Below are 230,686 nucleotides of genomic sequence, written 5' to 3' on the forward strand. Positions count from 1 at the left end.
CTTTCAAAGCAGAACTTTCAAAGCAGAACTTTCAAAGCAGAACTTTCAAGCAGAACTTTCAAGCAGAACTTTCAAGCAGAACTTTCAAGCAGAACTTTCAAAGCAGAACTTTCAAAACAGAACTTTCAAAGCAGAACTTTCAAAGCAGAACTTTCAAAGCAGAACTTTCAAAGCAGAACTTTCAAAACAGAACTTTCAAAAGACAACGATAAATCTATACGTTCCACGTGAAACATTCCCATTCACTTCCACAATAAATCCTCAATTCAGAACTCTCAATTCAGAACTCTCAATTCAGAACTCTCAATTCAGAACTCTCAATTCAGAACTCTCAACACATAACATTTAAATCTAAACATTCCACGTGAAACACTTCTCTATAATTTCGTAGTAAAAATTTAATCTAAATCTTTAAATTCTAAACTCTTTAAACTATATGTTTCACGTGAAACATCTTTAATTCGTCTACGTAAAACTTTATAATTCCATGACGTACGTTCCACGTGAAACACATTATCATACCATACTCTTTTAAATAAACTAACCGTTCCACGTGGAACGGTTTATAACAACAAGTATGTTTCACGTGGAACAAATATTAACTAAAAGTAATTTAACTACTGTTCCACGTGAAACATCTTCATCTTTTCTTCTTCTTTCGATCTCATTATTTGAGCCTCAGAATCTGTCTTATCTTTATATCCGCAGTAATGAAGTATACCGTGAGAAAGAACTCTTTTAAGTTCTTCTGTAAACGAAACATTAAAGTCTTTTGCATTATCAGCAACACGTTCTACTGATATGAAAATATCTCCATTTAGTTCGTTACCAACAGTATAATCAAAACTAATGATATCTGTAAGTGTATCATGATCTAAATATTCTACATTGATTTTATGCAGGTATTCATCATCACAAAATATGTAATTGATTTCTCCTTCGTTTTTATTTTCAGAAACTATAACAGCACTAAGCCAGTCAGTAAAAGCCTGCTCGTCTCCTAAAGTAAAATCTGTTTCGTAATTAAAGTTTATCATTTTGTATTAAAGTATTCTTGAACTTTTTGATTAAAATTCGAGCGCAAAGGTAGTGATTGTCTGTTTAATATTTCTACACTGTTTAGATATTCCAAAAGTGAACTTGGTAAAGCATTAGAACGATTCGTAAAATCTGCCTTATTAGATTCAGATTGTCTTTGTGTATCCTGTCCTTGCTGTTGAATTGCATTATTTAATTTCCATAACTCTTGTTGGATATTTAATATACGCTGTAAGTTTTCGTTCTTAAAACCTTTATTTAAAATCTGCTTTTCAGATTGTTTCATTTGATCGATAACCGATCTTCCCTGAGCATCTAAACCTTTTTTAGCAAGTTCTTTTTGAAGAGCTTCACGAAGTTTGACCTGCTCTTTGTATATCTCCATAATGGCTTCTGCATCTCCCTCACCATCTTCACCGTCTTTTCCGTTCTGTTCTCCTTTACCATTTTTTCCGTCTTTACCAGAAGAACCTTTATCACCTCCTTTACCTTGTCCTTCTTTACCCTGACCACCTTGTGCCTGACCTGGTTTTCCATCTTTACCTTCTCCAGGTTTATTTCCCGGTTTCTGACCAGACTGCATTCCGTCTTTCATCTTATCAGCAAGGCCTTTTTGTTTCTGTATAATATCTGGTAACTGCATCCCTTGGCCATCTCCTGGTTTTGGTTTACCCGCACCTGGTTTAGACATTGACATCTGCATATTGTTTAATAAGTCACTTAAGAAATCTGCTAATTTATTGGCTGATGAAACCGCATATTGCTGGTGTGAAACTCCTCTTGGAATTTGAACATCGGTCAGCGTTTCAATTGCTTTATCCATATTGTATTGAACGTTTCCAATTTCTTTAGTAACATCTTCTGCTACCTTAGGATTACGAAGTGAAAGTGCAAACAAACTGTCGTCAACATGTCTGAACTGCTGCTTTAAATTCTGTTGAATTTTAATATTTTTTGTGAATGTAGAAGAACCCAATTTCATTGCTTTAAACTGTTTCATCACATCTTCCTGTGATAAAGAATATGCTAAAAGGTTATCTAAAATTTGACGAAGCATAGCAACGTCTTCTTCCATTTGTTCCTGCTCGCCACCTTCCATTTCGCTCTGCATACCTTGAGCCATATCTTTCATTTTCTTGGCCGCACTTTTCTGTTTTGGCTTAGCTGAAGAAGTATTCTTTTTACCTAATTCTTCTGAAGCTTTTTGAAGATCATTATCTACATCTTTCTCTTTTGAAGCATCAGATGGAATATCCAAAGGTTTCTTTAAAGTCTTATTTTCTTCTTTAAGATCTTTTAAATCTTCCTGAATTTTATCAAAAGACTTATTGATTTCATCTTGCTTTTCTTTAGTATTTTCTTTCTCTTTATTAGAAAGCTGTTCTTGCTGGTCTGCCAATTTATTTAGTTTCTCTGCGACTTGTTCTGCTTTCTTAGAAACATAAAAACGTTTGGTTAACTCTACCAATTGTTCTAAATTACGAGATTGGTTTTTACTAATTTGTTTGAACTTTTCCATCTTATCAAACAGTTCTTCGCTGTTTAATTTATCGTTTAAGTTCTTCAATTCGTCTAATAATTTTTGATTCTTTTCTAAATCTTTCTCAGCATTATCCAAACGCTTTTGGAGATCTTCGGCTGTTTTATCTTTTTTGTCTTCTTTGAATTTATCCAAATTCTTGTTCATCTTCTCAGAAAATTGTTTCATCATTTCATCTTGTTGTTTCTGACGTTTGATAAAATCATTGATCTTCTGTTGATCTTTAAACTCTAAATTATCTTTTTCTTTTCCGGTATTTTGAAGTTTATCCATTTCAGAAATCTGCTTGGTTTGATTCTTCAAAGACTTAGATAAACTATTGATATTACTATTCTGCTGTTGTAATTCTTGGTCTTGAATTTCATCTACTGTTGCTACTCTATCTGAAAACGTTGAAGACTTTGTACTCTTAAATCCGTGTGGTGCATCATTATCAAAAACTTCAAAATAGTATTCATAAGATACTCCTTCTTCTACAGGAAGGTTACTTGGAAAATTAAAAACAAACTGATCAAATACTCCAGACTTTACCGGAATGTTTCCACGTTTTGCAGACTGCGGTTTATTGCGTTCGTAGTACACAATTTGCAATCTTGAAAGTCCATAATCATCTCCCAATCTACCTAAAATATAATTCTTATCCAGCTTCAAACTGTCTGGCGCAGGACCCACATTAATGGTTGGAAACTGATCTTTAATGACAGAAAGCTGATAATCGAGCTTTTCGTAGTTTTTAACCTTATTATTTGATGTAAGTATTTGATATTCGGTATTTTGACTTATATTTTTAGCTAATTTGAACTCGTTTTCAAGTTTATTGAACTTGATCAATTCTTGATCTCTTTTCCATACAATTTCTTGTGTAGATTTGGTGTTCATTTTCCAGGTAACAGTCGTTCCCTCAGGTACAATTGCATTTCCAGTTCCTTGAATAGTCTCTGATTTTTTCTTTAGATAAGAAGGAAAATTTAAAACCATTTCGAAGTTTGCAATCGACGGAACTGTGATCACTTTCAATTCAAATTCTTCTGAAACTACATTATTTCCTTCAAAAGAAAATTGAATATTATCCATTGGTTTCTCTACTTTGAATTCGAATTTTCCTGTTTGTGAAGATTCCATAAAATAGCTTTCATCACCAATATGAATCATCACATTTTCTGGAACAACGTTTCCAACAGATTCCATTTTGATCACAAAATCTTTGTTTTGCTCTGCTTGAAGATTCGAATTTAAAACCACAAATTTAAATGGAGCTGGTGGTAAAAATGCCGAATTAAAATGCACTACTCTATTCAAACTCTGCGAAATGACACTGCTATTTCCAGAAATGTAAAACACCGCAAAAAGCAAAATCGGAACTAAAGCTAACGGTAAATATTTTTTATTTGCTTTAAAATTAATTGCATTTCCAAATGGAATTGGCTGAAGCGAATTGGCTTTTTGCTCGATGGAAGCCATCACTAATTCTGAACTTTCATTAGAATTTTCAGCAGAAGATAATTGTAAAAAATTGGTAAGCTTATCACTTACTTCTGTAAAATGATTACCAATAATTTTAGAAGCTTCTGTATAATCTATTCCCTTTTGAAGTTTGAATAACTTGAATAATGGAAAAACAATTAACCGAACCAAAAGAAAAATTTCTACTGCGATAAACAGCCAGAATAAAAACGTTCTCCCTAATGGTTTTAACCAAAGAAAGTATTCTATAAAAAGCGTAAACAAGAAATATAAAAGTCCGAATCCTGTAAAAAGAAGTATCCCTTTTATCAATTCGTTAGTATAATATTTTTTAATGAACGCTTCTAGCTTTTGATATATCGCAGATGTTGTTTTCAAAATAAATCTCTTTTAATTATAACCTATAAAAGTAGTAATTATAATAATATCTTTTTAAGATTCTAAGTTACTAAGACGCTAAGGTTGTAAGCTTAGAAAATCTAAAATCAACATTCTGAAATCTAAAATCATAAAACGTATCTTTGCAACAAAATTTATACAAAATGTCAAAGCAAGTTCGTGTGCGTTTTGCACCAAGTCCAACAGGGGCCTTACACATTGGTGGTGTTCGTACTGCCCTATTCAATTATTTGTTTGCCAAAAAACACAATGGCGTTTTTTATCTGAGAATTGAAGATACAGATCAGACGCGTTTTGTTCCTGGAGCCGAAGCTTATATTATGGAAGCATTGGAATGGTTAGGAATTTCTCCTGAAGAAACAGTTGGAAAAAATGAAAAATTTGGTCCGTACAGACAAAGCGAACGAAAAGAATTATATAAAAATTATGCTGCTCAATTGATTAATTCGGGATGGGCATATTATGCTTTTGATACTCCGGAAGCACTTGATGCTCTAAGAAAAGAGTGTGAAGCAGAAAAGAAAACCTTTATTTACAATCATACGAATCGTGAAAAATTAGATACTTCTTTAGTTATTTCTGCTGACGAAGTTTCTAAGAGAATTGCAAATGGCGAACATTACGTGATCCGTTTTAAAACTCCGGTTAACGAAACTTTGCATCTAAAAGATATCATTCGCGGGGATGTTAATTTCGAAACTAATTTATTAGATGATAAAGTTTTGTTTAAAAGTGACGGAATGCCCACTTACCATTTGGCGAATATCGTTGATGATCATTTGATGGAAACTTCTCATGTAATTCGTGGTGAAGAATGGTTGCCGTCTATGCCTCTTCATGTTTTATTGTACAGAGCTTTTGGTTGGGACGCTCCAGAATTTGCACATTTACCTTTGATTTTAAAACCAAGCGGAAAAGGAAAATTATCAAAACGTGATGGAGAAGTCGGCGGATTTCCTGTTTTTCCTTTAGACTGGAAAGGCTTGAAAGGATTTAAAGGGGAAGGATATTTACCAGAAGCATTAGTAAATTTTCTATCTATGATTGGTTGGAACGATGGAACTGAAAAAGAATATTTTACTTTAGAAGAATTATGCCAATCATTTGATTTAAACAGAGTTCATAAAGCAGGCGCAAGATTTGATATTGACAAAGCAAAATCTGTTAATCATCATTACTTATCAAACAAAAGTGATTCATTTTTAGCGGAGGCTTTTCAACCAGTTTTAGAAGAAAAGCAAATTAAAGTTTCTAATGATGTCATCGAAAAAATAATGTCACTGATAAAAGATCGTCTGGTTTTAACAAATGATATTTGGGATCTAACTGATTTCTTTTTTCAGGCTCCAACATCTTATGATGAAAAAGCAAGCAAAAACTGGAAAGAAGAAACACCGGCATTAATGCAGGAATTGATTTCTACTCTTGAATATATCGAAGGTTTTGACTCAGCAAATATTGAAGCAATTGTAAAAGATTGGTTAACCAAAAACGAAATCGGAATGGGTAAAGTTATGCAGCCTTTCCGTTTAAGTTTAGTTGGAGCTTTAAAAGGTCCTCACCTATTTGATATTGTTGAGATCATTGGAAAAGAAGAAACTATTTCAAGAATTCAGAAAGCAATTGCAACTTTATAAAAAATTTACCATTAAGATATTAAGTTGATTAAGCCTTACTTAAAGTAAAAAAACTTAAATATTTTAAAGATTCAAAAAAACGCTGGGAACATTTACAAAATGTTTCCAGCGTTTTTTTAATGTCTAAAAATTTTATTTTAGGAGAATTTTCGTAATTTACCAAAATCATAAACATAAATTAAATTAACCATGGGTACAGCATTTATTATCTTATTAGTATTCGCATTCTTCATTTTGATGTCTTCCTTTTTCACTGTCAAACAACAATCTTCTGTTGTAATAGAAAGGTTTGGAAAATTTCTGAGTGTTAGAAATTCAGGATTACAATTAAAAATTCCGATTGTAGATCGAATTGCAGGACGTGTAAATCTTAAAATTCAACAGCTTGATGTTATCATCGAAACCAAAACCAAAGACAACGTTTTTATCAAAATGAAAGTTTCAGTTCAGTTCAAAGTGATACAGGAAAAAGTATACGAAGCATTTTATAAACTAGAATATCCACACGATCAGATTACATCTTATGTATTTGATGTCGTTCGTGCAGAAGTTCCGAAACTAAAATTGGATGACGTTTTTGAAAGAAAAGATGATATTGCAGTTGCAGTAAAACGTGAATTAAACGAAGCAATGTCTACTTATGGATACGATATCATCAATACTTTGGTTACTGATATTGACCCGGACATTCAGGTAAAAAATGCGATGAACAGAATCAACGCTGCCGATAGAGAAAAAACAGCTGCAGAATTTGAAGCAGAAAGTTCAAGAATTAGAATTGTTGCCAAAGCAAAAGCTGAAGCAGAAAGTAAACGTTTACAAGGTCAAGGTATTGCAGATCAGCGTCGCGAAATTGCAAGAGGTCTTGTAGAAAGTGTTGAAGTTTTGAACAATGTCGGCATTAATTCTCAAGAAGCTTCTGCCCTAATTGTAGTAACACAACATTACGATACTTTACAATCTATCGGATCAGATTCTAATTCAAACTTAATTCTTCTTCCAAATTCGCCGCAAGCCGGAAGTGATATGCTGAATAATATGGTAGCTTCATTCTCTGCATCGAACCAAGTGGGTGAAATGATGAAAAAGAACAATACTAAAAAAGTAGAAAAACCAAACAGACCAGCTCCACCTCAATCTGGTTACGAAGATGATACAGTTCCAGAAAATTAAATAAATATCAAAAATGAAAAAGAGGCTTAACTGCCTCTTTTTTTATTGATAAACCAACCAAATATATACGGAAGAATTGATTGCAGAATGCTTACATAAGAATTTGTAAAGTAATCTTTATACGAAGATAAAAATCCGTTTACGATATATTGAGGTGTAATGCTTTCTTTGGTTTTCTGAAAACTCAAAACCAATTTATGATAATTGATCTCTTTTTCTAATTTTAAAATTTCGAGATCTTTTTCGATTGCGGCATACGAAGAGTATTTTTTTCTTTCCATAAATTAATCATTAAAAAAGATTTCTGAAAATTTTTCTAGAATTGGTCCTTCGACAATCTTATCTTTTACAAAGAAAAGTAAAACAGTAACAAAAAGATAGATCCCTCCTACTGCCAAAAATCCGAGTGCATTACTTTTAAATAAATCACCAAAAGCATACGCTGCTGCAAAAGATCCAAAAATTAGAACCATACTAAAACAAAGCAAAATCAATGTAAACTTTAAAATTAAAGTAGTTGATTTCATTGCTACTTTAAAACCCCAAAGTTTATAATACGCAAGCTGGCTGTCTAAATATGCTTTAGCCTGATCTTGAATATTATCGGTGTTTTCTTTTAAATCTTCAAAAGCCATAATTATTATAATTGAAAAAGCACAAAACTAACTTATAGAATAAGTCAGCTCTGTGCCTTTATAAAACATTTTTTTATTTTTGAAATTTTGCGTTTTGAGCTTTTAAGTCAGCAAGTTTCGTTTCTAAGAAAGTAATTACCTCCTCTGTTTTATGACTTACATTTGAAAGTAAATCATTTAAAGTTCCGTCAAGATTCTGAGTTGCACTTGTGAATTTTTCACGAAGAACTTCAGAACCAGCTCCAATAGAATCTTTCAAATTATTAGTAGTATCATCAATACCTTCTTTTAATTTTGCTCTTGTTTTAGATCCTTTATCTGGAGCAAATAAGATTCCGATTGCTGCTCCTGCAGCTGCAGCTGCTAAAATTGCTGCTGCTGTATTTAAGTTTTTAGACATGATAATTACAATTTAAATTTAGTAATAAAGATAACCTTTTTTAAATGTATAAAATTCTCAATAATTGTAATTTACAAAAAATTAACAATCTATTTAATACACATAGGTTACAGCTTCATATTTTCCATCTTTTTCTACAAAGCTTACAAACGGAGAACCATTGGTAGCGGACTTAGTTTTGATTCTCATAGCAGTTTGTTTCTGGTTAGCAATAGGCGGTTCCCCTTTTGTCCTAGTCGAAACTCCTGTAAAAGTACCCGTCTGTTTCAGTCCTATAGTCTTTTCTTGAGGCAGAACAGTTACCATTTTGTAATCGTCTTTTGAATCTACTATTACTTTATCAGAAATTTTCTGAGTTTGTTTTGATTGTTTGTTTGTAATAGATGAAACGGCATGTTTACTAATTTTAATTTCTTCAGAGCTTCCAACTGTTGAATAGTAAATTAAACCATTTTCATTTTTAATGAAATTAACATCTAGAGTTTCACCATTGTGTTTTGTGATTTGGTGTGTTTGAGAAATTGCAATATTTGCAAATAATAACGATAGCGTAAAATATAAAATTTTCATGATAATTAAGATTTAAATTAAAAAATGGCCAGACTCGAAATTTAAAACTAAACTTTACACCAATTCAACATTATGGAATTTTGTACATTATGATACAATTTGAAAAATACCTTTTACGCGAAATATTATCAAAATTATATCATAATAAAAATGAGAACATAAAATTGTCTTTTCAAGAAATCAATTTTGAAATTATATTGAAATAAAAATTATCAGTTTTTAATTTCAGTACAAATTCGGTTTAGATTCTTTAACGGTAAATTTTAATTTTATAAAAATCATCACTGACTTTTTGGTATGGAGTTAAAAATAGCATCTTTATAAACAATTGTGTGTTAACAACCCGTTAAACTGATAAAAATAACAACTAAAACTAAAATAAAGAGCTTATTTAAACAATAATTCAAAAAACGAGTTATGAGTCATTATCTTTAAAAATCACTCTTAAAATCCATCTATTTAAGTCATTTTTAATAAATAATATTTATATAAAATAATATTTAAATATAAATTCTAAATAATAGATAGAATTTTATAAATCTAATTTTAAAATAACTTTTATCAATATTAAAAAATTTCCTTTTTGATCCCAAAAATTGAAAATGAAATGAAAAAGAAAAATTTAATCACTCAAAATTTTAAAAAAGGAGCTAAAATCGGCAAAAATCAAAATAAAGCTTTTTAATAAATGATTTTTAAAATTATGAAAAGGAAGTCGGAAGAATTTTAAACTGGCTGCAAAATCAATCTATGTTAATCGTTTTTAATTTAAAAAATTTATAAAAATTAGTATTTCAATCAATAAAATAAATAATTAATAAAATATATAAAATTTAAAAATTAATAAATTTAAACTATAAAATAATTTTTTTCTATGATGATTGACTAAAAATCAAAAAATATCAATTATTCCCTCAAAAATTATTTTAAAAACAACAAAACCTCAAATAAAGCTTTCTATTGAATTATTTTTTAAATTACGAAATGGAAGCAGGAAGATTTAAAAAAATAGCTTAAAATTAATTTATGAAAGCTAATTTTAATTTATAAAAATTATTAAATTTACTTTTTCAATAGTTATTTTATATAATAAAAAAAAGCGCTTATAAAAGCGCTTTTAATAAATTTAGTTGATATTACTTCTTTACCATTTCAGAAAGAATTTCAATTTCTCTTTCTGAAGCATTTTTTGGCGGATTAGAAAATAATATTAAAATTTGATCCGAAAATTGGTTTCTCAGATTTTCGTTTTCAATATCTCTCAAATTCAAAAGTGCTTTTGATCTCACATAAGTAGATTCACTTTTTAAAGACATTCCGTATAGTTTAAGAATATCTTCTTCTTCAACATCAGCCGATTTCAATCTTGAATATTTCAAAATAAACTGAGCAAAAAGCAATGAACTCTTATTATTGTTGATATTTTTCTTTAAAGAATTCTGTAACAAAGAGAAACTAGAAACATTTTTGATGCTCTCCCCTATTGCACTTTCAATTGCAATACGTTCTGGCTTAGTCTCAACTTTAAAATATTTATTGATATCTTTTAAAGAATTATTAATACTGTTTTCTTCTTTTTTTCCTTTTTCTTCCCAAGCATCTTTTAGTCCAACAGTTTTGTTAAATACTAATTTTGAAGTAGTTGAGTCTTTATCAACAGTAAAATAACCTAAACGTTGAAACTGAAATTTATCTTCATTTTGAGCTGTTGCTAAACTTGGTTCAACATATCCAGTAACGATTTCTAACGAATTTGGATTAACAAAATCTAAGAAATTTTTGTCTTTATAACTGTCCGGTGCTTCATCTGTAAACAAACGATCGTATAAACGAACTTCTGCTTCTAATGCATGCTGAATTGAAACCCAATGCAACGTTCCAGATACTTTTCTCTGACTAGCTTCTGTCCCGCTTCCGCTTAAAGAATCGGTATCATAAGTTACATGAATTTCTGTAATATTTCCTTCGGCATCTTTTACAACAGATTCACCTTTAATGATATACGCATTTTTAAGACGTACCTCTTTTCCTAAAGTTAAACGGAAAAATTTAGCAGGAGCTTCTTCTAAAAAGTCTTCTCTCTCAATGTACAATTCACGAGAAAAAGGTACTTTTCTAAAACCAGCATTTTCATCTTCTTGGTTATTTTCAGCTTCCAGCCACTCCTCTTTTCCTTCTGGATAATTGGTAATTACCAGTTTTACAGGATCTAAAACAGCCATTACACGTGGTGCAATTTTGTTCAAATCTTCACGAATACAGAATTCTAAAACCGATACATTGATCAAATTATCACGTTTTGCAATACCAATTGTATTGGCAAAATTACGTAAAGAAGCTGCAGTATAACCACGTCTTCTTAACCCAGAAATTGTTGACATTCTTGGATCATCCCAACCGTTAACATGCTTTTCTTTAACTAGTTGCTGTAATTTTCTTTTACTAACAACCGTATGCGATAAGTTACGTCTTGCAAATTCTCTCTGCTTTGGACGCAGTTTATTTTCGTCTAAAATCTGATCTAAAAACCAATCGTATAATTCACGGTGAGGCAAGAATTCAAGTGTACAAAATGAATGTGAAATGGCTTCTAAATAATCACTTTGTCCGTGTGCCCAGTCGTACATTGGATAGATTTTCCAACTGTCACCCGTTCTATGGTGATGCTTGTGTAAAATCCTGTACATGATAGGATCACGCATCAACATATTGGTTGATTTCATGTCTATTTTTGCACGAAGAATATGTGTACCAGCCTCAAATTCACCGTTTTTCATTCTCTCGAACAAATCTAAATTTTCTTCAACAGAACGATTTCTGTACGGACTATCAGTTCCTACAGTCGATGGCGTTCCTTTTTGAATTGCCATATCTTCAGAAGATTGGCTGTCAACATAAGCTTTATCTTTTTTAATTAATAAAACTGCCCAATCGTACAATTGCTGAAAATAATCTGATGCATAACGCTCTTCTGCCCAGGTATAACCCAGCCATTCAACGTCTTTTTTAATGGCGTCAACAAATTCCTGTTCTTCTTTCTCTGGATTTGTATCGTCAAAACGTAAATTCACAGGAGATTGATAATCAATTCCTAAACCAAAATTTAAAGCAATAGAACTAGCGTGTCCAATGTGTAAATAACCGTTTGGTTCTGGTGGAAAACGAAAATGAAGTTTAGTTTGTGAAAGACCTGATTTTAAATCTTCCTCTATGATTTGTTCAATAAAATTGAGTGATTTCTCTTCTGATGCCATTATTTTATAGTAATTTTAGCAAAGATAAAAAAAAGGTTTCAGGTTTCAGGTTTAAAGTTACTTAACTGGAGTTAAACCTGAAACTTTAAACTTGAAACTAAATTTATTGGTATTTTTGTATAAATATTGAAGTTATGAGACAATTAACCGTTACAATTCCAGACGATTTTTACGAAACTTTTATTAGTTTTTTTAAGCATATGCCTGATGTTTCTATAAATGAAACTCAAGAGAATGAAATTCCGCTTTGGCAGCAAGAAATGGTTTTAGATCGTATTAAAAATGCTAAGCCAGAAGATTATATAAGCTGGGAAGAATCAAAAAAAAGACTCAACGCTAAATGGAATAAATAAAAAATAATGTTTGAAATAATTATTCTATTACGCGCTGATTTAGAAGTAGATGAAATTGCCGAATAATATGAATCTCTATCAGATGGTTTAGGAACAAAATTCTTTAATGAGTATCAGAAATATGTAGATACTTTAAATACATTTCCATTTTTTGAGGAAAAATATAATATTGTCCGCACATTACCACTAAAGAAATTCCCTTACACTATTCATTTTACAGTTGATGAAATTAACAAAATAGTTGCTATTCATGCTGTAACTTCTAATTACCAAGATCCAAACACTACAAGAATAAAATTATAAAAATGGGAATCATTAAACTTAAAAATATCCGTACTTTTTCTTACCATGGATGTTTAATTGAAGAAGGAAAAATAGGATCTGATTACACTGTAGATCTAAAAATAAAAACCAATTTACAGAAATCTGCTCAAACAGATCATCTTTTGGATACTGTTGATTACGTTCATTTGAACAAAATTGTGACCGAAGAAATGGCAATTCGTTCGCATTTATTAGAACATGTGGCTAAAAGAATCAATATTCGTGTATTGGCAGAGATAGAAACTGTAGAAAAAACAACAGTTTGGGTTTCTAAAATAAATCCTCCTATTGGTGGTGATGTTGAGTCAGTTACTATAAAAATGACAGAAATTAGAAAGTAATTATTTTATTTAAAATCGTATTTTTTCAAAATAGTTCATTCGAAACTTTTGAAATTTAAAGATTTTAGTTACTTTTGCCATCCGTTCAAGTAATGGCGTCGTGGCCGAGCGGCTAGGCTGGGCTCTGCAAAAGCTCCTACTCCGGTTCGAATCCGGACGATGCCTCTAAAACCTTCAAGGAAACTTGGAGGTTTTTTTTATGATTAATTTTTAGAAAAAATTAGATAAAGATTTACGTTCGAATCCGGACGATGCCTCAAGAAGATATACAGAAATGTGTCTCTTTTTTTTATGCCTAATTTTTCCGCAGTCTTGTCATTTCGACGAAGGAGAAATCCTCGCAAGAAGCTCCACAAAGATTGAATATTCATTTAGGAGTTACTCGTGGAGGATACAGAAATGTGTCTCTTTTTTATACCTAATTTTTCCGCAATCTTGTCATTTCGATGTAAGGAGAAATCTTTGCAAGAAGCTCCACAAAGATTGAATATTCACTTCGGAGTTACTCGTGGAGGATACAGAAATGTGTCTCTTTTTTTTATGCCTAATTTTTCCGCAATCTTGTCATTTCGACGTAAGGAGAAATCTTAACAAGAAGCTCCACAAAGATTAAATATTCATTTCGGAGTTACTCATGGAGGATACAGAAATGTGTCTCTTTTTTTATGCCTAATTTTTCCGCAATCTTGTCATTTCGACGAAGGAGAAATCTTCGCAAGAGGCTCCACAAAGATTGAATATTCATTTAGGAGTTACTCGTGGAGGATACAGAAATGTGTCTCTTTTTTTATACCTAATTTTTCCGCAATCTTGTCATTTCGACAAAGGAGAAATCTTCGCAAGAAGCTCCACAAAGATTGAATATTTATTTCGGAGTTATTCGTGGAGATTTCTCCTTCTTCTGAATAACAAACCAGACTAAAATAACAATCAACTTTGTTAAATTTTAAAAACCTTGACAAAGGTCTAATAAACAATAATAAACACAAAAAAACCTCTGAAATTCAGAGGTTTTATTTTATAATTTTGAGTTATTAACAACTATTTCTTTTCAATTCTTTCAAAAGCATTTTTTACCATTTCTTTCTCTTTTGGGAACCATCCCTGAGTGATTAAAGCCACTCCAAAAACCATCAAAACAATACTAATTATTTTCTTTATTTTTAGAATATTGTTTGGTGTCATTTTAGACTTTAACTGTTTAGCTAATAGAATTTTAAAACAATCAACTAATAAATAAGTAATAATAACTGATGCAAAAAAGGTAATCATTCTTGAATTCTGCATTTCTAATTTTGGCCCTACAGAAATAATTACTGCCAGCCAAAAACCAAGAACACCAATGTTAATAACGTTAAGTAAAAAACCTTTTATGAATAAACTTCCGTAGTTTCTCTTGATGATATCACGATCAATTTCTTCATCATCCATCTTTTCGTTATTTTTTAATCTAACAAAAGAAATTATACCGTAGGCCAGCATTATAATTCCGCCAAAAATAAAAAGAGCTGGTTTATCTTTTAAGCTCGAAATCAATCTATAACTTCCTAAATAGGCAATTGCTATAAAAAAAATATCACCTAAGACTACACCAAAATCAAAAACAATTGCCGCTCTAAATCCCTTTGTAATACTGGTTTCTAATAGTATAAAAAATACTGGTCCGACCATAAAGCTTAAAAAAAGTCCCCACGGAAGACCAGACACAATATCATTTATCATTCAAAAAAAATTAGTTTATTTTACCTGTTCTATTTTACCTCCAAAAACTTTTTTCTCATTAATTTGTTTTGGATTTCCATAAATGTAAATAGAGCCTCCTGCGTTAACTTTTGCGTCCACAAGGGTCGAAGCATTCACATCTGCTTTTCCGCCCGCAGAAACGCTTACTTTCGTCTGAGAGGTTGCTAATTTACTTGCCAGAAGATATCCTCCCGCTCCTAAACCAGCATCTAGATTATCTGCTTTACCGGTTAAAGTGATTTCACCTCCAGAAACAGAACTCACATTCAGCTTATCAACGTTCAAATCTACATTAATTTTTCCGCCTTCCTGTGCACTAACTTTAAAAGAAGTTGCTTTAATTGTTTCCTTGCCTATAACTTCGGCACCTTCGTTAACATCAATCAATTCTATGTGTTTGTAATACACGGTAATATCTAAATCGTTACCAGATAAAAGTTTTGGAAAAGGCATTCTTAATTTTAATAAGCCTTTCTTGTTAACAACTTCTACTTCTGATTCTCTAGCGCCTTTTATTACAATCTTATTTTCTGAAGACTGTACTAATTTTACACTCAGTTTATCGAAAACCTTAACTGAATCAAAATCTCCTAACTCCTTTGTTACTTGTCCAAAAGACAGTTGCGCAACTAATATTGCGGCTCCTATAATTAACTTTCTCATCTTTAAATTTTTAAATTATTAAATCAACTTTATTCTGCTCTTCGTAAAAAATGAAAATCAAGTTGTTTTTTAACTAAATCGGCATTTTTTACTTTAACGTAAATTTCATCTCCCAATTGTAAAATACTGTTTGAAGTCGCACCAACCAAGGCATACTGTTTTTCATCAAAAGTATAATAGTCGTCTTTTATCTCACGGATTCTAACCATTCCTTCGCATTTGTTAGAAACAATTTCAACATAAATTCCCCATTCGGTAACACCAGAAATAACACCAAGGAATTCTTCATCCTGATGATCCTGCATGTATTTGACCTGCATGTATTTAATACTGTCACGCTCAGCATTTGTAGCCAGACTTTCCATATTAGAACAATGCAGTGATTTTGTTTCATACGTTTCTTCGTCTACAGAGGCACCTCCATCCAGATAATACTGCAATAAACGATGTACCATAACGTCTGGATAACGACGAATAGGCGAAGTAAAATGGCTGTAATAATCAAAGGCTAAACCATAATGGCCAATATTATCTGTAGAATATTTGGCTTTACTCATACTTCTAATAGCAAGAGTATCAATAAGGTTTTGTTCTTTTTTACCATTTACTTCTTCCATCAAAGCATTCAATGATTTTGAAATATCTCCTTTGTTTCTGAAGTCAATTTTATAACCAAACTTTGCAATTACTTGCTGCATGGCAATCAATTTATCTTCATTTGGTTCATCGTGGATACGATATACAAAGGTTTTCTTTTGTTTTCCGATATATTCGGCAACCTTTCTATTGGCTAAAAGCATGAATTCTTCAATAAGATGATTGGCATCTTTAGAAACTTTAAAATAAACGCCTTCTGGTTCTCCTTCTGCATCCAGATTAAATTTTACTTCTACTTTATCAAAAGAAATAGCACCATTCTGCATTCTTTTCTTTCTTAAAATCTTCGCTAATTCATCCAGTTTCAAAGTTGCTTCTACAATTTCATCAGCAACCACATACGATTCTCCAGTGATAGAAATATCTACAGGAATTGTATTGTCTTTTGTTTCAATAATATACTGAGCCTCTTCATAAGCAAAACGCTGATCAGAATAAATGACCGTTCTGCCAAACCATTGGTTAATAACTTGCGCAGTTGGAGAAACTTCAAAAACGGCAGAGAACGTATATTTCTCTTCATGCGGACGAAGCGAACAAGCAAAATTGGATAAAACTTCTGGAAGCATTGGTACTACCCTATCTACCAGATAAACTGAAGTTGCACGCTGATAGGCTTCATCATCTAGAATAGTTCCCTCTTCCAAATAATAAGAAACATCGGCAATATGAATTCCGATTTCAAAGTTTCCATTCTCTAACTTTTTGAAAGACAATGCATCATCAAAATCTTTAGCATCTTTTGGATCTATCGTATACGTCAATGTATCTCGCATATCACGACGTTTGGCAATCTCAGATTCCTGAATTGAAGTATCCAGCTTTTGTGCAAAAACCTCTACTTCTACCGGAAAATCTGACGGCAGACCGTATTCTGCTAAAATAGCATGAATTTCGGTGTTGTGTTCTCCAGGTTTTCCCAGTACACGAATTACAGATCCAAACGGACTATCGGCTCTTTTTGGCCAGTCTTCTATTTTAACCAATACAACATCACCATTTTCTGCCTCTCCAATTTTGTCTTTTGGAATAAAAATATCCGTGTACATTTTCGGGTTTGCAGTAGAAACAAAAGCAAAATTGGCTTGGATGTCAATAACTCCAACAAATTCTGTTTTGTCTCTTTCTATAACTTCAATTACTTCACCTTCAGGTCTTTTTCCTTTTCTTCTGTTGTAAACATAAACTTTAACCTTGTCTTTGTCTAAAGCACGGTTTAAGTTATTTGTCGGAATAAAAACATCTTCGGTAAAATCAGGACAAATAAAATATGCCGTTTTTCTGCTCGTCATATCTATCGTTCCTTCATAATAATCCTGGCTAACTGCTTTTACTAAATATTTACCAGGTTCAGATTCTACTATTTTGTTAGACGAAGCCAGAATTTTTAAATCTTTTATAATCTGGTTTCTGCTTTTTGTATCGTCAAGTTCAAGTTTTGCTGCTATCTGTTTGTAATTAAATCCTTTATTAGGACTTTGCGATAAAATCTTCAGTATTTTTCCTGAGAAATCCTTGTCATTTTTTATCGGCTTTCTAATTTTCTTACTCATATATCTTTTCTTATAAAGTTTAAAATTACAAATAAGATATCAGATTACAGATTTTAACAAATAGAATTATTAAAATTATAACTTTCAGATACTGATTTTCATCATTTTAAACAATCAAATTGATTCACTTATTTTAGTTATTGCTTTTTCAACTTAAATGCTACTCATTTCGTATCTTTATAAAAATCCCTTTTATGGAAAGCTTTAAAACGATCGCCATATTCAATTACGACCACGAAACAGTTATTCTCAAACACTTATTAGAGCAGGAAGAGATTCCGTATTTTTTTGAAAACGAAATCACTTTATCGGTCGTTCCAATGTATTCTGCGGCCTTGGGCGGGATCAAACTCAAAGTTCACCCCAGCGATTTCGAACAAGTCCAGGAAATTCTCGACAATCTTAACAATCCGCTTAAAATCGTTTGACACAATTCTAAAAAATTCAAATCAGACTAAAATTCAATTCAAAAAATAAAATTTTTCATTTTCAACTTTTTTAGTTTTCAACATATATTAAATACAACAAAAAAGATTTTTAAAAATTTAAAAAAATTTGTTGGTTATTATAGTGTGTTAATATGTCGAATAAATTTATTTTTAAAAGTATTGAAATGAAGTTTCTCTTAGTTATCTTGAGTTATCAACATAGTTATTTTGAGTTAAAAGTTTAATTTTGAAGCCTTTTTCAATTTTAATTAACAACGGTTGACAACCAAAAATAGATTCATTTTGTAAATAAGTTGATAGGTTGATTTGTGTTGAAAATAGCATTTTTGATATTGATAACTTTTCCAAAAATTCCTGAAACTTTTCTTGCATTTTAAGTTTACGTTTTGGATTAAGCATTTTTATGAAATAACCAAAAAATAGTTCTAATTTTCTTTTCGAACTTATTAACATTTTCTGTTAATTTAAAGTTAACTGAATATCAACGAATTACGAACTCCTATTAACACCTCAAAATTTTAACAAATAATCTGATTATTATTAATTGAATATCAGACTATTATGTAGTTATCAAAATTGTTAATAACTGATAAGGGTTTGAAATAAAGACAGTTGTATTTTGTACCAATTGATGAATGCAGAACTCATAATTACTATTGATTTAAAAGAATGTTTAAAACCTTAGATTAAAAAAGAAATTAGTGAAAATTAGTGTAATTCGTGGCAGTCATTTATAATTTAAGTAAATTTGCAAGACACAACTAAATAGTATTTAAAATGAAAATTTCGATAGGAAACGATCACGCTGGACCAGAATATAAAAAAGCAATCGTTGCAATGCTTGAAGCTAAAGGATATGAAGTAACCAATTACGGAACAGATTCTGTAGATTCTGTAGATTATCCAGATTTTGGCCACCCAGTTGCTAATGATGTTTCTGAAGGAAAAGCAGATTTTGGTATCGTAATCTGTGGCAGCGGCAACGGAATTGCCATGACTGTTAATAAACACCCCAAAGTAAGAGCTGGTCTTTGCTGGACCAAAGAAATCGCGTATTTAACACGTTTACATAACGATGCAAATATTGTGAGTATTCCGGCGAGATTCACATCGATTCCACAAGCGGTAGAAATTGTTGAAACTTTCTTAGAAACTGCATTTGAAGGAGGAAGACACCAAAATAGAGTGAATAAAATCGCCTGTTCGTAAAAAGTCAAAAAAAAAATCGGTGCTTCGCACCATATAAATAATAATAAACCGGGCGGATTTTTGAAATCTTTCCGGTTTTTATTTTTTAATATGTTAAAAATCAATTAATTGTATAGATATTTCATAGTTATTAACAATGTTGATATCTATATTTTATTATTTATTTTAAAATAAATAATGACAATCTGAATCAAAATAATTCCAGTAAATTTTACAATAAAAGAAGTTTTAGCCGTTTTATGTCTAAAGAATAACATTGCCAATAATAATCCAATCGTTCCGCCAATGAATGCGAGGAAAAACAGCGTGTTTTCTGGGATCCTGCGTTTTTGTTTACGAGCTAAAAATTTGTCGTAACCCGCAATTATAAATTCAAGAACATTTATAATTAAAAAATAGAGTAATAAAACTTTCATGTGTTGTTGATTAAAAGCAAAGATATTCTTTAGTTTTTTGAAATGAAAAAGTGATCTACAAGCTTGAATGATAGTAAAATTTTGGATTCAGTCTTATAAATAAATTTATTATTGATTGTTTTGGCTAAAAGTATATTTTTGTTCGAAATTAACACGTCTATTATTATAGAATAAGATTTGCATGAAGAAAATTTTTTATATTACATTTTTGTCATTTCATTTTTTAACCGCTCAAGAAAAATCCAAAATTCTATATAGAAATGAGGTAGTTTCTATTACCAGCAAAACAAAATTAGAAATAGAGTCTTTTATTGAAGAGCGAAGGGAAATTGCAAAAAGTAAAAATGTAGATGAATATTCTATTAATATTCCCTACGACAATTTTAGCGAAATTTCTAATATAAAAGGAATGGCTATTAATCCTGTTACCAACAAAAAGACTAAAATTTATCAATACGATATTAGTACAAACGAACTAAAACGCAGGGATATTTTTTACAGTGATAATAAATACAAACATTTTGATTTTAACTCCGTAGTTGATAAATCAAAAGTGGAGTATTCTTATAAAGTAAAACAAAATGAACCACGATTACTTTCTTATTTTACTTTTCAGCACGAACTTCAAACCGTTTCTTCAAAATTCGAAATAAAAGCCGATCCGTCTATAGAAATTGGTTATAAACTCTTTGGAGACCATCAGGATAAAATCATTTTTTCTAAAACTAAAGAAGGAGCTCTAGATGTTTACAGCTGGACTGTAAGCGATATGCCCGCGTACGAAGAAGAAAATAGATCTCCAAATTTTACTTATTTTCTGCCACATGTGGTCTATTACATTAAAAGCTACACTAAAGAGAATCAGAAAGAAAATCTATTTCCCGATGTAAAGCATCTTTATAAATGGTATTATTCTTTGGTGAAAGATGTAAACAAATTAGATCAATCAGCTTTAAAAGAAAAAACAGAAGAGCTTATAAAGAACAAAAAAACAAATAAAGAAAAAGCAAAAGAAGTATATAACTGGGTACAGCAAAATATACGTTATGTAGCTTTTGAATACGAAATGGGAGGGTTCATTCCACGAGATGCAGTTTCTGTTTTTGATAAAAAATATGGCGATTGTAAAGATGTTTCAAACCTTTTGAACGAAATGTTTAAATATGCAGGTTTAGAATCTAATTTAGTTTGGATAGGAACCAGAGATAAACCCTATAGTTTTGAAGATGTACCAACTCCATTGGTAAGTAATCACATGATAACGGCATTAAAAATAGACAATCAAAGATATTTTATAGATGGTACAGATCCTTTCTGCGAATTTGGTTTTCCTTCAGCAATGACCCAAGGGAAACAAGCTTTGATAGGATTATCCGAAGAGGAATTTGTTATTGAAAAAGTCCCTGTTCAAGATATAAAGGATAATAAAATTAAAATGGAGCTGGCACTTAAGATCACTGAGCATGGTGTTTCGGGAACTTCAAAAATGTTCTTATCAGGATATCAGAAAAGTGATTTTTTAAATATTTTATCCGGAAATAAACAAAAAGAAGAAGAGATATTAAAAAGTGGTTTAACGAGATACAATGATAAAATAGAAATTCAAAACGTAGAGGTAAATAAAAACGAATATGAAAATAAGGATGCTGTGTTTTCTTATAATTTCAAACTCGACGGATGGATTAAAAAAATAGGAGAGAAGATGGTTGTAAAACCTATTTTAATGGCTCCTTTTAAAGAATATATAATTGATTTGAAAGAAAGAAAATTTTCAATCGAGAATGATTCAAAATTTACAGACGAATTTACATATGTGTACGAAATACCAGAAAATTATCAGTTAGAATTTATTCCAGAAAACAGCAAAAAAGAGAATGAAGCATTAAGTTTTGAAATAGAATATAAAAAAGGAAAGCAGAATTTAATCGTATCACAAAAAATAGCTTTAAAAAAATTATTAATAACAGTCAAAGATTTTGAAAGCTGGAATAACGTAGTAAGCGAATTGACCCAACAATACAACCAATCTATAATCTTAACCAAAAAATAAATGAAAAAAATAATACTAATTTTTCTACTTTCTTTTTTAGTAAAAATACAGGCACAAGAAATAAAAAGTTATACTTGGGATGCCGTTCCTAATTTTGAAAAAATTCCAGAAGAATACAAAAAACTACCAGCAGTTATCTTGTTTGATAAAAGATGGGTTCATACCAGAATTAATACAAATATGTATGGTTTTGCAAAATTTAAAATGGAACATTTTGCTGTTAAAATAAACGAAGCATCAGAAATTACTAAGTATAACAAAGTTACTGCAGACGACAATAATACGATTCGCGACACTAAAGATTTTCATGCCAGAGTTATTAAACCTAATGGAGATGTAAAAGTTTTGGCAGAAAGCCAGATTGTTAACTCGGATATAAAAAATGTCAAATCAATAGCTTTTGAAGGTGTTGAAAAAGGAGATATTTTAGAATATTATTTTATTGTAAAAGAAAATCCAACCTCTAACGGAATGGAAATTTATCAGAAAGACGCACCAGTCCTTCATGCTGAATTTACACTGACAGATTCAGGATCTGCAGCTTCAAAAGTTTTTGCTTCAGACAATTTTAAAGATAACCATATTAAAAACAAAAATTTTTTTACAGCTGATAATATTACGCCATTAGTAAACGAAAAAAACTCAAAGAAATTCAAAAATTTGGTTAAAGTTCTTTATTTAATAACAGGTACTCCACAAGCAATGGTTACCAAACAATGGAGTTCATTTTTTAAAGATTATATTAAATTTAAGCCTTATGCTTTTAACAACAACGAGGTAAAAAAACTTATTTCAAATCTGGATTTAAAAGATAAATCTACGGACGAAAAAATAACTATTCTGGATGAGTATATAAAGTCGCATTTTGATACGTATTCTAAAGGCGAATCGCTTCAGCCTGATGTAAAAATTTTAGACGGAAAAGGAAAATTAAGGTACCAGGATTATATGTATTTGTATAAATATGCTTTAGAAACACTTAAAATTCCTCATGAAATTATTGCAAACGAAGATCGTTTTATCGGAGAATTAGACGATGAAATGATGACATTTTATGAGTTTATAGATTTTAATTATTATATTAGAGAAACAAATAAATATATTTTTCCAGGGAAACCCTACAGTCCATACGGAAATCCAGCTTACGAATTTCAAGATACCAAATCAAAAGGTTATAATTCAGCGAAGAAAGAGAATACCACTATTTTTGTTCCGATAATTTCATCAGATTTTACAAAAAATGATACAGAATCTATTGTAACTTTGGCTGATGATTTATCAAAAGCAACAATCGAGAAAAAGATATCTAATACAGGTTATACAGGACAGTTATTGAGATATACTTATAATGATCTAGCAAATAATGAAGAGAAAAAAGAGTTGACAGATATGGTTAAAAGTCTATCGATGGATGATATTGATGTTAAACTTTTAGATCATACAGTTGAAAATTTAGAATTTAAGAATAATTACACCAATGTACCGTTTGTAATTAATTCTAAAGTAGAAACCGTACAATCATTTACTGAAAAAGCAGGTAATTTGTTAATGGTTAATCTTGGAAAAGTAATTGGTAATCAAAGTAATCTATATCAAGAAAATACTAGAAAAACAGATATCGATTTAAAATATGCTAGAGAATTTCATAGTAAAATCGTCTTTAATATACCAAAAGGATATCAAGTAGATCATTACGAAGATTTGGTTATTGATAAAGTAATGAAATATGATGAAAATAAAAATTGTGAATTTAAATCGACAGTACAAATTATTGATAATCAAGTAATCATTACTATTGATGAAAAATACAAAGCGATAAATTATCCAAAAGAGGTTTATCAAGAATATAGAAAAGTTTTTAATGCATCTGCAGATTTTAGCAAAGCAAGTATTGTATTAAAACCAAAAAATAAAAAATAAAAATGACTAATATTCAATTCATTGCCAAGTCAGTCCAGGCGCCGGCGGTTAGTATTCAAAACACAGTTAAATTATTAGAAGAAGATTGTACGATTCCGTTTATTTCACGTTATCGAAAAGACGCGACCGGAAATCTTGATGAAGTTGTAATCGAGCAGATTGCAAAATTTCAGAAAGAATATGATACACTTATAAAACGTAAAGATGCCATTCTAAAGTCTATTGAAGAGCAAAAAGCGCTTACGCCGGAATTGAAGAAAAAGATTGAAGATAGTTTTGATTTACAGGAAATAGAAGATTTCTATCTTCCATACAAAAAGAAGAAAAAAACAAAAGCCGATGTGGCCCGCGAATTTGGGTTAGAACCTTTGGCTAAATTGATATTGTCTGAAAGTGATGTTGATTTTGATTTCATTTCGACTCAGTATCTGAACGAAAATGTAATTAATGAAGAAGCTGCAATTCAAGGTGCAAGAGATATCGTTGCGGAATGGATTAACGAAAATATCTACGTGCGTAAACAACTTAGAAGATTGTATCAGCGAAAAGCAACGATCGGTACAAAAGTGGTTAAAAAGAAAGCCGAAGAAGAAGGAGCACAGAAATTTAGCCAATATTTTGATTGGGAAGAACCTTTGACAAAAACACCTTCACATCGATTATTAGCAATGCTTCGCGCAGAAAATGAAGGTTTTGTGAAGATGAAAATTGATGTTGATATCGATGATGCTTACGATGTTATTGATGAAATCATCATTAAAAAACAAAACAATTCAACAGCGCATTTACAATTAGCCATCGAAGACAGTTTTAAACGTTTATTGAATCCAGCGATTGGAAATGAGACTTTGCAGGAAGCTAAAGCCAAAGCCGATGCCAATTCTATTCAGGTTTTTGCTAACAATTTAGGGCAGCTTTTATTAGCGCCGCCTTTAGGAGAAAAACGCATTCTGGCAATCGATCCGGGATTTAGAAGCGGCTGTAAAGTAGTTTGTCTGGACGAAAAAGGCGATTTATTGTACAATGAGACTATTTATCCGCATGCACCTCAAAATGAGGAAACAATGGCAATTAAGAAAATCCGTTCTATGGTAAATGCGTATCAAATTGATGCCATTTCTATCGGAAACGGAACGGCTTCGCGTGAGACCGAATTTTTCATCAAAAAAATAGCGTTCGATAAGCCGGTGCAGGTTTTTATTGTTTCTGAAGCAGGAGCGTCGGTATATTCGGCGTCAAAAATTGCGAGAGAAGAATTTCCAAATTATGATGTAACGGTTCGTGGTTCGGTTTCTATCGGAAGACGACTTTCAGATCCGTTAGCCGAATTGGTAAAAATTGATCCAAAAGCAATTGGAGTAGGACAGTATCAGCATGATGTGGACCAAACGAAATTAAAAGAAGAATTAGATAATACGGTTATTCGCTGCGTAAACTCGGTTGGAATTAATATTAATACAGCGAGTAAGCATTTATTAAGTTATGTGAGCGGCATCGGGGAGAAGCTGGCTGAAAATATCGTTCAGTATCGTTCTGAAAATGGTCCGTTTGAAGATAGAAAACAGCTGAAAAAAGTGCCTCGTTTAGGCGATAAAGCGTATCAGCAGGGAGCCGCGTTTATTAGAATTACCAATGCTAAAAATCCGTTGGATAATTCGGCAGTGCATCCCGAGGCTTATCCAGTTGTTGAGAAAATGGCAAAAGATTTGAAATTATCTGTAAACGACTTAATTGCAAACAAAGAGAAAACAGCGCTTATTAAGGCCGAAAACTATATTACTCCTGAAATAGGTTTGCTTACGCTAAAAGACATTATAAAAGAGCTTGAAAAGCCTGGATTAGACCCGAGGAAATCAGCTAAAGTTTTTGAATTTGATGCCAACGTAAAATCAATTAAAGATTTGAAAACCGGAATGATTTTACCGGGAATTGTGAATAACATTACCAACTTTGGCTGTTTTGTTGACATCGGAATCAAAGAAAGCGGATTGGTTCACATTTCGCAGCTAAAAGCCGGATTTGTAAGCGACGTAAACGAAGTAGTGAAATTACACCAGCATGTTGATGTAAAAGTTACTGAGGTTGATGAGGATAGAAAAAGAATTCAGCTGACGATGGTACTGTAAAATTCCAAATTTATCAAAATCCAAGAAATGGAATTAATAGATAAAAAAACTCCCAAATTACGATCGTAGTTTGGGAGTTTCTATTTTTAGATTATTTCAAAATCACTTTTTTGGTAACACTTTTAAATTCGTCGTTAGAAATCTTTACAAGATAAATACCGCTGGAATTGTTGGCCAGATTGATTTCGGTGCTTTCAGAAGTTGTTTTTTGCTGATGAACAATACTTCCAGAAGGAGAAATTATCGAAATAGTTGATTGCTGAGGTGCGTTAACTGTGATTCGATCTGCGCTCGGATTTGGAAAAAGCGTAACAGTAGATTTTTCAATATCAAAAGTATCATTGGATAAAGTGGCATTTAGCGGCAAATAAAAATTACCTGTTAACAAAAAGGAGTATAAAGTTTTTAATGTTTGATGAAAGTAGTTGTTAGGATCGTTAAGGCTCTTAAGATCATTGTACGAATCATCTAAATGCTTTTGGTTTTCACCAGCCATCGCTGCGCAGGCAAAAGAACCAACAAATGTAGCATTGTGCCATTGCCCGCTTTGACTTAGTGTTCCGTTTTGATTATAACCATCTTTGATATTTGTTGTGCCGCCCAGAGTAACTCGGACAAAATCAGAAGATTTTTTAGAATATGTTTTAGCATCAGTAGTTCCATACCAAACATAATCTACAGCAATTCTCCAAGGTGTTCGGGCAGCATCGTAACCATAGTTTCTTCCTCCTGCAATATAATATCCAGCTTGAGGGTCAGTTGAATAAGCACCAGAAGCTGCACACCAGTCAGAAACCAAACCTCCTGCTGCATTATTTACAGTAAGATTGTTGTTGATAACTGTATAAGCTTTTGCAGCAACCTGATTCCAAAAAGCAGCATCATTTGTAAATGCTCCAAAAGCTCTGTAATAAGCAGGAGAAAAATAAGAAGGATTAGTAAGCTGGCTGCCGCCAAACTGGTCTCCAGGTTTCAAAACATAGGTATTCGCTTCAATTTCGTGGCTTTTAATTGCAGCAATCAATGCTTTAGCATCATTTTTATAATTGATATTTCCAGCGCTTGGCCATTGATAATCGGCAACAATAAGTGCCATTGCAGCATCAAGTTCTGCATCAGTTGCTCCGTTGAAACCGTTGGTTCCTGAGCAGCCATTTATCTTCCAATTCATAACGCCGTTGGCGTTTACATTGTCTTTGTAATACAGCCAAAGTCCGTCAAAAAGGGTTTTGTCTCCTCTGTAAGCCGAGAGCAGCATTCCGTAGGCAATTCCTTCAGAAACGGTTTGACTGCGATCATCAAATTTCACGCGGTATCTGTCATTAGAACAGGCTTCTACAAAATTGGTTTTCCAAGTTTCATAATTTGTTAAGGCATCCTGACTGTTTTTGGTCGCTGCCATCAGTCCATTTCCGTGCACTTTATTGGCGGGAAAGGGCAGTGTCTGCGATTGACCTTCTGCGGCAAACAGAAAAGCCATCACGAAAAGTAGGTTTTTCATAATTTCATAATTTAGGGTGCCTAAAAGTAAGATTTTTTGTGTAAATAAAAAACCCCGAAATACATTTGTATTTCGGGGTTCAGTAATAAGTAATAAAAACTTATTTTGTCTCTTCTTCTTTTTTAGGAGCAGCAGGTTGATCGTCTTTAGCAGCGTTTTTAAATTCTTTAATACCGCTTCCTAAACCTTTCATTAATTCTGGAATTTTTTTACCTCCAAAAAGTAAAATCACAATAGCTACTATAACAAGTATTTCTGTAAGACCTAATCTTCCCATGATTGTATATTTAATGCCGAAGCAAATTGTTTTTCTTAATTATTCCGCAAAGGTATATAGAAATATACGAACTAAAAGCGTTTTTGGATTAAAATGTTTATTTTAAGCTGCGTTAAATATTTTATAAAATTAAAAAATTAGTAAATTCATAAATTGTCCGCCCGCCGTTACAATACTATTAATTATTATATTTGCTTGAATAAAGAAGTTATGGCAAGAAAAAAAATAGGTTTTAGAAAAAAATTATTCACCAAAAACCGACTCGTAATTCTGAATGAAGATACTTTTGAAGAACTGTTTTCTTTTAAACTTAATTTAATGAATGTCTTTGTTACGTTTACGCTGGGAGGCATTTTCTTAATTCTAATTACCACCTTTATTATTGCTTTTACACCACTACGCGAATTTATTCCAGGTTATTCTTCGACTGAGTTAAAAAGAAATGCAACCAGACTGGCTATAAAATCCGATTCTCTTGAAAAGGCTTTACGACAGAATGAAGCTTATATAAAAGGAGTGCAGAAAGTTTTGAAAGGCGAACTCGATTACGCAAAATTCAACAAAGATTCTATTTTATCTGAAAGCAGCAACGAGAAACCAGATGCAAACATGAAAACTACGGAAGCTGAAATTAAACTAAGAGAAGAAGTTTCTGAAACCGAAAAAGAAATCAAGGAAAAATCACTGAAGAAAAAGAAAAGTGACAAAAAATAATACCATACAAAATGTCAATTAAAGCGGTAGCGGCAAAAATATTTGCAAAAAATATATATCATAAAACACAAAAGTGGGCTCAAAAACCGGTAGAAACGCAGCAAAATGTTTTTACAAGTTTAATCAAAAATGCAAAGAATACCCATTTTGGAAAAGACCATGATTTTACCAAAATAAAGTCATTTGAAGATTTTCAAAAACATGTTCCTGTTAGAGATTACGAAGATTTAAAACCTTATATAGAAAGAGTTGTAAAAGGCGAAGAAGATATTCTTTGGAAAGGAAAACCGCTTTATTTTGCTAAAACTTCTGGAACAACTTCTGGCGCAAAATTTATTCCGCTTACCAAAGAATCCATGCCATTTCATATCGAAGCAGCGCGTAATGCCATTCTGCATTACATTCACGAAAGTGGAAAAGCAGATTTTGTTGACGGAAAAATGATTTTTTTGCAGGGAAGTCCGATCTTGACTGAAAAATACGGGATTAAATTTGGACGACTTTCTGGAATTGTAGCGCACTTTGTTCCGAAATACCTGCAGCGAAACCGAATGCCGTCTTGGGAAACCAATTGTATTGAAGACTGGGAAACCAAAGTAGATGCGATTGTTGATGAAACGATAAAAGAAGATATGTCTATAATTTCGGGAATTCCGTCTTGGGTTCAGATGTATTTTGAGCGTTTACAGCAAAAAAGCAACGGACAGAAAATAGGCGATATTTTTAAGAATTTCAATCTCTTTATTTACGGCGGCGTAAATTATGAGCCCTATAGAGCAAAATTCGAAAATATGATCGGCAGAAAAGTAGACAGTATCGAATTGTTTCCAGCTTCTGAAGGTTTTTTTGCCTATCAGGATTCGCAAAAAGAAAAGGGAATGCTCTTATTATTGAATTCGGGTATTTTCTATGAATTTATAAAAGCAGAGGAATTTTTTACCGAAAACTCAAAAGTATACACCATTGGCGAAGTAGAAATAGGTGTTAATTATGTTTTGATTATTTCTACAAATGCAGGACTTTGGCGTTATAATATTGGAGATACGGTTCAGTTTACCTCGTTAAAACCGTATCGTGTTATAGTTTCTGGACGTATCAAACATTATATTTCGGCTTTTGGTGAACACGTTATTGCCAACGAAGTCGAAAACGCGATGAAAGAAGCAGTTGCTGAAACGAATATTGTAATTAACGAGTTTACTGTTGCGCCACAGATTAATCCTTCAAGCGGATTACCTTATCACGAATGGCTGATCGAATTTGAAAAGGAACCAGAAAATATGCAGGCTTTCGCCGAAGTCATAGACGATTCGATGCGAAAGCAAAACATTTATTACGATGATTTAATTACCGGAAACGTTTTAAGAAAAGTAGTGATTACAAAAGTCTCCAAGAACGGTTTTCAGGAATACATGAAATCGCAAGGAAAACTAGGCGGACAAAATAAAATTCCGAGATTATCTAATGATAGAAAGATTGCGGATAATTTGATAAAAATCGGATAATATTTAAAAACATTAAAAGATTATACAAATAGGGTATAGAGGTCATTTAAATTAATGAGTCAAGGAAAGTTTCAAAATAAATATCGTATTTCTTCAATAAGAGCGCAATGGTGGGATTATGGTTGGAACGGGGCTTATTTTGTAACTATTTGTACACAAGACAGAGAACATTATTTTGGAGAAATTCAAAATGATAAAATGGTTTTATCGGAGGTTGGTATTATTGCCGATTTATTATGGTACCAAATTCCCATACATCATAAAAACGTTGAATTGGGTGATTTTGTCGTCATGCCCAATCATATTCATGGAATTTTGATTATTAATAAACCATTGAATGATATTGATAACGTGAAAAATGTCGTCGTAGAGGCAGGGCATGCCCTGCCTCTGCCACCGCAATCGTCATCATCCACATCGACCGCCGAATTTAAAAAACCAGGTTCGCAGCGTTTTCAAAACATCGGAAAAAATACCATCTCGTCTATTATTGGATCTTATAAATCTGCAGTAACAAAACACGCCAATAGATTAGGATATCCACATCAATGGCAAAAATTATTTTATGATAATATCATTAGAGACAATAATCAGTATCAAAGAATTTCTGATTATATTGTTTCAAATCCAGAGAATTGGGTAAAAGACAAATTTAAAACAGAAGATAAAACAAAATAAAAATGATGTTGTATTTACAAGGTATGCCCTGTATTTGCTTACATTTGAGTTATAAATAAAATAGAATGAAAGAAACCAAACATATATCAAGATCAAGAGCGCAGGAATCTTCTGCTGCTATAGAAAAAATGTACATTACAATGCGCCATTTATTCAACCGTGGTTTTTACAAACCAATGGGGGTTTCGGGTGATAGTTTAAGAGAATCATTATTGGCACTGCGTCCAGAAATTTACGGAAATATAGCCGAAGAAAAAGTAGAGCTTAACGGACTTTTGTACGTTATAGAACGTCTTCCAATCGGAATTGAACAATGCCGTTTTATCAATTTAACTTCAGATGAAGGGTATTCTAAATCGCATTTTCAGCCGATTGTTCCTCCAAAAAGAAGAAGAAACTGCTACAGAATCGACGAAGAGCAAATGAATGTGGAAATCACCCGCGGACGTTCGGATATTTATGATATCCTGACGCATTTGACTTTTATTTTCATTGAATCACACAAGATCAAAAATAGAATTTTAATTGATGATGCTGGAGAAGTGTCCCGCGATTGGCAGAAATTGGAACAAGCCATTATGCAGACCAAAAAATTGTCGCAGATTGAGAAAGAAAAAGCTATTTCGCACGTAGCCAATATCCTTGCGAGAACATTTGAAGAGGTTTTGGATATCTACGATGCTTTTGGATCTGAAACAGCTCCAGATCGTTTCTTACACGTTATTTATTGGTTAGGAAAATTAGCTATTGAAGAAATTGTAGACAATAATAAACGTACCATCACTTTCAGTCCTGTTTTACGCGAACGTTTGGGACACCATATTCACGGTGAAATCTGGGCAACAAATATTAAAGAAGTTTTAAAAGCGAATAAATTACTGCAAAGACCTATTCACATCATTAGTGCCAATATGCATAGTGTTATGAACTCGATTTTTGCAACACCTTTATTAACATCAAAATACAAAGGTAAAAGCGATTTCTTTATTTATGAAGAATTAAGCAGTTCTGGATCAAAAGAAATCAGATCTCAGGTAGAGGAACTGGCAATTAAAAACGGAATGATTTCGCTTCCAGATTGCTCAGGAACCAACATTGACGTGCAGATTTTTGATACAGCCAAAATTGACTGGTCAAAAACCGCTTTTTCGTATGCCAATATAGACGAAGAAAAACCAGTAATAATTGTGATGGATTATGCCTTTGGAGAACAGGCTTACGAAACCATTGACGAGCTTTTGAAACCTTACAAAAAAGAAACGCTGCTTAACGTAAAATCGGTTTCGATTATGGGAAAAGCCGGAATTCTAGAAGGAGGAAAGGGCGACATCATGATTCCGTCGGCACATATCAATGAGGGAACGGCTGATAATTATTTCTTCGAAAATGAATTAACAGGCGCCATGTTCGAAGGAAATGATATTGCTATTTACGAAGGTGCAATGGTAACTGTTTTGGGTACATCATTGCAAAACAGAGATTTATTGAAATTTTTTCACGAATCTACTTGGGGTGTAATTGGTTTGGAGATGGAAGGATCGTATTATCAAAAGGCGATTCAGTCGGCATCAAAAATCAGAAAAAGCGTGCCGCAGGACATTAAAGTTCGTTATGCGTACTACGCTTCAGATAATCCATTAGAAACGGGAAGTACCCTTGCTTCTGGCGGATTGGGAACGACAGGTGTAAAACCAACTTATTTAATTACAATTAAGATTTTAGAGCAGATTTTCAACATAAAAGAAGCAGTATAAATGAGCACAAAAATACCCCAGACCGAAGATCATCAAGAGATTGATATTTTTCAGCTTTCAAAAAGTATTAACAGTTTTTTTGATAGACTGGCAACAGGTATTTTCAGGATAATTCAGTTTTTTGTAAAAAGCTGGATTATCGTGTTGGTTTTGGTAATTCTTGGTTTTGGTTTGGGATGGTATTTGGATTCGAACAAGAAAACGTACGATAACAAGATCATTGTAACTCCAAATTTTGGAAGCGTAGATTATCTTTATTCTAAAATCGATTTGATACAATCTAAAATTGTTTCGGGAGATACAGCTTTTTTGAAAAACGAGGTAGGAATTTCTAATCCAAAGTCAATTAAGCGAATCGAAATAAAACCTATTGCTGATGTTTATAAATTTATCGAAGACAAAGAACAAAATTTTGAACTGATTAAATTAATGGCTGAGGTTGGTGAAGTCAAAAAGGTGCTGGAAGATAATGTAACAAGTAAAAATTATACTTTTCATTCGATTTCTTTCGTATCAAACAGAATTACAGCAGATAAAGATATTGTAATCCCCCTATTAAAATATTTAAACGGCTCGGAATATTTTAATGAGCTTCAAAAAATTGGATATAAAAACTTAGAACAGCAGATTATTCAAAACGATACCATCATTGCACAAATCAATAATGTTCTGAATAATTTTTCGAGTACAGCAAAAAACGGATCTAGAAACGATAAACTGGTCTATTATAACGAAAATACCCAGCTCAACGACATCATAAAAACAAAACAATACTTGATCACAGATCAAGGTAAAAACAGATTAAGACTAGTTAATTATGATAAAGCTATAAAGGAAATCAATTCTGTTCTGAACATCAATAATACAAAAATAACCAGCGGTAATTTTAAATTCTTACTTCCAGTATTTTTGATTTTGGTTTTTGTTTTTGTTTCTTTATTCCAGAAGTTTTATCGCAGAGAGCTTTTAAAAGCTGAGATTAAATAATAAGCGGTTGAAAACAAATAAAATTTTTGAAAGAGTTTCCAAAAATCCATTCTTAAAGCAAAGTCTAAGTACTTTATTTTTAAGAATTACTGGGGTCTTTCTGTTATTTGGTTTCACCGTGTTTTTAACCAAAACCTATAGTCCGAAATTAGTAGGGCAGTACGATTTTGTTCGGTCTTTTCTTTTAGCTGTTGGGAGTGTCTGCCTTTTGGGTTTTGATCAGTCTATTCTATATTTTAGGGGACGATTAGCCAGCCAGAATGCACTTGAACAACTAAAAAAAGTGTACCTCAAAATGATTGCAATGCTGTTTGTAACTTCGGTTTTGGTATTGCTTATTGTACTGCTTTTGAACGAGCAGTTTGTAAATAATTATTTTTCGGATAACGAGGTTTATTCCATGCTGTTAAAAGGAGCAGCGGTTTTGTTTTTTCATGGTCTGTCTCTTTTAAATGTTGAGGTTTTAAGAGCTCAAGATAAGTTGTATGTCGCCGAATTATTTCGAAACATTATCAAATATATTCCCTTAATAGTTGGCGCCGTTGTTTTATTTTATTGGCATAAAGAAAACTATTTGGTGGATGTTTTTGTAATTGGATTTGTTTTTTTGTCGATGTTTTCTTCAGTTTTTGTTTTCTATTATTTTAATAAAATAGTTCCAATAGCATCAAAAGAGATTGTTACAAAAAAAGAAGTTTTTACAAAATCATATCCAATTGCGATCAGCGGTATGGCGATGTTTTTATTAATGTCTTTTGATATTATGTTCCTTAAAAAATATTGGAACGACGAAACCGTAGCTTTTTATTCTGTGGGCGTCAAAATAATGACAATTGTTTCGGTTATAATTTTGACGATAAATATTACCGTTTCGGCAAAAATCGCAGAGTATTTTTCAAGCCATAAAATGGAAGAATTGACTAAAACAGTTCGAAATAGTTCCCGTATGATTTTTGCGATTACCTTTCCCGTAATTGGGATAATTAGTATTTTTTCTCAGCATGTATTATCCTTTTTTGGGCATCAATATATTGTGGGACAGCAAGCTTTTTTGATTTTAATTATCGGTCAAGGAATCTGTTCGGCATTTGGTTCTGCACCAGTTTATTTAAATATGACGGGCAGACAGCATATTTTTAAGATTATTTTGATTTTGGCTGTTGTTATAAATTTTACTTTAAATCGATTTTTGATTCCGATTTACGGAATGACAGGCGCCGCAATTGCATACGCCGTAAGTTCTGTTTTTTGGAATTTTATTTCGGCAGTTGTAATTTATAAGAAAGATAAAATCAAGATTTTTATAAACTAGAAGACAGTAAAATGAAAAAAACAATTCAAAAAAAGACTGCAGCATTTTTGCTAATTGCATTGGCAAATCTGGTTGTTGCATTTTTGTCTTTTTTTGTACTTCCTCCTAAATTTTTCTACGATGCTGCCATCATCGCTTACGACAAAGGAAATGAAATAGGTTATTTTGGCAGTTATCCGTTGACTATTTTATTGTACAAAATTTCAGGATTTCGTTATCTTCCTTTCCCAGTTATTGCTCTTATTCAGTTTCCGATCTTAATTTATATTCTATACAAAATTGGTGTTCCAGATCATTTTGAAAAAGTAAATGTGAAGAATGTTCTCGTGTATTTAGCAATATTCATGATGGCGATTTTTATGTCAATGCCATCAAAAGAGTTTATTACTTTTTTGTATGTTTCGCCGATTGTTTTTATGTGTCTTAACAATCAGATTTCGTTAAAAAGAACTGTATTTTTTACTGTTTTGCTGCTTGTAATTTTCGGAGCCTTTTACCGTCCATATTATGCATTGATTCCGATAATTGGCGTCGGAATGTATGTCGTTAGTAGAATTACGTTTAAAAATAAAACCATAACGGCTGTTTTTTACGGATTACTGATTGCTGTTTTTCTGTCATTCAGTCATGGAATAATAAAAGGAAAATACCTTTCAGAAATCAGTCGTGAAGTGGTAAACAGTGACCGTGTTGGCTCTGCAGACGCCAATTCGATTATCATTTCTCCTGTCAAAACAGATACTTGGTACGGAGAAACGATTGGAATTTTTTATGGATTCTTCACTGTAAATGTACCGATAAATGGACTTAAACATATATTTTCACCACAGATAATCGTTTTTATTGTCTGGCAGCTTTTATTATTTTATATTCTGCTCGTTCGGTTTTCGAAATGTTTAAAAGATCGGAAAAACTATCCCAAGGAACTTTTGGTTTTACTGATTATTTTTTCTTTTTTTATTGTACAAGGCGTTTTTGAACCCGATTTAGGGACTGCAGTACGTCATAAAATTGGTATTTTTCCTTTAATCTATTTTGCGTTGTATTATGAAAATTTCCGAAAAAAACTTCAGTAGAATATTTCATGTTTTTTTATGCGCGATTGCGGTATCGATTATTTTCAGGAAACCCTGCTCTATTTTGATTATTATCTTTGGTGTTTTTAATTTACTTTTTGCCAAAAGACTAAAATTCAATCAGAAAGCATTGATTTTAGTATTTTGTATTGCTTCACCAATTTTATTGGAAGTTATAATGTTTTGGAATAACGATTCGTTTTCAAAAGGGCTTAAAGCTTTAGAAAAAAGTATTTCACTGGTTTTGTTTCCTATTTTTATAATTGGAAATTATGAGCGAATTCAATTTTTAAAACTCGTCAAAATTTACAGCACGATAATAACCATTTTAATGCTGTTTTTTTTCATCCGATTTAATATTGTCTATCCTGAATTGTTAATTAAATATCTTAATGGTATTGATCTTTGGGAAATGGGATATCAGTTTTCAAATAGTATCGGGATTCACGCACCAGCGCTTAATATGCATCTGGCCTTTGTTTCTATTTGCAGTCTTTATTTTGTTTTTTCGAGTTTTAAGAATCATGAAAAGGCAGTAATTAAGGCAATTCAGATTTTACTTTTTTTAATGTCTTTTTTCTTTGTATTGTTTGTGAATACCAGAATGGCTTTGTTTAATGTATTGGCAGGTTTTATAATTGTTTTCTTTTTTGAAATCAATTCGAATTTTAATATCAAAAAAATCATAATTGCGGGAATTACAACAGCAGTAATGCTTTCGGGAATTTTGTATTTATTCGTTCAAAAAAATCCTTATATGAAAGAAAAATATTCTTCAATAACTTTTGCGTATATGGATAAGGTTGGAAAATTGGATGAAATAGATCATCCTGAAATTAAGGTTTTTAATTCGTTTGTTACACGGCTTTCGATTTGGAAATCGGCTTGGGAATTGTCTGTGAAAAATCTGCCTTTTGGAGTTGGAGCTTCCGACGGAAAACCAGAACTATTTAAGTATTATAAAGAAACCAATCAGCAGTTTTTAGCAAAATATGAATTTCCGACGCACAATCAGTTTTTAGATTTTTTACTAAAATTTGGATTTCTAGGGCCTTTAGTAGTTATACTTTATATTGGTACGATCGGCTACCTAGGTTTCGATTTAAAAAATGCCATTATCGTTTCGTTTTTCTTCTTGTTTTTTACTTCAAATTTAACCGATGATTTTCTGCTTCGCTTTGATGGAATTGTTTTTAGTGGCTTTTGGACCTCTGTTTTTGCTGGTTTTTGGCTCCAGCAAAATGCTATTCGTAATAAAGATCCAGAAGTTGCTTAAAATTTTTATTTGTATCGAAAAATTTTAGAGTTCTTTCAAATCCATTTTTACCGAGTTCTATCCTTTTTTGTTCGTCTTTTAAGATTTCAAAATAAGAATCGAGTTCTTCAATAGCATCAAACAAAAATCCTGTTTTATGAGAAACTACGGCATCTTTATTGCCAATTATATTGGTTGCAATTACAGGTTTTTCAAGTGTCATTGCTTCTAAAACAGCAATAGGTAAACCCTCCCAAAGAGAAGTCTGCAGATAAACATCAATAGAATTTAAAGCTGAAAAAACGTTTTGTTTATCAAGAATCCAACCCGTGATCTTAATATTTGGAGCAGTTAAAAAATGAGCTTTTTCACCGCCTCCAATCCATATAAATTGAAAGTCAGGAAAACGAAGTGCAATTTTGTTAAACAATTCTGGGTTTCTGGCAGCAGTTACTCTTCCTAAAATTCCTATCGTTAGTTTTGTATTTTGATGAGGTAGAAAATATTGGCGGATATTGGGAATGTCTACACCATTTCGAATCAGTTTTACTGGACCAATTTTTTTAGCAATCTCAAATTCAGTATCGCCACAGGCAACTATGGTACCGCCAAAGATATGTTGAAAGCTTTTCTCAATTAGGGTATATATTTTTTGAGAGCGGTGTGAGATATCTGTTCGTAAAAAAGCATAACCATGGGGGCTGTAAAAAAGCTTCTTTTTCCTGAATAATAAAAAACAAGAAATTCGGCCCAAAACACCCGCTTTTGAAGAGTGAAGATGAATTATATCAGGATTTATTTTACGAAGTGCCTGTGTTAATTTGAATATGGATTTTAAGTCGTGAAATGGAGCAATTTCTCTAACCATACCTATATGAATCAGATTTACTGAGGATGAAAATTCTGCATTCACCTTCATTTGGTCAACACCATTTCTATGACCGCTGTAAATAATAGTTGTTTCTGTTTTTTGTCTTATCTCTTCGTTTCCAAAAAAATCAGACAAATCTTTAAAATAACTATAAACACCTCCCTCTAATGCTTCAACAATGTGTACAACTTTCAAAACAGATAAAATTAGTTTTCGTAAAAGTAAAATAAACCAATTAATTAAAGAGTTAAAAAAACATTCTCTCTTGAGCTAATATTTTAGTAAATTTAAAAGGGGAAATATTTTATTAAATTTGTGCATATTTGCAGAGATTATCAAAAAACGAATATCACAAAGTCATTATGAAAAGAATACTTATTACCGGAGCAGCTGGTTTTTTAGGATCGCACTTATGTGATCGATTTATTAAAGAAGGATATTTTGTGATCGGAATGGATAATCTTATTACAGGAGATCTTAAAAACATTGAACACTTGTTCAAGTTAGAAAACTTCGAATTTTACCATCATGATATCACCAAATTCGTTCACGTTCCGGGCGAATTAGATTATATACTGCATTTTGCTTCACCGGCAAGTCCGATTGATTATTTAAAAATTCCGATTCAGACACTTAAAGTAGGATCTTTAGGAACACATAATTTATTAGGTTTAGCTCGCGTCAAAAAAGCCAGAATCTTAATTGCTTCGACTTCCGAGGTGTACGGAGATCCGCTGGTACATCCGCAGACAGAAGAGTATTACGGAAACGTAAATACAATTGGACCGCGCGGGGTGTATGACGAAGCCAAACGTTTTCAGGAATCCATTACAATGGCATATCATACTTTTCATGGTGTAGAAACCAGAATTGTTCGTATTTTTAATACGTACGGTCCAAGAATGCGATTAAACGACGGCCGTGTAATTCCGGCTTTTATCGGACAAGCATTACGAGGAGAAGATTTGACCATTTTTGGAGACGGTATGCAGACACGTTCTTTCTGCTATGTAGACGATCAGGTAGAAGGTATTTTTAGATTATTGCATTCAGATTATGTGTATCCTGTAAATATTGGAAATCCAGACGAAATTACGATTAAGGATTTTGCAGAAGAAATTATAAAACTTACTGCAACAAACCAGAAAGTGGTTTATCATCCGCTGCCGATAAACGATCCTTTACAGCGTCAGCCAGATACCACAAAGGCCAAAGAAATCTTAGGATGGGAAGCAAAAGTGAATCGTGCAGAAGGAATGAAAATTACCTATGATTATTTTAGATCGCTTTCTAAAGAAGAACTTTCTAAAGAAGAACACAAAGACTTTTCAAGCTATATAAAATAAAAAATGCTATTTAAAATTTAATAGTCTGCAACGCAATTATGACCGTGTTTCATACAGGAAGATACTCAAAGTTTATCAGGCCAATTAGTATCTTAATTGACTTGACGGCTATTTTATTTTCAAGCATTTTTTTGTTTAAAGACTTGGTTTCTAATATGCCTATTTTAATCTTTTACCAATTTATAAGCTGGGGGTTAATTGCATATACGATAAAGTTTTATGACGTATACCGATTTACGGCGCCAATTGAAATTGCTTCAAAAGTTATAAAACAAGGAGTATTATTTCTTCTTATTACAATTGCTTTTTTTCCATTTTCTAAAGAAGCTGTTTTTAGCGAAAAATCAATTTTAATTTTTACAGCTCTTACCATGATCTTGGTAATGATATTCAAATTTTCGTTGTTTTTTTATTTGAAAGAATACCGAATCATTACCGGAAGCAATTATAGAACGGCCGTAATTATTGGTTTTACTCCAGAAGCAATTCGATTGAAAAATCTCTTTGAAACCAGAAAAGATTACGGATACCGTTTTTTTGGTTTTTTTTCGGACAAAAAATCAAACCAGAACATTACAGGAAAACTCACGGATTTAAAGCCTTTTATTATTGAAAATAAAATAGACGAGATTTATTGTTCGTTGAATGAAGTTTCTAATAATTATCTAAAAGATCTGATCGATTTTGCGGACGAAAACAATAAAACGATAAAATTTATTCCTGATACAAAAGAAATTTTTTCGAAGAATTTGAAGATAGATTATTACGATTTTTTTCCGGTACTTTCGTTAAAGCAAACGATGCTGAACGAGCCTGAAGTCAAATCTTTTAAAAGGTTTTTTGATATTGTTTTTGCTTTTTCTATTCTTATTTTTGTCTTATCATGGATTACGCCCTTGTTGGCCATTTTGATTAAATTAGAATCAAAAGGACCAGTTTTTTTTAGACAAGGAAGACCAGGAATTGATGAGAACGAATTTATATGCTACAAATTCCGTTCTATGCGAATGAATAAAACCACAGAAAAGGAAGCTTCAAAAGACGATCCGCGGGTAACAGCAATAGGCAGATTTATGCGAAAAACGAGTATTGACGAACTGCCTCAGTTTGTTAACGTTCTGCTGGGAGACATGTCTGTCGTGGGGCCAAGACCGCATCTTTGGTCTCAAAATAAAGAATACGGAAATAAAGTTAAAAAATACATGATCCGTCATTGTGTCAAACCAGGAATTACTGGTTTAGCGCAAATCAGCGGTTCAAGAGGTGAAATTACCAGCGACAGAGACATGATCAACAGAATCAGATTTGATGTTTTTTATATCGAAAACTGGTCGTTGTTTTTAGACCTAAAAATAATTCTTCAAACCATTATTAATATCTTTAAAGGAGATAAAAAAGCATATTGATGAGCGATTTAGTATCTATTTTGACCCCAACTTACAATGCTGAAAAGTTCATTCGCGCAACCATAGCTTCTGTTCAAAATCAGACGTATCAAAACTGGGAAATGATTTTGGTTGACGATGGTTCTACAGATCAGACAGTTTCTATCATCGAAGAATTTGCTCAAAAAGACGACAGATTAAAACTGCATCAATTAGAAAAAAATTCTGGAAATGGTTTTGCTAGAAATACAGCCTTAGGAAAAGCCAGAGGCAGATATATTGCCTATCTTGACGCAGATGATTTGTGGTTTCCAGAAAAATTAGACAAACAAATTGATTTTTTAGAATCTACTAAAACCTATTTTACATTCAGTTTTTATGATTGTATAGATGAAGAAGGGAACGATTTAAAAAGAAGAGTCGAAGCACCAGTGCCGTTAACCTACAAACAATTGTTTTTTTGCAATTATGTGGGCAATTTAACTGCTGTTTATGATGCAGATTATTTTGGAAAAATCTCTTTGCCAGCGTCTCAAAAAAGGCAGGACTGGCGTTTGTGGCTTACTATTTTGAAACAGCTAAAAACCGTCGATGCGGTTCCAGAAGCCTTAGCTTTTTACAGAATAAGAAAAGATTCTATTTCGGCATCAAAATTCAAATTGATCAAACACAATTTTGGAGTTTACAGAGAATTTCATGGCTATAATTTAGTGTTTGCCGTTTTATTAATGATACGTTTTTTGTTTACACAATTGATTATTAAACGTCGATATATAAAATCAAAGTAATAGATTCTTCAAGGCCGCAATTTGCGGCCTTGAAGAATAATATTCATTTTCAGTGAGTTGGAACATAAAATCGGATGGAAATCTTGATAAGTTCCTTTTAACTTGCTCATTTAATCTTTTGGTTTCTACGTCATAAAGTGAAGCTAAATCACGATCTAACATGACCTTTTGACCGCGAATAAAATATATTTTATATAAATGATTTAAATTGTTTTAGTTTTCCTCGATTAGTTCTTTCTAAAACCGCTTTTCTTGTAAAAGTGAAATTCAAATTGGGTTCTAAATACAACGCAATAGCTGCTTCAATTTTTTCAATTTGACTATTATCTAGTTCTTTTTCAGAAACATATTCAATCTCAAAACAATCTATTTTAGTTTGTTTGATAATAAACTCTTTGACATTTCCATCGTCTTCAATAATACTTTTGGTAACATAATAAAACGTCAAACCTGGAGATTTTTTACCGCTTGGCAAGACGGCAACATCGTTTGTTCTTCCAACAAGTTTTTTAAGAATCGGTTTTTGAGGCGTGCTTTTTTCGTCCAAGATCCCGATGTCACCGATTTCATATCTGATAAACGGATTTGCTTTATTAAATAACGACGTAATCACAATTTTGCCTTCAGTTCCGTTTGGGACAGGATTATTATTTTCGTCTAAAATCTCCACAAAAAGCGTTTCAGCATTTACCTGCCATTCTCCTTTTGGGTTTTCAAAAGCAATCAAATCCAATTCAGAAGCCCCGTATTCATTAATAATCGGAATTCCGAATTGTTTTTCTAAGAGTTTTTTATCCGATTCAAAAAGCATTTCTGAAGTAACAAAACAGGCTTTTAAAGTTGGGCATACTTCTTTGAGGATGATGTTTTTTTGCTCCAAATACTTAGCCAACAAAACAATAGAACTTGTATAACCGTTGAGGTAATCAAATTTTTTGGTTTTGAATTTCTGCAGGAATTTATCCAGAACATCATTCGATAAATCAAACACTGGGAATCGAAAACGGCTGCTCAAAAAATCCTTCAAACGTTCTTTTCGATAGCCCATAAAATCCATCGGAATTCCGTAAAAACGCGCCTGATACGATTTATTAAAATCGATGCCGAACCAGCCAAAACGCATAATATTGGATGCCCAGGTTAAGGCATGAGCATATTTATCTTTAGCAAAGACAAACGGAGTACCGCTTGATCCAGAGGTTTTGTTGAGGTAAACGTTTTTAATAGAATAGCCTGTTGAAAGCCTTTCTGAAAGTGGTTTTTGTAGATTTTGTTTGTTTAGAATCGGAAGATCTTCCCATTTTTCAACAATTTTACCGTTGATCAATTCGCTGTAAAAAGCATTATTTTTGAGATGAAAATCGACAATTTCATTCTTTTTATTTTCAAGAAAAACAGCATATTCTTCTTCAGATAAATTTATGATTTCAGTCAATTCAGCTTTTGCTTTGTTGATCGGGAAACCATTTAAACGGAGTGTAATATCAAAGAGAGAAATCATCTGAGGCTAAATTTTAGTCAAAAATAATATTATCCCGTTACTAACGAAGAAGAATGCATAACTTTTTAAGATTAAATTATTTTTTACGTTCAAAAGCAATTATTTTTGCACCACAACTAAATACAACAACACCATGACAATTTTATTATTGGGTTCGGGCGGTAGAGAGCATGCATTTGCATGGAAAATGACTCAGAGTCCGCTTTGCGAAAAACTTTTTGTAGTACCTGGAAATGCAGGAACTGCTGCAATCGCTGAAAACGTTGCCATTTCTGCTACTGATTTTGAAGCAGTAAAATCATTAGTACTTAAAGAAAACATAAGTTTAGTAGTCGTAGGGCCTGAAGATCCATTAGTTAAAGGTATTTATGATTATTTTAAAAATGACGAAAGTTTAAAAAATATTCCAGTAATTGGACCATCAAAATTAGGAGCACAATTAGAAGGAAGTAAAGAATTTGCCAAAGAATTCTTGATGAAACATAATATTCCGACTGCAGCTTATGATAGTTTTACTGCCGAGACGGTAGAAAAAGGATGCGAGTTTTTAGAAACTTTACAACCTCCTTACGTTTTAAAAGCAGACGGATTAGCAGCAGGAAAAGGAGTTTTGATTATTCAGGATCTTGAAGAAGCAAAAACAGAATTACGCAACATGCTGGTTCATGCAAAATTTGGTACAGCAAGTTCAAAAGTGGTAATTGAAGAATTTTTGGACGGAATCGAATTAAGCTGTTTTGTTCTTACTGATGGGAAAAACTACAAAATTCTTCCAACGGCAAAAGATTACAAACGAATTGGAGAAGGAGATACAGGATTAAACACAGGCGGAATGGGAGCGGTTTCTCCAGTTCCTTATGTTGATGCTGTTTTGATGGAAAAAATTGAAACGCGTATTGTTAAGCCAACAATAGAAGGTTTTCAAAAAGACGGAATCGAATACAAAGGTTTTGTATTCATCGGTTTAATCAATGTTAAAAATGAACCAATCGTTATTGAGTACAACGTAAGAATGGGAGATCCAGAAACGGAAGTTGTGGTTCCGAGATTAAAATCTGATTTGGTTGAATTATTTTTGTCTGTTGCAGACCAAAAATTAGGAGACTTTAATTTAGAAGTCGATCCAAGAAGTGCTACAACGGTAATGGTAGTCTCTGGGGGCTATCCTGAAGATTTTGAAAAAGGAAAAGTGATTTCTGGTTTAGAAAATGTTACAGATTCAATAGTTTTTCATGCAGGAACAAAATTAGATAACGAAAATGTCGTTACTAATGGAGGACGTGTAATTGCAGTAACTTCGTATGGAGATAATTTCCAAGAGGCCATAAAAAAATCTTATCAAAACATAGATAAACTAAGCTTTGATAAGATGTATTTTAGAAAAGATATTGGTTTCGATCTAATTTAAAAATAAAAAGACCAGCCCTTTATTAAGGGTTTGGTTTTTATTTTAAAAATGAATGAGCCGTTGTATCTTGGTTTTCTGTTCCAGCATCATCAAAAATGCGTAATTGCTTAATCCAATAAACGATCGCGCATGAGCAGATGATCATAAAAATCCAGTTAATCGTGTTCGCACCAAACCAGCTAACTAGTTCAAAACGACGTAAAAGGTCAAGCGGCGCGAATAAAATGTTAACAAATAAGTATTGTATTCCTTCAAAAAAAGCTGTCATAATTTTAAAAATTATATGTTATTTATTGTTGTGTAACGCATTGAAGACAAATTCAAATTAAGAATCTTTTTTCAACTTGTTGGGTTTTTCCTTTTAAACAAGTATTATATTTACAATCACAAAAGTATAAAATATCCTTATGATAACAAGTGTTTTTAAAAAATCTACGCCATTAAATTATTCTTTGGTTGTAATTTTAATACTGGTTTTCTTTTTTATGTTCCAAATTAAAGACCCGGTTTGGGCAACTTCTTATTTTTTGGCTTTCCAAAAAGTGAGTCTGCTGTGCTTTATTTTGGCGTCTTTTTTTATGATCAATTTTATAGTAAAAAAGAACGGACTTAGTAAAGACAATGGTTACGCGATATTTTTTTACCTTTTGTTTCTTTTATTTTTCCCCACGATTTTTAATAACGCGAATGTTATTTATGCCAACTTTTTTATTTTATTAGCGCTTAGAAGATTGCTCTCGCTGCAATCCTTAAAAGCATCTAAGGAAAAAATATTCGATGCCTCATTTTGGATTTTTGTAGCTTCTTTATTTCAATTTTGGTGCATTCTTTTTTTAATATTGGTTTTTATCTCTATTATTTTTCATGTTTCGAGAGATTATAGAAACTGGGTTTTGCCTTTTGTAGCGCTTTTGGCAGTAGCGATAATTTTTTATATGATTTCGTTAATGTTTCATATCGATTTTATAGCCTTTTTTCAAGAAAGAGCTTTAATCGATTTTAACATTGATTATTTTAAGAATAATTACGAAAACGGAGCACTTTCTATATATACCGCAGTGGCCTTATTTTTTGTGACTTCTATGTTAATGACATTATCAAACAGACCGCAGATTGTGCATACATCGTACAAAAAAATGGTTGCCTGTTTTTTTATAGCGGCTTTTGTTTATATTATTTCACCAAATAAAAGTAACGACTTATTATTGTTTAGTATTGCACCTTTGACTATTATGGCCACAAGCCACGTAGAATATATGCAGCAAAAATTAAATAACGAAATTGTATTCTATATCCTGATTGCCTGCAGTTTATTTACTTTTTTCTCTCAATTATAATTTATTGCCGTAAGCAAGATCGCCGGCGTCGCCAAGTCCTGGAACAATATAATTTTTCTCATTTAGTTTTTCGTCTAAAGAAGCTACCCATAAATGACAGTTTTCGGGAAGATTTTTTTCTAGATGAGCAATTCCTTCAGGAGCAGCTATAACAACAACAATATGAAATTCTGACGGAGCTGCATTTTCAAGCAGTTTTTTATGTACAGCAACGATCGACTGGCCAGTTGCCAGCATCGGGTCAAGGAGCAAAACAGTTTTGTGGTTTAAGTCCGAAATCGCTTGATACTCAACTAAAATCTCAAATTCGTCATCGTTATTAGGATGGTGTCTGCATGCAGAAACAAAACTGTTTTCGGCATGATCAAAATAATTTAAAAAACCATTATGCAGCGGCAGTCCGGCTCTTAAAATTGGGCATAAAACCAGATTTGTTTCAATTTCTGTTGTTTTTTTGATTCCAAGCGGTGTCTGAATTTCTACGTCTTTATAAGGCAGTGTTTTGCTCAATTCGTAAGCCATAATTTCTCCAATACGCTCGATATTTCTTCTAAAACGCATACTATCGTTTTGTACGTTTACGTTTCGAAGCTGTCCCAAAAAATGATTTAATACACTGTTATTCTCAGAGATATAATGAATTTTCATAAAATTTATTTAGAAGATCAATTCTTTTTTATGAAGAATTGAAAAATTACTGTTTTTTTTGAAACTATAAAAGTATAAAAAGTATCTTTGTTTAGTAAAAAAAATAAAAACATGTTTTCAAAATTAGCATATTCAGTTTTTGAGCAAAGTATCAAAGATTATCATCAATTTGATAATGTTGATCAGCCAATAAATAATCCTTATCCAAAAGATCAATTTGAGCATTTGTTATATCTAAAAAATTGGATTGACACTGTACAATGGCATTTTGAAGATATTATTCGTGATCCGCAGATTGATCCCGTTGCAGCATTGACTTTAAAAAGAAGAATCGACGCTTCAAATCAGGAACGTACAGATATGGTAGAGTATATTGACAGCTACTTTTTACAAAAATACAGCGATGTAAAAGTAAAAGACGGCGCAAAAATCAACTCAGAAAGTCCAGCTTGGGCATTTGACAGATTGTCTATTCTGGCATTAAAAATTTATCACATGAACGAAGAAGCAACTCGTGCAGAAGCTTCTCAAGAACATAGAGATAAATGTCAGGAGAAATTAAACATTCTTTTAGAGCAAAGAACAGATTTGTCTACAGCAATCGAAGAATTATTGACGGATATCGAAAATGGGGATAAATTCATGAAAGTGTACAAACAAATGAAAATGTACAACGATGACGAATTGAATCCAGTTCTATATCAAAACAAAAAATAAATTTGGCAGACTTGTCGAACAAAATTAAGCATATAGCCGTCATGAGACTATCCGCAATGGGAGATGTCGCCATGACGGTTCCTGTTTTACGCGCTTTTGTAAAACAATATCCTGAGGTAAAATTGACGGTTATTTCCCGTCCTTTTTTTAAACCTTTTTTTGAAGGAATTCCGAATCTTGAATTTTTTGCTTTTGATGAAAAAGAAAAACACAAAGGATTTTTGGGGCTTTTAAAGCTGTATTCGGATGTAAAAAAACTAAAGATCGATGCTTTTGCAGATCTTCATAATGTATTGAGATCTAAAGTAGTGAGTTTACTTTTCGCTTTAAGCGGCAAAAAAAGAGCTACTGTTGACAAAGGCAGAGAAGGCAAAAAAGAATTAACTCGTGCTGAAAACAAAATTTTTAAGCAATTGCCAACCATGTTTGAGAGACACGCAAAAGTGTTTGAAGAACTTGGTTTTCCTTTAGATTTATCCAATCCAGCTTTTCCTGAAAAAGCGCCTTTAAGCGGCGAAATTTTAGAAATTATCGGACATCAAAACCAAAAACTAATCGGAATTGCACCTTTTGCACAATACGATTCTAAGGTTTATCCTTTAGATTTAATAAAAGAAGTTGTAGCAAAATTGGCTGAAAATCCAATGTATAAAATAGTACTTTTTGGCGGCGGGAAAAAAGAAATTGAAATTTTACAGTCAATTTCAACTCCATTTGAAAATGTGATTAATATGGCTGGAAAAATTAAATTGCAGCAGGAATTACAACTCATAAGCAATCTTGACGTAATGCTTTCTATGGATTCTGGAAATGCACATATTGCGGCAATGTTTGGCGTAAAAGTAGTTACACTTTGGGGCGCAACGCATCCGTACGCTGGATTTTTACCATTCAATCAAAGTCCGGAAAACGCATTGACATCAGACCGAAATCAATATCCAAAACTGCCGACTTCGGTTTATGGCAATAAAATTGTGGAAGGTTATGAAGAGGCTATGAGGAGTATTTCTCCAGATGAAGTTGTGAAAAAAATTCAGGGATTAGTTTAAAAAATCCCAATATAAAAAATTCCAAATCCCAGTTGAAAGTTTGGAATTTGGAATTTTTTATATTGGAATTTAGATATTAAACGTCGTCATAATCTACATAAATAGTATCAGATGTTGGATGCGCCTGACAAGTTAAAATTAAACCTTCGGCAATTTCTCCGTCTGTTAAAATAGAGTTTTTGGTCATTTCTGCAGATCCAGAAGTTACGCGTCCTAAGCAGCTGCTGCAAATACCGCCTTGACAAGAGTAAGGAGCGTCAACACCTTGTTTTAGAGCAGCATCAAGAATAGTCTGCTTTTTAGACATTTCAAAAGTAGTTTCTTCATCATCTACTAAAATCGTAATTTTGGTATGTCCCTCCTGAGAACCCTGAATTACATTTTCTTCAGACGAAGAGGTAAAAAGTTCAAACTTAATCGCAGACTCTTTTACATTTTTCTCTTTCAAAACATCAGAAACCGTATTGATCATTTCTTCTGGTCCGCAAAGGAAAAACTTGTCAAACTCTAATTCTTTGTGTTTGTTATTCAACACAAAATTTACTGCCGATTTTTCGATTCTGCCAAATAGAGCATTTTCTGCTTTTGCCTGACTAAATACATAATGCACAAAAAATCTGCCTACATATTGTAGTTGTAAATCGTGTAATTCTTGATGAAAGATAGTATTTTCTGGAGTCTTGTTTCCGTAAACCAATACAAATGAACTTTTTGGCTCATTTTTTAGAACTGATTTTATAATAGAAAGCACTGGAGTAATACCGCTTCCAGCAACAAATGCCGCATAATTTTTTTGTCTTTCAGCATCTGGTTCAAAAGTAAATTTACCTTCTGGCTGACCAACCTCCAGCACATCTCCGGCTTTTAATTTAGTATTTGCAAATTGAGAAAAAAGACCATTTTTTACAGCTTTTACGGCAATTCTCAATTCGCCGCTGTCTGGAGCTGAACATATAGAATAAGCTCTTCTAATTTCTTGATTGTCAAGAGTTAGTTTTAGATTAATATATTGACCTGCTATAAATTTATAGTCTGGTTTTAGTTCTTCAGGAACATTAAAAAGTACCGAAACAGCATCAGAAGTTTCGCGTTTAACCTCTTTAATTATAAGTTTTAAAAATGAAGGCATGATAGAATTTTTATGCAAAAGTAGCAAACCACTATTAAATGTTTAGTACTAAATTATTTTTTTTAACTTTTTTTGTAACGTTTTCCTACATTTGATCTCTTACTACTAAAAGTAAAACCAAAATAACCATGATTAGAAAGTTTATTTATCTCGAATGGAAATCGTTTTTGCGGTCGGCATCGTTTGGAACCAATCTGGCAATGAAGATCTTAATCGGTTTTTTAATGATTTATTTTTCCTTGATTTTTATCGGAATGGGAGTTGGCGCATTTTATGTGCTTAAAAAAATGAATTTAGAGCCTTTAGTAACAATTAATAAATTTTTGATTTATTATTTTTCTTTTGATTTGATTGTTAGGTTGTTAGTTCAGAAAATCCCAGTTTTAAACATCAAGCCCCTATTAGTTCTTCCTTTTAAGAAACCGACTATTGTACATTTCTCTTTAGGAAAAACAGCGCTTTCATTCTTCAATTGGGTTCATGCACTTTTCTTTGTTCCCTTTTCAGTGGTTTTATTTTTAAAGGGTTACGATACTGTTGGAATTCTTCTTTGGTTAATAGCAGCTTTTTGTTTTGTGTATATCAACAATTTTCTGAATATAATTTTAAGTAATATCGACAAATTATTTGTGGTTTTTCTTGGAATTACAGCGCTTCTCGGAGTCGCTCAATATTACGATTTATTCAACATTACGATTTATACAACGCCTGTTTTTCAAGGTTTTTATGAAAGCAGATGGATGGCACTAATTCCGGTTTTAGGACTCATCGGATTGTATATTTTTACTTTCAAGTACTTTAAAAATAATCTTTATCTGGATGCCGGGCTTTCTAAAAAAGAAGATGTTGCCACTACCGAAAACCTTTCTTGGCTGAATAAATTTGGTACTCTTGGAACCTTTCTTAAAAATGATATTAAATTGATTAAGAGAAACAAAAGATCTAAAACTACCATTTTTATGAGTGTTATCTTTTTGTTCTACGGGCTGCTTTTTTTCTCCGGAGGTATAGAAACTTATGATAAACCGGTGATGCACATTTTTGCAGGGATATTTGTTTCGGGCGGATTTCTATTTGTTTTTGGTCAATTTGTACCAAGCTGGGACAGTTCGTATTATCAATTAATGATGACGCAAAATATTCCGTATCGTGGTTACATTACCTCAAAATGGTGGCTTATTGTTATTGCAACTTTCGTTTCAACTATTCTGGCGTCTTTTTATCTCTTTTTTGGATGGGAAGTTTATTTAACGATTGTGGTCGGCGCGGTTTATAATATTGGTGTCAATTCGCATTTGGTTCTTTTGGGCGGTGCTTTTACCAAAACTCCGATCGACTTAAGTTCGGCAGGCGGTGCATTTGGAGACAAAAAAGCTTTTAATCTGAATGCCATGCTTCTAAGTCTTCCAAAAATTTTACTGCCAATGGGACTTTACGCTTTAGGATTTTATTATGGAAATAAAATGATCGGTTTAGCACTGGTTGCCGGTGCTGGTGTTTTAGGATTTGTGTTTAAAGAAAAAGTATTTTCATTAATTGAAAAAAGATACAAAATAGAAAAATACAATACTATAAGTGCGTATAAGCAAAAGAGTTAATTAGAGAATTAGAAAAGGAGTCAATTAGAGAATTAATCTAAAATCAACAATCTAAAATTATCATGATACAAGTAAATCAGCTTTCAAAAAATTATAACGGGACTACAGTTTTAAATATAGAAAATCTTGAAATCCCAAAAGGACAAAGTTTTGGACTCGTTGGGAATAACGGAGCAGGAAAAACAACTTTTTTCAGTCTGCTTTTAGATTTGATCCAGCCGTCAACAGGAAGTATTAAGTCTAATGATGTTCAGGTCAATACAAGCGAAAATTGGAAATCTTTTACAGGATCTTTTTTAGATGAGAGTTTCTTAATAGGATATTTAACCCCAGAAGAATATTTTTATTTTATCGGAGATCTGCGTAATCAGAACAAAGCTGATATTGATGCATTGTTAGCGCAGCACGAAGAGTTTTTTAATGGAGAAATTTTAAACAACAAAAAATACCTTAGAGATTTGTCTAAGGGAAACCAGAAAAAAGTTGGGATAATTGGAACATTAATTGGAAATCCAGAAGTTGTTATTTTAGACGAACCTTTTGCCAATTTAGACCCCACTACAGTAAGCCGATTAAAAAAAATAATTAAAGATCTTGCCGATAACCCAAATGTAACTGTTTTAGTTTCAAGCCATGACTTACAGCATACAGTAGAGGTCTGCGATCGAATTGTAGCGTTGAATAAAGGCGAAATCGTAAAAGATATTCAAACCTCAAAAGAAACCTTACAAGAACTAGAATCGTTTTTTGCAGTTTAAGTATTTTATATTAAAAAAAGAAGCGTATTTTTACAAGTCATTATACTAAAATTGCTTTTTAGAAGTTATCTGTTTTAAAATCGTTTCTATTGAAAAAGAATACTCTTAAATATAGTTTTACTTTCCTTTTTTTATTCTTTTTGATAGCCTGTTCTACCAAAAAAAATACTTTTTTGTCTAGAAATTCTCATGCACTGAGTACAAAATATAATATTTTATATAATGGAGGCATAGGTTTAGACAAAGGAATGACTGCTATTCAGGCAAATAATCAAGATAATTTCTGGAAATTACTGCCAATAGAAAAAATGCAGTTTGAGGAAAATTTTTCTGAAGAAGAAAAGGCTAAAAACCCTGATTTTGAAAAAGCAGAAACAAAAGCTACAAAAGCCATTCAGAAACACTCCATGAATATTGGAGGAAGAGAACGAAATTATCAAATAGACGAAGCTTACTTAATGCTTGGAAAAGCGCGCTATTATGATCAGCGTTTTATTCCAGCATTAGAAGCATTTAACTACATTTTATACAAATATCCTAACAGCGACAACATCAATATTGCAAAAATCTGGCGCGAAAAAACCAATATGCGTTTAGGAAATGATGCAATTGTTCTTAAAAATATTAAGTTGTTACTTAAAAAGACAGATTTAGACAAGCAGACCTATGCAGATGCGCACGCGCTTTTGGCAGAGGCTTTTTTGAATTTGGAAGAAAAAGACAGTGCGGTTGCTAAGCTTAGAGTTGCCGAAGAATTTACCAGAAAAAATGAAGAAAGAGCAAGATACCGTTTTATTCTGGGCCAAATGTATCAGGCAGAAGACAAAAAGGATAGTGCTGTTTATTTTTACGATCAAGTAATTGACTTAAACCGAAAAGCAGATCGAAAATACATGATGCAGGCTTATGCCAAAAAAGCACAGATGTATGATTATGAAAATGGGAATGATACCCTCTTTTTAAAAATCTATAACAAATTGGTTGCCGATAGAGAAAACAGACCTTACTATGATGTTTTCTTTTATGAAATGGGAAATTTTTATGATACAAGAAAAGATAAAGAAAATGCTTTAAAATTTTACAATAAGTCTCTGGCCAGAAAATCAAAAGATTCTTATTTGATGGCTTCAGCATACCGAAACATTGGTAATATGTATTTCAAAAATACCGATTATACAATGGCGGCTAAATATTATGACAGTACTTTGGTAAAATTGGATCCTAAAACCAGAGAGTATGCTTTTATAGAAAAAAACAGAAAAAATCTTGATAATGTTATTAAATACGAAGCAATTGCAAAACGTAATGACAGTATTATTAAGGTGTATAACCTGCCGGCTGCAGAGAGAAAGATTTATTTTGAAGACTATATTGCGCAGTTAAAAAAGAAAGACGAAACCAAACGTATTCTGGAAGAAAAAGAAAAAGAGAGATTAACAAATATTGACAGAAATTCTCAAGCACAAATGCCTGGCAATGGAGCTGTAAATCCTCAGGACTTAGGCAAACCAACAGCACCAGTAGAAAACGCTATAATGCCTCCAACCAGTAATGACGCTGTTAGTACTTTTTATTTTTATAACCCGACAACAGTTGCTTACGGAAAACTGCAGTTTAAAAAAATGTGGGGCAATAGAACAATTGGCGGTAACTGGAGACTTTCTTCTATAAAATCGGCAAATAATGCCGCAATGAATGATACCATTGCAGATCAAAATACAGCCAATGCCTTAAAAGACACAGTAGTTGTAGAAAAATATACCGTTGCTTATTATGTAAAACAGATACCTACTTCGGAGCCAGTAATGGACAGTATTGGTAAAGAGCGAAATTTTGCCTATTATCAATTAGGTCTTATATATAAGGAGAAGTTTAAAGAATATAAACTGGCTAGTGATAAATTAGAGCAGCTGCTTAAAAATAATCCAGAAGATAAATTAGTCCTTCCGGCGATGTACAATTTGTATAAAATTTATCAAATCACAAATCCAGAAAAAGCCATCGCTATAAAATCTGAAATCACAACAAAATACCCATCTTCTAGGTATGCACAAATATTAAATAATACCAATCCAGATACCGTTTCGAGTCCAGACAAAGAATACCAAAAATGGTATAAACTTTTTGAAGAAGAAAAATTTGACGAAGTATTGGCCAATATCGATAATTTAATCAATCAATATTCTGGCGAAGATATTGTTTCCAAATATGAATTGTTAAAAGCCAATACCTTAGGGAAAGTTGACGGTTTAGCAGCTTATAAAAAAGGTTTAGAAAACGTAGCGGATAATTATCCGAACAGTGAAGAAGGTAAAAATGCCCGCGAAATTCTAGAAAAACAAATCCCAAGTTTAGAAAAACTTGATTTTACAGCTGTCGATGGTAAAAGCTGGAAAATCGTGTATGCGATTCCTAAAAACGATACCAAAACAGTTAAACAAATTGAAGAAGCCATCAGAGTATTTTTGTTAGTCGAAAATTTTGAAAGATTAACAACCTCTTTTGACAGATACAATAGAACAGAAAATTTTGTCGTTATACATGGTTTAAAGTCCGAAGCATACGCAAGAGACGTTGCAGGAGTTTTTAAAGACGACAAAAAATATAAAATTGCACATCCTGCTATTATCATTTCTAGTGATAATTATACGATAGTTCAGATGAAGAAAAACTTAGATATATATTTGACGCCCAAAACCCCATAACCGCCATGTTTGACAAAGTAAAAAAAAACGGAACAGAACAATTAGGAAAAACAAATCGAATTGTTGAAGGAACATCAATTGTTGGAGATATTGTCTCCAAAGCCGATTTCAGGCTTGATGGTGAATTAATCGGAAATTTTACTTCCCAAGGTAAACTTGTGATAGGTGCAATGGGAGTTGTCAAAGGCGAAATTATCTGCAACAATGCAGATATTGAGGGAGAATTTCACGGTAAAATAAAAGTCTTAGAAATCTTAAATATCAAATCTACCGCAAAAATACACGGTGAGGTTTTGGTCGGAAAACTTTCGATCGAACCAGGCGCAGATTTTACAGCAACATGTACTATGCTGGCACATTCTAATCAGGTAATAATGTTAGAAGATGGAAAAACAGCCGAATAAGAATCAGAGAAATAAATGGATAGCACTCATTAATATTCCGATACAAATGGGTGTTATTATTTTTCTATTTGCTTATTTAGGAAGCTGGCTCGATGAAAACCATCCGAGCGAAAAAGTATACTATAATAAGATATTAGTTATGGTTGGTGTTGCGATTGCTTTGTACAACGTAATCCGACAGGTAAACGAAATCAATAAAATAAAGTAATTTAAGTTTCCAAAAACACTAAAATAAATACCGCATCTTTGCAGAAAAAAATAGTTAAGATGTTTTTAAAAAATTACAAACTCCTGCTTCATCTCTATATTCTTGCTGCAGCTGCCTTTGTTATACATAAAGGAGTTTTTTTACTTTTAAAGGTAAACGATGAAAATTTTCATTACAGTTTAGAATTATTGTATGTGATCTTCTTGATTTTTTCTACCTTAATATTAGCAGTTATATTAAAATTTAGAAAAGACAAATTCGACAGTATTGGAATGATTTTTATGGCAGGAACTTTTTTGAAAATATTTATGCTCTATGCATTTCTAAAGCCGATTTTATCAGATAAGATTTATAACGTGTCTATTGAAAAAAACAATTTTTTTATAACATTTATTTTGTTTTTGTTATTTGAGACGGTTTTAACTGCCCGATTACTAAATGAAAAGCGTTAAAATTGCGATATTGTAAAACAACGTTCAAAAATAATTTTTCATATCCTTTTGAATATTAATAAAAAATGTACCTTTGCACCAAATTTTAGAAACGTAAAAAATAAGATTTTCCACGATATGGTGATTTCAAACAAACCACTCAGATTTATTCTTGCAGCTTTAGTAGCTTGTCTTCCACTAATGAGTTTTTCTAATACAGAAAAAGACTCAGCGCATGTTCAAACTGAAACAGCTCATGAAGTTGCTGCAGAAGGTCATCATGCAGAACCGACAGATGTTAAATCTAAGATCAAAGCATTTATTGGTCACCACGTTTTAGATTCTCATGATTTTACTTTATTTCAAGATGATGAAACAGGTAAACATTATGGTTTTCCATTACCAGTAATTATTTGGGATAATGGTCTTCATGTTTTTTCTTCTTCAAAATTTCACCACGGTCATGAAGCGGCAGAATCAAATGGGAACTATTATGCGATCAGTCATCATGATGGTAAAATTTACAGAACAGACGCTTCTGGAAAAATTGATGAAGATGAAGCTACAGGTCACCCTTCAAATGTTCGTCCTTTAGACTTTTCAATTACAAAAACAGTAGTTTCTATTTTTGCAGCAGCCTTATTAATGTTCTGGTTGTTTTCAAGCTTAGCAAAATCATACGCTAAAAATGGAGGAATTGCTTCTGGAGTTGGAAGAATCTTCGAGCCATTAGTAGTTTACATTCGTGATGAAGTTGCTATTCCTAATATTGGAGAGAAACACTATAAAAAATACATGAGCTACTTATTGACAATATTTTTCTTTGTATTGTTTTTAAATATTTTCGGATTAACACCGCTAGGGATAAATGCCACAGGTAACTTAACAATTACTTTTTCATTGGCAATTATTACCTTCTTAATTACAAACTTATCAGCAAACAAAAATTACTGGGGTCACATTTTCTGGATGCCGGGAGTTCCAAAACCAATGAGAATTATTTTGGCGCCGATTGAGTTGTTAGGAGTTTTTATTAAACCATTCTCATTAATGATTCGTTTGTACGCAAATATTTTTGCAGGTCACATCGTATTAATGAGTATCATTGGATTGATGTTTATTTTTAAAAGCTGGATTGGAAGTACATTATCTTTCGGATTATCATTTGTACTTTCTATACTAGAAATTTTAGTTGCCTTTTTACAAGCCTATATTTTTACAATGCTGTCTGCACTTTATTTTGGTTCAGCAGTAGAAGAGCACCACCACGAAGAGGACGCTCACCATTAAAATCTAGATTTCAGAATGTAGATTTTAAATTGTTTTCAATCTAAAATCTAAGATCTCAAATCTAAAATCAAATTTGAATGTTTAATTTTTAATATATTTTATTATGGTAATTCCAAATATCGTTGGAGCAGGATTAATTGTAATCGGAGCAGCATTAGGAATTGGTAGAATTGGTGGTTCAGCAATGGACGCTATCGCTCGCCAACCAGAAGCTTCTGGAAAAATCCAAACAGCTATGCTTATTGCAGCTGCACTTATTGAAGGTATTGGTTTCGCTGCGTTATTCGCTGCTTAATTAAAACACAAAAACAATAGTTGCAACGGTTGGTTGTAACTATTGTTTTAAAATTAAAACATTACAAATTGCATTTGAAAAGCAATTTAAAAAAGACATACATTAAAATTTATAATCATATATAATGGATAAGTTAATATATCAGTTTGAGTTCGGTTTGTTCTTTTGGCAAGTATTAATATTTGTTGGATTGATCCTTTTGTTGAAAAAATTTGCTTGGAAACCTATTCTTGACGCAGTAAATACTAGAGAACAAGGTATTAAAGATGCATTACTTTCTGCTGAAAACGCAAGAAAAGAAATGGAAAATCTTCAGGCAGATAATCAAAGAATTTTAAACGAAGCTCGCGCAGAACGTGATGCTATGTTGAAAGAAGCTCGCGAAATGAGAGAGAAAATGATTACTGATTCTAAAAACGAAGCTCAAGAAGCTGGTCAAAAAATGATCGAGCAGGCTAAAGCAGCTATTGAAAGTGAAAAAAATGCAGCTATGGCTGAATTGAAATCTCAGGTTTCAAATTTATCTTTAAGCATCGCTGAAAAAATATTAAAAGAAGAACTATCTAACAAAGAATCTCAAACTAAATTAGTTGAGAAAATGTTGGGTGACGTAAAGTTAAACTAAGACTATGGCAAGTACAAGAGCAGCAATTCGTTATGCAAAAGCAATTTTGGACTTAGCAAACTCTAAAGGTGTTGCCGAAGCTGTAAATAACGATATGAAATCAATTGCTTCTGCAATTGAAACCAATGAAGAATTGAGTACATTTATCGAAAACCCAACAACAACGGTTGAAGTTAAACAAAGTGCTCTTTTAGAAGTTTTCGCAGATGCAAATGGAGTAACTAAAGGATTATTTCGTTTATTATTTGAAAATAAAAGATTTGAAATTTTAGCAGCAATTGCATCAGAGTATACTAAAGTATATGATGAAAGTAATGGAGTTGAAACAGCAAAAGTTACAACAGCTATTCCAATGGATGCAGCTTTAGAAGCTAAGGTTTTGGCTAAAGTTGCGACCTTATCGGATAAAAAAATTACGATTGAAAATGTAGTAGATCCTTCAATTATTGGCGGATTTATTTTAAGAATAGGTGACAAGCAGTACAATGCTTCTGTTGCAAACAGATTACAAGTATTAAAAAGAGAGTTAAGTAATTAGTTTTTATAACACAAAAAGTGTCTAAATTATAAATTAAGATGGCGGAAATCAAACCTGCTGAAATTTCAGCAATATTAAGAAAGCAAGTAGAAGGTTTTGAATCTGGTGCTACGCTAGAGGAAGTAGGAACAGTACTTCAAGTTGGAGACGGTATTGCTCGTGTTTACGGGCTGTCTAATGTACAATATGGTGAGTTAGTAGAATTTGATAACGGTATGGAAGGTATCGTATTGAATCTTGAAGAAGATAATGTTGGGGTTGTACTTTTAGGACCATCAACAGGACTTAAAGAAGGATCTACTGCAAAAAGAACTCAGCGTATTGCTTCTCTTAAAGTAGGTGAACAAATGGTAGGACGTGTTGTTAACACTCTTGGTTTTCCAATTGATGGAAAAGGACCAATCGGTGGAGACTTATACGAAATGCCGTTAGAAAGAAAAGCTCCTGGAGTTATCTTCCGTCAGCCGGTTACTGAGCCATTACAAACTGGAGTAAAAGCAGTTGATGCGATGATCCCGGTTGGACGTGGACAGCGTGAGCTTGTAATTGGTGACCGTCAAACAGGTAAATCAACTGTTTGTATCGATACTATCTTAAATCAAAAAGAATTTTACGATGCAGGAAAACCTGTATTCTGTATATATGTTGCAATTGGGCAAAAAGCTTCAACTGTAGCAGGAATCGCTAAAATGTTAGAAGAAAAAGGCGCTATGGCTTATACAGTTATTGTTGCTGCAAATGCTTCTGATCCAGCTCCAATGCAAGTTTATGCTCCATTCGCTGGTGCTGCAATTGGAGAGTACTTTAGAGATTCTGGTCGTCCAGCTCTTATCGTTTATGATGATTTATCTAAACAAGCTGTTGCTTACCGTGAGGTTTCTCTTTTGTTAAGAAGACCACCGGGACGTGAGGCTTACCCTGGAGACGTTTTCTACTTACACTCTCGTTTATTAGAGCGTGCTTGTAAAGTAATCGCTGATGATGGTATCGCTAAAAACATGAACGATTTGCCAGATTCTATTAAATCTATCGTAAAAGGTGGTGGTTCATTAACTGCTTTACCAATTATCGAAACTCAAGCTGGTGACGTTTCTGCATATATCCCAACAAACGTAATCTCTATTACAGATGGTCAGATTTTCCTTGATGGAGATTTGTTCAACTCTGGGGTTCGTCCTGCAATCAACGTAGGTATCTCTGTATCTCGTGTTGGAGGTAATGCTCAAATTAAATCTATGAAAAAAGTTTCTGGAACTTTAAAATTAGACCAAGCTCAATTCCGTGAATTAGAAGCTTTCGCTAAATTTGGTTCTGATCTTGATTCTGTTACTTTAAACGTAATTGAAAAAGGAAAAAGAAACGTTGAGATCTTGAAACAAGGTTTAAATGATCCTTATACAGTAGAAAATCAAGTAGCTATTATCTACGCTGGTTCTAAAAACTTATTAAGAAACGTACCAGTAGAAAAAGTAAAAGAATTTGAAGCAGATTTCTTAGCTTACTTAAACAGTAAACATAAAGATACGCTTAACGCGTTGAAAGCTGGTAAATTGGATGACGCTATTACAGATGTTATCGAAAAAGCAGCAAAAGAAATTTCAGCAAAATATAACTAATTAGATAATTGGTAAATTAGATAATTAGAAAATGGTTTTACATTATTCTAATTATCTAATTTTCAAATTGTCACATTTTCTAATTAATAGATGGCAAATTTAAAAGAAATCCGTAATAGAATTACTTCCGTTTCATCGACGATGCAGATTACATCGGCTATGAAAATGGTTTCTGCTGCAAAGCTTAAGAAAGCACAAGATGCAATCACTGCAATGCGCCCTTATGCCGAAAAATTAACAGAATTATTGCAAAATCTTTCTGCATCACTAGAAGGTGAAGTAGGAGGAGATTATACAACACAACGCGAAGTAAAAAAAGTTTTGCTTGTAGCAATTACTTCTAACAGAGGTTTGTGTGGTGCTTTTAATTCTAACGTGATTAAAGAAATTAAGAACCGTACAGCATTTTATGCAGGAAAGCAGGTTGATGTTTTTGCTATTGGTAAAAAAGGAAACGATGCTTTAAGCAAAACGCATAAAGTACACGGACATCATAATGCAATTTTTGATCATTTAACTTTCGAAAATGTTGCTGGAATTGCGGATAACTTAACTGAGAAATTCTTATCTGGAGAATACGACAGAATCGAATTGATTTACAATCAGTTTAAAAATGCTGCAACTCAAATCGTTCAAACAGAACAATTTTTACCTTTAGCTCCAATTAAATCTAATGAAACAGCAGCGTCTGGAGATTATATTTATGAGCCTTCAAAAGAAGAAATTGTGTTGACATTGATTCCTAAATCTTTAAAAACGCAATTGTACAAAGGTATTCGTGATTCTTTTGCTTCTGAGCATGGAGCGCGTATGACAGCAATGCACAAAGCAACTGATAATGCTACAGAATTAAGAAACCAATTAAAATTAACTTATAATAAAGCGCGTCAAGCTGCCATTACAAGTGAGATTTTAGAAATTGTTGGTGGAGCAGAAGCTTTAAATGGATAGACAAATTCCAAAATAATATAAAAAGAGAAAAGCCAGCAAATTGCTGGCTTTTTCTTTATCCGAAGTTTTTAAGATTTCTTTAGATATTTATAAAATGGTGATTCTCAAGTTTATTCAAAAATTGAGAATCACTACCATTTTATAAAAAATTGACAGATAACTCTGCTTGCTTTGTCTTTTTTGGGAACAAACTAGCTTTATTAGTCCCACGGCTCTGTTTTTTTAAGGGTTACATTTCAGCAGAATCAATCCCTGTGCTTTGTCTTTTCTGGGAACAAACTAGCTTTATTAGTCCCACGGCTCTGTTTTTTTAGGGTTACAATACAGCAGAATCAATCCCTTATGCTTTGTCTTTTTTGGGAACAAACAAGCTTTATTAGTCCCATTGCTTCCTTTTTTATAAGGGTTGTATTTAGCTTTCTCAATCCCTGTGAGACAAATTTAAGAAAGGTTTAAGAAAAAAATCTTACATAATTCCCATGTCAGATTTATATATTTCACATGTGTGAGAAAATTATTATGCAGTAAAATGTCAAAAACAAGAAGAAATATTTACTCGAAGAATTAAAAGCTTAACATTATAACGACAAAAACATAATATTATTGTAATATTTATAAAAATGATTTTCACATTGAAATGGAATTTATCAAGTACAACTATGTTTTAGTTGAGAATTTCGGGCTTACTTTTTTTGATTAATTTTGAGTCTTATTTCGAGATCATATGGATTATACACTTAAAGAACTCACTACTATTCCGGAAATGTTGGATCAAATAGATACCATTAGATTTTTGTATCCCAATATTAGTGTAGAAAAATATTCATCATTTCTTAGTGAAATGGTGCCGCACAATTATACCCAAATTGCAGTTTTTGAAGATAAAACCTGTATCGGAATAACCGGCTGCTGGTCGGCTACAAAATTATGGACGGGAAAATATCTCGAGATTGATAATTTTGTGGTAAATCCACAATATCGCTCAAAAGGAATCGGAAAATTGCTTACCGATTTTGTTGAGAAAAAGGCAATAGAATTGGGTTGCAGCAGTATTGTTCTCGATGCCTTTACTGGAAATTTTGGCGCACATCGATTCTACTACAATCAAGGATATGCTCCAAAAGGATTTCATTTTGTGAAAATTTTGGACGAAAATAAAATGACCGTGTAAAAAATAGAATCTCCATTTTTTTATTACATCAACAAAAACGCCATTAAACAAAAGAAATGGTTATTTTTGTTCTACAAACATTATTAGAATTATATTTTGGGATTATATAAAAATCTATTCAAGCAAACTGCAATTTACGGCCTGGCAACAGTTTTACCGCGAATGCTGAGTTTTTTATTAGTGAGATTATATACAGGAATTTTGCCAACAGCAGAATACGGTGAAGTTTCGATTGTATTGTCTTGGATGGTTTTCTTTAACGTCGTACTTTCATACGGAATGGAAACGGCCTTTTTTAGATTTTACAGTGCCGAAGAAGATAAAAAGAATGTCATTGCAACTTCGACAATTTCGATATTTTGGACTTCTATTATTTTTCTTTTTGTCGCGCTTATATTCAGAAATACACTTGCAAATCTTGCAGAAGTAGATGTGCAATACATTACCTATACAGTTTGGATTTTAGTATTAGATGCCTTGGTTTTGATCCCTTTTTCAAAATTGAGAGCCAATCAAAGACCTATGGTTTATGCGGCAATTAAGATTGGAAATGTTATCATTAACCTGTTGTTGAATATATTCTTTTTAATATATCTTCCAAAATTAGCAGATTCAAATCCAAATTCTGTTTGGGATAATTTATATGTTGAAAACTTCCAAATCGCTTATATTTTCATTGCGAATCTCTTAGCAAGTTTGGCCACATTCATTGTATTATCTCCAAATTATCTTTCGCTTGGACGAAAATTCGATCCTGTATTGTGGAAAAAAATGATGAAATACGGACTTCCTATTTTGGTTGCCGGTCTTGCATTTGCAGTAAACGAACATTTTGATAAAATCCTTTTAGGATATCTGCTTCCAGAAAATTTAGCAAAATCTGAAGTTGGAGCCTATTCTGCCTGTTACAAACTAGGATTATTTATGGTTCTTTTTGCAACGGCTTTTAGATTAGGAATTGAACCTTTCTTTTTCAGCCATGCCAAAAACGAAAATGCACCGCAGACTTATGCTGTAATCACCAAATATTTTGTAATTCTGGGCTCACTAATTTTACTGGGAGTTATTGTTTTTGCAGATGTTTTAAAATTTTTATTACTTGATAATAAAACCTATTGGGAAGCCATGAAAGTAGTGCCTTTGATTATTCTGGCTAATTTCTTCTTAGGTATTTACAACAACTTATCGGTTTGGTACAAGCTGACAGATCAAACTAAGATTGGAGCTTACATTTCTATTATTGGAGCGATTGTAACTTTGATTTTAAATTATCTTTTAATTCCAAAATATAGTTATTACGGATCTGCAATTGCAACCATTTCGGCTTACGGAAGTATGATGTTGATTTCGTACGTTCTAGGAAATAAATATTATCCTATACCTTATGATATGAATAAAATTGGAGCTTATTTAGGAGTTTCGATTTTGTTTTCAATAATTTCATTTTACGGATTTAGAGAGAATTATTTCGTTGGAATTCCGTTACTAATAGCCTTTATGTATTTGGTTTATCATTATGAAAAAGATACAATTAAGGGTATAATGAAAAGAAAATAAGCGCGTTTAAAATAGTATATTAAAAATGAAAATACAGATTATCAATAAATCACAACACGATTTACCAAACTACGAAACAATTGCTTCTGCAGGAATGGATCTTCGTGCGAATTTAACAGAATCAATTACCCTTAAACCATTAGAAAGAACCATTGTTAAGACAGGACTTTTTATAGAATTACCAATTGGTTATGAAGCTCAGGTAAGACCAAGAAGCGGATTGGCGGCTAAAAAAGGAGTAACGGTTTTAAATTCTCCTGGAACTGTTGATGCAGATTACAGAGGAGAAATCGGCGTAATTTTAGTAAATTTATCAAATGATGATTTCGTTGTTGAAAATGGCGAAAGAATCGCACAGTTGATTATTGCTAAACACGAAAGAGCTGAATGGATTGAAGTAGAAACGCTTTCTGAAACCTCTAGAGGAGAAGGCGGTTTTGGAAGTACGGGCGTGAAATAATTTTCGATCGTAGTTTTTCAGATATAAAATAATGACCAAACCCAATGAAGATTAAAATCTTCTCATAAAATCAGATAGAAAATGAAAATAATTGTGCCAATGGCAGGTCGAGGATCGAGACTTAGGCCGCATACACTAACTGTTCCAAAACCGCTTATTCCGGTTGCAGGAAAATCAATCGTACATCGTTTAGTTGAAGATATAGCTAAAATATTAAAAGAACCAATTGAAGAAGTTGCTTTTATTTTAGGAGATGAGGCTTTCTTTGGAGCAGATGTTGTAGAAAGTTTAGAAAACTTAGCAAAAGGATTAGGAGCAAAAGCATCAATTTACCGTCAAGACCAGCCGCTGGGAACGGGTCACGCGATTATGTGTGCAAAAGAATCTTTGTCTGGACCAGCTGTAATTGCATATGCGGATACGCTGATTAGAGCAGATTTTGAATTAGACCCTTCTGCCGATGCTGTTATTTGGGTAAAACAAGTAGAGCAGCCAGAAGCTTTTGGTGTTGTAAAATTGAATCAGAATAACGAAATCATCGAATTGGTAGAAAAACCAAAAGAGTTTGTAAGCGACTTAGCCGTTATCGGAATTTACTATTTTAAAGAAGTTGGAGTTTTAAGAAACGAGCTTCAAAGTGTTTTGGATAATAATATTCAAAACGGCGGCGAATACCAGATTAATGACGGAATCAAAGCCATGATGGCCAACGGAAAAGTTTTTAAAACCGGAAGTGTTGACGAATGGATGGACTGCGGCAACAAAGACGTTACAGTTGAAACGAATACCAGAATGTTAGGCTTTTTACATAATGACGGCGAACATTTGGTAGACTACAGTGTAACATTAGAAAACGCAACTATTGTTCCGCCATGTTATATTGGAGAAAATGTGGTGATCAAAAATGCTACTGTTGGACCAAATGTTTCTCTAGGAAAAGGATGTCATGTAACCGACAGTACAATTAAAAACAGTTTGATTCAGACTAATTCTCAAATAAAAAATGCTAACTTAGATAATGCAATGATTGGAAATCATGTTAGTTATGATGGAAAATTTACAAGTATAAGTATTGGAGATTACGCAGTTTTAGAATAAAATAAAAACTAAAAAAGTTTCGTTTTGTTTAAAGAGTAATTTTATAATGATGAAAAAGAAAGTCTTAACCATTTTATTGTTCGCTTTGTTCGGAAGTTCGTTTTCGGTTTTTGCTCAGACAGAACCCGAAGACATTGCTATGGCAACAGACGAATATCAAGACTCTTTTTACGAATCATTAAAACAAAAAGGAATTGAAAATTATGATAAAGCAATTGTATCATTGGAGAAATGTATTAAACTAAAACCCAATGATGCAGTCGCTTATTTTGAATTAGGAAAAAATTACCTGTCGCTTAAACAATATCAAAATGCACAAATAGCTTTTGAAAAAGCGACACAATTGGATCCTAAAAACAAATGGTTTTGGCTGGGGATTTATGATGTAAGTTTTGAAACCAAAAACTATCCGCTGGCGATAGAAACGATTCAAAAAATTATTGTTTTTGATGAAGAGTACAAAGACGATCTTATTTCGCTGTACATGATTACCAATCAATACGATAAAGCATTGACAGCAATTAACGAAATGAATGATAAATTTGGAAAATCATCAGATCGTGAAATTTACAAAGCCCAAATTTTATCACAAGGAAAATATCAAAATTCAGAAATAGACAATCTGGTACAGCAGATCAAAAAGGATCCAAAAGAAGAATCTAATTATCTCAATCTGATTATTTTATATTCTAAGAATAATGAGAACGAAAAATCGCTGGAAGTTGCCAGACAATTAGCAAAAGAAATTCCAAATTCAGAATGGGGTCAAGTAAGTTTATTTAAAACCTATCTGGATGCCAATCAAGCCGATAAGGCTATCAAATCAATGAATGTGATTTTAGCAAGTTCTAAAATCGATTCAAAAATAAAACACCGTACACTGAACGAATTTTTAATTTATGTAAATAAAAATCCGCAGTACGCACCAGATTTAGAAAAAGCAATTTCGTATTTCGATAATGACCCAAATGTTGATGTGGCCAAAGAAATAGGGAAATTTTATCATAGTAAAGGACAATTTGAAAATGCAATTAAATATTATGAAAAAGATTTAAGCGCCAATTCAGATACAGATCGCGAAACCAACTTGTTATTGCTGGAAGCGTATTCGAAGGCAAAGCAATTTGAACCATTGACCAAGAGAGCGATGACAATGATCGAAGTATATCCGAGTCAGCCTCAATTTTATTATTATGCAGGTTTAGGCAATAATCAGATAAAACAATTCAAAAATGCAAAAACCGTTCTAGAAATGGGACTGGATTATGTTGTAGATGATGCAAAACTTGAAGCGGATTTTAATATTCAATTAGGAGATGCATATAATGGATTGGGCGATGCTAAGAAAAAAGAGGAATACTTTTTGAAGGCAAATGAATTATTAAAAAAGAAAAAATAAAGGAGACAATTCAAATGAAAAAATATATAGCAGTACTAGTGCTTTCGGTTGCAGTAATTTCATGTAAATCTAAAGCAGTTGCAGTACAAAACAATACAAACGAAACAGTTGTTGCACCAAAAGAAGACAAGAAAGTAATTGAAAAGCATTACAACAACAAACTAGACTTTTCGACTCTTTATATAAAAGCCGGTGCAAGATATGTTGACGAAAAACAAAGCCAGAATGTTACGGCAGAAATTAAAATCGAAAAAGACAAACAGATTTTGATAAGCGTTCGTTTCTTAGGAATTACAATGGCAAAAGCTTTAATAACTCCATCGAAAGTTAGTTATTACGAAAAAATAAACAGCACTTATTACGATGGTGATTTTACAAGTTTGAGCAAATGGCTGGGAACAGAATTAGATTATTCTAAAGTCCAGAATCTTTTGGTAGGTGAAGCCTTTGACGATTTAAGAAAAGGAAAATATACCCAGACTATTGTAGAGAATCTTTTTAGGTTGGATGATGAAAAAGATGCTAAAGTAAAAAAGACCTTTTTCTTGGACGCCGAAAAATATTTAATTCAAAAAGAAGAAATTTCACAGCCGTCAGAAAATATAAATTTACAAATAGCCTATTCAGACAGTAAAGTTTTTGATCAGGGAACACTTCCGACAAGTATCGAAATCAATGCCGTGCAGCCAAAAGGAAAAACCAATATCAATTTGAATTACAATACAATTACATTTAACGAAGAACTTACTTTTCCGTACAGTGTTCCAAGCGGATACAAACAAGTTTTAATTAAGTAAATTTGCAAAAAGAAAACATAAACATGCCAAAATTTCTCCTAAGCCTAATTTTAATATGTGCCAGTACTTTTGTATGGGCGCAGGATTCACAGCAAGAAAAACTGGAGCAGCGAAAAGCGCAGATACAGCAGGAAATCAGAGACAACGAAAAGATGCTTCAATCTGTTCGTAAAAAAGAAAAATCTGCTGTAAATGAATATTTAATTCAGGCAAACAAAATAAAACTAAAAGAGAAATTAATCAATACGACAGCAAAACAGGAAAAACTGATTAGTAATGACATGTATATTAATCAGGTTCAGGTTAATAAACTTAAAAAAGAACTAAAAGTTTTAAAAGAAGATTATTCGGAAATGATTTTAAAATCATACAAAAGCCGATCTGAACAAAGTCGTGCGATGTTTATTCTATCTTCAGAAAGTTTTTTACAGGCTTATAAAAGAGCACAGTACTTAAAACAATATACCGCTTTTAGAAAAAACCAAGGTTTAGAAATCCAGTCAAAAACTGCTCAGTTAGTAGATTTTAATGCAAAATTAGATGGCCAGCGACAAGTAAAAAAGAAAATTATAGCTGAAAATCAAAAAGAAAAAGTGACGCTCGAAGTAGAGAAAAAAGAGCAGCAAAAATTAGTAAACTCACTTAAAAAGGATAAAAATAAAATTGCTGCTGATATTAAATCAAAACAAAGCGAATCAAAAAGAATTGACAGACAAATTGACCGTTTAATTCGTGAAGCGATTGCTGAAGCAAATAGAAAAGCGGCGGCAGAAAGAGCGAAAGCAAATCCTGGATCAAGCGAAACAAAAGCTCCAGTTTCTTCGTCAAAAATTGCTTTGACTCCAGAAGATAAAGTTTTGGCTGCAGACTTTAAAGCAAACAGAGGAAGACTGCCTTGGCCGGTAGAAAAAGGATTTATTTCTCTTGGATTTGGAGACCAGCCGCACCCGCTGCACCCATCAATTACAGTACATAATTCGGGTGTTGAGATTACGACCGAAGACGGTGCAAGCGCAAGGGCAGTATTTGCCGGAGAGGTTTCTAAAGTAATTGTTTTATCACCAGTAAATAAAGCAGTTGTAATTCAGCACGGAGATTACTTTACAGTTTATCAAAACTTAAGTTCCGTTTCGGTTAGTCAAGGTGATAAGGTAACAATCAAACAAAGTATCGGAAGAGTAAGAACAAGCGGTGATACAGGTAAAACGATTATCAAATTCTTGATTCTTCAAAACACTTCAAATAACAATCCAGAAGGATGGCTGCAAAGCAGGTAAAAAATATAAGGGAGCATTTAGCTCCCTTTTTTTATATTTAATTGGTTGGATGTAATGATTTTAAAAATGCAGATTCGACAAATTAAAATGCAAATTCACAAAGAGATATAGCAGCAAAAAAATCTGTGTAAATCCCGGTATTAATTATCCGTCAAATCTGCATCATTTTTTTTTAAAATTAAATCCAGGATATTAATAATTTTGTTCTAAAAAATACTTTAATACATCGGTTGTCGTAACAATCCCTTTTAATTCGCCTTTTTCAACAACCGGAGCGGCGTGAAATTCCTCCTTCACAAAAATTTCTGCCAGATCTCTAATGATAAGTTCAGGAGAAACTGTTTTAGGCTTAGAAGTCATGACTTGCGAAATGGTCAGCATTTCTAGAACAGCTTCATCTGCACCATCTTGTCCTTCAAACAAGGCTCCAAAAGTAAGACGGTTAATATCTGTGCGGCTTATAATTCCCACAACTTCTTTACCGCTGACAACAGGAAGATGTCGAATAGAATTGGATTTTAATTTTTCTACAACAGATTTTAATTCATCATTTTGATTTACAGTTATCACACTTTTGGTCATAATGTGGCTTAGTGGTTCTCTTTTTTTCATAATTTGATGTGTTAGATTTAAGTCAAAATTGATTAAAAATTGAAACTAAAAAGCTGACTTTTGTCACCAGACATCATAGAAAAAAGAAGTATTTTAAATTTTTATTTTTTTTAAAAGAAGCATGTTAAGAGTTGTAATTTTGACTTTAAAAGAACAAAAATGTAAATTAGTATTGAAGTTGATTTGAAATTGCGGCGATTGAATTTAAAAATAGTATTTTTGCACTATGGAAACAAATAGACAGAAAAAAATAGGCGGCGTAATCCAGAAAGATCTGGTTGATATTCTGCAGGGTGAAGTGAGAAAGAATGGAGTTACAAACTTGGTAATTTCAGTATCCAAAGTAAGTGTAACTACAGATTTGTCAGTGGCAACCGTTTATTTAAGTATTTTTCCTCAGGAAAAAGCCAAAGAAACATTAGAAGGAATTAAATCAAATACTACATTAATCAAGCATGACTTGGCGCAGCGAGTACGTTTACAGCTGCGTAGAGTTCCAAATTTAGTTTTCTTTATTGATGATTCTTTAGATTATATAGAGAAAATTGACAATGCACTTGCAGGAAAAGAAAACCCAATAGAAAACCGTGATCTTTTAGAAAAAAGAAGAAAGTCATAATTTGAATTTCCCGTTATACATAGCCAAGCGTTATATTTTTAGCAGTAGTAAAAACAATGCGATAAATATAATAAACCGAATTGCCAGCATGGGAATCATTGTTGGTACAATGGCTTTGTTTGTGGTTTTATCCGTTTTTAGCGGCTTAAAGGTTTTTAGTCTTTCATTTACAAATGAAATTGATCCCGATTTAAAATTGACCAGTACTTACGGAAAATCATTTTTGATAACGCCGGAGCAGCAAAGACAGATCAAAAAAACAGAAGGCATTGCGTCTTACACCAAAATTATAGAAGAACGTGTTTTGTTTTTGTTTAAAGACAAACAGCAGGTTACTTATCTAAAAGGCGTTGACAGTATGTATCCTGTTGTAAACGATATTAAGAAGAAACTCTTTAACGGAAATTGGTTAAAAACAGACAGCTATCAGGTAGTTATTGGATACGGAATGACGCAGGATTTCTCGATGGGAATTCTTGATTTCGAAAATCCGCTTCAGGTTTTTGCTCCAAAACCAGGAAAGGGAGCCATCGAAAATCCCGAAGAAGCTTTTAATAAAACAGATGTTTTGCCGGTTGGAATTTACTCTGTAAGCGAAGAATTAGATTCTAAATATGTTTTTGCAGATTTAGGTTTAGCACAAGAATTATTGATGTATAAACCTAATCAGATCTCGGGAATTGAATTTAAATTGAAACCGAATGCTGACGAAAATGCCATAAGAAAAGAACTCAATATAATTTTTAAAAATACAATTACTTTAAAAAACCGAGCACAGTTAAATGAGTCTTTATATAAAATGCTCAACACCGAAAACATTGCGGTTTATCTGATTTTTACTTTGGTAATTATTGTAGCGCTTTTTAATTTGGTCGGTGCTTTAATCATGATGATTTTGGAGAAAAAAGGAAATCTCAAAACCCTTTTTAACCTCGGTACAGAAATTGGTAATCTGCGAAAAATATTTTTACTCCAAGGAACTTTACTTAGCGTTTTCGGAGGATTAATAGGTCTTTTGTTAGGAATTATTTTAGTAGTCCTGCAGCAACAATACGAATTGATTATGATCACGCCGACTTTGGCTTATCCTGTAGTTTTTACTCTAGAAAATGTTCTAATCGTAATGAGTACAATTGTTTCACTCGGCTTTGTAGCTTCTTTAATAGCGAGCAGTCGTGTAAGCAAAAAGTTATTGGATTAATTTCTTCTTTAAAAATATTACTTATATTTACCGACTTATAAATCTACAGCATATGATTGTTTCTGCTTAATCCTATTTTATTTTTTAGAATAATTAGGATACTTACGTTTTGTTTTTCAGTTCAGATGCAAAGACATTTGGACCAATCTTATCATTTATCCTAACTTATCATGACAGAAACAACTCTAAAGAAAAGTCTTTTTTCTAAAATTTATACCACTTTAAAACAAGCCTTAAAAGGCGACGAATCATTCGATTATACTTCAGGAAGCATAAAAAAAGCCGTAATTCTATTAGCCATTCCTATGGTTTTGGAAATGATGATGGAATCTGTTTTTGCTTTAGTCGATTTATATTTCGTTGGACATTTAAAACACAGCAGTTTTGCCATTCAAACTGTAGGTTTGACAGAATCGGTTTTGACTATTATATATTCTCTCGCAATCGGAATGAGTATGGCAGCAACGGCCGTTGTAGCAAGACGAATTGGCGAAAAAGATCCTGTAGCCGCCGCAAAAGCGGGAATGCAGTCTATCATTATTGCGTTTGCCGTCAATAGCGTTTTAAGTATTTTCGGAATTATCTACGCAAAAGATATTTTGATTCTGATGGGTTCGTCCATAGAATCAGCAGAACACGGTTTTCGTTTTACCCAAATTATGATTGGTTCTAGTTTATGTATTATGCTTTTGTTCTTAATAAACGGAATTTTCCGAGGAGCGGGAAATGCAGCAATCGCCATGAAAAGTCTTTGGATTGCCAATATCTGCAACATTATTTTATGCCCGATTTTAATTAATGGTCTCGGGCCAATTCCTGCTTTCGGGTTGATTGGCGCGGCATTGGCAACCTCGATCGGAAGAACTATTGGGGTTTTATATCAAGTATATCATTTGTTTTTTGGAAATGGAATCTTAAAAATCAAAATCCCTTATTTTGCTCCAGATTTTAAACAAATCAAAGCATTGATAAAGATCGCTGCACCTGGAATTCTGCAATTTGTAATTGCCTCTTGCAGCTGGATTTTTCTGGCACAATTAGTAGCCACAACAGGAGGAGATCACGGTTCTGCGGGCTATCAGACTGCTTTAAGAATTATGATGTTTTTTATTCTTCCGGCTTGGGGATTAAGCAATGCTGCTGCAACTTTGGTTGGACAGAATTTAGGTGCCAAACAAATCGACCGCGCCGAAAAATCGGTTTATACTACAGCACGATATAATGTTATTTTCATGGCTTCGATCATGATTGTTACTTTGGTTTTTGGACATTATATTATTTCCTTTTTTACCAATGACGAACAAGTCAAAGTCGTTGCAGTTGAAGCGTTGCAAATTATGAGCATCGGATTTATTTTCTACGGAATCGGAATGGTTTTAATCAATACTTTTAATGGAGCGGGAGATACTTGGACGCCTACGGGAATCAATTTCTTTGGTTTTTGGCTGTTCCAGATTCCGCTTGCTTATGTGTTAGCGAAACATTTTAATATGGGACCCACCGGAGTTTTCATAGCCATTCCAGTTGCTGAAACCGCCATTACTCTTGCCGGAATATTTTTCTATAAAAGAGGAAAGTGGAAACGAGTTCAAGTGTAATTATAACAAAAATGCCTTCAATATTGAAGGCATTTTTTATGTTGAGTTCTTTATTAAAGTTCAAGATAATAATTTTAAACAAACTCATACCCCGCATAAACCTGTTCAATTTCTTTCATAATCGCGAACAAATCTTCAGGTGCGTCAGTTGTAACTAATTTTTGTTTGAATTCTTTAAACGAATGGATTCCTTTAAAATAATTTGTGTAATGACGACGCATTTCTACAATTCCCAAGCGTTCGCCTTTCCATTCCATCGACCACTTTAAATGGTTTCTAGCCGCTTCTACACGATCAATAACCGTTGGAGCAGGTAAGTGCTCGCCCGTTTTAAAATAATGTTTGATTTCATTAAAAATCCACGGATAACCAATAGCAGCACGGCCAATCATGATACCGTCAATCCCGTATTCATTTTTATATTTTAGTGCTTTTTCCGGGCTGTCGATATCGCCGTTTCCGAAAATAGGCATTGTAATTCTTGGGTTGTTTTTTACACGTGCAATATGCGACCAGTCAGAATGGCCTTTGTACATTTGCGCGCGGGTTCTGGCATGAATCGTTAAGGCTTGAACGCCAATGTCCTGAAGTCTTTCAGCCACTTCATCAATATTAATAGAACTTTCGTCCCAGCCCAAACGGGTTTTTACTGTAACAGGCAAATCAGTTCCTTTAATAACCGCTTGTGTCAGACGTACCATCAAATCAACATCTTTCAAAACTCCCGCTCCAGCACCTTTGCAGACTACTTTTTTAACTGGACATCCAAAATTAATATCCACTAAATCTGGTTTTACAGTCGAAACAATTTTAGAAGACATTTCCATTGCTTCTTCATCGCCTCCAAAAATTTGAATTCCAACCGGGCGTTCGTAATCAAAAATATCCAGCTTCATACGGCTTTTTATCGCATCGCGAATCAATCCTTCAGACGAAATAAACTCAGAGTACATCATGTCAGCACCGTGCGTTTTGCATAATCTGCGAAACGGCGGATCACTCACATCTTCCATCGGAGCAAGTAGTAAAGGAAATTCGGGTAGTTCTATATTGCCAATCTTAACCATATTCATAATTTTTTGCAAAATTACAACATTTAGTTTAATTTGTAGCCATTAGAAGGTTCAAAGGTTCAGAGTAGCAAAGGTTCAGAGGTTTTCTATAATGCTGATAAAGAGGCTTTGTCCCTCTGAACCTTTGCATCTTTGCACCTATTTTAAGACCTATAATCAAAAAATCGAATCGGTTTTCTACTCATTGGGTTAAAAACCAGTGGATTTAAAACTTCTTTTGAAGCAAATTCAATCTTTGGAGTTACTCTTAGTTTTGCTCTAAAGTGGTCTTTTATTTCTTGAAGAAATTCTGGAGTTTGATTTTTGGCTGCAATTTTAATCACGATTTCATCGGTTCCTAAATCGTTGGTTGAAATTTCGATCAAGTGATTTTCGATATTATCAAAACTGCTCAAAACATCATTCATCGCTGGCGGATAAAGTGTTGTACCTTTATATTTGATCATCTGCTTTTTGCGCCCAACAACTGGACCAACACGCAAAGTATTTCTGCCGCAGGCACAAGGTTCGTCGTGCGCTTGTACAATATCACCAGTTTTAAAACGCAATAAGGGCATCGCTTCTATACCCAAAGTAGTAAAAGTCAGTTCGCCGATTTCGCCATTTTTTACAGGCATATTATTTTCGTCAAGAACTTCAATAATAATTAATTCTGGATGATGATGGCCTCCTTTTCCGTGTTCGCATTCAGTAAAAGCCGTGCTCATTTCAGTTGAAGCATAAGTAGAATACAACTTAATATTCCATTTATCAGTGATTTTTTTAGATAAAATATTCATAGAAAAATCCTGTTCTCTCAGAGATTCTCCGATACAAACAGCTCCTTTTATGCTCGAATTATTATAATCAATTCCGTGTATTTCAGCGTATTCAATTAACTTTAATAGAAAAGAGGGAACAGTAATCAAGTAACTCGGATTGTATTTTAAAATAGAATCCCACTGCATTTCTGGAATTCCGGCCCCGACACGTATTACACCTACTTTTAGTTTTCTTAAACCTAAAAAATAAGCCAAACCTGCCATAAATTTTCGGTCAATTGTAGTCATCAACTGCACTACATCTCCTTCTGCAATTCCGGCGCAGGCAAACGAAATGGCTTCGTTATAAGCCAGTCTGTCCAAATCAGAATCGGTTAAACCAAAAGTTACGGGATCTCCCAAAGTGCCAGATGTTGTGGCATAATCTATAATTTTATTTTGTGGTACACACAAAAAATCATCGTTATATTGTTGTAAGTCTTCTTTAGTGGTTACAGGAAGATGCTGTAAATCTTCGAGAGTTTTTACTTTTGAAATATCTATATTTTGTCCTGCAAAAAGTCTTTTATAAAATGGAGAGTGTTCGCCGATATAGTTCAAAAGCTCGACTAATTTTTGCTCTTGTAAATTTTTAATTTGGGCTAAAGAATCTTTTTCTATATCTGGAATCATTTTAATTTTCTTTTGATTTTTTCTAGGTATTTCTCAATTGCTTCTTTTTCAGGAGCTGTGGTAATTTCTTTTGTTAATGCTTTTTCAAAATTTACTTTTGCTGCAGCAAAATCTTTTTGCTGATAAAAGTACAATCCTGTTTTGTAATACACAACCCAATAATCAGGGTTTAGTGATTGATATTGTAAAAGCTTTTCGGGAGCAATTTTTTCTTTTTTATCTAAAGAATCGTCAATCTGCTGATTTTCAATTTTAAATTTTTGAAAATTTTTAAACATTTCAGTATTTAAAAAAGGATCTTTCGGAATGTTTAAGTTTTCAATTTCAAGAGAGCTTGTCTGAGCTTCTGTTCTTTCCTTAAAAACAGCATTTAAATTATAGCATACGAATTCTCCCAATTGATACGGATTTGCCGAAACCCAAACCAGTTTTTCTTTAGGTTTAAAAATAATTCCGTGGTGAGCCAAAAGCTGATTTAGAGCTTTTTCGTTTCCGTAACCCAAAGCAATATTCTGTAATCCCTCTTTATTTCTAAGAATTTCCGAAGCTGTTTTGGGGCTTACTTTTGGATTTTCTTTTAATAATTCCTGCATTCTTTCATAACGATATTGAGAATGACTATTCACAATTTGTTCCTGATTTCGTTTATCATCTTTAAAAGCTTCCCCTTGAAAATGATTGGAACAAATTAATTCGCTGCTGTTTGGAGCTTCGTAAACATCCATTTTTTCTGGAGAAACTTCAATCAAAATTGCTTTGTTGTCGTGAGCGCTTCCGACCATAATAGATTCAGAAACAAAAACATCCCTTTTTTTGGCGATCGCAATTGCTTCGTCAAGATTTTTGGCATGCTGTAAAATTTCTCGGGTAAGGATAGAAATCGGCGTTTTTGCGGTAAGCGGAATCTGCGATTTTGAGGCGTTAATGGTGACCGTTAAACCTTCAAGATTCATTCCAGAAACGGTGCCAATCATTCCGGGCCAAGAAACCGTCATAAATGGAAATCCTTCTTTTGGATTTATAAAGGCTACAATTTTATTTTCTGCGAATTCGTCATTTACATAAAAGTCCAAATTACGGCCGAGAAGTAAATTTCCATCTTCTGTTTTTTCATTCCATACTGCAAAAGAAGAACAGCCCACCAAAGCCAGATCCTGCATAGCGTGGCCAATATCATGAGCTCCATGCAGGTATAAACTGCGTTGAAATTGCGGTGCAATATTGTCAAATTCATGCCCGGTATATTGTGAAACGCCGTAAATTTCTGCCTGATATTCGTTTGGAACATTTAAATACAATTTGCGATTGTACCAGATTAAAAACTTACGAAGTATTTTTTGCTGAAATTTAGAAGGAATAAAATCGGTTATTTTAGAGAAAAAAATACGCTGTTGTTTTAGTAAAAGCGAATCGGTTAATGCTCCCGTAGTAAGACCAATTTGCAGCGGATCGCCTTCTGCATATAATTCCCAAAGTCCCTGTTTGTTTTTAAAAAAGGAATTTTTTCCTGAAACAAAAACGGTATCTGAAATTTTTTTTACAATAGGCAACGCGGCGTTATAAGAACTAAGATCGGGTTTGTGATTTTTTGATTTTGAAGTGCCGCAGGAACTCAGCAATGCTAAAAAAGTAATGAAAAGAAAGGATAGAATACGGCTTTTCATAAATGATTTATTCAGTTGTTTGATTGATTTTTTCTAATAGATATTCTTTTCCGACAATTTCAGAACAGGTAATAACAGCGCCGATCGTTACTCCGAGAACACCGTGCATATTAACACTTTGTCCGGTAAGATAAAGATTTTCGAGTTTAGTTTTGGACGGAATCAAAGTTTTCATCGGATTATTAGAATCTTTTACATAACCGTACATATTACCAGCATCGCCGCCAATATAATCCCGATAAGAAAGCGGTGTAGAGGTATGAATAGATTTGATGCAGTCTTTAATTCCAGGAAATTTTTTTTCGATCTCTTCTAAAAATTTAGAAGCTTTTTTACTTTTAAACGCTTCATAACTTTCTCCCCGGTCATTTTCGGCAAAAGTGGTGTTAAAAGTATTTTCCCATGCTTTAACATCATCGTATTTCATATACGTCAAAAACGTCATTCCGTCTGCCCATTCTTCGTCTTTTGCAGAAACGTTCATAGAAGCCATATAGGTTTTCGGCCAGGAATTATCGTCGTATTCATGAGACGTCCAGACTTCGTTACTATTTTTAAAATGATAAAAATTATGATTGATGTATTTAAAAGTTTTAGGTTTAAAAACAATATAAAGACTAAAAGCAGACAGCACTCCTTCTAGATTTTGGATTCTGTTGAAAAATGGTTTTCTAAAATTTTCCTGCCCAGCCATTTTTAAAGTTGTTTTGGGCTCAATATTAGAAATAAAAATACCGCCGGAAACTTTGGTTCCGTCTTTCATAACGGCCAAATTTACTTTTTGATTTTCAACTGTAAACTGCGTAACTTCTTTATGTTTATAGAATTCTCCTCCGTATTTTTTGAGCTGTTTCAAAAGCTGCTTCGTAATTTGGCTGCCTCCATTTACACAACGCCAGGAACTTTCGATATAAGAGTTTACTACAAGTGCATGAACGTAAAAAGGCGATTTGCTGGCAATACCCGCATACAGAAAATTAGATCCGGCCAAAACTGCTTTTAGTTTCTCATTTTGGGTAAAAGAATCAATCGTTTCTTTCGCGTTAAGCGTTACAATTTCATCATCATAACGACCTTCAGATTCCAGATTGTAAAGCGGAAAAGCTTTGCAGACGTCTTGTATTTTTTGACAATAGTTCTCAATATTTTCTTTTTCTTCGGGAAAATAATTCGTCAACTGCGCTGCAAAATTAGCAAAACCCTGAGCATGTGGATAGGTTGTCGCATCATCATCAAAAGAAATCACATCAAAACCATTTTCGTCTAATTTTTTTAGATTTAAATGATCCATTATTCCAATATATTGAAAATAACGATGCAGATTTTGACCTTCACTCAGACCGCCGATATAATGGATACCGGTATCAAAAATGGTTTTGTCCCTTACAAAAGTCTGAAGATTACCGCCATATTGATTGTTTTTTTCGAGCATACAAACGCTGTAACCTTCTTTTGCCAGAATTACAGCCGAAACAAGTCCGCCCAAACCGCTGCCAATAATCACTACATCGTAATGCTCTTTCATCTTATTTTTTATTAAAAATACCTATTGCATTTTCATCCAAAACACATTCAAAACCAAAATTAAGAAGTGTGTTTTTTAAAGCCGAATTCTGAATTAAAATAATCTGTGAAGATTTTGAAACTATTTTTTCTAAATCAATTTCTAAATTTTCTTCAGAAATTAGAACCGTTTCAAAAGATAGTGCTGCTATTTCTTCTTGTTTTTCTAAGTAAGTAATTTTTCGTTTTCGGGCAATATAATTGGTTTTTGCGACAGCACGTTTTTCTTCATCAAAAAGAAACGAAAAGATTTTTCGCTGTGGTTCTTGCAGCGCCAATAAAACATCTAGTTCTCCGTGATCATTTCCTAAACGTAAAATTTTTGCTTTGGCTGAAAAACATTTATTGAGAGCAAAATAAGTTTCTAGGTTGGTTTTGACATTGCTTTTTACATCGCGCACCACTTCATTTTCTTTGTAGGCATAACTCTGAATAAGCATTTTTTTGAAATAATCTGCACCTTCAAATTTTTGGCGCATTTTCTGAAACTCAGATTTAAAATAAGTGCTGATGAGTTTGGTTCTTTCGGCATAATTTTTTCCGAATGCAAGATTGTCTGGTGTAATTCTTTCTAAAATAGAAAGTGTTAAACTACTGTGATGAATCACAAAATCTCCTTTCGGAATGGCTTCTGAAGCGCCGTGTATTAAGATAGGCAGGATATCCAGATTAAACTCTTCTGCCAGTAAAAAAGCACCTTTATGAAAACGGTTAATTTGATTGCTCTCTGAACGCGTTCCTTCTGGAAAAATGATTAACGAATATCCTTCTTTTACTTTTTGGCGAAGTGGTTCTATACCGCTTTCTAAGCCTTCAGATACAGGATAAAAGCCTAATTTTCTAACTGCTCCTCCAAAAATAGGAGATTTATAAACCCAGTCATTTACCAGGAAAATAATTTTTGGGCTCAATTGTCCTATCGCTAAAATATCAACAAAAGAGGAATGATTGGCTATAATTATGGCTGGTTTGTCAAAAGTTTCGCCGTTTGGATTTAAAACTTTTTTGGATATGAATGGATTGGAATACAATACCGATTTCATGAATTTTGAAGTCACGTAACGAAGACCTTTTATTTTCTTTTCTTCTTTGATTGGAAGAATCGGCATGATAGCCAAACTAAAGAGAGACACTACAATACCGCCAAAACCGTAATAGAAAAAAGAAATAATTCCGTGAATCAACGTACGAATATCGATAGGAGAATTTCCTTTTTTCGGGCGATTCGAAATAAACATTTTAAAAAGAATCGGGTAGAAGATAAACGTAATAATAAGCGCCGCAAAAACCCCTATTAACGAAACAGACGAAATAGAAGTAAGTGCAGGATGTTTTGCAAATATCATGGCACCGATTCCGAGAATGGTTGTAATTACAGCCAAAATAATAGAGGTTCTGTAAATGGCAATTTCGTTTACACCCGATGTATATTCTTTTTGAAGGGCACTCGTCATAAAAATACTAAAATCGACACCATGACCGAAAATTAGGGTACAGACAATCATGCTGAAAATATTCATCTGAATGCCAAAGATTCCCATTATTCCAGCGGTTACGATTCCTGTTAATGCAATCGGAATACAGCTGACCAAAACCAATTCTACTCTTCTGAAAAAGAAAAACAGAATTAAAATTACCGCTATAAACGAATAATTTACAAGAGAATTAAAATCAGTTTTTAACGTGCTGAAGAATGTTTCATTCATCTGCTGACGGTCAATTGCGATGACATTTTGTTTTTTTTCAACCGATTTCACAAAAGCATCACGTTGTTCGGGCGCCAGTTTTATTAAGGTTGATATGGTGTAAAAACCATTTTTTTCGCTGACAAATTCCTGCAGCTGCAACGCTTGAATTTTTAAATATTCTTGTGCAGAAATCGGTTTAAAATTTTGATTGAGCTGTTCGTAAAAAGCATCATATGTAGTAGGTTTAAAACCAAGTTTAGCACCTTGTACAATTAATTCTGATTTTAAAAATGTTTTTTTATTAGTATCCCAGAAAGAATTCCATTTGGCAATTTTCTGTTCTTGTGCAGCCTGCGAAATCATAATGCCGCCAACAGAACTAAAATTTAAAATTTTATGCTGTTGTTTTTCTTTTGTTAAATCAGTAAAAAGCTGGCTGTTATGCTCTAGTGCTTCTTCCATGCTTTTGCCGTATGAAGCGGCATAAATAGTTTTTGAAGTTAAACTGCTGCTTTCTTCCAATTCTTTTTCGGCTGTTTTAAGGTCTTTCGGGATAAAATTTAACTGCGATAAATCATTATTAAAACCAACATCATTATACGTAAAACAACAAATGATTGTAATGATCACACAAAAACCAATTAAGATTTTGTTGTTATGAAAAGAAAAATGAGCCAGCTTATCAATAACATTTTTTTTATTTTCCGATTGATTTTCTTTCGGCTTGTACAAATGCGGTACAATTAGTAAAGAAAAAAATGCAGAAGCCATTACAATCACAGCAGCAAAAATTCCCAGATCGTTAAGCGCTGTAGATTTTACAAAAAGCAGGCATAAAAAAGCAACGGCAGTGGTAGAACTGCTCATGATTACCGGCATGGTAATGTCTTTGTACAATGTTTTTACATCGCTGTTGTGTTTGTAATGTGTGAGAATATGAATAGAATAATCAATCGTGATACCGAGCAGAATAGAACCTATACCAAGAGAAATTGCCGAAATCTGCTGTCTTGTAAAATATAAAAATGCCACAGCAAATAAACCGCCAAACAGTGTTGGCAGAAAAATGATTAACGGAATTAAAATTTTGCGGTAAAACAAAATCAAAATCAGCATTAAAGTAAACATTGCAATTGAGGTTGATAAAACAATATCACTCTTAATTTGTTTAGCGTTTGCAACAGCAATTAATGCCGAACCAAAATAACTAATGCTCGTTTTACCTTCAAATTTCTGATTTAAATGCTCTTGTATAGAAGCCAGTTTATTGGCGAGAATTGTGTTTTTTTCTGTTTCGCTGGACGGAATATTGGAGGTAATAAACAGCAGTAATTTCTTTTTATCTTTCGTCATGACAAATCCATTGTCAAGCGTAAAATCATCACCAATATTTAATTGCTGTAATTTTTTTAAGGCTATAAATGAAATTCCGAACGGATCGCGAAGAATAAAATCTTTGGTAACAAATCCTGAAGGAGAAATAATGGATTTGTAATTTCCATCTACGGTTCCTGCAATACTATCTTTTTGAAGCTTTTGCTGAATGTTTTCATAATCTTTATCATCCAAAAAAAGCGGCAGGTTGTGGTATACAAAATCTATGGTTTCCTGAATATTTTCTTCGTTAATTTTTCCTTGAATTCCTGTTACATAAGGTTTACAAGAAATAGAAACGCTGTCAGAAAACGCAGCAGCCATTTCTTTTAAATCATCGGCTGTGCCTTTTTCGTCAAGTTTAAAAATGACAGTGGTTTTATCTGCAAAATTAAGCTGTTTTAAAACTTTGGCCGTGATATCAGTTTTGTCATTGGTAGGAATCAGTTTGGTGATGTCTTCTTCGAATTTAAGCCTTGATGCAAAAAAGCCAAAAATAAGAAGCATCCCCAATGCCAATAAAATGGACAAAGATTTTCTTCGATTTACGAATAAATGAATGGAGTAAAAATAGTGGTGCATCGTTTAATTATAATTGTTTTTGGCCATAAATTTTGTTGTCACGAATTAATAATCAATGAATAAAAAATTCGTGAATTCGTGGCAAATTTACTCTAAATGTTTTCTACTGAAAGCAGTTAAAAGTAAATAACTTATCAAACCAGCAGACAATGCAGAAACGGCTGCTAAAATAAGACTTCCGATGATATATTGTGCAGCATTTTTTTGAATATCGTCTAACGTTATCGAACTATCCAAATGTAAAGGAGCATCGGCTGCAACAAAAATACTTCCGATCTTTAAAGAAGCATAAATGATAAACGGAATAAAAGGCGGGAAACTGACATTAGAAAATAAAAAAGCAATCACTTTATTCAACCTCAATAATGCTGCTAATGTAAACAACAGCAAGGTTTGAAAGCCCCAAAAAGGAGAGAGCCCTATAAAGATTCCTAATGCAATAGCGGCTGATTTTTTAAAATTAGAATCGTCGCTTTCTAAAACATCTTCTAAGAAAAACTTTTTAAGACCTTTTTTTTTTGCGCGTCTAAAAAAGTCGCGCGGTTTAATGTATAAAAGAGCATTGGTTACCAAAACCGTATTCAAAATACTGATTCTGGTAAAATCTTGAAACGGACGAAAATGCGAAACTCGTTCTGCGGGATCATATAAAACTTGAATCGGAATGTTCTTTACCACAATTCCTTTCCAGGCAGCACGCACAATTACTTCGATTTCAAATTCAAATTTATTTGTATAAAATTGTTTTGGAAGCAGTTTTAAGGGATATAATCTAAAACCAGACTGGGTATCTTCTAGCTTAATTCCAGTTTCAAACTTAAACCAGAAATTAGAAAATTTGTTCCCAAAACTGCTTTTTTTGGGAACATTTTCTTGTGTCATATTACGGCCTCCGATCAATAGCGCATTGGGCTGCTTCTGAATTTCGGCTAAAAAGCACGGAATATCAGAAGCAAAATGCTGACCATCAGAATCGATCGTAATTGCATATTCAAAATTCAATTCGATCGCTTTTCTAAAGCCGTTTCTAAGAGCACGTCCTTTTCCTAAATTTTTAGGATGATGAATTTGAACGAGCTGCGAATATTCTTTTAAAATCTCATTGGTTGAATCTGTTGCCCCGTCATTGACAATAATAATATTCGAGGAATATTTTAAAATGGAGTCTAATACTCTTTTTAGCGTTTTTTGATTATTGTAGGTTGGTACAATAACGCAAAAGTTAATCGAATTTAGTAATTCCTGCTGGGGCAAAATAGAGTTCATGAGTTTTTATTTGAAGCCTTACTTCACAAATTGTTTCTCTTTTGCAGAGAAACTGTCAGATTGTAAAACAAAGTCTTTAATATATTCTTTCAAAGTACCTGTCAATGTCGGATAGTGTACTGTTAGGAATTTTTTGTCTTCTTTAATATTTTTTTTGTAACCCGTAATTCCAGGAACATTTTCCTGAATGCTTAAACGAATCATTCTCATTTCGATATTATTCGGTTCAGAGGCAATTACGGCTTCCAGCATTTTTGCACCTTCTTTAAAGCGCTCGATTTTCTCGGTTAATTTTTTTTCGAATTTAGAATCTACTAAAATAGAAGCCGCTTTGTAAGCCACCAAAATTTTATCATCGTTGGAGTTTACGCCAGCCATTTTTTCTGTAAATTCTTTTGCGTTTGTTTCTGATTTTGCGACATCAGAATACATTTTTCGGATCGAAGCTAAATCTGGCGTAGCAGCCGAAAAGCCGATCAATAGTAAAATTGAAAATAGTAGTTTCATAGTTAAATTTTTTTATACACTGTACTGAGTTTTAAAGCAGTTGTGCTGTTAAAGAAAGTGGTGTTTTTAACTTTAATCAAATTATCTTCTGTATGCGTAATATCTAGTTCTAAGCGTAATTCTGGTGTAGCTTCAGGATTAATCAAAGCCATAAATTTGACATTTGTTAACGTCTGAATCAACAAAGAACTCTGCGTAAATTTTTCTGTAAGCTCTTTTATAATCTGGATCATGCACACGCCCGGCATGATTGGGTTTCCTGGAAAATGGCCTTTGAAAACATCGTGTTTTTCATTAACCAAAATGGTAACATTGTATTTTGTATCGGATACTTTTTCCTCCGACAGGACTTTGTAAAAATCTTTTAAAACCATAATTTTTTTATTTTCCAAATGAATAGGAAACGCCTAATTGAAAATTGATATTTGTGTTGTAATCGCCAAACAGATAATCATTATTACTATCATTTTGATAATAATCGCTGCTCAGAATATCCAGAAAACCTTTTTTAAATCGTGCTTCAAAGGTAAAACCAGAAGGCGATTCATAAGCTACTCCTAAAACGAGACCCAAATCATTTTGTGTTTTTTTTACTACAAGATTGTCGTTTAGCAGTATGTCTAAAGTTGGTCCGACTTGTAATTGGATTCCCTGAGCAAATTTGATTTTGTTGATCATAGCCAAAGACAAATAATTCAAATTCAAATCTAAATATTCAACCTTTGTTGTTTGTGAACTTTCGTCATAGTAATTTCGAGCAACATCATCAGAACCTTGTCTGCTGTACGTTATTTCCGGTTGAAGCGCATAATGCTTCGTCAAATTTAATTCGGTAAAACCCCCAACATAAAAATCAGTTCTGTAATTAGCATGCATTTCAGAAATTGTCGAAAAACTAACTCCAGCTCTTAAACCAGGTTTGGCAACCATTTGGGCTTGTAAATGAATAACTGTAAAGAATACAGCTAGAATAAAAAATAATTTTTTTATCATAGTTTTTATTTCATTTTAAAGGTATAACTAATACCGATCTGAAACACCTGATTCAGGATCAAATTATCGTCATAATATTCTCCGTCATCATAGTAATTGTCATAACCGTAAATATCAACCAAACCTTGTTTTATTCTTGCCTCAAATGTAAGTCCGTTTGGTAACGTGTAACCCACACCGCCTACAATTGCAAAGTCAAAATCAACTGGATTAAAACCATAACGACCAAAATTATCATCAATTTTAAAATCAGCCGATGGCCCAGCCAAAATATGAAAACCACTTCCTTTAATATTCAGCTTTGCAACTGCACCTAAAGTTAGATAATTTAATTCATATTTTGTTTCATAATAATTGTCATACATATCATAATATCGACCTTCTGATCCTTGTCTGGAATAATTGACTTCGGGCTGCAGCGAAAAATATTTATTAAACTTAATATCTACGAGACCTCCAATATAAAAATCAGCTGTAGTGTTATTGTTATCAATGTTTGTTAATCTCGAAAGATTTAAACCTCCTCTAAGTCCAGGGCTTACGCGTACTTGCGCCTGTGACAAATTATAAATACATAAAACAAAAGCAATTACAATAATTTTTCTCATTTTTAATTGATTTAAAGTTTATAATTAGTTTAAATTCTACTCCGATTTTAAATACTGCAATACAATCTGCAGTTTAATATTTTGATGAATAATCTGAATCTTATCAGCAAAAATATTGTTTTCTGAATTAAAAAGAAGGGTTATTTTTTCTTTTGTTTTAGAAGCACGAATGATCTTTTCTAATTTATTGCTTGTTTGGGAAACAAATAAGTAATTGTCCCGATTTTGATCCTTTGATTTGTAAATGTCAAAACCGTCTTTTTCAAATGCTGCTGTAATCCTATGCTCTTTTTGCAGCAGTAAACGAAAATCTTCTTTTAAGGTATTGATCAGGATTTTGCGATCAAGCTCAGAAACAATCGAATTGACTTTAAACGATTTATCTGAAATTTCGAAATCTAAAAGTTTGTTTCCAAATTCTGTTGTAAAAACAACACGATGAATACTGTCGTTTATTTTTTTAGCAATAAAAATTCCAGAGATATCATTTCCATAAACCGTAATGTTGGTTTTATAAACATAATCGATTTTTGGATCGGAGAAATAAGGAACTTCAAAAGTTGTTTTTTCTAATTTTTTGGGTGTAAAATTTTCTGCGACAGAACCGCATGAAACCAAAATTAAAAGTAAAAAACAATTAATTAGTAAAAACTGAATCGTCGATTTTTGCATTAATTACTTTGTTTTTAAGTACAATTCGGGTGTAGTCTTCAGAAGATTCTAAAAGTTTTACCTGAACGACGGTTGCTTCTTCTTTATCAAAAGTGAGTTCAATCTGTTTGATGTATTTTTTCAGGTCCGCATCTTTCGGAAGAAATTTTGCGATGTTCTGCCCTTTTGATTTAAAGTACGAAATGTTAAATTCTTTATCATCAAACATATTACCGCTCACACTTCCAATAATTAATTTGTTGATACGGCCAAAAATTTTACTGTTGCCAATGTCAACCGCACTTTTCTTTCCTTCGTCATTAATCAGGATCTTGCCATTTTTAAAAACAATACTGTAGTTGTATGGTTTTTTGTATTGCCATTGCAGCATTGACGGTTCTTTAAAATACATTTTTCCAGAAGTTTCGATGTCTTTAGACAAAAAATCCAAATGCTTGTATTGTACAAAATCAGTGCTTAAACTTTTAATTTTTTTAGAAACCACATTCACATCTTCTTTAAAAGCAGTTATTTCTGCTGCTGTCATTTTCTGTTCCTGTGCGGTCAAAAAGAAGGCATTTAGAAAAAAGAGAAAAGTATATAATTTAATTTTCATTTGTATTTAGTTTTGATTGATTTCGTACGCCGAAAGATTCAAAAGATCTTCTGTAGAAACCACGGTATAATTATTTTGCTGTAAAAAACGCAAAAACTGTTCCAATACCAAAACAGAATGCGGCGCTGTATCATGCAAAAGTACAATTCCGCCGGGAGAAATACGCTTTATTATTCTATCGAAAATTAATTTCTCATTTTTTGTGCCTCCGTCAAGCGAACGAATATTCCAGCCGATTACTTGATGACCGGTTTTTTTTAGAGCTCGTCTTATAGAGGGAGTGGTAACGCCATAAGGAGGTCTGAAAAAGTTTATTTTTCCTGATGTAAATTTTTCCAGAAGACGATCTGTTTTTTGAAGTTCTTCGGTTATTTTATCAGCATTGTACAAATCAAAAAATTTAGAATGACTGTACGAATGGTTTCCAATCAAATGACCTTCGGCTACAATCTGTTTTACAATTTCAGGGTACAATTCAATATTTTTACCAATACAAAAAAAGGTTGCTTTGGCATTATACTTTTTCAATAATGCTAATACTTCCAAAGTGTACGGACTTGGCCCGTCGTCAAAAGTAAGCGCAATTTTTTTTTCTGTTTCTAACGGATTATTGCAATACGCTTTTACATGATAATTAGACGATATTCTAGAAGATCCAAACGCATTTATTCCAATCCAGATGAGAACGATTCCTAAAAACCAAAGAAAATTTACCGTCGTGTAAAAATTCACAATATTAAGGACAACAATCAAAAAGATAAAAAAGATTGATATGTTTTTGTGCGTTATCATTTTGACAGCAATGTGAAACTATGATTTTTCCCGTTTAACTGATTGTATAATAAAATAGTATTGTAAGCAGGTTTAGTAACCGAGTTTACTCTTGTAATTTCAGGAACATCTTGCGTCTTAATGATTTTTGACGCCATCCACAAACCAAAAGCAGACGCAGTATCAAATTCGCCGCAAAGGTGTTTGTAATAAAGCTGCGTTGTAGCTGCAAAAGCATTTTGTGCAAGCTCCGAATAATATTTTTCAAAAGCAGCATTTCCGTCAAAACCTAAAACAATGGCATCAACATCCGAAATTTCTAAGTTATTCGCTTTTAGAAAAGAGATTATTTTATTTTCTACCTCATTAACTTCCAGTGTATTGATCATTTCAATATCCAAGACCTGAGCGTAAGTAGTTTCTTTTTTTTCATTTTCTAAAACAAAAAAACTGGCACCTTCTCCATAAACAGCTCCGTTTGTAGTTGCGTTTAAAAGATGATAAGGCTCTTGGTTGTCTTGTTTAATACGTCCTGATAATTTAAAAAGCGCTGTAGTATAAGCTCCATTTTCGTCAACACCACCAATTAAGATAGAGTTGGCTTCGTTATCTTCGATCTGCATTTTTGCATCTAAAAGAGCAGATTCAAAAGAAACCGCACCATTTACATACGTAAAATTATACCCTTTGCACTGCATTGTAAGAGCGATTTGTGCTGCAACAGTATTATGTGTAGATTGAATAAAAGAAGTCGGAGTCAAAAACTCTTCATTATTATCTAGAATAGCGGTAAGGAATTTTTCAGAATCTTCGATACATCCTAAACCTGTTCCGGTAATAATAGCGTCAACATTTTCTACACCAGCGTCTTTTACAGCAAGAGCAGCGGCTACAATTCCGTTCTTAACTCCTTTTGCCATGCGTCGGCTTGCAGCAGGAGCGATGTAATCTTTGTAAGCAGGTGAAACGATTTTTAAAACATTTTCGTTTTCATTTACAACGGCTTCTTCTAAAAAAACAGTATCAAATGTTTTTTGAGTCGAAATACAGCCTACTCCATTTATATATGTTTTTTTTGTCATTAGCTTTTTGAGAATATAAGGGTAGAACAATTTCCTCCAAATCCGAAAGAATTAGACAAAACGTGTTCTATAGTTTTATTTTTTAAAGAAGTTTGAGGTTGAAGATCAAACTCTTCCATTGGTTGTTCAAAATTTAAATTAGGGTAAACAACACCATTCTGAATTGCCAAGACACTAAAAACGGCTTCAATTGCAGCAGCAGCAGCCAAAGTATGGCCTGTAAATGGTTTCGTAGAACTAAAGTCAGGCACTTTTTCATCCTGAAAAATGCGAAGTAAAGCGCGCCCTTCAGACAAATCGTTGTTTGGAGTTGCAGTTCCGTGAACATTGATGTAATCAATATCCGAAGGTTTTAAGCCCGAAACTTCAAATGCTTTTTTCATCGCCAGATAAGCACCGTCCCCATTTTCTGAAGAAGCAGTCTGGTGATAAGCATCATTTGCATTTCCGTAACCAGAGACTCTTGCCAGCACTTTTTTGTTTTGTTTTGCTACCAGTTCATCCGATTCTAAAACCAAAAATGCGGCAGCTTCACCAAGATTTAAACCTTTTCGGGTATTGTCAAACGGTTTGTTGTAATTGTCAGAAAGAATCATCAAAGTTTTAAATCCGTTGATGGTAAATTTTGCCAAAGCATCAGTACCTCCCACAATCACGCGGTCTAATTTTCCAGACTTTATCAATCGTGCACCAAGCATAATAGAATTGGCAGCCGAAGAACAAGCTGTGCTGATCGTAGTTACCATTCCTTTTAAGCCTAATTCTTCTGCAATTTTATCTGCAACATCGCCGCCATCGTGACAGGTAATATATTTTACCAGTTCCGGATGTTCAAAGTAGTCGTAATAATGTTTTTCGGTCATATCCATACCTCCAACACTGGTTGCAGAAATAAGTCCCGTTCTGAATTCGTTTATCGAAGTAATACCAGCATTTTTTACAGCCTGTTTTGCTGCCAAAGCACCAATCATTGCCGTTCTGGAGAAATTATTAGTTTCGTCCAAATGCAGTTCTTCTATAAGTTCTTCGTTTGTTTTTTTGATTTCACCAACCTTAATTACATTGGCATGAATGGTCGAAATATTCTGAATTTCAGAAACTCCGATTTTATTTTCGATTAACGAAATATAGCTTTCTTCAACTGAGTTTCCAATTGAAGATATAATCCCCATTCCAGTTATGGCAACACCTCTTGTCATTTTAGATTTTAAATTTTAGATTTTAGATTTGGAGACTATTATTTTAGGTTTACAAAATTTTGAAAACCAATTGAATTAGATTTTAAGTATTTCTGCCTGAAATCTAAAATCTAAAGTCTGAAATCTAAAATTTATTTAGTTCTATTTGCTTCAATATAAGCAGCCATAGTTTCTATCGACTGAAAAATAGATTTACCCTCTTTTGGATCAACCAATTTGATTCCGTAGTCTTTATCTAAAATTACGATTAATTCTAAAGCATCAATCGAGTCTAAACCTAAACCATCTCCAAACAATGGGTCGTTATCTGCAATATCTTCAATTGCGATATCTTCAAGGTTTAGAGTAGTAACGATTTTTTCTTTTAATTCTTGTTTTAATGCTTCCATGATTATTTATTGTATAATGTATTGATAGTTTCGTTTGTGATTTTTAAATTTTCATTTGTTCCGATGGTGCAAAGAAAAGCTTTATAATTGTTATTAAAAAGTTCTACCCAGCCGCACAGGACAGTTTCTGCCTTATTAGAATTTAGAAGAATGTTGGAATAATTCGACATAAACTCTGTATTAAAGGTGTCAAATATAAAAAAAGAATTTTCACTTTTCAGCTGATGACGAATACTTATTTCGCCCAAACAGATATTTGGGAGCGTGTAAACAAAAACAGCAGGACTCGGAAAGTAGTTTCCCTTGTCCGAAATTGATTCCTGATGTTTTACATCCGTATCCAAACTAGCCGAATTATTAGCCAAAACCAAAGCGATATTATTCTCTTTTTCGTCCGAAACAATTGGACTCAAAAGCAGGTCGGCTCCTAAAAAAGCCAGTTTGCTCAAAGCATCCATTTTGAAAAACTTCGGATATTGTATTTCAAAATGACGATAAGCTTGTTTCGAAAAATCAGCAAAATCGGTTTGTTCTATTTTGAATACAGATTCTCCGTTGAGAACAATTTCGTTGTTTTCAATTTGGATATAAGATTGTATGTATGTTTTTTGAGTCATTTTTTAAATTGAACACGAATTTCACAAATTAACACAGATTCATTATCAACAATAAATTACACTAATTAATTCGTGAAAATTAGTGCAATTTGTGTTTAATTTTTTCAAACACCACAGCCGTATTACAACCTCCAAATCCAGAAGCTGTTTTTAGGAAGTATTCAATATTTTTATTTTCGTTTTTCTCAATTACATTAATAGTTTCACTCACACCGATTTCATCAAAACCTTTTGATTCAAAAAGTGTATTTGAATTGGCCGATTCAATCGCAATTACTGTTTCTAATAATCCAGACGCACCAAGCGTGTGACCGTAAAAACCTTTTAAACTATTTACAGGAACACTCTGGAGATTTAATCTTCCAAAAGCGATCGCTTCCATTTCGTCGTTAAACGGAGTGGCCGTTCCGTGTGCTGAAATATAATCTAATTTCTGAGCTTCAATTTGTGCTTCTTTCAAAGCATTTTGAATACTCAAAAACAAACCTTCGCCCGTTCTTGAAGGCCCTGAAATGTGATTGGCATCGTTGATCGAACTGTCGCCGATTACTTTTATTTTGGCAGCTGCCGGATTCGCCGAAACTAAAACCGCAGCCGTCGCTTCACCCAGACTTACACCAGTTCTGTTTTTAGAATAGGGTTTGCAAGGCAGATCGCTCATAGCCTGAAATGCATTAAAACCAGACAAAACAAATTCTGAAACTTCGTCGCCAGCTACTACAAAAACATTATCGTACAATTCTGACTGAATCATTCTTTTAGCAATAGAAACGGCTAAAATTCCAGAAACGCAGGCATTTGATACAGTAATTGGCTGTGTTTGAAATTGGAAGAAATCGGCAACATTTTTTGCCAGGGCGTCTAAATGAGCGCTTTTAAAACTTTCTTCAGATTGATCTTTTAAAGCCGTAACATTTCCTTTGGTTGTAGAAAGTAAAAAAGCGGTTTTTGAATTTAATTCAACACCAGCATTTTTGATAATCGGCTCTAAAGCCAAAATCATCATTTTTTCTAAACGGGAATATTTGGTTTCCGCGCTGATTTCCGCGAAAGCGTTATTTATTTTTTCGTCATTAATAATGGATGCGTAAAATGAATTCGGCATCAAAGAAATATCATTGTGAATTTGAATTCCCGTATCGCCGCGAAGAATCGATTCGATGTTCGATTCAACATCAAAACCTAACGGCGTAATACAATTTGTTTCTGTAATGTATATTTCTCTTAACATTTTATAATTTTCAATATTGCGTGTTTTACGCAGATTTTAGAGATTGAAGCTGATTTAAACAGATTTTGATTTTTAAAATTTATGAAAATCTCTGAAATTCGTTTTTTACTTCAAAAGCCCGACTTTTCGTTTCCATTCCTCATAAAAAGGAGGATTGGTCAACATTAAATTTCCGTCTTTATCCAAAAAAACCTGAGTTGTTTCTCCCGTGCAGGCAACTTCACCTTTTTCATCAATAATTTTAAAACGATAAATCATTTTGGCAGCGGGCGTATCAACAACCGTAGTTTCTATGGTTACGACATCGCCGTAACGCAGTGACAATTTATGCTCGCATGTCGATTTTACAATCGGTGTTGTATAACCCGTTTTGGCAATATCCAAATAAGTTAATCCATGTTCACGTCCAAAGGCTTCTCTTCCATCTTCAAAATAAGTAATATAATTGCCGTGCCAAACGATTCCTAACGGATCAGTTTCATTAAAACGAATTCGAATTTCATGCGAAACAGTTAGGGCAGAGGCTTCGTTATACTGTTCTTTTCTTTTTATCATAGAATAAAGCAATGGAAGTGGTGATTATAAAAAACAAAAATAACAATGCTATTTTTGGGATAATTTCTACAAAAGAAACGCTTCTTAATAATACATCATAAAACGCTTCTAGTCCCCAATTCATCGGAGACGATTTGGCAATGTACTGCATGATGGTAGGCATGGCAAAAACCGGAACCCAAACACCGCCAATAGCAGCCAGAATAATAACGCTTGTGGCACCAAAGGGAGCAGATTGTTCTTGAGTGCTGGCAACGGTTCCTAATAAAATTCCGAAACCAATTGCTGCGAATCCTGAAAATAAAGCAACGATGCTCATTAAAACCCAATGCCCTTCTATATTAAGCGGCGGTAATCCGATACTTGGAAACAAGAATATTGCTACGGCAACCATCATGTAAAACTGAATCATGCAGATGATTAGATACGTAATTGTTTTTCCAATCATGACAATCAAGTTGGAAACAGGATTGGTTAACAAACGGACAAAAGTTCCCTGAGATTTTTCTTTTACAATGTTGATCGATAAGGGAATTACAATAAAAAAGATTGCAAAAAGTGTCCAAGCCGGAACGTTATGCTGTACCGAATTTGGACGCACTTCTTTGTTATTGATTTTCGGGATCATTTCTTTGAAAGTAATAAAACTTTTTTGCTCAAATTGTGTAGTTCCCTCTCCCAATTGATTTTGAAAAGTGGTATAAATTGATTTGGTTTCGATCTGAGAAATCATTTTATCGATCGAACTCATCACGGCATTTTTGAAGCTCATCTGTACCGCTGGATCAAAGTATAAGTTTACTTGTTTTTCTTTTATAATTCTTTGCGGTTCTTTTACAGCAGTCGTGTCGGTCAAGCCCATGCTGCTGACAATTTTGGCAACATTTTGGTCGATTTTTTCCTGTAGATCAGAACTTAGATTTTGAGGAATAACAATCGCTAATTGAAATTTTCCTTTGTAAACAGCTTCTTTAGCCATTTCTTCGGTAATTTCTTTATTGTCGATTTGCGTTACAACGCTGAATAAATTGCTTTTTTCTAAATTATCAAAAACCGTTTTAGAAACAGATCCTTTGTCATTATCAACCAAAAGAATCTGAATTTTAGAATCGCTTACGGTTTTAAAAGTACTGTCCTGAATTAAAGTTACGGTGATTACCAAAACCAAAGGCATGACAAATAAAATAATCAAACCTCCCAAATCTCTTTTAAGTAAAAGGAATTCTTTTACTACCGACATCCAAATTTTATATACCATCTCTAAAGTCTTTACCGGTTAATGAAATAAAAACATCTTCGAGATTTCGAGCATCTGTTGTAGAAGCAATCAAACTTTTTGGAGTTCCCTGCGCAAAAATGCGTCCGCGGTCCAAAATAGCGATTTTGGTACAGAAATCTTCGGCTTCGCCCAAGTGATGCGAAGTATAAATAATAGTAGTTCCGTTTTGGTTGAGCACTTTTAAATAATCAATTATGGCATTTCTAGATTGTACATCGACCCCAACGGTCGGCTCGTCTAAAAATAAAACTTTTGGGTTGTGCAGAATTCCAGCGATCAGGTTTATTCTTCGTTTCATTCCGCCTGAGAAAGTCTCGATTGGTTTGTCTGCGAATTTTAATAAACCTAAAAGATCCATAGTTTCGACTACTTTGTCTTTTAAATACGATCCTTTTAATCCGTACATACTTCCAAAATAAAGAAGATTTTCGCGTGCGGTCAAAGTAGGGTATAAGGCATATTCTTGAGGAACAACGCCAATAATCTTTTTTATTTTTCTGGAATGTTGTCTGTAATTCAGTTCATCAATTGTAAAATGACCTGAAGTAGGTTTGATCAAACCGCAGAGCATCGAGATCAAAGTGGTTTTTCCAGCGCCGTTCGGGCCTAATAATCCAAAAATTTCTCCTTGATTTATTTCAAGCGAAACATTGTTCAAAGAATACATTTCTGCATTTTTGTATTGTTTAGAAAGGGATTCTATTTTTATTATAGACTGCAAAATATTTTTTTAGCTGATTGCTTTTTTTAATTTTTTGAAAAAGATTTCTTCTCTATTAGCAATGTCCAAAAGTTCATCGGCAATAGTGTTATAAGCGTCTTCTTTGGCGCTTCTGTTTTTATAAATACGAGAAGCTTCAACTGCAAAATCACGCCATGAATCGCCGATTTTTGTCATTTCTTTAGAAAGCGTTTTCAATTCTTCGTTACCCAAAATAACCGAAGCTTCCTGCAAAAATGCAGCATAAATAAAACGGAAACCACCGCCTCCTGTTCCAATCTCTTCCTGCATACGAACCATCTGTGCCAGGTAATGATTGGCTTTTTTTGTTCCGTATTTTGCAGGCCATTTTCTAATTCGCTTAGAAACATATTTTATCCCGCCTACTCCCACAAGAGGAAACGGTGCCAGCATATCGCGGCAGGTATTTTTAATTCCCTTAAGAATAGCACTTTTTAAATCTACATTCGCTGGAATTTGTATCGGATAATACATTTGTCCGCGAGGAGCAAAAGCACCTTTGGCAAAACGAACTTTGTTCATTTCGTCGTGTGTCAAAGTGGTTACAGTTTCCATTACAGGATCACTCACTAAATAATCTGTTTCGGTTTTTCCGTAAACAATTAAATTGTGTGCGTTGAAATGAAAACGGTATTCATCAGGAAAATAACTTAGATGATAAACCCCAACTTGTAAACCAGTCAGAATGTTATTTTTTAAATTTTCGTCTAAAGCTTTAGAAGCGGTACTTACAGAAGAAAATTTTTGTCTTTTTATTTTTAAATTTAATCGAGCAGCTACTTTATTAAAAATCTGTCCCGGCAGCGTTCTATAACTAATGGCCGGCGCGTGATTGACTTTTAAGAAAGGAAGATATACAAAGAAAAGACCAGAACCAATCCCGAAAACCATCGGTTCGCTGATGTTCAGTCCGTTGCTTTTAAGCAGATTCGAAGCGACTCCATTTTCGCAGTGCGCAGATTGGTGGTGTGTAAAATTTAACTCCATTATTTGGTAATGCTGTTTTTTAATTCTTCTATAGAAATCTCAAACGCAGCAGCGTATTTTTTTAAAGTATTATCATTTAATTTAGCAAAGACATTAGGTTTAAAATGTCTTTTTACGCGCCATTTCCATAAACCTACGTAACTGGATAAAATCGTTACATCCATTTTATTAAGTTCCATAAAGTAGAGAATAGGACTTGCTTCTCCGTTTTCAACCTGACTTTTGGCATCTGCAATTCGTTCGTTTATTTCATCGATAGAATTTGAAAGTGCAATTGCTTTAGGTTCCCATCCTGTACTTAGAGTAGTCGTATATTCGCCATTTTCGTCTGTTGCATACAATAGCTCTTTAACATTGTTCTTTGTCAAATTGCTTATATCCTGTGGTACATTTTCTTTTTCCATGACGGTTTTTTATATAGAAATAAATAAAATTAAGTAAGACTATTCAAAAAAACAGCATTAATATTCTACTGGAGAAATTGTCTTTTGAATAAACAAATTGATTTCGCATTCTAAAAGAAGCTGGTCTTCCAGCATACTGCTGCAGCTCATAGTACACAAAGTGTAATCGTCTGTAACAAATTTTGAAACCAAATCGGCTTTGGTTACAATAGTATCGCCTACTTTTGGCAGAGCATGTATTTTTACACTTTTTAAAGCGCTGATAAACCCGATCACATTAACGTTGTCGTTTTCTATTCCGTTGTCGTCAACGAAATATTTTTTTCCCACAATAGAAGAACACGTCTGTGCTGTATTTTCGATTAATCCTGCTTCTATAAAAACATCATTATCAACAAAAACATTGTCTTTTTGGATGAGAAAAGTGGTTTCAACAGAATTAGCATCTATATTCAAAATTAAATCTACCATTAACAGCGGTGCGCGATGTGGTAAATAATTTTGTATGTCAATAGCAGAGAGTTCCATCATTTTGTGTATTATTTTGCAAGAACTGTTTTCATTTGTCCTCGGGCAATTTCCTGATTGTTTAAGGTGGTAACAATATCTACCAATGTGATACCGCCAAATTCTTGTAAAATAGTTACTTCAGATTGAATATGATCCGCTAATAATGGCAGCTTTTTGATTTGGATTTCTTTAATAGAACCAATATACCCCGTTGGCGCATCTTCATTTCTTAAAAAGAACTGATAGCCGGTATGAAGCGCCACAGATTGTGCCATGTGTTCTACTAAACCTGCTTCTAGAAAGGTATTGTTCTCAACAAAAATATTTTCGCTTTGAATTGTCAATCCAGAAACCAATGACGTTTCTGTATAAGAATGCATGCTGTCTACCATTACAAAAGGAAATTTTTGCGGTATCAGGTTTTCTACAATTTCTTTTTCTAAAAGAACAAGTGTTTCCATTTAGCAGACTGTTAAATAAGCATAAGCAAAAGAAAATCTTCCACTTTCTGGAACAGATAATAAAATATGCTGTCCTTTTTTTAGATTTCCAGAATTCATTAATTCTTCAAGAGCCAGGTAAATAGATGCAGAACCAACATTTCCTACTCTAGAAAGATTCATAAACCATTTCTCGTCACTCATTCCGATTCCTTTTTCGTGTAAGCCTTTTTTTAAGCCTTCCACAAAAAAGTTAGAAGAAACGTGCGGAATAAAATAATCAATATCATCAGATACGATTTTATTCTTATCCATTGCCTCTTTCATACTATCGGCACCTTTTGTAAGGATAAATTCGTCTAATAATTTTACATCTTGTTTGATCGCAAAAACAGACTCGTTCAATAATTGTTCCGGTTCGTATTCGCTCCAAGGTTTGATGTCGCCATTTTCTAATTTATCACCTCCTGCATACATGCAAGTTTCCAATTCGAAAGCATAAGAATACGCTTCCATCCATTCGATTTTAAGAGAAATTTCTCCTTTAGGTTTGTTTTCTAACAACAAAGCTCCTGCACCATCAGATAACATCCATCTTAAAAAGTCTTTTTTGAAAGCAATAATTGGCTGTTCTTCTAGGTTTTTTAAGTTGTCAACTTCGTTTTTATATTTTTGAGCAATAAGCCAAGTCGAAACTTTTTCAGATCCTGTACAAATTGCATTATTTGAATTTCCTGAACGTACAGAAAGAAATCCGAATTTTAAAGAGTTCATTCCGGCACAGCATACACCTGTAGACGAATTTAATTCTACCGATTTATTCTTCAATAATCCGTGTACCATTGCTGCATGCGATGGCAGGAAAATATCTGGAGTCGAGGTTCCGCAAGAAAGTACTTCTACATCTTGAGGAGTAAACTCTTCATCAAAAAGCTGTACAATTGCATTTCGTGTTAACTCAGCATTATTATGCGTACTTTTTCCAGTTTTATCAACAGCGTAATAACGGCTTGCAATTTTATTATTTCGCAAAATAATACGTCTGGCTTTTGAGGCAGTATCGTTGATAAGACCTAAATAACTTTCCATTTCGTCGTTAGAGATGGCTTCATTTGGCAAATACTTTGCGGCTTTTGTAATGTAAACTTCAAACATAATTTAAATTTCGTCTTCTAAACTCCTTGATAATACAGAGTTTCTTTTTTTATGGTTTTTAACTTAAGCGGATAGGTAATGAGGTGCAATATATATACTATTGGTGAAATTAACCATATTGCAAGGAATAAATAAACATTAAATACTTTTAATAACGTTTTTCGCTTTTTTTGATTTTTATAAATGATATTTGACCACTTATTAAAAATTTTATTGGCGGTTTTGTCAACAGTTACTAAATAAGAACTAATTTTTACGGCACCTGCACTGACTAATTTTGGCTGTAAATCGGGCAATTTATTCTGATGAACGGCATCGAGTATGATTTCTCCAAATTGGTCTGACTCTTTTATATCTTTTTCTGAAACTCCGGGAAGAGGAAAAATACCCAGGTATTTCTTTTTAACTCCCGAAAACATCCATTCTACAATTGTAATTACGCTGATTAAATTTCCTACGCGGTCTACCAAAGCTATATTTCCGACCAAATTGGCATTGGCTTCTTTCAATAAAGCTTTGATTTTTTCCTGAGCCATGATCCACATATTTCTGGAACCGCTTATGGTGATTACAGGAGTATTATTCAGGATTTTTTTGGCATCATTGCTTTTTAGAAATGAATTAATAGGGATCGAAGGCGATAAGTACCAAACCTGATAATGAAATAAAATTAAATCAAACGATGTGTTTAAAATCTCTTCTGGAACAGGTTTCAAATCTGTCGGAATCTGTAAAAAAGATTCTGGGAAAGCATCAAAAAAAGAAGCTTTGTTCCAAGGAAAAGGAAACGGTTTTTCTAGTTGGATTTCGTAAAACGTTAAATTTATATCGTCTGACTGTAGAAAAGGCTTTGCAATGTTTCTTGCAATCGATTCCAATTGTCCAGATTGTGAATAATAAATTACGAGAACATTTTTCATTTAGGATTTTTTGCTTGGTGGTAGGCAAAAATAGGTAAATTTATTTAAACGAATTTTCTTATTCTTGCCAATAAGGTCTATTTTTGATTTTTTTTATTATTTTATAGGAAAAAAACCCTATGCCTTACAATTTTTTTTAAAATAGTCCATTATTTTTTGAACTGATTCCAGAAATCAAAATAGTTAAACCATTGTAACGGGTATCTTTGAAGTATATTTTCGACACTTTTAATATATTCTTTCAAAAGTGCTTTCTCATCTCTATGTTTTACCTCGGCTTCTCTAGCGTACAAATGATAATGTAAATTTGGCTCTTTCATAACATAAACAAAAACTACCGGAACTTTTAACCTTGAGGCAATTAAGAAAGGTCCTGCTGGAAAATCGGCTTCTTTTTCAAGAAGTTTTTCAGACAGCGATTTTGTGCCTTCAAAATAACGATCTCCTGTAAAACAAACCAATTCATTATTGGCCAAAGCCGCATTAATTTCAAAAATATGAGATAAATCTTCTTTGATGATAATGAACTTTACCGTTGGTTTTTGTGTAATGGTTTCCAGGTAATTTTTAATTGCAGAATGTTCCAGATCTGTTGTAACCAGATTTATTTGAAAATCAAGGTCTATTTCTCCAAAAAAATGCTCTGCAATTTCAAAGTTCCCAACATGCGCGCTTATTAAAACACCTCCTTTTTTTTCGGCCAGAAGTTTCTTCAATACTTCTATTCCATCAAACTCATAAGTAAACTTGTTTCGCATTCCTGCAGAAATCGAAATTTTATCAATAAGAGTCTGCCCAAAAGTGTAATAACTTTTGAAGACCATAACTTTGGATTTGAAATAGGAGTATTGCAGTCTTTCTCTAAAATAGTAAGAAATGGCTTTGTTGCTTTTTCTTAAAAACAAAAAGTAATAAGAAGCTACAAAATACAATAAAACGTACGCTGCTTTGACACCCGCTTTTTGAATTAAAAAAACGAATATTTTATAACCTAAAACTGTTCCTTTTGATTTGCCGTCCCATTGACTCATTAAACAGCTTTAGCTTTTAGTTTGGCTTCGATAAGGTCATAGAAATTCTGGAAAGTTGCAATTCCGACAAAATCAGCTTCAACTAGTTTAACACCAAAATTAGACTCGATAGAAACGACTAAATCGACATAATCTAAACTGTCTAACCCAAGTGTGTCTTTTAAATTAGCATCTGGTTCAATATCGTCATTATCTACTTCAAATTCATCAACCAAAAAAACATTAATCTTTGCTATAATCTCTTCTTTATTCATTGTCTAATTTAAACTTTTTAACCACCAACGCAGAGTTGGTTCCTCCGAACCCGAAAGAATTGGACAAAAATATGTCAAATTTTTTATTTAACGTAGTTTTAACTAAATTTAATTTCGATGCATCTTCGTCAGGATTTTCCAAATTGATATTTGGAGCAATAAAATCATGCTGCATCATTAATATAGAGTAGATTATCTCACTTGCGCCTGCCATCCAGCATTCATGCCCTGTCATTGATTTGGTGGAGCTTACGTAAGGATTTTTCTCACCAAAAACTTCAAAGATCGCTTTGGCTTCGTTAGCATCTCCAACAGGAGTTGATGTTGCATGGGCATTTATGTATTCGATATCGGTCGCTTTTAACTGCGCATCGTCTAGTGCACGCTTCATGGCTGTAGCTGGTCCTTCGACATTTGGAGTCGAAATGTGTCCGCCGTTTGACGAAAATCCGTACCCGCCGATTTCTGCAATAATGTTGGCTCCTCTGGCAATTGCAGATTCGTAACTTTCGAGAATTAAGGTTGCACCTCCACCACTCGGAATCAATCCGTCGCGATTAGCATCAAAAGGTCTTGAAGCTTTTTCGGGATCGCTTTCGCGGTTAGAAAAAACGCCTAAACCATCAAAACTGCTCATGGCATATTTGTTGATTTCCTGAGCACCTCCGCAAATTACAATGTCTTGAAAACCGCTTTTGATTAAAAAATAGGCCAGACCAATAGAATGCGAACCGCTGGCACATGCAGCACTTACAGTAAGATTTATGCCTCGAAGTTTGAAAATCGTCGAAAGGTTCATCGTTACAGTCGAATTCATCGATTTAAAAATAGCGCCTGAACCAATAAGGGCAGTGTCTTTTTTTTCTCGAACAATATCTGTTGCCTCAATGACTGCTCTAGAAACGCTGTCATTTCCGTACATAATTCCAACCTCGCGTTCATCAAAAAAAGCATCATCAATATTGGCATTTTTTAATGCTTCAATCGTAGCCATATAAGCATATTCGGTTTCTTCACCGATGCTCATGCGCTGTCTGCGTGTCAAAAGATTTTTCAAATCTGCTTTAGGAACTATTCCAGTTAAAGCAGATTGAAAGCCAAAATCTTTTCTTTCAGAATCAAACTGAATACCAGATTTTCCATTGTATAGGGATTCCTTTACTTCATCTAAAGAAGTTCCGATACAAGAATAAATTCCCATTCCAGTAATTACAACTCTTCTATTCATCGTCTTTCTAAGTAATTTTTTATCCTATTGTGTAATTTTTTAATACACAGACCTTTATTCTATTTATTCAATCGGTTACCGAGATACTTGAAGCTATATATTGGGATCTATGCGGGAGCAATGTATTTCTTTTTTTTGATCTTTCGCACATAAAAAAATAGTTTTCTATGCACGCCTATAAATTAAGAATATATTCCTCCGTTGATGTTAATAATTTCTCCTGTTATATAGCTTGCTTTTTTAGAAATCAAAAAGCTTACCAAATCTGCAACTTCTTCGGCTTCTCCAAAACGATTTACTGGAATCATTCTTAAAAGTTCTTTTTCGTCCAAATCGCTGGTCATATCTGTTCTGATAAAACCTGGTGCAACAGCATTTACAGTAATGTTTCTTTTTGCAACTTCTTGTGCCAAAGCTTTTGTAGCCGCAACGATGGCTCCTTTTGCAGCAGAATAATTGGTTTGTCCTGCTGTTCCTTTTACACCAGAAACCGAAACGATGTTTACAATACGGCCGTATTTGTTGCGAAGCATTTTTTGAATAAAAAACTGTGTAACATTAAAGAAACCGTTTGTGCTGGTATTCATAACACTGCTCCAGTCTTGTGGTGTCATCCACATAAAAAGACCATCTTTGGTTATTCCTGCATTGTTTACAATTGCTTCAACTATGGCGTCAGGATTTGCTTCCTGCCATTTGGTTAATACATCTTGTACGTTTTGAAAATCAGCAACATCAAAACCTAGAATTTCTCCTGTTGCGCCTAATTTTTGTATTTCTTGTAATGTTTCTTCAGCGGCCGTTTTATTCGAATGGTAATTTATTAGAATATGATAATTAGCTTCTACTGCCAATTTTTTACAAATAGCACTTCCAATTCCTCTTGAACCGCCTGTTACTAATACACATTTCATTATATAGGTAAATTTTATTTTTTGTTGGAAATATTATTATTTCTTTTTCTTGCTTACTGGTTTCGTCTGCTTTGTTTCCTGTTTTGGTTTTTCTGCAGGAGTTTCTGCTGACTGTGTTTTTTCTGATGTTTTAGAATTAGAAAAAAGTTCGGCATTTTCAAACCATTGGTTACTTAAGACAGTTCCGTCTGGTTTAAGAAATCCCCATTTCCCTTCATTTTTAACTCTGGCAAGACCATTAATAAAACCCTTGTCCTGCTGCGTAAACAACGAAACGATAAAACCGTTGGATGTAATATTGTACTGTGTCGGAATAATTATTTTTCCAGACTCATTAATAAACCCCCAATTGTTTTCTTTTACGGGAGCCAAACCATTTGAACTAAAAACTTCTGCATCATTATAAGTAGGTTCGATTACAAAATCTCCCTTTAAGTTGATATATCCCCATTTTTTTCCAACCAAGACCGGAGCCAAATTTTTAGAAAAGGCTTTTCCTTTATCATATAATGGAAGAATAACCCAGTTTCCTTTTAGGTCAATATAACCTATTTTTCCATTTTTTCTAGCATAGGTCAAATCTTGGGTTTCAAAATCGTATATCTTTTCGGCACCATCAATAGGAATAAATTTCCCGCCACTTACAAGGCCAAAAGTTTTATCTTTTCTGGCCCAGGCAGTGTTTTTAAAATAATTACCGATTTCAGAATACGCAGGTTCTATTAATTCTTTTCCAGCAGTATTAATAATTCCCCAGTTTTTATTGAGTTCAACTCTTGCAAAACCATTTTCAAAAGGTTTGATCATATTGTATTTTGGCTCTAACACAACAGCCATTTTAGAATTGATCAACCCGATTTTGTCTCCTTGTTTTATAAAAGCAACGCCATCATTAAAATCAAATAATTTTTCTGAAGCCGGTGCTTTTAAGATTTCTCCTTTTGTATTAATATAAACCCACTCTTTATCTTTTTGAACGATGGCAATACCGCTGTTAAAATCTTTTGCATTAGCAAAGTCTGCCGGAATTACCCACGCACCTTTTGTATCTATGTACCCCCATTTTCCGCCGTTTTCGACAGCGGCCAAACCTTCAGAAAAACTTTTTGCCGATTTGTACTGAGGTTCAATTTTAAAAGAACCGTCTTTGGTAATATAACCGATTTTTGAATTCTTTTTGACTAATGCTAATTCTTGACTATTAACAAATTGAATACCTGCCAGCAATAAAAAAATAAGTGTTTTTTTCATGATTTTAAAATTCAATATTAATACTAAAAAAAAGTTGATCTTAACTATTGATCAAATAATCTTTTACTTTTTGAACAAACGGATACATTACCTGATCTTCTTTGAATGTTGGAATTATGTTACGAACATCATCATACCATTTTTTGGTAACAGATGAAATTTTTCCTTTTTGATCTAAATAATCAATTGCTTGTACGATTGTAATCAATTCGATTGCTAAAACTTCAAAAGAGTTTTCGATTACTTTTGATGTAATTACTGCCGAGTTGGTTCCCATACTTACAATGTCTTGATTGTCATTGTTGTTCGGAATACTGTGAACGTACATTGGGTTTGATAGCATTTGGCTTTCTGCCGTTGTTGAAGTCGCTACGAATTGAACTCCCTGCATTCCGAAATTGAATCCTAATGTTCCTAGGTTTACAAATGGAGGCAGAAGCTCGTTGATTTTTGAATTCAATAAATAATTCAACTGACGTTCTGCAAGCATCGTTAATTTGGTAATAACGATTTTCAATTTATCCATTTCCAAAGAAATATAATCTCCGTGGAAATTTCCTCCGTGATAAACGTGTTGATTTTTTACATCGATAATAGGATTGTCGTTTGCAGAATTAAATTCATCTTCTAATATAGAAGCAACATTATTTATAGTTTCTAAAACAGGTCCTAAAATTTGAGGCACACATCTTAAAGAATAATACTCTTGAACTTTTTCTTTGAAAATTTCTTCTGTATTTTCTCCAGAGTATAAATGGTCTTCTCTTTTACGGATTAGAGTACTGTCAGAAAGATTTTTTCTCATTCTTTCAGCTACTTCCTGCTGTCCTTTGTGACGTTTAGTCTGGTTTAACTCTTCAGAGAAATGATCGTCATATGCCTGAACCAATTCGTTGATAGCACAAGAAGCTTTTAATGACCAATCTAATAATTTGTTAGCATAGTGAACGTTTACAACACCAATTCCTGTCATTACAGAAGTTCCGTTGATTAAAGCCAGACCTTCTCTGATTTCTACTTGAATAGGTTTTAATCCTTCAATTTCGAAAACTTCAGCAGTTGGTCTTCTATCTCCTTTATAAAAAACTTCGCCTTCGCCAATTAAAACTAAAGCAAGATGTGATAGCTGTACTAAGTCACCACTCGCACCTACACCACCGTGTTCAAAAATTAATGGCGTAATATCTCTATTAATTAATTCTGCCATTAAGTGAATTACAGAAGGATGAACACCAGAATTTCCTAAAGAAAGTGTGTTCAAACGAGCCAGGATAGCTGCTTTTGCACATTCAGCATTTAGAGGTTTTCCTGTTCCAGAAGAGTGGCTTCTAATAAGGTTGTACTGAAGTTGAATCTGATCTGATTCTTTAATTCTGTATTGAGCCATTGGCCCAAAACCTGTATTTACACCGTAAATAACCTTATTTCCTGAAAATTCTTTCAAGAAATTAAAACTGTCATTAACGCGATTTAGAACCACGTCACTTACCGCAACTTTGTTTTTTCCAAAGATAATAGCTTCAAATTCAGCTAAACTTAAATATTCATTAATTGTATTCATTAAATCGTTTTTGATTGTGCTAATTTAATTTTATTTATCAAAATAAATGTAGTTTATTTGACGATGGCAAATGTAGGCTAATTAATGATAATATTTCTAATATGACAAAGGAGTTTGTTGATGTTTTAGTTATTGGTGCAGGACCATCCGGATGTGTCTCAGCATCATATCTTTACAAAAATAATGTTAAGGTAAAAGTAGTCGAGAAAACAAAATTTCCTCGACTTGTAGTAGGCGAAAGTCTAATTCCGAGAGTAATGGATCATTTCGCTGAGGCTGAACTTTTTGAAAGTCTCGATGCAATGAATTTCGAAAAGAAGCTCGGAGCACGTTTTATTCGAGGCGAAGAAATCTGTGTTTTTGATTTCAGTAAGAAATTTGGAGAAGGATGGGATTGGACCTGGCAGGTTCCAAGAGCTGATTTTGACAACACAATGGCACAAGAAGTTGTTCGAAAAGGAATTGATTTAGAATTTGAATCTGAAGTTCTGGAAGTTTCTTTTGAAGGCAAAAATTCTAAGACCATTGTAAAGGACAAAGATGGTAATTTAAAAGAGATTCATGCTAAATTTATTATTGACTCAAGCGGCTACGGTCGTGTGCTGCCAAGACTTTTAGATTTGGACACGCCTTCTAAATTAGATCCGCATTCTTCTATTTTCACGCATGTTAAAGACATTAACAGACCAGAAGGTGAAGAAGGAACACTAATTTCTTTTGATATTCTGGAAACAGAAGTTTGGTTATGGGTAATTCCGTTCTCTAACGGAAATACAAGTTTAGGAGTAGTAGGTCCGACAGATTTTATTAATTCGCTTTCTGCTAATAAAGACAATGCAGAGGCTTTAAAAAATGCTATTCAGAAATCAGACTACTATATTAAAAGATTTGCTGGAACAGAATTTTTGTTTGAACCGGTAAAATTAGAGAATTATTCTAGAGCAGTTAAAAGAATGTACGGAGATGGTTTTGCGCTGACAGGAAACAGTTCAGAATTTTTAGATCCTGTTTTTTCTTCTGGAGTAGCTTTTGCAACTGAATCTGGAATGCTTGCAGCTAAATTGTATCTAAAAGAATCGCAAGGAATTGCTGTAGACTGGGAAACAGAATTTAGCGGTTACATGAAGCGAGGAATTGCTGTTTTTACCACTTACGTGAAAGAATGGTACACAGGAAACTTACAGACGTTATTTTTCCACCAGCCTGAAAACCCAGATGTAAAAGAGAAAATTTGTGCAGTTCTGGCAGGTTATGTTTGGAATGAAGAAAATCCATTCGTTAAAAAACATGACAATGTAGTTAAGAATATGGCATATGTTATTGATATGGAAAAAGAAAAAGAAAATAAATAAAAAAAAGAAACCCTAGCATTTGCTAGGGTTTTTTGATTTTAAAAACTATATCTTATTTATAAGCTTTTTTCAAAAGAAGTTTTGCAAAAGATTTACCAGTTTTTGCATAGCCTTCACCAATTCTAGATTCGTTGCTAAATTGGCTTCCGTATTGATCACCAGGAGCTTCTTCGCTTGAAATTTCTAATAAGACATGTGATTTATTAGCCGTTTCAACAAATTTTAAATTTGTAGTAACTTTTGCAGCTTGTTTCATCATTGCGATATCCCAGCCTGGATAAATCCAAACTGTTTGTACAATCAAAGTATAAGGAGTTGTAAGACCTTCTTGAAAACTAACGTCTTTCTTTTCTTTATTTAAAACAACATTTACTAGTTCTAAGAATTTAGGATTCCAGATCGATTCTTTAGCAGTGCTCCATTTTTTGCTCCAGATTGTTCCATTTCCTTTTGATTTTTCGTTTAACTCTGCAGTTCTTTCTTCAACATACTGCGCTTCTGTTTTTTTGTCTTTCATCATAGTAAAACCGCTGTAGTCAAATTCTACATTGATTTCTTTTTGATCTTTTAAGAAAGCAAAATCCCCAGATTTAATTTCAATGTCCTGTGCAAAAGCAGCGCCAGAAACAAATAATAATGTAAGTACTAATTTTTTCATGATTTTGGTTATGGTTTTAAATTTGGGATAAATATATTTAAAATAAATTGACAATTAATTTCTCACAACATTATTTTCTTGTTATGATTAAAAGTAAAAAAGCAAAATAAATATAGGGTGCTGAATAACATGTTTTTACAAGAAAAAGGATACTTTAAATTTCGATCCGAATTTTTCTTCCTGCATTTTTTTAAGTTTGAAATGCTTTGATAAGCGGATAAAAATATTCAAAATTACCTTGCCATAACACAAAACGAGGACACCATTTCTGATGTCCCCGCTTTTTTACAAAAAAAATATAATTAAAAATTACACTCTTTTACAAGAAAATGTATGTTTTCCTAAATTAAAGATGGAATATTTTTTCCATCAAAACCCATTTTTGGCCTGGCTTTGCCCACGGTAAAGCTTGTTGGAATTTCCACATTAAAGTTTCCCATTCCTGCACTTTTTCGTTTGCAGCTTCGGCCGCGTCTTTTTTCTCGAAAGAAAAATTTTCATCGCCTTCAATTATCATAAATAATCTATTTCCGGTGCAATAAATATCCAGAACTTCGATACCCGAATCTTGAATGCTTTTTTTAATTTCCGGCCAGATATTTTGGTGCAGTTCTTTATATTCTGCGATCAAATTTTGGTCGTCTTTTAAATCTAAGGCCAAACAGAATTTTTGTGTTGCCATATTTTTATTATTTATGAATATGCTACAGCAGTTTGTTTACTAGTGCCTAAACCTTCAATTCCTAATTCGATTACGTCGCCCGCTTTAATGTAGATTGGATCTGGTTTAATTCCTAATCCAACTCCCGGAGGCGTTCCTGTACTGATAACGTCGCCAGGAAGTAATGTCATGAACTGGCTTAAATAATGCACTAAAAACGGGATTTTAAAAATCAAGTTTGAAGTGTTACTGTTTTGGAATGTTTTTCCGTTTACAGTCAGCCACATTTTAAGATTGTTTACATCTCCAGCTTCGTCTGGTGTAACCATTGTCGGCCCAAGAGGAGCAAAAGTGTCGCTTCCTTTTCCTTTTGCCCATTGTCCGCCGCGTTCTATTTGAAAGGCTCTTTCGCTGTAATCATTCAGCAAACAATATCCAGCGATGTAGTTTGGAGCATCTTCTTCAGAAACGTAACTTGCTTTTTTTCCTACTACAAAAGCCAATTCTACTTCCCAATCTGTTTTTTCACTGTTTTTTGGAATGATCAAATTGTCGTTTGGTCCGCACAAAGAAGTTGTTGATTTAAAAAAGATAATTGGTTCTGCTGGAATAGCCGCTCCAGTTTCTTCGCAGTGATCTACATAGTTAAGACCAATACAAATAATTTTTGAAGGTCTTGCAACAGGAGAACCTAAACGTACTGAATCGCTTACTTCTGGTAATGATGGATTGCTTTTTAAAGCTTCTTCTAATTTCTTTAATCCGTCATTTTCAAAAAAAGCTTCGTTGTAATCTGTCGTTACGATAGACGAAACGTCGTATCTTTTATCATTTAGAAGAATTCCTGGTTTTTCTTTTCCTTCTTCTCCGAATCTAATAAGTTTCATATTCTTTTCTTTTTTAGTTTTTTTTCTGCCACGAATTATGATTTATTTAAATCTTTATTGTAGCCTTATTTTTTTTTCGCCACGAATTCACGAATTTTTATTTTTATAACTCGTGAGATCTGTGTGAAATAAATTAACCCCGAATTTCACCAATTATAATTTGTAAAAATTCGTGAATTCGTGGCTATTCTTTTGTTAGTTATTCAATTTAATAAATCCGCCGTCAATTGGATAGTCAGAACCGGTGATAAAAGACGATTCGTCACTGCAAAGAAATAACGCTAAAGTAGCGATTTCTTCTGGTTTGCCCATTCTTCCGATTGGCTGCGACTGTGACAGTTTTTCGAAGATTTCTTCCTCTTTTCCTGGATAGTTTTTAGAAATAAACCCGTCTACAAACGGAGTGTGCACTCTTGCAGGAGAAATAGAATTACATCTGATTTTATCATTTAGATAATCTTTTGCAACAGACAAAGTCATTGCCATAACCGCACCTTTTGCTGTAGAATAAGCAAAACGATCTGGAATTCCAACCCAGCATGCAATCGAAGCTAAGTTTAAAATTACGCCGCCTCCTGCACCTTTCAATGCTGGAATAGAAGCATGAAGACAGTTGTAAACTCCTTTTACGTTTACATTCATAATACGGTCAAAATCAGATTCAGATGTTGTATCAACTTTTCCAACATGAGCAATTCCGGCATTGTTTACTAGAATATTAATGTTTCCGATATTTGCAAAAGTTGTTTTTACCTGTTCGTGATTCGAAACGTCGCAAGCGTGAGCAAAAACATTGCCACCAGCAGATTTTATTTCTTCAACCGTTTCTTTTGCAGATTCTTCTGTTAATTCTAAAATATGAACTTCTGCGCCTTGTTTAGCAAAAAGAACTGAAATTGCTCTTCCAATCCCGCTTCCGCCGCCTGTAATAATGGCTTTTTTATTTTGTAATGAAAACATATTATGTGTGTTTAGTAAGTTATTTTTAATTTGAAATTAGACTATAAAGATACGCCGCGTTTCCAAGGAATAAAATCGTCTTGGTTTAATTGTACCGCTTTTGGAATAATCTCGCCGCTCGCCGCTTTGATGCAGTATTCTAAAATTTCCTCGCCCATTTCTTCAATAGATTTTTCTCCGCTAATGATCGGACCGCAGTCAATATCGATAATGTCTTTCATTCGCGTTGCCAAAACAGAATTGGTCGCCACTTTAATTACAGGACAAACCGGGTTTCCTGTTGGAGTTCCTAATCCTGTTGTAAACAAAATTAAAGTTGCTCCAGAAGCCGCTTTTCCGGTTGTTGCTTCAACATCATTTCCAGGCGTACAAACTAAATTTAAACCTGGTTTTGTCACCAATTCGGTATAATCCAAAACATCAATTACAGGAGAAGTACCGCCTTTTTTGGCAGCTCCAGCGCTTTTAATAGCATCAGTAATCAATCCGTCTTTGATATTTCCCGGCGACGGATTCATATGAAAACCTGAACCTACTTTATGTGCTAGTTCATCGTAAGATTCCATTAAATCAATAAATTTTCTCGCTTTATCTTCTGTAACACAACGGTCAATTAAATTTTGTTCTGCACCGCATAATTCTGGAAATTCTGCCAAAAGAATTTTACCGCCTAAAGCTACAACTAAATCAGAAGTGTAACCCACAGCAGGATTTGCAGACACACCGCTGAAGCCATCGCTCCCGCCGCATTTTACACCAATGCATAAATCACTCAAAGGCGCATCAGTTCTTTCAAATTTATTGATTTCGATTAAACCTTCAAACGTTTTTTTGATCGCATTAGTAATCAAAACCTCTTCACTTTCGGTTTGCTGTTGTTCAAAAATAAACAAAGGTTTATCAAACTCTGGGTTCTGTCTTTTTACATCATTCACAAAATCCTGAACCTGTAAATGCTGGCATCCTAAACTCAAAAGAGTGATTCCTCCAACGTTTGGGTGATTGGCGTAAGATGCCAATAAAGCACTCAAAGTAGCAGCATCTTGACGCGTTCCGCCACAACCGCCTTGATGGTTTAAGAATTTAATTCCGTCCACATTTTCAAAAACACGTTTGTTTTTTGGCGTAGGATTCAATTCAATATTGATGTCGTTGATATCATTTCCTTTCAAATAACCTTCTAGCAATTCATGTGTAAACTGATTGTATTTATCAGTTACAGCATACCCCAATTGCTTGTGTAAAGCTTCTTTTATGACGTCAAGATTTCTGTTTTCACAAAAAACAGTTGGTACAAAAAGCCAGTAATTGGCTGTTCCAACGCGTCCGTCTTTTCTTTTATATCCTTTAAAAGTTCGGTTTTCAAATTTAGAAACATCTGGTGCAGTCCATTCGTAAGAAGCATTTCTATAAGCGTAAGGATCTGCTGCATGTTTCAGGTTTTCAGTGGTCATTAAGCTTCCTTGTGCTACATCACACTGTACTTTTCCAACCAAAACACCATACATATTAACCTCTTCTCCCTGCTTCATATCCTGCATGTAGAATTTATGTTTGGCTTTGATGAGGTCTTGCAAAATGTAATTTTCATTTTCAAAATGAATGGTGTCCCCTTTTTGAAGATCGGTCAGGGCAACCAAAACATTATCGTCTGGATGTAGTTTTACAACCAGTTTTTTAGTAGTATTATCAAGCATTGTTTTGTTGTTTTTTCTTTTTTGTGTCGTTACTTTTTCAATTTCAAAATCAATTTAACTTCTTGATTCCCTATAAAATTCAGGCGGTAAACGAAAAATAAAAGTAGTTTTTTTATGAATTGATTGTTAGTCTGATATTATCCTTCTATAATCTTTAATTATCTTTGCGATATGAAATTGGAACAAACTAAAATAACGCCCTATCTCAACACCAAAGTTTCGGTGCTGAATCGGATTGAGCCGTTTTTTCAAGCGCCTTTTCATTCGCATCCCGAATTAGAATTAGTGTATGTAAAAGAGAGTTTTGGAAAACGCATTATCGGGAATTCGGTAATGCCTTTTGAGCCTGGCGATATGGTTTTTCTTGGTTCTGATATTCCCCACGTCTGGTTGAATGACGAGAAATATTATCAGGGAATTGAAGAGCTGAAAGCCAATTCTATTGTTGTTTATTTCAACAAAGATATTTTTGGATCTGCTTTTTATGAATTACAGGAAACCCAAAAAATAAACGAGCTTTTTGTTCAGGCAGGAAAAGGGATTTCGATTATTGGCAAAACGAATAAACAAATTGCTAAAAAACTGGAAAAACTGGTTGCCAAAAAAGACTTCGAAGTCATTGTCGGACTTTTTGAGATTTTGTCGATGCTCTCGGATAGTCAGGATAAGATTTATATTAATGACGAAATTTATTCGTTAATGCAAAAAGATTCTAAAACCGATCGTATTTCGGAGGTTTTTCAATATGTGAATAAAAATTTTAAACGAAATATTTCCTTAGAAGAAATTGCCGCTGTAGCGAATATGACGCCAACGTCTTTCTGCAGAATGTTTAAACTGAAAACCAAAAAGAATTTCATGGATTACCTGCATGAAATCAGGATTTCGAATGCTTGTAAATTGCTATTAGAAACGGACAAAAGCATGTCTGAAATCGCGTATGAATGCGGTTATAAAACAGCTTCTAATTTTAATAAACTTTTTAAAAAGTGCAAAGCAATAACTCCGACTGAGTTTAAGAATAATGCGAAAAATTAAATTAATTCGAATGCGAGAAATTATATTTGACATATTTAAATTATGTGTATTTTTGAGTTTTTTCTTAATAATAATCTGTACTGCACTAAAGAATTAATGAAATGATCAAAAGGGTAATAAATGTCGAGGGAAAAAAGATTTCTATTATAAAAGTGGGAAATGAAGATTATATTTCTTTGACAGAAATGATAAAAAATGAGCAGGGAAGTGACCACATAAGGAATTGGATGAGGAATAGAAATACTATCGAGTATTTAGGTACGTGGGAAAGTATTTATAACCAAAATTTTAAAGGTGTCGAATTCGACACCTTTAAAAAAGAAGCAGGATTGAATACATTTAATATGACTCCTAAAAAGTGGGTGGAAGCTACGAGTGCCAAAGGAATTATTTCTAAAGCTGGTTCTGGCGGTGGTACATATGCACATAAAGACATTGCTTTTCATTTTGGTATGTGGATCAGTCCCGTATTTCAACTTTATATTGTAAGGGAATACCAAAGACTAAAAGATATCGAATCCAATACTTACAATTTAGAATGGGATGTTAGAAGGTTAATGGCAAAAGTTAATTATGTGCTTCAAACAGACGCTGTTCAAAAACATATTATACCAAAAAGCAGTCTGCCATTTGATAAACAAGGTATCGAATATGCAAACGAAGCAGATTTGCTTAATGTGGCATTGTATGGCTACACAGCAAAAGAATGGAAGGAAGCCAATTCTAATTGTGAATTAGGAGAAAAAAACATGCGTGATTTTTCCAGTATTACAGATTTATTGATAATGTCAAATCTGGAAACTTTAAATTCGGAAATGATAAAGCTAGGCACTCCAAAAGATAAAAGATTTGAATTGTTAAGAAATATTGCAATTGAGCAACGTGAAAAATTCGAAAAAGTAGATATAATTAAATCCATTAAAAAATTAGATTCAACCACTTATATTAATGCTGAAAATCTAACTGCGAATGAAATTGAAGCAGAATCTAAAAAAGATATATTAGAAGCAAATAAAAATAACTTAACCAAGTTTAAAAAGAATTTAAAAAAAGAGTAAGTTCAAATTTGCAACATCTGCGTGAAATAAAAAATATAGCCACAAATTACAATTCTCAAGATTTAATTTTTTAAATAAAAATTCGAGTTGATTAGTGTAATTCGTGGCAAAAAACTTTTTAAATAGAACGATCCAAATGCGTATAACCACCGTCAACATAAATAATCTGTCCAGTCGTATGGCTTGATTTTTCAGACAATAAGAAAACAACCATATTCGCAATTTCCTCAACGGTTGTCATTCTGTTTTCTAACGGGATATTTTTTGTAATTGCGGCTAGTTTTTCTTCTTTATTTTCAAAAGTATTAATCCATGTTTCGTAAAGCGGAGTGTAACATTCTGCTACAATAACAGCGTTTACACGAATGCTGTATTTCAGTAATTCTACCGCCCATTCTCTTGTTAAGGCATTTCTTCCTCCGTTTGAAGCAGCGTAAGCCGAAGTGCCGCCTTGACCTGTTTCAGCAGTTTTAGAACCAATGTTTACAATCGCACCTTTTGATTCTTTTAAGTACGGAAGTGCATGCTGCGCCATCAAATAATAATGCACTAAATTTTTGTGCAGGGAAGCAGCGAAATCCTCATAATTTCCGTTTTCTAATCCAACGCCGTCATTAACTCCGGCATTGTTTACAAGTCCGTCAATTCTGCCAAACTTTGCGATTACGGCTTCAACAGCTTTTTTGCAGTCTTCGGGTTTGGTAAGATCGGCAGCAACTTGATGCGCTTCTTTTCCAATGGCTTTTAATTCTTCTACGGCTTTGATGTTGTCATTTTCGTTACGTCCTACGATAAACGGAATAGCATTTTCTTCGGCAAGAACTTTAACGATTCCTAAACCGATTCCTTTTGCGCCTCCAGTAACAATAATGATTTTTTGGGTTAATGATAACTGCATGATTTGTATTTTATTATGATTTGAAATTCTGTTTAGGTTGTAAACTTAATTTTTTTGCCACAGATTAAAGTATTAAAATGATTTAAAAAAATCTGTGAGAGTAAATATGTTGGTACGAATTTCACCAATTTATTTTTTATAAGTATTTTGAAATTTGAGTAATTCGTGAAATTCGCGGCAAAAAAATCTCAACAATTACTCTTTAAAAATTTACAGCTGTTGTTCATGACAAACAACAGCTGTAAAAATAGAGAGAATTAGAACTGATATTTATTACCAGAACTTAACATAAAGCGCAATAATGATCAGCATCGTGATTACGATTAAGACCGTTGTCTGCGGTTTAACTTTAAACATTCCAGGCTCAGTCTCGAATGCTTTAGGGTTTACTTTTGGTCCAGCAAAACTCATCAAGATCATCACAAGCATTGTGAAGAAGAATGATAATCCCATACAGATGTGGAACGGAATTTCGTAAGCTCCTTTTCCGTTAGGGTATGCTGTGTATAAAAGTGTATCAGGTCCAAATAAAGCAGGTGCGTATTCGTTGAATAAAACAGATAATACAAATCCTAAAATTACCCCTACGATAGCTGCAGATCCGGTAGTTCTTTTCCAGAACATACCTAAGAAGAACATAGCAAAAACTCCTGGGCTGATGAAACCTGTGTATTTCTGAATATAAGTAAATCCACCAACACCACCGATTCCTAAAATGTCATTCCATGTAAATAAAACCGCTAAAAGCATTGCAGCAAAAACGGCAAGACGGCCAATATTTACCTGTTGTTTTTCGCCAGCATCTTTCTGGATGTATTTTTTATGAATATCTAAGGTGTAGATTGTAGAGATACTGTTTACTTTTCCAGCCAAAGAAGCTACGATAGCAGCCGTTAAAGCCGCAACAGAAAGTCCTTTTAATCCTGTTGGCAAGAAAGTCAATACAGCAGAATAAGCGCCATCTTTTCCTCCAACTAGTTGAGGTAAATCTCCGTTTGTGTATAAAACATAAGCAGCAATTCCAGGAAGCATTACGATAAGCGGCATTAATAATTTCAGCATACCAGCAAATAAAATTCCTGTACGAGCTGTTTGTAAATCTGCTCCAAGTGCTCTTTGTGTAATGTATTGGTTACATCCCCAATAATTTAAGTTGATGATCCAGATACCAGCAAGGTACGACATCAAACCAGGGAAAGTCAAATATTTGTCGATTTCTAATTGAGAAGAAGTAGCAGTTGGCTTTGGAATAATCATTTTGAAATGTTCCGGTGCTTCTCTCATTAAAACTTTAAATCCTGCAATTGCATTTTGACCAACGCCAAAAGATTCCGCAACTGTTGTTAAGGCAATATAAGAAGTTACCAAACCTCCGATAATTAAAACCGCAACCTGAATAACGTCTGTGTAAGCCACAACTTTCATTCCTCCAAGAGAAATAAACAATGCAAAAACTGCCAATCCAACCATGATTACGTGCAGATATTCTCCGCCAGCAAGACCATTAATGGCAACAGCTCCTAAATATAAGATCGAAGTTAAGTTTACAAAAACATACAAGAACAACCAGAAAACCGCCATAATCAAAGCAGTAGATTCGTTGTAACGTGTTTTTAAGAATTGAGGCATGGTGTAGATCTTGTTTTTAAGATATACAGGTATAAACCATACAGCCACAATAATCAAGGCAACGGCAGCAAGCCACTCGTAAGCAGCAACAGCGATTCCTAAAAAGAAACCTTCACCGCTCATTCCGATGAATTGTTCTGCAGAGATATTAGAAGCAATTAAAGAAGCTCCAATTGCCCACCAAGTTAAATTTCCTTCAGCCAAAAAGTAAGCTTTAGCATCTTGTTCGTCTTGTTTACGTTTACGATAAACGGTGTAACCGTAGACCGAGACTACGATAAAATAGATAATAAAAACCGCATAATCTGCGAAAGCGAGGTTTTGGTTCATTGTTAGTAGTATTTTAATTTATATAAGGGTAATTTGTTTATTTGGTTTTAAGCTTGTCGTTATATTATTTTGTATCGATTAAAAATAGGATATGTGTTTTATTTTTGTTGTTTTTTTATGAAAAATGAATAAAAGCCAAATGTAAAATAAAAAATTATAAATAGGTTACTCACAAATGTGTTTTTTACATTTATAGACAGCTTATTGTGTTAAATTTTACTTTTTTTCATTCAAAGATTATTTATGACAATCTCACTTCGTCTTTATAATGGGTTTCTGGCAGCTCTCTTAAAACCTCAGCACTTTTCTCTGGTGTAATATCTCTTTGCGACTCACCAAGCATTTCATATCCTACCATAAATTTCTTTACTGTTGCAGAACGCAGCAATGGCGGATAAAAATGCATATGAAAATGCCATTCCGGATGTTCTAAACCGTCGGTTGGAGATTGATGAATTCCTGACGAATAAGGAAATGAGGTGCTGAATAAATTATCGTATTTAATAGTTAACTGCTTTAAGATTTTAGCATAAGCATTAACCTCTTCAGCGGTAAAATCAGTGATTTTATTTACAGCTCTTTTGCTTATAATCATCGTTTCATATGGCCAGATTGCCCAAAACGGAACCAATGCTGCAAAATGATTATTTTCGATTACAATACGGCTTCCTACTTTTAATTCTGCTTTTAGATAATCTTCCAGCAGTGTTGTTTTATTTTTATCGTAATACGATTTCAGGCTGTTTTGGGTTTTTTCTACTTGGGTAGGAAGAGAAGACTGTGCCCAAATCTGTCCGTGCGGATGCGGATTACTGCAACCCATTACACTTCCTTTATTTTCAAAAATCTGAACGTGGTTAATATATTTTATGCTTCCAAGCTCTGTATATTCTTTCTGCCAAGTTTTAATTATAGTTTCAATCGCCTCAATATCCATTTCTGGTAAGGTAAGATCGTGTCTTGGAGAAAAACAAACCACTCTCGAAATTCCTCTTTCTGGTTCAGCTTTAAAAAAAGTATGTTTAATTTCTTCTTCAAACATGATTTCTTCCTGTTTCATTGCAGCAAAATCATTTTCGAAAACAAAACTATTTTTATAGTCAGGATTGTTTACACCATTGGCACGCACATTTCCGGGACATAAATAACAGGTAGGGTCGTATTTTGGTAAATCTTCAGTAGATAAGACTTCTTTTTGTCCCTGCCAAGGGCGTTTGGATCGGTGCGGAGAAACTAAAACCCATTCGTTAATTAAGGGATTAAAGCGTCTGTGCGGATCTTCATTAATGTTAAAATTTTTCATTGTATTGTTGCGGTATTAAAGTAAAGTTGTTCCATTCGAGATTTTTACATCGTAGAATTTTAATTCAATTCCAAATGTATCTAAATAAAGTTTCGAAAACTTACTTTTTACCTCATTTTCATGTCCTTTTTTTACTAAATTAATGGTACAGCCGCCAAAACCGCCTCCCATTAAGCGAGAACCTATAATATTCTCATCTGTTTTTGAAGTGTCTACAAGCATATCCAGCTCTTCGCAGCTTACTTCATATTCTTGCGATAAGCCATAATGAGTTTCAAAAAGCAGCTCGCCCAAAAGTTCAATATTACCATTGTCCAGCGCTGCGCAGGCCTTGGTGACACGATTAATTTCTTTTACCACAAAATGTACTCTGCTAAAAACCTTTGGAGACATTTTATCTTTAAGATTCAAAACCTGTTCTTCTGAAGCATCTCTAAAAGTCTTTATCTCAGGGAAATGATTCTTTAATATAGAAAGACCTTCTTCACATTCAATTCTTCTCGTATTATATTCAGAAGTAAAAAGAGAATGTTTCACATTAGAATCAAATAAAATCAGAGAATAATTTTTGAAATCAGCATTATGATATTCAAAATCCAGTGTATTGCAATCCAGTTTGATTACTTTATTCTCTAATCCGTGAACGCTAGAAAACTGGTCCATAATGCCGCAGTTAATTCCAACCCAGTGCTCTGCTTTTTGTCCTAATAAAGAAATGTCCTTTTTTTCTATTTTTAAATCAAAGAGCGAAGCGATTCCAAAAATCATCCCGCATTCTAAAGCTGCGGACGAAGATAATCCAGAACCTACTGGTATGTTGCTGCTGAAAACACAATTGAAACCTTCAAACGAAAAACCATTGTCCTGCAGTTGTTTAATTACACCTCGAATATAATTGGTCCAAACAACATCACTTAATTTTACTTCCTGTGTCAAATCGATTTCAAATTCTTCATTTAAATCAATTGCAATTATTTTAGAAGTTTTAGAGTTGCTTTTTTCAAAAGCAAAACAAATTACTTTGTCAATAGCAGCTGGTAAAACGTAACCGTCATTGTAATCAATATGTTCCCCGATAATGTTGATTCTTCCCGGAGAAAGGACTGTTTTTTCTGGAGCAGAACCAAAAGATTTCTCAAAAAAAGCAGTGGTATTTTGTATTAAAATGTCATTCATTATAAAGTTCTTGAGGTGGTGGTTTTTTAGAATCTAGTTAGTTAAGGTTTTCAAATCTATAAAGCGTTTTTTGCGTATAAGTTTCGCCTTTTTTCAAAACAGAATTAGGAAAATGCGGCTGATTTGGCGCATCTGGAAAATTTTGAGTCTCAAAACAAATACCGCTTTGTGCATGATAATCAATGTTTTCTTTTGCTTTTAATTGTCCGAAACAATTCCCGCCTACATAAATATGCACGCTTGGCTGATCGGTGTATACATTCATACGCAGTTTGTTTTTTGTACTGATTAACTGCGCCACAATTTCGGTTTTAGAATTCACAACAAAAGAATTGTCAATAGGGAATGGACAATTTTTTGGCGTTCTAAAATCAAAATCATGATTCGTTAAATCGGTATAATTTCCTGTCGGAATATTATTTGAATCAGTCTCCAGCATTTTTGCCGATTTGATAAAAATTTGCTGGTCTAAAACATCAGAATCATGTCCGTTGAGGTTAAAATAACTATGATGAGTCAGATTTATAATCGTATCTTCAGTAGAAACGGCTTTATATTCTAATTTTAATTCATTTTCTTCTGTAAGCGTATATTTCAAATCAACCTGCATTTCGCCCGGAAAATTTTCATCCAAATCTTCACTCAAAAGACTAAAAGTTATGGATGGATTCTCTTCGACAGCAGCATTACTCACACTCCAGACTTTTCTTCCAAATCCCATCGGACCGCCGTGCAGCGTGTTTCCGTTATTATTTCCGTCAAGTTCAAATTTTTTGCCATTCAAAGTAAAAGTCCCATTATGTATACGTCCTGCATAACGTCCAATTGTAGTTCCAAAATAAGGAGCACTAGGTAAACTATACGAATCTAAATACGCTTGTAGATTATCAAAACCCAAAACAACATCTGCCTGTTTTCCGTCTGTCAACGGTACCTGGATTGCAGTAACAGTCGCTCCATAATTGATAAGCTGTACTTTCATTCCTTTTTTATTGATTAATTCAAATGAAAATATCTCTTGATTGTCGGGCATTAAACCAAACAATTTGCAATTATGTACGTCCTTTAAATGCGATATGTGTTTTATTTCCATGATATTTTTACCAAAAATGAAATCCAAAAATAGAAACAATTCTTATTTTTGCATACCAGTACCTACCAGTTTTTAAAATTAATGGTCAAATTGACTTTATTATGAATATTATTTCCATTCAAAATAACATCGGGCTTCCAAAATATAAGCAGATTATTCTCTCAATAGAAAAAGCTATTGAAGACGGAAAATTGGAAAAAGGCGACCGTCTTCCTTCTGTAAATAAAGTGTGTCTGGCATTTACTTTATCGCGTGATACGGTTTTACTGGCGTATGATGAATTGAAGAAAAGAGGAATAATTTATGCCATTCCCGGAAAGGGCTATTACGTTAAAAGTACTGAAACCACTATAACTCAGAAGATTTTTTTACTTTTTGATGAATTGAATATTTTTAAGGAGGATATTTATAATTCGTTTTTAAAACACATCGGAAAAAATGTTCAGGTCGATATTTTCTTTCATCATTTTAATGTTCCCGTTTTTAAAAAATTATTAAACGACAGCCACGGAAATTATACCAAATATATAATTATGCCGACGAACTTAAACGATATCGTTGATTCTATAAAAACCCTACCAGTAAATGATGTAATTATTCTGGATCAAACCAATTCGGACTTAAAAATGTTTCCGGCAATTTATCAAAATCATCAGAAAGATATTTATGAAGGACTTTTGAAAGTGAAAAAGCGATTAGCAAAATACAAAAAACTGATTTTGATTTTCTCGGGTTTTAGAGAACCGCTCGGAATGAAATTGGGTTTTGAGACGTTCTGTAAAGATTATAATTTTGATTGCGAAATTCTGACTGATTTTAGCAGTCAATCCATCACCTTGGGTAATTTATACATTATACCAAATGATCGAGATTTGTTATTGGTGATTGAAAACGGAATAAACAGGAACTTACAACTAGGTGAAGATTTCGGGATTTTGTCTTATAATGAAACGGCGCTGAAAAAAATTGCAGCAAACGGAATTACGACTATTTCTACCAATTTTGAATTGATGGGAAAAATATTGGCCGATATGGTTTTGAAGGGAATAAAAGAACAGATTGAAAACAAATCGGCTCTTATATTAAGGAATTCGCTGTAAATTTTTGCCGCGAATTACACGAATACTGATTGTATAATTTTTCAAAATTCGTGTAATTCACGGCAAAAAGCTATGATTCTATGTGTTGAAAAAATTATAAATTAAGCACAAAATTATTCAATAATTTTTCTTCGTATTTCTCTTTATTAAAAGTGTATAAATAAGAACCTTTTCGAGAAGACTGCATGTCTTTTTCTTCTAATTTGATTAAGATTTCTAACGAGTTTATTTTACTAATAAAGTTTCGTTTGTCCAATTCTTTGCTCAAAATCGCTTCGTACAATTCTAAAAGCTGACGCATTGTAAATTTTTCCGGAAGCAGTTCAAAACCAATTGGTTTAACAGAAGTTTTATATCGAAGTCTCTTAATGGCGTTTTGTACCATTTCGTTGTGGTCAAATATTAAGTTGGGCGCATCATTAATAGGAAACCATTCTGCGTGGTAATTTTTGATTAATTCAGCATTATGATTTTCGATATTAATTAATGCAAAATAAGAAACAGAAATAGTTCTTTCTACCGGGTCACGATCAATTTCACTGTACGCATACAGCTGTTCCATATAGATATCATTAAGACCAGTATAGGTATTTAAGATTCTAGTTGCTGCGGCATCTAGAACTTCATCGCGTTTTAGAAAACCTCCAATCAAAGACCATTTTCCTTTTTCAGGTTCAAAATCTCTTTGAATTAAAAGTATTTTCAGTCCTTCATTATCAAATCCGAAAATGATGCAGTCAACAGCCAGTAAAACCTTATCAGCAGAGCTATAACTATTTAGCATATAAAATATTTTGTTGGTAAATATATAAACTTCCTAAATTGTTTCATAATTTATTAATGTAGGATTTACACTTAATTACCTTTTGTTGTGAAATAAGTATTTTTTGTATGTAATTATTGGAGTGCGGATAAAATTTTGTTTGGCTTAAAAGTGCCCAAATTTACTGCAAAGTTTTTTTATTTATACAGATTTTCTAAATAATGCTTTCTAATTATTTTAAAGACATTCTTGAGAAATATGTTTTTAATTATGGTTAAATTGACTATTAGTAAATTTTTTAACTACTTTTACAAATGTCTAAACCACACTTAAACATTTTTTTGGCGCACTTTCAGATCGATTTAAGCAACTTATACACGCTGCATATCTTTTTAAATCTTCACCAAAGAAAGACAAACTACTAAACAATAAACCACTATGAAAAAACCACTTTTCTTAGCACTTGTTTTTGCATTCTCCAGTCAATTTGGATTTGCCCAAAACCAAGTCACATCAGTTGCAATCAAAAATAGCAATGATGCACCAACCATCAGCAAACACATTTACGGGCATTTTGCCGAACATTTAGGACACTGTATTTACGGCGGATTTTTTGTTGGAGATACCTCAAAAATCCCCAATACAAACGGTGTTAGAAATGATATTGTTAAAGCTTTAAAAGAATTGAAAATTCCGAACCTACGATGGCCGGGCGGTTGTTTTGCCGATACCTATCATTGGAAAGATGGAATTGGACCAAAAGAAAATCGTCCGACAATTGTAAATCAATGGTGGGGCGGCGTTACAGAGGATAATAGTTTTGGAACGCATGATTTTCTAAACATGTGCGAACTCCTTGGTGCAGAACCGTATTTGTCTGGAAATGTAGGCAGCGGAACAGTTCAGGAATTAGCCGACTGGATGCAGTATACCAATTTTGGAGGAAAAAGTCCGATGAGTGATCTGCGCAGGAAAAACGGCAGAACAGAACCTTGGAAAGTAAAATATTGGGGAATCGGTAATGAAGCCTGGGGATGCGGCGGTAACATGACAGCCGATTATTATGCTAATGAATACCGCAAATTTGCCACCTTTATGTCAGATTGGAACAATACCGGCGGTTTAATAAAAATTGCTTCTGGCGCCAATAGCTCTGATTATAATTGGACCGAAACGTTAATGAAAAATATTCCGCTAAATATGCTTGGCGGGGTTGGCGTGCATCATTATGCTGTTATTGATTGGAATAAAAAAGGAGCTGATGTTGCTTTTACAGAAAAAGAATATTTCCTGACGATGCAATCGGCGTTAAAAATGGAAGAATTAGTTACAAAACATGCAGCGGTTATGGACAAATACGATCCCGAGAAAAAAGTGGCCATGATTGTTGACGAATGGGGCGCCTGGTACGACGTTCAGAAAGGAACAAATCCAGGGTTTTTATACCAGCAGAATACGATGAGAGATGCGGTTTTGGCTGGAGCAACACTGAATATTTTTAACAATCATGCAGACAGGGTTAAAATGGCCAATCTGGCACAATGTGTAAATGTTCTGCAGGCAGTAATTTTAACAGACAAAGCCAAAATGATTACAACGCCAACCTATCATGTCATGAAAATGTACAGCGTTCATCAGGATGCAAAATTGATTCCGATTGAATTTACATCACCATTGTATATTTTTAACGGACAAACAATTCCGGCAGTTTCAATGTCCGTATCTAAAGACCAAAAAGGATTGATTCATATTTCCTTAGTAAATATTGATGCAGTAAATAAAAACAAAATAGAAATTGATACCGCATCACTTGGTGCTCAAAAGTATACTGCAAGTATAATTACTGCGTCAAAACTTCAGGAGTATAATTCTTTCGAAAATCCAGATAAAATTGTTCCTGTTGCTTTTAAAGGTTTTGAAAACAAGAAAGGAAAGTTAGAAATTACGATACCGCCTTTTTCTGTTTTAGTTTTAGAAGGAAAATAAATCGCTGCGGTGCAAATAATAAAGTTCTGCCGCTGTCGGGAGCGGCAGAAAAAAGACTGAAGTTTAAGTTTCCATGAAATAATCGCAGCATTATAAATGTATCAATAACATTTATTTTTTGATTGAAAGCTAAAATGCTGTTTTGATGCATTTTTAGTAAAAATGAATTATGCAATTTCAATTAAGTGTTTTTTGTACACTTATAAAATTATAATCTTTATATTTGTCAAATATTTAACCAATGAATTTAGAAATGAAAAATTACGTAATAGGATTGGACTACGGAACAGATTCTGTTCGCGCGGTGCTTATAGATGCTGAGAATGGACAGGAGCTGGCATCGAATGTTTCTCATTACAAAAGATGGAAAAACAAGCAATATTGTGATGCTGCTATAAATCAGTTTCGCCAGCATCCTTTGGATCATATCGAAGGATTGGAAATTACGATTCAAAATGTTGTAAAAGAAAGTAAAGTAGATCCTTCATTAATAAAAGGAATTTGCATTGATACAACAGGATCATCTCCAGTTCCAGTTACCAAAGACGGTACGCCATTGGCTTTGACAAAAGGTTTTGAAGAAAATCCAAATGCAATGATGGTTTTGTGGAAAGATCATACAGCAATAAATGAAGCAAACGAAATCAACGAACTGGCAGTAAGCTGGGGCGGAGAAGACGTTACCAAATACGTAGGAGGAATTTATTCATCAGAATGGTTTTGGGCAAAAATCCTGCACATCGCCAGAGAAGATGAAGCCGTAAGAAATGCAGCGCACAGTTGGATGGAACACTGCGATTTGATGACCTATCTATTAATTGAAGATAAAGATTTAAAAACTTTCAAAAGAAGCCGTTGCGCAGCGGGACACAAAGCCATGTGGCACGCAGACTGGAACGGACTTCCTCCAGTAGAATTTTTAGAAAAATTACATCCGTATTTAGCTTCGCTTCGCGGTAATTTATATGATGAAACCTATACATCAGATTTAGCTGCAGGAAATTTAAGTAAAGAATGGGCAGATCGTTTAGGACTTTCTACAGAAACAGTTGTGGCTGTTGGAACTTTCGACGCACATTCTGGAGCTGTTGGAGCTAAGATCGAAGAGAATACTTTAGTTCGCGTTATGGGAACTTCAACCTGTGATATTCTGGTTGGTTCTTATGATGAAGTGGGAACAAAAACCGTTCGCGGTATCTGCGGACAAGTTGATGGTTCTGTAATTCCGGGTTTTATTGGTCTTGAAGCCGGACAATCTGCTTTTGGAGATTTGTTGGCTTGGTACAAAGAATTATTGATGTGGCCGACAGAACATTTATTAGATTCTTCATCTCTTTTAAATGATGCTCAAAAAGAACAATTAAGAGAAGAATTCAGCGATAAATTAATTGTGGAATTAACTAAAGAAGCCGAGAAAATCCCAGTTTCAGAAAGTCTTCCAATTGCTTTAGACTGGATCAACGGAAGAAGAACTCCAGATGCGAATCAGGAATTAAAAAGCGCGATTTCAAATCTTTCTTTAGGAACAAAAGCACCTCATATTTTTAAAGCTTTAGTAAACGCAATTTGTTTTGGAGCGAAGAAAATCGTAGACCGCTTTGAAGAAGAAGGGGTAAAAATTGACAGCGTAATCGGAATTGGCGGCGTTGCCCGAAAATCTCCTTTTATCATGCAGACTTTGGCTAACGTATTGAACAAGCCAATTAAAATCGCAGCTTCAGACCAAACTCCAGCTTTAGGAGCGGCAATTTATGCAGCTGTAGCAGCCGGAATTTATCCAAACGTAATCGAAGCAAGTCAGAAAATAGGAAGCGATTTTGACGGAGAATATTTCCCGCAAACAGATAAAGTAGAAGCGTATCATAAACTGCTTTTAGCTTATGAACAATTAAGTGCTTTTGCAGATCCAAATCTTAAAATTTCGCAGCATGAGTTCTCAATATAAAGATTTAAAACAAGAATGTTACGAAGCCAATATGCAGTTAAACGCATTGAATCTGGTGGTTTATACATTTGGAAATGTAAGCGCTGTTGACAGAGAAAATGGTGTTTTTGCCATTAAACCAAGCGGCGTTCCTTACGAAGATTTAAAACCGGAAGATATTGTAATTGTAGATTTTGATAATAACATTATTGAAGGAACTATGCGTCCGTCATCAGACACCAAAACACATGCATATTTGTATAAAAACTGGCCCAATATTGGAGGAGTGGCACATACACACGCAACATATTCGGTGGCTTGGGCACAATCGCAACAGGATATTCCGATTTTTGGAACTACACATGCCGATCATTTAACGGCAGATATTCCTTGTGCACCGCCAATGGCAGATCACTTAATCGAAGGAAATTACGAGCACAATACCGGAATTCAGATTTTGGATTGTTTCAAAGAAAAAAATCTTTCCTACGAAGAAGTAGAAATGGTTTTAATTGGAAATCACGGTCCGTTTGCGTGGGGAAAAAACGCAGCAAAAGCGGTTTACAACAGTAAAGTTTTAGAAGTTGTTGCCGAAATGGCATACCTGACTTTGCAAATAAATCCAAACGCACCAAGATTAAAAGATTCACTAATAAAGAAACATTACAACCGTAAACACGGAAAAGATTCGTACTACGGACAGTGATAGTTTTGTTTCAGGTTTTCTTTGTTTCAGGTTTCAAGTTGTTGGAACGTGAAACTTGGAACGCGAAACAAACAAAACAAAATAAAAATAATAACGTAACAATAAGATTTTCCGCATTTCAGAACCTGAAACCTGAAACAAAGAAAACTTGAAACAAAATAACAAAATGATAGACATTTCTCAAAAAGAAGTATGGTTTGTAGTAGGAAGCCAGGAATTATACGGTGAAGAAACACTAAGAAAAGTAGCAGAGCATTCTCAGATAATTGCAAAAGGATTAGACGCTTCGTCTAGTATTCCTGTAAAAGTGGTTTACAAAGATGTGGTAAAATCTCCTTCTCAAATATTAGATGTTTGTTTGGCTGCCAATTCGGCTAAAAACTGTATCGGAATTATTGCCTGGATGCATACTTTCTCTCCGGCAAAAATGTGGATTGGCGGTTTGAGTATTTTAAAGAAACCATTATGCCATTTGCATACACAATACAATGCTGAAATTCCGTGGGGAAGCATCGATATGGATTTCATGAACTTAAACCAATCTGCTCACGGAGATCGTGAATTTGGTTTTATCATGTCAAGAATGCGTAAAAAACGTAAAGTAGTGGTAGGACACTGGGAAGACGAAAGAGTTCAGAAAAAATTAGGAATCTGGTCTAGAGTGGTTCTTGGATGGGACGAACTTCAAAACCTAAAAGTAGCTCGTATTGGAGACAATATGCGTGAAGTTGCCGTTACAGAAGGAGATAAAGTAGAAGCGCAGATTCGTTTTGGAGTTTCGGTAAACGGATACGATTCTTCAGATGTAACCAAACATATTGAGAAAGTAACAGAAAAAGAACTAAACGATTTATTAGCCGTTTACGAACAATCCTATACTTTAACCGATTCTTTAAAAGAAGGCGGTGCACAACGAAGTTCTTTGGTTGAAGCAGCAAAAATTGAATTAGGTTTAAGAGCTTTCCTTGAAGAAGGTGGTTTCGGAGCCTTTACAGATACATTTGAAAACCTTGGAGCTTGGAAACAATTACCAGGAATCGCAACACAAAGATTAATGGCCGATGGCTATGGTTTTGGAGGAGAAGGCGACTGGAAAACCGCTGCAATGGTTAGAGCTTTAAAAGTAATGAATATTGGACTTGAAGGCGGAACATCTTTTATGGAAGATTATACGTACCACTTCACACCGCAAAAATCGTATGTTTTAGGTTCTCACATGTTAGAAATTTGTCCATCTATTGCAGACGGAAAACCTTCTTGTGAAGTACATCCGTTAGGAATTGGCGGCAAAGAAGATCCTGCACGTTTGGTATTTAATTCGCCTGCAGGAGATGCAATCAATGTTTCTTTGGTAGATATGGGAACTCGTTTCCGCTTAATTGTAAACGAAGTGGAAGCTATTAAACCGATGGCAGAATTGCCAAAATTACCGGTTGCAAGAGTTTTATGGGATTGTAAACCAAACCTTGATATCGCAGCAACGGCTTGGATTTTGGCAGGCGGGGCGCACCACACGGTTTACAGCCAATCACTTACAACAGAATACATGGAAGATTTCGCAGACATTGCCGGAATTGAATTGTTGGTTATTGACGAAAAAACAACTGTAAGAGACTTTAAAGATAAAATTAATGCAAATGAGGCATACTATCATTTGTTTCAACACGGCCTGTAAAGGCAGTAAAATGTAATTTGTAAGATGTAAAATGTGAAAAAACTTAAAAAGGTAATCTTTACATTTTTAAAATGATTAAATTTCACATCTAACATTTCACATCTAACATTTAACTTTTTACAAACCAAAAATTATCATTTATGAATGTATTAAAACGTTGCGTTTTCGGTTTAAGTCTTTTGAGTCTGGCTGCAGTTTCTGTTCAATGTAAAAGCGATAAGAAAGCAGAAACAGAAAAGGTTGCTGCTGATGAAAAAGCGGTAGTTACAATCGAAAAATCAGAATATGGAACAACTGCTAAAGGCGAAAAAGTAGACAGTTATAAACTGAAAAACCAAAAAGGGATGGAAGTTGACATCATCACTTTTGGCGGCAGAATTACAGATTTGAAAGTGCCTAATAAAGAAGGAGTTTCTGAAAATGTTGTTATCGGATTTAATTCTTTGGCTCAATATGAAAAAGAAAATCCTTTCTTCGGAGCTTTAATCGGAAGATACGGAAACCGAATTGCAAAAGGAAAATTCACTTTAGATGAAAAAGAATATCAATTGGCGATAAACAATGCGCCAAATGCTTTGCACGGTGGACCGCAAGGATTTTTTAATGTGGTTTGGAAAGCCGATGAGGTAAAATCTGGTGAAACGGCTTCTTTAAAATTATCATATTTAAGTAAAGATAAAGAAGAAGGTTATCCTGGAAATCTGAAAGTTTTTGTGACCTACACATTAACAAACGATAATCAGTTAGAAGTTTTGTATGAAGCAACAACAGACAAGAAAACGGTGGTTAACTTAACGCAGCATTCGTATTTTAATTTATCTGGAGATTTTACCAAAACAATCTTAGATCATGAATTGACTTTAAATGCAGATAAAATTGTTCCGGTTGATGCCACTTTAATTCCGACAGGGAAATTAGACGATGTTGTCAATACGCCTTTTGATTTCAGAAAATCAAAATTAATTGGAAAAGACATCGAAGCGAAAAACGAACAATTAGAAAGAGGAAAAGGTTACGATCACTGCTGGGTGTTGAACAACCCTGAAAAAGGAAAAACCATCATTGCAAAAGTCTATCACGCCGCAAGCGGAAGAGTTTTGGAAATGACAACAGACGAGCCTGGAATTCAGTTTTATTCGGGTAATTTCCTTGACGGGACATTGCCAACACGCGACGGAAAAACCTACGCTCACAGAACGGGACTTTGTCTGGAAACAGAACATTATCCGGATTCTCCAAACCAGAAAAATTTCCCAACAACGGTTTTAAACCCGGGAGAAAATTATAAAACGAAAACTACTTTTAAGTTTTCAGTTCAAAAATAAATTATGTTAGAATGTTTAGTTAGTTCTAATTCTCTGAAAAACCTCGAAAGTGAATGCTTTCGAGGTTTTTTTATGATTGAAAGTTTCGCCCCGAATTACATGAATTTATTCGTTTTTTGTCATTTCGACGAAGGAGAAATCTCCATGAGAAACTCGACAAAGGTTGAATTATTGTTGCGGAGTTACTTGTGAAGATTTCTCCTTCGTCGAAATGACAAGGTTGTATCAAACTTTGCGCCCCTGCGACTTTGCGAGATTAAATAATTACAACTTATAAAACTTACCTTAGCAAGAGCAAAAAAAATAAAATGAAACATCTATTCAAAGCAGCACTAAATTGGGCTTCAAACAAAAATCAAAAAGAAACAGCTTCAAGATTTACTAAAAACCATCAAATTAAAATTGAAGGAAAACCAATATTAGAAGTCTCGGCAGCAAAAGCTTTTAAAGGCGATCCATCATTATTTAATCCCGAAGATTTGTTGTTGAGTAGTTTGGTTTCCTGTCACATGATGTCATATTTATACGTCTGTTCTCAAAACGGAATTGAAGTTCTCGAATATTCAGATAATGCCGAAGCGACGTTGGAAGTAAATGCAGACGGAAGTGGCTGTTTTACAGAAGTTCGTTTAAAACCAAAAGTTATAATTGCAAATTCAGACCAAATAGAATTAGCATTAGAGCTGCATGCAAAAGCAAATCAATTATGTTTTATTGCCAATTCGTGCAATTTTCCCGTTTTGCATGAGGCGAGTTGTGAGAGTGCTTAATGTTTTTACCATATAAGTTATATGAGTAAATATAACGTTGGGTAAAAAGGCATCAACTATTAAATGAACTTATATCACTTATATGGTGAAAGATACCGTATAAAACCAAAAAAACCTCTTCCGTTAAGAAGAGGTTTTTGTACCCGGAGCCGGAGTCGAACCGGCACGGTTTCCCACAGGTGTTTGAGACCAGCGCGTCTACCAATTCCGCCATCCGGGCTTAGCAGACGAAAAAGTAATGATAAATCAAATACTTTAACGCAATAGAATGAGTTCATTTCTGTGCTCATTCCTTTAACACGGTGCAAATGTAAAAAATAAAATTAAAAATTCTAATAAAAATACTTAAAATTTTCCTTTCAGTGTTCAATAAATTTTATAAATTTGCAGCTCGTTAAAACGACGCACACACAACTAACTACAAAACAACAAATTATAATGTCGCACCTAGAACCAGAAGCTAAAATTTTTGCGTGTTCACAAAGTGTTTATCTTGCAGAAAAAATTGCAAAAGACTACGGGATTCCGTTAGGAAAAGTAACGATGTCAACGTATAGTGATGGAGAATTTCAGCCGTCATACGAAGAATCAATAAGAGGTTTGCGCGTTTTTATCGTGTGCTCTACTTTTCCAAGTGCAGATAATCTAATGGAATTGTTGTTGATGATTGATGCCGCAAAACGTGCATCAGCAAGACACATTACAGCTGTAATGCCTTATTTTGGCTGGGCAAGACAGGATAGAAAAGACAAGCCAAGAGTTCCGATTGGAGCTAAGTTGGTAGCTAATTTACTAACTGCTGCCGGAGCAACAAGAATTATGACAATGGATCTGCATGCAGACCAAATTCAAGGATTCTTTGAAAAACCAGTAGATCATTTATTTGCATCTACAATCTTTTTACCATACGTAGAAAGTTTAAAATTAGAAAACCTGACAATTGCATCTCCAGATATGGGAGGTTCAAAAAGAGCATACGCTTATTCTAAGTTTTTACAATCAGATGTAGTAATCTGTTACAAACAAAGAAAAGCAGCCAACGTTATCGATACTATGGAGCTGATTGGTGAAGTAAAAGGCCGTAACGTAATCTTAGTAGACGACATGATCGATACGGGAGGAACTTTAGCGAAAGCTGCAGACCTAATGATCGAAAAAGGAGCACTAAGCGTAAGAGCAATTTGTACACACGCCATATTATCTGGAGGTGCGTACGAGAAAATTGAAAATTCTAAATTAACAGAATTAATCGTAACAGATTCTATTCCGTTAAAGAAAGAATCAAAGAAAATAAGAGTGGTAAGCTGTGCGCCTCTATTTGCTGAGGTTATGCAGATGGTTCACCACAACAATTCCATTAGTGGAAAATTCATTATGTAAGGCATAAGCATTGCTTTACATTTTGAAAAGCCTAGAGCTTATTGCTTAAAGCTTAAACAAACAAGAATATTTATTTAATAACTATATTTTTTTACAATGAAATCGATTACAATTAAAGGATCAGAAAGAGAAAGCGTGGGCAAAGTGTCAACTAAAGCCTTACGTAATGCTGGAGCGGTTCCTTGCGTGTTATACGGAGGAAATCAAGCAGTACACTTCTCAGCAGACGCTGCAGCGTTCAAAAACTTGGTTTACACTCCAAACGCACACACAGTTGTGATTGAGCTTGGAAAAGGAAAATCATTCAATGCAATTTTGCAAGATATCCAAGTTCACCCAGTATCAGACAAAATTTTACACATTGATTTCTTCCAATTATTTGATGACAAAGAAATCACTATGGAAGTTCCTGTAAAAGTTGTTGGTACATCTAAAGGTGTTCTTGCAGGTGGTGTTTTACGTTTAAACACTCGTAAATTAAAAGTTAAAGCTTTACCTAAAGATCTTCCTGATTTTGTTGAAGCTGACATTACACCACTTGAAATGGGTAACAAATTATATGTTACTAAAGTTGGTAAACCAGAATACAAAATTATGCACCCAGAGAACACAGTTGTTGCTCAGGTAAGAATCTCTCGTGCTGCTATGAAAGCTGCTCAAGAAGCTGCAAAAGCTGCAAAAGCTCCTGCAAAAGGAAAGAAAAAATAATTTTTTTCAACTCAATACAAAAAGCATCAATCGAAAGGTTGGTGCTTTTTTTTTGTTTAAAAGTTTCAAAGGAACAAAGGAACAAAGGAACAAAGGAACAAAGGAACAAAGGAACAAAGGTTCAAAGAAGGGTAGAGTATGTCAGGCTGAGCGAAGTCGAAGCCTTATAGCAATTGAATGATTGGAAATTTAGGAAGCAGCAATATATAGTTTTTTCAAGACGTGACGTTCCTGCCATCCGCTATATCTTTTTCCTGCTAAAGGAGCAGGAAAAAGGATGTCGCTTCTGTCAGGGCTATCGAGAAATTTAGTTTTTATTAGAAAAAAGTTTAAAAGCTCAAAGTTTCAAAGAATGGTAAGTATAAAATATGTCATGCTGAGTGAACTCGAAGCCTTGGTACGAAGCTCCACAATTTACACAGAAACATTTTGCAGGACTTCAACTCCGCTCAGTCTGACAAAAAGGTGAATAAAAAATGTGTTGGTCAATAAAACCCCGTATAAATCTATTTAGATCCGCGTCATCCGCATGCCATTCTTTGCGGTTAAAACAAATTATCTAATTTACCAATTGCCACATTCTCTAATTAATCTTACTTTTGCAAGCATGATAAAATGGATCACAAAACTGTTTTCATCAACAGCAAAAGAAGAGAACATAGACAATATGAAAAAATATTTAATCGTCGGATTAGGAAATATAGGAGCCGAATACGTAAACACCAGGCATAATATCGGATTTAAAATTTTGGATTTTTTGGCCAAAAAAGAAGGTTTGTCTTTTGAGACCGTAAAATTGGGATCTCTTGCAGAATATAAATTTAAAGGAAGAACCTTTTTTCTTTTAAAACCAAACACTTATATGAATCTAAGTGGTAAAGCAGTAAAATATTGGATGGATAAAGAGAATATTCCATTAGAAAATATTTTGGTTATCACAGATGATTTGAATCTTTCATTTGGAACTATTAGGATCAAACCAAAAGGAAGCGACGGCGGTCATAACGGATTAAAAAATATTAATCTGGTTTTAAATACACAAAATTATACCCGTTATAGATTCGGAATCAGTGATCAATTCAAAAAAGGCCAGCAAGTAGATTATGTCTTAGGAGAATGGAACGCCGAAGAAGAAGCAAAACTGCCGGAACGTTTCGAAATTTCTGCAGAAATTATCAGAACTTTTGGAACAGCGGGATTAGAAAATACCATGACAACTTTTAACGGAAAATAAAGATTTCTAAGTATTTAGGCTTAAAAAAATTGATTTATCAAGTATTTAAATCGAATTATAAGCAAATAGTATTTTCTATTCCAAAGTTAAATGTCTAAATTTGGAATAAATTATTATAAACCATAAAAATTTAATACCATGGCTTTTGAATTACCACAGTTACCATATGCATATGATGCACTAGAACCACATATTGATGCGCGTACAATGGAAATCCATCATACAAAACATCATAATGCATACACAACAAATCTAAATGCTGCAATTGCAGGAACAGATTTAGAAGGAAAAACGATCGAAAATATCTTAATCAACTTAGATAAATCTAACGCGGCAGTTCGTAACAATGGTGGAGGTTTTTACAACCACAACTTATTCTGGACAGTAATGGCTCCAAACGGAGGCGGGTTGCCAACAGGAGATTTATTAGCTGCAATTGAATCTTCTTTTGGTTCATTTGAAGAATTTAAAGCAAAATTCGCTAAAGCTGGTGCAACACAATTTGGTTCAGGATGGGCTTGGTTGACAGTGCAAAAAGGTGGAAAATTAGAAGTTGTAGGTACTCCAAATCAAGACAATCCATTAATGCCGGAAGTTGCTGGTAACGGTGGAACTCCAATCTTAGGAATGGATGTTTGGGAGCACGCTTACTACTTAAACTACCAAAACAGAAGACCAGATTATATTGAGGCTTTCTTTAGTGTAATTAACTGGACAGAAGTAGCTAGAAGATTTGCTTTAGACAAGTAAGAAGAAAATAGAATAAAGAGTATAGAAAAAAGACGAGTGCCTAAAGTGCTCGTCTTTTTTTTATGTCTTTGATTTTGTCTATACTCTTCATTCTGTAACCTATTTTCTTTTTCCTTAAAAATAGAAAATAAAAAAGGCGGAATTTCTTCCGCCTTTTTTGCCCCAAATCTACCATAAACTTAACCTACTAATGTTATGGTTTAGTAAATGTATGGCAGTTAAGTGGATATCGAAAATTTTTTAGATAAAAGGTAAGTATATCCGATAAATGGATTGTAGCGTGCTGTATTGCAAGAATTAGAAGATATAAAAATAAAGCAGTAAATTTTTTTGTTTGTAGTTCAATTTTCTAAAGGGGCAACCTAAAAATAGAAAATAAAAAAGGCGGAATTTCTTCCGCCTTTTTTGCCCCAAATCTACCATAAACTTAACCTACTAATGTTATGGTTTAGTAAAAGTATAGCAGTTAGGTGTATATTTAAAAAAAATTGGATGAAAGGTAAGTATATCCGACAAATGGAATTTTAAGAGGCTGTTTTAGAAATACTTGAGTTTATTCCAATAAAAAAGGTGGAATTTCTTCCACCCTTTTTGCCCCAAATCTACCATAAACTTAACCTACTAATGTTATGGTTTCTCAAAAGTATTACAGCATTTCAATTTTACCAAACAAACAGGATGAACGGCAAAAAAAACCGATGAAATGCACAAATTAACCTTTTGTTAATACTTTTTTAATAAGCTCGGGCATCTTTTCCTTCGTAGAAATTCATAAATGCGCGATTTACGACACGATTTCCGCCTGGAGTAGGGTAGTCTCCAGTAAAGTACCAATCGCCTAAATTTTTAGGGCAGGCTACGTGTAAATCTTCTACTGTTTGGAAAATGATTTTTACCTCTGCTTTTATTTCTGGAGAGCTTAACATCTCTGCAATTTTGTCTGAAACTTCTTCTTGTGTAAATTGATCGTAAATAGCCGTTACATAGTTTACAACATCTTTGTCTGCAAAATTTTCTTGTGCTTTACATTTTGCATAAACTTCATCTACAATATGATACAAGTTTCTTTCTTTTAATAAAGTCAAAGCAGCTCTAAAAGCTACAAGGCCTTCAAGTTTTGCCATGTCGATTCCGTAACAATCTGGGTAACGAATCTGTGGTGCAGAAGAAACAATAACAATACGTTTTGGATTCAAGCGGTCCATCATTTTGATGATGCTCATTTTTAACGTTGTACCGCGAACAATACTATCGTCAATAATAACCAAATTGTCTTCTGGTTTTATTACGCCATAGGTAACATCGTAGACGTGGGCAACTAAGTCGTCACGGCTGCTGTCTTCTGTGATGAAAGTTCTAAGTTTAGCATCTTTAATAGCTACTTTTTCAGTACGGATCTTGACCGATAATAATTCTTGTAAAGAATCAGTTGTCAATGTGTTACGATTTTCTAAAATGTAATTGTTTTTTCGCTGATTCAGGAAATCCTGAGCCGCTTCAACCAAACCATAAAAAGAAGTTTCGGCTGTATTCGGGATATAAGAGAAAACAGTGTTGTCTGTATCGCTGTCAATTGCTTTAAGAACAGCAGGAAGGATTAGTTTTCCTAAATCTTTACGTTCTTGATAGATTTCGGCATCACTTCCTCTAGAGAAATAAATTCTTTCAAAAGAACACGCTTTTTTAACGGTTGGTTCCAGGATTTGATCCATGGTTACTTTTCCGTTTTTCTTGATAATCAATGCATTTCCAGGTTCAATTTCTTGAACACTTTCAAAAGGAACATTAAATACAGTTTGAATAACAGGTCTCTCAGAAGCAACAACTACTACTTCGTCATCTTGATAGAAATAAGCTGGACGAATTCCGGCAGGATCTCTAAAAACAAAAGCGTCTCCATGACCTAATAATCCGGCCATTGCATAACCTCCGTCCAGATTTTTAGCCGAACGTCCTAAGATTTTAGCAATATCCAAGCGCTCTGCAATCACCGGCGAAGCTTCTCTTTTAGAATAGCCTTCTGCTTTACAGTCTTGGTACAATTGCATTACTTCTTTATCTAAAAAGTGACCGATTTTTTCCATTACCGTTACAGTATCCGCCATTTCTTTTGGATGCTGTCCAAGTTCAACTAAGTTTTCAAAAAGTTCTTTAACATTGGTCATGTTAAAGTTTCCAGCCAAAATTAAGTTACGATGCATCCAGTTACTTTGACGTAAAAACGGATGAACACTTTCGATGCTGTTTTTTCCAAAAGTTCCGTAACGAACGTGGCCTAAAAATAATTCTCCAACATATGGAATATTCGCTTTCAGCTCTTTCATGTTGTCACCCAGTTCAGGATGCGCTTTTAGTTCTTCACTTACGCGTTCATTGATTTGTTTAAAAACATCCTGTATAGGCTGTGAATGATTTGAACGAACCCTGCTGATGTAACGCTGTCCTGGTTCTACATCAAGTTTAATACTTGCAAAACCAGCACCGTCTTGTCCACGGTTGTGTTGTTTTTCCATCATCAGGTACATTTTCTGAATTCCGTAAAACGCTGTTCCGTATTTTTCTTTATAATATTCAAGCGGTTTTAGTAGTCTCACTAAGGCTATACCACATTCGTGTTTTAAAGCGTCGCTCATTGTTTTTGTTTTTTGTGTGTTGTGTAAGTTGTGTGTATTAACGTAATAAAAAAGCCCCGTTTTATCGAGGCTTTTGCGCATTATATTTCTATGTCAAACTGAGTTAACGACTTAAATTGCTGTAATCGAATCGCTACTTCTGCTTTGCTTAATGTTTCCATCCTTTCGGTTCCAAATTTCTCTACGCAGAACGACGCTAAATTTGAACCGTAAATAATTGCATTTTTCATATTGCCAAACGAGATGTTTTCGCTTTGTGCAATAAATCCAGAAAATCCTCCTGCAAAAGTGTCTCCTGCTCCAGTTGGATCAAAAACATCTTCTAAAGGTAACGCTGGTGCAAAAAATACTTCTCTGTTGTGGAATAAAAGTGCGCCGTGTTCTCCTTTTTTGATCACCACATATTTTGGTCCCAATTCCTGGATTTTGGAAGCAGCTTTTACTAATGAATATTCACCTGATAATTGTCTTGCTTCTTCATCATTGATTGTAATAACGTCTACACGTTTGATAACATCTAATAATTCAGGAAGAGCGCAGTCCATCCAAAAGTTCATAGTATCAAGAACTACTAATTTTGGTTTTTTCTCCATTTGATCTAAAACACTGCTTTGTACTAATGGGTGTAAGTTTCCTAACATTACAACATCAGCATCTTTGTAGTTTTGAGGAACTTTTGGCTGAAAATCAGCTAAAACGTTCAATTCAGTTACAAGAGTGTCTCTAGAATTTAAATCGTTGTGATATAAACCGCTCCAGAAAAAGGTTTTTCCTCCTTTTACAATTTCGATACCCGAGATATCAATATTTTTTGAAGTTAAAAGATCTAAATGTTCTTGAGGAAAATCGTCGCCAACTACTGAAACAATGGCCGATTGCAAGTTAAAAAATGATGCAGATAAACCAATATACGTTGCAGCACCACCTAATATTTTATCTGTTTTTCCGAAAGGAGTTTCAATCGCGTCGAAAGCTACTGTTCCAACAATCAATAGTTTATTCATTTTATGAATTTCGAATTAGGGTGCAAAGATACTCTATAAGTTACAATATTGCAACGGTTTAGGTTCTCAAAATTTTCTTAAAAAAATAATATCGATTGCGGGGCTAAAAGTATTGTAAATGAGTAAATTATATTTGATTGATTGGAGTGCTTAAAATATGTTTTTTGGATTTAAATCGCAAGTTTTATTTTTGGAAAATCAGTATTTTTATATAAGCTTTCTGAATGAAGAAGTTTTTCTTTTTCCACTTAAAACACCAAGAATCGTAATATGGTTATTTTTAACTTTAAAAATGATCAACCAGGTTTTATAAGTGGCTTCCCTATAGATTTTAGTTTTAGTTGGCAAGTTTTCACATTGAGAATAAATCAAAGGATTTTGAATTATTTTATTCATTGCTTTGTTTATTCCGTTACCAATTTTAATAGCGTTTAAAGGTTGTTTTTTTTCGAAAGCAATATAATCAACAATTTCTTCTAATGTTTGAAAATAATTTTCAGATATATTTATCGTATATTGTTTTGTATTTTCAGCTTTTTCTCTTCCCATTTTTCATTAAACTTTTCTAGAGACATTGTTGGAGATTTTTCAGCATTTGTTATCCATTTAAGCAAATCTTCTTCTGATAAATTGCTCTCAATTTGGTCATTCTCATCTTCAAAATCAATTGAGACTTTTAATGCTTTTCCAACATAATTCTTTGGAATCTCAAAAGAAAGATTCACAATTTTATCTTTGGGAGTGATGGTTTTCTGTATCATTTTTTTAGATTTAATGAACTCTGTAAAAATACGACAAATAAACAGATCAATGGTAAACTAAATTTTTTTAACAATTTTACAATTCATACTTCTTATCAAAATAATTCTTCAAAACTCCAATCTGAATCAAAATCATAAAAGGAACAATTAAAACAGCATACATTATATTTTTAGAGAAATGAATTCCCGAAAACGCAGTTGTAATTTTGTCTGTATAAGCTTTTCCAATTTCTAAATTGTTTTCTGAAACGGAAAAGAATGATAAATAAATTACCAAAGCAAATAACGCAGTTCCGATGAAAATCCAGACTGGTTTAGAAATTAAAGGTTTGTATGTTTTAAGTTTTTTCTCTTCTAATAATAGAACTTCAGCCATTATTTTTGAAGTAAAATCTATTGATGGAGACTGCAGTTTTTCTTCAGCCATCATTTTGTCAATAAGATGTTCTATGTTTTTATCGCTCTCGTTCATAACTTTCTATTATTTCTGGTTCTAACTGCTGTCTCAAAATTACGGCTAATTTTTGTCTGCTTCTAAATAATTTTACTTTGGCATTATTTGCCGATATATTCATGATTTTTCCGATTTCTTCTAAATTCTGATCATCAAAATAAAATAAAGTCAAAAGGAAATTTTCGTCACTTGGTAATGCATTTAAACATTTTTGAATGGTCTCCTTTCGTTCTTTTTCTTCTAAAGCGCTCAAAGCAGTGTCCATTGTTTTTATTAAATGAGAAGAAAATTCATCTATCGAAATGTTTAAATCTTCTTTTTTGCTTTTCTTTAAGCGGTCGAGACAAGTATTATAAGCGATTTTATAAATCCAAGTCGAAAATTTAGAATCGCCCTTAAATTTAGAAAGCGAACTGTAGATCTTGATGAAAGTATCTTGCGCAACTTCTTCTGCCTCTTCCCGGTTCTTAACCATTTTGAGCGCTAAACTAAAGATCATGTCTTTATAACGATCAACAAGTGTTGCAAACGCATTTGTGTCGCCTTGCAAAACTTTATCGATATAATGTTGATCATTTATTGTACTCATATTATATAGGACGATAGTTTGTTTGTTTAGGTTACAAGTTGCAGCAAAAAAATCAAATTTTTAAAATTCTAAATTCCAAATTCCAACTTTCTAGTGCTCCTTCATCGCGATAACAAAAATGGGAATAATAACTTTAGATTTTTAAAACTTGATAAAGATCGAGTTTCTAAAAGAACTACCAAGTTTAAAATTAACTGATTATCAGTTGTTTTTGGTTGCGATGCCTCAAAATGAATTTAAAAATTAAAATTTTTTACAAAAACTTGTAACCTGAATTTGAGAACCCTCGTCATATGGGTATATCAATCAATTAAAAACGTAAAACATCATGGACGAAAAAATTTTAATTCCAATCAGCTTTTTTTTAATGATCTTCGGGATCGTTTATTTAATTTATTCAACTAGAAACAGAGAGCGTTTGGCGCTTATCGAAAAAGGTGTCGATGCCAGTATCTTTATGCAGGGAAAAGGAAAGGGAGTACCGGCATGGAAAATCTTTGTGGTAAATCTGGCATTCTTATTAATAGGAAGCGGTGTGGGGATTTTTATTGCCTTATTGATTACAACCTATACTTCTCTGAATGACGGAGCGGTTTATCCTTCAATAATTTTTATAATGGCCGGTATCGGACTTTTGACAGGATTTAAAACTGCCAAAGATTTAGATAAAGAATAAACAGTTGAGTAAAATTTAAGTTAGTACAAAAAACGCATCAAATTTGATGCGTTTTTTTATTCTTTAGATCCAATGGTTTCGTAGTAAACATCAACCGAAAGTTTGGGCTGCAAAGATGCCATTACAGCCAATTGATCACAGCGCTCGTTTTGCGGATGATTGTTGTGGCCTTTTATCCATTTAAAATTGACTTGATGTTTTCGGTAAACAATTAAAAAGCGTTTCCATAGATCGGGATTTTTTTTGCCGGTATATCCTTTTTTCTCCCAGCCAAAGACCCATTTTTTTTCGACAGAATCAACAACATATTTAGAATCCGAGATAACCAGCACTTTCATGTTTGGATTTTTTAGTTTTTCAAGACCTACAATTACAGCAAGAAGTTCCATTCTGTTATTTGTAGTAAGACGAAAACCTTCGTAAAATTCTTTTTTATGCGGCGTACCCACCAGCTCCATTACAACGCCATAACCGCCGTTACCGGGATTTCCTTTTGCAGCGCCGTCTGTATATATATGTACTTCGTGATTCATTTAATTTTAGATTTCAGATTTTAGATTTCAGAGTGATCTAAAATTGATTTTTGTAATTGTAATTGATTTTTGAATTTGATTTTATTCTTCCAATATTTTATGAATGATTTCCGGAAAGTGTTTTTGTTCTAATTCGTGAATTTTCTCTGCAACCGTTTCTGGAGTATCTTCATCCGTCAAAGCTACATTTGCCTGAAAGATAATAGCCCCTTCATCATAATGTTCGTTTACATAATGAATAGAGATTCCGGTTTCTTTCTCTTTATTATTTACGATTGCCCTGTGGATATGCATTCCGTACATTCCTTTACCTCCATAATTAGGTAAAAGAGCTGGATGAATATTAATTATTTTGTGTGGATATTTCTCAATGATGTTTTCTGGGAATTTCAGCAAGAAGCCAGCCAAAATTATCAAATCCGGGTCGATTTCTACTACTTTATGTAGTACGTTTCTCTCTAAAAGATCGTTTTTTGAGAAGATTTCGACAGGAATTTGATGATTTTTTGCTCTTTCGATCACTTTTGCAGAAGCATTATTTGTAAAAACAGAAACGACTTTTGCGATTTCTGTTTTCGAAAAATATTTTATAATGTTTTCTGCATTACTTCCTGATCCTGAAGCAAAAACGATAATTTTTTTCATAAAGTTGTGTGTTTTGAGAGTGCAAAAAACGGAATAAAATTCGAAAATAAATAGCTTTAAAAGACCTTTCTTGAAATTAATTTTATAAATTAGTATCACATTTATAAACTAAATCATGGTTTTAAAATAAAGTTTTTTATTTTTGCCAACAAATTAAATTCTAAAATTAAAGATTATGTCAGACATTGCATCAAGAGTAAAAGCGATTATCGTAGACAAATTAGGTGTTGACGAAAACGAAGTTGTAACAGAAGCAAGCTTCACTAATGATTTGGGAGCTGACTCATTAGACACTGTTGAGCTTATTATGGAATTCGAAAAAGAATTTGACATTCAAATTCCAGACGATCAAGCAGAAAACATTGCTACTGTAGGTCAAGCTATTTCTTATATCGAGGAAGCTAAAAAATAATAATACCACACCCGATTTTCGTAGTAACGAAATCGGGTGTTATTATTTTTTTAAAATTTAAATTTCGATTGATTTTCAATCAAAAAAGATATATTTATATTGTAATGCCCATGGCTCTTAAGTAACAATAAATTAAGAAAGCATGGGTTTTATTTGTTTAAAGATACAAAATACAAATTTATGGCATTAAGGCGAGTTGTGGTAACAGGATTAGGTGCACTTACTCCTATTGGGAATAATATCCAAGAATATTGGGATGCACTTGTGAATGGGGTTAGCGGAGCCGCTCCGATCACATATTACGATACAGAAAAGCATAAAACGAAATTTGCCTGCGAAGTAAAAAACTTCAATATTGAAGATTACATGGATCGCAAGGAATCTCGTAGATTAGATAAATTCGCTCAATATGCTATTGCTGCTAGTGATGAGGCAATTAAAGATGCCGGAATTACAAATGATAACGTAAACAAACAAAGAGTTGGTGTTATCTGGGGAGCTGGAATTGGAGGTTTAGAAACTTTTCAAGATGAAGTAATGTATTATGCGAAGGGAGACGGAACACCAAAATTCAATCCGTTTTTTATTCCTAAAATGATTGCCGACATTGCACCAGCACACATTTCGATGCGTAATGGTTACATGGGGCCAAATTATACTACTGTTTCTGCATGTGCTTCTTCTGCAAATGCATTAATCGATGCTTTCAACTATATCCGTTTAGGAATGTGTGATGTCATTGTATCAGGTGGTTCTGAAGCAGCAGTTACGATTGCAGGTATGGGAGGTTTTAGCTCAATGCACGCTTTATCTACAAGAAACGAAAGTCCAGAAACGGCTTCAAGACCTTTTGATGCTACCAGAGATGGTTTTGTATTAGGAGAGGGAGCAGGAGCATTGGTTTTGGAGGATTACGAACATGCTAAAGCAAGAGGTGCAAAAATTTACTGTGAAGTTGGCGGAGGCGGAATGTCTTCTGATGCTTATCACTTAACAGCACCGCATCCAGAAGGTATTGGTGTTATTGCTGTAATGCAAAATACACTAAGAGATGCTGGAATGAACCCAGAAGATATTGATCACATCAATACTCACGGAACTTCGACTCCTCTTGGAGACGTTGCAGAACTTAAAGCAATCAGTGCTGTATTTGGAGAGCATGCTAAAAATTTAAACATTAACTCTACAAAATCAATGACAGGTCACTTACTTGGTGCAGCTGGAGCTATTGAAGCAATTGCTTCTATTTTAGCAATGAAGCACGGTATTGTTCCTCCAACGATTAACCATAGTGTAGTTGATGAAAACATTGATCCATCTCTTAATCTGACTTTGAATAAAGCACAGAAAAGAGAAGTAAATGTAGCAATGAGTAACACTTTTGGTTTTGGTGGACATAATGCGTGTGTATTATTTAAAAAATTAGCTGATTAATTCGTGCGTATGAATTTTATCAAAAAAATATTTTCTAAATCCCGTTCTCTAGAAGACGGGATTTTTTTTGGCACTATTCAGAAAATTCTTGGTTTTCAGCCGGTTAATATAGATTTTTACAGGAAAGCATTCACGCATAGATCTTCCAATAAAATTGACGAAGCAGGGCATCCAATCAATTATGAGCGTTTAGAGTTTTTAGGAGATGCGATGTTAAGTGCCGTTATTGCTGCACATTTGTTTAACAAAGCACCTAATGGCGATGAAGGTTATTTGACCAAAATGCGTTCTAAAATTGTGAGCCGTGAACATTTAAATGAATTGGGCAAAGATTTAAATCTCGTTCAGTTTGTAGAGAGCAAAGTGCCGATTCAGCATTTTGGAGAAAATATTCATGGGAATATTTTTGAATCATTAGTAGGCGCAATTTATCTGGATAAAGGATATGCCTTCTGTGAGAGATTTATTCAAAAAAGAGTAATAACACCTTATGTCGACATCGCACGTCTGGAAGGAAAAGTTATTAGTTATAAAAGTCTGGTTATCGAATGGTGTCAGAAAGAAAAAAGAGTTTTTCATTACGATATTTTTGAAGATAACGGGATTGACGGGCAGCGATTATTTGGTGTTAAATTAAGTATTGATGACAAAGTGGTTGCAAGAGCAAGAGCAACTTCAAAAAAGAAAGCCGAAGAAAAAGCTTCGCAAAGAGCTTATTTTGCATTTCAAGAAAAAATTGACAAGAAATAGCTGCAAAAATGTTGTAAGTATCACAAGGCTATATCGTTTTCGTTTATAATTTAACAAAAACAACTCCGTCTTAACTATTTAAGCTCCGTTAGAAATAGTATATTTACAACTTGATTTTTCATGACATGGCTATTCATAGATTGGATTTAGACGAATTTGACGAAATTGATTATTATTTAATGGCAATCCATACTTCATTAGAAGATTATAGACTGGCCTATTTTATCAATAAAAACCTTCCGATAAACTTAAGTAAGAGCAAACACGAGATTCATGCTCAGACTAAGGAAGGCGAAGCAAATTTTTCGAGATTTTATTATTATGATTCTGAAAAAGCTGTTTCATGGAATTTAATTCAGAATAAAAATGAAATCATTTCTGTGAGTACAAATGATTTCCAGAATTTGTTTTCTAACGAAACAAGTGAGGTTTCTACAACAATTCATTTACTTCCTGAATTTAAAAAAGTCGATTTTTTCCTGAAAATAGACAATAGCGAAGAGGCGCTAAATTTTTCAGAAATTCAACAACAATTAAATACCATAGAAAGTATTGCGGCTATTTATACCGTTGATACAGACAAAATAAAATCAAAAAACAATCTAATTTTTTAAAAAAAATGCTAACAAACAAGAAAACCAAAATTGTTGCTACACTTGGTCCCGCATGTAGTACAAGAGAGATTATCAAAGATATGATCGATGCAGGGGTTAATGTGTTTAGAATCAATTTTTCGCATGCAGATTACGAAGGAGTAAAAGAAAAGATAGACATTATTAGAGGTCTAAATGAAGAGTTTGGTTACACTACAGCAATTTTAGGAGATTTGCAAGGACCAAAACTTAGAGTTGGTGTAATGGAAGAAGGTACTGTTGTACACGATGGAGACGAAATTACTTTTACTACTGCAGAAGATATTATCGGGAATGCTCAAAAAGTATTCATGAAGTATCAAAATTTCCCAAATGATGTAAATCCAGGAGAGCGTATTTTGCTTGACGATGGGAAATTAATTTTTGAAATTGTTTCTACGGATAAAAAAACAGAAGTTGTTGCAAAAGTTATTCAAGGCGGTGAATTAAAATCTAAAAAAGGAGTTAATTTACCAAACACCAAAATCTCTTTGCCTGCTTTAACTGAAAAAGATATTGCTGATGCAATTTTTGCTGTGGAGCAAAAAGTAGACTGGATCGCACTTTCTTTTGTTAAAACACCACGTGATTTACAAGATTTACAAGAATTAATCGCGAAGCATTCTGACGTTAAAATTCCAATTATTGCTAAAATTGAAATGCCTGAAGCTCTTGAGAACATGGATAAAATTGTAGCTTATTGCGATGGTTTAATGGTTGCTCGTGGAGATCTTGGAGTTGAACTTCCTGCTCACGAAGTGCCGTTGGTTCAAAAAGACTTGATCCGCAGAGCAAAAACAGCTAGAATTCCAGTTATCGTTGCTACACAAATGATGGAAACAATGATCACAAGTTTAACTCCAACTAGAGCTGAAGTAAACGACGTTGCAAACTCTGTAATGGATGGTGCTGATGCTGTAATGTTATCTGGAGAAACTGCTACAGGAAATTATCCAGTACAAGTAATTCAGAGAATGGCGCAAATCTGTGAAGCTGTAGAAAATTCTCCGCTTATTCAGGTGCCTCAAAATACACCACAGATTAAAACAAAACGTTTTGTAACTAAAACAGTTTGTCACCAAGCCGCTTTATTGGCTAATGAAATCGAAGCAAAAGCAATTTGTACTTTAACAAACAGCGGTTATACAGCTTTTCAAATTTCTGCTTGGAGACCATCATCGGCACATATTTTAGTATTTACTTCAAACAGAAGAATTTTAACACAGCTTAATTTACTTTGGGGAGTTAAATCTTTCTATTATGATAATGACGAAAGTACAGACGATACTGTAACAGATGTAAACAAAATTGCAATTGAAAAAGGGTATGCTACAAAAGGAGATTATTTAATCAATCTTGCAGCAATGCCAATTAAAGATAAAGGAATGGTAAACACTATGAGAGTTTCTGAAATCGAATAGTCTATTATTACCCAAAATCTTAAAGCCATTTACAATCTGTAAATGGCTTTTTTGTTATCTAAAACCAAAATTTTAAAATGCATCTGCCATTTTTTGTAAGCGTAATCTACAGAAAAGTTTTGCATTAAATCCTTTCCTACAGTTTTTTACTATTTTTTGCGTCATTTTTTTAATCGAAAAACTATTTCGCTGTTCCATTTTCGAAGCTTTTGGAAGAGAAGTGTGTTCATTTTCCTGTTTTCAAAATTTATTACTGCTATTTGATTCAGGGTTAATTTCTGTAATATATTCATTTTCAGTATTTTTTAAGTGTTTCATTTTGCAAGATGAAACACTTTGGTGCAAATTCTCCATTTTTCTTGTTTCATTTTATAAAATGAAACAATGTCATCCCTGATAAATACGATTGTTCGCTCAATAATTAGTTAATTTTGAGAAGCTTAATAAAAAGTTAAAAAAAAATTGTTGCAGATTTTCAAGATTAAATGAATTTGAAACGGCTGTTAAATTGCAACAAATAAGTTGAATCCAATTGCATATTACCCTGCTTTTTATTTGAATACTTCACTCATACAAGACAAGAAATTATTAACGAATTTTTTTATCATGAAACAAATTAAATTAAAGCGAAAGTTTATTAATGCAGTTCCTTTATTTGCATTAATGTGTTTTACAGTATTTACTACGTCAGCACAAGGCAAAAAACCTAACATTCTTATTATTTGGGGAGATGATATAGGTATTAGTAATATTAGTTCTTACAGTAATGGTTTAATGGGGTATCAAACTCCTAATATTGACCGTATAGGTAATGAGGGAATAAAGTTTTTACATTATTATGGAGAACAAAGCTGTACTGCTGGACGTGCTGCATTTTTAACAGGACAGCAGGGTATTCGAACTGGTTTAACCAAAGTAGGATTTCCAGGTGCACCTATGGGAATGAATCAGTTGGATCCTTCTATTGGCGGTATCATGAAAAATCTCGGCTATGCTACAGGACAATTTGGTAAAAACCACGTGGGTGACCGTAATGAAAACCTGCCGACAGTAAACGGTTTTGACGAATATTTTGGAAGTTTATACCACTTAAATGCTTCAGAAGAACCAGAACTGGCAGATTATCCTAAAGATCCAGCTTTCTTTAACAAATTTGGACCAAGAGGAGTTTTAAAATGTACTGCCACAAGTACAGATGATGGTACTGTTGATCCTCGTTTTGGAAAAATTGGAAAACAAAGAATTGAAGATACAGGTCCTCTTACCAAAAAAAGAATGGAAACTATCGACGACGAAACATCTGCAGCAGCAATTGATTATATCAAAAGACAAAATGCTGCCGGAAAACCTTTCTTTGTATGGTACAACGCAACCCGTATGCACTTGCGTACACATGTTAGAGCAGAACACAGAGGTAAATTTAAACATGGCGACAGCGAGTATATTGACGGTATGATCGAACATGATATGACGGTTGGAGAACTATTAAAAGCATTAGACGATTTAGGAATTGCTGATAATACAATCGTGGTCTATTCTTCTGATAACGGACCTCACATGAACAGCTGGCCAGATGCGGCAATGACGCCATTCCGTTCTGAAAAAGATACTAACTGGGAAGGAGCTTTCCGTGTACCATGTCTTGTACGCTGGCCGGGGCACATTAAACCAGGACAAATTAGTGATCAAATAGTAGCTCACAATGACTGGATGCCGACCTTAGCATCAATTGCAGGAGAACCAGATTTGACAAAAAAACTGCTTACAGGATATAAAGCAAATGGAATTAACTATAAAGTACACTTGGACGGATTTGATCAGTCTGCCTATTTAACAGGAGCAAGTCCAAACAGTGCCAGAGATAAATTCTTTTATTCGGATGATGATGGTTTGCTTGTAGCAATGCGAAAAGGAGATTATAAATCAGTTTTTGCTGAGCAGCGTTCTCCGGGAACATTGGCACTTTGGGGAGAACCATTTACTAAACTGCGTCTGCAAAAAATGTATAATCTGTACCAGGATCCATATGAAAGAGCAGACTTTACTTCAAACACCTATTGGGATTGGATTTTGAACCATGTGTATTATGGATATGAGTTTATTGCGGAAGTAGCAACATTTGCCGAAACTTTCAAAGAATATCCACCAAGATCTATACCGCCAAGTTTCTCTCCTCTTACTATTATGGAAGAAACATTAGATGGAATAAAACTGCAAAAAACAATAAAAGGAGATATGCAAGCTTCAAAGAAAAAATAAAAAATAAAATTAGGAAAGATAAAGCCTGAGTCATCATGTGACTCAGGCTTTCAATAACTTAAAAATCAAGATTATGTATAAAAAGATATATATATTGCCTTTATTTTTATTGTTACTGGTTTCATGCAAAAAGTCTGATACCGTAACTACTGCGGATCCTAATGATACTACTGCGACAGTTGCAGCAAGCGGAGATCCGCTGCCAAGCTGGAATGATACTCCGTTGAAAAAAGAAATTGTTGATTATGTTACTAAGGTTACCAAAAAAGGAAGCCCCGATTTTATACCTGTAGAGGATAGAATTGCCACTTTTGACAACGATGGAACTTTGTGGGCAGAAAAACCCTATGTTCAGGAACTATTTGCTTTTTACCGAGTTAAAAAAATGGTAGAAGCAAATCCCGCATTGGCACAGAAACAGCCTTTTAAAGCCGTTGTAGAAAAAGACAAATCCTTCTTTGAAAAAGGCGGTGATAAAGCACTTATCGAATTAGTTGCTGCAACGCATACCGGCATGACCGAAGCCGATTTTGAAGCATCGGCCAAAGAGTTTTTTGCAGGAGCCAAATATCCAGGTAAAAATGTTCCAATTAAACAAATACGGTATCAGCCTCAGTTAGAATTACTGAATTACCTTCGTGCGAATGGTTTTAAAACGTTTATTGTAACGGGAGGAACTGTAGAGTTAGTACGATCTATTTCTCAAGATTTCTACGGAATTCCAAAATATCAGGTTGTAGGGACTTCTTTCAAATATAAATTTGATGATGCCTCCAATAACATAGTGAGAGAACCTGCCTTAGATCTTTTGGATGATAAAATAGGTAAACCAGTCGGGATCCAATTACATATAGGACAAAGACCTGTTTTTGCCTGCGGAAATGAAGGCGGCGCTGGAGATCTTGCCATGCTGCGATATTCTCAAGGAAGTAAATACCCTTCTTTTCAAATGATTGTTAATCACAATGATTCTATTAGAGAGTATAATTATCAGGAAAAAGACAATTTATCACTAAGTACTGCTGCTAAATATAAGTATCACGTAATAAGTATGAAAGACGACTGGAAAAAGATATTTCCAGACCAATAATTTGAATTAGTGAGAAGTAAAATGAAACAGCTTTTAAGGTTGAAAGCTGTTTCATTTTGATTTTCTGAGAACGATTACAAAATCCTTTAAAGTCTCCGATTATGAAATATGTATTAGCAAACAGTACCAAATTATTCTTGACGGCAGTATTTACTCTTGTAAATTTCGTTGTATTTGCACAAGAAGAACCTGCAAAAGCCGGCTCAAGTGCTCAGGAATTAGCAGATAAATTAGCCAATCCGGTAGCGAGTTTAATAAGCGTACCGCTGCAAAATAATCTTAGTTATGGCATTGGACCTTTTAACGGATCAAAATATACTTTAAACATACAGCCTGTAATTCCATTTAAATTAAGTGATAATTTAAACTTAATTACGCGTTACATTTTACCAGTGGTTGATCAACAAGATATTACTGGTGAGAACACACACGAATTTGGTTTAAGCGATGCAACCGTTACGGCCTTTTTTGCGCCTAAAACAAAAGGAATTATTTTCGGATTTGGGCCTGCATTTTTGGTTCCCACAGCCACAGAGAAATTCTTAGGAACAGAAAAATTTGGTGTAGGTCCAAGCGTATTGGTAATGCACCAAGGCAAAGGACTTTCCGTTGGTTTTATAGCCAATCAAATTTGGTCTGTTGCAGGAAATGAAGATCGGGCCGATTTTAATAGTTTTTATACACAAATCTTTCTTTCGCACAGTTACAAAAGCGGCGCAAGTTTAGGCGTTAATGCTGAAATTACTCAAAACTGGGAAGCCAATACAACCTTAATTTCCTTAAATCCATCAATTGGAGCCGTAACCAAATTAGGAGATCAGGTAGTGCAGTTTGCTGTTATGCCGTTAATTCCGATTGTCGGGCATCATGAAATAAGACCCGATTGGGGATTAAGAGCCGTGGTGGCATTTGTATTTCCAGGTTCGTAAGTTATTTCCAAATTTTAAAATCAATTTCATGAAAAAATCACTTCTTATAGTAGTGGTAATATTTCTGTTTATTAGTTGTAAAAAAGAAACATCAACTACAGATGCTGCCACTTCCAATACTGAAAATAATGCAACCCCAACAGATCAGGATATTGTGGATGCCTATATTTATTTGTATGCAAGATATTTGGTAATCCAGCAGGAAAATCATGATATCAATGTAGAAAAAGTAGGCTATAACAAAATCAAATACAATCCGCTGGGATCAGCACAATTTGTAAATCCAAATTTAGACGTGGCTTACCTTGAAGCCTGGATTGCCGTTGATGCTGCTCATGCTGTTATTTTGAATGTTCCTAAAATTGAAGGACGTTATTATACTGCACAATTATTAGACGGTTGGGGAGAAGTAATCGTGAATATCAACGAACGTAATTTTCCTAAAACACCTTACGGAAAATTTGCTTTGGTATTAAAAGGATCAAATCCTACAATTCCTGCGGGCGCAGTAAAAATCGAATTACCATCAGAAAAAGTAAAAATGCTGGCTCGTGTAGAATTAAAAGGAACTTCGGCTGTTGCCAAAAAACTTCAGGAACAATTTACTTTTAATGTACCGGACGGAATTAAAATTGCAGCTCCAATTGCCATTCCTGAATTTACTCCGAAAGCACCAATTGGTGGTGAAATATTTGACAAAGTCGAAGATGTATTGAATTCTTATCCGGATGCAATGCCTAAAGCAAAAGAATATCAGGAAAAAGCAAAAGCAATTAGCGAATATGCTAAAACAAATGATAAGGCAAAAGCTCACATTGATGAAGTAGTTAAAACCAAAGCAATTCCGGCATTCTTAGCCGGAGCGAAAGGTTTTGGAACTCAAAAAGGCGGATGGTCAGTATCGTATGCGGCAGGAAATTTTGGTGATGATATATTGGCCCGGGACATTATCAATTACGGAGGTTTGTGGGCAAACAGAGTAGAAGAAGCCATTTATTTTGTTGGACTAACAGACAGTAATAAACAATTATTGAATGGAGATAAAGTTTATGAAATCAAGTTTCCTAAAGAGGCACTTCCGGATTCTGTAGTCAATGCATTTTGGTCTGTGACCTTATATAGCGTTCCGGATTACAGAGTAGTCGACAATAAATTAAAAAGATATAATCTTAATAATGTTTCGGGTTTAAAGAAAAACCCTGACGGATCATTGAGCATTTGGCTGGCTTCTTCGTTGCCTAAAGAGGCAATAGAAAGTAATTGGCTGCCAACTCCTGCAGGAAAAGGTTTTGCGTTAACCTTCAGGATGTATGTTTCTAAAAAACCAGTTCTTGACGGACAATGGTTTCCGGCTCCAATTGAAGAAAAGAAATAATTACCATACCAACTTCAAAAACAAATCTCATGAAAAATAAATGCCTTGTAATTTTAGCAGTTTCTTCGTTGATTTTAAGTGTCGGATGCGAAAAAAAGACCACCATAAATGAAACCTTACCTTCAGACAGCACAACAGTTGTAGCTTCTGAATTTGGAACTTCAATTAAAATGGATGGCGAACTGCCTTCAAAAGAATCGATTCCGGCATTATTTGACGAAATGGATTTCCAGCAGGCAACGCAATGTTATTTATGGGGATTGCCAATTGTGGCTTTCGCCGAATGGCAGCAAATTCATTACAAAACATTTAATGCAACCAGTAATGATCTTGTTTTTTATAATACATATAATGATCGTTTAGGAATTCTGACCGGAAATGCTACAACGCCTTATATCATGTCTTTTATTGATCTTGCTGCAAACGGACCAACTGTTATTGAAATGCCTGCCGGACATACTGCCGGGGGATTGGGCGATTTCTGGCAGCGTGAGCAGGCAGTTATTGGAGAAATGGGACCCGATAAAGGAAAAGGAGGAAAATATATTTTGGTTCCGCCAACAATGAAAGATTTTAAACCAGCAGGATATTTTATAGTTCCGTGTACAACCGTAAATATGTTTTTCGGATTCAGGGCTTTAGATCCAGACCCAAAAGCAACGGAAATTTTAGTAAAACAAGTAAAAATTTATCCGTACGATAAACGAGCGAACCCAACACCAACAAAAGTCGTTAGTCCGCCAGCAGGAAAAAAATGGTACGGAATTCAGCCAACAGGAATTGCCTATTGGGAACGTCTTCATGCTATTTTACAAAATGAACCAGTAGAAGAGCGTGATCGTTTTTTTATGGCATGGCTTAGAAATCTGGGTATCGAAAAAGGAAAACCTTTTGCTCCGGACGAACGCCAGAAGAAAATTTTAATTTCCGCTGCTGCAAAAGGACAGCAAATGGCCATGGCAAATTCTTTCAACAAACGTTTTGCAGATGTAAAACACTGGCCGGATAAAAAATGGGATTATGTCATGATTATCAAAGATCCGTCGCAACATGCTGATAACTACGATGAATTCTTCGAAAGAACTTCTTATTTCTACGAAGCCGTTACATACTCAAAAGCCATGATTACCAAAATACCAAATGTAGGTCAGGCGTACTTAGGATCTTACTATGACAGCGAAGGAAACTGGCTGGACGGCGGTAAAAATTATACGTTGAATGTTCCTGCAAATCCTCCGGCAGTAAACTTCTGGTCGATTACGATTTATGATACAGCAACACGTTGTCTGATCGATAATCCGCAGAAAAATGCTGATTTATCTTCCCGTAAGGATCTTATAAAAAATGCGGATGGTTCTGTCGATTTGTATTTTGGACCAAAAGCTCCAGCAGGAAAAGAGAAAAACTGGGTGCAGACTTTACCGGGAAAACACTGGTTTACGTACATGCGTTTTTACGGACCAACTGCAGCTTACTTTGACAAGAGTTGGAAAATGGATGATATCAAGGAAGTGAAATAATATTTGTTTGATGGCTAAAGAATTCGAAAATAGCAGCGACACTTCATTTGATCCCGTTTCTTCAAAAGCAGAACGCTTTATAAAAGGAACGGAGATTAGAAAAGTAACGCCGCGTTCTGCTCATCAGGAATGGTCACCATCAGAAAACCGGATAGATCCGGTTCGTATTTTGATCGAAAGCAGTGCAGGGAGAATAGAAACTTTATTGCCAATACGATATGCAAGAATGATGGAATCGCCTTTTGCCTTTTTTAGAGGCGCAGCCGCCATTATGGCCGCCGATTTGGCAGAAACACCAGATTCGGGCATTCATTTACAGCTTTGCGGTGATTGTCATTTAATGAATTTTGGAGGTTTTGCAACACCAGAACGCAAGCTGGTTTTTGATATCAATGATTTTGACGAAACTTATCCTGGGCCTTGGGAATGGGATTTGAAAAGGCTCGCTGCAAGTTTTGCCATTGCAGGAAGATGGAGAAAATTTTCGGATAAGAATTGTAAAGAATTTGCCTGGCACGCTGCAGATAGTTATAAAAGACATATGTCCGATTACAGCCAGTTATCGGCATTGCAGATCTGGTATGCCGATATTGATCTGGCAGCGTTGATTGAAATGGGAGAAGACGAAGAAATTAAAAAATTTCATCAGAAAAGAATAAAAAAAGCATCTGAACATACCGCTCACGAAAAAGAGTTTGCCAAGATGACGTATCAAGAAGGACCGCGTGCGAGAATAAAAGAGGATCCGCCATTGATCTATCATCCAACACTAAGAGAAGAAAAAATGGTTTTGAAAGCAGCAGAAAAAGCCCATAGGCAGTATATGGAATCCCTGCCAGATGATAAAAAAGTACTCTTGAGCCGATACAAACTTCATGATGTTGCGATCAAGGTGGTGGGCGTAGGAAGTGTAGGAACAATGTGCGGTATTAGTCTGTTGATGTCGGCAACCGGCGAACCTATTTTTCTGCAGTTTAAAGAAGCACGAAAAAGTGTTTTAGAAGCTCATTTGAAGAATAAATCAAAATATTTCCATCAGGGAGAACGAATTGTAATTGGTCAAAAATTAATGCAGTCGGCCTCGGATATGTTTTTAGGATGGGCGAATGACGACGATAATCGGTTTTTTTACATCAGACAGCTGCGGGACGTAAAAGTAAAACCTGTTCTTGAGATCATGAAAGCTGAAAACATGATTGATTATGCAAAAGCCTGCGGATGGGCGCTGGCAAGAGCTCATGCGCGCTCAGGAGATCCGTCGTTACTGTCGGGCTATATCGGAAAAGGAAATGAATTAGCAAATGCTATTGCCAAGTTTTCAATACTGTATGCCGATCAAAATGAAGCCGATTATAATCAAATGCTGGAAGCCATTAAAGAAGGTAGACTTCCTATTGCTCCTGAAATGTGATTTCATTAATAGATAATTCTAAAAGGTAAATAAGGGTTAGAAAAAAGGCCAAAGTTACATTAGGCTGCATTGTTTTTATTTTAAGTAAGAATTTTACGTATAGTGTTGTGTTAATTAAATAAAATAAATTATCTTTATTATATCCTAAGCATTTGTTATACAGATATTTGCAAAATGTTAACAAGCTGTTATACGCCTTTACTCCTTCCTACAAGATTTTTACGTTTTTAATACATTCGAGTTTAAACCGATTTAATCATTAATTTAAATATAACAACATGAATATTAAAAGAACAAATCTTCGCATCTTTTCAATGTTAGTATTAACATTGGTTTACAGCTGTTCTCCAACTGTAAAAGTAACTACCGATTATGATCACGGCGCCAATTTCAGCGAATATAAAACTTTTGCTGTTTATGATTTAAGAGCGCAGGAAGGTCAAGTAAATCAATTAAATGCTGATCGGGTGACCAAGGCAATTCGAAACGAAATGCTTGCAAAAGGCTTTACAGAATCTGCTAATCCAGATCTCAAAGTAAATGCCGTTTCTATTTTAAAAAACAAAACCTCTTTAAGCGCTAATACCGATTTTTATGGTTACGGCGGGATGTATCGTCCTTACGGATATTGGGGCGGCGGCGGCATGATGGGCGGTGCCAATACTACATTTAATACATACGATTATGTAGACGGCTCTCTGGTTATTGATATCGTTTCGACCAAAACTCAAAAATTGGTTTGGCAGGGTATAGGAAATGCAGAAATAGACAGCAAACCAGATAATCCAGAGGAATTTATCAATTCTTCTATCAAAAAAATATTGGAAGGATTTCCTCCAGGTTTAGTCAAAAAATAACATTTTGTTATTATAAATAAAGACGTACCTGTTTTCGGGCAGGTACTCTCTTCCATAAAATGAAAGTCCCCCGTTTCATTTTCTCTTGTAAGCAAATCCAAACAAATCAATCTTAAAAAATGATCGATATCCTACTCTCGCTTTTCTTTTTTATAGCCACAATTGCGGGTCTTGCTACTTCTTTTATGGTTCTTTTTTCTAAAAAATACTATTCTAAGAGTTTCTTTTTGGGGATGTTTTTATTGAGCCTTGCTGTAGTAAGCATCTATAATTTTTACTTATCGGCTACTATTTTTAAAGATTTTCCAGATCTTTTTACAATTACAAAATCGTTTATCTTTTTAGCAGCTCCCTGCTCTTTTCTTTATGTGAGAAATATTTTGGCACCGAGCAGAAAATTTAGAAAATACGACTGGCTGCACTTTGTTCCTTTTACTATTTACTTTGTTCTGACATTGTTTGTATATATCGGGAGTTTTGTCAATTTGCCAATTGTAGATTATGTAGGTTCTAAAATCAAAAATCCATTTTCTATTTTAACGCTGACGATCTGGCTGTTTTATGTATTTTTTCAAACCATGTTGATTTTAAACTATGATCTGAAAAAATTCAAAGGAAACCAATTTCACCGCCTTAAAGTAATCAACTGGATAAGAGTTTACAATCTAATGATCTTGTTCTTGTTTTCGGCTCTTTTTGTGCACCACTTTCTGCTCAGAAAAATAGACGTCGTAGATCTTTCGTGCTACTTTTTAATTTCATCAGTTTTATTTTTTACTGTCGGATGGCTGTATTTCAAACCGCAGATTTTTCATGACGAAGAAGAAACATTTGAATTTGTAAGTGATGCAACACTATTAGTTAAAACAAAAGAAGTTAAAAACATAATTCCTGTTGTACACGAACTAACAGTAGAAAAAAAGGAAGACTATCTCATCAAGCTGGATTATGTTTTTAATTCTAAGAAACTCTTCCTTAAAAAAGATTTTGTCATTCGAGATCTTTCAGACGAAACCGGAATATCGGTGCATCATCTTTCTAATTTGATCAATTCAGAATTTGGACTGCACTTTCAGGATTATGTCAACTTAAAGAGAATAGAATACTTTAAAGACAAAATAAACGATCCCGAATGGAAAGATTTATCGCTAGAAGGAATGGCGTGGGGTTCTGGTTTTAAATCTCGTACAACCTGTTTTAGAGCCTTTATCAAACACACTGGGAAATCGCCTTCAGAATATTTTAAAACCATCAGGATAAATCCAGATCATACCGGCGCCTATTATTTTAAATAAACAAGCGATTGTAAAGTCTTATTAATTTTAAAACATTACAGCATGAAAACAAAATTTAATAAAGCAGGAAAAATAGTAAAGTCAATTGCTATAACACTCTTATTTCTGATTTCTTTTTATGGTAATGCACAGCTAAAGGGCGGTCACATCTTGGGCGCTATGGGACTGCAGTCTGGTACACAGGCTCCAGAAAATACTTTAAGTCTTTATGTTCCGGGATATATTTATACAGCATCGACACTTCGAAATCCTGATGGAGACAAAATAGGAAATCCAGATCTGACCATGTTTATTACTGGAGTCGGAGCCAATTTTGTGAGCAATTTCAAAATTTTAGGAGCCAATTACGGAGCCACAATTTTGCTGGCAGGAGCATCCAATACCATTCAGGGAAGTTTCGTTGACTCCAAAAGTAGTTTTGCATTTACAGATATGTATCTGCAGCCGCTTCAATTAGGCTGGCACCAGAAAAGAGCCGATTTTGTATTTAGTTATCAATTGTATCTGCCAACAGGAAAATTCGAATTTGGCGGCAGTAACAACAGCGGTTTAGGAATGCTGATGAATGAGTTTTCTGCGGGAACCACTTTGTATTTTAATGATAAAAAAACATTGCATTTTGCAGCATTAGCGTCCTACGAAATCAACGGAAAGAAAAAAGATACCGACATTAAAACCGGAGATATTTTAAGCGTTGAAGGCGGTTTCGGAAAAACATTTTATTGTATGAATGCCGAAAAAACTGCCCCAAAAGGTATCCTGAACGCGGGATTAATTTATTACCTGCAATATAAGGTTTCAGACGATAAAATTCCAATAGGAACTTTTGTTCTCGAACCCGACAAAGATCATGTTGCTGCTATAGGAGCAGAGATCAATTACCTCCATATCAGCAGTACGACTTCGGCAGGCTTTAGATGGCTTGGAGAAATTGATGCATGCAATAGATTTCAGGGAAACACTTTTTTCATTACGCTGGCACACATTTTCAGCCTTAAGAAAAAAACAGAATAAGATTTTGAGATTATTGTGACGATAAATTTTAATACAAACGATTAAGATCTTTATATGAAAAACGTAAAACCATCACCAATAATCGTCCTCTTCTGCTTTTGGCTCTTCTTGTCGTTTACTACCGCAAACGCACAAAAAAAGTATCATATAAGCGTCAAAGACTCTCTAGACGGCGCATTTGATTTAAGCGATTATCTCATTTATGCCCACGGATTTATTGTTGTTCCCACCATTATTACAGAGCCGGCACTTGGCGGATTTGGAGGGGCAATCGTCCCGATTTTCTTAAAAAAACACGCACCAGTAATAGATGAAAACGGCAAAAAGCGCTTTATAAACCCAGATATAACAGGCGCACTCGGAATGTATACCGAAAACAAAAGCTGGATGACAGGAGCTTTTCGTTCGGCAACACTTATAAAACCCAGAATTCTATATCGTGTAATGGCGGGCTACGGCGATGTCAATTTATCGTTTTACGCCAACAACAGACCGAATCTGGCCGATGAAGAATTTAAACTCAATTTTAGATCTACTATTTTCTATACCCAATGGCTCAAACAATTCAATAACGCAAAGTGGAGCGCGGGAGTGCAGTATCTGTTCTTAAATTCTAAAATAAACCTGCCCGATTTTAATCTGCCGCCTCCTTTTGTAGATCCTAAAGATATTAAGAGCACCGTAAGCCAGTTTGGAGGAGCACTTCAGTTTGATAACCGGGACAATATTTTTACACCCGATCGAGGAATCAGGATTCAGTCTGACTTTTTTTGGTCTGATAAAGTATTAGGAAGTGATTATAGTGCCTGGCGGATCAATTTGTCGGCGATTGGTTATTATCCTATAAGCAAAAAATTAATTGGAGGATTAAGAATCGAAGGAGAACAAGCATTAGGAAGTCCGCCTTTTTATCTAAAACCAGGAATTAATTTAAGAGGAATTCCAGCCGCAAGATATATGGGAAATACCAGTATTGTAACCGAAGGCGAATTGCGCTGGGATTTTTACAGACGCTGGAGTATTATGGGATATGGCGGTTTGGCAAGCGCTTTTAACGATTGGGATCAGGCATTTGCAAAACCAGTTGTTTACAGCTACGGAACAGGTTTTAGATATCTGCTGGCGCGAAAATTCAAACTCAGAATGGGCGTAGACGTTGCAAGAGGTCCAGAAGACTGGGCGTATTATATCGTATTTGGCAGTAACTGGCTTAGATGATACAATTTAGTTTTTTATCTAAACCCCGGCAGTTTAAGCTGTCGGGGTTTTTGTTTTTACTATTTTGACCAATACGGTTTAATGATTTTATTCTGTCTTTTGCAATATGAGCATTGGCATGAGAATGCCATCCTTCAAAAACCTTACTCTGGTACTCTGTCTCAACAACAGCAATTCCTTGCTTATTATTGAATATATTTTTGGTATTACCTAAATATTTCTCTTTTTCCAGTTCGTACATTTCAGTTTTTGCTTCAATTTTCAGATACCAAAATACTACTAAACCCGCAACTACAAAAGAGTTTCATTTTAATTAGAAAAAAGACATTTCACTTTTGCATAATTTGTACTATTATACACCTTAATAAAAAGATTGTGAAAAAATTAACCGCATAATAGCAACAAATTACATAAAATTTAATTGTTTTGTAACAAATTAGAAACACGAAAGACTAATTTATCAAACTTAAACATATACTATGAATACATTTTCATTCAAATCAATGTTTGCAGCTTCAGTATTTTTGGCTGGAACGGCAGGCTGTTTTGCGCAGGACGTATTAGTAAATTCACTAAAATTAAATGCGAGCGACAAGAGTAAAGAGAATTTTAAATTTACAGAAGTAATCAACTTAGGAACAACCTCTGTAAAAACTCAGGGATCTTCTGGAACTTGCTGGAGTTATTCTACCAACTCATTCTTAGAATCAGAAATGATTCGTTTAGGAAAACAGCCCGTAGAATTATCACAAATTTATTCTGCACGAAATGTATATGTTGACAAAGGAGAAAACTACGTACGCATGCATGGAGCGATTACACTTGGAGACGGAGGCGCTTTGCACGACGTAATTAATATGTACAAAAAATACGGAACTGTACCAAGAGAAGTTTACACAGGATTGAACTACGGAACCGATAAAAATAAATTTGCCGAAATGGCAGCTTTAATCGAAGGCGTTCTGGCAGCAGTAGTAAAAAACCCGAACGGAGAATTGACACCAAACTGGAAAAAAGCGTACGCAGCCGTAATCGATTCTTATTTAGGAAAAGCGCCGGATAACTTTACCTACAAAGGAAAAAACTATACACCACAGTCTTTTGCAAAAGAAGTAGTAGGGATTAACCCAGACGAGTATGTAGAATTGTCTTCGTTTACAACTTCTCCGTACTACCAAAAAACTACGATGATGGTGCCAGACAACTGGTCATTAGATCAGGTTTACAATGTAAAAGTAAACGATATGACAGATGTTATCGACAATGCATTGAAAAAAGGATATACTGTAGCTTGGGCAACAGACGTGAGCGAGAAATCTTTCAGCTGGAAAAACGGAGTGGCTTATGTATCTCAAAAGAAATTCGAAGACATGACAACTGAAGAAAAAGCAGACATGTTTAACGGACCAAAAGCGGAGCCAGAAATTACTCCAGAAATGCGTCAGGCTGCGTTTGATAACTACGCTACAACAGACGACCACGGAATGCACATTATCGGTCTTGCAAAAGACCAAACGGGTAAAGAATATTACATCGTAAAAAATTCTTGGGGAGAAACCAACGACTACAAAGGTTTCTTATTTGTAACTAAGAATTTCGTAAAATACAAAACAACAGCTCTTCTAGTAAACAAAGGCGGAATTCCTGCTGAAATCGCTAAGAAATTAGGGGTTTAATTACTCGTAAAGTTTTAATAAAATAGAAAAGCGCCGCAATGTAGATTGCGGCGCTTTTTTGTTATTATAATATTTTTTTTATTCGTCTTTTAACTGAAGGAGAATTTTTAAAGCATTCGATAACAGAATTAAGTTCGTTTTTATCTAGTACACCTTTAATTTCGTAATGAAAATCCAGAATAGGATAAGTTTGAAAGAATAATGTTTTATCAATTTCTTTTAACCAGCATCCATGTAGATAAGTATTTTTTGGAAATGAAAAACCAGTTATCGAATCCAAAATGAAGTCTGCCTTGAAACAATAAGTTGTTTGCTGAGCGTTGACTAAATCAATACAGCCATGGTTAATTTCTGTTCCTTCAGGAAAATACTCAATGCTTGATGGTAAAGAAACAATTAGTTGTGTGCCATTTACTTCTTTTAGCAGTAAAAAGAATTTGTTTTTAGAATCGCCATTTTCAAAAACATAATTTGGAATATGTAATAAAGTTCCATCTGTCATGATTAATTAACTCTGAATCCGTTTAAACTTGATTCAAGTTTTTTATGATGATTGTAAATAGAAAGCTTTAAAGGATCATTTTGAAGAATCTCTTCAAAGTTTAATTCTACATTAGAACTATTTCTTATTCCTAGTTCAAATTTTTCTAAAAGATTATGACGAGAAGCTGTATTATACCACAATGAATCTTTTTTGTGTGTAAAATTAACTAAAACATAAGCAGGTTCATTTTTTACCGCTTCAGTCAATTTTTCTAAAAGATTTAATTCGTTATCGGAGAATTCATCATCATTAAATTCTTTTTTCGATTTGATATATCTTTTATTGTCAATGCTTTTTACTTCGATATAATCTTTAAAAACAATAGGATCATCAGATAAGTCAACAAAAACTTCTTGTGATACAGGACCTAATTGCCAAACTTCATATTTGAGATTTAAAAAAGGCAGTCCAAATTCTTTTATAGAAAACTCGTCGAGTAGGTAAAGAATTTTTAAAAGTTTAGTTTTCGATAGATCTTCAATTCTGTCTGCTAAAAAAATGATAGTATTCCCAATTTTTTCTATGTCGTTTTTAAAATGCATATTTTGGGTGTAAGAAAATAATTATTGCAAAGTTATGACTTTTATTTAATAAATTCAATTTAAGTGAATTATAGAGATGATCCAACTGAATTTTAAATGTCTTTTATGTTTGTGATTTCAAAAGAATTTACTTCCCTTTCAACAACCTCTCCAAATACTCCACCTTCTCTTTCTCAGCCAAAACCAAACGCTCATAAAGTTCCACAACTTTATCTAGAGGATTGAAAGTGCATTGATGATTTTGACTAAAAGCACCTTGACTATTACTGAAGTCAGTATCATTAAATGTGTTGAAATAATTGATGACACCTTCCTCAGAAAAACTTTTAATTGCTTCTACTGTAACGCCAAGAGCTTTTGCAACCGCAATTAACTTTTCATCATCAATAGTTTCGCTGTTTTCTAATACAGAAACTGCCTGCTGGTTTGTTCCCATAGCCTGCGCAAGTGCTTCTTGTTTCATATCTCTAAGCTCTCTAATTCGGCTGATGTTTCGGCCTATATGTTTTGGTTTTGCTGTTGTAGTCATACTTCAAAGATATTTAAAATTCTTAACATTAAATACGCCGTAAAAAACATAAAATAATCCGTGTTATACGGTTTTTGAGTTTCTGCAAAAAAACGATTTATGGTTTAATTTCGGCACGAGTCAAAAATACAAATTTTCTCACAAATTATTTTAAACCAAAATTATAAATCGAAACGCCATGAAAACAGAAAACCCAGCAACAGAAACAACAGAAAAACTAACAGCGTCTCTTTTGAGATTTGCATCAGAGATTTGTTTCCAGGGAGAATTTAGAAATCATCCTGAATACTTAACAGAAATTTTCGAATATATCCTCGAAACCGAAATGGGCAACGATCTCCAATTGCGAACCAAAATGCTGAGTTGTATCAAAACCAGCAGAATGCTCGTCAAAGCGCTAGAACCATTTTCAGACGAAGAAATACAAAACAGCTCTAATTTTGTTTTAAGTCATTGATAAAGAATGGTGTAGTTAAACGGTTTTAAGTGTTTTTTGCAGCGTTTCTAAAAATCGGGATATTAGAATTAGTAACTTTATATAGGTTTTTTACTGAGGCATTAATCTAATAGCCGTTACTATGAAAAAGTATGAAGCATTTTTTGGCACTATGGCATTCGTTTTTTCTCTCAGCTGTTTTGCACAGCAAACCGAAAAAGCCGCTGTCGAAACAGGATCTGCAAACACGATCTTGTTAACAGACAATCTTTCTAACGACGATTACGTAATAAAATCCTATTATGTAGAAGAAAGAATCAACAAGCTTTTTGGAGGTAGAATTACAACCTACGAAGTGACCAAATTAGATATGGTATACACCAACGATTTGGGACCCAATAATACCCGAACCGTGATTCCGCGTTACGTAAAACGAAAAACAAAAGCGGTTGAGGTTACCATGCATACCCAAGCTCCTGCCGAAGTTTTATCGGCTCCTGTAGAAGCTGTAAAAGTCGACGTTTTAACCCCCGCCGAAACACCAAAATACATAAACGTTGATGTGGTAGGAACTTATGCGAAAGTGCTTGAAAAAGGCTATAAATCGCCCGAAATGCTCAGAAAAGTAGCCGACCGATTGTACTTTGAAGGAAATCTTACTGCAGCGGTTGCATATTACTCTCAATTATTCGATTTAGTGAAAGATCTCGATGTAATCTACTACTATCGTTATGCGCAATCTTTAAAAGCCATAAACGAAACCGAAAAGGCCGATATTTTGATGAAAAGGTTTAAAAGCGAAACGTTGACGATGAAGTGAGGACTTTTTTTTGGGAAGTGACAAAGGGGCAAAGTGATAAAGGAGCAAAGGATTTGCAAATCTTCGATTCTATGATCAAACATAGCCGACGGTTTTAACCGTTGGTAAGTAATGTATGGGGCTATGTTTGATAGACAAAAACAATATAAACAAAAAAAGACGATCAAATGATCGTCTTTTTTTAAGCTCCCCCTCTTGGGCTCGAACCAACCCCGAAAGCTTTCGGGGCTCTGATTAATAGTCAGATTTGTATCTTAATAGAAGTTTGTCAATTATTTCAGGATATTCAGCCAAATTTTCTATATACTTTTTACTTTTCATTTTTTTTATGTGTGCCTCTATTGAAAGTGCTTGAATTTTATTAGTGCATGTAAAATTTAAAAACAAAGTCCAGTCATTTGCATTTGCAGTATATTTATTAGGAGGTGCGTTTTTGTGAAACTCTAATCTTAAATCGAAATTGCTTGTATACCCAATATAATAACGATTGAGTTTTTTAGAATGTAAAATATATACAATATGGCTCATGGATTTACATAAAAAAAATACCACTTACAAATCGTAAGTGGTATTTAATAAGCTCCCCCTCTTGGGCTCGAACCAAGGACCCTCTGATTAACAGTCAGATGCTCTAACCAACTGAGCTAAGGAGGAATCACCTTAAAGGTAAATATGTTTGCTAAAAAGTTGCTCCCCCTCTTGGGCTCGAACCAAGGACCCTCTGATTAACAGTCAGATGCTCTAACCAACTGAGCTAAGGAGGAAGTTGCTGTTCTTTTTAGCGAGTGCAAATATAATCGAATTTTTAGTTTCTCAAAAATATTTTAACTCTTTTTATTAATTTTTTTTTCTACTTCATAATTGCCTTGTAGATATCGTTTCCGTTGGCGAATAGTAATAGTGTAATAAGTAATACAAAACCAACCATTTGTGCGTTCTCTAGGAATTTATCACTAGGTTTTTTACCGCTGATGATTTCATACAATAAAAACATCACATGACCTCCGTCAAGAGCCGGAATTGGCAATAAATTCATTACTCCAAGCATAATTGACAATAAAGCTGTGATATTCCAGAAAACTTCCCAGCTCCAAGAACTTGGAAAAATGTTGTAAATCGCCGCAAAACCACCCACTTGTTTATAAGCTTTGGTTTCTGGATTAAAAATCATTTTTAATTGTTTTCCATAACCTATTAACTGATCTTTTCCTTTTTCAAGTCCAACCGGAATAGATTCAAAGAAACCATATTCTTTTGTACTTATTTTATAGTAGCCTAGTTTCTCTAAAGATTTCATGTCTAAACTCCCCAAAGCGACACCAAGTTTAGCATCTTTACTAACTTTTAAAGTAATAGGAGTTTCTTTTAAATCACGTAGAACAACAGCAGGTATTGTTTTTTCTTTATTGACTTCTAAGATTGCTTTAGCTTCGTCAAAATATTTAATCTTTTGTCCGTTAAGAGAAAGAATCAAATCTTTTGGTTTTAAATTTTGATTCGGAGAATCCTCAGTAACTTTTCCGATTGCATAAGGGTAACGAATACCAATAAGTAGTCCTTTTTCTGTTTTAGACAATTGATCTACAAAATCTTTAGGCATTTTGATTGTTTGCTGTTGTCCGTTTCTTTCTATCAAAACTTCTTTAGCCATGATCACGTTCATGTTCATGTCGCTGTCAAAATTTTCTACCTTTTTGTTGTCAATAGAAATGATTTTATCACCCGTTTTAAAGCCTGCTTTAATCATAGCAGGATTATCAATCGCTACACCATCTTTCAAATCAGAATTTGCGATATACGTATCACCGTAAGCAAACGCCATTCCGATATAAATAATAAATGCCAATATAAAGTTTACGGTAACCCCGCCAAGCATAATAATCAAACGCTGCCAAGCTGGTTTCGTACGGAATTCCCAAGGCTGTGGATCCTGAGCCATCTGCTCTTTGTCCATACTTTCGTCAATCATTCCAGAAATTTTCACATAACCTCCCAGCGGAAGCCATCCGATACCGTATTCTGTTTCGCCAATTTTCTTTTTAAAAAGGGAATATTTAACATCAAAAAACAAGTAAAATTTTTCGACTCTGGTTTTAAACAATTTTGCAGGGATAAAATGCCCTAATTCATGAAGAATAATAAGTAAAGATAAACTCAATAGAAATTGAGAGAGTTTGATAACTATATCCATTTTAAATTTTTAGTTCGTATTTAACGCACAAAAGTAGCGTTTTCTATTTTAATATAAGTCGCAAGATAGTATTTAAGGTTTTAAATGTTTGTTAATAATTAAATTAAAATAACGGTCGCTTTTACTTCTTATTCTGTATAGTCTTCAAATTTCTTGCCATGTTAGAAGTGTCTTATGTTAATACAATTTAGACTTATGCTGGGCGCTTGTTTTTAAAAGAGATGTCTAACTTCATTTTTTTGATCTTCGAGTTTTTTGAGGGTTTTAGGGGGTGTTTTTTTAATCTCTTAAATAAGTAAGTATTAATTATAAAATTAACATAATTATGAATTTTATTAAGCAAATTGAAAGAATTAAAATGATTCATAAATTAATTTGTGGAGAAAAGACAGGAACACCTTTGTTGTTTGCTAAGAAACTTAGTTTGAGCAGAAGCCAATTGTATAATGAGTTGGAAGTAATAAAAGAGTTTGATGCTCCACTAAAGTACTGCAAAAAACGAGAGACCTTTTATTATGAAACTCCTTTTGAGTTAATATTAATTTTTTCGCTAAAGACAATAAAAAATGATGAATCTAGAGAAATTTTTGGAGGTTTTAACTTCCGTCCAATTTTATTAGACGGAACTCTGATAAGTTTGCCATAACAAAAAAGTTCTCGAGAAAATGATTTTGTTGAAATTATTAATTAACATTTAAAATTTAACATTATGGAATTAGAAGTAATGAACTTAGAAAGTTTGAATTTGGTAGAGCTAAATGCTCAGGAAGTGCAGGAAACTATTGGAGGGCATGAAGGTTGTTTTTGGGCAGGAGTAGGTGCTGTTGCCTTTCCATGGGCAGCAGGAATCGCGTTCGCATACGTTATGATGCAAGATTAACTAAAAAACAGAAATTATGAAACTAGAAAATTTTGAATTAGTAGAATTGACCGAAGCTGAATTAAGTTTAATAGAAGGAGGATCTCACTTCAAAGATTTTTTTGAAGGTGTTGTATGCGGCCTTGGAATTGTTGCCTTTTTAGCGACAGTTGTTTAAATTTTCAGAAGAGAATATTTTAAGTATTCTCTTCTGAATTAGTTATAATAAAGTTTGAATTAAAATTATGAAAAAAATCTATCTATCATTAGCAGCTTTAGTGTATTTCACTATCATCATAATCTTAAGAAAATATTCTGAGAATCATATATGTTCATTTTTGTCAGGTGTTTTTGGAAGCTTAGGAGTTGTCTTTTTTATTTTTATGATAAATATCGAAAAGGCGAATTTTAAAAAACATTTTTGAATTTGAATCCTATTCCTATAAAATTTTTAATCATGACGATACCTTTAATTGCAATATAAAAACAATTTGTAGTGCTGATTTTAAGCATACAGCTTATAGTGATTATTTTAATTTTAACATGAGGAATCAATTAATGGAAGTCTTTTCATTGGCTAAGAATGAAATTTTGGCTTATAATAAGACTGAAATAGATTTTAATTATGTGAAGCAAATTGTTGAGACAGAGTTAATGTCTATTGAAAAAATTGAAATTTCACAAGAATTATTAGAAATTGAAAAGTATAAAAGAAAATGAAAGAAATATCTATTGATTCTAAAAAAGTACAGTTTTTAGGAATAATAATAAGTGTTCCTATTGTCTTGTTTTTTCTATTAATGCTGCATTTTAGATGGAACGAATTTTTTACACAAAATTTGAAAGATATAAAAGCTTCATTGCAAGTTTTTGATAACAAAACAGCTAATACGTTTTTAATTTTATTAATGCCCAATCTACTTGTTTGCATTGGTATAATTGTTCATGAATTTATACATGGCTTTTTTATGGCTTTATTTTCAAAAAGAGGATGGAAAGCTGTTAGGTTTGGTTTTCTCAAAAAGTATTTAATGCCATTTGCTAATTGTAAAGAACCATTGACATCTAAAAAAATGTTAGTGGTGTCGCTTGCTCCTTTTTTAATTCTTGGATTTTTTCCCTCAATTTATGGATTTCTATATGAGAATCTGACTTTTTTATTTATTGGCTTTTCTATGACTTTGGGAGCTGTTGGTGATTTTATTTATTCTTATTTGATATTTAAAGCTGGCTTGAATCACAAACTACTGGATCACAAAAGCAAAGTTGGATTTATTATTATAAACTAAAAGTATTTAAAATGAAAAATAGTTTATTTCACACAATTTTCTTAGGAACAAAAGATAAAAAGTTTCTGACTCTGGTTTATGTTATTTTAATTTCTGTTTTGATATTATATTTTTTGGGATTTTTTTTGGGTAAGGCATTGTTTTATTTGACTCATTAGTTGAGAAAAACATAATAAAAATTGGCAATTATAATTCGGTCTATACGATTTATAGATTATTGATAAGTGTCTCAAAATAAGCAGTATGAATTTCACTTCAGATCCAATAAATACTCTCGAAAACTTAATAGCAAAAAACAAAACAAAAAGTTTCTCAATCTACTTTATTGTTCTTTTTGCAATTATAATTTTCTTAGTATTACTACCCATTATTAAAGTCGACATTAGTAGCCAAAGTCGTGGAATAATTCGCAGTAAAACAGATAATGTTCCTGTTGCAACAATTGTAAGCGGCAGGATAAATTGGATAGTTTTAAATAATAATAGTTTTGTGAAAAAAGGAGATACACTTTTAAAAATCTCCAAAGAGAATCTTGAAAGCGATAAAAGAACTCAGGACACCTTATCTATTTCTGTTGCGGCATTTTTAAACGATATTACAAATCTTTTAAAAAATAAAACAGACCACTTGTTAACTTCGACCGCAAGAGAAGATTTTTCTAAATTTCAAGCCGGAAAAAATGAACTTTACAGCAAAATTGAGCAAGCAAAAATAAATTATGATCGAAATAAGATTTTATACGATAAAGATATTATTGCTAAGGCAGATTTTGAAAAACTCGAATATGAATTGCGCTTAACGAAACAAACATTACAAAGTTTTGTAAGCCAGCAAAAAACTACTTGGGAAAATCAGAAAAGGGATTTGGAAGAGCGTTTGAAAAATTTAAACGGAACTGTTGCAAAAATTAAGGTGGAATCAAATAACTATGTTGTTTTAGCACCAATTTCCGGCACAATAGAAAACTTTTCAGGAATTCAGAAAGGCTCATTTATTAATGCATCACAAACCATTGCTACAATTTCTTCGGCAGATAATCTTATTGTTGAAAATAATGTTTCTCCAAATGATATTGGTTTGATAAAGAAGGGTCAAAAAGTAAAATTTCAGTTAGATGCTTTCAATTATAATCAATGGGGTTTGCTAGAAGGAAAAGTTATCGATATTGATCATAATATAACAATACAGGGCGATCAGGCTTTTTTTAAAATTCGCTGTACTTTAGATTCGCAGAACTTACAACTAAAATCAGGTTACAAAACCTGTATTTCAAAAGGAATGACATTAACTACGAGATGTATAATTACCCGCCGAAGCTTATTCGATTTACTATTTGATAAAATAGACAATTGGTTAAACCCAAAACAACTATCATCTTAAAATTAAATGGCTTCAATAAAAATAAAACAACATGATATTCAGGATTGTGGCGCAGCTTGTCTGGCTTCTATTGGAAACCATTTCAAAGTTAATCTGCCTATAGCCAGAATACGGCAATATGCCAATACTGATAAACGAGGAACCAATGTTCTTGGAATAATTGAAGCTGCCGAGAAAATGGGCTTTACGGCAAAAGGGGTGAAAGGAGGTTTAGATTCTTTAGATAAAATTCCGCTTCCTGCAATTGCACATATTGTTACAAAAGAGCAATTGCAGCATTATGTTGTAGTTTATAAGGTGGATAAATCTAAAATCACGGTTATGGATCCGGGGTTTGGTAAAATGGAAACATATAGTTTTGAAGATTTTCAAAAAATATGGTCAGGAGTACTAATTCTTTTTGCGCCGAATGATGATTTTAAAACATTAAACGAAAAAACTTCTCCTATAAAAAGATTTTGGAATTTAATTCAGCCACATAAAATCATTTTAGTTCAGGCATTAATTGGTGCCATAGTTTTTACTGTTTTGGGATTGTCAATGTCTGTTTACATACAAAAAATTACAGACTATGTTTTGGTCGATGGCAATAGAAACCTGCTTAATTTATTGAGTATCTCGATGATTGCTATTATAGTGCTTCAGGCCTATATAGGTTCAAAAAAAAGCATATTGGTCATGAAAACAGGGCAACTAATTGATGCGAAATTAATTTTGGGCTACTATAAACACTTACTGCATTTGCCACAGCGTTTTTTTGATACCATGCAAATAGGTGAAATAACCTCCAGAATAAACGATGCAGTAAAAATTCGCTCCTTTATAAACGAAGTTGCCATAGAAATGATTGTCAACATTTTTATTGTAATTTTTTCATTTGCTTTAATGTTTAGTTATTATTGGAAACTTGCTTTGGTCATTTTACTTGCGATTCCATTTTACAGCTTGATATATTTTGTTTTAAATAAATTCAACAAGAAAGTAGAACGAAATATTATGGAGAATGCAGCTGAGTTACAGACGCAATTAGTAGAAAGTATTACACATGTCAGGACGGTAAAAGAGTTTGGAATTGAAGAGTTCTCGAATTTAAAAACAGAAAATAAATTTGTAAAACTTTTGTTTACAACTTATAAATCTGGTTTAAACGGAATTTTTGCAGGTACCTCTACGCAATTTCTAGCTTCAGGATTTACTGTTATTTTAATGTGGATTGGATCCGGTTACGTGATTGACAGATCTATTACTCCAGGAGAATTATTTTCTTTTTATGCTTTGATTGGTTATTTTACATCGCCCGTAGCCTCTTTAATAGGAATGAACAAAACTGCGCAGAATGCATTAATTGCGGCTGACAGGCTTTTTGATATAATGGACTTGGAACGAGAACAAACAGAAAATAAAGTTGAACTGCAAAGAGGAAATGTGGGAGATATAAAATTCGAAAATGTTTCTTTCCGTTACGGATCACGAATCGAAGTATTTAAAAATTTTAATGCTGTATTCAAGAAAAATCAAACTACAGCAATTGTAGGAGAGAGCGGAAGCGGGAAGACAACTTTAATATCACTTCTTCAAAATCTTTATCCAATAAAAGAAGGTAAAATTTGCATAGGTGATTTAGATATGAAGTTTGTTCATTATAAAAGTTTGAGGGAAATTGTTGGTGTTATTCCACAGGAGCTTAATTTGTTTTCTGGAAATATTATAGAAAACATTGCTTTAGGAGAATCATTTCCCAACATTCAAAAAATTTTAGAACTAACAAAGCAATTAGGTATTTTAGAATTTGTCGAAAAATTGCCAAATGGATTTGAAACGCAAGTTGGTGAAAATGGAGCTATGCTAGCAGGAGGACAAAAACAGCGTATTGCTATTGCCAGAGCATTATATAAAAATCCTGAGATTTTATTACTAGACGAAGCAACATCTTCTTTGGATACAAATTCAGAAAAAATAGTAAAAGATGTACTTGATAATTTTAAAAGTCAAGGAAAAACAATAATTGTGATTGCACATCGATTGAGTACCATAGCAAATGCAGACAATATATTGGTTATGAAAAATGGAACAATTGTAGAGTCAGGAAATCATTTTGATTTATTAGAGCAAAAAACGGAATACTATAATTTATGGAATAAGCAGAATTTGATTTAAATGTTTGTTAATTAATAAAAATAAGATTACTCCTTTTTCGATTGTTGCTTAACTTTACTTTTTAAACGCTATCCTGTTTAATTGGTAGTTTAAAATCATAAAAAGTTACAAATATGTCTTCACAATTATTTTCTCCATTAACTATAAAAAAAATCACTTTAAAAAATAGAATCGTTATCTCGCCCATGTGTCAATATTCATCAATTGACGGATTTGCAAACGATTGGCATCTGGTTCATTTAGGAAGCCGTGCAAGCGGGGGTGCAGGATTAATTATTCAGGAAGCCACAGCGGTTTCTCCAGAAGCCCGAATTTCGCCTTCTGATTTGGGAATCTGGAAAGACGAACACATCGAAAAACTAAAGCAAATCAACCAATTTATTGTATTGCAAAATTCTGTTCCGGGAATTCAGCTTGCACATGCGGGACGAAAAGCCAGTGTTTCGGCACCTTGGGAAGGCAATAAAAAGTTAGATTTCGCTCAAGGCGGCTGGCAGACTGTTGCGCCAAGTGCGATTCCGTATCACGAAAACGAACTTTTTCTTCCGCAAGCTTTGGACAAAAACGGAATTCAAAAAGTGATTTCAGATTTTAAAGCAGCAACAAGAAGAGTAGTAGAAGCGGGATATCAGGTTCTGGAAATTCATGCCGCACACGGTTATTTACTGCATCAGTTTTTATCGCCTTTAACAAATGACAGAACAGACGAGTATGGAGGAAGTTTTGAAAACAGAATTCGTTTTACACTAGAAATTGTTGACGCGGTGCAGCAAGAGTGGCCGTCGGATCTTCCGTTATTGGTTAGGATTTCGGCAACAGACTGGGCAGAAAATGGCTGGAATCCAGAAGAATCGGCGCAGCTTTCAAAAATATTAAAAGAAAAAGGAGTAGATTTAATCGATGTTTCTTCAGGCGGATTGGTTTCGCATCAAAAAATAACATTAGGGCCAGGTTATCAGGTTCCTTTTGCCGAAAAAGTAAAACAAGAAGCGGCAATTTTAACGGGTGCTGTTGGTTTAATTACCGAAGCTCAACAAGCCGAAGAAATACTAAATAAAGGTCAGGCCGATTTGATTTTATTCGCCAGAGAATCTCTTAGAAACCCGAATTTACCTTTAGATTTTGCTAAAGAATTAGACAGCGAAATTCAATGGCCAAAACAATACGAACGAGCTAAAATTTAAATTTTTTTTCCGCCACCAATTCACGAATTATTTTTTCCAATTCGTGAATTCGTGGCGAATAAACTAAAACAAATCAAATGCAAAAAATTAAAACAGCATTATTATCATACGGAATGTCGGGAAAAGTTTTTCACGCTCCGTTTTTAGATCTTCATCAAGGTTTTGAATTATTAGGGGCTTGGGAACGCAGCAAAAAACTCATTCAAGAAGATTATCCATACGTAAAAAGTTATGCTTCGCTTGACGATTTATTAGCAGACGATGTCGATTTGGTAGTTGTAAATACTCCAGTCGGAACACATTACGAATATGCTAAAAAAGTACTATTGGCAGGAAAACATGCCATTGTCGAAAAAGCATTTACTACAACTGCTGCCGAAGCAAAAGAACTAGCGGCTATTGCAAAAGAAAAAGGTTTAAAATTGGCTGTTTTTCAAAATAGAAGATGGGACAGCGATTTTAAAACCATTAAAAAAATCATTGATGACGGAGTTTTAGGAGATTTGGTAGAAGCCGAATTTCATTTTGACAGATACAATCCAATTCTGAGCCCAAAAGCTCATAAAGAAACAGCAAACGATGGAGCTGGAGTACTGAAAGATCTGGGGCCGCACATAATTGATCAGGCTGTTAGTTTGTTTGGATGCCCGAAAGCTGTTTTTGGAGATATCCGCGTAACGAGAGAAAACTCTGTGGTAGATGACTGGATCGATTTGACGTTGTTTTATTCTAATTTTAGAGTGCGCTTAAAAGCTGGTTTTTTTGTGAGAGAAGCTAATCCGGCCTATACTATTCACGGAAAAAAAGGTTCGTTTTTGAAACCTCGAGGTGATGTTCAGGAAGACGATTTAAAAGTGGGTAAAAAACCAAATTTAGATGCTTGGGGAACAGAAGATGAAAATCTGCAGGGACTTTTGCATACCGAAATTGATGGTAAAGTGATCCGAGAAAAAGTGCCGACACTTCATGGGAAGTATTTCAGTTTCTTTGATGGTGTTTACGAAGCAATTACAAATGATAAAAAAGAACCTGTAACCGCAGAAGACGGCGTAAAAGTTATGCAGGTAATAGAAGCTGCAATTGCAAGTAATGCACAGCAAAAATTAATTAGCATATAAATACATTCCGTAGGAATGTTTCATCGGTAGAAAAAAAATTCAGCCGCATTTACAGTGCGTAAGAACGTTTGTGAGGTTATTAAAAATGATGTAAAAATCAAACGTTCCTACGGAACGTAAAAAAGCGATGCCATATAATTGTAGTACCGATGAAATGTTCTTATGTAACAAAATATAAATAAAAAGGGGTTTTCTCGAAAATTGAGATTGCTCCTTTTTTTTGTTTTAATTAAAAAATGAAGCAGATTATAATTCTACTAAACCCGAAAAGTTGTAATTTTAATAGGAAGATTTCAATTGATATCTATTGAATTTATAAACAATAACGTTGTATATTGTGCATAACCTTAGGTTTGATGCACTTTGACAAGTGTTTTTAGTATTTTTGAAAATTACACCAATCTAAAATTCAGTATGCTGATAAATTTTAATCCGTTAGCGCTTTTTCAAACCAAAGGAAAAATCAAGAAAGTATTTAGAGAAGCAAAAGCATCTTACTTGAATCGAATTCGTTTTGCCGTTGGAATGTTTTATTTTGGAATGGGTTTAAGTTTTGCAACCTGGGCAAGCCGAATTCCGGATATTAAAACGGCACTGCATTTAACCGAAGGTGATCTTGGTTCTATTCTTTTTGCACTTCCAGTAGGCCAATTAATTATTATGCCTTTTTCGGGTAAAATGGTTACTAAATTTGGAAGTCATCGCATCTTGATTTTCTCCTTAATAATGTATGTTTTATGCCTCATTAATCTTGGTCTGGCAACAACAGCAATGCAGTTATCAGTCGGTTTATTTTTGTTTGGATTGTTCGGAAATCTAGCCAATATCGCCGTAAATACACAAGGAGTTTACACCGAAGTTCTGTTTAGAAAAACCATTATGTCGGCATTTCACGGAATGTGGAGTTTTGCTGGATTTACAGGAGCTTTAGTCGGTCTGGGAATGTTGTCATTAGATTTGAGTCCGCTGCATCACTTTTTAATCGTGGGCGGCATTGTGTTATTAATGGTTGCTTTTAATTTTAAATTTTTGGTAAGAGCCAAAGAAAAAGTAAAGGCAAAAAAAGAAGGTAAAAAATTATTTGTAAAACCCGACACGGCCTTAATCTGGCTTGGAGTAATCGGTTTTTGCAGTATGGCGAGCGAAGGAGTAATGTTTGACTGGAGCGGTGTTTATTTTAAAGATATAGTAAAAGCCCCTGGTCCGTTAGTCGTGTTAGGTTATACTTCTTTTATGATTATGATGGCCGGAGGCAGATTTTTGGGCGATGGATTAATCAATAAATTTGGGCGCGAACGTGTTATGCAGATCAGCGGTGTCATGATTTCTGCCGGACTTTTTACAGCCGTTTTTCTTCCTTATATCGTTCCGTGCACCATAGCATTTATGTTTGTTGGTTTGGGTGTGGCTACTATAGTGCCAACCGTTTACAGCATTGCAGGAAAAAACCCGACCGTACCTGCGGGAGAAGCCTTAACCATTGTATCGAGTGTTAGTTTCTTAGGTTTCTTAATGGGGCCACCTGTAATTGGCCATATTGCACAGAATTTTGGACTTCAATTTTCTTTTGCCTTTATCGGAATATTTGGTGTTCTGATCGCTTTTATGGTTTATAAAATTAGACCTAAAGCATAAAGAACAACAGTTTAAGACTCTGAAAAAACAATAGAAATTAATCAATTTTAAAAACAATTAAACAAAATAGTAAGTAATTATTTACTTTTAATAAAAAATAACTATTTTTGATTCAGGTTTAATTTTTGAAATATAAAATTTTCCTCAAAACAAATTTCATCTTTTGAATAAAGGATCATGCATCCTCAAAATTATTGTTCAAAAAATTGAAGTTTTTTTAATGGAAAAAAATTACCTGGTTCTTTTTATAGTTTTGTTTTTTCAAATTGCTTTCGCACAAGACGAAACCATTTTTACGGGAATTGTAGTAGATTCTAAAACAGAAAATCCGCTGGAAAATGTTGTACTAACGATCCAGAACTCCAATATCACCCAGCTCACAAAGTTTAACGGAAAATTCGAATTACACTCTTCCATAACAGGAACGCAATTATTATTGGTGCATTGCCAAGGTTACAAAGAGCTGCTTTTAAAAATAGAGTCTCAACCTGGAAAAAAAATCTATCTCGGGATTCTGCAGCTAGAAAGCACTTTTACAGATGAAATTCCCGCAGCACTAATAACTTTATTAGACAGTGATTTTTCTGATGACAATAGTTCTTCAGAAACCACTTCTGGACTTTTACAATCTTCCAAAGATGCTTTTATGCAGGCATCGGCATTTAATTGGGGACAAGCCCGATTTCGGGTCCGCGGTTTAGACAGCGAAAACGGAACCATGATGCTCAACGGAATGACGATGAACAAAATCTATGATGGCAGACCGCAATGGAACAATTGGGGAGGCTTGAATAATGTACTTCGTAATCAGGAATTTTCGATTGGTACAGCTGTTTCCAATTATACTTTTGGAGGTGTTTTAGGAACACAGCAAATTTTTACCCAGGCTTCTATCTATCGTAAAGGGACTTCATTGATTTTTTCTGGCAGTAATACCACCTATTCGTGGCGTGCAATTGGCACGTATGCTTCTGGAATGAATGCGTCAGGCTGGGCATATGTTGTTTCTGCAGGAAAACGCTGGGCAGACGAAGGTTATTTTGAAGGCACAAATTTTAATGCAGATTCTTTTTTTCTTAGTGTCGAAAAGAAATTAAATGCAAAGCATTCTTTAAATTTTACGGGATTTTATACGCCAAATTCACGTGGTAAAAATGCGGCCAATACAAATGAAGTTGTTCAGTTAAAGGATGAAAAATACAATCCGTATTGGGGATTTCAGAACGGAGAAAAGAGGAATGCCCGAGTAAAAAATGTCGAAGAACCGTTGTTGATGCTCAATCATTATTTTAAAATTGATGAGCAGACAAAACTCAATTCGGGCGTAATGTATCAGTTTGGTAAAGTAGGAAACAGTACTATCGACTACCAAAATGCCGACAGTCCAGATCCGGTTTATTATAGAAAAATGCCAAGCTATTTTAGTTCGCTTTACGCGAAAGACAATGGCGAATTTTCGGGTGAGTTTACTCCCGACTATGATAACGCAGCAAAAAACAAATTGGCATTTTTGGCCAATTCGCAGATCGACTGGAATCAAATGTATTTTGCAAATCAAAAACAGGGAACAAATGGATTTGAACCCTCAAAAAGTCATTATGTACTTTATGAAGACCGAACAGACGACAGAACTTTTGCTGTAAATTCAAACCTCAATACACAAATTACTCCCAATATTTCTTTTGATGGAGGGTTTACTTTTAAAAATATACGATCGCATAATTTTCAATATTTATTAGATCTGCTTGGTGGTGCCTATTTTGAAGATATTGATCCGTTTTACAAAGGAAATCTTTCGCAGTCTGATCTGCAAAACCCAAATAGACAAGTCAAAAAAGGCGACACATACGGTTACAATTATAATTTTCTGGCCAATACCATAGATGTTTTTACGCAGTTTAAATTTACATACAACAAGACAGAATTCTTTTTGGCGCAGTCTTACGCCGCATCAAATTATCAAAGAGAAGGTTTGTACCAAAACGGACTTTATCCCGAAACTTCTTTAGGAAAAAGCGAGAAAGTCAATTTTGAAAACTTTGGTTTCAAAGGCGGGTTCATGTATAAAATTTCGGGAAAACAGCTGTTGTTTTTTAGCGGATCACATCTTACCAGAGCACCTTCACTTCGAAATACTTTTTCTAATTCCCGTTTGAATAATGCTGTTGTTGACGGAATTGAAAGCGAAACTGTAAGCAGTGCCGAGGCCAATTATGTGTATCGTTCTCCCAAACTAAAACTACGCTTAACGGCCTATTATACTGCAATCAAAAACGCTTCAAAGACATCTTTTTTCTACGCTGAAGGGATTTTTGATAATGGAGCAGGTTACGATGCAACAGATGCTTTTGTGAGTCAGACTTTGACAAAATTAGACAAGAAAAATACCGGAGTAGAATTCGGTTTGGATTATCAGATTTCATCGACATTTAAAACTACATTTTCGGCTGCTTTAGGGAATTATGTTATTGCAAGTAATCCAAACGTAATGATTACAAATGATGCCAATAGAGTAAAAGAGGATGCTAAAACAACCTTTGATTTTGGACCGGCTTATCTTAAAAACTACAAACAATCTGGAACACCGCAGCAGGCCTATTCATTTGGATTAGAATATCGTGACCCTAAATTTTGGTGGTGCGGCGCCAATATTAACTATTTGGCCGAGAGCTATATTGATGTCTCGCCAATTTCGAGAACTTCTCAGTTTTACAGCAATCCAGCAAATGGTTTTCCGTTTCCCGAAGCTACTTTTGAACGTGGAAATGAATTGTTAAAACAAGAGAAATTTGACCCTGTCATGCTGCTTAATATTAATGGCGGTAAATCATGGCGTATTCGTAAAAAATATATAGGTCTCTTTGCGAGCGTAAATAATGCATTAAATCTAATCTATAAGTCGGGTGGTTTTGAGCAGGCAAGAAATGCCAATTTTAGGGCACTGAATCAAGATGTTTCCAGCGGAACACCTTCTTTTGGCTCTAAATATTATTACGGTTACGGACGAACTTATTTTCTAAATCTTACACTTGGTTTATAAACTGAAAAAATTCTCTCTTATGAAAAAATTAATTTTACTTTTTATCTCAATAACAATTTGTAGTTGTAATCCCGAAGCTGAATCTCCAAAATTAGCCTGTACACAACCTGATTTTATGGTAAACAAAACGGTCAATAAAATATATGAGCTTTCTGGTACTACTGCAAAGCAATATTTATACGATGACATTATTGAGGCATATGTTGTTTCTAGTGATGAAGGAGGAAATTTTTTCAAATCGATATCATTTCAAACGCTCGCGTCTGACCATATTCCAGCAATTGGCTTTAGTGTTCCCATAGACGTTTCTAACACTTATATTGATTACAGGGTAGGAAATAAAGTGTATGTAAAGCTTAAAAATCAGTTTACAGATTTATATTATGGAGGTCTGCGAATTGGGAGTCTCTATGTGAGTAATGCTGGTGATCCCACAATAGGCAGAATTTCGCAAAACGACTTTAGAAATGTTTTAAATGCTTCTTGTACTACAATTGACGAAAACAAACTTGTTGAATCTCTTTCGATCGAAGAGGCACTTTCTGATTCGAAATTGAATACTTTAATAGAATTGCAAGATGTTGAATTTACAGAAGCAGCGTTAGGACGTCATTATTTTGAAGAATCGAACAATGTTGGAGGATCAACAAACTGGAACTTACGAGATAAAACAGGAAATCAAATTATTTTTAGAACCAGCGCTTACGCTAAATTTGCAGATCATTTTGTGCCAGAAGGAAGTGGAAAAGTAAGGGGGATTCTAACAAAATTTGGATCGGATTATCAATTTATGGTTCGTTCTGAAAGTGATATTGTGATGAACGGAAAAAGAAACGTTCCATTTTTTGCAGAAGATTTTCAGTCGGTAAAAAACAATGTCAATTTTGTGCTTCCAGGCTGGAGTAATATTGTAGAAAAAGCGTCAAAAATATGGAAGAGCATGGTGTATTCAGGAAATGGTTATGCGGAGTTTAATACCACCAGCACAACTGCAGCAGAGAACATTGCGTGGCTGGTTTCTCCAAAAATAAATTTATCAGATTATAAAAATGCAGTATTGTCTTTTAGAAGCGCACAGCATGATCTAAAAGTTGATTCGCCTCTAAATACATTAGAAGTTTACATTTCGACCAATTTTGACGGCTCTAGTATTACAAAGGCAAAATGGACGAGAGTAGAAGCAAAAGTTCCCTCTCTCGCTACACCCTCACGACAATTTATAAGCTCTGGCGGCATCGATTTATCTTCTTATTCAGGAAATATTAATATCGCATTTAGATATGTCGGATCTGGAAAAGACAAGACATTAAACGGTGCTTTTATGGTAGATGATGTTAAGATTTTTGGAGAAAAATAAGATGCTATTAATAAAATGTAAATTAAACGTTTGATTTTTAGTGTTTTGTTGAAAAGTTTGTAGTTTTTAGATTTCAAAACCTAGAAATATAATTGATTTTTGTACTTTGGTCGTCCCAAATCAATACAAATATCACATGAAGACCTACTTTATCGCCATCCTGATGATGGTATTTCCATGTCTATTGCACAGTCAGGACAATGTAAAACTTAAGCAGATTAATATTGTAAAAACAAATTACCAAAACTCTAAAGACGGAGAGATTGTTAACAAAACAATGGTTTTTAAAGATGGTAAACTAGAGACAATTACAACTTCAGATGTAATACAGCACTTTTTTTATAACAAAAGCGGTTTGCTGGATATGACGGTAAAAGATAAAGTTGGAAGCGACTGGAAAGAGGTAGTAAACTATACTTATGACGCGGATAACAGAATCACGAAATTTGTAAAAAAATATCAGGAAGGTCCAAATTATATTACTAAAGTGGTGTCTTTTGGATATGAAGGCGCAAGAGTAAAAGTGACTACAAAGAAAAGTACCAATCACCAGAATCTGGTGGACGATATTGAATATATCGTAGAAAACGGAATCATTGTAAGACGTACTTCCCGCGATAGAAACAAACAGATTATTGGTAAAATAGAGTATGTTTATGTAAACGATAATGTATCTAAACATAAAGGATTAGTAGGAGATAAAATTTCTAAATCTTACACTTATGATGATAAAAAATCAGTTGACCAGTTAATTGTTCAAAATCTTTTTGGGGATAACTATAAAATTATTGTTCCGATGATTTCTTACCATGAAGAAGAATTTGAATTTGAATCTATTTCATACAATAACGAAATGAATTTTAGCCCATCGTCTGCAGTTTTAGTGGCGATCAGCAGAAAATACAAATACAATAAATTAAACTATCCAATTTCGTGCTCGCAGATTGAAGAGAACGGAATTGTAAAAACAGAAAAAACGTTTATTTACGAATAAAGGTTTAGAACTTAGACCATTTGCAAATGGAATTTTGTCGAGTTTATCTTGATGGAGTTCCATTTTTTTATGAAGAAACACATCGGATATAAATTTAAAAACGAAATTGTATAAGCAATTGTAGCGTACAAATGTTTAAATTTGCACCTTATTCAAGACTATGTTAGAAAAAGAAGTTATAAATTTTGAGAGAACGGTAATTGTTGGAATCGTTACTCAAAATCAAAGTGAAGAAAAATTAAACGAATATTTGGACGAATTGGAGTTTTTGACGTTTACCGCTGGCGGTGAAGTAATAAAACGCTTTTCGCAAAAAATGGAACGCCCAAACCCGAAAACTTTTGTAGGGACGGGAAAAATAGACGAAATCAATCTTTTTGTTGTAGAAAACAAAATCTCGACTGTCATTTTTGATGACGAGTTAACACCGTCACAGCAAAAGAACATCTCGAGAATTATTGATTGTAAAATTCTGGACAGAACCAACTTGATTCTGGATATTTTTGCGCAAAGAGCAGAAACTTCGTATGCTAGAACGCAGGTAGAATTGGCACAATGCCAATATTTACTGCCAAGGCTTTCTGGTTTATGGACGCACCTTGAGCGTCAAAAAGGAGGTATCGGTATGCGTGGTCCTGGAGAAACAGAGATTGAAACAGACAGACGTATTGTTCGTGATCGAATTTCGTTATTGAAAGATAAAATCAAAACGATTGACAAACAAATGGGGGTTCAGCGCAGCAACCGCGGTGCGATGGTACGTGTGGCTTTGGTGGGTTATACCAACGTTGGAAAATCGACTTTAATGAATGCTGTTGGTAAAAGTGATGTTTTTGTTGAGAATAAATTATTCGCAACTTTAGATACAACAGTGCGAAAAGTGGTGATTAAAAATCTGCCGTTTTTGCTTTCTGACACGGTAGGATTTATTAGAAAACTGCCAACGCAATTGGTTGATTCCTTTAAAAGTACTCTGGATGAGGTTCGCGAAGCCGATTTATTACTGCATGTTGTAGATATTTCGCATCCTGAATTTGAAGATCATATCGAATCTGTAAATAAGACTTTACTGGAAATTAAAAGCAATGATAAACCAACCATTATGGTTTTCAATAAAATCGATGCTTATAAACACCTTACCATCGACGAAGATGATTTGATTACCGAAAGAACACGTAAACATTATTCACTTAACGAATGGAAACAGACTTGGATGAGTAATGTTGGTGAAGATAATGCGTTGTTTATTTCGGCTAGAAATAAAGAAAACTTCGAAGAGTTTAGAGAAGTAGTGTATGAGGCTGTTCGTCAGATTCATATAACCAGATTCCCATACAATAAGTTTTTGTATCCTGATTATAAAGATGCAATCGAAAAGGAAGAGGAGCAGGAATAAGTAATTTACGGCAAAGAGCGCTAAGATTTTTATATCCTAGGGTTTTATTAAACACAAAGTTCGCAAAAGCTAAATATTACAGCCTTGCGAACTTTGTGTTTTTAAGATGTATTAAATATAATTTAGTGGTTTTTGCGGTAAAATTAAGTGGTTTCCAATTTCAAATTAAAACCCAAAATTAACTCCTAAACCAAATACTTGTCTTGTTTGAAGACCTCTGAAGGCATTGTCATCATATATAGCCTGAAAAGAAAAGTTTGCAGACAGAAATTTGTTAATTTTCATAATGATGTTCAGGGAGTAATTGATATCGACATTTTGAGGATCTTCTAAATAATTAGAATATAAATTCAGCGTGTTTTCTGCTGTTACATTGGTCATTATGGCTAATTTATAATAAACAGAAGCATAAAAACCGAGTTCGTAGCGCATGGTTTTGCCTTCGTCAACTCCAAAATAGTCGCCGTCTACATATGGCAAATCTGTAAATCTGTCAATTCCGCTTGTATAAGCATTGTCTACAAAAGTAAATTTTGAAGTCAGAGGAGCAAAGTTTATTTTAAGATTGTCATCTTTTGTCCAATAAATACCAGGCCCCGTGGTTAGGTATCCAGGAGACATGAATTTGGTTTGTTCTGTTCTAATTTCTTTTCCGTTTTCATCCTGCCCGTAAATATAACCCGTTGTAAATTGGGTTCTGAAATTTAGGAAATAGGAGTAATACCATTCACCAAAAGCTCTTTTTCCAACAATTGAATTGAACTCTAGACGGTCATCTGTTTTTTTTCCGAAGTCGGTATTTTTAGTTTGTAAAAGTCCGTAAGAAGCAAGAATTTTATTGTCCCAAGTAAGATCGTCTTTTTTATAATTGAAGTCGTAATTTATGCCTAAAGTTCCAGAAAAACTATCTTCACCACCAGCGATCCAGTTGTTAAAGCTGGATTGGTTCAATAAGAGCGATACGGTTCCTTTTGCTTTCCAGCCTTCGCCTTCAATTGTATCGTTGATTTTTTTTACTGCTTTTTCGGTATTCTGAATTAATTCTTTTTCTGAATTTTGTGCCTGAACAATAGCAAAGTTCGCTAAAATGCATAGTATTAACGCCAGCTTTCTCATGGTAATTTCATTTAAGTATATTAACAAATATAGTAAAAACGAATTGAAGGTTTAGCGTTAACGGCTTGAAATTGCAGGTTATTTCTTAGATTCTTTGTATAAAGGTACTGCAGAGCATGCTTCGCCATACATAATGCTTCGGGCAAATGGCTGCAGGTAAGTAGTTGCCAGAATATAGGCTCTCATTGGAACTGGTTTTCTAGAACATCCTTTTACAATAACGGGTTTACTTTTGTAAACAGAATAATCGATTTGGCTTAAGATTTCTTCATATAAGCTGGAATCAAGGTCTTCAATTGTTCCGTTAACGACTTTTTTAGCAAAAGGTGCCAGATGAACACTTACCAGAATTAATGCCCAAGCGGGAATAATGGCGTCTGTGCTGCAATATACGGCCACGTATTGGTCTTGGTATTGTGACCAGTCATGATTTTTAAGATGCTCTCTAAAGTCTTTTTCTTTTAATAAAAAACCTTCTAAGAGCCATTGCGAAATGTCAATCTGCACGCGTATTCCTTTCGGATAATAATCCTCAAGATCAAATACTTCTAATGCGCTGTTGGCGACTTTGTTAACGATTTCTTCCATAATTTTCTAGTAAACAGTGATCAGTTTTTAGTGATCAGCTTTTAACTGAACACTAAAAAACTAAATACTGAACACTTTTTTTAAAGCATTCCTAATTCTAATTTTGCTTCTTCGCTCATTAAATCTTTACTCCAAGGCGGATCAAAAGTAATTTCGACTTCTACATCTTTTATGTGTTCGATGGTTTTTACTTTTTCTTCTACTTCTCTCGGAAGACTTTCTGCAACCGGGCAGTTTGGCGAAGTTAGAGTCATTAAGATCTTTACTTCGTAATCGGTGTTTACCATTACGTCATAAATTAATCCTAATTCGTAAATATCTACAGGAATCTCAGGATCGTAAATGCCTTTTAAAATTCTTACGATTGATTCTCCTAATTCATTTGTGTCTATTTCTTGTTCCATTTTTTTGTTTGTTATTTTTTTCGCCACTAATTTCACTAATTTCCCGAATTAAGCAGTTTGCCTATTAAAATTCGTGCTAATTCGTGAAATTCGTGGCCGAAGAAATTTAATTTTTGTTTTTAGCATCAAAAGCCAAAGCGTACATTTTGATGTTTTTTATCATCGAAACCAAGCCGTTTGCGCGTGTCGCTGATAAGTGTTCTTTTAGGCCGATTTCATCAATAAATTCGGTATCAGCATTGATAATGTCTGATGCTTTTTGGTTAGAGAAAGCTCTAATCAAAATTGCAATAATTCCTTTTGTCAAGATGGCATCACTATCTGCTGTAAAGACAATTTTATCATCCTTTTGCTCTCCTTGCAGCCAAACTTTAGACTGACAGCCTTTGATTAAATTCTCGTCGGTTTTGTATTCTTCTTTAATTAACGGAAGACTTTTTCCTAATTCGATGATGTATTCATAACGCTGCATCCAGTCATCAAACATGGAGAATTCGTCTATTATTTCGTTTTGAATTTCTTTTATTGTCATAACTATTCTTTAGCGAAATCAACTAATAAATTTACCAGTTTTTCAATTTCTTTTGGCGGAAAACCATTGTCGAAACCTGCTGTTTCATAGGTTTTTCCGTCTTTTGTTATTTTTAAATTTCCAATAGCGGCCCCGTCATATGCACGTTTATCGGTTGGTGCTTTGAGAGAAGAAAGGCTTTCTAAATTTATTTTTGAAAATGCAGTTGTAATCTCATTCCATTTTGCATCATCAATAGTGCTTTTTACAGTTGCCGCATTTCGTTCTTTAGTAACCGAAACGGATTTGTTCTCTACTACAATGCTTTTAAAGTAGCCTCTAGAATGTGCAGAATATTCAATTTGAGTAGCTGTCATGTCTGCCTTTTTTTGACTGCAGCATCCGCTTGCGATGAAAACAGTTAAGAGTACCATTGATAGTATTCGCATATATTTATTTTTTAACTTAACATTGTTTGTGCTTGTTTTACAGCATCAACCATTAAATCAATTTCTTCTTTGGTATTGTAAAAAGAAAAAGAAGCACGAATAGTTCCCGGAATACAGAAAAAGTTCATGATTGGCTGAGCGCAATGGTGTCCGGTTCTAACGGCAATTCCTAACTTATCTATAATAGAACCAATATCATAAGGGTGAATTCCGTCGATATTAAACGAAACTACCGAAGCTTTATTTTTGGTGTTTCCGTAAATTCTGATTCCTTCAATTTCAGAAAGACGTTTTGTAGCATGTTCCAGCAATTCATTTTCGTATTCATGAATTTTATCAAAACCAATATTGTTTAAATAATCAATAGCAGTTCCCAGGACAATTCCACCTGCAATATTTGGCGTTCCAGCCTCAAATTTATGCGGAAGATCTGCGTAAGTTGTTTTTTCGAAAGTAACCTCTTTGATCATTTCGCCCCCACCCTGATAAGGAGGAAGTTTATTGAGCCATTCTTCTTTTCCGTATAAAATTCCAGTTCCTGTCGGACCGCACATTTTATGACCAGAAAAAGCATAAAAATCGCAGTCTAATTCCTGAACATCTGGTTTTAAATGCGGCACAGCCTGAGCGCCGTCAATTAAAACTGCAGCGCCAACAGCATGTGCTTTCTCAATAATATATTTAATCGGATTGATTACTCCCAATGCATTCGAAATATGATTAACAGTAACAATTTTTGTTTTGTCAGAAAGTAAAGCGTCAAATTCTGAAATAATCAATTCTCCGTTTTGATCAATCGGAATTACTTTTAAAACCGCTCCAGTTCTTTCGCACAACATCTGCCAAGGCACAATATTACTGTGGTGTTCCAATGAAGAAACAATCACTTCGTCGCCTGATTTTAAAATAGAGGCAAAACCATTTGAAACTAAATTGATTCCGTGTGTGGTTCCCGAAGTAAAAAGAACTTCATGCGGGTGTTTTGCGTTTATATGATTTTGTACTTTACCACGAGAAACCTCGTAAGCATCTGTAGCTAATTGACTTAAAGTATGAACGCCGCGGTGAATATTGGCATTGATTTCCTGATAATATTTTACTTCGGCATCAATCACAACTTGTGGTTTCTGCGAAGTAGCTCCGTTGTCGAAATATACTAAAGGTTTTCCGTTTACAGTTTGTGAAAGTATCGGAAAATCAGCTCTTATTTTTTGAATATCTAGCATGTCTTATTTAGAAAAAATCTATTTACAAAAGTACTAAAACTAAATTTGTTTATACAGCAATTCTATAATTTCCTTTTATGACGCTATTGTCTGCTGTTGTAAATGCTGATTCCATAAAAATCAATTCGGTTTTGTGAATTATTCGAAACAGAATTATAATTTGAGTTCTAAAAACGTGAACATAAATTATTTATATTGCAATAAAAATAACGTCAATCATTATGAAAAAATTTCTCAAAGTACTTTTACTTGTTCTGATTCTTGCTTTTTTGTATTTCGGATTTACTACTTATCCAAAGCTTGATTTAATTTCTGGTTTCTCTGCCAAAAGTGTTGCTTCGGGACATTTTATGGATAATCGCTCTTTAGATTTAATCGAAAAGACAGACAATGATATCGATCTGATTAACCAGGCAAAAAACTCGATTGATGAAGCAGGGAAATTTGCAACAGCATCTGTTTATGGTTTTAAAGAGAGAAAAGCAATTTATCGCGAAGGTTTGGGAGCGATTTTGATTAATGATGATTTTGATGTTTCAAAACCTTATTTGGTACCAAGTAGAAGAGCGTATAAATCTAAAATGCTGCCATTTCCTTATGGGAATGCAGATCCAACTGATACGGTTTTTGCTAATATTGATTATTCAAAACTAAAAAATGCAGTTGAAAATGCTTTTGATAAAGAGGGCAGAAAAGAGAAAAGAACACGCGCAATTGTGGTTTTGTATAAAGACAAATTGATTGCTGAAAAATACGATACAGGATTCAATAAAGACAGTAAAATTTTAGGCTGGTCGATGACAAAAAGCATCACAAACTCGGCTTTTGGAGTTTTGGCAAAACAAGGAAAGCTTGATATCTACAAACCCGCACCTGTTGCAGAATGGCAAAATGATGAACGCAAAAACATTACTATTAATGATTTACTGCACATGAATTCTGGGTTGGAATGGGAAGAAAACTACACCAAAATCTGCGATGCAACAGTAATGCTTTTTCAGGCAGCAGATATGGGAAAAGTACAATTGGACAAACCAGCAGAATTTAAACCAAACACCCATTGGAATTACTCTTCTGGAACAACCAATTTATTGTGCAGGATATTGAGAAGCCAATTTAAAACACAGCAAGAATATTTAGATTTTTGGTACAGTGCAGTAATCGACAAAATCGGAATGAATTCGATGATTGTAGAACAAGATATGTCGGGGACTTTTGTAGGTTCATCCTACGGATGGGCAACCGCACGGGACTGGTCTAAATTTGGATTATTATATCTTAAGAAAGGAAACTGGAACGGAGAACAAATCCTTGACGAAAGCTGGGTAAAATATACGGCAGAACCAACCAACACTTCTGAAGGGAAATATGGAGCACAGTTTTGGTTAAACGCGGGAGGGAAGTTCCCAGACGTTCCTCGTGATATGTATTATTGCAGCGGTTATCAAGGTCAAATGGTGGCGATTATTCCGTCTAAAGATATGGTAATTGTGAGAATGGGGGTAAGAGAAGGTGATAAAAGGTTTGACTTTAATGGGTTTTTGAAGGAGGTGATTGCAGCTGTTGGGAAATAAAATTTAACTGCAAAGAACGCAAGGTAAAAAGCGCAAAGTTCGCAAAGCTTATATAAAAACCTTGCGAACTTTGCGTAAAACTTAGCGAACCTTGCGGTTAATCTATTACAAATCAAATCCTAAATTCACGCCCAATTTCGTGGCAATGATTTTAGTAATTCTTTGTTTTAATTCTGGTATTTTGATGCTTTCGATAACAGCATTTGAGAATGCGTACATCAATAAGGCTTTAGCTTCTTTTTGAGGGATACCACGTGATTGCATGTAGAACATAGCAGTTTCATCCAACTGTCCAACCGTACATCCGTGAGAACATTTTACATCATCTGCAAAAATCTCTAATTGTGGTTTTGCGTTGATAGTAGCTTTGTCACTCAATAAAATATTGTTGCTTTTTTGGAAAGCATTTGTTTTTTGAGCTTCTTTTTCTACCAAAACTTTTCCGTTGAAAACTCCAGTTGAGCGATCCGAATAAATTCCTTTATAATCCTGAAAACTTTCGCAGTTTGGCTGTGCATGGTTTACCAGAGTATAATGATCAACGTGCTGTTTATCATTCAAAATAGAAATTCCGTTTAGCGTACTTGTCAATCTTTCACCAAAATGATAAAAGTTTAAGTTGTTACGAGTCAAATTTCCTCCAAATGAGAAAGTATGAACATATGCATGACTTTCTTGTTGCTGCGAAACATAAGTGTTGTCAACTAAGTTAGCTTCGCTATTATCATTTTGAATTTTGTAATAATCAACAATAGCACGTTTTTGAGCAAAAATCTCGGTAACAGAGTTTGTTAAAACTGGATTTTCGTTTAAACTTTGGTGACGCTCTATAATTTGAACATGTGAATTTTCACCCACAATAACCAAATTTCTTGGCTGAACCATTAATGCAGCTTCATTTCCTGTTGAGAAAAACATAATCTCAATAGGTTTGTCTGCCACTTTTTTCTTTGGAATATTGATAAAAGCACCTTCCATTGCAAATGCAGTATTCAATGACGTCAAGCTGTCGTCTTTACTTGCAATTTGATTGAAGTAGGTATCAATAATCATTTTATATTTTGGTTTGGTCAATGCCGAAGACATTAAGCAAACATCGATTCCGTCGTGTGTTGTAGAAGACAAATGCGAACTGAAAACACCATCGATAAAAACTAATTTATAAGTGTCAATTTCGTGTAAAAAGTATTTTTTTACCTGATTGAATTCGATTGCATTTTCCTGCTTAGGAAAAACCGTAAAGTCATTTTTTAAGATGGCGTTTAGCGATGTGTATTTCCAAGCTTCTTCTTTTTTGGTTGGGAAACCTTTATTTTCGAAGTTTTTTATAGCAGTTGTACGTATGTCATGCAAATCTGAATGCACATCGACACGCTCTTCAAAAGCCATAAAAGACGATACTAATTTTTCTTTTAAATCCATTGTTCTTTTGTTTCCTTCGGTGTTTCAGGTTTCAAGTTTCAGGTTGCTTATTGAAACTTATTCCCCTTGAAATCTTTTTTATTTAGGTAAGTGATAAAGTTTTTTATTTTACCGCTTAAATTTTCATAATCCTTTTTTAAAGCTTCGAATTTTTCTTCTGAAATATATTCAAAATCAAAAACCCGATATAACTGAGATCTTGTTTCTCCTGCAGAGCCTTTTGCGATAGATAAAAATTGTCTAAATTCTAAATTTCCATCTCTTTCAAAACCTTCAGCAATATTATCCATCACTGATCCAGAAGAATCTTTTATTTGATTTTTGAATCTAAGATCTGATCTTAATTCTGTATGAATTGCAATAAGGTGAATTTCTTTTGCAAGTCGGCGAGCTTCTTTCCAAATTTCTAAATCCTCAAATCGATTAATTGTTGCCATAATTTCTGTTTTAATTAATTTAAGTTTAAACTTACAAAAACAAGTTTAACCTGAAACTAAAAAAACATGAAACCTGAAACAAAATTAGTTTTCTGCTTTAATCCAGTCGTATCCTTTTTCTTCCAATTCGTAAGCCAATTCTTTTCCTCCAGATTTTACGATTTTTCCGTTGTAAAGAACGTGAACGAAATCTGGAACGATATAGTCTAACAGACGTTGGTAGTGCGTGATTACGATAATTGCGTTTTTGTCGCTTTTTAATTTGTTAACTCCATTAGCCACAATTCTTAAAGCATCGATATCAAGACCAGAATCGGTTTCGTCAAGAATAGCCAATTTTGGCTCTAACATTGCCATTTGGAAAATCTCGTTTCTTTTTTTCTCTCCTCCAGAAAACCCTTCGTTTAATGAACGTGATAAAAATTTACGATCGATTTCTAATAATTCAGATTTCTCACGAATTACTTTCAGCATTTCGTTTGCCGGCATTTCTTCCTGACCGTTTGCTTTACGTGTTTCGTTGATAGCTGTTTTCATGAAGTTAGTAACACTAACTCCTGGAATTTCTACAGGATATTGAAAAGAAAGGAAAACACCTTTGTGCGCTCTTTCTTCTGGCGCAAGATCAGCAAGATCTTCTCCGTCAAGAATAACTTCTCCGTCTGTAACTTCGTAGTTTTCGTTTCCTGCAATAACAGCAGAAAGTGTACTTTTTCCAGAACCGTTTGGTCCCATGATAGCGTGAACTTCTCCAGCTTTAACTTCTATATTAATTCCTTTAAGGATTTCTTTATCACCAATTGAGGCGTGAAGGTTTTTTATTGATAACATTGTTTTTATTTTATATAAATGTCAATTCTATTTTTGTTGATTGGTTTAGGATGTTTGCATTAAAATGCTTGTTTCCTAAATATTCCATGCCCAGATAATCGGCTGATTTTTGAAACGGAATGTAAAAACTTTCGTCAGTTTCATTATCGTGAGAATTTGATATCACTCCGATTTTTTTTCCTCTTAGTTTTCGTCCGGTCTCTTTTTCAATTCGGATTAAATCTGAAATCCTGTCAAAAAAGACCTTCATAATTCCGCTCATATTATACCAATAAATAGGCGTTGCAAAAATTAAAGTATCATACTTTTCGATAATTCCTCTTATAAGAGGTAAAAAATCATCGTTTATATTTTTGCTTTCATAATCATAATATGAAATACTATAATCACTTAAATTAACGACATCAATGTTGTGTTCTTTTGAAAGCGCATCTACAATTTTTGTTGTATTTCCGTTTTTTCTTGAAGAACCTAAAATGATGACTTTTTTATTTTGCATCTTCAAATTATCCTACAGAACCTTCTAAAGAAATCTCTAATAGTTTTTGAGCTTCTACAGCAAATTCCATTGGTAGTTTATTCAATACGTCTTTACTGAAACCGTTTACAATTAAGGCAATCGCTTTTTCTGTCGGGATACCTCTTTGGTTGCAATAAAAGACCTGATCTTCTCCAATTTTACTTGTAGTTGCTTCGTGCTCTATTTTTGCCGATGGATTTTTACTTTCGATGTAAGGGAAAGTATGTGCTCCGCAATTATTACCCATTAAAAGAGAATCACATTGCGAAAAGTTTCTTGCATTCTCAGCTCTTGGAGAAATCTGCACCAATCCACGGTAACTGTTTTGTGATTTACCAGCCGAAATACCTTTAGAAATAATAGTCGATTTAGTATTTTTTCCTAAATGGATCATTTTAGTTCCAGTATCTGCTTGTTGGTAATTATTGGTAACGGCAATTGAATAAAATTCTCCAACCGAATTGTCTCCTTTAAGTACACAAGAAGGATATTTCCAAGTTACTGCAGAACCAGTTTCAACCTGAGTCCATGAAATTTTAGCGTTTGTTTCGCATAAACCTCTTTTGGTTACGAAGTTGTAAACCCCGCCTTTTCCTTCTTTGTTTCCAGGGAACCAGTTTTGAACGGTAGAATATTTAATTTCTGCATCATCCAAAGCAATAAGTTCAACTACAGCGGCGTGCAATTGGTTTTCGTCACGGCTTGGAGCTGTACAGCCTTCAAGGTAAGAAACGTAACTTCCTGCATCTGCAATCACAAGAGTTCTTTCGAATTGTCCTGTTCCTGCCTGATTGATTCTAAAATAAGTTGAAAGTTCCATTGGGCAGCGAACGCCTTTTGGAATATAACAGAAACTTCCGTCAGAGAAAACCGCTGAGTTTAATGCTGCATAGAAGTTGTCTTTTTGAGGTACAACGGTTCCTAAATATTTTTTTACTAATTCAGGATGTTCTTTAATAGCTTCTGAAATTGGACAAAAAATAATGCCTTTTTCAGCCAAAGTTTTCTTGAAAGTTGTTGCTACAGAAACAGAATCGACCACAATATCCATAGCGACATTGTTCATCATTTTTTGTTCATCAACAGAAATTCCCAGTTTTTTGTACATCTCTAAAAGTTCTGGATCTACATCATCCAGTGTTTTGTCCGGATCTACTTGTTTTGGAGCTGAATAATAAGAAATTGCCTGAAAATCTGGTTTTTCGTAATTTACGTTTGCCCATTCTGGTTCAATCATTTCTTTCCATGCACGAAAAGCCTCGATGCGCCATTCGGTCATCCATTCAGGTTCTTCTTTTTTCAGCGAAATAGCTCTTACAATTTCTTCGTTTAAGCCAATAGGGAAAGTCTCAGATTCTATATTGGTATAAAATCCGTATTCATATTCTTTGGTTTCCAGTTCGATTTTTAAATCGTCTTCGGTGTATTTGCTCATTGTTGATTTAAAGATTTAAAGATTCAATTCAGAATAAGAATTAACCTTTATTAGTCTTGGTATTCTATTTTATTATAGTGAAAATGATTCACCGCATCCGCAAGTTCTGCTTGCGTTTGGATTATTGAAAACAAATCCTTTCCCGTTTAATCCTCCAGAAAACTCTAAAATTGTTCCGGCTAAATATAGGAATGATTTTTTTTCAACTGCAATTTGTATATCATTATCCACGAATATTTTATCATCATCGCCTTTGGTTTTGTCAAACTTTAAATCATAAGACAAACCAGAGCAACCACCGCTTTTTACACCTACTCTAACATAGTCGTGTGCAGCATCAAAACCATCATCCGTCATCAAGTCGATGATTTTCTTTTTGGCAGTATCTGAAACTTTTATCATTGTTATTTGGTATTTGTTTTTAAGCGCATAATTAATCTAAAAATAATTCGTCATTAAATTATTAAAGATTTAAAATGCTAATTTTCAATGTTAAATCAAAATTGTCTGCAAAGATACGACTTAAAAACCTTTTTCCATAACGGTTCACATTATTATAACAAATGTTAAAATAGATAATAGTTATTTTTATAAAATTGATCCATATAAATAACTCTTTCGGTCAAGTAAAAATCGCTTTTTGAGGATGTTTTATTAGAAATTTATTTTTTAGTGTTAAAAACAAGTATTTCTACTTATTGAAATGAATTATTTATAGATAATTTTGCACGAAATTGGGAATAATTATGAATAATCAATACAAAAATAATTGGTTTAAGACTTTTTTTGCACTTTTACTTGGTTTTGGATTAGGTGCTACAGTCTTTATTTTCAGCAATGAATTACACGGAGGCAAGCGTAAAATAAAAGCAGCTCGTTCCATAAACAATCTATCAATTACAGACGACGGTTTTTTGGAACAGCAAAGCATTTTAGATTCGCTAAGTACTTTAAAAGCTGCTTATGATGTGATAATATTAGAAAATGCGGTTTTATCTGATGAATTGGAATTGGAAAAAAGAAATATTGAAAATTTAATGGAAATTATTCAGGCATCTCATAACCCTTCTATACAGCAGATAAAAATATATCGAAACCAGCTTGTAGTTTTAAAAGTTTCGCTTGACGCTAAAATGGCAGAAATAAAAAAACTAAAATCTCAAAATAAAAATTTGCTGACCGAAATTGAAAGCCAGAATCTTGTCATGTACAAACAGAAAGTAGAAAATGACACTCTGGTTTTAAAGCAGAAGAAGCTGGAAACGACCTTAAAAGATGCTGCAAAATTGTCATTGAGTAATTTTAAAGTTATAGCGCTTAAAGAAAAGAGTTCTGGAAAAGAACTGGAAACTGAAAAAGCAAAGAATGCTAAAAAAATAAAAGTAAGTTTTACTGTAAACGGAAATTCGGCTGCAAAAACAGGAAAACACCTCTTTTATATTCAGGTTTTAGATCAAAAAAATGCTGTTTTGGGCGAAAATAAATTAATTGAATTTGAGAATGATAAAGCTTTGGTTTATAGTTTTATTGTCGCTACAGATTTTCAAGGTAAATCTGCAAATGTTTATGGAGTTTTAAATGCCGACGAAGGTGCGTTTAAAAAGGGAACTTACTTTATTAATTTTTTTGATAAGCAGGAAATTATGGGAAGTACGTCGGTAACTTTAGAATAATATTGAGAAGTTTTTAAGTTTTAATTTTAGTAAAAGGATTTAGGATTCCATAGCTTTGTTGTTTTAGAAATTAAGCTTATGAAACTTTATCCCATAGAATCTGGAAACTTTAAATTAGATGGCGGCGCTATGTTTGGAGTCGTCCCAAAAACGATCTGGAACAAAACCAATCCTGCCGATTCTAATAATCTAATTGATATTGCAGCACGCTGTCTGCTTATTGAAGAGGGAAATCGATTAATTCTGATTGATACCGGAATGGGTAATAAACAGTCAGAAAAATTCTTTGGCTATTACTCGCTCTGGGGATCTCATTCTATAGATCAATCTTTGGCAAAATATGGTTTTCACCGAAATGACATTACAGATGTTTTTATGACGCACCTGCATTTTGATCATTGCGGCGGAAGCATACAGTGGAACTCTGATAAAACGGGTTATGAACCTGCTTTTAAAAACGCAAAATTCTGGACCAACGAAAATCACTGGCAATGGGCAGTGAATCCTAATGCGCGTGAAAAAGCTTCATTTTTGTCTGAAAATCTTCTTCCGATGCAGGAAAGCGGCAAATTGAATTTTATAAAAAGACCAGAAAGCGATTTTGGCTTTTCTGAAGAACTAAATTTTGGAATTTATTATGTAGACGGCCATACCGAAAAACAGATGATTCCGCATATTCAATACCAGGATAAAACAATCGTTTTTTGCGCTGATCTTTTGGCTACTGCCGGACATGTTCCGCTGCCGTATGTTATGGGGTATGATACCAGGCCGCTTTTAACGTTAGATGAAAAAGCAAAATTCTTAAATGCGGCAGCTGATAAAAATTATTATTTGTTTTTAGAACACGACGCACACAATCAAATTATCACAGTCGAAAATACAGAAAAAGGAGTAAGGCTTAAAGAGGTTTTTACTTGCGAAGAGATTCTTTGAGACTAAATTTTATTATAAAAAAATCCCATTTTCAAAATGGGATTTTTAATTTTAAACAAAGGGAATATTATTCGACGATTACTTTTTTAGCAGAAGCAGCGTCCTGACTGATTAAGTAAACATAATAAACTCCTTTTGGCAGTTCGGACAAATTAATTGTATGAACGGTATTATCAGAATTTAGTTTAAATGATTTTACCAGCTGTCCTAGTACATTATAAATATTTACTTTTTCTAGATTTGCGTTTTGAATATTTAATACGTCTTTTGTTGGGTTTGGGTAGATAACCACTTTTTCAAAAATTGATTCTTCTAAGCCAAGCGTACAAGTTTCAGAATAGGTCGTTGTACTTTCTTTAATTTTCGACCAATTTGCATTAGAATAAGCAACATTATCAACTTTAATACACTTTAATTTTGAGTTATTTAAAAAACTTGTTGCTGTGCCGGAAGCAGTAGTTTTTCCTGTAACTGAAGGCAAAATAAAGTTCTTGTTATTGCCATTTTGAACATTCAATGCTGTCAGCGGATTGAATTCAATAAAAATGAGCTCTAAAAGTGGGTTTTTACTTAAATCAACTTCAGTTAATTCGTTATTGCTGATGTTTAAACGTTTTAAAAGAGGGTTGTTGCTCAAATCTATTGTTGTCAATTTTGCATTATTAAAATACAAATTTTCTAGTTTAGGATTTGATCTGACATTTAATGTAGAAATGTTGGTATAAGTACAATTAAGGTCTTTTAAATTGGGTAAATTAGAAACATCTATTGTGCTTAAATTAGTGTTGCCGCAATAAATGGATTCTAATTTAATGTTTTCAGAAAAATCTATCTCTGTAAGTTTATTTTCATCAATTGTGACAAAGAGAAGATTTTTATTTTGTGACAAATCAATTGATTTAATCTGATTTTTTGAACACATTAAATTAACTAGCTGCGTGTTTTTCGTAACATCTAAACTGGTTACATTATTGTCATGAAGTGCTAATTTAGTAAGTAATATATTTTTACTTACATCAATAGCGGTTACTTTATTGTAGTTAAGGTCTAAATAAGTTAATGAAACAAAATCCTCAATTCCTGTCATGTCGGCAATATTAGAACTTGTAACGTCCAAATAAGTTATTGATTTAACACTTGATGTAGCTACTTTTCCATTTTTTCCGTCTTTGTCGATTTCTAAAGCAATTAGTTTATCTTCAAAATTAGAATCAGGAATCAAAGTGTATGGTGTACAATCTACATTGTAATTTGCGGTTATGTCTTTAAGAGCCGTCCAATTATCTGCAGCATAAGTTTCGTCATCAACCTGAATACATTTTAGATCAGGATTGCTTTTAAAATTTGAGTTAAGATCAAAATAGGAATTATTACCATTTTTTAAATTTAAATTCGATAAACTATTTTGACTGCAATTAACTAAAGTTAAGTTTTTGTTTTGAGATAAATCTAAAGCAGAAAGTTTGTTATTAGAAGTATCCAAATAGTTCAAAGCGGTAAATCCCTGTATTCCTGTTAAGTCTTTAATTAAACTTGAAGAAACATCTAGAGAAGTTATGTTGGCTATACTGCTGTTTAGAACAGAACCGTTTTTACCATCTGTGTCGATGTTTAGGGCGATTAATTTATCCTCAAAGACTGAATCAGGTATTGGCGTCACTTGAGAACAATCAACAGTAGAATAAGATGCAGAAGGATCTTTAAAGCTTTGCCACTTTTCATTAGAAAAAAGCGCGTCATCAACTAAAATGCAAGTAAGTGCCGGATTATTTTTAAAATCAATGTTATTTAAATTTAATAATATTCTGCTGTTGTTTCCATTTCTTAAATTTACTCTGGTTAACACTTTGTTTTCAGAACATTGTATAGACGTTAATGCAGTATTTTTAGAAACATCTAAATTTATTAACTCATTCAAAGGACACCAAAGTGTGGATAGCTTTTTATTGTTTGAAACATCAATATTGGTTAATTTGTTTGATTTACAGGATAAAAGGAGTAAATTAAGATTTTGAGAAAGATCAAGGCTTGTTATTTCATTATAAAAAAGCGATAAATATTGTAAAGCAGTATTTTTTGAAGTATTTATCGTGGTTAACTTATTGTAGGCTACATTTAAATAAGTTAAATCTAAGTTTTGTGAGATGTCTATAGTCGTTAATTTATTTGACATAACGCTTAAAGATTTCAATGCTTTAAAATCTTGTATACCTGTCAAATCGCTAATATTGCTAAAATAAAGATCAATTTCTGTAATTGTATTGATTTTTGATGTCAAAACTTTTCCGTCAGGAACTCCAGAATCAATTCCTAATGCGATTAATTTATTCTCAAAATTTATGTCTGGCAGGATTGTGTATTGAGGATTTATCTCTGCTATATCAACGACAGAAATATTATCAATCAAAATTTGAGAATTGATTGATCCGGTTATCCAAACACTAATTTCGGCATTTTGACTTATTGTAGAGACATAATCAAATTCGATTTTTCTCCATTCAGAAGTTACAGAATTAGCATCTGCTATTTTTTGAATTGTTGTTTTAAAAGCGTCTGTTTTTGTTAAGTTTAATTCAATGGAAGAAAAAGTTCCAGAAACCAGCTTTTGGTAAAGAGTAATGCGATAAGTTTTGCCAGGCTGTAGAGAAAAAGATTCACTATTTATGTAATTAAAATTACCGCTGGTTATCTCCATCTTTGTACTCGAATTACCTTTTTGAGCATCAAGACTTTGATAAATAAGCCCGTTAAAATTGCGAAACCAATTGTCTGGCTGTGATGAAGATGTCCAATTTTCAAAATCGCCATTTGTAACTAAATTGGTTTGTGCATAAGTAGAAAAATTTGCTAAAAATAGCAGTAAAAGTAGTTTTGCTCTCATAGACTATTATGTTTTGAAAGCGCAATGATACAATAATCATTTTAGATTTTATTACGGGAACCCGTATTAAAATAACAGTGAATGGGTAATAAATATCCTATCAGAAAAAAATTAATTTTGAAAAAATTAAACCCTAATTTCATAACGCATTGTTAACAGTTAGTTTTTTGTAACAAAAAAGCATAATTTAGACCCAACTTTTAACTTTTCACATTAAATTAAACATAGATGAATCATATAAAACCTCTTAAATTATCTGCCTTTGCTTTATTAGTTTTAGCAGGATGCAGTGCTTCTGTGCAAGCTCAGGTTTCAGCTTCAAAAGAATTTATAAAAGCACCTTTAGAAATTGTAAAAAAAGCACCCGTTACAGAAAATGAATTAAAAAGATGGAGTCATCTGGATTTAATCAAAGATTCTATTCCGGGAATGAGTGTTGATAAAGCTTACGCTGAATTACTTCAAGGTAAAAATGGAGTAAAAGTAATCGTTGGAATTGTAGATTCTGGTGTAGATATCGAACACGAAGATCTTAAAGGAATGATCTGGACGAATCCAAAAGAAATTCCAGGAAACGGAATCGATGACGATAAAAACGGTTATATTGATGATGTAAACGGATGGAATTTCCTTGGAAATGCAGTTCACGAAAATCTAGAAATGACCCGTATCGTTAAAAAAGGCGATGATGGTTCTGCACAATATAAAGAAGCTTTGGCTCAATATACGGAGAAGTCTGAGAAAGCACTGAAAGACAAAGAACAGGTAGATTTCTTATTGGATGTTCACGGAACCCTTAAAAAAGCGTTGAATAAAACAACTTACAAAGCAGAGGATTTAAATACAATCACTTCTACAGATCCAAAAGTATCAAGAAGTAAGATCATCATGACGCAGATCTTTACCAATGCTGGTCCTACGTTTGATCCAGAAGCTGAACTTGAAGAATACAGAGAACAGGTTTATGATCAGTTAAATTATAACCTTAATAAAGAATACGACGGAAGAAAAGTAGTCGGCGATAATCCTGATGATATCAAAAATAATCGTTACGGAAACAATGTCGTTTTTGGTCCAGATAAAGAAAAAGCACTTCACGGAACTCACGTTGCTGGAATTATAGCCCAGATTCGCGGTAATAATTTAGGTGGAGACGGAGTTGCAGCAAATGTTGAAATTTTGACTGTTAGAGCGGTGCCAGATGGAGACGAATATGATAAAGATATTGCTTTGGCAATTCGTTATGCAGTTGACAATGGCGCAAAAGTAATCAACGGAAGTTTCGGAAAAAGTTTTTCTCCGCACAAAGACTGGGTTTATGATGCCATTAAATATGCAGCAAAGAAAGACGTTCTAATTGTTCATGCAGCCGGAAATGATGGTTATAATATTGACGAAACCAAAAACATTAATTATCCAAACGATTCAAAAGATAATATCAAAGAGTTTTCAGATAATGTGATTACAATTGGTGCAATCAATAAAGAATATGGAAAAAATGTGGTGGCTGGATTTTCTAACTTTGGAAAAATCAACGTAGACGTTTTTGCTCCAGGTGAAGAAATCTATGCTACAGTACCAAACAACAAATATAAATATCTGCAGGGAACCTCTATGGCGTCTCCAAATGCGGCAGGAGTTGCAACATTAATTCGTTCGTATTATCCTAAATTAAAAGCGGCACAGGTAAAACAGATTTTAATGGAATCTGGTGTGGCACTTCCATCACAGGTTGTTTTAGGAGAAAATCCAAACCCGGATCAGGAGCCGGTTGCAGTTTCGTCTGCAGAATCATCAAAAACGGCTAAGATGGTAAATGCTTATAACGCTTTATTACTGGCAGAAAAGATGTCTAAAAAATAAAAAAAATACACTATTAATCCAATGGAAGGGCTTTTGCTCTTCCATTTCATTATTATTTATAAATCATGCGAAAAATTATTTTACTTTCATTCTTAAGCTTGGGTTTAAGCCCTGCATTTGCTCAAAATGCACCCTATTGGCAGCAGCATGCTGATTACAAAATGGAGGTTTCTATGGATGTTAAAAATTATCAGTACAAAGGAAAACAAGAATTGGTTTACACCAATAATTCTCCAGATACACTGAAAAAAGTATTTTATCATTTATATCCAAATGCATTTCAGCCGGGAAGTGAAATGGATGCTCGTCTTCATTTTATCAAAGATCCAGACGGAAGAATGGTAACAAAAGTAAAAGGAGCTGATGGAAAAGAAACGAAACAAAGCCGTATCGAATCTTTAAAACCAAATGAAATTGGATTTTTAAAAATCACCAACTTTAAACAAGACGGTGTAACAGCGCAGACAAGATTATCCTCTACAATTTTAGAAGTGACTTTGGCTAAACCGATTTTACCAAACTCTAAATCGACCTTTACTTTAGATTTTGACGGACAAGTTCCTGTTCAGATTCGTCGTTCTGGAAGAAACAATTCTGAAGGAGTTGAACTTTCTATGTCACAATGGTACCCAAAATTAGCCGAATTTGATTTTGAAGGCTGGCATGCAGATCCATACATTGCTAGAGAATTTCACGGTGTTTGGGGTAATTTTGATGTAAAAATCACGATCGATAAAGAGTATACAATTGGAGGTTCTGGTTATCTTCAAGACAAAAATTCAATTGGTCATGGTTACGAAGATGCTGGTGTAACAGTTACCTATCCTAAAAAAGCAAAAACGTTGACATGGCATTTTATTGCACCAAACGTTCATGATTTTGCGTGGGCGGCAGACAAAGAATATACACATGATATTGTAAAAGGACCAAACGATGTTGACCTGCATTTCTTCTACAAAAACAATCCAAAAACTACGGCAAACTGGAAACAGTTAGAACCTTTAATGGTTAAAGTAATGGATTATTACAACAATAGAGTGGGTGCTTATCCGTACAAACAGTACTCTTTTATTCAAGGCGGTGACGGCGGAATGGAGTACGCAATGTGTACGTTAATGTTAGGAAACGGAACTCTTGAAGGAATTACGGGTACTGCAACACACGAATTAGGGCACTCTTGGTTCCAGCATATTTTGGCTTCAAACGAGTCTAAACACCCTTGGATGGACGAAGGTTTTACAACTTATATTGAAGACAGCGCTTTGAACGAATTAAAAGGAGATAAAAAAGAAGCAAATCCGTTTAAAGGAAATTATGCAGCTTATTACAACTTGGTAAATTCTGGAAAAGAACAGCCTCAGACTACACACGGAGATCGTTATGATGAAAACCGTCCGTATAGTATTTCATCTTACATCAAAGGAAGTCTTTTCCTTTCGCAATTAGATTATGTAATTGGTAAAGAAAATGTCGATGCGACTTTGAAGAGATATTATAATGATTTCAAATTCAAACACCCAAATCCAAACGATATCAAAAGAACTGCCGAAAGAGTTTCTGGTGCAGAATTAGACTGGTATCTTATAGATTGGACACAAACAACAAATACAATTGATTACGGAATCAAAGATGTCGCTGACAATGCAGGAAAAACAACCGTAACTTTAGAAAGAATTGGAAGAATGCCAATGCCAATTGATTTGAAAGTTGATTATACAGACGGAACTTCAGAAACATTTTATATTCCGTTAAGAATGATAAATTACATCAAACCAAATCCAAACCCGAACGAAAAAAGAACAGTTCTGGAAGATTGGGCGTGGGCACAGCAAAACTATAGTTTTACAATTGATAAAAACAAAACAGCAATCAAAAAAATCACCATCGATCCAAGCGGATTAATGGCAGATGTTAAAGCAGCCAATAATGTTTTTGAAGTAAAATAAAAATTCATTTATTTTTTTAATAAAGCCAAAGCTAGATTTATTCTGGCTTTGGCTTTATTGTTTTAAAAAAGGATTAAAATAGCAGTTCATTTTAATTACCAAGGCTTTGCCTTGAAGACTAGAGATTTAAATCAATAGACTTTTATTGGCACATAATTTGAAATGCAAACACTTTAGTTGGGATATATTAGTCACGATCTGAAAAACTTTAAATTAAAGGAGAAAATGCTAATGAGTTGTTATAAAAAATAATAGAAAACTTTAAGAAAAAAAATACATATAATGTCCAATACCATGATATGCGGCTACTTGTTTTAACAATTAAATTACTACCTTCGGGCCGTCAAAATAGCGGCTGATAATTTTTTGAATTGACAGCCAAAAATGAATTAACAACCAAAAATAAATTAATAAAACTTACCTATTTACAAATGAAAATTAGAAAAATCGGACCCAACAATGATTTGCAAGATATCAGCAGTAAAAAAAGAAAACCTTATAAAATTATCATATTTGCTGTAGCCCTTCTTTCAACAGCAGCTTTTTTTGGCTTTAAATATTTAAAAAAACCGCCTGCTGCTATTTGTTTAGATTCAGATACAAAAGTTTATGACCAATATAAAGATGCAGTTGTACTGATAAAACACAGCTATGGTTATTTTGCAAAAATTAAAGGAACTGAAATTCCGATTTCTGTTGAAGATGCAAGAGAGGAAACGGTTTTTGGAACAGGTTTTTTTGTAGATAGAGACGGAAAAATAGTAACCAACAGCCATGTTTTGCAGCCATGGAACTCATCAAATGAACAACAGGAAAAAGTAAATGCTACTATAAGAAATGTTAGATTAAAAATTGCTTCAATTCTTACTACTGATGTTACAGAAGATCAATATCAAAGTTTTATTGAAAGAAACTGGCGAATTGCATCTGCTTATGATGAAGGTGAAGGAGAAGGCGATTATGAAGGAGAAGGTGAAGAAACAACTGAAGAGTCGGCCGGAGAAGAATTTGTGAGTTCAAATGAGCAAGAAGCAGAGACAGACAGTGCGACAACAGATATTGCGGCTGCTATTCCTGTAAAAGAATATGTGTCGAAAGATGATATTGAGGTCTATGTAAAAACGATAGAGATTGCGGTTGCACTTCATGATTCGAATGACGAATGGCTTAACTGTGAGATCGAAAAAGTTTCAGAAGATGCTAATATTGATTTAGGAACTTTAAGCTTACAAAATCATTCAACCCCTGCAAGTGTTGTAAACATTATCAATCTGGACAATGCTGTTAAAGACGACGCCTCTTTAAGTCCTGGACAAAAAGCAATAATGGTTGGTTACCCTTTGGGAATGGATTTGGCAAAGACAGATTCAGGTATAAAAGTACAGCTTTACGATGGTAAAATAAGTAAAGAATCAGACGGTAACAAAATTCAGTATAGTATCACGTCTACGCATGGCGCCAGCGGTGCACCAATCTTTAATGAATGCGGTGAGTTGATCGCAGTCAATTTCAGCGGAATAGATGAGGTACAGGGCTTTAATTTTGGAATTGTAGCCAAACATATTAGCTCTTTCTAATTAAATCTCGCTAGTATTTGTTGTTTTTTTCTTTTGTAATTAATTAAAAAATCGATTTTTTAATATGAATAAACTTTTTACTATATGTGCATTAATGGTATTTAGTGCAGTTTTTTCTCAAATGCCAAGTCTGGACGTTGAAAATCAAAAAAAACATCCAGTCACGCTGCAAGAAGCAAAAATTGAGACCAAGATTTTGGGTAATCTTGCCACAACAACAGCCACTTATACATTTTACAATTCTGGCAGCAGAATTTTAGAAGGAAAACTTACTCTTCCGTTACCTGAAGGAGTGAGTGTTAGCGGTTATGCTTTGGATATCAACGGAAAATTAAGAGATGCAGTTCCTGTTCCTAAAGAACGAGCTAAAGAAGTATTTGAAAGTCTTGAAAAAAGAAATATAGATCCCGGAATTATTGAAAAAGTAGATGGAAATAATTTCCGAACACGAATTTATCCGATTCCAGCTCAGGGCAGCAGAACTATTAAAATTACTTATCATCAGGAACTAAAAGATTTTGCTTCGGACTATCAATATCTATTAACATTTGCTAATGGAACTGTTAGTATTCCAAAATTTAATCTTAAGGTATTAATTAATGAAAGTCTGACTGCTCCAAAAATTACTGAAAATCCAGATGGAAGTTTTGCTTTTGAGAAAATTGGAAATCAATGGTTTGCTGAAATTAGCAAAGAAAATTTCACACCAAATGAAAACCTTAAAATAATAATACCAAAAGTAAATCTGTCTTCAAAAGTTTTGCTGCAGAAAACTTCTGATGATAAATTTTATTTTGCGGCAAGTGTTGCCGTGGATTTCCCTGTCAAGGAAAAAACAAAATCTCAGAAGATTGCAATAATTTGGGATAATTCATTTAGCGGATCAAAAAGAAATCGTCAAAAAGAGCTTGACTTTCTTGATGCCTTTTTTGCAAGTAACAAAGATATTTCAGTGTCTTTTGTCCTTTTAAATAATGTTCTAGAAAAGACAGAAGAATTTACTGTTTCTGGCGGCAACTGGAGTGCATTAAAAAATAGAATCGTTGACTTGAAATATGACGGCGGTACAGATTTTGGGGCATTAAAAGAAGTTTCAGGTATAGAAGAGTATCTTTTATTTTCTGACGGAATTTCAAATTTTGGTGATTTGACAATAAAATTCAAAAAACCTTTGAATAGCATCGTAAGTACGCCTACTTCTGATTTTAATCTTCTAAAACTTTTAGCGTCGCAATCGGGAGGAAATTTCATCAATCTTAATGAATTAAACACTCAGTCTGCTTTAAAAGCATACAATAAACAGCCTGTTACATTTTTAGGATTTAAAGAAAATGCTAAGATTGAGGAGTTATTTCCAAATGTTGGAACGGTAGTAAACGAACCGGTTAACATATTTGGAATTGCAGCGCCAAATTTAGGCAAACTAACAGCTCTTTTTGCTGTAGGAACTAAAAAATACGAAGTTCCTGTAGATTTCACTACCGCTGTAAAAGTAGATAACTGGCCAATTGCACAATTTTGGGCACAAAGAAAAATCAATGATCTGGAACTCAATTCAACTCAAAATCGTGATGAAATCAGAAATCTAAGCGAACAATTTGGAGTAGTAAGTAAAAACACCAGCCTTATTGTATTAGATGATGTCAATGATTATGTGCGTTACGGAATTACACCACCTCAGGAATTATTAGCTGAATACAACAAAATCGTTTCAAGAAACAAAAAAGAAATTTTAGAAAAAAGAAAAAACCTTTTATCTAAATCTTTTAATATAACCCGTGAATTGGTAACTTGGTGGAACAGCGAGTATAAACCTGCCGAGAAAAAGCAGTATCCTAAGATTTCTAATCAGTCATTAGGATCAAATAAAGATCAAGTACAAGATGATGCTGTTTACAATACAGAGAATGAAAGATCAGCACGATCAGAAGGTAAAATAACTTTGATAGAGGTAGAAAGTACTGAAGAGTATATGAAAGATTTTCAGAACCTGCAGTCCTCTGAATTGATCTACCAGAAATATCTTGAAAATCGTTCTAAATATGAAAAGCAGGTAACGTATTATTTTGACATCTCTAAATTGCTTTTCAGAAAAGGAGATAAAGTACTTTCTTTAAAAGTTTTAAGCACATTAGCAGAGCTCGATCTAGAAAATGAAGAGCTGTACAAGACGATTTCTTATCTGCTGAAACAAAGAGGCAACTATGAAAAAGAATTATGGATCACCCAGAAAATTCTGGAATGGAGACCGTTTGATTCTCAAAGCCACAGAGATTATGCCTTGGCCTTGATTGATAATAAAAGACCGCAGGAAGCTCTTGATGTTTACAAATCAATGCTTTATCAGGAGTATAGCGATGAGGTTTCAATTAGAGACAACGGAATAGAGGAAATTTTGATTATGGAAATCAATAATATTCTGAGTCAAAATAAAAATGTAGATGCGAGCAAAATAGATGATCGTCTAAAAGCAAATCTACCAGTAGACATTCGCGTTGTAATTAACTGGAATAAAGACAATACAGATATAGACCTTTGGGTTACAGATCCGAGAGGAGAAGATTGTTCTTATTCTCATAAATCTACAGAAATTGGAGGAAGATTAAGTAATGATTTTACTCAGGGTTTTGGTCCTGAACAGTTTTTACTTAAAAAAGCCATAAAAGGCAAATATAAAATTAAAACCAATTTTTTTGGAGAGAGACAAAACATGCTTTCCGGGCCAACAACAATAATGGCCGAAGTGTATTTGTACTATTCTGATGGCAGACAAGAACGTAAAATTGCTGTTTTCCAAAGTCAGAAAGTAAATAAACGCGAAAGCGACAGCAAAATTCTGATTGGAGAATTTGAATTTTAGAAAAGCAAAAAAAAATACCGAAGATGAATGTCTTCGGTATTTTTTTGTTTAAAATTTTCTGCTCTGCAAAAAGTTCTTTAAGCTTTTGCATTTAATGAATTTACCCTAAATGCTCCAGCATATCTTTTGTCATAGACGCAAGATCAAAAGTATGTTTCCAGTTCCAGTCTTCTCTTGCAGAACTATCGTCAATACTTGCCGGCCAGCTGTCTGCAATTTTCTGACGGAAATCTGGATTATACGTAATCTCAAATTCTGGAATATGTTTTTTGATTTCGGCAGCAATTTCTGTTGGAGTAAAACTCATTGCGGCTAAGTTGTAAGAAGAATGAATTTTGATTTCCTCAGCCGGAGCCTTCATAATATTGATGGTAGCTTCAATCGCATCATCCATATACATCATGGGCATTTTGGTTTCTGAAGATAAAAAGCACTCGTATTTTTTATCGGCAATTGCTTTGTAGAAAATATCAACCGCATAATCGGTAGTACCCCCGCCCGGAGGTGTCGACCAGCTGATAAGACCTGGATAACGAATACTGCGCACATCAACACCATAAATATTATGATAATATTCGCACCATCTTTCTCCCGCTTGTTTGCTGATTCCGTAAACCGTAGAAGGTTCCATAACGGTATATTGTGGTGTGTTTTCTTTTGGAGTAGTAGGACCAAAAACAGCAATACTTGACGGCCAGAATATCTTTTGAATTTTTTTTGCTTTCGCTAAATTTAAAACATGAAAAAGAGAATTCATATTGAGATCCCAGGCAAAAGCAGGATTCTTTTCGGCTGTAGCAGACAAAAGAGCCGCCATCAAATAAACATCGGTGATTTTATGAACTTCTACCAAATGCTCAATTTGATTAAAATCTAAAGCATTGACCACTTCAAACGGACCTGAATTAACAACATCAGTATTTAATTTTCGGATATCAGAAGCAATCACATTTTCTGTTCCGTACAATTTACGAAGCTTTTGCGTCAGTTCGGTTCCAATTTGGCCGCAAGCTCCAATGATCAATATTTTTGGATTCATTTTTAGATGATTTTAGAAAAGACAAATATAACGTTTTCGCAATTACGTATGCTTTTTAGAATCATAAATTATAAATTCTTTAATAAAAAAGTTCGTTCGTTGGATTATTCCTCATTGGTTAATTGTTTTTACCGCAAAGAACACAAATGTTTTTTTATATACAATAGGTTTAAAAATGTAAAGTTCGCAAAGCTAGATATAGAAATAGCTTTGCGAACTTTGCGTAAACCTTTGCGCTCTTTGCGGTTAATTTTTTGACAAAAAAGCAACTTTTTATTAGCAAAAAACAGAATTCGTAATTGTAAAATTACTTCGTAACTTTGTAGCTTAATGTTTTACAAATGAAATATAAAATATCTCTTTTACTGCTTTTGCTTTTTATCTTGAATTCTTGTCAAAACGAAGATCAAAAACGACTTGCTGAAAATGCAAAAGAAGCCAAAAAGAAGGAAGCTATTTTTAATAATATAAATAAAGGCTGGACTTTTATTGACGAACCTATTAATGAAATTTCAGAAAGCAAACTAAATTCTTGGACAGAATGGCGCGATTTTATGAAAGAAATCGGAGATAAACCAAGAAAAACAATTGGTGCCTTTCAAAAAAAATCGACTGCCATTTCTAAAAAAGCAGTGGCTTTAAACAATAATATTCCAACAGAGTTTAATCTGCCGCAGATTAAAGCCCGTATTTCTATTTTAATTACCAAAATCAAAATGCTGGATTTGTTTATTCACCTGAGTAAAATTCCAGACGATAAAGTGGTTTTCCTGGTGCAGGAAATTAATAAAGAATTGATTTCGTTAGAAAGACAAATGGATAAAATTGTGGAGAGAGCCAAAATTCCAAAAGAACAAGGAGAAGAAGATTTCTTAAGAATGTTAGATACTACACGAGCCATTAAGAATACTGCGCCGCCTTTAGATAAAAATTTACAAGTTGAGTAAAAACGCCTTATATACAACATACGATAATCTGCCAAAAGCAGAGCAGATTGCAGCAAGCTTACTAGAAGGAAATCAGATAAAAATGAACCTTAGCGGACTTCTTGGATCTGCTGTTTCCTTTATTATTCGTTCTGTTTTTAAGAAAACCGAACTGCCTTTTTTAATTGTTTTAGACAACAAAGAAGAAGCGGCTTATTATTTGAATGATCTGGAACAAATGATCGGCGAGCAGGATGTTTTGTTTTATCCCGCATCATTTCGCCGTCCGTATCAGGTTGATGAAACTGATAATGCCAATGTTTTACTTCGTGCTGAGGTTTTAAACAGAATTAATTCCAGAAAAAAACCAGCTGTAATTGTTACCTATCCTGAAGCACTTTTTGAAAAAGTGGTTACGAGAAGAGAACTCGATAAAAATACTTTAAAAGTAGCTTTAAACGATAAAATTTCGATCGATTTTATCAACGAAGTTTTGTTTGAGTACGAGTTTAAAAGAGTCGATTTTATTACAGAACCCGGCGAATTTTCAGTTCGCGGAGGAATTGTCGATGTATTCTCTTTTTCAAACGATCATCCGTACCGAATCGAGTTTTTCGGTAACGAAGTAGACAGCATTAGAACTTTTGATGTAGAAACGCAGCTGTCGGTAGAAACGCACAAGAAAATCACGATTATCCCGAACGTTGAGAACAAGCTTTTTCAGGAAAACCGCGAAAGTTTCTTAGATTATATTGCGGAGAAAACCGTCATTTTTATTCAAAATACCGATGGGCTTTTTAGTCAGTTAGACAAACAATTTGCAAGGGCAGAAGAAGCTTTTTCAAAACTTTCGGGAGAAATAAAACATGCTGCTCCAGAGCAGTTATTTTTAAATCAAAGCTCATTTATTAAACGCGCTTTAGATTTTTCGGTTGTAGAATTGGCGTCAAAACCCATTTTCAAAACCACAAAAAAATTTGAATTTCATATTCAGCCCCAGCCTTCTTTCAACAAACAATTTGATTTATTGCTGAATAATCTGAGCGACAATCATTTTAACGGATACAAAAATTATTTGTTCTGTTCGAATGAAACGCAGGCGAAACGTTTTCATGATATTTTTGAAAGTTTGGACGAAGCCAATTCAGAGAATATCCGCAAACAATACCATACCATTGTACTGCCTTTATACCAAGGTTTTATTGACGAAGAAAATCAGATAACGGCATATACCGATCACCAGATTTTTGAACGTTATCATAAATTCAATATTAAAAACGGTTATTCGAAAAAGCAGAATATTACGCTTAAGGAATTAACGGCGCTTTCGGTTGGTGATTATGTTACGCACATCGATCACGGAATCGGAAAGTTTGGCGGCTTGCAGAAAATTCAGGTTGAAGGCAAAACGCAGGAAGCCATAAAATTGGTTTATGCAGATAATGATATCGTGTATGTAAGCATTCACTCGCTTCATAAAATTTCGAAATACAACGGAAAAGACGGAACTCCGCCGAAAATCTACAAATTAGGATCGAACGCATGGAAAGTTTTAAAACAAAAAACCAAAGCGCGTGTCAAACATATTGCATTCAATTTGATTCAGTTGTATGCAAAACGAAGATTAGAAAAAGGATTCCAATTTGCACCAGACAGTTATCTGCAGAACGAATTAGAAAGTTCGTTTATTTATGAAGATACACCGGATCAAACCAAATCTACACAAGAAGTAAAAGCCGATATGGAAAGCGACCGCCCGATGGATCGTTTGGTTTGCGGTGATGTTGGTTTCGGGAAAACAGAGGTTGCCATTCGTGCTGCTTTTAAAGCGGTTGACAATAGCAAACAAGTTGCCGTTTTAGTGCCTACGACTATTTTGGCGTATCAGCATTATAGAACTTTCTCAGAACGATTAAAAGATATGCCGGTTACAATTGGGTATTTAAACCGATTTAGAACGGCAAAACAAAAAACACAAACCCTAAAAGATTTAGCGGAAGGAAAACTCGATATTGTAATTGGAACACACCAATTGGTTAATAAAAATGTAGTTTTTAAAGACTTAGGATTGTTGATTGTCGATGAGGAACAAAAATTTGGAGTTAACGTAAAAGATAAACTCAAAACCATTGCTGCAAATGTCGATACGCTGACATTAACAGCAACACCAATCCCGAGAACACTTCAGTTTTCGCTAATGGCTGCGCGAGATTTATCGGTAATTACAACGCCTCCGCCAAACCGTTATCCGATAGAAACGAATGTGGTTGGTTTTAATGAAGAGGTTATTCGTGATGCGATTTCGTATGAAATTCAAAGAAATGGACAAGTTTTCTTCATTAATAATAGAATTGAAAATATAAAAGAAGTGGCCGGAATGATCCAGCGTTTGGTTCCAAATGCCAGAGTAGGAATCGGCCATGGACAAATGGACGGCGCAAAACTCGAAGAATTGATGTTAGGTTTCATGAACGGAGATTTTGATGTTTTGGTAGCCACTACCATCATCGAAAGCGGATTGGACGTTCCGAATGCCAACACGATTTTCATCAACAATGCCAACAATTTCGGATTATCCGACTTGCATCAAATGCGCGGCCGCGTTGGGCGAAGCAACAAAAAAGCATTTTGTTATTTCATCTGCCCGCCGTATTCATCCATGACAGAAGATGCGAGAAAACGTATTCAGGCCTTGGAACAATTCAGTGAACTGGGAAGCGGTTTCAATATTGCCATGAAAGATCTTGAAATTCGTGGAGCAGGAGATTTATTAGGAGGAGAACAAAGTGGTTTCATCAATGAAATTGGTTTTGATACTTACCAAAAAATCATGAACGAAGCCATCGAAGAATTAAAAGAAAACGAATTCAAGGATTTATATCCGGAAGAAAATGATATTGATACGAAAGAATACGTAAAAGACATTCAAATCGATGCCGATTTTGAGCTTTTATTCCCAGATGAATATATCAATAACGTTTCAGAACGTTTGGTTTTATACAACGAATTAGGAGCGATAAAAGACGAAGCCGGATTACAGGAGTTTGAGAAGAAACTAATCGACCGTTTCGGACCGCTGCCAAAACAAGCCGTTTCGTTATTAAACAGCATCAGAATCAAATGGATTGCTACGAAAGTGGGAATCGAGAAATTGGTCTTGAAACAAGGTAAAATGATCGGTTATTTCGTTTCAGACCAGCAATCCGATTATTACCAGTCTGTGAAGTTTAGAAATGTTTTAAACTTTGTTCAGAAGCACAGCAATCTCTGTAAAATGAAAGAAAAACAAACCGTAAACGGATTACGTTTGTTATTGACTTTTGAAAACGTAAAGTCGATAAAACGAGCTTTAGAGTTAATGGAGTTGTTTGAGGACTAGTATTAGAGATTACATCACAGTCAAAACTGTAATTATTACACACATTTACTATCAAGAAGACACAGATTTATTAAAAAAATCTGTGTCTTTTTGTGTTTTTGCGATAGCGAATCAGTTCAATCTGCTTCTATTGTAAATTCTGTTTAATGATTTAATCTGTTCCTCTTACTATTGATGTAATAGGTATTATTTCTAAATAATAAGTATTATCTTATTTTTAATTCCATTTAAAATAAATTTGTCTTACATTTATAGGTCACAAATTGCTTAAATTGATCTCCAAGAAAAGCATCCTAAACTTGGATTATGACAGATATATTTAAAGATTTTATTACGCAGCTAGCAGAAGTTAATAAGCAGGATATGAATAGAATAATGTCTTGTATTACTACTCATGAAATAAAAAAAAATACCATTATTTTATCGCAGGGCGAAGTTTGTACCCGATTTTATTTTTTAGAAAAAGGCTGTATGCGAACTTATTATATTACTAAAGAAGGTCAGGAAAAAACCAGATTAGTTTCATTTGACAATTCTCCCGTTACAGCACTCACCAGTTTTATTACTCAAAAACCTTCTGTTGAATATATCGATGCCTTAGAAGATTCAGAATTACTTTCTATTTCGTATGATGACTTTTTTATTCTTTTAAATGAAATTCCAAGTTGGGCATTATTCTACAGAAAAATGCTAGAATTAGCTTTTGCCTTTCAAAATCGCAGAATTGAGGATTTGGTTACTTTATCTGCTAAAGAACGCTACGAAAAACTTTTAAAAGAACAGCCTCATTATATCCAGCGCCTTTCTAATAGAGTTGTGGCCACCTACTTGGGAATTTCTCAGGAGACCTTAAGCAGACTCAAATCCAAATAACCCTTTTTGACTTTTGTCAATGCACAGGTTTTTCTATCAGCCTAATTTTGTCCTATAAATCATCAGAAAATAAACTGATATTATTTAGAACTAAAATTAAAAGGTTTGATTATGAAAACACTATTAAGAAAACCATCTGCTAATACTGCTGAAAATGTAATCGATAAATTCAATATCAAAGAATTAATTGAGTTCGAACGTTTTTGCAGAGACAATGCACAATGGGAAGAAATGAAGAAATGTTTTGCAGAAAATTCAACTGTAATAATTTCCTGGTTTAAAGGCTCCGGACATGAATTTGTTGATGCGTCACGTAGCATGGAAACCTATGCGCCTCATAAATTATTCGACACTTTGGTTTGGTTAAATAAAGATAAAGCTGTTGCGGTTACAATGGCAACGATTCAGATCAGAATGGAAATCGAAGGACATTTATTAGAACTACAATCAGACGTAAAGCTTTTATATAAAACTCAAAAAATAAACAACGTCTGGGCTATTATTTCAATGGAAGGAATTTACGAGAAAGATTCCCTGTTACCAGTTTCACCAGCTGATGGCATCACAATTCCGAAAGAAGAAATTGCAAAATTCAGACCAAGTTATGCGAATATGTCTTATGCTTTAAGCAAAAGCGGTTATCCTATAGATGTTAATTTACCGGGAATTGACAAACCAGAAACCGTATCAAAATTGTATCAGGAATCTGAAGATTGGTTAAATTCTTAAAATTAGAAAAAATGAAAATTATCACGATAGAAGAACATTTTAGCTCACCAAAAATAAGTGAGAAAATGAAACAGTTTCAGCCAAAAAATGCAGATGCTGAAAAAGATAAAGACGTAAAAGCATTAATAAAACATTATTTGCCGACAAATGAAGACATTGAAGATGTTGGCGCGCGCAGACTTAAATTTATGGATGAAAGCGGTATCGACATGCAAGTCATTTCATACGGCAGCGGGAGTCCGCAGGGAATTGCTGATCCTAAAATGGCAATTGAACTTTGTGCAGAAGCCAATGAGGAATTAGCCTGTTTAATCAAACAAAATCCAACTCGTTTTGCCGGTTTTACCACTTTGCCCGTGGTTTATCCTGTTGCAGCTGCGGCTGAATTAGAACGTGCTGTAAAAGATCTGGGGTTTAAAGGTGCTTTATTAGCCGGAACTTTTCAGGGTAAATTTTTTGATGATCCTATGTTTTTTCCAATTTTTGAAAAAGCAGCTCACTTGAATGTGCCCATTTATTTGCATCCCGGGATTATTGATAAGAAAGTTGCAGATTATTATTTTAAAAACGAAAACTGGCCCAATTTGGTCAACGGAATTTTCCCAACATCGGGTTTTGGATGGCATATGGATAGTGGTATTCATGTTTTAAGAATGATTCTTTCGGGCATTTTTGACAAACTGCCTAATCTTAAACTGATTTCAGGACATTGGGGCGAATTCGTACCTTTTTTTCTGGAAAGAATGGATGAAGAATTAGGTGCGGTGGCGAGCCATTTGAAATGCAAAATTTCACAATATTATAAAGAAAATGTCTATATCACACCAAGTGGAATTTTCTCTGAAACTCAACTACAATTTGCCATTGCGCAAGTGGGTGCTGATCACATTATTTACTCAGGAGATTATCCTTATTTAATGAAAAAAGAAACCGGGGATTTTCTTAAAAATGCTTCGATTTCTGAAGAAGATAAAGCGAAGATAGGACACTTAAATGTGGAAAAATTATTGAACTTATAAATTTAAAATTAAAAAGAAATGGAAAATAACACACAACCAATCATAGAAGTAACAACAGGAATATTAAAAGTTCCAGGAGCCGAATTGTATTATGAAACAAAAGGAAACGGACCGGTTTTATTAATGATTCCGGGAGCAAATGGAGATCATTTTATCTTTACGCCTATTCGCGAAATATTGTCTAAAACATTTACCGTTGTGACTTACGACCGCCGGGGATTTTCAGGTTCAAAACTGGTGGGAGAACAAGATTACAGCCACAGAATAAATACTGATGCCAATGACGCCGCAAGTTTAATCAAACATCTAACCAATGAACCGGCCTTTGTATTTGCAAGCAGTTCAGGAGCTTTGGTTTCACTTCAGTTGATGATACTTCACCCTGAGATTATTAAAGCACTCGTTCCGCATGAGCCAACCGCTTTAAAATATCTTCCGGATGTAGACAAATGGAAAGCGACGGTTCAGGAAATCTATGATATTTATACAAAGGAAGGAGAAGGTCCTGCAAAAGATAAATTTGTAAATGAATTGATTCCGGGTACGCAGGATGGTGAATTGATGAGAGGCGGAAAAGGACCGGAAACACCCAACACAACGTATTGGTTTCAGCATGAGATGAGACAATATCCGTCGACTGATTTTGATACCGATAAATTGGAAGAGAATAAAGATAAAATTCTTTTTTGCGTAGGCCGAGATTCGGTTAATACCATGCCAGCCTGGCCGGTTACCAATCTGGCCAAACAATTTGGAACCCAAGTTTTATCAGTTCCTGGAGGACATTTAGGCTACGCGCTTCATCCTGCTGATTTTGCAAAAGATCTATTGGCAGGTTTGCAAAAGAGAGGTAAACTTTAAGAATACAATCTATAAAAGTGCGTAGAACTATTTGAAGCATAATTATAATCTGAAGGCAGCAACGGATTTACGAAATATTTGAAAAACTTCATTTTAAATTGATTTGTGAATTCGTAGCTGCTAATTAAAAAATTAAGTTTTATTTATACTTTATTTAAGAAAAATCTCAGAACAAAAAAGTTTTCTTTGACCCAAAATTTTCAAAGCCACTTTTATGTCTTATAGACTTCTTTTTGCATTTTTATTATTTGGAATAACCACACTATCAGCCCAGAAAACAAAAGAAATAATTGCCACTGATTCTTTAAAACCTGTCGAAATTGACCCGCTTCGTCCTGCAAAAGCGGCTTTTTATTCTGCTATTTTCCCTGGGATGGGACAAATTTACAATAAGAAATATTGGAAAGTGCCTCTGGTTTACGGTGCAATCGGCACAAGTACTTATTTGTATTTTGACAATCAAAAAAAATATAATTTGTATCGAGATGAATATAAAAGCAGGCTTGAAGGTAAAAATACCAACGCAAGTTTAACACGTTTAACAGACAGCCAATTGATTAGTATTCAAAAAGGATTTCAAAGAAACCGAGATCTTTCGGCGTTGTTTATCGCAGGTTTTTATGTTTTAAATATTATTGATGCGAATGTTGATGCAGCTTTATCACAGTTTAACGTTGACGAAAGATTATCTTTTAAACCAGCAATAATAAAAAATGAAATCTCATCATCAAATGATTTTGGTTTTGCTTTGAATTATTCTTTTTAAAAACATGTCCAAATTCAAGAATTATTTTTTTTTTAGTACCTAGAAAATTCGTGAATTCGTGGCAAAAAAAATGGCGTATGAGTTTTTCATACGCCATTTAATTTTAAACTAAAATCCGATTACTTCACAATCAGTTTTTTAGTTACATTAAAATCTTTAGAAGCAATATTTACAATATAAATTCCTTCTCCCAAATCGTGATTGATTTGTCCTGAAGAGGAAAGATTTTCGGTTAAAACCGTTCTTCCATTTAAATCAGAAACCGTAATTACTGCTGTATTTCCATTAGGCATTTCAGGCAGTAAAAAGTGAAGTTCATTATTTGTTGAAGGATTTGGATAAATACCAATTGATTTTTCTGCAGCAGATGTTTCTTCGATATTTAACGCCATTTTAGAAGTTCCAACTGTTGTAGGTTCCAATTGCCATTGTGCACTGAACCAGCCGTCTTGCGAATTTCCGTATTGAGCAGAACCGGTTTGGTTTTCAACATGAATAATATTTCCAGACTGCCATCTGTTTCTTAAACGAACCCAGGTTCCATCAATATAATCACTAGACCATTGTGCGCTCCAGAAAGTGGTGTCAGTAATATTACATTGAACAGATCCGGTTTGTCCTTCAATATTAATTAATTCACCGGTTGCTGCATTTTTCAAAACAAAATAAGTGGCATCGATTGCGATTTTCTGCCATTTGTAATTGTTGCCAGAAACGGTTGCTCCGTAACCAACATTAGTGCCGGCATCAGATAAATAAGCGCCTGTCCATCTGTTTTTGATAGTGAAATATGTTCCTCCTCCAGAAGATGTAGAAACGGTAACAATGCAAGTACTTGTTTTGTTTCCATCAACAGTTGCGACTGTAATTACAGCTGTTCCGTTTGAGATGGCAGTAATTAATCCAGAACTGCTTACCGTTGCCACGGCTGTATTATTTGAACTATAAGTTACGGCTTTGTTTGTCGCTGTAGATGGCAAAACCGTTGGCGTTAATTGCTGTGTTCCGCCAACATTTAAAGATGCCGTAGACGGACTTAAACTTACGCTTGTAACTGCAACTCCGGTTCCCGGATTAGAATCGTACCAAGCGCCATTCATGTACCAGCCTGTTTTGTTTCTGCTTAAATCTGTAGTTTGGCTGGTTCCGTCGTTAAAAATTAAGTTGGTTGAATTTACATTTGTAAACGTATAACTATACCAGCCGTTTCCTGCATTGGTCATGTTTACGCCTGGCCAGGCTGCATCTGCTAAAACTCCAGCTGGTAAGGCACTCCAATAATAAATTTTAATTCCGGTTCCCCAATTGGATGGTTTGTAGAAATAAACCGTAAAATTAGTATTTGGGTTTACGGTAATAGTGGTCGAAGCGGTTTTGTTTCCGTCTTGTGTTGTTGCTGTAATGGTAGCTGTTCCAGCCGAAACTGCGGTAACCAATCCAGCCGAATTTACGGTTGCAACTGCTGTATTGTTAGAACTCCATGTTACGTTTTTGTTTGTTGCATTTGCAGGAGCAATTGTAACTGAAAGCTGCTGTGTATTTCCTGCATATAAACTTGCCGTAGTTGGTGAAACACTTACAGAGGCAACAGGAATTGCAGCAACCATTATGGTTGAGGTTGCTGTTTTATTTCCATCAACTGTTTTTACTGTGATAGTTGTGGTTCCTGCAGTAACCGCTGTAACCAAACCAGAAGAGTTTACGGTTGCTACAGCCGTATTGCTCGATGTCCATGTTACGTTTTGATTTGTTGCATTTGCAGGAGCAATAGTTGAGTTTAATTGCTGCGTAGAGCCTAAACCAACGGTTGCAGTTGTTGGGCTAACCAAAACTCCTGTAACTGCTGTAACGGGAGCATTTGTATTGGTTAAAACCAAATATTCGTACGCTGCAAATGTTCTTGTTGCGCCCGTAGTTAAAGTGACCGATGCATTGTTGTTATACGGATTTACATAAGTTCCTGCTAATGCTGCCGGAATTACATACGATTTTGAAGCATTTCTCAAATTAGACATTACGATAACTTTTTCGGTACCTAATGTTTTGGTAAAAATACTGATATCATCATTCGCATACGTCGTTAAATCACCGCGTCGTATTGCTGCGCTTGCAGTTCTGAAATTTAAAATTTTAGCAAAATCGGCAGCAGCAGTTGGGTTTTGCGACCAGTTGAATTTGAAACCAGTCCAAGGCCAGTCGGTTTTGGGTTCGTAGTCGATTTCTTGTCCGCTCATTAAGAAAGGAACTCCTCTCATATAAGCCGAAACTAAGAAATTAGCAACGACTCCGTTATGATTTTTAAAGGGTACGAATGGTCTTCTTACGCCGTCATCATTGGTGTAAGTGTCATGATTACCCGTATATCTAACGATTTGCTGATTTCCCGTCGCTTTAGCATATTCATAAGTAGTCTGATCTTGGAGTCTTTGAGAAACGGGACCGCCATTTGCAATATCATACAAACCGCTGTGAAACCATCTGTCCCCGTAATTCATATCAAAACCAACTTGAAAATTCTCCTGTCTGTCACCTTCGGCTAACATTAATAAATTATGTGAAGATATACTTCTAAGATTTGAATTGACTTCGGACCAAAAATCTAAAGGAGGATTATTGGCATAATCGCAGCGGTATCCGTCAATATTGGCGGCAAAAATCCAATAACGCATCGCGTCTTTTATGGCATTTCGAGTAGCCGAATTATTGAGATCCAATGCTGCAATATCTGAGAAGTTTCCTAGTTGCTGAATCGTTGTGCCGCTTCGTTTGTAATATTCGGGATGTGAAACGGTCCATCCGTGATCCCAAGAAGTTCCGTTGATGGCAATATCCAAAATAACAGCCATACCGCGGCTGTGAGCACCATCAACCAGGGTTCTTAAATCGGCAAGTGAACCATATTCTGATCCAACGGCTTTAAAATCTTTGATGCAATAGGGCGAAGCCGAGCTTCGGGAATCTGTTCCGTGGGGGAAAATCGGCATTAAATAAATCACATTGGTGCCGAGTGCTTTTATGTTGTCTAAACGGGCGGTTACTCCGGCTAGATTTCCGTTGGCACTAAACGGTCGTATGTGCACCTGATACATATTGATGTCTCGTGTATCGGGAACGCCGGTAAATGGAGTCCCATACTGAGCAGGATCTTGGGCATAAAGAGAACTTGCAAATAATAATAGAAAACAAAATAGTGTTTTCTTAAAATGAAATAACTTAGAGGTACTGTTGATTTTCATAATAATAGTTTTTGCATGCTTGTCGGCATTTCTAACTAAAATTCATTTTCACTCGCATTGTTTTTTAAATTCGACAAACATTTTGTGGTTAATAGTTTTCAATAGTAAAGTCTTAATTTTTTGCTCAAAATTGGGCAATAGTTTTTCTGCCACGAATTACACGAATTGCACTAATTTGTATTCTGTTTGAATACGAAACAATTGAAATTCGAGGAATTTGTGTAATTCGCGGCTAAAAAACTTGGTAATCGTTAATCTATAATTTTTTCAATCCTTTTAAATCAGAAGCAGTTCCTTCTTTGATGCTGATGGCAGCACCGCCGCCCGGAGCTAAGTATTGCTTCAATTTGCTTTTGGAGTTTACAACAACTTTAGTAACCGTATAGCGCTGTGGATTTTGCTTCCAATCAGCGTCTTTAGCATCGGCATAAATGGTCGCAATGAAGTTTTTTCCAGCGGGTAAATAATCAAATGAAATAGTGGCTGTTCTGGTATTTTCATCTGTAATTGAACCAATAAACCATTCGTTTTTACCTTTTGCTTTTCTTGCAATTGTAATGTAATCGCCAGGTTCAGCCTCCATAATATAACTGTTATCCCAATCAACCGCTACATCTTTAATGAATTGAAAAGCATCTGGAAAACGCTCATAATTCCCTGGAATATCTGCAGCCATTTGCAGCGGACTGTACATCGTTACATAGTAAGCCAATTGTTTTACCAAAGTCGTGTTTACTCGTTGTGAACTTCCTGTTCCGTAGTACGAAAGGTCAGTTTGGAAAATTCCCGGTGTATAATCCATCGGGCCTCCCATTAAACGGGTAAAAGGTAAAATGGTTGTATGATCCGGAGCTAATCCTCCCATAGATTCGAACTCGGTACCGCGCGCTGATTCCTGAGCAATCCAGTTTGGAAAAGTTCGGTGTAATCCTGTTGGGCGAACGGCTTCATGGCTGTTTACCATAATTTTATAATCGGCAGCACGTTTGGCAACATTAATGTAATGATTCACCATCCATTGTCCGTCGTGATGTTCGCCGCGCGGAATAATCTGTCCTACGTAACCTGTTTTTACGGCATCATAACCGTTATCATTCATAAATTGAAAAGCACGATCCAGACGACGTTCGTAATTGGTAGCCGATCCTGAGGTTTCGTGGTGCATGATAATTTTTACACCTTTTGAAGCAGCATAAGCGTGAACTGCTTTTACATCAAAATCAGGATATGCGGTTACGTAATCAAAAACATCTTCTTTCCAGTTGCCGATCCAGTCTTCCCAGCCAATGTTCCAGCCTTCGATCAAAATCGCATCAAAACCATTTTTAGAAGCAAAATCAATGTATTCTTTAGCGCGTTCTGTCGTTGCTCCATGTTTTCCATTTGGAGTAAGTTTTGTAAAATCATCCGTCATTTTAACGTTGTTTTCTTTTCCAAAAGCCCACGTACTTCTTCCAGCTACAAAATATTCCCACCAAATTCCGATGTATTTCACTGGTTTAATCCAGGAAACATCTTTGTATGAAGTTGGGTCATTTAAATTCAAAATAAGTTTAGAAGCCAAAATATCAGTTGCTTTGTCACTTACAACAATAGTTCTCCAAGGAGTCTGCGTATCAGTCTGCATATAACCTTTGTTTCCAACTGCGTCTGGCGCCAGATGACTTACCATTTTGTTGGTTTTAGCATCAACTTCTAAATACATTGCCGGATAATTGATTAACCCTGCTTCGTGAATATTAATGTACAAACCATCATCAGATTTCATCATAGACGGAGTCTGAACAGATAATTCTTTGATTGGCTGCTGTGCATTGATTTCGATCGTTGCTTTTTTCATCAGCGAAGGAATTTCTGAAATCTTTGAAGTTGTGTACGCATATTCGTTGGTATCATAATCTCCCGGAATCCAGAAAATTTTATGATTTCCGGCCAAATTAAATTGTGTACGTTCTTCTTTAATTACAAAATAATTCAGGTCATTTTGTTTTGGAAATTCATATCTAAATCCCAATCCGTCGTTGAATAAACGAAAACGAAGACGGATAAATCTATTGTTATTTTTCGCTTGCGCTAAAGTGACAACCAATTCGTTGTAATGATTACGAATTGTTTTTTCCTCCCCTAAAATAGGATTCCAATTTTCATCAACAGCAGTTTGTGCGGTGTTTGTAATGGTAAAACCATCCATAAACGAAGCATTGTTCTGAAGCTCCAGACCCAAAGAACTTGGTTGGATAACCGGTTTCTGTTTATACGATAATTGGTAAGACGGAATACCGCCTTCTTTTAATTCAAATTTTAAAGAAAGATTTTTGTTCGGTGAGCTTATTTCTTGTGCTTTAAGCCAAAAAGTACTTAGGAATACAAAAAATAAAAGCGCCATTTTTTTGCTCAAACGCATTTGGAGCAATGATTTTTGGGATTGAAAATTCATGTTTATTTAGTTTTGTGCAAATTTAGGTTTTAAAGTTGCTTTAGGTATTAATTTTTCAACACTAAATATTGAAAAGGCTGTAAGGTTACATCTGATCCAAGCGTTACTGAAGCTCCAGTGTAAGCGTCTTTCCAATTTCCTTTCAATGTTGGCGGAACAAGCTGTTTTACAGTTGCGTCAGTAAGATTAGAAAGGACAAATACTTTTTCGGTATCTTTTATCATAGTAAATGCACTTACAGCGTCGCTGCTGTAACCTGTAAATTCACCTGTTTTAAGAGCATTGCTCGAGTTTCTAAAAGCAATGATTTTTTTGTACTCAGCCAGCATTTCAGTATCTGCTGTTGACCAGTCGATAGGCGTTTTAGCAAAATAATTCAATCTTTTGTTGTAACCAATTTCCTGTCCGTTGTAAATCATCGGAATTGATCTTAAATATGCAGCAACAACAAAAGTGGCGATAGAACCTTTTTTTCCTCCAAAAAGCTCCAATGGCGTTCCGTCAGAAAGGTTGACGTCGTGGTTGCTGGTGTATCGAACCACTTTGTTTGATGGATCGTAAACGTTTGCATATTCTACAGCATTAGAATTCTGAATCGTTGCAGCCGATTTGTTTTCTTTGAATAATTGTTCTATCGTATAAAAGAAATTGAAACCAAAAATATAATCAAAACCAGATGCAAAATGATTGTATTTTGAACCTTCAGCCAACATTAAAATCTCTTGATTCTTTTTGATTTTTCTCAATTTAGAAATTGCATCAGCCCAGAAATTATTTGGAACAAAATCAGCATAATCACATCTGAATCCATCAATATTGGCATTGTAAACCCAATAAGACATAGCATCAATCATCGCATCTTTCATTTCTTGATTGTTGAAGTTTAACTGCGCCACATCATTGTAATTGGTTCCCGGCGGAATAATAATATTCCCGCTTGCATCCTGCTGATACCAATTTTTATGCTGCGTAATCCATGCATTATCCCAAGCGGTATGATTGGCAACCCAGTCTAAAACTACTGCCATGTTTTTTTTGTGTGCTTCTTCAACCAAGGTCTGAAGGTCTTGTAAAGTTCCGAAATCTGGATTTACCGCTTTATAATCTTTTATAGCGTAAGGAGACCCCAGTTCGCCGGTTGCTCTTTCTTTCCCGACAGGGTAAATCGGCATTAGGTAAATTACATTGGCACCCAATTCTTGGATCTGTGTTAATCTTTCTTGAACTCCTTTTAGAGTTCCCGCCTGACTAAAAGCACGAATGTTTACCTGATAAATTACGGCATCTTCTTTCTTAGGCATTTTATCAAAAGAAGCTCCATATTGTGTGTACGGAGATTCTGGAGTTTTGTTATCGTCATCAGAAGAACTGCACGAAACAAATGCTAATGCTAGCAAGAAACCGTAAATGATTTTTATATTAAATTTCATAGTGTCTATATTTTTAAATGGTTGAGAAGTAACCTGCCTTTCGAAGTAAAAAGACAGGTAAACTCAAACCAAACTAAACTTAATTTTTATTTTTTAGTGATCGTATAAGTTAACGTTGGAGGGTATCCAAGACTTGCTGGATCTACATCATTAATTTTCATTGTGATTTCGTACGTACCGCCTTCTCCAACATAATGAGCACCAGAATCGTCCAGATAAGCAATTCCGTCTGTTGCATTTTTAGATCCATAATTGATAGTCCAATTGTTATTCAATCTGAATTTTACATTTCCAGGAACTAAAGTTGCCGTTACTTTCCAGGTTTTAGTCTGATAGTCGTAGTTCATCGGTGTACTGTTGTCCCATCCTCCGGCAGTTCCGTCGCCGACAATTCCCCAAGAATAAGGCGCAGCAGTCCATTTTAAAGTATTTAAATTTACTTTGATCTGGAAAGATCCTTCACCCGGAAGCGCAAAATCTTTGGTACTCATATTGACCATATCTGAGTTTGCAGCGCCAGCTCCATAAAATTGTGCCCAGTTTCTTTCGGTATTCAATTTAAATACCGGTCCATAACCCGGCAGTACGGTAACATAGCCTTGATACACGCCTTTTGCGATAGCAGGCAAAGAATTGGCAGTGTCAACATTCCATTCTCCCTGATAAGCTCCCGGCATATAAATTTCGCCGAAAACAACACTTTTTTCATAAGGAGTGACAGTCAAAGTAATTGGGTTTGAAAACACTTTACGATCCATTGCTGCTTCTACACGAACAACTAATTTACCTTCAACATCTATTGGGAGTCCTAAATCGACAGCAATTTTGTTTAGTTCCTGACCTATTAAGGTTTTGCTTAAAACGTCTGTTCCTACTTCAATTCGTTTGGCTTTCAACCAAGCATTGGCACCGCTGGTATCTCCAACCAAATCAAATTGCAATGCATACGTTACAGGAGCTTCGACAGGAAATGCAACTTCTGGCCAGGAAACCAATAAGACCTGATCGTCTGCGGTGTCTTCTGTTAAAACTATTTTGGTAGTCGAAACACTTATTTCAGAAGGAAAACTAACAGCTTTTAATGTCGTTAATTCGGCGTCGTTTTCGCAGGATGAACCCAAGAAAAGCAAACTGCCCAGTATGAATAATTTATTAATATATTTTTTCATGATTGTTTTAGTTTTTAGTAACCTGGGTTTTGTTTTAATCCACGATTGGCATCTAAAGCAGCCGTTGGAATTGGGAACAACTTTCTAAAAGCAGGAGATGCTGGTCTGAATTCGTTAGCCAATAAAAATTTATCAAAACGAATCATGTCTTGTCTTCTGTGTCCTTCCCAGTTTAATTCGAAACCTCTTTCGTTGTAAATTTCATCAAGTGTAGGGTTGTGGTCTAAAGCATTTAAACCAGCACGAACTCTAATTTGATCTATAAAAGGTTTAGCAGCACCTGCGTTCCCTAAACGAGCGTTACACTCAGCCATCATTAAAATAACATCGGCATATCTGAAAATAGGAAAGTCGTTAGAAGCTCCTCCGCCTGTTCTTGGCGCAACAGGATAGAACTTCACGTTACGAACTCCCGCCTGAGGATCTGCTCCCGGATTGTCTAATGAAGCAACATTAAGCGTATAATTGACACCACCCGGCTGTTCTCCAACTAAAAATTGTTTTCTGCGAATGTCATTTGCATCATATTTCAAGAAAAATTCTTTAGGGACAATAGTACCGTTCCAGCCGCTAAAACCAAATAAAGTCTGAGCGTGCGAACCGTATAAACTTCGAACAGCATAAATATTACGGGAAACAACATCTAACGTTGCATAAATTGGCAGGATCGTTTCATCATCTGGAAGTACATCTCCAAATAATTCATAATATTTACTTCCCAGCGGATTTGCTGCGTCTACTGCTCCAGAATGCAAAGTAAAACCTCCCTCGACAACTTTATTACAAGCGGCTAAGGCTTCATTCCATTTTGGAGTTCCAGTATAAACTCCAGCGTTCAAATATACTTTTGCTAACAAAGTGTAACCCGCCCATTTATTGAATCTTCCATAATAATTACCGCCTCTTGTTCCCGATAACAAATCAACATTTTCGGTTAATTCTTTTACAATAAAATCAAAAACTTCTTTGCGGCTTGACTGCGGAATTTTATCAACGGTAATATTATTGTCTGTAAAGAAAGGAACATCACCATAATCATCAATCAATAAATAATAAAAGAAAGCTCTTAATGTTTTGGCTTCGGCAATTTTTGAAGGGTCAGCATTTGATTTTTCTAATAAACTAACCGCTAAATTGGCATTGAAAATAGATTTGTAAAGCCAGTTCCAAGTATTGCCAATAATAAAATCAGTCGGCAGCCATTCGTGTTTGTGCAGGCGTGCAAAATCCTGCTGCCAGTCTCCCGTATTTCTGTGCGGAATAACCTGTTCGTCTGATGACATACAGTTCATGTCGTACCAGCCATTATCTGCACCGGCATACCCGACACCAGAAGCATTATCTCTTAAAAATTCTCCCGGAACCTGTGCATATACACTTGCCAAAGCAATATCTGCGCCTTGCGGTGTTCCGTAAAATTCATCTGCAGGATATTTATCGTACACATTTTCGTCTATATCTGTACAACTAAAAAGAGTCAGGAAACACACGCTTCCTGTTATCAATATATTTTTAATTTTCATGTCTTTTACTATTTAAATTTTACAGTCAAACCAAACGCCACACTTCTGGTACGAGGGTAAATTCCTCGGTCACCTCCAAAGTTATCTTCAGTCCTGCCGCTGCCGCTAACATTCAATTCTGGGTCAATACCCGAATAGTCTGTTATCAGGAATAAGTTGCTTCCTGTAAGCGAAAGACGAATAGTATCAATGTATTTATCTGTAAAACGGAAACTGTATCCCATAGTAAGATTTTCTAAACGAATGAAGGAACCGTCTTCTAACCATAAATCTGATCCGTATGGCGAAGTATAAATTCCTTGCTCTACAGCACTTTCTAAAACATTCGATTTACCAATATTTTCCATTCTGCTTAAGTTAGAACGCAGACCGTTGTAGATTTTGTTTCCTCCAGAACCTCTTACTAACATAGATGCATCGAAGTTTTTATATCGGTAAGAAGGGTTAAATGCAAAAGTATAAGTTGGCAGAGCCGAGCCTGCATAATAGCGGTCTGGACTTTTTGCTCCCTGATCAATTATACCATTCCCGTCGCGATCTAAAACAGTTTCTACATTATTCTCATTTTTTCCGGTGTGTTCCAGAATGTAAAAAGCGCCAATTGGTTTTCCTTTTACTAAATAAGAGTTTGCTGCACCCCATCCTACATAATCTGTATTTAACGGAACTCCGTTAATGCTTCCGTTTAAATTAAGCACCTCATTTTTCATAAAAGCAAGGTTTCCTGCTATAGTCAGTGTACTGTTTTCTGATTTTATCACATCATAAGCAAGCGAAACTTCAAGACCTTTATTCGAAATACTTCCAACATTTGCTTTGATAGTTGGATACGGATATGGAGGCTGCGGTACTGTATAATCAAATAATAAATCTTCTGTTTTTGAAGTATAAACATCTACAGTACCTCTTAATCTATTGTTTAAGAGTGCAAAATCAAGACCTAAGTTGGTTTGTTTTTTGGTTTCCCATTTCAAATCGGCATTGGCATTTTGAGTGATGATATAATTGGTAATTGGAGCACCTCCAAAATAAGTTGTACCGCTGCTGCCCACCAATGAGATTGAATTTTGCGGATAAAGTCCCTGCTGATTGCCGGTTTCTCCATAACCCACACGAAGTTTTAGTTCGTCAAACCACTCTTGTTTTTGCATAAAAGGTTCTTTGTTAATCTGCCAAGCCACAGATGCAGATGGAAAATTCCCCCATTTGTTGTTAACCCCAAATACAGATGAACCATCACGACGAATACTAGCGGTAACTAAATAACGGTCTAGTAACGAATAATTTAATCTTCCTAAAAACGAAACCAATGTTCTGTCGTTTTTATAAGACTCTATGTCTCCCGGACGAATTTTTGTTAAATCGCCTAACTGAAGTGCGTTGTAAGCAGCGTCATCGTTAATAAAACCTCTTACTTGTGCAAAATTACCCTGATACATTTGATTCTGCCATTCGTATAAACCTAAAACGTTGATGTTATGAATGCCAAATGTTCTTTTATAATTAAGACTGAAGTTGGTTAGTTTCTCATTCTGGCGGCGGTTTCTAACATTTCCATAACCATTTTGATCTATTGCATACGCACTTGTAGAGGCAACAGGAAGATAATAACCTTCTGTAGTATTTGTTTTTCTCCAGCTTCCGAACCAGTTTGCGGTTAAGCCCCTTGCCAAATCCAAATCGGCTTTTAAACTTGCAAACAAGTTATCGTTTTCTGCATTGTTAGAAACGGTTTGTGCAGTAGCGTATGGATTTAAATATTGAAATACATTTGGATCTGTAAAGTAACTTCCATCAGTATTAAAAACAGGATCTGTAGGTCGTAGTAAATACGCATTTGTAATTAAGTTTGAAGTATACGCTGCTGTCCCGATATTTTGAATAATGCTGGTGGTATTATTGATACCTGTATTTAAATTAAAAGTCAATTTTAACTTGTCATTAAGCGCCATCTGACTTGCCTGCATACGGCCGATGTATTTTTTATTGCTGGAGTTAATCACAACCCCATCCTGCATAATGGCAGTTAAAGAAGCTCTGTAATTGAATTTATCAGTTCCGCCTCCAAAAGATAAAGTGTGTGTATTTGTAAATCCAGTTTGAGTTAAAAGACCGTACCAATCGGTATCAGAACCGTGATTAGCAGATGCAGGAACACCAACACTCTGCGCGGCAGCCCACCATTGATCAGCATTTAGCATGTGTAATTTTTTAGGAATAAAATCGATTGAACTTGATCCAATATATTCCATTGTAGTTTTACCCGCTTTATTCTTTTTAGTGGTAATAATAAGCACACCAGCCGCACCGCGGGAGCCATAAATTGCAGTTGCAGATGCATCTTTTAAAATGTCATAACTTTCAATTTCAGTTGGAGGCACTTGATTTAACAAGTCCATATTTCCCTGAATTCCATCAACAACAACCAAAGGATCACTTCCTCCAATCAAAGAAGAAATACCGCGAATACGAACACTTGGTCCAGAACCAGGTTCACTTCCTAATTGTGTGATGTTTACACCAGCTGCTTTTCCGGCAATCAATTGTAACGGATTTACAATTGCACCCTGATTCATATCTTTAGCCGCAATAGAAGAAACGGCTCCTGTTACATCTTTTTTTGCAGCAGTACCATAACCAACCACTACAATTTCTTGTAAATCGGTAGCATCTGGAAGCAGCTGAATATTGATTACAGTTTGATTTGCAGTTACTTTTTTCTCTTTGTAACCCACAAAAGAAACCACAATTACAGACTGACTGCTTTCTACGGTAAGTTTGTATTTACCGTCAAAATCCGTTACCATTCCGTTTTTAGTTCCTTCTTCCACAACAGAAGCTCCTGGCAAAGGCAGACCGTTTTCATCTGTAATTACACCAGAAACGGTTTGTTTTTGATATTCGATTACTTGGGTCTTTAGTTCTGGTTTTTTGAGAATAATCTGGGTGTCGCGAATTTTAAATTCGGTTGGAGTTCCTTTAAAAATTTTATCTAAAACCACATATATAGATTGGTCTTTTACAGAAATTGAAACCGTTCGATCTAAGTCAATATCGTTCAATTTGTAAATGAATCTGAAGTCAGTTTTTTGTTCAATGGTCTCAATAACCTTTTCGATTGTTGAATTGTTTAATTCCAAAGTAACTTTTGTCTTTTGGGCATAAGTATTCCCTCGGATATTAAACATGGCGACCAAAATAAGGAGTGTAGTTAATTTCAATTTTAGGTCATTTTGGAACAATGAGTATAGAAACCCATTATTCTTAGATTTTTTTTTCATAATTTTGTTAATTGATTGTAGTTAATTCGTTATATTCAATCACTTAGTAAATCGGAAATTGTTCGCAGCTCTTTCCGATTTTTTTATTCTAGTACTTTTTTTCCATCATAAATTTTCATTGGTTTAGTGGTTATTTAATTAGTATTTGATTGTTTTTTATAGTGTAATTAATGCCGTGAATGTCATTAAAATAACTCATGACATTTTCTATAGATTCTTCTTTAAAACTTGCGTTGAATTTCTCGTTTGCCAGTTTTTCATTTTTATTTACAATTGTAACATTATAGCGTCTTTCAAGCTTGGTAATAATATTTTTAAAAGCCATATTTCTAAAAGTTAAACCGCCGTTTATCCAAGAAGTATAGATATCGGTAATAACTGCTTTGGTCGAAATTTTTGCATTTTCTTTGTTGAAACTTCCTTTAAAACCAGGTTTCAAAATGGTGTTTTTTAAAGCGTCAAACTCCTCTTTTGATTCGTACATTCCGACAGAACCTTCGACTAAAACAACATCGGTTGCAGGATCTTCAGGATAATTAGAAACATTAAAATGTGTTCCGAGAACGCGCACATTCAATTCGTCGACGTTTACGATAAACGGATGTTTTTTGTCTTTGGCAACATCAAAAAAAGCTTCTCCATCGAGAAATACCTGTCTGTTTTCGCCGGTAATAAATTTTACAGGATATTTTAAAGTGGTTCCAGAATTTAGGTGTACAAAAGTTCCGTCAGACAATTGCAGACGGAATTTTTTACCGTATGGAATTTTAATTGTGTTGTAAACCAATTTTTCAGGATCAGAACTGTTTTCATACACCAATTTATCTCCGTTTTGATTTCCAACAATATTTCCCTCTGCATCTTTAACCTGAGAGGAATTTTGCTCAGAAATAATTTGAGTTTCTCCATTTTCTAATTGTAAAACAATCTCAGAGCTTTTAAAATCAAATTTTTGTTCAACCGGCTGGTCTGCTAAATTTTGTTTGTAGAAAAAACCAATTCCGAGCAGCACAACAATAGATGCCGCAATAGAAATGTATTTTCTGTAGCTTGTTTTTCTAGAAGGCATTTCGATTACAGTTTCTTCTTCTTTTGCACTGGTTAAAATGGTATTGAAAATAGAATCTGCAGTTTGTTTGTCCATTTTTGGCATTTCATCCAAAAGATTTTGAACATCTTCAACCGTCGGAAAATCATCCGTAAGAGTATTATTTCGGTAATAGGCAATTACTTGCTCGGTTTCTTCAGCAGTGCATTGATTTAAAACAAACTTTTGTAAAAGCGTTTTTATTTCAGAATTAGAATTCATTAAGAATGTTTTTAGGTTCTGTGTTTAGATAATACAGTTGAGGAGAATGCGAGTACTACTCAAACGTTGTAAATTTTTAAAATTTAACATTTGAAAGGTTGTTGTGGGTTGTAAGTTTTTGATTTTTAGAATATTAAAAACAAATATTTTTTTTAGAATGGAATAAAAATCTTTGTCAAAGTTTTAAACTTGACAAAGATGAACCGCAATATTGTAGAACATGGCCTACGGTTTCAACCTTGGCTATGTTTTGAAATAGATGATTTTTGCAGCAAATACGACGTGTTTGTCATTTCGATCGAAGGGAGAAATCTCCGTAAGGAGCGTCGCAAAGTTTGATTCAGTTTGTAGAGTTACTCGCGGAGATTTCTCCTTCGTCGAAATGACAGCAGAGGGAGATATAATTAAAATCAAAAAAAAAAAATCACTCCAAAGAGTGATT

208 protein-coding genes and 4 tRNA genes are annotated in these 230,686 nt (G+C 34.1%); 109 read left to right on the forward strand and 103 right to left on the reverse strand.

Going from position 1 to position 230,686, the window contains the following annotated elements:
- A partial coding sequence (locus C4F50_RS25615; RefSeq protein WP_228011991.1) for a hypothetical protein occupies window positions 1-231 on the forward strand: 231 nt, incomplete at its 5' end.
- Window positions 232-617: 386 nt separating this feature from the next.
- Here C4F50_RS25615 and ybeY read toward each other — a convergent pair.
- A complete protein-coding gene (ybeY, locus tag C4F50_RS07685) occupies window positions 618-1,037 on the reverse strand; it encodes an rRNA maturation RNase YbeY (RefSeq protein ID WP_193845867.1) in 420 nt (139 codons plus the stop codon).
- Window positions 1,034-4,420, reverse strand: a complete 3,387-nt coding sequence (locus C4F50_RS07690; RefSeq protein WP_193845868.1) for a coiled-coil domain-containing protein — start codon at window positions 4,418-4,420, stop codon at window positions 1,034-1,036. The genes ybeY and C4F50_RS07690 overlap by 4 nt, the downstream gene beginning before the upstream one ends.
- A 164-nt stretch (window positions 4,421-4,584) precedes the next feature.
- Between C4F50_RS07690 and gltX the strand changes: the two genes are divergently transcribed.
- Both gltX and C4F50_RS07700 read left to right on the forward strand, forming a co-directional pair.
- Window positions 4,585-6,078 carry a glutamate--tRNA ligase gene (gltX, locus tag C4F50_RS07695; RefSeq protein ID WP_193845869.1) on the forward strand — a complete coding sequence of 498 codons (1,494 nt, stop codon included), beginning with the start codon at window positions 4,585-4,587 and terminating at the stop codon, window positions 6,076-6,078.
- A 189-nt stretch (window positions 6,079-6,267) separates the two neighbouring features.
- On the forward strand, window positions 6,268-7,251 hold the full coding sequence (locus C4F50_RS07700; RefSeq protein WP_193845870.1) for an SPFH domain-containing protein: 984 nt from the start codon (window positions 6,268-6,270) through the stop codon (window positions 7,249-7,251).
- Window positions 7,252-7,277: 26 nt separating this feature from the next.
- On the opposite strand, the gene C4F50_RS07705 is transcribed toward C4F50_RS07700, so the two are convergent.
- From C4F50_RS07705 to C4F50_RS07725, 5 genes are all read right to left on the reverse strand, one after another.
- Window positions 7,278-7,532 carry a DUF6327 family protein gene (locus C4F50_RS07705; RefSeq protein WP_193845871.1) on the reverse strand — a complete coding sequence of 85 codons (255 nt, stop codon included), beginning with the start codon at window positions 7,530-7,532 and terminating at the stop codon, window positions 7,278-7,280.
- Window positions 7,533-7,535: 3 nt separating this feature from the next.
- Complete coding sequence (locus C4F50_RS07710; protein WP_193845872.1) at window positions 7,536-7,886, reverse strand: competence protein; 351 nt, start codon at window positions 7,884-7,886, stop codon at window positions 7,536-7,538.
- Window positions 7,887-7,959: 73 nt separating this feature from the next.
- Complete coding sequence (locus C4F50_RS07715; RefSeq protein ID WP_193845873.1) at window positions 7,960-8,286, reverse strand: YtxH domain-containing protein; 327 nt, start codon at window positions 8,284-8,286, stop codon at window positions 7,960-7,962.
- 93 nt (window positions 8,287-8,379) lie between these two features.
- On the reverse strand, window positions 8,380-8,856 hold the full coding sequence (locus tag C4F50_RS07720) for a hypothetical protein (protein WP_193845874.1): 477 nt from the start codon (window positions 8,854-8,856) through the stop codon (window positions 8,380-8,382).
- 1,136 nt (window positions 8,857-9,992) lie between these two features.
- Window positions 9,993-12,110 carry a glutamine--tRNA ligase/YqeY domain fusion protein gene (locus C4F50_RS07725; protein WP_193845875.1) on the reverse strand — a complete coding sequence of 706 codons (2,118 nt, stop codon included), beginning with the start codon at window positions 12,108-12,110 and terminating at the stop codon, window positions 9,993-9,995.
- A 134-nt stretch (window positions 12,111-12,244) separates the two neighbouring features.
- On the opposite strand from C4F50_RS07725, the gene C4F50_RS07730 reads away from it, so the two are divergent.
- The 3 genes from C4F50_RS07730 (at window position 12,245) to C4F50_RS07740 (ending at window position 13,293) form a co-directional block, all read left to right on the forward strand.
- A complete protein-coding gene (locus C4F50_RS07730; RefSeq protein ID WP_193845876.1) occupies window positions 12,245-12,463 on the forward strand; it encodes a hypothetical protein in 219 nt (72 codons plus the stop codon).
- A gap of 305 nt (window positions 12,464-12,768) precedes the next feature.
- Window positions 12,769-13,128, forward strand: a complete 360-nt coding sequence (folB, locus tag C4F50_RS07735; RefSeq protein WP_193845877.1) for a dihydroneopterin aldolase — start codon at window positions 12,769-12,771, stop codon at window positions 13,126-13,128.
- 94 nt (window positions 13,129-13,222) lie between these two features.
- A tRNA-Cys gene (locus C4F50_RS07740) sits at window positions 13,223-13,293 on the forward strand.
- 876 nt (window positions 13,294-14,169) lie between these two features.
- On the opposite strand, the gene C4F50_RS07745 is transcribed toward C4F50_RS07740, so the two are convergent.
- From C4F50_RS07745 to rnr, 3 genes are read right to left on the reverse strand one after another with little or no spacing between them, the layout of a single operon-like run.
- The gene (locus C4F50_RS07745; RefSeq protein WP_193845878.1) at window positions 14,170-14,850 is read right to left on the reverse strand and encodes a LysE family translocator; all 681 of its coding nucleotides are present in this window, start codon (window positions 14,848-14,850) and stop codon (window positions 14,170-14,172) included.
- A 15-nt stretch (window positions 14,851-14,865) separates the two neighbouring features.
- Complete coding sequence (locus C4F50_RS07750; RefSeq protein WP_193845879.1) at window positions 14,866-15,534, reverse strand: head GIN domain-containing protein; 669 nt, start codon at window positions 15,532-15,534, stop codon at window positions 14,866-14,868.
- Between the two features lie 29 nt (window positions 15,535-15,563).
- Window positions 15,564-17,744, reverse strand: a complete 2,181-nt coding sequence (gene rnr, locus C4F50_RS07755) for a ribonuclease R (RefSeq protein WP_193845880.1) — start codon at window positions 17,742-17,744, stop codon at window positions 15,564-15,566.
- Between the two features lie 194 nt (window positions 17,745-17,938).
- Between rnr and C4F50_RS07760 the strand changes: the two genes are divergently transcribed.
- Window positions 17,939-18,172: a putative signal transducing protein gene (locus tag C4F50_RS07760; protein WP_193845881.1), complete on the forward strand. Its 234-nt coding sequence runs from the start codon at window positions 17,939-17,941 to the stop codon at window positions 18,170-18,172.
- A gap of 201 nt (window positions 18,173-18,373) precedes the next feature.
- Here the strand turns inward: C4F50_RS07760 and C4F50_RS07765 are convergent, their stop codons facing one another.
- Window positions 18,374-18,646 carry a hypothetical protein gene (locus tag C4F50_RS07765; protein ID WP_193845882.1) on the reverse strand — a complete coding sequence of 91 codons (273 nt, stop codon included), beginning with the start codon at window positions 18,644-18,646 and terminating at the stop codon, window positions 18,374-18,376.
- 324 nt (window positions 18,647-18,970) lie between these two features.
- Here C4F50_RS07765 and rpiB point away from each other — a divergent pair, with 324 nt between their 5' ends.
- A complete protein-coding gene (gene rpiB, locus C4F50_RS07770) occupies window positions 18,971-19,402 on the forward strand; it encodes a ribose 5-phosphate isomerase B (RefSeq protein WP_193845883.1) in 432 nt (143 codons plus the stop codon).
- A 146-nt stretch (window positions 19,403-19,548) separates the two neighbouring features.
- Here rpiB and C4F50_RS07775 read toward each other — a convergent pair whose 3' ends face one another.
- On the reverse strand, window positions 19,549-19,818 hold the full coding sequence (locus tag C4F50_RS07775; protein WP_193845884.1) for a DUF1294 domain-containing protein: 270 nt from the start codon (window positions 19,816-19,818) through the stop codon (window positions 19,549-19,551).
- Between the two features lie 181 nt (window positions 19,819-19,999).
- Here C4F50_RS07775 and C4F50_RS07780 point away from each other — a divergent pair, with 181 nt between their 5' ends.
- From C4F50_RS07780 to C4F50_RS07790, 3 genes are read left to right on the forward strand one after another with little or no spacing between them, the layout of a single operon-like run.
- A complete protein-coding gene (locus C4F50_RS07780; RefSeq protein WP_193845885.1) occupies window positions 20,000-21,868 on the forward strand; it encodes a DUF3858 domain-containing protein in 1,869 nt (622 codons plus the stop codon).
- The gene (locus tag C4F50_RS07785) at window positions 21,869-23,788 is read left to right on the forward strand and encodes a DUF3858 domain-containing protein (RefSeq protein WP_193845886.1); all 1,920 of its coding nucleotides are present in this window, start codon (window positions 21,869-21,871) and stop codon (window positions 23,786-23,788) included.
- A 2-nt stretch (window positions 23,789-23,790) separates the two neighbouring features.
- Window positions 23,791-25,914, forward strand: coding sequence for a Tex family protein (locus tag C4F50_RS07790; protein WP_193845887.1), 2,124 nt, complete (start codon window positions 23,791-23,793; stop codon window positions 25,912-25,914).
- 91 nt (window positions 25,915-26,005) lie between these two features.
- On the opposite strand, the gene C4F50_RS07795 is transcribed toward C4F50_RS07790, so the two are convergent.
- A complete protein-coding gene (locus C4F50_RS07795; RefSeq protein WP_193845888.1) occupies window positions 26,006-27,415 on the reverse strand; it encodes a glycosyl hydrolase family 8 in 1,410 nt (469 codons plus the stop codon).
- 100 nt (window positions 27,416-27,515) lie between these two features.
- A complete protein-coding gene (locus tag C4F50_RS07800; RefSeq protein WP_193845889.1) occupies window positions 27,516-27,692 on the reverse strand; it encodes a Sec-independent protein translocase subunit TatA/TatB in 177 nt (58 codons plus the stop codon).
- Between the two features lie 210 nt (window positions 27,693-27,902).
- On the opposite strand from C4F50_RS07800, the gene C4F50_RS07805 reads away from it, so the two are divergent.
- From C4F50_RS07805 to C4F50_RS07840, 8 genes are all read left to right on the forward strand, one after another.
- The gene (locus tag C4F50_RS07805) at window positions 27,903-28,406 is read left to right on the forward strand and encodes a peptidase (RefSeq protein WP_193845890.1); all 504 of its coding nucleotides are present in this window, start codon (window positions 27,903-27,905) and stop codon (window positions 28,404-28,406) included.
- 11 nt (window positions 28,407-28,417) lie between these two features.
- The gene (locus C4F50_RS07810; RefSeq protein ID WP_193845891.1) at window positions 28,418-29,911 is read left to right on the forward strand and encodes a GH3 auxin-responsive promoter family protein; all 1,494 of its coding nucleotides are present in this window, start codon (window positions 28,418-28,420) and stop codon (window positions 29,909-29,911) included.
- A gap of 54 nt (window positions 29,912-29,965) precedes the next feature.
- Window positions 29,966-30,589 carry a transposase gene (locus tag C4F50_RS07815; RefSeq protein WP_193845892.1) on the forward strand — a complete coding sequence of 208 codons (624 nt, stop codon included), beginning with the start codon at window positions 29,966-29,968 and terminating at the stop codon, window positions 30,587-30,589.
- Window positions 30,590-30,654: 65 nt separating this feature from the next.
- Window positions 30,655-32,343: a DUF6909 family protein gene (locus C4F50_RS07820; protein WP_193845893.1), complete on the forward strand. Its 1,689-nt coding sequence runs from the start codon at window positions 30,655-30,657 to the stop codon at window positions 32,341-32,343.
- Window positions 32,344-33,330 (forward strand): hypothetical protein, encoded by a 987-nt coding sequence (locus tag C4F50_RS07825; protein ID WP_193845894.1) that lies wholly within the window; start codon window positions 32,344-32,346, stop codon window positions 33,328-33,330.
- A gap of 7 nt (window positions 33,331-33,337) precedes the next feature.
- Window positions 33,338-34,642, forward strand: a complete 1,305-nt coding sequence (locus C4F50_RS07830; protein ID WP_193845895.1) for an MATE family efflux transporter — start codon at window positions 33,338-33,340, stop codon at window positions 34,640-34,642.
- An 11-nt stretch (window positions 34,643-34,653) separates the two neighbouring features.
- Window positions 34,654-35,718, forward strand: a complete 1,065-nt coding sequence (locus tag C4F50_RS07835; RefSeq protein WP_193845896.1) for a hypothetical protein — start codon at window positions 34,654-34,656, stop codon at window positions 35,716-35,718.
- Entirely contained in the window at window positions 35,690-36,994 is a 1,305-nt protein-coding gene (locus tag C4F50_RS07840; RefSeq protein WP_193845897.1) for an O-antigen ligase family protein, read from the forward strand. Before C4F50_RS07835 ends, C4F50_RS07840 begins: the two co-directional genes overlap by 29 nt.
- Here the strand turns inward: C4F50_RS07840 and C4F50_RS07845 are convergent.
- The gene (locus tag C4F50_RS07845) at window positions 36,963-38,039 is read right to left on the reverse strand and encodes a glycosyltransferase (protein ID WP_193845898.1); all 1,077 of its coding nucleotides are present in this window, start codon (window positions 38,037-38,039) and stop codon (window positions 36,963-36,965) included. The genes C4F50_RS07840 and C4F50_RS07845 overlap by 32 nt on opposite strands.
- A gap of 167 nt (window positions 38,040-38,206) precedes the next feature.
- Here C4F50_RS07845 and C4F50_RS07850 point away from each other — a divergent pair, with 167 nt between their 5' ends.
- The 3 genes from C4F50_RS07850 to C4F50_RS07860 all read left to right on the forward strand — a co-directional run bounded on the left by C4F50_RS07850 (window position 38,207) and on the right by C4F50_RS07860 (window position 41,363).
- Complete coding sequence (locus C4F50_RS07850) at window positions 38,207-39,190, forward strand: UDP-glucuronic acid decarboxylase family protein (protein ID WP_193845899.1); 984 nt, start codon at window positions 38,207-38,209, stop codon at window positions 39,188-39,190.
- Between the two features lie 155 nt (window positions 39,191-39,345).
- Window positions 39,346-40,596 (forward strand): undecaprenyl-phosphate glucose phosphotransferase, encoded by a 1,251-nt coding sequence (locus tag C4F50_RS07855; RefSeq protein WP_255521112.1) that lies wholly within the window; start codon window positions 39,346-39,348, stop codon window positions 40,594-40,596.
- Window positions 40,596-41,363 carry a glycosyltransferase family 2 protein gene (locus C4F50_RS07860; protein ID WP_193845901.1) on the forward strand — a complete coding sequence of 256 codons (768 nt, stop codon included), beginning with the start codon at window positions 40,596-40,598 and terminating at the stop codon, window positions 41,361-41,363. Before C4F50_RS07855 ends, C4F50_RS07860 begins: the two co-directional genes overlap by 1 nt.
- Here C4F50_RS07860 and C4F50_RS07865 read toward each other — a convergent pair.
- Together C4F50_RS07865 and C4F50_RS07870 are read right to left on the reverse strand one after the other, a co-directional pair.
- Window positions 41,355-41,552, reverse strand: a complete 198-nt coding sequence (locus tag C4F50_RS07865; protein WP_348537004.1) for an ORF6N domain-containing protein — start codon at window positions 41,550-41,552, stop codon at window positions 41,355-41,357. The genes C4F50_RS07860 and C4F50_RS07865 overlap by 9 nt on opposite strands.
- 1 nt (window position 41,553) lies before the next feature.
- The gene (locus C4F50_RS07870) at window positions 41,554-42,864 is read right to left on the reverse strand and encodes a phenylacetate--CoA ligase family protein (RefSeq protein WP_193845902.1); all 1,311 of its coding nucleotides are present in this window, start codon (window positions 42,862-42,864) and stop codon (window positions 41,554-41,556) included.
- 133 nt (window positions 42,865-42,997) lie between these two features.
- Between C4F50_RS07870 and purD the strand changes: the two genes are divergently transcribed.
- On the forward strand, window positions 42,998-44,272 hold the full coding sequence (gene purD / locus C4F50_RS07875) for a phosphoribosylamine--glycine ligase (RefSeq protein ID WP_193845903.1): 1,275 nt from the start codon (window positions 42,998-43,000) through the stop codon (window positions 44,270-44,272).
- A 37-nt stretch (window positions 44,273-44,309) separates the two neighbouring features.
- Here purD and C4F50_RS07880 read toward each other — a convergent pair whose 3' ends face one another.
- Window positions 44,310-44,540: a DUF6341 family protein gene (locus C4F50_RS07880; protein WP_193845904.1), complete on the reverse strand. Its 231-nt coding sequence runs from the start codon at window positions 44,538-44,540 to the stop codon at window positions 44,310-44,312.
- Window positions 44,541-44,679: 139 nt separating this feature from the next.
- Between C4F50_RS07880 and C4F50_RS07885 the strand changes: the two genes are divergently transcribed.
- A complete protein-coding gene (locus C4F50_RS07885) occupies window positions 44,680-45,609 on the forward strand; it encodes a DUF6427 family protein (RefSeq protein ID WP_193845905.1) in 930 nt (309 codons plus the stop codon).
- On the opposite strand, the gene upp is transcribed toward C4F50_RS07885, so the two are convergent.
- On the reverse strand, window positions 45,604-46,257 hold the full coding sequence (gene upp / locus C4F50_RS07890; RefSeq protein ID WP_193845906.1) for a uracil phosphoribosyltransferase: 654 nt from the start codon (window positions 46,255-46,257) through the stop codon (window positions 45,604-45,606). The two genes, C4F50_RS07885 and upp, sit on opposite strands and share 6 nt — an antisense overlap.
- A 111-nt stretch (window positions 46,258-46,368) precedes the next feature.
- Between upp and C4F50_RS07895 the strand changes: the two genes are divergently transcribed.
- On the forward strand, window positions 46,369-46,974 hold the full coding sequence (locus C4F50_RS07895; RefSeq protein ID WP_193845907.1) for a DUF4254 domain-containing protein: 606 nt from the start codon (window positions 46,369-46,371) through the stop codon (window positions 46,972-46,974).
- 41 nt (window positions 46,975-47,015) lie between these two features.
- Window positions 47,016-48,023 carry a glycosyltransferase family 9 protein gene (locus C4F50_RS07900; RefSeq protein ID WP_193845908.1) on the forward strand — a complete coding sequence of 336 codons (1,008 nt, stop codon included), beginning with the start codon at window positions 47,016-47,018 and terminating at the stop codon, window positions 48,021-48,023.
- A 76-nt stretch (window positions 48,024-48,099) separates the two neighbouring features.
- On the opposite strand, the gene C4F50_RS07905 is transcribed toward C4F50_RS07900, so the two are convergent.
- Entirely contained in the window at window positions 48,100-49,152 is a 1,053-nt protein-coding gene (locus C4F50_RS07905; protein WP_193845909.1) for a 2Fe-2S iron-sulfur cluster-binding protein, read from the reverse strand.
- A 128-nt stretch (window positions 49,153-49,280) separates the two neighbouring features.
- Between C4F50_RS07905 and C4F50_RS07910 the strand changes: the two genes are divergently transcribed.
- From C4F50_RS07910 to C4F50_RS08000, 19 genes are all read left to right on the forward strand, one after another.
- Window positions 49,281-50,750 (forward strand): DUF5687 family protein, encoded by a 1,470-nt coding sequence (locus tag C4F50_RS07910; protein WP_193845910.1) that lies wholly within the window; start codon window positions 49,281-49,283, stop codon window positions 50,748-50,750.
- A gap of 62 nt (window positions 50,751-50,812) precedes the next feature.
- Complete coding sequence (locus tag C4F50_RS07915) at window positions 50,813-51,508, forward strand: ABC transporter ATP-binding protein (RefSeq protein ID WP_193845911.1); 696 nt, start codon at window positions 50,813-50,815, stop codon at window positions 51,506-51,508.
- Window positions 51,509-51,597: 89 nt separating this feature from the next.
- Window positions 51,598-54,213 carry a type IX secretion system periplasmic lipoprotein PorW/SprE gene (gene porW, locus C4F50_RS07920; RefSeq protein ID WP_193845912.1) on the forward strand — a complete coding sequence of 872 codons (2,616 nt, stop codon included), beginning with the start codon at window positions 51,598-51,600 and terminating at the stop codon, window positions 54,211-54,213.
- Between the two features lie 5 nt (window positions 54,214-54,218).
- On the forward strand, window positions 54,219-54,617 hold the full coding sequence (locus C4F50_RS07925; protein ID WP_193845913.1) for a bactofilin family protein: 399 nt from the start codon (window positions 54,219-54,221) through the stop codon (window positions 54,615-54,617).
- Window positions 54,598-54,825: an AtpZ/AtpI family protein gene (locus C4F50_RS07930; protein ID WP_193845914.1), complete on the forward strand. Its 228-nt coding sequence runs from the start codon at window positions 54,598-54,600 to the stop codon at window positions 54,823-54,825. Before C4F50_RS07925 ends, C4F50_RS07930 begins: the two co-directional genes overlap by 20 nt.
- A gap of 59 nt (window positions 54,826-54,884) precedes the next feature.
- Window positions 54,885-55,277 carry a hypothetical protein gene (locus C4F50_RS07935; protein ID WP_193845915.1) on the forward strand — a complete coding sequence of 131 codons (393 nt, stop codon included), beginning with the start codon at window positions 54,885-54,887 and terminating at the stop codon, window positions 55,275-55,277.
- A 117-nt stretch (window positions 55,278-55,394) separates the two neighbouring features.
- Window positions 55,395-56,546: a F0F1 ATP synthase subunit A gene (gene atpB, locus C4F50_RS07940; RefSeq protein WP_193845916.1), complete on the forward strand. Its 1,152-nt coding sequence runs from the start codon at window positions 55,395-55,397 to the stop codon at window positions 56,544-56,546.
- Between the two features lie 103 nt (window positions 56,547-56,649).
- A complete protein-coding gene (gene atpE, locus C4F50_RS07945; protein ID WP_155076101.1) occupies window positions 56,650-56,841 on the forward strand; it encodes an ATP synthase F0 subunit C in 192 nt (63 codons plus the stop codon).
- A 124-nt stretch (window positions 56,842-56,965) separates the two neighbouring features.
- Window positions 56,966-57,466 carry a F0F1 ATP synthase subunit B gene (locus C4F50_RS07950; RefSeq protein ID WP_193845917.1) on the forward strand — a complete coding sequence of 167 codons (501 nt, stop codon included), beginning with the start codon at window positions 56,966-56,968 and terminating at the stop codon, window positions 57,464-57,466.
- Between the two features lie 4 nt (window positions 57,467-57,470).
- Window positions 57,471-58,004: an ATP synthase F1 subunit delta gene (gene atpH, locus C4F50_RS07955; protein WP_193845918.1), complete on the forward strand. Its 534-nt coding sequence runs from the start codon at window positions 57,471-57,473 to the stop codon at window positions 58,002-58,004.
- A 38-nt stretch (window positions 58,005-58,042) separates the two neighbouring features.
- Entirely contained in the window at window positions 58,043-59,620 is a 1,578-nt protein-coding gene (gene atpA / locus C4F50_RS07960; RefSeq protein ID WP_109191248.1) for a F0F1 ATP synthase subunit alpha, read from the forward strand.
- Window positions 59,621-59,710: 90 nt separating this feature from the next.
- A complete protein-coding gene (gene atpG / locus C4F50_RS07965) occupies window positions 59,711-60,571 on the forward strand; it encodes an ATP synthase F1 subunit gamma (RefSeq protein ID WP_193845919.1) in 861 nt (286 codons plus the stop codon).
- Window positions 60,572-61,295: 724 nt separating this feature from the next.
- Complete coding sequence (locus C4F50_RS07970) at window positions 61,296-61,742, forward strand: GNAT family N-acetyltransferase (protein ID WP_193845920.1); 447 nt, start codon at window positions 61,296-61,298, stop codon at window positions 61,740-61,742.
- A gap of 96 nt (window positions 61,743-61,838) precedes the next feature.
- Complete coding sequence (locus C4F50_RS07975; protein WP_193845921.1) at window positions 61,839-63,299, forward strand: lipopolysaccharide biosynthesis protein; 1,461 nt, start codon at window positions 61,839-61,841, stop codon at window positions 63,297-63,299.
- 25 nt (window positions 63,300-63,324) lie between these two features.
- A complete protein-coding gene (gene dut, locus C4F50_RS07980) occupies window positions 63,325-63,759 on the forward strand; it encodes a dUTP diphosphatase (RefSeq protein WP_193845922.1) in 435 nt (144 codons plus the stop codon).
- 81 nt (window positions 63,760-63,840) lie between these two features.
- The gene (locus tag C4F50_RS07985) at window positions 63,841-64,857 is read left to right on the forward strand and encodes a sugar phosphate nucleotidyltransferase (protein WP_193845923.1); all 1,017 of its coding nucleotides are present in this window, start codon (window positions 63,841-63,843) and stop codon (window positions 64,855-64,857) included.
- Between the two features lie 49 nt (window positions 64,858-64,906).
- A complete protein-coding gene (locus C4F50_RS07990) occupies window positions 64,907-66,256 on the forward strand; it encodes a tetratricopeptide repeat protein (protein WP_194139131.1) in 1,350 nt (449 codons plus the stop codon).
- A 14-nt stretch (window positions 66,257-66,270) separates the two neighbouring features.
- A complete protein-coding gene (gene lolB1 / locus C4F50_RS07995; RefSeq protein WP_193845924.1) occupies window positions 66,271-67,053 on the forward strand; it encodes a lipoprotein insertase outer membrane protein LolB1 in 783 nt (260 codons plus the stop codon).
- A gap of 23 nt (window positions 67,054-67,076) precedes the next feature.
- On the forward strand, window positions 67,077-68,330 hold the full coding sequence (locus C4F50_RS08000) for a murein hydrolase activator EnvC family protein (RefSeq protein WP_193845925.1): 1,254 nt from the start codon (window positions 67,077-67,079) through the stop codon (window positions 68,328-68,330).
- A gap of 192 nt (window positions 68,331-68,522) precedes the next feature.
- On the opposite strand, the gene C4F50_RS08005 is transcribed toward C4F50_RS08000, so the two are convergent.
- Complete coding sequence (locus C4F50_RS08005) at window positions 68,523-68,942, reverse strand: CBS domain-containing protein (protein WP_193845926.1); 420 nt, start codon at window positions 68,940-68,942, stop codon at window positions 68,523-68,525.
- Between the two features lie 226 nt (window positions 68,943-69,168).
- On the opposite strand from C4F50_RS08005, the gene rbfA reads away from it, so the two are divergent.
- The 3 genes from rbfA (at window position 69,169) to C4F50_RS08020 (ending at window position 72,360) form a co-directional block, all read left to right on the forward strand.
- Window positions 69,169-69,561, forward strand: a complete 393-nt coding sequence (rbfA, locus tag C4F50_RS08010; RefSeq protein ID WP_193845927.1) for a 30S ribosome-binding factor RbfA — start codon at window positions 69,169-69,171, stop codon at window positions 69,559-69,561.
- A gap of 1 nt (window position 69,562) precedes the next feature.
- Window positions 69,563-70,762 carry an ABC transporter permease gene (locus C4F50_RS08015; RefSeq protein WP_193845928.1) on the forward strand — a complete coding sequence of 400 codons (1,200 nt, stop codon included), beginning with the start codon at window positions 69,563-69,565 and terminating at the stop codon, window positions 70,760-70,762.
- A 170-nt stretch (window positions 70,763-70,932) separates the two neighbouring features.
- On the forward strand, window positions 70,933-72,360 hold the full coding sequence (locus C4F50_RS08020) for an MATE family efflux transporter (RefSeq protein WP_193845929.1): 1,428 nt from the start codon (window positions 70,933-70,935) through the stop codon (window positions 72,358-72,360).
- A 74-nt stretch (window positions 72,361-72,434) separates the two neighbouring features.
- Here C4F50_RS08020 and dusB read toward each other — a convergent pair whose 3' ends face one another.
- The 33 genes from dusB to flxA all read right to left on the reverse strand — a co-directional run bounded on the left by dusB (window position 72,435) and on the right by flxA (window position 104,898).
- The gene (gene dusB / locus C4F50_RS08025; protein ID WP_193845930.1) at window positions 72,435-73,427 is read right to left on the reverse strand and encodes a tRNA dihydrouridine synthase DusB; all 993 of its coding nucleotides are present in this window, start codon (window positions 73,425-73,427) and stop codon (window positions 72,435-72,437) included.
- A gap of 149 nt (window positions 73,428-73,576) precedes the next feature.
- Entirely contained in the window at window positions 73,577-74,866 is a 1,290-nt protein-coding gene (flxY, locus tag C4F50_RS08030; protein WP_193845931.1) for a flexirubin biosynthesis putative acyl-CoA ligase FlxY, read from the reverse strand.
- Window positions 74,863-76,530 carry a C45 family autoproteolytic acyltransferase/hydrolase gene (locus C4F50_RS08035; RefSeq protein WP_193845932.1) on the reverse strand — a complete coding sequence of 556 codons (1,668 nt, stop codon included), beginning with the start codon at window positions 76,528-76,530 and terminating at the stop codon, window positions 74,863-74,865. Before C4F50_RS08035 ends, flxY begins: the two co-directional genes overlap by 4 nt.
- Window positions 76,531-76,537: 7 nt before the next feature.
- Window positions 76,538-78,055: a phytoene desaturase family protein gene (locus C4F50_RS08040; protein WP_193845933.1), complete on the reverse strand. Its 1,518-nt coding sequence runs from the start codon at window positions 78,053-78,055 to the stop codon at window positions 76,538-76,540.
- Between the two features lies 1 nt (window position 78,056).
- Complete coding sequence (locus C4F50_RS08045) at window positions 78,057-81,737, reverse strand: MMPL family transporter (RefSeq protein ID WP_193845934.1); 3,681 nt, start codon at window positions 81,735-81,737, stop codon at window positions 78,057-78,059.
- A gap of 87 nt (window positions 81,738-81,824) precedes the next feature.
- Window positions 81,825-83,003 (reverse strand): DUF2062 domain-containing protein, encoded by a 1,179-nt coding sequence (locus C4F50_RS08050; protein ID WP_193845935.1) that lies wholly within the window; start codon window positions 83,001-83,003, stop codon window positions 81,825-81,827.
- Between the two features lie 18 nt (window positions 83,004-83,021).
- Window positions 83,022-83,510 (reverse strand): hypothetical protein, encoded by a 489-nt coding sequence (locus C4F50_RS08055; RefSeq protein WP_193845936.1) that lies wholly within the window; start codon window positions 83,508-83,510, stop codon window positions 83,022-83,024.
- A gap of 2 nt (window positions 83,511-83,512) precedes the next feature.
- A complete protein-coding gene (locus C4F50_RS08060; RefSeq protein ID WP_193845937.1) occupies window positions 83,513-83,884 on the reverse strand; it encodes an ApeI family dehydratase in 372 nt (123 codons plus the stop codon).
- 7 nt (window positions 83,885-83,891) lie between these two features.
- Window positions 83,892-84,503: a porin family protein gene (locus tag C4F50_RS08065; protein WP_193845938.1), complete on the reverse strand. Its 612-nt coding sequence runs from the start codon at window positions 84,501-84,503 to the stop codon at window positions 83,892-83,894.
- 5 nt (window positions 84,504-84,508) lie between these two features.
- Window positions 84,509-85,111 carry a porin family protein gene (locus C4F50_RS08070; RefSeq protein ID WP_193845939.1) on the reverse strand — a complete coding sequence of 201 codons (603 nt, stop codon included), beginning with the start codon at window positions 85,109-85,111 and terminating at the stop codon, window positions 84,509-84,511.
- Window positions 85,112-85,147: 36 nt separating this feature from the next.
- Window positions 85,148-85,783, reverse strand: a complete 636-nt coding sequence (gene lolB2, locus C4F50_RS08075; protein ID WP_193845940.1) for a flexirubin biosynthesis protein LolB2 — start codon at window positions 85,781-85,783, stop codon at window positions 85,148-85,150.
- Window positions 85,749-86,378: a flexirubin biosynthesis/transport protein LolA2 gene (lolA2, locus tag C4F50_RS08080; protein WP_193845941.1), complete on the reverse strand. Its 630-nt coding sequence runs from the start codon at window positions 86,376-86,378 to the stop codon at window positions 85,749-85,751. Before lolA2 ends, lolB2 begins: the two co-directional genes overlap by 35 nt.
- A gap of 6 nt (window positions 86,379-86,384) precedes the next feature.
- Window positions 86,385-87,110 carry a polysaccharide deacetylase family protein gene (locus C4F50_RS08085; protein WP_348536990.1) on the reverse strand — a complete coding sequence of 242 codons (726 nt, stop codon included), beginning with the start codon at window positions 87,108-87,110 and terminating at the stop codon, window positions 86,385-86,387.
- Window positions 87,111-87,166: 56 nt separating this feature from the next.
- Window positions 87,167-88,231, reverse strand: a complete 1,065-nt coding sequence (locus tag C4F50_RS08090; RefSeq protein ID WP_193845943.1) for a beta-ketoacyl synthase N-terminal-like domain-containing protein — start codon at window positions 88,229-88,231, stop codon at window positions 87,167-87,169.
- Complete coding sequence (locus C4F50_RS08095; protein WP_193845944.1) at window positions 88,231-89,430, reverse strand: beta-ketoacyl-[acyl-carrier-protein] synthase family protein; 1,200 nt, start codon at window positions 89,428-89,430, stop codon at window positions 88,231-88,233. The genes C4F50_RS08090 and C4F50_RS08095 overlap by 1 nt, the downstream gene beginning before the upstream one ends.
- A gap of 131 nt (window positions 89,431-89,561) precedes the next feature.
- Entirely contained in the window at window positions 89,562-89,819 is a 258-nt protein-coding gene (locus C4F50_RS08100) for a phosphopantetheine-binding protein (RefSeq protein ID WP_193845945.1), read from the reverse strand.
- 2 nt (window positions 89,820-89,821) lie between these two features.
- Window positions 89,822-90,436, reverse strand: a complete 615-nt coding sequence (locus C4F50_RS08105) for a 3-oxoacyl-ACP synthase (RefSeq protein ID WP_193845946.1) — start codon at window positions 90,434-90,436, stop codon at window positions 89,822-89,824.
- A 79-nt stretch (window positions 90,437-90,515) separates the two neighbouring features.
- Window positions 90,516-91,667: a beta-ketoacyl synthase N-terminal-like domain-containing protein gene (locus tag C4F50_RS08110; RefSeq protein WP_193845947.1), complete on the reverse strand. Its 1,152-nt coding sequence runs from the start codon at window positions 91,665-91,667 to the stop codon at window positions 90,516-90,518.
- A 105-nt stretch (window positions 91,668-91,772) separates the two neighbouring features.
- Window positions 91,773-92,222: an acyl-CoA thioesterase gene (locus C4F50_RS08115; RefSeq protein ID WP_193845948.1), complete on the reverse strand. Its 450-nt coding sequence runs from the start codon at window positions 92,220-92,222 to the stop codon at window positions 91,773-91,775.
- Window positions 92,197-93,480: an ABC transporter permease gene (locus tag C4F50_RS08120; RefSeq protein ID WP_193845949.1), complete on the reverse strand. Its 1,284-nt coding sequence runs from the start codon at window positions 93,478-93,480 to the stop codon at window positions 92,197-92,199. Before C4F50_RS08120 ends, C4F50_RS08115 begins: the two co-directional genes overlap by 26 nt.
- Window positions 93,470-94,168, reverse strand: a complete 699-nt coding sequence (locus tag C4F50_RS08125; RefSeq protein ID WP_194139132.1) for an ABC transporter ATP-binding protein — start codon at window positions 94,166-94,168, stop codon at window positions 93,470-93,472. The genes C4F50_RS08120 and C4F50_RS08125 overlap by 11 nt, the downstream gene beginning before the upstream one ends.
- Before the next feature lie 63 nt (window positions 94,169-94,231).
- Window positions 94,232-95,230: a BtrH-related acyltransferase DarH gene (gene darH, locus C4F50_RS08130; RefSeq protein ID WP_193845950.1), complete on the reverse strand. Its 999-nt coding sequence runs from the start codon at window positions 95,228-95,230 to the stop codon at window positions 94,232-94,234.
- Entirely contained in the window at window positions 95,230-95,634 is a 405-nt protein-coding gene (gene DarG, locus C4F50_RS08135; protein WP_193845951.1) for a flexirubin biosynthesis protein DarG, read from the reverse strand. Before DarG ends, darH begins: the two co-directional genes overlap by 1 nt.
- 57 nt (window positions 95,635-95,691) lie before the next feature.
- Entirely contained in the window at window positions 95,692-96,162 is a 471-nt protein-coding gene (locus C4F50_RS08140; protein WP_194139133.1) for a hotdog family protein, read from the reverse strand.
- A gap of 11 nt (window positions 96,163-96,173) precedes the next feature.
- Window positions 96,174-96,605, reverse strand: coding sequence for a hotdog family protein (locus C4F50_RS08145; protein ID WP_193845952.1), 432 nt, complete (start codon window positions 96,603-96,605; stop codon window positions 96,174-96,176).
- A complete protein-coding gene (darB, locus tag C4F50_RS08150) occupies window positions 96,606-97,739 on the reverse strand; it encodes a dialkylresorcinol biosynthesis protein DarB (RefSeq protein WP_193845953.1) in 1,134 nt (377 codons plus the stop codon).
- Between the two features lie 17 nt (window positions 97,740-97,756).
- Entirely contained in the window at window positions 97,757-98,659 is a 903-nt protein-coding gene (locus C4F50_RS08155) for an NADPH-dependent FMN reductase family protein (protein WP_193845954.1), read from the reverse strand.
- Between the two features lie 149 nt (window positions 98,660-98,808).
- Window positions 98,809-99,690 (reverse strand): lysophospholipid acyltransferase family protein, encoded by an 882-nt coding sequence (locus tag C4F50_RS08160; protein WP_193845955.1) that lies wholly within the window; start codon window positions 99,688-99,690, stop codon window positions 98,809-98,811.
- Window positions 99,690-99,944, reverse strand: coding sequence for an acyl carrier protein (locus tag C4F50_RS08165; protein WP_193845956.1), 255 nt, complete (start codon window positions 99,942-99,944; stop codon window positions 99,690-99,692). Before C4F50_RS08165 ends, C4F50_RS08160 begins: the two co-directional genes overlap by 1 nt.
- Window positions 99,937-101,172 carry a beta-ketoacyl-[acyl-carrier-protein] synthase family protein gene (locus tag C4F50_RS08170; RefSeq protein ID WP_193845957.1) on the reverse strand — a complete coding sequence of 412 codons (1,236 nt, stop codon included), beginning with the start codon at window positions 101,170-101,172 and terminating at the stop codon, window positions 99,937-99,939. Before C4F50_RS08170 ends, C4F50_RS08165 begins: the two co-directional genes overlap by 8 nt.
- Window positions 101,173-101,354: 182 nt before the next feature.
- On the reverse strand, window positions 101,355-102,086 hold the full coding sequence (flxB, locus tag C4F50_RS08175) for a flexirubin biosynthesis SDR family reductase FlxB (RefSeq protein ID WP_193845958.1): 732 nt from the start codon (window positions 102,084-102,086) through the stop codon (window positions 101,355-101,357).
- Window positions 102,087-102,122: 36 nt separating this feature from the next.
- Window positions 102,123-103,337 (reverse strand): WG repeat-containing protein, encoded by a 1,215-nt coding sequence (locus tag C4F50_RS08180; protein ID WP_193845959.1) that lies wholly within the window; start codon window positions 103,335-103,337, stop codon window positions 102,123-102,125.
- Between the two features lie 40 nt (window positions 103,338-103,377).
- Entirely contained in the window at window positions 103,378-104,898 is a 1,521-nt protein-coding gene (gene flxA, locus C4F50_RS08185; RefSeq protein ID WP_193845960.1) for a flexirubin biosynthesis tyrosine ammonia-lyase FlxA, read from the reverse strand.
- 101 nt (window positions 104,899-104,999) lie between these two features.
- On the opposite strand from flxA, the gene C4F50_RS08190 reads away from it, so the two are divergent.
- Window positions 105,000-106,250, forward strand: coding sequence for an NAD(P)/FAD-dependent oxidoreductase (locus C4F50_RS08190; protein ID WP_193845961.1), 1,251 nt, complete (start codon window positions 105,000-105,002; stop codon window positions 106,248-106,250).
- A gap of 52 nt (window positions 106,251-106,302) precedes the next feature.
- Here C4F50_RS08190 and C4F50_RS08195 read toward each other — a convergent pair whose 3' ends face one another.
- The 5 genes from C4F50_RS08195 to C4F50_RS08215 all read right to left on the reverse strand — a co-directional run bounded on the left by C4F50_RS08195 (window position 106,303) and on the right by C4F50_RS08215 (window position 111,113).
- Window positions 106,303-106,908: a hypothetical protein gene (locus C4F50_RS08195; RefSeq protein WP_193845962.1), complete on the reverse strand. Its 606-nt coding sequence runs from the start codon at window positions 106,906-106,908 to the stop codon at window positions 106,303-106,305.
- 346 nt (window positions 106,909-107,254) lie between these two features.
- Entirely contained in the window at window positions 107,255-107,590 is a 336-nt protein-coding gene (locus C4F50_RS08200) for an L-rhamnose mutarotase (RefSeq protein ID WP_193845963.1), read from the reverse strand.
- An 11-nt stretch (window positions 107,591-107,601) separates the two neighbouring features.
- Entirely contained in the window at window positions 107,602-108,456 is an 855-nt protein-coding gene (locus tag C4F50_RS08205) for a fumarylacetoacetate hydrolase family protein (protein WP_193845964.1), read from the reverse strand.
- Between the two features lie 195 nt (window positions 108,457-108,651).
- Window positions 108,652-109,416: an SDR family NAD(P)-dependent oxidoreductase gene (locus tag C4F50_RS08210; RefSeq protein WP_193845965.1), complete on the reverse strand. Its 765-nt coding sequence runs from the start codon at window positions 109,414-109,416 to the stop codon at window positions 108,652-108,654.
- A 41-nt stretch (window positions 109,417-109,457) separates the two neighbouring features.
- Window positions 109,458-111,113, reverse strand: coding sequence for a UxaA family hydrolase (locus tag C4F50_RS08215; protein ID WP_193845966.1), 1,656 nt, complete (start codon window positions 111,111-111,113; stop codon window positions 109,458-109,460).
- 171 nt (window positions 111,114-111,284) lie between these two features.
- Between C4F50_RS08215 and C4F50_RS08220 the strand changes: the two genes are divergently transcribed.
- On the forward strand, window positions 111,285-112,151 hold the full coding sequence (locus C4F50_RS08220) for an AraC family transcriptional regulator (RefSeq protein ID WP_193845967.1): 867 nt from the start codon (window positions 111,285-111,287) through the stop codon (window positions 112,149-112,151).
- A gap of 101 nt (window positions 112,152-112,252) precedes the next feature.
- Complete coding sequence (locus C4F50_RS08225; RefSeq protein ID WP_193845968.1) at window positions 112,253-113,209, forward strand: KilA-N domain-containing protein; 957 nt, start codon at window positions 112,253-112,255, stop codon at window positions 113,207-113,209.
- A gap of 118 nt (window positions 113,210-113,327) precedes the next feature.
- Here the strand turns inward: C4F50_RS08225 and C4F50_RS08230 are convergent, their stop codons facing one another.
- The 5 genes from C4F50_RS08230 to C4F50_RS08250 all read right to left on the reverse strand — a co-directional run bounded on the left by C4F50_RS08230 (window position 113,328) and on the right by C4F50_RS08250 (window position 119,638).
- Complete coding sequence (locus C4F50_RS08230; protein ID WP_193845969.1) at window positions 113,328-114,107, reverse strand: L-fucose dehydrogenase; 780 nt, start codon at window positions 114,105-114,107, stop codon at window positions 113,328-113,330.
- A 273-nt stretch (window positions 114,108-114,380) separates the two neighbouring features.
- Window positions 114,381-116,066, reverse strand: coding sequence for a sodium/sugar symporter (locus tag C4F50_RS08235; RefSeq protein WP_193845970.1), 1,686 nt, complete (start codon window positions 116,064-116,066; stop codon window positions 114,381-114,383).
- Between the two features lie 241 nt (window positions 116,067-116,307).
- Complete coding sequence (locus tag C4F50_RS08240; RefSeq protein ID WP_193845971.1) at window positions 116,308-117,369, reverse strand: UDP-glucose--hexose-1-phosphate uridylyltransferase; 1,062 nt, start codon at window positions 117,367-117,369, stop codon at window positions 116,308-116,310.
- Between the two features lie 15 nt (window positions 117,370-117,384).
- Complete coding sequence (gene galK / locus C4F50_RS08245; protein ID WP_193845972.1) at window positions 117,385-118,545, reverse strand: galactokinase; 1,161 nt, start codon at window positions 118,543-118,545, stop codon at window positions 117,385-117,387.
- 37 nt (window positions 118,546-118,582) lie between these two features.
- Entirely contained in the window at window positions 118,583-119,638 is a 1,056-nt protein-coding gene (locus tag C4F50_RS08250; RefSeq protein ID WP_193845973.1) for an aldose epimerase family protein, read from the reverse strand.
- 101 nt (window positions 119,639-119,739) lie between these two features.
- On the opposite strand from C4F50_RS08250, the gene C4F50_RS08255 reads away from it, so the two are divergent.
- Window positions 119,740-120,738: a GntR family transcriptional regulator gene (locus C4F50_RS08255; RefSeq protein ID WP_193845974.1), complete on the forward strand. Its 999-nt coding sequence runs from the start codon at window positions 119,740-119,742 to the stop codon at window positions 120,736-120,738.
- A gap of 94 nt (window positions 120,739-120,832) precedes the next feature.
- Here C4F50_RS08255 and C4F50_RS08260 read toward each other — a convergent pair whose 3' ends face one another.
- Window positions 120,833-121,522, reverse strand: coding sequence for an NUDIX hydrolase (locus C4F50_RS08260; RefSeq protein WP_193845975.1), 690 nt, complete (start codon window positions 121,520-121,522; stop codon window positions 120,833-120,835).
- A 417-nt stretch (window positions 121,523-121,939) separates the two neighbouring features.
- Here C4F50_RS08260 and C4F50_RS08265 point away from each other — a divergent pair, with 417 nt between their 5' ends.
- From C4F50_RS08265 to C4F50_RS08290, 6 genes are all read left to right on the forward strand, one after another.
- Entirely contained in the window at window positions 121,940-123,487 is a 1,548-nt protein-coding gene (locus C4F50_RS08265; protein ID WP_193845976.1) for an alpha-N-arabinofuranosidase, read from the forward strand.
- Window positions 123,488-123,740: 253 nt separating this feature from the next.
- Window positions 123,741-125,432, forward strand: coding sequence for a ribulokinase (locus C4F50_RS08270; protein ID WP_194139134.1), 1,692 nt, complete (start codon window positions 123,741-123,743; stop codon window positions 125,430-125,432).
- On the forward strand, window positions 125,416-126,117 hold the full coding sequence (locus C4F50_RS08275; RefSeq protein WP_193845977.1) for an L-ribulose-5-phosphate 4-epimerase: 702 nt from the start codon (window positions 125,416-125,418) through the stop codon (window positions 126,115-126,117). Before C4F50_RS08270 ends, C4F50_RS08275 begins: the two co-directional genes overlap by 17 nt.
- Before the next feature lie 166 nt (window positions 126,118-126,283).
- Entirely contained in the window at window positions 126,284-127,792 is a 1,509-nt protein-coding gene (araA, locus tag C4F50_RS08280; protein ID WP_057115567.1) for an L-arabinose isomerase, read from the forward strand.
- 140 nt (window positions 127,793-127,932) lie between these two features.
- Window positions 127,933-129,117, forward strand: coding sequence for an aldose epimerase family protein (locus C4F50_RS08285; RefSeq protein WP_193845978.1), 1,185 nt, complete (start codon window positions 127,933-127,935; stop codon window positions 129,115-129,117).
- Between the two features lie 308 nt (window positions 129,118-129,425).
- The gene (locus C4F50_RS08290; protein WP_193845979.1) at window positions 129,426-129,887 is read left to right on the forward strand and encodes an OsmC family protein; all 462 of its coding nucleotides are present in this window, start codon (window positions 129,426-129,428) and stop codon (window positions 129,885-129,887) included.
- Between the two features lie 140 nt (window positions 129,888-130,027).
- Here C4F50_RS08290 and C4F50_RS08295 read toward each other — a convergent pair.
- Window positions 130,028-130,107, reverse strand: a tRNA-Leu gene (locus C4F50_RS08295).
- A gap of 218 nt (window positions 130,108-130,325) precedes the next feature.
- Here C4F50_RS08295 and C4F50_RS08300 point away from each other — a divergent pair.
- From C4F50_RS08300 to C4F50_RS08315, 4 genes are all read left to right on the forward strand, one after another.
- Window positions 130,326-131,267, forward strand: a complete 942-nt coding sequence (locus C4F50_RS08300; RefSeq protein WP_193845980.1) for a ribose-phosphate pyrophosphokinase — start codon at window positions 130,326-130,328, stop codon at window positions 131,265-131,267.
- A gap of 96 nt (window positions 131,268-131,363) precedes the next feature.
- Window positions 131,364-131,975, forward strand: coding sequence for a 50S ribosomal protein L25/general stress protein Ctc (locus C4F50_RS08305; protein ID WP_193845981.1), 612 nt, complete (start codon window positions 131,364-131,366; stop codon window positions 131,973-131,975).
- A gap of 607 nt (window positions 131,976-132,582) precedes the next feature.
- Window positions 132,583-133,209 carry an aminoacyl-tRNA hydrolase gene (pth, locus tag C4F50_RS08310; RefSeq protein WP_193845982.1) on the forward strand — a complete coding sequence of 209 codons (627 nt, stop codon included), beginning with the start codon at window positions 132,583-132,585 and terminating at the stop codon, window positions 133,207-133,209.
- A 138-nt stretch (window positions 133,210-133,347) separates the two neighbouring features.
- The gene (locus tag C4F50_RS08315) at window positions 133,348-133,959 is read left to right on the forward strand and encodes a superoxide dismutase (protein ID WP_193845983.1); all 612 of its coding nucleotides are present in this window, start codon (window positions 133,348-133,350) and stop codon (window positions 133,957-133,959) included.
- A gap of 734 nt (window positions 133,960-134,693) precedes the next feature.
- Here C4F50_RS08315 and C4F50_RS08320 read toward each other — a convergent pair.
- The 6 genes from C4F50_RS08320 to C4F50_RS08345 all read right to left on the reverse strand — a co-directional run bounded on the left by C4F50_RS08320 (window position 134,694) and on the right by C4F50_RS08345 (window position 139,400).
- Window positions 134,694-136,592 carry an amidophosphoribosyltransferase gene (locus C4F50_RS08320; protein WP_193845984.1) on the reverse strand — a complete coding sequence of 633 codons (1,899 nt, stop codon included), beginning with the start codon at window positions 136,590-136,592 and terminating at the stop codon, window positions 134,694-134,696.
- An 80-nt stretch (window positions 136,593-136,672) separates the two neighbouring features.
- Window positions 136,673-137,596 (reverse strand): PfkB family carbohydrate kinase, encoded by a 924-nt coding sequence (locus tag C4F50_RS08325; RefSeq protein ID WP_193845985.1) that lies wholly within the window; start codon window positions 137,594-137,596, stop codon window positions 136,673-136,675.
- Between the two features lie 207 nt (window positions 137,597-137,803).
- Window positions 137,804-138,145 carry a type II toxin-antitoxin system RelE/ParE family toxin gene (locus C4F50_RS08330; protein ID WP_193845986.1) on the reverse strand — a complete coding sequence of 114 codons (342 nt, stop codon included), beginning with the start codon at window positions 138,143-138,145 and terminating at the stop codon, window positions 137,804-137,806.
- Complete coding sequence (locus tag C4F50_RS08335; protein ID WP_193845987.1) at window positions 138,103-138,357, reverse strand: hypothetical protein; 255 nt, start codon at window positions 138,355-138,357, stop codon at window positions 138,103-138,105. Before C4F50_RS08335 ends, C4F50_RS08330 begins: the two co-directional genes overlap by 43 nt.
- Before the next feature lie 76 nt (window positions 138,358-138,433).
- A complete protein-coding gene (locus tag C4F50_RS08340; RefSeq protein ID WP_193845988.1) occupies window positions 138,434-138,829 on the reverse strand; it encodes a hypothetical protein in 396 nt (131 codons plus the stop codon).
- Entirely contained in the window at window positions 138,813-139,400 is a 588-nt protein-coding gene (locus C4F50_RS08345; RefSeq protein ID WP_193845989.1) for an RNA polymerase sigma factor, read from the reverse strand. The genes C4F50_RS08340 and C4F50_RS08345 overlap by 17 nt, the downstream gene beginning before the upstream one ends.
- Before the next feature lie 328 nt (window positions 139,401-139,728).
- Here C4F50_RS08345 and C4F50_RS08350 point away from each other — a divergent pair, with 328 nt between their 5' ends.
- The gene (locus tag C4F50_RS08350) at window positions 139,729-140,076 is read left to right on the forward strand and encodes a DUF6249 domain-containing protein (RefSeq protein ID WP_193845990.1); all 348 of its coding nucleotides are present in this window, start codon (window positions 139,729-139,731) and stop codon (window positions 140,074-140,076) included.
- Window positions 140,077-140,132: 56 nt separating this feature from the next.
- Here the strand turns inward: C4F50_RS08350 and rnhA are convergent, their stop codons facing one another.
- Window positions 140,133-140,609 (reverse strand): ribonuclease HI, encoded by a 477-nt coding sequence (gene rnhA, locus C4F50_RS08355; RefSeq protein ID WP_193845991.1) that lies wholly within the window; start codon window positions 140,607-140,609, stop codon window positions 140,133-140,135.
- A gap of 81 nt (window positions 140,610-140,690) precedes the next feature.
- Window positions 140,691-141,254 (reverse strand): phosphoribosylglycinamide formyltransferase, encoded by a 564-nt coding sequence (gene purN, locus C4F50_RS08360; RefSeq protein ID WP_193845992.1) that lies wholly within the window; start codon window positions 141,252-141,254, stop codon window positions 140,691-140,693.
- A gap of 175 nt (window positions 141,255-141,429) precedes the next feature.
- Here purN and C4F50_RS08365 point away from each other — a divergent pair, with 175 nt between their 5' ends.
- The 15 genes from C4F50_RS08365 to C4F50_RS08435 all read left to right on the forward strand — a co-directional run bounded on the left by C4F50_RS08365 (window position 141,430) and on the right by C4F50_RS08435 (window position 158,871).
- Window positions 141,430-141,666 (forward strand): acyl carrier protein, encoded by a 237-nt coding sequence (locus C4F50_RS08365; RefSeq protein ID WP_007137004.1) that lies wholly within the window; start codon window positions 141,430-141,432, stop codon window positions 141,664-141,666.
- Window positions 141,667-141,846: 180 nt separating this feature from the next.
- A complete protein-coding gene (fabF, locus tag C4F50_RS08370; protein ID WP_193845993.1) occupies window positions 141,847-143,100 on the forward strand; it encodes a beta-ketoacyl-ACP synthase II in 1,254 nt (417 codons plus the stop codon).
- A gap of 9 nt (window positions 143,101-143,109) precedes the next feature.
- A complete protein-coding gene (rnc, locus tag C4F50_RS08375) occupies window positions 143,110-143,850 on the forward strand; it encodes a ribonuclease III (RefSeq protein ID WP_193845994.1) in 741 nt (246 codons plus the stop codon).
- Window positions 143,851-143,975: 125 nt separating this feature from the next.
- Window positions 143,976-144,464, forward strand: coding sequence for an IPExxxVDY family protein (locus C4F50_RS08380; RefSeq protein ID WP_193845995.1), 489 nt, complete (start codon window positions 143,976-143,978; stop codon window positions 144,462-144,464).
- Between the two features lie 5 nt (window positions 144,465-144,469).
- Entirely contained in the window at window positions 144,470-145,903 is a 1,434-nt protein-coding gene (pyk, locus tag C4F50_RS08385; protein ID WP_193845996.1) for a pyruvate kinase, read from the forward strand.
- A 606-nt stretch (window positions 145,904-146,509) separates the two neighbouring features.
- Window positions 146,510-148,162 carry an arylsulfatase gene (locus tag C4F50_RS08390; RefSeq protein ID WP_193845997.1) on the forward strand — a complete coding sequence of 551 codons (1,653 nt, stop codon included), beginning with the start codon at window positions 146,510-146,512 and terminating at the stop codon, window positions 148,160-148,162.
- 73 nt (window positions 148,163-148,235) lie between these two features.
- A complete protein-coding gene (locus tag C4F50_RS08395) occupies window positions 148,236-149,252 on the forward strand; it encodes an HAD family hydrolase (protein ID WP_193845998.1) in 1,017 nt (338 codons plus the stop codon).
- Between the two features lie 101 nt (window positions 149,253-149,353).
- A complete protein-coding gene (locus C4F50_RS08400) occupies window positions 149,354-150,181 on the forward strand; it encodes a hypothetical protein (protein WP_193845999.1) in 828 nt (275 codons plus the stop codon).
- A 28-nt stretch (window positions 150,182-150,209) separates the two neighbouring features.
- A complete protein-coding gene (locus tag C4F50_RS08405) occupies window positions 150,210-151,556 on the forward strand; it encodes a DUF1214 domain-containing protein (RefSeq protein ID WP_193846000.1) in 1,347 nt (448 codons plus the stop codon).
- A 29-nt stretch (window positions 151,557-151,585) separates the two neighbouring features.
- Window positions 151,586-153,076, forward strand: a complete 1,491-nt coding sequence (locus tag C4F50_RS08410; RefSeq protein WP_193846001.1) for a DUF1254 domain-containing protein — start codon at window positions 151,586-151,588, stop codon at window positions 153,074-153,076.
- Between the two features lie 10 nt (window positions 153,077-153,086).
- Window positions 153,087-154,487, forward strand: coding sequence for a DUF2252 domain-containing protein (locus C4F50_RS08415; RefSeq protein ID WP_193846002.1), 1,401 nt, complete (start codon window positions 153,087-153,089; stop codon window positions 154,485-154,487).
- Between the two features lie 278 nt (window positions 154,488-154,765).
- Complete coding sequence (locus C4F50_RS08420; RefSeq protein WP_193846003.1) at window positions 154,766-155,344, forward strand: DUF4136 domain-containing protein; 579 nt, start codon at window positions 154,766-154,768, stop codon at window positions 155,342-155,344.
- Window positions 155,345-155,463: 119 nt separating this feature from the next.
- Window positions 155,464-156,639: a helix-turn-helix domain-containing protein gene (locus C4F50_RS08425; protein ID WP_193846004.1), complete on the forward strand. Its 1,176-nt coding sequence runs from the start codon at window positions 155,464-155,466 to the stop codon at window positions 156,637-156,639.
- Window positions 156,640-156,681: 42 nt separating this feature from the next.
- The gene (locus C4F50_RS08430; RefSeq protein WP_193846005.1) at window positions 156,682-157,653 is read left to right on the forward strand and encodes a SphA family protein; all 972 of its coding nucleotides are present in this window, start codon (window positions 156,682-156,684) and stop codon (window positions 157,651-157,653) included.
- A gap of 54 nt (window positions 157,654-157,707) precedes the next feature.
- Window positions 157,708-158,871, forward strand: coding sequence for a BamA/TamA family outer membrane protein (locus tag C4F50_RS08435; RefSeq protein WP_193846006.1), 1,164 nt, complete (start codon window positions 157,708-157,710; stop codon window positions 158,869-158,871).
- On the opposite strand, the gene C4F50_RS08440 is transcribed toward C4F50_RS08435, so the two are convergent.
- Complete coding sequence (locus C4F50_RS08440) at window positions 158,864-159,112, reverse strand: hypothetical protein (RefSeq protein ID WP_193846007.1); 249 nt, start codon at window positions 159,110-159,112, stop codon at window positions 158,864-158,866. The two genes, C4F50_RS08435 and C4F50_RS08440, sit on opposite strands and share 8 nt — an antisense overlap.
- A gap of 238 nt (window positions 159,113-159,350) precedes the next feature.
- On the opposite strand from C4F50_RS08440, the gene C4F50_RS08445 reads away from it, so the two are divergent.
- On the forward strand, window positions 159,351-160,547 hold the full coding sequence (locus C4F50_RS08445; protein WP_193846008.1) for a C1 family peptidase: 1,197 nt from the start codon (window positions 159,351-159,353) through the stop codon (window positions 160,545-160,547).
- 64 nt (window positions 160,548-160,611) lie between these two features.
- Here the strand turns inward: C4F50_RS08445 and C4F50_RS08450 are convergent, their stop codons facing one another.
- The 3 genes from C4F50_RS08450 to C4F50_RS08460 all read right to left on the reverse strand — a co-directional run bounded on the left by C4F50_RS08450 (window position 160,612) and on the right by C4F50_RS08460 (window position 162,162).
- Window positions 160,612-161,049, reverse strand: coding sequence for a hypothetical protein (locus C4F50_RS08450; RefSeq protein WP_193846009.1), 438 nt, complete (start codon window positions 161,047-161,049; stop codon window positions 160,612-160,614).
- Window positions 161,050-161,051: 2 nt separating this feature from the next.
- Entirely contained in the window at window positions 161,052-161,633 is a 582-nt protein-coding gene (locus C4F50_RS08455) for a Panacea domain-containing protein (protein ID WP_193846010.1), read from the reverse strand.
- A gap of 127 nt (window positions 161,634-161,760) precedes the next feature.
- Complete coding sequence (locus tag C4F50_RS08460; RefSeq protein WP_193846011.1) at window positions 161,761-162,162, reverse strand: helix-turn-helix domain-containing protein; 402 nt, start codon at window positions 162,160-162,162, stop codon at window positions 161,761-161,763.
- 178 nt (window positions 162,163-162,340) lie between these two features.
- Between C4F50_RS08460 and C4F50_RS08465 the strand changes: the two genes are divergently transcribed.
- Window positions 162,341-162,619, forward strand: a complete 279-nt coding sequence (locus C4F50_RS08465; protein ID WP_193846012.1) for a hypothetical protein — start codon at window positions 162,341-162,343, stop codon at window positions 162,617-162,619.
- A gap of 121 nt (window positions 162,620-162,740) precedes the next feature.
- Window positions 162,741-163,418, forward strand: a complete 678-nt coding sequence (locus tag C4F50_RS08470) for a hypothetical protein (RefSeq protein WP_193846013.1) — start codon at window positions 162,741-162,743, stop codon at window positions 163,416-163,418.
- Between the two features lie 234 nt (window positions 163,419-163,652).
- Here the strand turns inward: C4F50_RS08470 and C4F50_RS08475 are convergent, their stop codons facing one another.
- From C4F50_RS08475 to rseP, 4 genes are all read right to left on the reverse strand, one after another.
- The gene (locus C4F50_RS08475; RefSeq protein ID WP_193846014.1) at window positions 163,653-163,946 is read right to left on the reverse strand and encodes a GIY-YIG nuclease family protein; all 294 of its coding nucleotides are present in this window, start codon (window positions 163,944-163,946) and stop codon (window positions 163,653-163,655) included.
- Between the two features lie 52 nt (window positions 163,947-163,998).
- A tRNA-Asn gene (locus tag C4F50_RS08480) sits at window positions 163,999-164,072 on the reverse strand.
- A gap of 36 nt (window positions 164,073-164,108) precedes the next feature.
- A tRNA-Asn gene (locus tag C4F50_RS08485) sits at window positions 164,109-164,182 on the reverse strand.
- An 86-nt stretch (window positions 164,183-164,268) separates the two neighbouring features.
- Window positions 164,269-165,609 (reverse strand): RIP metalloprotease RseP, encoded by a 1,341-nt coding sequence (gene rseP / locus C4F50_RS08490; protein ID WP_193846015.1) that lies wholly within the window; start codon window positions 165,607-165,609, stop codon window positions 164,269-164,271.
- A gap of 325 nt (window positions 165,610-165,934) precedes the next feature.
- On the opposite strand from rseP, the gene C4F50_RS08495 reads away from it, so the two are divergent.
- The 14 genes from C4F50_RS08495 (at window position 165,935) to hflX (ending at window position 182,018) form a co-directional block, all read left to right on the forward strand.
- Entirely contained in the window at window positions 165,935-166,255 is a 321-nt protein-coding gene (locus C4F50_RS08495) for a hypothetical protein (RefSeq protein ID WP_193846016.1), read from the forward strand.
- Window positions 166,256-166,318: 63 nt separating this feature from the next.
- Window positions 166,319-166,489: a hypothetical protein gene (locus tag C4F50_RS08500; protein WP_193846017.1), complete on the forward strand. Its 171-nt coding sequence runs from the start codon at window positions 166,319-166,321 to the stop codon at window positions 166,487-166,489.
- A 16-nt stretch (window positions 166,490-166,505) separates the two neighbouring features.
- Window positions 166,506-166,646 carry a hypothetical protein gene (locus tag C4F50_RS08505; protein ID WP_193846018.1) on the forward strand — a complete coding sequence of 47 codons (141 nt, stop codon included), beginning with the start codon at window positions 166,506-166,508 and terminating at the stop codon, window positions 166,644-166,646.
- A gap of 365 nt (window positions 166,647-167,011) precedes the next feature.
- Entirely contained in the window at window positions 167,012-167,188 is a 177-nt protein-coding gene (locus C4F50_RS08510; RefSeq protein ID WP_193846019.1) for a hypothetical protein, read from the forward strand.
- Window positions 167,185-167,757 carry a DUF3267 domain-containing protein gene (locus C4F50_RS08515; RefSeq protein ID WP_193846020.1) on the forward strand — a complete coding sequence of 191 codons (573 nt, stop codon included), beginning with the start codon at window positions 167,185-167,187 and terminating at the stop codon, window positions 167,755-167,757. Before C4F50_RS08510 ends, C4F50_RS08515 begins: the two co-directional genes overlap by 4 nt.
- Window positions 167,758-168,000: 243 nt before the next feature.
- Window positions 168,001-169,137, forward strand: coding sequence for an HlyD family secretion protein (locus C4F50_RS08520; protein WP_193846021.1), 1,137 nt, complete (start codon window positions 168,001-168,003; stop codon window positions 169,135-169,137).
- A 6-nt stretch (window positions 169,138-169,143) separates the two neighbouring features.
- Window positions 169,144-171,294, forward strand: a complete 2,151-nt coding sequence (locus tag C4F50_RS08525) for a peptidase domain-containing ABC transporter (RefSeq protein ID WP_193846022.1) — start codon at window positions 169,144-169,146, stop codon at window positions 171,292-171,294.
- Between the two features lie 113 nt (window positions 171,295-171,407).
- Window positions 171,408-172,478, forward strand: a complete 1,071-nt coding sequence (locus C4F50_RS08530) for an NADH:flavin oxidoreductase/NADH oxidase (protein WP_193846023.1) — start codon at window positions 171,408-171,410, stop codon at window positions 172,476-172,478.
- Window positions 172,479-172,555: 77 nt separating this feature from the next.
- Window positions 172,556-173,596, forward strand: coding sequence for a Gfo/Idh/MocA family oxidoreductase (locus C4F50_RS08535; protein WP_193846024.1), 1,041 nt, complete (start codon window positions 172,556-172,558; stop codon window positions 173,594-173,596).
- A gap of 414 nt (window positions 173,597-174,010) precedes the next feature.
- Window positions 174,011-175,231 (forward strand): MFS transporter, encoded by a 1,221-nt coding sequence (locus C4F50_RS08540; RefSeq protein WP_193846025.1) that lies wholly within the window; start codon window positions 174,011-174,013, stop codon window positions 175,229-175,231.
- Between the two features lie 220 nt (window positions 175,232-175,451).
- Window positions 175,452-178,271: a carboxypeptidase-like regulatory domain-containing protein gene (locus tag C4F50_RS08545; RefSeq protein WP_193846026.1), complete on the forward strand. Its 2,820-nt coding sequence runs from the start codon at window positions 175,452-175,454 to the stop codon at window positions 178,269-178,271.
- Window positions 178,272-178,290: 19 nt separating this feature from the next.
- The gene (locus C4F50_RS08550) at window positions 178,291-179,628 is read left to right on the forward strand and encodes a DUF5689 domain-containing protein (protein WP_193846027.1); all 1,338 of its coding nucleotides are present in this window, start codon (window positions 178,291-178,293) and stop codon (window positions 179,626-179,628) included.
- Between the two features lie 136 nt (window positions 179,629-179,764).
- On the forward strand, window positions 179,765-180,622 hold the full coding sequence (locus C4F50_RS08555; RefSeq protein WP_193846028.1) for a hypothetical protein: 858 nt from the start codon (window positions 179,765-179,767) through the stop codon (window positions 180,620-180,622).
- A gap of 160 nt (window positions 180,623-180,782) precedes the next feature.
- On the forward strand, window positions 180,783-182,018 hold the full coding sequence (gene hflX, locus C4F50_RS08560; RefSeq protein ID WP_193846029.1) for a GTPase HflX: 1,236 nt from the start codon (window positions 180,783-180,785) through the stop codon (window positions 182,016-182,018).
- Between the two features lie 165 nt (window positions 182,019-182,183).
- On the opposite strand, the gene C4F50_RS08565 is transcribed toward hflX, so the two are convergent.
- The 6 genes from C4F50_RS08565 to C4F50_RS08590 all read right to left on the reverse strand — a co-directional run bounded on the left by C4F50_RS08565 (window position 182,184) and on the right by C4F50_RS08590 (window position 186,312).
- Window positions 182,184-183,134, reverse strand: coding sequence for a DUF3078 domain-containing protein (locus tag C4F50_RS08565; protein WP_193846030.1), 951 nt, complete (start codon window positions 183,132-183,134; stop codon window positions 182,184-182,186).
- 78 nt (window positions 183,135-183,212) lie between these two features.
- A complete protein-coding gene (locus C4F50_RS08570; RefSeq protein WP_193846031.1) occupies window positions 183,213-183,722 on the reverse strand; it encodes a DUF2480 family protein in 510 nt (169 codons plus the stop codon).
- Between the two features lie 80 nt (window positions 183,723-183,802).
- Window positions 183,803-184,126, reverse strand: coding sequence for an SUF system Fe-S cluster assembly protein (locus tag C4F50_RS08575; protein WP_025570977.1), 324 nt, complete (start codon window positions 184,124-184,126; stop codon window positions 183,803-183,805).
- Between the two features lie 106 nt (window positions 184,127-184,232).
- Window positions 184,233-184,658: a SufE family protein gene (locus C4F50_RS08580; protein WP_071635876.1), complete on the reverse strand. Its 426-nt coding sequence runs from the start codon at window positions 184,656-184,658 to the stop codon at window positions 184,233-184,235.
- A 2-nt stretch (window positions 184,659-184,660) separates the two neighbouring features.
- On the reverse strand, window positions 184,661-185,086 hold the full coding sequence (locus tag C4F50_RS08585; RefSeq protein ID WP_193846032.1) for a hypothetical protein: 426 nt from the start codon (window positions 185,084-185,086) through the stop codon (window positions 184,661-184,663).
- Between the two features lie 11 nt (window positions 185,087-185,097).
- Complete coding sequence (locus C4F50_RS08590; protein ID WP_193846033.1) at window positions 185,098-186,312, reverse strand: aminotransferase class V-fold PLP-dependent enzyme; 1,215 nt, start codon at window positions 186,310-186,312, stop codon at window positions 185,098-185,100.
- Between the two features lie 221 nt (window positions 186,313-186,533).
- Between C4F50_RS08590 and C4F50_RS08595 the strand changes: the two genes are divergently transcribed.
- Complete coding sequence (locus C4F50_RS08595; RefSeq protein WP_193846034.1) at window positions 186,534-187,886, forward strand: serine hydrolase domain-containing protein; 1,353 nt, start codon at window positions 186,534-186,536, stop codon at window positions 187,884-187,886.
- Window positions 187,887-187,991: 105 nt separating this feature from the next.
- Here C4F50_RS08595 and sufD read toward each other — a convergent pair whose 3' ends face one another.
- The 6 genes from sufD to C4F50_RS08625 form a co-directional block, all read right to left on the reverse strand.
- Window positions 187,992-189,308, reverse strand: coding sequence for a Fe-S cluster assembly protein SufD (gene sufD / locus C4F50_RS08600; protein ID WP_193846035.1), 1,317 nt, complete (start codon window positions 189,306-189,308; stop codon window positions 187,992-187,994).
- A gap of 47 nt (window positions 189,309-189,355) precedes the next feature.
- On the reverse strand, window positions 189,356-189,745 hold the full coding sequence (locus tag C4F50_RS08605; RefSeq protein WP_193846036.1) for a four helix bundle protein: 390 nt from the start codon (window positions 189,743-189,745) through the stop codon (window positions 189,356-189,358).
- Between the two features lie 84 nt (window positions 189,746-189,829).
- Window positions 189,830-190,576, reverse strand: coding sequence for a Fe-S cluster assembly ATPase SufC (sufC, locus tag C4F50_RS08610; protein ID WP_053472857.1), 747 nt, complete (start codon window positions 190,574-190,576; stop codon window positions 189,830-189,832).
- Window positions 190,577-190,586: 10 nt separating this feature from the next.
- Window positions 190,587-191,075 (reverse strand): flavodoxin family protein, encoded by a 489-nt coding sequence (locus C4F50_RS08615; protein WP_193846037.1) that lies wholly within the window; start codon window positions 191,073-191,075, stop codon window positions 190,587-190,589.
- 7 nt (window positions 191,076-191,082) lie between these two features.
- A complete protein-coding gene (gene sufB, locus C4F50_RS08620; protein ID WP_193846038.1) occupies window positions 191,083-192,531 on the reverse strand; it encodes a Fe-S cluster assembly protein SufB in 1,449 nt (482 codons plus the stop codon).
- 72 nt (window positions 192,532-192,603) lie between these two features.
- Window positions 192,604-192,933 carry a HesB/IscA family protein gene (locus C4F50_RS08625; protein WP_026727150.1) on the reverse strand — a complete coding sequence of 110 codons (330 nt, stop codon included), beginning with the start codon at window positions 192,931-192,933 and terminating at the stop codon, window positions 192,604-192,606.
- A 344-nt stretch (window positions 192,934-193,277) separates the two neighbouring features.
- Between C4F50_RS08625 and C4F50_RS08630 the strand changes: the two genes are divergently transcribed.
- The gene (locus tag C4F50_RS08630) at window positions 193,278-194,204 is read left to right on the forward strand and encodes a hypothetical protein (RefSeq protein ID WP_193846039.1); all 927 of its coding nucleotides are present in this window, start codon (window positions 193,278-193,280) and stop codon (window positions 194,202-194,204) included.
- 78 nt (window positions 194,205-194,282) lie between these two features.
- Window positions 194,283-195,140 (forward strand): MBL fold metallo-hydrolase, encoded by an 858-nt coding sequence (locus C4F50_RS08635; RefSeq protein ID WP_193846040.1) that lies wholly within the window; start codon window positions 194,283-194,285, stop codon window positions 195,138-195,140.
- Window positions 195,141-195,207: 67 nt separating this feature from the next.
- On the opposite strand, the gene C4F50_RS08640 is transcribed toward C4F50_RS08635, so the two are convergent.
- Window positions 195,208-198,021: a T9SS type A sorting domain-containing protein gene (locus tag C4F50_RS08640; RefSeq protein WP_193846041.1), complete on the reverse strand. Its 2,814-nt coding sequence runs from the start codon at window positions 198,019-198,021 to the stop codon at window positions 195,208-195,210.
- Between the two features lie 228 nt (window positions 198,022-198,249).
- On the opposite strand from C4F50_RS08640, the gene C4F50_RS08645 reads away from it, so the two are divergent.
- The 4 genes from C4F50_RS08645 to C4F50_RS08660 all read left to right on the forward strand — a co-directional run bounded on the left by C4F50_RS08645 (window position 198,250) and on the right by C4F50_RS08660 (window position 206,267).
- Window positions 198,250-199,884, forward strand: a complete 1,635-nt coding sequence (locus C4F50_RS08645) for a S8 family peptidase (RefSeq protein ID WP_193846042.1) — start codon at window positions 198,250-198,252, stop codon at window positions 199,882-199,884.
- A gap of 65 nt (window positions 199,885-199,949) precedes the next feature.
- Window positions 199,950-201,830 carry a M1 family metallopeptidase gene (locus tag C4F50_RS08650; protein ID WP_193846043.1) on the forward strand — a complete coding sequence of 627 codons (1,881 nt, stop codon included), beginning with the start codon at window positions 199,950-199,952 and terminating at the stop codon, window positions 201,828-201,830.
- 431 nt (window positions 201,831-202,261) lie between these two features.
- Complete coding sequence (locus C4F50_RS08655) at window positions 202,262-203,407, forward strand: S1 family peptidase (RefSeq protein WP_193846044.1); 1,146 nt, start codon at window positions 202,262-202,264, stop codon at window positions 203,405-203,407.
- 64 nt (window positions 203,408-203,471) lie between these two features.
- The gene (locus C4F50_RS08660; RefSeq protein WP_193846045.1) at window positions 203,472-206,267 is read left to right on the forward strand and encodes a DUF2135 domain-containing protein; all 2,796 of its coding nucleotides are present in this window, start codon (window positions 203,472-203,474) and stop codon (window positions 206,265-206,267) included.
- A 100-nt stretch (window positions 206,268-206,367) separates the two neighbouring features.
- Here C4F50_RS08660 and C4F50_RS08665 read toward each other — a convergent pair whose 3' ends face one another.
- Window positions 206,368-207,306: an L-threonine 3-dehydrogenase gene (locus C4F50_RS08665; RefSeq protein ID WP_193846046.1), complete on the reverse strand. Its 939-nt coding sequence runs from the start codon at window positions 207,304-207,306 to the stop codon at window positions 206,368-206,370.
- Between the two features lie 341 nt (window positions 207,307-207,647).
- Between C4F50_RS08665 and C4F50_RS08670 the strand changes: the two genes are divergently transcribed.
- The 7 genes from C4F50_RS08670 (at window position 207,648) to C4F50_RS08700 (ending at window position 215,859) form a co-directional block, all read left to right on the forward strand.
- Entirely contained in the window at window positions 207,648-208,253 is a 606-nt protein-coding gene (locus C4F50_RS08670; protein ID WP_193846047.1) for a hypothetical protein, read from the forward strand.
- A complete protein-coding gene (gene mfd, locus C4F50_RS08675) occupies window positions 208,246-211,611 on the forward strand; it encodes a transcription-repair coupling factor (protein ID WP_193846048.1) in 3,366 nt (1,121 codons plus the stop codon). The genes C4F50_RS08670 and mfd overlap by 8 nt, the downstream gene beginning before the upstream one ends.
- 306 nt (window positions 211,612-211,917) lie before the next feature.
- On the forward strand, window positions 211,918-212,484 hold the full coding sequence (locus C4F50_RS08680) for a Crp/Fnr family transcriptional regulator (RefSeq protein WP_193846049.1): 567 nt from the start codon (window positions 211,918-211,920) through the stop codon (window positions 212,482-212,484).
- Window positions 212,485-212,595: 111 nt separating this feature from the next.
- On the forward strand, window positions 212,596-213,213 hold the full coding sequence (locus tag C4F50_RS08685) for a bile acid 7-alpha dehydratase (RefSeq protein ID WP_193846050.1): 618 nt from the start codon (window positions 212,596-212,598) through the stop codon (window positions 213,211-213,213).
- 11 nt (window positions 213,214-213,224) lie between these two features.
- Complete coding sequence (locus C4F50_RS08690; RefSeq protein WP_193846051.1) at window positions 213,225-214,232, forward strand: amidohydrolase family protein; 1,008 nt, start codon at window positions 213,225-213,227, stop codon at window positions 214,230-214,232.
- A gap of 18 nt (window positions 214,233-214,250) precedes the next feature.
- Window positions 214,251-215,093 (forward strand): alpha/beta fold hydrolase, encoded by an 843-nt coding sequence (locus C4F50_RS08695; RefSeq protein WP_193846052.1) that lies wholly within the window; start codon window positions 214,251-214,253, stop codon window positions 215,091-215,093.
- A 214-nt stretch (window positions 215,094-215,307) separates the two neighbouring features.
- Window positions 215,308-215,859, forward strand: a complete 552-nt coding sequence (locus C4F50_RS08700) for a DUF5683 domain-containing protein (protein ID WP_193846053.1) — start codon at window positions 215,308-215,310, stop codon at window positions 215,857-215,859.
- 119 nt (window positions 215,860-215,978) lie between these two features.
- On the opposite strand, the gene C4F50_RS08705 is transcribed toward C4F50_RS08700, so the two are convergent.
- The 7 genes from C4F50_RS08705 to C4F50_RS08735 all read right to left on the reverse strand — a co-directional run bounded on the left by C4F50_RS08705 (window position 215,979) and on the right by C4F50_RS08735 (window position 230,244).
- A complete protein-coding gene (locus C4F50_RS08705; protein ID WP_193846054.1) occupies window positions 215,979-219,095 on the reverse strand; it encodes an Ig-like domain-containing protein in 3,117 nt (1,038 codons plus the stop codon).
- Window positions 219,096-219,351: 256 nt separating this feature from the next.
- Window positions 219,352-221,499 carry a glycoside hydrolase family 97 protein gene (locus C4F50_RS08710; protein ID WP_194139135.1) on the reverse strand — a complete coding sequence of 716 codons (2,148 nt, stop codon included), beginning with the start codon at window positions 221,497-221,499 and terminating at the stop codon, window positions 219,352-219,354.
- Between the two features lie 80 nt (window positions 221,500-221,579).
- A complete protein-coding gene (locus tag C4F50_RS08715; RefSeq protein ID WP_193846055.1) occupies window positions 221,580-222,962 on the reverse strand; it encodes an alpha-amylase family glycosyl hydrolase in 1,383 nt (460 codons plus the stop codon).
- A gap of 86 nt (window positions 222,963-223,048) precedes the next feature.
- Window positions 223,049-224,131 carry a SusE domain-containing protein gene (locus tag C4F50_RS08720; RefSeq protein ID WP_193846056.1) on the reverse strand — a complete coding sequence of 361 codons (1,083 nt, stop codon included), beginning with the start codon at window positions 224,129-224,131 and terminating at the stop codon, window positions 223,049-223,051.
- A gap of 14 nt (window positions 224,132-224,145) precedes the next feature.
- Window positions 224,146-225,654 (reverse strand): RagB/SusD family nutrient uptake outer membrane protein, encoded by a 1,509-nt coding sequence (locus C4F50_RS08725; RefSeq protein ID WP_193846057.1) that lies wholly within the window; start codon window positions 225,652-225,654, stop codon window positions 224,146-224,148.
- Window positions 225,655-225,662: 8 nt separating this feature from the next.
- The gene (locus C4F50_RS08730) at window positions 225,663-228,875 is read right to left on the reverse strand and encodes a TonB-dependent receptor (protein WP_228011993.1); all 3,213 of its coding nucleotides are present in this window, start codon (window positions 228,873-228,875) and stop codon (window positions 225,663-225,665) included.
- 190 nt (window positions 228,876-229,065) lie between these two features.
- Window positions 229,066-230,244, reverse strand: a complete 1,179-nt coding sequence (locus tag C4F50_RS08735; protein WP_193846059.1) for a FecR family protein — start codon at window positions 230,242-230,244, stop codon at window positions 229,066-229,068.
- Window positions 230,245-230,686 lie beyond the last annotated feature (442 nt).

Origin of the sequence: Flavobacterium hungaricum, from assembly GCF_015182285.1 — a bacterium.
Taxonomy (GTDB): Bacteria; Bacteroidota; Bacteroidia; order Flavobacteriales; family Flavobacteriaceae; genus Flavobacterium; species Flavobacterium hungaricum.

Excerpts from the sequence above, each read along its gene's own strand:
- pyk (WP_193845996.1), top strand. The coding sequence starts at position 144,470 with ATGCTAACAAACAAGAAAACCAAAATTGTTGCTACACTTGGTCCCGCA.
- C4F50_RS07700 (WP_193845870.1), top strand. The coding sequence starts at position 6,268 with ATGGGTACAGCATTTATTATCTTATTAGTATTCGCATTCTTCATTTTG.
- C4F50_RS07850 (WP_193845899.1), top strand. The coding sequence starts at position 38,207 with ATGAAAAGAATACTTATTACCGGAGCAGCTGGTTTTTTAGGATCGCAC.
- rnhA (WP_193845991.1), bottom strand. The coding sequence starts at position 140,609 with ATGAATCACGAAGTACATATATATACAGACGGCGCTGCAAAAGGAAAT.
- C4F50_RS08140 (WP_194139133.1), bottom strand. The coding sequence starts at position 96,162 with ATGGAACTCTCTGCTATTGACATACAAAATTATTTACCACATCGCGCA.
- C4F50_RS08665 (WP_193846046.1), bottom strand. The coding sequence starts at position 207,306 with ATGAATCCAAAAATATTGATCATTGGAGCTTGCGGCCAAATTGGAACC.
- C4F50_RS08455 (WP_193846010.1), bottom strand. The coding sequence starts at position 161,633 with ATGCATTTTAAAAACGACATAGAAAAAATTGGGAATACTATCATTTTT.
- C4F50_RS08260 (WP_193845975.1), bottom strand. The coding sequence starts at position 121,522 with ATGCTAAATAGTTATAGCTCTGCTGATAAGGTTTTACTGGCTGTTGAC.
- C4F50_RS08470 (WP_193846013.1), top strand. The coding sequence starts at position 162,741 with ATGAAAAAGTATGAAGCATTTTTTGGCACTATGGCATTCGTTTTTTCT.
- C4F50_RS08685 (WP_193846050.1), top strand. The coding sequence starts at position 212,596 with ATGAAAACACTATTAAGAAAACCATCTGCTAATACTGCTGAAAATGTA.
- C4F50_RS08415 (WP_193846002.1), top strand. The coding sequence starts at position 153,087 with ATGGCTAAAGAATTCGAAAATAGCAGCGACACTTCATTTGATCCCGTT.
- darB (WP_193845953.1), bottom strand. The coding sequence starts at position 97,739 with ATGTTTGAAGTTTACATTACAAAAGCCGCAAAGTATTTGCCAAATGAA.
- C4F50_RS08410 (WP_193846001.1), top strand. The coding sequence starts at position 151,586 with ATGAAAAATAAATGCCTTGTAATTTTAGCAGTTTCTTCGTTGATTTTA.
- C4F50_RS08170 (WP_193845957.1), bottom strand. The coding sequence starts at position 101,172 with ATGAATAGAAGAGTTGTAATTACTGGAATGGGAATTTATTCTTGTATC.
- C4F50_RS08255 (WP_193845974.1), top strand. The coding sequence starts at position 119,740 with ATGAATATTATTTCCATTCAAAATAACATCGGGCTTCCAAAATATAAG.
- C4F50_RS08510 (WP_193846019.1), top strand. The coding sequence starts at position 167,012 with ATGAGGAATCAATTAATGGAAGTCTTTTCATTGGCTAAGAATGAAATT.
- sufB (WP_193846038.1), bottom strand. The coding sequence starts at position 192,531 with ATGAGCAAATACACCGAAGACGATTTAAAAATCGAACTGGAAACCAAA.
- C4F50_RS08495 (WP_193846016.1), top strand. The coding sequence starts at position 165,935 with ATGAATTTTATTAAGCAAATTGAAAGAATTAAAATGATTCATAAATTA.
- C4F50_RS08020 (WP_193845929.1), top strand. The coding sequence starts at position 70,933 with ATGACAGAAACAACTCTAAAGAAAAGTCTTTTTTCTAAAATTTATACC.
- C4F50_RS08540 (WP_193846025.1), top strand. The coding sequence starts at position 174,011 with ATGCTGATAAATTTTAATCCGTTAGCGCTTTTTCAAACCAAAGGAAAA.
- purN (WP_193845992.1), bottom strand. The coding sequence starts at position 141,254 with ATGAAAAAAATTATCGTTTTTGCTTCAGGATCAGGAAGTAATGCAGAA.
- C4F50_RS07765 (WP_193845882.1), bottom strand. The coding sequence starts at position 18,646 with ATGTTAATAAGTTCGAAAAGAAAATTAGAACTATTTTTTGGTTATTTC.
- C4F50_RS07760 (WP_193845881.1), top strand. The coding sequence starts at position 17,939 with ATGGAAAGCTTTAAAACGATCGCCATATTCAATTACGACCACGAAACA.
- C4F50_RS08200 (WP_193845963.1), bottom strand. The coding sequence starts at position 107,590 with ATGGCAACACAAAAATTCTGTTTGGCCTTAGATTTAAAAGACGACCAA.
- C4F50_RS08635 (WP_193846040.1), top strand. The coding sequence starts at position 194,283 with ATGAAACTTTATCCCATAGAATCTGGAAACTTTAAATTAGATGGCGGC.
- C4F50_RS08725 (WP_193846057.1), bottom strand. The coding sequence starts at position 225,654 with ATGAAAATTAAAAATATATTGATAACAGGAAGCGTGTGTTTCCTGACT.
- C4F50_RS07705 (WP_193845871.1), bottom strand. The coding sequence starts at position 7,532 with ATGGAAAGAAAAAAATACTCTTCGTATGCCGCAATCGAAAAAGATCTC.
- C4F50_RS07900 (WP_193845908.1), top strand. The coding sequence starts at position 47,016 with ATGAGACTATCCGCAATGGGAGATGTCGCCATGACGGTTCCTGTTTTA.
- C4F50_RS08265 (WP_193845976.1), top strand. The coding sequence starts at position 121,940 with ATGAAAAAACCACTTTTCTTAGCACTTGTTTTTGCATTCTCCAGTCAA.
- C4F50_RS08110 (WP_193845947.1), bottom strand. The coding sequence starts at position 91,667 with ATGTTAAGAGAAATATACATTACAGAAACAAATTGTATTACGCCGTTA.
- C4F50_RS08330 (WP_193845986.1), bottom strand. The coding sequence starts at position 138,145 with ATGGGAAGAGAAAAAGCTGAAAATACAAAACAATATACGATAAATATA.
- C4F50_RS08090 (WP_193845943.1), bottom strand. The coding sequence starts at position 88,231 with ATGACAAAAAAAACATATATAAATGGAGTAGGCTGTATTTCGACTCAA.
- C4F50_RS08590 (WP_193846033.1), bottom strand. The coding sequence starts at position 186,312 with ATGCTAGATATTCAAAAAATAAGAGCTGATTTTCCGATACTTTCACAA.
- C4F50_RS08095 (WP_193845944.1), bottom strand. The coding sequence starts at position 89,430 with ATGACAAGAGGTGTTGCCATAACTGGAATGGGGATTATATCTTCAATT.
- C4F50_RS08325 (WP_193845985.1), bottom strand. The coding sequence starts at position 137,596 with ATGAATAAACTATTGATTGTTGGAACAGTAGCTTTCGACGCGATTGAA.
- C4F50_RS08275 (WP_193845977.1), top strand. The coding sequence starts at position 125,416 with ATGAGTTCTCAATATAAAGATTTAAAACAAGAATGTTACGAAGCCAAT.
- C4F50_RS07810 (WP_193845891.1), top strand. The coding sequence starts at position 28,418 with ATGTCAATTAAAGCGGTAGCGGCAAAAATATTTGCAAAAAATATATAT.
- C4F50_RS08065 (WP_193845938.1), bottom strand. The coding sequence starts at position 84,503 with ATGATAAAAAAATTATTTTTTATTCTAGCTGTATTCTTTACAGTTATT.
- C4F50_RS08160 (WP_193845955.1), bottom strand. The coding sequence starts at position 99,690 with ATGAGTCAATGGGACGGCAAATCAAAAGGAACAGTTTTAGGTTATAAA.
- gltX (WP_193845869.1), top strand. The coding sequence starts at position 4,585 with ATGTCAAAGCAAGTTCGTGTGCGTTTTGCACCAAGTCCAACAGGGGCC.
- DarG (WP_193845951.1), bottom strand. The coding sequence starts at position 95,634 with ATGGAAAAAGAAAATGTACCACAGGATATAAGCAATTTGACAAAGAAC.
- C4F50_RS08595 (WP_193846034.1), top strand. The coding sequence starts at position 186,534 with ATGAAAAAATTTCTCAAAGTACTTTTACTTGTTCTGATTCTTGCTTTT.
- C4F50_RS07925 (WP_193845913.1), top strand. The coding sequence starts at position 54,219 with ATGTTTGACAAAGTAAAAAAAAACGGAACAGAACAATTAGGAAAAACA.
- C4F50_RS08705 (WP_193846054.1), bottom strand. The coding sequence starts at position 219,095 with ATGAAAATCAACAGTACCTCTAAGTTATTTCATTTTAAGAAAACACTA.
- C4F50_RS08305 (WP_193845981.1), top strand. The coding sequence starts at position 131,364 with ATGAAATCGATTACAATTAAAGGATCAGAAAGAGAAAGCGTGGGCAAA.
- lolB1 (WP_193845924.1), top strand. The coding sequence starts at position 66,271 with ATGAAAAAATATATAGCAGTACTAGTGCTTTCGGTTGCAGTAATTTCA.
- C4F50_RS08435 (WP_193846006.1), top strand. The coding sequence starts at position 157,708 with ATGAAAAACGTAAAACCATCACCAATAATCGTCCTCTTCTGCTTTTGG.
- C4F50_RS08555 (WP_193846028.1), top strand. The coding sequence starts at position 179,765 with ATGAAGACCTACTTTATCGCCATCCTGATGATGGTATTTCCATGTCTA.
- sufD (WP_193846035.1), bottom strand. The coding sequence starts at position 189,308 with ATGGATTTAAAAGAAAAATTAGTATCGTCTTTTATGGCTTTTGAAGAG.
- flxB (WP_193845958.1), bottom strand. The coding sequence starts at position 102,086 with ATGAAATGTGTATTAGTAACAGGCGGTTCAAGAGGAATTGGAAGTGCT.
- C4F50_RS07840 (WP_193845897.1), top strand. The coding sequence starts at position 35,690 with ATGAAAATTTCCGAAAAAAACTTCAGTAGAATATTTCATGTTTTTTTA.
- C4F50_RS08240 (WP_193845971.1), bottom strand. The coding sequence starts at position 117,369 with ATGAAAAATTTTAACATTAATGAAGATCCGCACAGACGCTTTAATCCC.
- C4F50_RS07710 (WP_193845872.1), bottom strand. The coding sequence starts at position 7,886 with ATGGCTTTTGAAGATTTAAAAGAAAACACCGATAATATTCAAGATCAG.
- C4F50_RS08335 (WP_193845987.1), bottom strand. The coding sequence starts at position 138,357 with ATGATACAGAAAACCATCACTCCCAAAGATAAAATTGTGAATCTTTCT.
- C4F50_RS08000 (WP_193845925.1), top strand. The coding sequence starts at position 67,077 with ATGCCAAAATTTCTCCTAAGCCTAATTTTAATATGTGCCAGTACTTTT.
- C4F50_RS08070 (WP_193845939.1), bottom strand. The coding sequence starts at position 85,111 with ATGAGAAAAATTATTGTAATTGCTTTTGTTTTATGTATTTATAATTTG.
- C4F50_RS07855 (WP_255521112.1), top strand. The coding sequence starts at position 39,346 with ATGCCTATTTTAATCTTTTACCAATTTATAAGCTGGGGGTTAATTGCA.
- C4F50_RS08405 (WP_193846000.1), top strand. The coding sequence starts at position 150,210 with ATGAAAAAATCACTTCTTATAGTAGTGGTAATATTTCTGTTTATTAGT.
- C4F50_RS07815 (WP_193845892.1), top strand. The coding sequence starts at position 29,966 with ATGAGTCAAGGAAAGTTTCAAAATAAATATCGTATTTCTTCAATAAGA.
- darH (WP_193845950.1), bottom strand. The coding sequence starts at position 95,230 with ATGGAGTTAAATTTTACACACCACCAATCTGCGCACTGCGAAAATGGA.
- C4F50_RS07930 (WP_193845914.1), top strand. The coding sequence starts at position 54,598 with ATGGAAAAACAGCCGAATAAGAATCAGAGAAATAAATGGATAGCACTC.
- C4F50_RS08515 (WP_193846020.1), top strand. The coding sequence starts at position 167,185 with ATGAAAGAAATATCTATTGATTCTAAAAAAGTACAGTTTTTAGGAATA.
- C4F50_RS08205 (WP_193845964.1), bottom strand. The coding sequence starts at position 108,456 with ATGAAACTTATTAGATTCGGAGAAGAAGGAAAAGAAAAACCAGGAATT.
- C4F50_RS08535 (WP_193846024.1), top strand. The coding sequence starts at position 172,556 with ATGCAAAAAATTAAAACAGCATTATTATCATACGGAATGTCGGGAAAA.
- C4F50_RS08050 (WP_193845935.1), bottom strand. The coding sequence starts at position 83,003 with ATGAACTCTATTTTGCCCCAGCAGGAATTACTAAATTCGATTAACTTT.
- C4F50_RS07790 (WP_193845887.1), top strand. The coding sequence starts at position 23,791 with ATGACTAATATTCAATTCATTGCCAAGTCAGTCCAGGCGCCGGCGGTT.
- sufC (WP_053472857.1), bottom strand. The coding sequence starts at position 190,576 with ATGTTATCAATAAAAAACCTTCACGCCTCAATTGGTGATAAAGAAATC.
- hflX (WP_193846029.1), top strand. The coding sequence starts at position 180,783 with ATGTTAGAAAAAGAAGTTATAAATTTTGAGAGAACGGTAATTGTTGGA.
- rseP (WP_193846015.1), bottom strand. The coding sequence starts at position 165,609 with ATGGATATAGTTATCAAACTCTCTCAATTTCTATTGAGTTTATCTTTA.
- pth (WP_193845982.1), top strand. The coding sequence starts at position 132,583 with ATGATAAAATGGATCACAAAACTGTTTTCATCAACAGCAAAAGAAGAG.
- C4F50_RS08720 (WP_193846056.1), bottom strand. The coding sequence starts at position 224,131 with ATGAAAAAATATATTAATAAATTATTCATACTGGGCAGTTTGCTTTTC.
- C4F50_RS08230 (WP_193845969.1), bottom strand. The coding sequence starts at position 114,107 with ATGCAGTTATCATTAACCCAAAAAATCATTATTGTTACTGGAGGCGCA.
- C4F50_RS07715 (WP_193845873.1), bottom strand. The coding sequence starts at position 8,286 with ATGTCTAAAAACTTAAATACAGCAGCAGCAATTTTAGCAGCTGCAGCT.
- flxA (WP_193845960.1), bottom strand. The coding sequence starts at position 104,898 with ATGAATACAATTAATGAATATTTAAGTTTAGCTGAATTTGAAGCTATT.
- C4F50_RS08710 (WP_194139135.1), bottom strand. The coding sequence starts at position 221,499 with ATGCGTTTGAGCAAAAAAATGGCGCTTTTATTTTTTGTATTCCTAAGT.
- rnc (WP_193845994.1), top strand. The coding sequence starts at position 143,110 with ATGAATTTTATCAAAAAAATATTTTCTAAATCCCGTTCTCTAGAAGAC.
- C4F50_RS08500 (WP_193846017.1), top strand. The coding sequence starts at position 166,319 with ATGGAATTAGAAGTAATGAACTTAGAAAGTTTGAATTTGGTAGAGCTA.
- C4F50_RS08155 (WP_193845954.1), bottom strand. The coding sequence starts at position 98,659 with ATGAAAAATGTTCTCGTAATTTATTATTCACAATCTGGACAATTGGAA.
- fabF (WP_193845993.1), top strand. The coding sequence starts at position 141,847 with ATGGCATTAAGGCGAGTTGTGGTAACAGGATTAGGTGCACTTACTCCT.
- C4F50_RS08450 (WP_193846009.1), bottom strand. The coding sequence starts at position 161,049 with ATGACAGATGGAACTTTATTACATATTCCAAATTATGTTTTTGAAAAT.
- C4F50_RS08365 (WP_007137004.1), top strand. The coding sequence starts at position 141,430 with ATGTCAGACATTGCATCAAGAGTAAAAGCGATTATCGTAGACAAATTA.
- C4F50_RS08225 (WP_193845968.1), top strand. The coding sequence starts at position 112,253 with ATGATCAAAAGGGTAATAAATGTCGAGGGAAAAAAGATTTCTATTATA.
- C4F50_RS08695 (WP_193846052.1), top strand. The coding sequence starts at position 214,251 with ATGGAAAATAACACACAACCAATCATAGAAGTAACAACAGGAATATTA.
- C4F50_RS08735 (WP_193846059.1), bottom strand. The coding sequence starts at position 230,244 with ATGAATTCTAATTCTGAAATAAAAACGCTTTTACAAAAGTTTGTTTTA.
- C4F50_RS08465 (WP_193846012.1), top strand. The coding sequence starts at position 162,341 with ATGAAAACAGAAAACCCAGCAACAGAAACAACAGAAAAACTAACAGCG.
- C4F50_RS08715 (WP_193846055.1), bottom strand. The coding sequence starts at position 222,962 with ATGAAATTTAATATAAAAATCATTTACGGTTTCTTGCTAGCATTAGCA.
- C4F50_RS07745 (WP_193845878.1), bottom strand. The coding sequence starts at position 14,850 with ATGATAAATGATATTGTGTCTGGTCTTCCGTGGGGACTTTTTTTAAGC.
- atpB (WP_193845916.1), top strand. The coding sequence starts at position 55,395 with ATGGTGATTTCAAACAAACCACTCAGATTTATTCTTGCAGCTTTAGTA.
- C4F50_RS08290 (WP_193845979.1), top strand. The coding sequence starts at position 129,426 with ATGAAACATCTATTCAAAGCAGCACTAAATTGGGCTTCAAACAAAAAT.
- C4F50_RS08235 (WP_193845970.1), bottom strand. The coding sequence starts at position 116,066 with ATGAACCAAAACCTCGCTTTCGCAGATTATGCGGTTTTTATTATCTAT.
- C4F50_RS07825 (WP_193845894.1), top strand. The coding sequence starts at position 32,344 with ATGAGCACAAAAATACCCCAGACCGAAGATCATCAAGAGATTGATATT.
- rpiB (WP_193845883.1), top strand. The coding sequence starts at position 18,971 with ATGAAAATTTCGATAGGAAACGATCACGCTGGACCAGAATATAAAAAA.
- C4F50_RS08660 (WP_193846045.1), top strand. The coding sequence starts at position 203,472 with ATGAATAAACTTTTTACTATATGTGCATTAATGGTATTTAGTGCAGTT.
- C4F50_RS08300 (WP_193845980.1), top strand. The coding sequence starts at position 130,326 with ATGTCGCACCTAGAACCAGAAGCTAAAATTTTTGCGTGTTCACAAAGT.
- C4F50_RS08040 (WP_193845933.1), bottom strand. The coding sequence starts at position 78,055 with ATGAAAGAGCATTACGATGTAGTGATTATTGGCAGCGGTTTGGGCGGA.
- araA (WP_057115567.1), top strand. The coding sequence starts at position 126,284 with ATGATAGACATTTCTCAAAAAGAAGTATGGTTTGTAGTAGGAAGCCAG.
- C4F50_RS08100 (WP_193845945.1), bottom strand. The coding sequence starts at position 89,819 with ATGGAAGCATTAAAACAAGAATTAAAAGAAAAAATCGTTACTACTCTA.
- C4F50_RS08285 (WP_193845978.1), top strand. The coding sequence starts at position 127,933 with ATGAATGTATTAAAACGTTGCGTTTTCGGTTTAAGTCTTTTGAGTCTG.
- C4F50_RS08475 (WP_193846014.1), bottom strand. The coding sequence starts at position 163,946 with ATGAGCCATATTGTATATATTTTACATTCTAAAAAACTCAATCGTTAT.
- C4F50_RS08195 (WP_193845962.1), bottom strand. The coding sequence starts at position 106,908 with ATGAAAAAATTAGTACTTACATTATTATTTGTTTCTGGCGCTGCTTTT.
- C4F50_RS07905 (WP_193845909.1), bottom strand. The coding sequence starts at position 49,152 with ATGCCTTCATTTTTAAAACTTATAATTAAAGAGGTTAAACGCGAAACT.
- C4F50_RS08700 (WP_193846053.1), top strand. The coding sequence starts at position 215,308 with ATGTCTTATAGACTTCTTTTTGCATTTTTATTATTTGGAATAACCACA.
- C4F50_RS07935 (WP_193845915.1), top strand. The coding sequence starts at position 54,885 with ATGTTTTTAAAAAATTACAAACTCCTGCTTCATCTCTATATTCTTGCT.
- C4F50_RS08055 (WP_193845936.1), bottom strand. The coding sequence starts at position 83,510 with ATGAAACTACTATTTTCAATTTTACTATTGATCGGCTTTTCGGCTGCT.
- rbfA (WP_193845927.1), top strand. The coding sequence starts at position 69,169 with ATGGAAACAAATAGACAGAAAAAAATAGGCGGCGTAATCCAGAAAGAT.
- C4F50_RS08670 (WP_193846047.1), top strand. The coding sequence starts at position 207,648 with ATGAAATATAAAATATCTCTTTTACTGCTTTTGCTTTTTATCTTGAAT.
- galK (WP_193845972.1), bottom strand. The coding sequence starts at position 118,545 with ATGAATGACATTTTAATACAAAATACCACTGCTTTTTTTGAGAAATCT.
- C4F50_RS08420 (WP_193846003.1), top strand. The coding sequence starts at position 154,766 with ATGAATATTAAAAGAACAAATCTTCGCATCTTTTCAATGTTAGTATTA.
- C4F50_RS08105 (WP_193845946.1), bottom strand. The coding sequence starts at position 90,436 with ATGACTCAAAAAACATACATACAATCTTATATCCAAATTGAAAACAAC.
- C4F50_RS08550 (WP_193846027.1), top strand. The coding sequence starts at position 178,291 with ATGAAAAAATTAATTTTACTTTTTATCTCAATAACAATTTGTAGTTGT.
- C4F50_RS08690 (WP_193846051.1), top strand. The coding sequence starts at position 213,225 with ATGAAAATTATCACGATAGAAGAACATTTTAGCTCACCAAAAATAAGT.
- C4F50_RS07730 (WP_193845876.1), top strand. The coding sequence starts at position 12,245 with ATGAGACAATTAACCGTTACAATTCCAGACGATTTTTACGAAACTTTT.
- C4F50_RS08680 (WP_193846049.1), top strand. The coding sequence starts at position 211,918 with ATGACAGATATATTTAAAGATTTTATTACGCAGCTAGCAGAAGTTAAT.
- atpG (WP_193845919.1), top strand. The coding sequence starts at position 59,711 with ATGGCAAATTTAAAAGAAATCCGTAATAGAATTACTTCCGTTTCATCG.
- C4F50_RS08380 (WP_193845995.1), top strand. The coding sequence starts at position 143,976 with ATGGCTATTCATAGATTGGATTTAGACGAATTTGACGAAATTGATTAT.
- C4F50_RS08575 (WP_025570977.1), bottom strand. The coding sequence starts at position 184,126 with ATGGAACAAGAAATAGACACAAATGAATTAGGAGAATCAATCGTAAGA.
- C4F50_RS08315 (WP_193845983.1), top strand. The coding sequence starts at position 133,348 with ATGGCTTTTGAATTACCACAGTTACCATATGCATATGATGCACTAGAA.
- C4F50_RS08115 (WP_193845948.1), bottom strand. The coding sequence starts at position 92,222 with ATGATAAAAAGAAAAGAACAGTATAACGAAGCCTCTGCCCTAACTGTT.
- C4F50_RS08060 (WP_193845937.1), bottom strand. The coding sequence starts at position 83,884 with ATGGTTTTAAAAGATTTTTACAAAGTCCTGTCGGAGGAAAAAGTATCC.
- C4F50_RS08520 (WP_193846021.1), top strand. The coding sequence starts at position 168,001 with ATGAATTTCACTTCAGATCCAATAAATACTCTCGAAAACTTAATAGCA.
- C4F50_RS08630 (WP_193846039.1), top strand. The coding sequence starts at position 193,278 with ATGAATAATCAATACAAAAATAATTGGTTTAAGACTTTTTTTGCACTT.
- C4F50_RS07860 (WP_193845901.1), top strand. The coding sequence starts at position 40,596 with ATGAGCGATTTAGTATCTATTTTGACCCCAACTTACAATGCTGAAAAG.
- lolA2 (WP_193845941.1), bottom strand. The coding sequence starts at position 86,378 with ATGAAAATTAAATTATATACTTTTCTCTTTTTTCTAAATGCCTTCTTT.
- ybeY (WP_193845867.1), bottom strand. The coding sequence starts at position 1,037 with ATGATAAACTTTAATTACGAAACAGATTTTACTTTAGGAGACGAGCAG.
- dut (WP_193845922.1), top strand. The coding sequence starts at position 63,325 with ATGAAAATACAGATTATCAATAAATCACAACACGATTTACCAAACTAC.
- C4F50_RS07880 (WP_193845904.1), bottom strand. The coding sequence starts at position 44,540 with ATGACAGCTTTTTTTGAAGGAATACAATACTTATTTGTTAACATTTTA.
- C4F50_RS08270 (WP_194139134.1), top strand. The coding sequence starts at position 123,741 with ATGAAAAATTACGTAATAGGATTGGACTACGGAACAGATTCTGTTCGC.
- C4F50_RS08655 (WP_193846044.1), top strand. The coding sequence starts at position 202,262 with ATGAAAATTAGAAAAATCGGACCCAACAATGATTTGCAAGATATCAGC.
- C4F50_RS07720 (WP_193845874.1), bottom strand. The coding sequence starts at position 8,856 with ATGAAAATTTTATATTTTACGCTATCGTTATTATTTGCAAATATTGCA.
- atpH (WP_193845918.1), top strand. The coding sequence starts at position 57,471 with ATGGCAAGTACAAGAGCAGCAATTCGTTATGCAAAAGCAATTTTGGAC.
- atpE (WP_155076101.1), top strand. The coding sequence starts at position 56,650 with ATGGTAATTCCAAATATCGTTGGAGCAGGATTAATTGTAATCGGAGCA.
- C4F50_RS07990 (WP_194139131.1), top strand. The coding sequence starts at position 64,907 with ATGAAAAAGAAAGTCTTAACCATTTTATTGTTCGCTTTGTTCGGAAGT.
- C4F50_RS07885 (WP_193845905.1), top strand. The coding sequence starts at position 44,680 with ATGATAACAAGTGTTTTTAAAAAATCTACGCCATTAAATTATTCTTTG.
- C4F50_RS08350 (WP_193845990.1), top strand. The coding sequence starts at position 139,729 with ATGGACGAAAAAATTTTAATTCCAATCAGCTTTTTTTTAATGATCTTC.
- C4F50_RS08125 (WP_194139132.1), bottom strand. The coding sequence starts at position 94,168 with ATGTATTCTTTGAACAATGTTTCGCTTGAAATAAATCAAGGAGAAATT.
- C4F50_RS07795 (WP_193845888.1), bottom strand. The coding sequence starts at position 27,415 with ATGAAAAACCTACTTTTCGTGATGGCTTTTCTGTTTGCCGCAGAAGGT.
- C4F50_RS07820 (WP_193845893.1), top strand. The coding sequence starts at position 30,655 with ATGAAAGAAACCAAACATATATCAAGATCAAGAGCGCAGGAATCTTCT.
- C4F50_RS07950 (WP_193845917.1), top strand. The coding sequence starts at position 56,966 with ATGGATAAGTTAATATATCAGTTTGAGTTCGGTTTGTTCTTTTGGCAA.
- C4F50_RS07985 (WP_193845923.1), top strand. The coding sequence starts at position 63,841 with ATGAAAATAATTGTGCCAATGGCAGGTCGAGGATCGAGACTTAGGCCG.
- C4F50_RS07775 (WP_193845884.1), bottom strand. The coding sequence starts at position 19,818 with ATGAAAGTTTTATTACTCTATTTTTTAATTATAAATGTTCTTGAATTT.
- C4F50_RS08345 (WP_193845989.1), bottom strand. The coding sequence starts at position 139,400 with ATGAGTACAATAAATGATCAACATTATATCGATAAAGTTTTGCAAGGC.
- atpA (WP_109191248.1), top strand. The coding sequence starts at position 58,043 with ATGGCGGAAATCAAACCTGCTGAAATTTCAGCAATATTAAGAAAGCAA.
- C4F50_RS08505 (WP_193846018.1), top strand. The coding sequence starts at position 166,506 with ATGAAACTAGAAAATTTTGAATTAGTAGAATTGACCGAAGCTGAATTA.
- C4F50_RS08585 (WP_193846032.1), bottom strand. The coding sequence starts at position 185,086 with ATGCGAATACTATCAATGGTACTCTTAACTGTTTTCATCGCAAGCGGA.
- C4F50_RS08120 (WP_193845949.1), bottom strand. The coding sequence starts at position 93,480 with ATGGTATATAAAATTTGGATGTCGGTAGTAAAAGAATTCCTTTTACTT.
- C4F50_RS08615 (WP_193846037.1), bottom strand. The coding sequence starts at position 191,075 with ATGCAAAATAAAAAAGTCATCATTTTAGGTTCTTCAAGAAAAAACGGA.
- C4F50_RS08165 (WP_193845956.1), bottom strand. The coding sequence starts at position 99,944 with ATGAATAAAGAAGAGATTATAGCAAAGATTAATGTTTTTTTGGTTGAT.
- C4F50_RS08530 (WP_193846023.1), top strand. The coding sequence starts at position 171,408 with ATGTCTTCACAATTATTTTCTCCATTAACTATAAAAAAAATCACTTTA.
- upp (WP_193845906.1), bottom strand. The coding sequence starts at position 46,257 with ATGAAAATTCATTATATCTCTGAGAATAACAGTGTATTAAATCATTTT.
- C4F50_RS07915 (WP_193845911.1), top strand. The coding sequence starts at position 50,813 with ATGATACAAGTAAATCAGCTTTCAAAAAATTATAACGGGACTACAGTT.
- lolB2 (WP_193845940.1), bottom strand. The coding sequence starts at position 85,783 with ATGCAAAAATCGACGATTCAGTTTTTACTAATTAATTGTTTTTTACTT.
- C4F50_RS08180 (WP_193845959.1), bottom strand. The coding sequence starts at position 103,337 with ATGAAAAAAACACTTATTTTTTTATTGCTGGCAGGTATTCAATTTGTT.
- purD (WP_193845903.1), top strand. The coding sequence starts at position 42,998 with ATGACAATTTTATTATTGGGTTCGGGCGGTAGAGAGCATGCATTTGCA.
- C4F50_RS08395 (WP_193845998.1), top strand. The coding sequence starts at position 148,236 with ATGTATAAAAAGATATATATATTGCCTTTATTTTTATTGTTACTGGTT.
- C4F50_RS08525 (WP_193846022.1), top strand. The coding sequence starts at position 169,144 with ATGGCTTCAATAAAAATAAAACAACATGATATTCAGGATTGTGGCGCA.
- dusB (WP_193845930.1), bottom strand. The coding sequence starts at position 73,427 with ATGGTTAAGATTGGCAATATAGAACTACCCGAATTTCCTTTACTACTT.
- C4F50_RS08320 (WP_193845984.1), bottom strand. The coding sequence starts at position 136,592 with ATGAGCGACGCTTTAAAACACGAATGTGGTATAGCCTTAGTGAGACTA.
- C4F50_RS07970 (WP_193845920.1), top strand. The coding sequence starts at position 61,296 with ATGGATTATACACTTAAAGAACTCACTACTATTCCGGAAATGTTGGAT.
- C4F50_RS07725 (WP_193845875.1), bottom strand. The coding sequence starts at position 12,110 with ATGGCATCAGAAGAGAAATCACTCAATTTTATTGAACAAATCATAGAG.
- C4F50_RS08445 (WP_193846008.1), top strand. The coding sequence starts at position 159,351 with ATGAATACATTTTCATTCAAATCAATGTTTGCAGCTTCAGTATTTTTG.
- C4F50_RS08545 (WP_193846026.1), top strand. The coding sequence starts at position 175,452 with ATGGAAAAAAATTACCTGGTTCTTTTTATAGTTTTGTTTTTTCAAATT.
- C4F50_RS08220 (WP_193845967.1), top strand. The coding sequence starts at position 111,285 with ATGAAATTGGAACAAACTAAAATAACGCCCTATCTCAACACCAAAGTT.
- folB (WP_193845877.1), top strand. The coding sequence starts at position 12,769 with ATGGGAATCATTAAACTTAAAAATATCCGTACTTTTTCTTACCATGGA.
- C4F50_RS08210 (WP_193845965.1), bottom strand. The coding sequence starts at position 109,416 with ATGTTTTCATTACAAAATAAAAAAGCCATTATTACAGGCGGCGGAAGC.
- C4F50_RS07750 (WP_193845879.1), bottom strand. The coding sequence starts at position 15,534 with ATGAGAAAGTTAATTATAGGAGCCGCAATATTAGTTGCGCAACTGTCT.
- C4F50_RS08400 (WP_193845999.1), top strand. The coding sequence starts at position 149,354 with ATGAAATATGTATTAGCAAACAGTACCAAATTATTCTTGACGGCAGTA.
- C4F50_RS07895 (WP_193845907.1), top strand. The coding sequence starts at position 46,369 with ATGTTTTCAAAATTAGCATATTCAGTTTTTGAGCAAAGTATCAAAGAT.
- C4F50_RS08430 (WP_193846005.1), top strand. The coding sequence starts at position 156,682 with ATGAAAACAAAATTTAATAAAGCAGGAAAAATAGTAAAGTCAATTGCT.
- C4F50_RS08570 (WP_193846031.1), bottom strand. The coding sequence starts at position 183,722 with ATGGAAGAAATCGTTAACAAAGTCGCCAACAGCGCATTAGAAGTATTT.
- C4F50_RS08460 (WP_193846011.1), bottom strand. The coding sequence starts at position 162,162 with ATGACTACAACAGCAAAACCAAAACATATAGGCCGAAACATCAGCCGA.
- C4F50_RS08565 (WP_193846030.1), bottom strand. The coding sequence starts at position 183,134 with ATGAGAAAGCTGGCGTTAATACTATGCATTTTAGCGAACTTTGCTATT.
- C4F50_RS07835 (WP_193845896.1), top strand. The coding sequence starts at position 34,654 with ATGAAAAAAACAATTCAAAAAAAGACTGCAGCATTTTTGCTAATTGCA.
- C4F50_RS07910 (WP_193845910.1), top strand. The coding sequence starts at position 49,281 with ATGATTAGAAAGTTTATTTATCTCGAATGGAAATCGTTTTTGCGGTCG.
- C4F50_RS08440 (WP_193846007.1), bottom strand. The coding sequence starts at position 159,112 with ATGTACGAACTGGAAAAAGAGAAATATTTAGGTAATACCAAAAATATA.
- C4F50_RS08645 (WP_193846042.1), top strand. The coding sequence starts at position 198,250 with ATGAATCATATAAAACCTCTTAAATTATCTGCCTTTGCTTTATTAGTT.
- C4F50_RS08390 (WP_193845997.1), top strand. The coding sequence starts at position 146,510 with ATGAAACAAATTAAATTAAAGCGAAAGTTTATTAATGCAGTTCCTTTA.
- C4F50_RS08005 (WP_193845926.1), bottom strand. The coding sequence starts at position 68,942 with ATGAAAAAAAGAGAACCACTAAGCCACATTATGACCAAAAGTGTGATA.
- C4F50_RS08250 (WP_193845973.1), bottom strand. The coding sequence starts at position 119,638 with ATGGAAATAAAACACATATCGCATTTAAAGGACGTACATAATTGCAAA.
- C4F50_RS07870 (WP_193845902.1), bottom strand. The coding sequence starts at position 42,864 with ATGATTTCTCTCTTTGATATTACACTCCGTTTAAATGGTTTCCCGATC.
- C4F50_RS08340 (WP_193845988.1), bottom strand. The coding sequence starts at position 138,829 with ATGAACGAGAGCGATAAAAACATAGAACATCTTATTGACAAAATGATG.
- C4F50_RS07785 (WP_193845886.1), top strand. The coding sequence starts at position 21,869 with ATGAAAAAAATAATACTAATTTTTCTACTTTCTTTTTTAGTAAAAATA.
- C4F50_RS07805 (WP_193845890.1), top strand. The coding sequence starts at position 27,903 with ATGGCAAGAAAAAAAATAGGTTTTAGAAAAAAATTATTCACCAAAAAC.
- C4F50_RS08605 (WP_193846036.1), bottom strand. The coding sequence starts at position 189,745 with ATGGCAACAATTAATCGATTTGAGGATTTAGAAATTTGGAAAGAAGCT.
- rnr (WP_193845880.1), bottom strand. The coding sequence starts at position 17,744 with ATGAGTAAGAAAATTAGAAAGCCGATAAAAAATGACAAGGATTTCTCA.
- C4F50_RS08650 (WP_193846043.1), top strand. The coding sequence starts at position 199,950 with ATGCGAAAAATTATTTTACTTTCATTCTTAAGCTTGGGTTTAAGCCCT.
- flxY (WP_193845931.1), bottom strand. The coding sequence starts at position 74,866 with ATGATTCCAGATATAGAAAAAGATTCTTTAGCCCAAATTAAAAATTTA.
- C4F50_RS08580 (WP_071635876.1), bottom strand. The coding sequence starts at position 184,658 with ATGACAATAAAAGAAATTCAAAACGAAATAATAGACGAATTCTCCATG.
- C4F50_RS08425 (WP_193846004.1), top strand. The coding sequence starts at position 155,464 with ATGATCGATATCCTACTCTCGCTTTTCTTTTTTATAGCCACAATTGCG.
- C4F50_RS07780 (WP_193845885.1), top strand. The coding sequence starts at position 20,000 with ATGAAGAAAATTTTTTATATTACATTTTTGTCATTTCATTTTTTAACC.
- C4F50_RS08215 (WP_193845966.1), bottom strand. The coding sequence starts at position 111,113 with ATGCTTGATAATACTACTAAAAAACTGGTTGTAAAACTACATCCAGAC.
- C4F50_RS08190 (WP_193845961.1), top strand. The coding sequence starts at position 105,000 with ATGACAAAGGAGTTTGTTGATGTTTTAGTTATTGGTGCAGGACCATCC.
- C4F50_RS08035 (WP_193845932.1), bottom strand. The coding sequence starts at position 76,530 with ATGAAAAGCCGTATTCTATCCTTTCTTTTCATTACTTTTTTAGCATTG.
- C4F50_RS08045 (WP_193845934.1), bottom strand. The coding sequence starts at position 81,737 with ATGCACCACTATTTTTACTCCATTCATTTATTCGTAAATCGAAGAAAA.
- C4F50_RS08640 (WP_193846041.1), bottom strand. The coding sequence starts at position 198,021 with ATGAGAGCAAAACTACTTTTACTGCTATTTTTAGCAAATTTTTCTACT.
- C4F50_RS08145 (WP_193845952.1), bottom strand. The coding sequence starts at position 96,605 with ATGGAAACACTTGTTCTTTTAGAAAAAGAAATTGTAGAAAACCTGATA.
- C4F50_RS07800 (WP_193845889.1), bottom strand. The coding sequence starts at position 27,692 with ATGGGAAGATTAGGTCTTACAGAAATACTTGTTATAGTAGCTATTGTG.
- C4F50_RS08625 (WP_026727150.1), bottom strand. The coding sequence starts at position 192,933 with ATGATAAAAGTTTCAGATACTGCCAAAAAGAAAATCATCGACTTGATG.